The sequence below is a fragment of the Alteromonas sp. I10 genome (assembly GCF_003201515.1).
GTDB classification, from domain to species: domain Bacteria; phylum Pseudomonadota; class Gammaproteobacteria; order Enterobacterales; family Alteromonadaceae; genus Alteromonas; species Alteromonas macleodii.
Window position 1 is genome coordinate 450,472 of the sequence record NZ_QJJN01000001.1, and the last position, 230,686, is coordinate 681,157.

General features: G+C 44.5%; 196 protein-coding genes and 19 tRNA genes (2 of these 215 running past the window's edge). 98 read left to right on the forward strand and 117 right to left on the reverse strand.

The window, feature by feature from the left end:
- The 3 genes in view from BZA03_RS01885 to BZA03_RS01895 are tightly spaced (at most 21 nt apart) and all read right to left on the reverse strand, a layout consistent with a single transcriptional unit that may run on beyond the window.
- Positions 1-2,019, reverse strand: partial view of a polysaccharide biosynthesis tyrosine autokinase gene (locus BZA03_RS01885; RefSeq protein ID WP_110287817.1) — the 5' portion only. 222 nt of this gene lie to the left of the window's left edge; only the first 2,019 of its 2,241 coding nucleotides appear in the window; the start codon lies at positions 2,017-2,019; its stop codon lies off the left edge, out of view.
- A gap of 21 nt (positions 2,020-2,040) precedes the next feature.
- On the reverse strand, positions 2,041-2,577 hold the full coding sequence (locus BZA03_RS01890) for a polysaccharide biosynthesis/export family protein (RefSeq protein ID WP_110287818.1): 537 nt from the start codon (positions 2,575-2,577) through the stop codon (positions 2,041-2,043).
- 15 nt (positions 2,578-2,592) lie between these two features.
- On the reverse strand, positions 2,593-3,789 hold the full coding sequence (locus BZA03_RS01895; protein WP_110287819.1) for an outer membrane beta-barrel protein: 1,197 nt from the start codon (positions 3,787-3,789) through the stop codon (positions 2,593-2,595).
- A 456-nt stretch (positions 3,790-4,245) separates the two neighbouring features.
- Here BZA03_RS01895 and BZA03_RS01900 point away from each other — a divergent pair, with 456 nt between their 5' ends.
- Positions 4,246-5,697, forward strand: a complete 1,452-nt coding sequence (locus BZA03_RS01900; RefSeq protein ID WP_110287820.1) for an undecaprenyl-phosphate glucose phosphotransferase — start codon at positions 4,246-4,248, stop codon at positions 5,695-5,697.
- Positions 5,698-6,388: 691 nt separating this feature from the next.
- Complete coding sequence (locus tag BZA03_RS01910; RefSeq protein ID WP_110287821.1) at positions 6,389-8,470, forward strand: TonB-dependent siderophore receptor; 2,082 nt, start codon at positions 6,389-6,391, stop codon at positions 8,468-8,470.
- Between the two features lie 94 nt (positions 8,471-8,564).
- On the opposite strand, the gene BZA03_RS01915 is transcribed toward BZA03_RS01910, so the two are convergent.
- The 7 genes from BZA03_RS01915 to BZA03_RS01945 all read right to left on the reverse strand — a co-directional run bounded on the left by BZA03_RS01915 (position 8,565) and on the right by BZA03_RS01945 (position 18,325).
- Positions 8,565-9,056: a GNAT family N-acetyltransferase gene (locus tag BZA03_RS01915; RefSeq protein WP_110287822.1), complete on the reverse strand. Its 492-nt coding sequence runs from the start codon at positions 9,054-9,056 to the stop codon at positions 8,565-8,567.
- Positions 9,057-9,149: 93 nt separating this feature from the next.
- On the reverse strand, positions 9,150-12,329 hold the full coding sequence (locus tag BZA03_RS01920) for an efflux RND transporter permease subunit (RefSeq protein WP_110287823.1): 3,180 nt from the start codon (positions 12,327-12,329) through the stop codon (positions 9,150-9,152).
- A gap of 9 nt (positions 12,330-12,338) precedes the next feature.
- Positions 12,339-13,487: an efflux RND transporter periplasmic adaptor subunit gene (locus tag BZA03_RS01925; protein ID WP_110287824.1), complete on the reverse strand. Its 1,149-nt coding sequence runs from the start codon at positions 13,485-13,487 to the stop codon at positions 12,339-12,341.
- A 139-nt stretch (positions 13,488-13,626) separates the two neighbouring features.
- A complete protein-coding gene (locus BZA03_RS01930; RefSeq protein ID WP_110287825.1) occupies positions 13,627-14,742 on the reverse strand; it encodes a GGDEF domain-containing protein in 1,116 nt (371 codons plus the stop codon).
- A 2-nt stretch (positions 14,743-14,744) separates the two neighbouring features.
- The gene (locus tag BZA03_RS01935; RefSeq protein ID WP_110287826.1) at positions 14,745-15,356 is read right to left on the reverse strand and encodes a membrane integrity-associated transporter subunit PqiC; all 612 of its coding nucleotides are present in this window, start codon (positions 15,354-15,356) and stop codon (positions 14,745-14,747) included.
- A 177-nt stretch (positions 15,357-15,533) separates the two neighbouring features.
- Positions 15,534-17,186 carry an intermembrane transport protein PqiB gene (gene pqiB, locus BZA03_RS01940; protein ID WP_110287827.1) on the reverse strand — a complete coding sequence of 551 codons (1,653 nt, stop codon included), beginning with the start codon at positions 17,184-17,186 and terminating at the stop codon, positions 15,534-15,536.
- On the reverse strand, positions 17,183-18,325 hold the full coding sequence (locus BZA03_RS01945) for a paraquat-inducible protein A (RefSeq protein ID WP_110288075.1): 1,143 nt from the start codon (positions 18,323-18,325) through the stop codon (positions 17,183-17,185). Before BZA03_RS01945 ends, pqiB begins: the two co-directional genes overlap by 4 nt.
- A gap of 413 nt (positions 18,326-18,738) precedes the next feature.
- On the opposite strand from BZA03_RS01945, the gene BZA03_RS01950 reads away from it, so the two are divergent.
- Positions 18,739-19,512: a hypothetical protein gene (locus BZA03_RS01950; protein ID WP_230598810.1), complete on the forward strand. Its 774-nt coding sequence runs from the start codon at positions 18,739-18,741 to the stop codon at positions 19,510-19,512.
- Positions 19,513-19,571: 59 nt separating this feature from the next.
- Here the strand turns inward: BZA03_RS01950 and BZA03_RS01955 are convergent, their stop codons facing one another.
- Both BZA03_RS01955 and BZA03_RS01960 read right to left on the reverse strand, forming a co-directional pair.
- Positions 19,572-20,216 carry a fibrobacter succinogenes major paralogous domain-containing protein gene (locus tag BZA03_RS01955; RefSeq protein ID WP_375342581.1) on the reverse strand — a complete coding sequence of 215 codons (645 nt, stop codon included), beginning with the start codon at positions 20,214-20,216 and terminating at the stop codon, positions 19,572-19,574.
- 89 nt (positions 20,217-20,305) lie between these two features.
- On the reverse strand, positions 20,306-21,256 hold the full coding sequence (locus BZA03_RS01960) for an SDR family oxidoreductase (RefSeq protein ID WP_110287828.1): 951 nt from the start codon (positions 21,254-21,256) through the stop codon (positions 20,306-20,308).
- A gap of 201 nt (positions 21,257-21,457) precedes the next feature.
- Here BZA03_RS01960 and BZA03_RS01965 point away from each other — a divergent pair, with 201 nt between their 5' ends.
- Complete coding sequence (locus tag BZA03_RS01965; RefSeq protein WP_110287829.1) at positions 21,458-22,357, forward strand: AraC family transcriptional regulator; 900 nt, start codon at positions 21,458-21,460, stop codon at positions 22,355-22,357.
- Between the two features lie 108 nt (positions 22,358-22,465).
- Here BZA03_RS01965 and asnS read toward each other — a convergent pair whose 3' ends face one another.
- Positions 22,466-23,863, reverse strand: a complete 1,398-nt coding sequence (asnS, locus tag BZA03_RS01970; protein WP_110287830.1) for an asparagine--tRNA ligase — start codon at positions 23,861-23,863, stop codon at positions 22,466-22,468.
- A gap of 325 nt (positions 23,864-24,188) precedes the next feature.
- On the opposite strand from asnS, the gene BZA03_RS01975 reads away from it, so the two are divergent.
- Entirely contained in the window at positions 24,189-24,677 is a 489-nt protein-coding gene (locus BZA03_RS01975) for a hypothetical protein (RefSeq protein ID WP_014976053.1), read from the forward strand.
- A 182-nt stretch (positions 24,678-24,859) separates the two neighbouring features.
- Here BZA03_RS01975 and BZA03_RS01980 read toward each other — a convergent pair whose 3' ends face one another.
- Entirely contained in the window at positions 24,860-25,828 is a 969-nt protein-coding gene (locus tag BZA03_RS01980; RefSeq protein ID WP_014948899.1) for a calcium/sodium antiporter, read from the reverse strand.
- A 252-nt stretch (positions 25,829-26,080) separates the two neighbouring features.
- Here BZA03_RS01980 and BZA03_RS01985 point away from each other — a divergent pair, with 252 nt between their 5' ends.
- Positions 26,081-27,568: a RimK-like ATPgrasp N-terminal domain-containing protein gene (locus BZA03_RS01985; RefSeq protein WP_014976055.1), complete on the forward strand. Its 1,488-nt coding sequence runs from the start codon at positions 26,081-26,083 to the stop codon at positions 27,566-27,568.
- Positions 27,565-28,839: a GNAT family N-acetyltransferase/peptidase C39 family protein gene (locus BZA03_RS01990; protein WP_110287831.1), complete on the forward strand. Its 1,275-nt coding sequence runs from the start codon at positions 27,565-27,567 to the stop codon at positions 28,837-28,839. Before BZA03_RS01985 ends, BZA03_RS01990 begins: the two co-directional genes overlap by 4 nt.
- 125 nt (positions 28,840-28,964) lie before the next feature.
- On the opposite strand, the gene BZA03_RS01995 is transcribed toward BZA03_RS01990, so the two are convergent.
- From BZA03_RS01995 to bioA, 3 genes are all read right to left on the reverse strand, one after another.
- Positions 28,965-29,246 (reverse strand): hypothetical protein, encoded by a 282-nt coding sequence (locus BZA03_RS01995; protein WP_039233500.1) that lies wholly within the window; start codon positions 29,244-29,246, stop codon positions 28,965-28,967.
- Positions 29,247-29,703: 457 nt separating this feature from the next.
- Positions 29,704-30,225 (reverse strand): DUF2937 family protein, encoded by a 522-nt coding sequence (locus BZA03_RS02000; protein WP_014948903.1) that lies wholly within the window; start codon positions 30,223-30,225, stop codon positions 29,704-29,706.
- Between the two features lie 175 nt (positions 30,226-30,400).
- The gene (gene bioA, locus BZA03_RS02005; protein ID WP_110287832.1) at positions 30,401-31,666 is read right to left on the reverse strand and encodes an adenosylmethionine--8-amino-7-oxononanoate transaminase; all 1,266 of its coding nucleotides are present in this window, start codon (positions 31,664-31,666) and stop codon (positions 30,401-30,403) included.
- Positions 31,667-31,764: 98 nt separating this feature from the next.
- On the opposite strand from bioA, the gene bioB reads away from it, so the two are divergent.
- The 4 genes from bioB to bioD are packed head-to-tail and all read left to right on the forward strand — an operon-like array spanning position 31,765 to position 36,120.
- Positions 31,765-32,889 (forward strand): biotin synthase BioB, encoded by a 1,125-nt coding sequence (bioB, locus tag BZA03_RS02010; RefSeq protein ID WP_039227343.1) that lies wholly within the window; start codon positions 31,765-31,767, stop codon positions 32,887-32,889.
- On the forward strand, positions 32,889-34,250 hold the full coding sequence (locus BZA03_RS02015) for an 8-amino-7-oxononanoate synthase (RefSeq protein WP_110287833.1): 1,362 nt from the start codon (positions 32,889-32,891) through the stop codon (positions 34,248-34,250). The genes bioB and BZA03_RS02015 overlap by 1 nt, the downstream gene beginning before the upstream one ends.
- Before the next feature lie 2 nt (positions 34,251-34,252).
- Positions 34,253-35,353 carry a methyltransferase domain-containing protein gene (locus tag BZA03_RS02020; protein ID WP_110287834.1) on the forward strand — a complete coding sequence of 367 codons (1,101 nt, stop codon included), beginning with the start codon at positions 34,253-34,255 and terminating at the stop codon, positions 35,351-35,353.
- A complete protein-coding gene (bioD, locus tag BZA03_RS02025) occupies positions 35,350-36,120 on the forward strand; it encodes a dethiobiotin synthase (RefSeq protein WP_110287835.1) in 771 nt (256 codons plus the stop codon). Before BZA03_RS02020 ends, bioD begins: the two co-directional genes overlap by 4 nt.
- Here bioD and pepE read toward each other — a convergent pair.
- Positions 36,091-36,813: a dipeptidase PepE gene (gene pepE / locus BZA03_RS02030; RefSeq protein ID WP_101563935.1), complete on the reverse strand. Its 723-nt coding sequence runs from the start codon at positions 36,811-36,813 to the stop codon at positions 36,091-36,093. The genes bioD and pepE overlap by 30 nt on opposite strands.
- 93 nt (positions 36,814-36,906) lie before the next feature.
- Between pepE and BZA03_RS02035 the strand changes: the two genes are divergently transcribed.
- From BZA03_RS02035 to BZA03_RS02050, 4 genes are all read left to right on the forward strand, one after another.
- On the forward strand, positions 36,907-37,383 hold the full coding sequence (locus BZA03_RS02035) for a low molecular weight protein-tyrosine-phosphatase (RefSeq protein WP_110287836.1): 477 nt from the start codon (positions 36,907-36,909) through the stop codon (positions 37,381-37,383).
- Between the two features lie 57 nt (positions 37,384-37,440).
- Complete coding sequence (locus BZA03_RS02040; RefSeq protein ID WP_110287837.1) at positions 37,441-38,418, forward strand: iron ABC transporter permease; 978 nt, start codon at positions 37,441-37,443, stop codon at positions 38,416-38,418.
- A 15-nt stretch (positions 38,419-38,433) separates the two neighbouring features.
- On the forward strand, positions 38,434-39,384 hold the full coding sequence (locus BZA03_RS02045) for an ABC transporter ATP-binding protein (protein ID WP_110287838.1): 951 nt from the start codon (positions 38,434-38,436) through the stop codon (positions 39,382-39,384).
- Between the two features lie 179 nt (positions 39,385-39,563).
- Positions 39,564-40,907 (forward strand): class II 3-deoxy-7-phosphoheptulonate synthase, encoded by a 1,344-nt coding sequence (locus tag BZA03_RS02050; protein WP_014976067.1) that lies wholly within the window; start codon positions 39,564-39,566, stop codon positions 40,905-40,907.
- Between the two features lie 161 nt (positions 40,908-41,068).
- Here BZA03_RS02050 and BZA03_RS02055 read toward each other — a convergent pair whose 3' ends face one another.
- Both BZA03_RS02055 and BZA03_RS02060 read right to left on the reverse strand, forming a co-directional pair.
- Positions 41,069-41,470, reverse strand: a complete 402-nt coding sequence (locus BZA03_RS02055) for a hypothetical protein (RefSeq protein ID WP_039233517.1) — start codon at positions 41,468-41,470, stop codon at positions 41,069-41,071.
- Positions 41,467-41,667 (reverse strand): hypothetical protein, encoded by a 201-nt coding sequence (locus tag BZA03_RS02060; RefSeq protein WP_014978804.1) that lies wholly within the window; start codon positions 41,665-41,667, stop codon positions 41,467-41,469. Before BZA03_RS02060 ends, BZA03_RS02055 begins: the two co-directional genes overlap by 4 nt.
- 313 nt (positions 41,668-41,980) lie before the next feature.
- On the opposite strand from BZA03_RS02060, the gene BZA03_RS02065 reads away from it, so the two are divergent.
- From BZA03_RS02065 to BZA03_RS02080, 4 genes are read left to right on the forward strand one after another with little or no spacing between them, the layout of a single operon-like run.
- On the forward strand, positions 41,981-42,979 hold the full coding sequence (locus tag BZA03_RS02065; protein ID WP_110287839.1) for a DUF4118 domain-containing protein: 999 nt from the start codon (positions 41,981-41,983) through the stop codon (positions 42,977-42,979).
- A 4-nt stretch (positions 42,980-42,983) separates the two neighbouring features.
- A complete protein-coding gene (locus BZA03_RS02070) occupies positions 42,984-43,679 on the forward strand; it encodes a response regulator transcription factor (RefSeq protein WP_110287840.1) in 696 nt (231 codons plus the stop codon).
- Positions 43,679-44,335 (forward strand): TrkA family potassium uptake protein, encoded by a 657-nt coding sequence (locus BZA03_RS02075; RefSeq protein ID WP_014948916.1) that lies wholly within the window; start codon positions 43,679-43,681, stop codon positions 44,333-44,335. The genes BZA03_RS02070 and BZA03_RS02075 overlap by 1 nt, the downstream gene beginning before the upstream one ends.
- On the forward strand, positions 44,332-45,696 hold the full coding sequence (locus BZA03_RS02080; RefSeq protein ID WP_110287841.1) for a TrkH family potassium uptake protein: 1,365 nt from the start codon (positions 44,332-44,334) through the stop codon (positions 45,694-45,696). Before BZA03_RS02075 ends, BZA03_RS02080 begins: the two co-directional genes overlap by 4 nt.
- Here the strand turns inward: BZA03_RS02080 and BZA03_RS02085 are convergent.
- From BZA03_RS02085 to BZA03_RS02095, 3 genes are all read right to left on the reverse strand, one after another.
- Positions 45,693-46,016: a hypothetical protein gene (locus tag BZA03_RS02085; RefSeq protein ID WP_061094648.1), complete on the reverse strand. Its 324-nt coding sequence runs from the start codon at positions 46,014-46,016 to the stop codon at positions 45,693-45,695. The genes BZA03_RS02080 and BZA03_RS02085 overlap by 4 nt on opposite strands.
- A gap of 65 nt (positions 46,017-46,081) precedes the next feature.
- On the reverse strand, positions 46,082-46,297 hold the full coding sequence (locus BZA03_RS02090) for a DUF3820 family protein (protein WP_014948919.1): 216 nt from the start codon (positions 46,295-46,297) through the stop codon (positions 46,082-46,084).
- Positions 46,298-48,118 (reverse strand): ABC transporter ATP-binding protein/permease, encoded by a 1,821-nt coding sequence (locus BZA03_RS02095; protein WP_110287842.1) that lies wholly within the window; start codon positions 48,116-48,118, stop codon positions 46,298-46,300. It abuts the gene before it with no gap.
- A 324-nt stretch (positions 48,119-48,442) separates the two neighbouring features.
- On the opposite strand from BZA03_RS02095, the gene moaA reads away from it, so the two are divergent.
- Together moaA and BZA03_RS02110 are read left to right on the forward strand one after the other, a co-directional pair.
- Positions 48,443-49,411, forward strand: coding sequence for a GTP 3',8-cyclase MoaA (gene moaA / locus BZA03_RS02105; RefSeq protein WP_101563948.1), 969 nt, complete (start codon positions 48,443-48,445; stop codon positions 49,409-49,411).
- 128 nt (positions 49,412-49,539) lie between these two features.
- Complete coding sequence (locus BZA03_RS02110; protein WP_110287843.1) at positions 49,540-50,067, forward strand: GNAT family N-acetyltransferase; 528 nt, start codon at positions 49,540-49,542, stop codon at positions 50,065-50,067.
- Positions 50,068-50,112: 45 nt separating this feature from the next.
- On the opposite strand, the gene BZA03_RS02115 is transcribed toward BZA03_RS02110, so the two are convergent.
- The 7 genes from BZA03_RS02115 to BZA03_RS02145 form a co-directional block, all read right to left on the reverse strand.
- The gene (locus BZA03_RS02115; RefSeq protein WP_110287844.1) at positions 50,113-51,735 is read right to left on the reverse strand and encodes a response regulator; all 1,623 of its coding nucleotides are present in this window, start codon (positions 51,733-51,735) and stop codon (positions 50,113-50,115) included.
- A 246-nt stretch (positions 51,736-51,981) separates the two neighbouring features.
- Positions 51,982-52,057: transfer RNA gene (locus BZA03_RS02120), tRNA-Val, on the reverse strand.
- Positions 52,058-52,094: 37 nt separating this feature from the next.
- A tRNA-Val gene (locus BZA03_RS02125) sits at positions 52,095-52,170 on the reverse strand.
- Positions 52,171-52,206: 36 nt separating this feature from the next.
- Positions 52,207-52,282 (reverse strand) — tRNA-Val (locus BZA03_RS02130).
- 36 nt (positions 52,283-52,318) lie between these two features.
- A tRNA-Val gene (locus BZA03_RS02135) sits at positions 52,319-52,394 on the reverse strand.
- A 38-nt stretch (positions 52,395-52,432) separates the two neighbouring features.
- Positions 52,433-52,508 (reverse strand) — tRNA-Val (locus BZA03_RS02140).
- 400 nt (positions 52,509-52,908) lie between these two features.
- A complete protein-coding gene (locus tag BZA03_RS02145; protein WP_146212358.1) occupies positions 52,909-53,385 on the reverse strand; it encodes a hypothetical protein in 477 nt (158 codons plus the stop codon).
- Between the two features lie 416 nt (positions 53,386-53,801).
- Between BZA03_RS02145 and gltX the strand changes: the two genes are divergently transcribed.
- The 9 genes from gltX to BZA03_RS02190 all read left to right on the forward strand — a co-directional run bounded on the left by gltX (position 53,802) and on the right by BZA03_RS02190 (position 58,946).
- Entirely contained in the window at positions 53,802-55,211 is a 1,410-nt protein-coding gene (gene gltX, locus BZA03_RS02150; RefSeq protein ID WP_110287846.1) for a glutamate--tRNA ligase, read from the forward strand.
- 85 nt (positions 55,212-55,296) lie between these two features.
- Positions 55,297-55,372 (forward strand) — tRNA-Ala (locus BZA03_RS02155).
- A gap of 92 nt (positions 55,373-55,464) precedes the next feature.
- Positions 55,465-55,540 (forward strand) — tRNA-Glu (locus tag BZA03_RS02160).
- 156 nt (positions 55,541-55,696) lie between these two features.
- Positions 55,697-55,772, forward strand: a tRNA-Glu gene (locus BZA03_RS02165).
- Positions 55,773-55,928: 156 nt separating this feature from the next.
- Positions 55,929-56,004 (forward strand) — tRNA-Glu (locus tag BZA03_RS02170).
- 348 nt (positions 56,005-56,352) lie between these two features.
- The gene (locus BZA03_RS02175) at positions 56,353-57,258 is read left to right on the forward strand and encodes a M14 family metallocarboxypeptidase (RefSeq protein WP_110287847.1); all 906 of its coding nucleotides are present in this window, start codon (positions 56,353-56,355) and stop codon (positions 57,256-57,258) included.
- 59 nt (positions 57,259-57,317) lie between these two features.
- Complete coding sequence (locus BZA03_RS02180; RefSeq protein WP_049586856.1) at positions 57,318-57,539, forward strand: hypothetical protein; 222 nt, start codon at positions 57,318-57,320, stop codon at positions 57,537-57,539.
- Complete coding sequence (locus BZA03_RS02185; RefSeq protein WP_110287848.1) at positions 57,536-57,724, forward strand: DUF1289 domain-containing protein; 189 nt, start codon at positions 57,536-57,538, stop codon at positions 57,722-57,724. The genes BZA03_RS02180 and BZA03_RS02185 overlap by 4 nt, the downstream gene beginning before the upstream one ends.
- Positions 57,725-58,007: 283 nt before the next feature.
- Complete coding sequence (locus BZA03_RS02190; protein ID WP_110287849.1) at positions 58,008-58,946, forward strand: tRNA-dihydrouridine synthase; 939 nt, start codon at positions 58,008-58,010, stop codon at positions 58,944-58,946.
- Between the two features lie 29 nt (positions 58,947-58,975).
- On the opposite strand, the gene BZA03_RS02195 is transcribed toward BZA03_RS02190, so the two are convergent.
- From BZA03_RS02195 to BZA03_RS02205, 3 genes are all read right to left on the reverse strand, one after another.
- Positions 58,976-59,950, reverse strand: a complete 975-nt coding sequence (locus BZA03_RS02195; RefSeq protein WP_110287850.1) for a transposase — start codon at positions 59,948-59,950, stop codon at positions 58,976-58,978.
- Between the two features lie 331 nt (positions 59,951-60,281).
- Positions 60,282-60,464, reverse strand: a complete 183-nt coding sequence (locus BZA03_RS02200; protein WP_080589178.1) for a hypothetical protein — start codon at positions 60,462-60,464, stop codon at positions 60,282-60,284.
- 45 nt (positions 60,465-60,509) lie between these two features.
- A complete protein-coding gene (locus BZA03_RS02205) occupies positions 60,510-61,166 on the reverse strand; it encodes an arylesterase (RefSeq protein ID WP_110287851.1) in 657 nt (218 codons plus the stop codon).
- A gap of 16 nt (positions 61,167-61,182) precedes the next feature.
- On the opposite strand from BZA03_RS02205, the gene BZA03_RS02210 reads away from it, so the two are divergent.
- Complete coding sequence (locus BZA03_RS02210) at positions 61,183-61,881, forward strand: ABC transporter ATP-binding protein (protein ID WP_061094658.1); 699 nt, start codon at positions 61,183-61,185, stop codon at positions 61,879-61,881.
- Positions 61,882-64,404: an ABC transporter permease gene (locus tag BZA03_RS02215; RefSeq protein ID WP_110287852.1), complete on the forward strand. Its 2,523-nt coding sequence runs from the start codon at positions 61,882-61,884 to the stop codon at positions 64,402-64,404. It abuts the gene before it with no gap.
- 328 nt (positions 64,405-64,732) lie between these two features.
- Here BZA03_RS02215 and BZA03_RS02220 read toward each other — a convergent pair whose 3' ends face one another.
- Positions 64,733-65,629 (reverse strand): TIGR01777 family oxidoreductase, encoded by an 897-nt coding sequence (locus BZA03_RS02220; RefSeq protein WP_110287853.1) that lies wholly within the window; start codon positions 65,627-65,629, stop codon positions 64,733-64,735.
- A gap of 23 nt (positions 65,630-65,652) precedes the next feature.
- Positions 65,653-66,021 carry a dihydroneopterin triphosphate 2'-epimerase gene (gene folX, locus BZA03_RS02225; protein ID WP_012517852.1) on the reverse strand — a complete coding sequence of 123 codons (369 nt, stop codon included), beginning with the start codon at positions 66,019-66,021 and terminating at the stop codon, positions 65,653-65,655.
- A 73-nt stretch (positions 66,022-66,094) separates the two neighbouring features.
- Between folX and BZA03_RS02230 the strand changes: the two genes are divergently transcribed.
- Complete coding sequence (locus BZA03_RS02230) at positions 66,095-67,135, forward strand: AI-2E family transporter (RefSeq protein WP_014948934.1); 1,041 nt, start codon at positions 66,095-66,097, stop codon at positions 67,133-67,135.
- 250 nt (positions 67,136-67,385) lie between these two features.
- On the opposite strand, the gene BZA03_RS02235 is transcribed toward BZA03_RS02230, so the two are convergent.
- The 3 genes from BZA03_RS02235 to BZA03_RS02245 are packed head-to-tail and all read right to left on the reverse strand — an operon-like array spanning position 67,386 to position 69,659.
- The gene (locus tag BZA03_RS02235; protein ID WP_110287854.1) at positions 67,386-68,717 is read right to left on the reverse strand and encodes an ATP-binding protein; all 1,332 of its coding nucleotides are present in this window, start codon (positions 68,715-68,717) and stop codon (positions 67,386-67,388) included.
- Positions 68,714-69,388: a response regulator transcription factor gene (locus BZA03_RS02240; protein WP_014948936.1), complete on the reverse strand. Its 675-nt coding sequence runs from the start codon at positions 69,386-69,388 to the stop codon at positions 68,714-68,716. The genes BZA03_RS02235 and BZA03_RS02240 overlap by 4 nt, the downstream gene beginning before the upstream one ends.
- 1 nt (position 69,389) lies before the next feature.
- Positions 69,390-69,659 carry a PepSY domain-containing protein gene (locus BZA03_RS02245; protein ID WP_014948937.1) on the reverse strand — a complete coding sequence of 90 codons (270 nt, stop codon included), beginning with the start codon at positions 69,657-69,659 and terminating at the stop codon, positions 69,390-69,392.
- 631 nt (positions 69,660-70,290) lie between these two features.
- Here BZA03_RS02245 and BZA03_RS02250 point away from each other — a divergent pair.
- Entirely contained in the window at positions 70,291-70,755 is a 465-nt protein-coding gene (locus tag BZA03_RS02250; RefSeq protein ID WP_110287855.1) for a pyridoxamine 5'-phosphate oxidase family protein, read from the forward strand.
- A gap of 387 nt (positions 70,756-71,142) precedes the next feature.
- On the opposite strand, the gene BZA03_RS02255 is transcribed toward BZA03_RS02250, so the two are convergent.
- Genes BZA03_RS02255 through BZA03_RS02285 form a run of 7 tightly spaced genes read right to left on the reverse strand, consistent with a single transcriptional unit; the run spans position 71,143 to position 78,249 of the window.
- Positions 71,143-71,442, reverse strand: a complete 300-nt coding sequence (locus BZA03_RS02255) for a YciI family protein (protein ID WP_110287856.1) — start codon at positions 71,440-71,442, stop codon at positions 71,143-71,145.
- A 4-nt stretch (positions 71,443-71,446) separates the two neighbouring features.
- Positions 71,447-72,256 carry a tryptophan synthase subunit alpha gene (gene trpA / locus BZA03_RS02260; protein WP_014948940.1) on the reverse strand — a complete coding sequence of 270 codons (810 nt, stop codon included), beginning with the start codon at positions 72,254-72,256 and terminating at the stop codon, positions 71,447-71,449.
- A complete protein-coding gene (gene trpB, locus BZA03_RS02265) occupies positions 72,256-73,437 on the reverse strand; it encodes a tryptophan synthase subunit beta (protein ID WP_014976090.1) in 1,182 nt (393 codons plus the stop codon). Before trpB ends, trpA begins: the two co-directional genes overlap by 1 nt.
- A 20-nt stretch (positions 73,438-73,457) precedes the next feature.
- Positions 73,458-74,867, reverse strand: coding sequence for a bifunctional indole-3-glycerol-phosphate synthase TrpC/phosphoribosylanthranilate isomerase TrpF (gene trpCF, locus BZA03_RS02270; RefSeq protein WP_110287857.1), 1,410 nt, complete (start codon positions 74,865-74,867; stop codon positions 73,458-73,460).
- Positions 74,860-75,891, reverse strand: coding sequence for an anthranilate phosphoribosyltransferase (gene trpD, locus BZA03_RS02275; RefSeq protein WP_110287858.1), 1,032 nt, complete (start codon positions 75,889-75,891; stop codon positions 74,860-74,862). Before trpD ends, trpCF begins: the two co-directional genes overlap by 8 nt.
- Entirely contained in the window at positions 75,884-76,516 is a 633-nt protein-coding gene (locus BZA03_RS02280; RefSeq protein WP_101563971.1) for an aminodeoxychorismate/anthranilate synthase component II, read from the reverse strand. The genes trpD and BZA03_RS02280 overlap by 8 nt, the downstream gene beginning before the upstream one ends.
- Positions 76,513-78,249, reverse strand: coding sequence for an anthranilate synthase component 1 (locus tag BZA03_RS02285; RefSeq protein ID WP_110287859.1), 1,737 nt, complete (start codon positions 78,247-78,249; stop codon positions 76,513-76,515). Before BZA03_RS02285 ends, BZA03_RS02280 begins: the two co-directional genes overlap by 4 nt.
- 278 nt (positions 78,250-78,527) lie before the next feature.
- On the opposite strand from BZA03_RS02285, the gene BZA03_RS02290 reads away from it, so the two are divergent.
- From BZA03_RS02290 to dkgB, 6 genes are all read left to right on the forward strand, one after another.
- Entirely contained in the window at positions 78,528-79,385 is an 858-nt protein-coding gene (locus BZA03_RS02290; RefSeq protein ID WP_110287860.1) for a PHP domain-containing protein, read from the forward strand.
- 226 nt (positions 79,386-79,611) lie between these two features.
- Positions 79,612-80,232: an L-threonylcarbamoyladenylate synthase gene (locus BZA03_RS02295; protein ID WP_110287861.1), complete on the forward strand. Its 621-nt coding sequence runs from the start codon at positions 79,612-79,614 to the stop codon at positions 80,230-80,232.
- Between the two features lie 223 nt (positions 80,233-80,455).
- A complete protein-coding gene (locus BZA03_RS02300) occupies positions 80,456-81,319 on the forward strand; it encodes a ScpA family protein (protein ID WP_110288077.1) in 864 nt (287 codons plus the stop codon).
- Positions 81,306-81,899, forward strand: a complete 594-nt coding sequence (gene scpB / locus BZA03_RS02305; protein ID WP_014948948.1) for an SMC-Scp complex subunit ScpB — start codon at positions 81,306-81,308, stop codon at positions 81,897-81,899. Before BZA03_RS02300 ends, scpB begins: the two co-directional genes overlap by 14 nt.
- Before the next feature lie 40 nt (positions 81,900-81,939).
- On the forward strand, positions 81,940-82,836 hold the full coding sequence (gene rluB / locus BZA03_RS02310; RefSeq protein WP_014948949.1) for a 23S rRNA pseudouridine(2605) synthase RluB: 897 nt from the start codon (positions 81,940-81,942) through the stop codon (positions 82,834-82,836).
- A 228-nt stretch (positions 82,837-83,064) separates the two neighbouring features.
- Positions 83,065-83,868 (forward strand): 2,5-didehydrogluconate reductase DkgB, encoded by an 804-nt coding sequence (gene dkgB, locus BZA03_RS02315; RefSeq protein ID WP_110287862.1) that lies wholly within the window; start codon positions 83,065-83,067, stop codon positions 83,866-83,868.
- A 223-nt stretch (positions 83,869-84,091) separates the two neighbouring features.
- On the opposite strand, the gene BZA03_RS02320 is transcribed toward dkgB, so the two are convergent.
- Together BZA03_RS02320 and BZA03_RS02325 are read right to left on the reverse strand one after the other, a co-directional pair.
- Positions 84,092-84,655 carry a sugar O-acetyltransferase gene (locus tag BZA03_RS02320; RefSeq protein ID WP_110287863.1) on the reverse strand — a complete coding sequence of 188 codons (564 nt, stop codon included), beginning with the start codon at positions 84,653-84,655 and terminating at the stop codon, positions 84,092-84,094.
- 40 nt (positions 84,656-84,695) lie between these two features.
- Positions 84,696-85,367 carry a hypothetical protein gene (locus tag BZA03_RS02325; protein ID WP_110287864.1) on the reverse strand — a complete coding sequence of 224 codons (672 nt, stop codon included), beginning with the start codon at positions 85,365-85,367 and terminating at the stop codon, positions 84,696-84,698.
- A gap of 541 nt (positions 85,368-85,908) precedes the next feature.
- On the opposite strand from BZA03_RS02325, the gene BZA03_RS02330 reads away from it, so the two are divergent.
- Entirely contained in the window at positions 85,909-86,403 is a 495-nt protein-coding gene (locus BZA03_RS02330; protein WP_039216282.1) for an arsenate reductase family protein, read from the forward strand.
- A 12-nt stretch (positions 86,404-86,415) separates the two neighbouring features.
- A complete protein-coding gene (locus BZA03_RS02335; protein WP_110287865.1) occupies positions 86,416-87,702 on the forward strand; it encodes a DUF445 domain-containing protein in 1,287 nt (428 codons plus the stop codon).
- 133 nt (positions 87,703-87,835) lie between these two features.
- Here the strand turns inward: BZA03_RS02335 and tmpT are convergent, their stop codons facing one another.
- From tmpT to BZA03_RS02365, 6 genes are all read right to left on the reverse strand, one after another.
- Positions 87,836-88,489, reverse strand: coding sequence for a thiopurine S-methyltransferase (tmpT, locus tag BZA03_RS02340; RefSeq protein WP_110287866.1), 654 nt, complete (start codon positions 88,487-88,489; stop codon positions 87,836-87,838).
- Positions 88,490-88,594: 105 nt separating this feature from the next.
- On the reverse strand, positions 88,595-88,951 hold the full coding sequence (locus BZA03_RS02345; protein ID WP_012517879.1) for an outer membrane protein assembly factor BamE: 357 nt from the start codon (positions 88,949-88,951) through the stop codon (positions 88,595-88,597).
- Positions 88,952-89,075: 124 nt separating this feature from the next.
- Positions 89,076-90,761: a DNA repair protein RecN gene (gene recN / locus BZA03_RS02350; RefSeq protein ID WP_110287867.1), complete on the reverse strand. Its 1,686-nt coding sequence runs from the start codon at positions 90,759-90,761 to the stop codon at positions 89,076-89,078.
- 402 nt (positions 90,762-91,163) lie between these two features.
- Positions 91,164-91,673: a DNA starvation/stationary phase protection protein Dps gene (gene dps / locus BZA03_RS02355; RefSeq protein ID WP_110287868.1), complete on the reverse strand. Its 510-nt coding sequence runs from the start codon at positions 91,671-91,673 to the stop codon at positions 91,164-91,166.
- A gap of 259 nt (positions 91,674-91,932) precedes the next feature.
- On the reverse strand, positions 91,933-92,808 hold the full coding sequence (gene nadK / locus BZA03_RS02360) for an NAD(+) kinase (RefSeq protein ID WP_014948959.1): 876 nt from the start codon (positions 92,806-92,808) through the stop codon (positions 91,933-91,935).
- A gap of 90 nt (positions 92,809-92,898) precedes the next feature.
- The gene (locus BZA03_RS02365) at positions 92,899-95,241 is read right to left on the reverse strand and encodes a fatty acid cis/trans isomerase (RefSeq protein ID WP_110287869.1); all 2,343 of its coding nucleotides are present in this window, start codon (positions 95,239-95,241) and stop codon (positions 92,899-92,901) included.
- A 210-nt stretch (positions 95,242-95,451) separates the two neighbouring features.
- Between BZA03_RS02365 and BZA03_RS02370 the strand changes: the two genes are divergently transcribed.
- On the forward strand, positions 95,452-96,639 hold the full coding sequence (locus tag BZA03_RS02370; RefSeq protein ID WP_258364567.1) for an iron-containing alcohol dehydrogenase: 1,188 nt from the start codon (positions 95,452-95,454) through the stop codon (positions 96,637-96,639).
- A 106-nt stretch (positions 96,640-96,745) separates the two neighbouring features.
- Here BZA03_RS02370 and BZA03_RS02375 read toward each other — a convergent pair whose 3' ends face one another.
- The 4 genes from BZA03_RS02375 to BZA03_RS02390 all read right to left on the reverse strand — a co-directional run bounded on the left by BZA03_RS02375 (position 96,746) and on the right by BZA03_RS02390 (position 101,409).
- A complete protein-coding gene (locus tag BZA03_RS02375) occupies positions 96,746-97,513 on the reverse strand; it encodes a 3-hydroxybutyrate dehydrogenase (protein ID WP_110287870.1) in 768 nt (255 codons plus the stop codon).
- A complete protein-coding gene (locus tag BZA03_RS02380; protein WP_110287871.1) occupies positions 97,506-98,576 on the reverse strand; it encodes a prolyl oligopeptidase family serine peptidase in 1,071 nt (356 codons plus the stop codon). The genes BZA03_RS02375 and BZA03_RS02380 overlap by 8 nt, the downstream gene beginning before the upstream one ends.
- Positions 98,573-100,009: a homoserine O-acetyltransferase gene (locus BZA03_RS02385; RefSeq protein WP_110287872.1), complete on the reverse strand. Its 1,437-nt coding sequence runs from the start codon at positions 100,007-100,009 to the stop codon at positions 98,573-98,575. The genes BZA03_RS02380 and BZA03_RS02385 overlap by 4 nt, the downstream gene beginning before the upstream one ends.
- Positions 100,010-100,113: 104 nt before the next feature.
- Complete coding sequence (locus tag BZA03_RS02390; RefSeq protein WP_110287873.1) at positions 100,114-101,409, reverse strand: GntP family permease; 1,296 nt, start codon at positions 101,407-101,409, stop codon at positions 100,114-100,116.
- Positions 101,410-101,672: 263 nt separating this feature from the next.
- On the opposite strand from BZA03_RS02390, the gene BZA03_RS02395 reads away from it, so the two are divergent.
- The 3 genes from BZA03_RS02395 to BZA03_RS02405 all read left to right on the forward strand — a co-directional run bounded on the left by BZA03_RS02395 (position 101,673) and on the right by BZA03_RS02405 (position 106,057).
- Complete coding sequence (locus tag BZA03_RS02395; RefSeq protein ID WP_110287874.1) at positions 101,673-104,051, forward strand: TonB-dependent receptor; 2,379 nt, start codon at positions 101,673-101,675, stop codon at positions 104,049-104,051.
- 243 nt (positions 104,052-104,294) lie between these two features.
- Positions 104,295-104,963: a response regulator transcription factor gene (locus tag BZA03_RS02400; protein WP_061485364.1), complete on the forward strand. Its 669-nt coding sequence runs from the start codon at positions 104,295-104,297 to the stop codon at positions 104,961-104,963.
- 200 nt (positions 104,964-105,163) lie between these two features.
- Positions 105,164-106,057 (forward strand): aspartyl protease family protein, encoded by an 894-nt coding sequence (locus tag BZA03_RS02405; protein ID WP_110287875.1) that lies wholly within the window; start codon positions 105,164-105,166, stop codon positions 106,055-106,057.
- Positions 106,058-106,138: 81 nt separating this feature from the next.
- Here the strand turns inward: BZA03_RS02405 and BZA03_RS02410 are convergent, their stop codons facing one another.
- Entirely contained in the window at positions 106,139-109,654 is a 3,516-nt protein-coding gene (locus BZA03_RS02410; RefSeq protein ID WP_110287876.1) for a PAS-domain containing protein, read from the reverse strand.
- A 401-nt stretch (positions 109,655-110,055) separates the two neighbouring features.
- On the opposite strand from BZA03_RS02410, the gene grpE reads away from it, so the two are divergent.
- The 4 genes from grpE (at position 110,056) to BZA03_RS02430 (ending at position 114,855) form a co-directional block, all read left to right on the forward strand.
- Positions 110,056-110,679 carry a nucleotide exchange factor GrpE gene (gene grpE, locus BZA03_RS02415; RefSeq protein ID WP_014948971.1) on the forward strand — a complete coding sequence of 208 codons (624 nt, stop codon included), beginning with the start codon at positions 110,056-110,058 and terminating at the stop codon, positions 110,677-110,679.
- 119 nt (positions 110,680-110,798) lie between these two features.
- Complete coding sequence (gene dnaK / locus BZA03_RS02420; RefSeq protein WP_014948972.1) at positions 110,799-112,727, forward strand: molecular chaperone DnaK; 1,929 nt, start codon at positions 110,799-110,801, stop codon at positions 112,725-112,727.
- Positions 112,728-112,927: 200 nt separating this feature from the next.
- A complete protein-coding gene (gene dnaJ, locus BZA03_RS02425; RefSeq protein WP_014948973.1) occupies positions 112,928-114,058 on the forward strand; it encodes a molecular chaperone DnaJ in 1,131 nt (376 codons plus the stop codon).
- 311 nt (positions 114,059-114,369) lie between these two features.
- Positions 114,370-114,855, forward strand: coding sequence for a cytochrome c (locus tag BZA03_RS02430; RefSeq protein ID WP_014948974.1), 486 nt, complete (start codon positions 114,370-114,372; stop codon positions 114,853-114,855).
- Positions 114,856-114,970: 115 nt separating this feature from the next.
- On the opposite strand, the gene BZA03_RS20380 is transcribed toward BZA03_RS02430, so the two are convergent.
- Entirely contained in the window at positions 114,971-115,123 is a 153-nt protein-coding gene (locus BZA03_RS20380; protein ID WP_155279855.1) for a hypothetical protein, read from the reverse strand.
- A gap of 101 nt (positions 115,124-115,224) precedes the next feature.
- Between BZA03_RS20380 and BZA03_RS02435 the strand changes: the two genes are divergently transcribed.
- The 3 genes from BZA03_RS02435 (at position 115,225) to BZA03_RS02445 (ending at position 121,476) form a co-directional block, all read left to right on the forward strand.
- Positions 115,225-116,487, forward strand: a complete 1,263-nt coding sequence (locus BZA03_RS02435) for a hypothetical protein (RefSeq protein WP_110287877.1) — start codon at positions 115,225-115,227, stop codon at positions 116,485-116,487.
- Between the two features lie 306 nt (positions 116,488-116,793).
- Entirely contained in the window at positions 116,794-119,382 is a 2,589-nt protein-coding gene (locus BZA03_RS02440; protein ID WP_110287878.1) for a bifunctional diguanylate cyclase/phosphodiesterase, read from the forward strand.
- Between the two features lie 189 nt (positions 119,383-119,571).
- A complete protein-coding gene (locus BZA03_RS02445) occupies positions 119,572-121,476 on the forward strand; it encodes a propionyl-CoA synthetase (protein WP_110287879.1) in 1,905 nt (634 codons plus the stop codon).
- Here the strand turns inward: BZA03_RS02445 and BZA03_RS02450 are convergent, their stop codons facing one another.
- Entirely contained in the window at positions 121,477-122,160 is a 684-nt protein-coding gene (locus BZA03_RS02450) for a cytochrome b/b6 domain-containing protein (RefSeq protein WP_110288079.1), read from the reverse strand.
- A gap of 403 nt (positions 122,161-122,563) precedes the next feature.
- On the opposite strand from BZA03_RS02450, the gene dapB reads away from it, so the two are divergent.
- From dapB to BZA03_RS02495, 8 genes are all read left to right on the forward strand, one after another.
- Complete coding sequence (gene dapB / locus BZA03_RS02455; RefSeq protein ID WP_014976121.1) at positions 122,564-123,367, forward strand: 4-hydroxy-tetrahydrodipicolinate reductase; 804 nt, start codon at positions 122,564-122,566, stop codon at positions 123,365-123,367.
- A 371-nt stretch (positions 123,368-123,738) separates the two neighbouring features.
- Complete coding sequence (gene carA / locus BZA03_RS02460) at positions 123,739-124,869, forward strand: glutamine-hydrolyzing carbamoyl-phosphate synthase small subunit (protein WP_014948979.1); 1,131 nt, start codon at positions 123,739-123,741, stop codon at positions 124,867-124,869.
- A gap of 13 nt (positions 124,870-124,882) precedes the next feature.
- On the forward strand, positions 124,883-128,104 hold the full coding sequence (carB, locus tag BZA03_RS02465) for a carbamoyl-phosphate synthase large subunit (protein WP_039230311.1): 3,222 nt from the start codon (positions 124,883-124,885) through the stop codon (positions 128,102-128,104).
- 117 nt (positions 128,105-128,221) lie between these two features.
- Positions 128,222-128,698: a transcription elongation factor GreA gene (gene greA, locus BZA03_RS02470; RefSeq protein WP_014948981.1), complete on the forward strand. Its 477-nt coding sequence runs from the start codon at positions 128,222-128,224 to the stop codon at positions 128,696-128,698.
- Between the two features lie 488 nt (positions 128,699-129,186).
- Positions 129,187-129,957, forward strand: a complete 771-nt coding sequence (locus BZA03_RS02480; RefSeq protein WP_110287881.1) for a methyl-accepting chemotaxis protein — start codon at positions 129,187-129,189, stop codon at positions 129,955-129,957.
- 124 nt (positions 129,958-130,081) lie between these two features.
- Positions 130,082-131,932, forward strand: a complete 1,851-nt coding sequence (locus tag BZA03_RS02485) for a hypothetical protein (RefSeq protein ID WP_110287882.1) — start codon at positions 130,082-130,084, stop codon at positions 131,930-131,932.
- A gap of 10 nt (positions 131,933-131,942) precedes the next feature.
- The gene (locus BZA03_RS02490; RefSeq protein ID WP_014976126.1) at positions 131,943-132,482 is read left to right on the forward strand and encodes an NUDIX hydrolase; all 540 of its coding nucleotides are present in this window, start codon (positions 131,943-131,945) and stop codon (positions 132,480-132,482) included.
- Positions 132,483-132,573: 91 nt separating this feature from the next.
- A complete protein-coding gene (locus tag BZA03_RS02495; protein ID WP_075176290.1) occupies positions 132,574-132,966 on the forward strand; it encodes a DUF3224 domain-containing protein in 393 nt (130 codons plus the stop codon).
- A gap of 101 nt (positions 132,967-133,067) precedes the next feature.
- Here BZA03_RS02495 and BZA03_RS02500 read toward each other — a convergent pair whose 3' ends face one another.
- Positions 133,068-133,517 carry an Hsp20 family protein gene (locus BZA03_RS02500; RefSeq protein WP_014976128.1) on the reverse strand — a complete coding sequence of 150 codons (450 nt, stop codon included), beginning with the start codon at positions 133,515-133,517 and terminating at the stop codon, positions 133,068-133,070.
- Between the two features lie 389 nt (positions 133,518-133,906).
- Between BZA03_RS02500 and BZA03_RS02505 the strand changes: the two genes are divergently transcribed.
- Positions 133,907-135,088, forward strand: coding sequence for an acetate kinase (locus BZA03_RS02505; RefSeq protein ID WP_110287883.1), 1,182 nt, complete (start codon positions 133,907-133,909; stop codon positions 135,086-135,088).
- Between the two features lie 44 nt (positions 135,089-135,132).
- Positions 135,133-137,274, forward strand: a complete 2,142-nt coding sequence (pta, locus tag BZA03_RS02510) for a phosphate acetyltransferase (RefSeq protein WP_075176291.1) — start codon at positions 135,133-135,135, stop codon at positions 137,272-137,274.
- 111 nt (positions 137,275-137,385) lie between these two features.
- Here the strand turns inward: pta and BZA03_RS02515 are convergent, their stop codons facing one another.
- The 6 genes from BZA03_RS02515 to miaB form a co-directional block, all read right to left on the reverse strand.
- Positions 137,386-138,177, reverse strand: coding sequence for a hypothetical protein (locus BZA03_RS02515; protein WP_075176292.1), 792 nt, complete (start codon positions 138,175-138,177; stop codon positions 137,386-137,388).
- A gap of 168 nt (positions 138,178-138,345) precedes the next feature.
- Positions 138,346-139,851, reverse strand: a complete 1,506-nt coding sequence (gene lnt, locus BZA03_RS02520) for an apolipoprotein N-acyltransferase (RefSeq protein WP_110288080.1) — start codon at positions 139,849-139,851, stop codon at positions 138,346-138,348.
- Between the two features lie 106 nt (positions 139,852-139,957).
- On the reverse strand, positions 139,958-140,815 hold the full coding sequence (gene corC / locus BZA03_RS02525; protein WP_014948991.1) for a CNNM family magnesium/cobalt transport protein CorC: 858 nt from the start codon (positions 140,813-140,815) through the stop codon (positions 139,958-139,960).
- Between the two features lie 116 nt (positions 140,816-140,931).
- The gene (gene ybeY, locus BZA03_RS02530; RefSeq protein WP_110287884.1) at positions 140,932-141,408 is read right to left on the reverse strand and encodes an rRNA maturation RNase YbeY; all 477 of its coding nucleotides are present in this window, start codon (positions 141,406-141,408) and stop codon (positions 140,932-140,934) included.
- The gene (locus BZA03_RS02535; protein WP_110287885.1) at positions 141,405-142,487 is read right to left on the reverse strand and encodes a PhoH family protein; all 1,083 of its coding nucleotides are present in this window, start codon (positions 142,485-142,487) and stop codon (positions 141,405-141,407) included. Before BZA03_RS02535 ends, ybeY begins: the two co-directional genes overlap by 4 nt.
- Before the next feature lie 29 nt (positions 142,488-142,516).
- The gene (gene miaB, locus BZA03_RS02540; protein ID WP_014948994.1) at positions 142,517-143,950 is read right to left on the reverse strand and encodes a tRNA (N6-isopentenyl adenosine(37)-C2)-methylthiotransferase MiaB; all 1,434 of its coding nucleotides are present in this window, start codon (positions 143,948-143,950) and stop codon (positions 142,517-142,519) included.
- Positions 143,951-144,255: 305 nt separating this feature from the next.
- On the opposite strand from miaB, the gene BZA03_RS02545 reads away from it, so the two are divergent.
- The 3 genes from BZA03_RS02545 to BZA03_RS02550 all read left to right on the forward strand — a co-directional run bounded on the left by BZA03_RS02545 (position 144,256) and on the right by BZA03_RS02550 (position 146,195).
- Complete coding sequence (locus BZA03_RS02545) at positions 144,256-145,455, forward strand: FAD-dependent monooxygenase (RefSeq protein WP_110287886.1); 1,200 nt, start codon at positions 144,256-144,258, stop codon at positions 145,453-145,455.
- Positions 145,455-145,631, forward strand: coding sequence for a hypothetical protein (locus BZA03_RS20385; protein WP_014948996.1), 177 nt, complete (start codon positions 145,455-145,457; stop codon positions 145,629-145,631). Before BZA03_RS02545 ends, BZA03_RS20385 begins: the two co-directional genes overlap by 1 nt.
- An 81-nt stretch (positions 145,632-145,712) precedes the next feature.
- On the forward strand, positions 145,713-146,195 hold the full coding sequence (locus BZA03_RS02550; RefSeq protein ID WP_110287887.1) for a hypothetical protein: 483 nt from the start codon (positions 145,713-145,715) through the stop codon (positions 146,193-146,195).
- A 77-nt stretch (positions 146,196-146,272) separates the two neighbouring features.
- Here BZA03_RS02550 and BZA03_RS02555 read toward each other — a convergent pair whose 3' ends face one another.
- On the reverse strand, positions 146,273-146,863 hold the full coding sequence (locus tag BZA03_RS02555; protein ID WP_014976138.1) for a TetR/AcrR family transcriptional regulator: 591 nt from the start codon (positions 146,861-146,863) through the stop codon (positions 146,273-146,275).
- A 149-nt stretch (positions 146,864-147,012) separates the two neighbouring features.
- Here BZA03_RS02555 and BZA03_RS02560 point away from each other — a divergent pair, with 149 nt between their 5' ends.
- Positions 147,013-147,564: a carboxymuconolactone decarboxylase family protein gene (locus tag BZA03_RS02560; protein ID WP_110287888.1), complete on the forward strand. Its 552-nt coding sequence runs from the start codon at positions 147,013-147,015 to the stop codon at positions 147,562-147,564.
- Between the two features lie 161 nt (positions 147,565-147,725).
- Here BZA03_RS02560 and BZA03_RS02565 read toward each other — a convergent pair whose 3' ends face one another.
- Entirely contained in the window at positions 147,726-147,908 is a 183-nt protein-coding gene (locus BZA03_RS02565) for a hypothetical protein (RefSeq protein WP_039216244.1), read from the reverse strand.
- A gap of 247 nt (positions 147,909-148,155) precedes the next feature.
- Between BZA03_RS02565 and BZA03_RS20390 the strand changes: the two genes are divergently transcribed.
- Both BZA03_RS20390 and BZA03_RS02575 read left to right on the forward strand, forming a co-directional pair.
- Positions 148,156-148,326 (forward strand): hypothetical protein, encoded by a 171-nt coding sequence (locus BZA03_RS20390; protein ID WP_014949001.1) that lies wholly within the window; start codon positions 148,156-148,158, stop codon positions 148,324-148,326.
- A 590-nt stretch (positions 148,327-148,916) separates the two neighbouring features.
- Positions 148,917-151,481, forward strand: coding sequence for a TonB-dependent siderophore receptor (locus tag BZA03_RS02575; RefSeq protein WP_110287889.1), 2,565 nt, complete (start codon positions 148,917-148,919; stop codon positions 151,479-151,481).
- 68 nt (positions 151,482-151,549) lie between these two features.
- Here the strand turns inward: BZA03_RS02575 and BZA03_RS02580 are convergent, their stop codons facing one another.
- Positions 151,550-152,107, reverse strand: coding sequence for an acyl-CoA thioesterase (locus BZA03_RS02580; RefSeq protein WP_069944046.1), 558 nt, complete (start codon positions 152,105-152,107; stop codon positions 151,550-151,552).
- A gap of 92 nt (positions 152,108-152,199) precedes the next feature.
- On the opposite strand from BZA03_RS02580, the gene BZA03_RS02585 reads away from it, so the two are divergent.
- Both BZA03_RS02585 and BZA03_RS02590 read left to right on the forward strand, forming a co-directional pair.
- Complete coding sequence (locus BZA03_RS02585; RefSeq protein WP_110287890.1) at positions 152,200-152,820, forward strand: flavin reductase family protein; 621 nt, start codon at positions 152,200-152,202, stop codon at positions 152,818-152,820.
- 50 nt (positions 152,821-152,870) lie between these two features.
- A complete protein-coding gene (locus BZA03_RS02590; RefSeq protein WP_110287891.1) occupies positions 152,871-153,527 on the forward strand; it encodes a cupin domain-containing protein in 657 nt (218 codons plus the stop codon).
- A 171-nt stretch (positions 153,528-153,698) separates the two neighbouring features.
- Here the strand turns inward: BZA03_RS02590 and BZA03_RS02595 are convergent, their stop codons facing one another.
- From BZA03_RS02595 to lolB, 19 genes are all read right to left on the reverse strand, one after another.
- Positions 153,699-155,105 carry a sodium:alanine symporter family protein gene (locus BZA03_RS02595; protein WP_075176299.1) on the reverse strand — a complete coding sequence of 469 codons (1,407 nt, stop codon included), beginning with the start codon at positions 155,103-155,105 and terminating at the stop codon, positions 153,699-153,701.
- Positions 155,106-155,425: 320 nt separating this feature from the next.
- A tRNA-Gln gene (locus BZA03_RS02600) sits at positions 155,426-155,501 on the reverse strand.
- 4 nt (positions 155,502-155,505) lie between these two features.
- Positions 155,506-155,590: transfer RNA gene (locus BZA03_RS02605), tRNA-Leu, on the reverse strand.
- A 34-nt stretch (positions 155,591-155,624) separates the two neighbouring features.
- Positions 155,625-155,701: transfer RNA gene (locus tag BZA03_RS02610), tRNA-Met, on the reverse strand.
- 52 nt (positions 155,702-155,753) lie between these two features.
- Positions 155,754-155,829: transfer RNA gene (locus tag BZA03_RS02615), tRNA-Gln, on the reverse strand.
- Positions 155,830-155,831: 2 nt separating this feature from the next.
- Positions 155,832-155,916, reverse strand: a tRNA-Leu gene (locus BZA03_RS02620).
- Positions 155,917-155,950: 34 nt separating this feature from the next.
- Positions 155,951-156,026 (reverse strand) — tRNA-Gln (locus tag BZA03_RS02625).
- A gap of 4 nt (positions 156,027-156,030) precedes the next feature.
- Positions 156,031-156,115 (reverse strand) — tRNA-Leu (locus BZA03_RS02630).
- A gap of 35 nt (positions 156,116-156,150) precedes the next feature.
- Positions 156,151-156,227 (reverse strand) — tRNA-Met (locus tag BZA03_RS02635).
- A gap of 171 nt (positions 156,228-156,398) precedes the next feature.
- Complete coding sequence (locus tag BZA03_RS02640) at positions 156,399-157,394, reverse strand: peptidylprolyl isomerase (protein WP_110287892.1); 996 nt, start codon at positions 157,392-157,394, stop codon at positions 156,399-156,401.
- 124 nt (positions 157,395-157,518) lie between these two features.
- Positions 157,519-158,610: a redox-regulated ATPase YchF gene (gene ychF, locus BZA03_RS02645; protein WP_110287893.1), complete on the reverse strand. Its 1,092-nt coding sequence runs from the start codon at positions 158,608-158,610 to the stop codon at positions 157,519-157,521.
- A gap of 41 nt (positions 158,611-158,651) precedes the next feature.
- Entirely contained in the window at positions 158,652-159,233 is a 582-nt protein-coding gene (pth, locus tag BZA03_RS02650; protein WP_039225631.1) for an aminoacyl-tRNA hydrolase, read from the reverse strand.
- A 5-nt stretch (positions 159,234-159,238) separates the two neighbouring features.
- Positions 159,239-159,871 (reverse strand): 50S ribosomal protein L25/general stress protein Ctc, encoded by a 633-nt coding sequence (locus tag BZA03_RS02655; RefSeq protein WP_014976150.1) that lies wholly within the window; start codon positions 159,869-159,871, stop codon positions 159,239-159,241.
- A 366-nt stretch (positions 159,872-160,237) separates the two neighbouring features.
- Positions 160,238-161,239, reverse strand: coding sequence for an NAD(P)-dependent alcohol dehydrogenase (locus BZA03_RS02660; RefSeq protein WP_110287894.1), 1,002 nt, complete (start codon positions 161,237-161,239; stop codon positions 160,238-160,240).
- A gap of 124 nt (positions 161,240-161,363) precedes the next feature.
- The gene (locus BZA03_RS02665; RefSeq protein ID WP_110287895.1) at positions 161,364-161,846 is read right to left on the reverse strand and encodes a ribose-phosphate pyrophosphokinase; all 483 of its coding nucleotides are present in this window, start codon (positions 161,844-161,846) and stop codon (positions 161,364-161,366) included.
- A 255-nt stretch (positions 161,847-162,101) separates the two neighbouring features.
- Positions 162,102-163,049: a ribose-phosphate pyrophosphokinase gene (locus BZA03_RS02670; protein ID WP_014949014.1), complete on the reverse strand. Its 948-nt coding sequence runs from the start codon at positions 163,047-163,049 to the stop codon at positions 162,102-162,104.
- Between the two features lie 33 nt (positions 163,050-163,082).
- Positions 163,083-163,158 (reverse strand) — tRNA-Gln (locus tag BZA03_RS02675).
- A gap of 33 nt (positions 163,159-163,191) precedes the next feature.
- Entirely contained in the window at positions 163,192-164,058 is an 867-nt protein-coding gene (ispE, locus tag BZA03_RS02680; RefSeq protein WP_110287896.1) for a 4-(cytidine 5'-diphospho)-2-C-methyl-D-erythritol kinase, read from the reverse strand.
- The gene (gene lolB / locus BZA03_RS02685) at positions 164,058-164,684 is read right to left on the reverse strand and encodes a lipoprotein insertase outer membrane protein LolB (RefSeq protein WP_069944051.1); all 627 of its coding nucleotides are present in this window, start codon (positions 164,682-164,684) and stop codon (positions 164,058-164,060) included. Before lolB ends, ispE begins: the two co-directional genes overlap by 1 nt.
- 131 nt (positions 164,685-164,815) lie before the next feature.
- Here lolB and hemA point away from each other — a divergent pair, with 131 nt between their 5' ends.
- The 6 genes from hemA to kdsA all read left to right on the forward strand — a co-directional run bounded on the left by hemA (position 164,816) and on the right by kdsA (position 171,262).
- The gene (hemA, locus tag BZA03_RS02690) at positions 164,816-166,090 is read left to right on the forward strand and encodes a glutamyl-tRNA reductase (RefSeq protein ID WP_110287897.1); all 1,275 of its coding nucleotides are present in this window, start codon (positions 164,816-164,818) and stop codon (positions 166,088-166,090) included.
- A gap of 15 nt (positions 166,091-166,105) precedes the next feature.
- Positions 166,106-167,191 carry a peptide chain release factor 1 gene (gene prfA / locus BZA03_RS02695; protein WP_014949018.1) on the forward strand — a complete coding sequence of 362 codons (1,086 nt, stop codon included), beginning with the start codon at positions 166,106-166,108 and terminating at the stop codon, positions 167,189-167,191.
- Positions 167,192-167,227: 36 nt separating this feature from the next.
- Positions 167,228-168,067, forward strand: a complete 840-nt coding sequence (gene prmC / locus BZA03_RS02700; RefSeq protein WP_110287898.1) for a peptide chain release factor N(5)-glutamine methyltransferase — start codon at positions 167,228-167,230, stop codon at positions 168,065-168,067.
- A gap of 153 nt (positions 168,068-168,220) precedes the next feature.
- Entirely contained in the window at positions 168,221-169,783 is a 1,563-nt protein-coding gene (locus BZA03_RS02705) for a response regulator (RefSeq protein ID WP_014949020.1), read from the forward strand.
- A 232-nt stretch (positions 169,784-170,015) separates the two neighbouring features.
- Complete coding sequence (locus BZA03_RS02710; protein WP_014949021.1) at positions 170,016-170,387, forward strand: SirB2 family protein; 372 nt, start codon at positions 170,016-170,018, stop codon at positions 170,385-170,387.
- Between the two features lie 20 nt (positions 170,388-170,407).
- Positions 170,408-171,262, forward strand: a complete 855-nt coding sequence (kdsA, locus tag BZA03_RS02715) for a 3-deoxy-8-phosphooctulonate synthase (protein ID WP_014949022.1) — start codon at positions 170,408-170,410, stop codon at positions 171,260-171,262.
- A gap of 62 nt (positions 171,263-171,324) precedes the next feature.
- Here kdsA and BZA03_RS02720 read toward each other — a convergent pair whose 3' ends face one another.
- Positions 171,325-171,603 carry a hypothetical protein gene (locus BZA03_RS02720; protein WP_014949023.1) on the reverse strand — a complete coding sequence of 93 codons (279 nt, stop codon included), beginning with the start codon at positions 171,601-171,603 and terminating at the stop codon, positions 171,325-171,327.
- Positions 171,604-171,819: 216 nt separating this feature from the next.
- Here BZA03_RS02720 and BZA03_RS02725 point away from each other — a divergent pair, with 216 nt between their 5' ends.
- From BZA03_RS02725 to fusA, 5 genes are all read left to right on the forward strand, one after another.
- Entirely contained in the window at positions 171,820-172,722 is a 903-nt protein-coding gene (locus tag BZA03_RS02725) for a transcriptional regulator GcvA (RefSeq protein WP_014949024.1), read from the forward strand.
- A 1-nt stretch (position 172,723) separates the two neighbouring features.
- Complete coding sequence (locus BZA03_RS02730) at positions 172,724-173,416, forward strand: alpha/beta family hydrolase (RefSeq protein ID WP_110287899.1); 693 nt, start codon at positions 172,724-172,726, stop codon at positions 173,414-173,416.
- Positions 173,417-173,451: 35 nt separating this feature from the next.
- Complete coding sequence (locus tag BZA03_RS02735) at positions 173,452-173,919, forward strand: DUF423 domain-containing protein (RefSeq protein ID WP_110287900.1); 468 nt, start codon at positions 173,452-173,454, stop codon at positions 173,917-173,919.
- Positions 173,912-175,009 carry a 23S rRNA (cytidine(2498)-2'-O)-methyltransferase RlmM gene (gene rlmM / locus BZA03_RS02740; protein ID WP_110287901.1) on the forward strand — a complete coding sequence of 366 codons (1,098 nt, stop codon included), beginning with the start codon at positions 173,912-173,914 and terminating at the stop codon, positions 175,007-175,009. The genes BZA03_RS02735 and rlmM overlap by 8 nt, the downstream gene beginning before the upstream one ends.
- A 183-nt stretch (positions 175,010-175,192) precedes the next feature.
- The gene (gene fusA / locus BZA03_RS02745) at positions 175,193-177,280 is read left to right on the forward strand and encodes an elongation factor G (RefSeq protein ID WP_039225640.1); all 2,088 of its coding nucleotides are present in this window, start codon (positions 175,193-175,195) and stop codon (positions 177,278-177,280) included.
- Between the two features lie 104 nt (positions 177,281-177,384).
- Here fusA and cynS read toward each other — a convergent pair whose 3' ends face one another.
- The 6 genes from cynS to BZA03_RS02775 all read right to left on the reverse strand — a co-directional run bounded on the left by cynS (position 177,385) and on the right by BZA03_RS02775 (position 185,360).
- Complete coding sequence (gene cynS / locus BZA03_RS02750) at positions 177,385-177,834, reverse strand: cyanase (RefSeq protein WP_014949029.1); 450 nt, start codon at positions 177,832-177,834, stop codon at positions 177,385-177,387.
- A gap of 18 nt (positions 177,835-177,852) precedes the next feature.
- Positions 177,853-179,763 carry a protein phosphatase 2C domain-containing protein gene (locus BZA03_RS02755; protein ID WP_039225641.1) on the reverse strand — a complete coding sequence of 637 codons (1,911 nt, stop codon included), beginning with the start codon at positions 179,761-179,763 and terminating at the stop codon, positions 177,853-177,855.
- A gap of 126 nt (positions 179,764-179,889) precedes the next feature.
- Positions 179,890-180,738, reverse strand: coding sequence for a formate/nitrite transporter family protein (locus BZA03_RS02760; protein WP_014949030.1), 849 nt, complete (start codon positions 180,736-180,738; stop codon positions 179,890-179,892).
- Positions 180,739-181,152: 414 nt separating this feature from the next.
- Positions 181,153-183,246 (reverse strand): DUF3488 and transglutaminase-like domain-containing protein, encoded by a 2,094-nt coding sequence (locus BZA03_RS02765; RefSeq protein ID WP_110287902.1) that lies wholly within the window; start codon positions 183,244-183,246, stop codon positions 181,153-181,155.
- The gene (locus BZA03_RS02770; protein WP_110287903.1) at positions 183,243-184,376 is read right to left on the reverse strand and encodes a DUF58 domain-containing protein; all 1,134 of its coding nucleotides are present in this window, start codon (positions 184,374-184,376) and stop codon (positions 183,243-183,245) included. Before BZA03_RS02770 ends, BZA03_RS02765 begins: the two co-directional genes overlap by 4 nt.
- Positions 184,377-184,412: 36 nt before the next feature.
- Positions 184,413-185,360, reverse strand: coding sequence for a MoxR family ATPase (locus BZA03_RS02775; RefSeq protein WP_110287904.1), 948 nt, complete (start codon positions 185,358-185,360; stop codon positions 184,413-184,415).
- 500 nt (positions 185,361-185,860) lie between these two features.
- Between BZA03_RS02775 and seqA the strand changes: the two genes are divergently transcribed.
- The 8 genes from seqA (at position 185,861) to BZA03_RS02815 (ending at position 197,164) form a co-directional block, all read left to right on the forward strand.
- Complete coding sequence (gene seqA / locus BZA03_RS02780) at positions 185,861-186,646, forward strand: replication initiation negative regulator SeqA (RefSeq protein ID WP_110287905.1); 786 nt, start codon at positions 185,861-185,863, stop codon at positions 186,644-186,646.
- A 47-nt stretch (positions 186,647-186,693) separates the two neighbouring features.
- Positions 186,694-188,346, forward strand: coding sequence for a phosphoglucomutase (alpha-D-glucose-1,6-bisphosphate-dependent) (gene pgm / locus BZA03_RS02785; protein ID WP_110287906.1), 1,653 nt, complete (start codon positions 186,694-186,696; stop codon positions 188,344-188,346).
- A gap of 218 nt (positions 188,347-188,564) precedes the next feature.
- Positions 188,565-191,042, forward strand: coding sequence for a glycogen/starch/alpha-glucan phosphorylase (locus BZA03_RS02790; protein WP_110287907.1), 2,478 nt, complete (start codon positions 188,565-188,567; stop codon positions 191,040-191,042).
- 297 nt (positions 191,043-191,339) lie between these two features.
- On the forward strand, positions 191,340-192,644 hold the full coding sequence (locus BZA03_RS02795; protein ID WP_039230212.1) for a bifunctional diguanylate cyclase/phosphodiesterase: 1,305 nt from the start codon (positions 191,340-191,342) through the stop codon (positions 192,642-192,644).
- 145 nt (positions 192,645-192,789) lie between these two features.
- On the forward strand, positions 192,790-193,821 hold the full coding sequence (gene astE / locus BZA03_RS02800) for a succinylglutamate desuccinylase (RefSeq protein ID WP_110287908.1): 1,032 nt from the start codon (positions 192,790-192,792) through the stop codon (positions 193,819-193,821).
- On the forward strand, positions 193,814-194,224 hold the full coding sequence (locus BZA03_RS02805) for an HIT domain-containing protein (RefSeq protein ID WP_110287909.1): 411 nt from the start codon (positions 193,814-193,816) through the stop codon (positions 194,222-194,224). Before astE ends, BZA03_RS02805 begins: the two co-directional genes overlap by 8 nt.
- A gap of 56 nt (positions 194,225-194,280) precedes the next feature.
- Positions 194,281-194,607: a heavy metal-binding domain-containing protein gene (locus tag BZA03_RS02810; RefSeq protein WP_014949040.1), complete on the forward strand. Its 327-nt coding sequence runs from the start codon at positions 194,281-194,283 to the stop codon at positions 194,605-194,607.
- A 139-nt stretch (positions 194,608-194,746) separates the two neighbouring features.
- Positions 194,747-197,164 (forward strand): S9 family peptidase, encoded by a 2,418-nt coding sequence (locus BZA03_RS02815; protein ID WP_110287910.1) that lies wholly within the window; start codon positions 194,747-194,749, stop codon positions 197,162-197,164.
- Between the two features lie 74 nt (positions 197,165-197,238).
- Here BZA03_RS02815 and BZA03_RS02820 read toward each other — a convergent pair whose 3' ends face one another.
- From BZA03_RS02820 to BZA03_RS02850, 7 genes are all read right to left on the reverse strand, one after another.
- On the reverse strand, positions 197,239-198,498 hold the full coding sequence (locus BZA03_RS02820; RefSeq protein WP_110287911.1) for a dicarboxylate/amino acid:cation symporter: 1,260 nt from the start codon (positions 198,496-198,498) through the stop codon (positions 197,239-197,241).
- A gap of 206 nt (positions 198,499-198,704) precedes the next feature.
- The gene (locus BZA03_RS02825; RefSeq protein ID WP_110287912.1) at positions 198,705-198,914 is read right to left on the reverse strand and encodes a DUF2897 family protein; all 210 of its coding nucleotides are present in this window, start codon (positions 198,912-198,914) and stop codon (positions 198,705-198,707) included.
- Between the two features lie 14 nt (positions 198,915-198,928).
- Entirely contained in the window at positions 198,929-199,615 is a 687-nt protein-coding gene (locus BZA03_RS02830) for a M15 family metallopeptidase (protein WP_075176317.1), read from the reverse strand.
- A gap of 9 nt (positions 199,616-199,624) precedes the next feature.
- Positions 199,625-200,761 carry a succinyl-diaminopimelate desuccinylase gene (gene dapE / locus BZA03_RS02835; RefSeq protein WP_110287913.1) on the reverse strand — a complete coding sequence of 379 codons (1,137 nt, stop codon included), beginning with the start codon at positions 200,759-200,761 and terminating at the stop codon, positions 199,625-199,627.
- Positions 200,755-201,102: an ArsC family reductase gene (locus BZA03_RS02840; protein WP_110287914.1), complete on the reverse strand. Its 348-nt coding sequence runs from the start codon at positions 201,100-201,102 to the stop codon at positions 200,755-200,757. The genes dapE and BZA03_RS02840 overlap by 7 nt, the downstream gene beginning before the upstream one ends.
- A 257-nt stretch (positions 201,103-201,359) precedes the next feature.
- Entirely contained in the window at positions 201,360-201,860 is a 501-nt protein-coding gene (locus BZA03_RS02845; protein WP_014949046.1) for a PTS glucose transporter subunit IIA, read from the reverse strand.
- Positions 201,861-201,864: 4 nt separating this feature from the next.
- On the reverse strand, positions 201,865-202,254 hold the full coding sequence (locus tag BZA03_RS02850) for an ACT domain-containing protein (protein ID WP_110287915.1): 390 nt from the start codon (positions 202,252-202,254) through the stop codon (positions 201,865-201,867).
- A gap of 632 nt (positions 202,255-202,886) precedes the next feature.
- Here BZA03_RS02850 and BZA03_RS02855 point away from each other — a divergent pair.
- Positions 202,887-203,252 (forward strand): VOC family protein, encoded by a 366-nt coding sequence (locus tag BZA03_RS02855; protein WP_110287916.1) that lies wholly within the window; start codon positions 202,887-202,889, stop codon positions 203,250-203,252.
- 37 nt (positions 203,253-203,289) lie between these two features.
- On the opposite strand, the gene hppD is transcribed toward BZA03_RS02855, so the two are convergent.
- On the reverse strand, positions 203,290-204,363 hold the full coding sequence (hppD, locus tag BZA03_RS02860) for a 4-hydroxyphenylpyruvate dioxygenase (protein WP_014949049.1): 1,074 nt from the start codon (positions 204,361-204,363) through the stop codon (positions 203,290-203,292).
- A 292-nt stretch (positions 204,364-204,655) separates the two neighbouring features.
- Positions 204,656-205,951 (reverse strand): homogentisate 1,2-dioxygenase, encoded by a 1,296-nt coding sequence (gene hmgA, locus BZA03_RS02865; RefSeq protein WP_110287917.1) that lies wholly within the window; start codon positions 205,949-205,951, stop codon positions 204,656-204,658.
- 397 nt (positions 205,952-206,348) lie between these two features.
- On the opposite strand from hmgA, the gene BZA03_RS02870 reads away from it, so the two are divergent.
- The 4 genes from BZA03_RS02870 (at position 206,349) to BZA03_RS02885 (ending at position 210,201) form a co-directional block, all read left to right on the forward strand.
- A complete protein-coding gene (locus BZA03_RS02870) occupies positions 206,349-206,777 on the forward strand; it encodes a MarR family winged helix-turn-helix transcriptional regulator (protein WP_014976177.1) in 429 nt (142 codons plus the stop codon).
- 196 nt (positions 206,778-206,973) lie between these two features.
- Positions 206,974-208,050 carry a patatin-like phospholipase family protein gene (locus BZA03_RS02875; RefSeq protein WP_110287918.1) on the forward strand — a complete coding sequence of 359 codons (1,077 nt, stop codon included), beginning with the start codon at positions 206,974-206,976 and terminating at the stop codon, positions 208,048-208,050.
- Between the two features lie 158 nt (positions 208,051-208,208).
- Positions 208,209-208,285: transfer RNA gene (locus BZA03_RS02880), tRNA-Val, on the forward strand.
- Positions 208,286-208,482: 197 nt separating this feature from the next.
- A complete protein-coding gene (locus BZA03_RS02885) occupies positions 208,483-210,201 on the forward strand; it encodes an EAL domain-containing protein (RefSeq protein ID WP_110287919.1) in 1,719 nt (572 codons plus the stop codon).
- Positions 210,202-210,360: 159 nt separating this feature from the next.
- On the opposite strand, the gene BZA03_RS02890 is transcribed toward BZA03_RS02885, so the two are convergent.
- The 6 genes from BZA03_RS02890 to BZA03_RS02915 all read right to left on the reverse strand — a co-directional run bounded on the left by BZA03_RS02890 (position 210,361) and on the right by BZA03_RS02915 (position 220,841).
- A complete protein-coding gene (locus tag BZA03_RS02890) occupies positions 210,361-212,295 on the reverse strand; it encodes an EAL domain-containing protein (RefSeq protein ID WP_110287920.1) in 1,935 nt (644 codons plus the stop codon).
- A gap of 194 nt (positions 212,296-212,489) precedes the next feature.
- A complete protein-coding gene (locus BZA03_RS02895; RefSeq protein WP_110287921.1) occupies positions 212,490-213,557 on the reverse strand; it encodes an MBL fold metallo-hydrolase in 1,068 nt (355 codons plus the stop codon).
- 243 nt (positions 213,558-213,800) lie between these two features.
- Positions 213,801-216,848 (reverse strand): efflux RND transporter permease subunit, encoded by a 3,048-nt coding sequence (locus tag BZA03_RS02900; RefSeq protein ID WP_110287922.1) that lies wholly within the window; start codon positions 216,846-216,848, stop codon positions 213,801-213,803.
- Between the two features lie 3 nt (positions 216,849-216,851).
- On the reverse strand, positions 216,852-217,985 hold the full coding sequence (locus tag BZA03_RS02905; RefSeq protein WP_039225671.1) for an efflux RND transporter periplasmic adaptor subunit: 1,134 nt from the start codon (positions 217,983-217,985) through the stop codon (positions 216,852-216,854).
- Between the two features lie 278 nt (positions 217,986-218,263).
- On the reverse strand, positions 218,264-220,189 hold the full coding sequence (locus tag BZA03_RS02910; protein ID WP_110287923.1) for a monovalent cation:proton antiporter-2 (CPA2) family protein: 1,926 nt from the start codon (positions 220,187-220,189) through the stop codon (positions 218,264-218,266).
- A 1-nt stretch (position 220,190) separates the two neighbouring features.
- Positions 220,191-220,841: an NAD(P)H-dependent oxidoreductase gene (locus BZA03_RS02915; protein ID WP_110287924.1), complete on the reverse strand. Its 651-nt coding sequence runs from the start codon at positions 220,839-220,841 to the stop codon at positions 220,191-220,193.
- 553 nt (positions 220,842-221,394) lie between these two features.
- Here BZA03_RS02915 and BZA03_RS02920 point away from each other — a divergent pair.
- On the forward strand, positions 221,395-221,889 hold the full coding sequence (locus tag BZA03_RS02920; RefSeq protein WP_110287925.1) for an acyloxyacyl hydrolase: 495 nt from the start codon (positions 221,395-221,397) through the stop codon (positions 221,887-221,889).
- A gap of 88 nt (positions 221,890-221,977) precedes the next feature.
- Here the strand turns inward: BZA03_RS02920 and BZA03_RS02925 are convergent, their stop codons facing one another.
- Genes BZA03_RS02925 through BZA03_RS02935 form a run of 3 tightly spaced genes read right to left on the reverse strand, consistent with a single transcriptional unit; the run spans position 221,978 to position 225,520 of the window.
- Positions 221,978-222,718, reverse strand: coding sequence for a hypothetical protein (locus BZA03_RS02925; protein ID WP_258364569.1), 741 nt, complete (start codon positions 222,716-222,718; stop codon positions 221,978-221,980).
- A 16-nt stretch (positions 222,719-222,734) separates the two neighbouring features.
- On the reverse strand, positions 222,735-225,032 hold the full coding sequence (locus BZA03_RS02930) for a xanthine dehydrogenase family protein molybdopterin-binding subunit (protein ID WP_110287927.1): 2,298 nt from the start codon (positions 225,030-225,032) through the stop codon (positions 222,735-222,737).
- Positions 225,029-225,520 (reverse strand): (2Fe-2S)-binding protein, encoded by a 492-nt coding sequence (locus BZA03_RS02935; protein ID WP_014976187.1) that lies wholly within the window; start codon positions 225,518-225,520, stop codon positions 225,029-225,031. Before BZA03_RS02935 ends, BZA03_RS02930 begins: the two co-directional genes overlap by 4 nt.
- A 296-nt stretch (positions 225,521-225,816) precedes the next feature.
- Between BZA03_RS02935 and BZA03_RS02940 the strand changes: the two genes are divergently transcribed.
- The gene (locus BZA03_RS02940) at positions 225,817-226,176 is read left to right on the forward strand and encodes a helix-turn-helix domain-containing protein (RefSeq protein WP_014949063.1); all 360 of its coding nucleotides are present in this window, start codon (positions 225,817-225,819) and stop codon (positions 226,174-226,176) included.
- 49 nt (positions 226,177-226,225) lie between these two features.
- On the opposite strand, the gene BZA03_RS02945 is transcribed toward BZA03_RS02940, so the two are convergent.
- Positions 226,226-226,501: a putative quinol monooxygenase gene (locus BZA03_RS02945; protein WP_014949064.1), complete on the reverse strand. Its 276-nt coding sequence runs from the start codon at positions 226,499-226,501 to the stop codon at positions 226,226-226,228.
- Between the two features lie 293 nt (positions 226,502-226,794).
- Between BZA03_RS02945 and BZA03_RS02950 the strand changes: the two genes are divergently transcribed.
- Positions 226,795-228,072 carry a diguanylate cyclase gene (locus BZA03_RS02950; RefSeq protein WP_110287928.1) on the forward strand — a complete coding sequence of 426 codons (1,278 nt, stop codon included), beginning with the start codon at positions 226,795-226,797 and terminating at the stop codon, positions 228,070-228,072.
- A 43-nt stretch (positions 228,073-228,115) separates the two neighbouring features.
- Here the strand turns inward: BZA03_RS02950 and BZA03_RS02955 are convergent, their stop codons facing one another.
- Positions 228,116-229,375 carry a urate hydroxylase PuuD gene (locus BZA03_RS02955; RefSeq protein ID WP_110287929.1) on the reverse strand — a complete coding sequence of 420 codons (1,260 nt, stop codon included), beginning with the start codon at positions 229,373-229,375 and terminating at the stop codon, positions 228,116-228,118.
- A 47-nt stretch (positions 229,376-229,422) separates the two neighbouring features.
- A protein-coding gene (gene guaD, locus BZA03_RS02960; RefSeq protein ID WP_110287930.1) for a guanine deaminase crosses the window boundary here: on the reverse strand, positions 229,423-230,686 show its 3' portion. 29 nt of this gene lie beyond the right edge of the window; only the last 1,264 of its 1,293 coding nucleotides appear in the window; its start codon lies off the right edge, out of view; its stop codon occupies positions 229,423-229,425.

The following is a 230,686-nucleotide window of genomic DNA, read 5'->3' on the forward strand; positions in this document are numbered from 1 at the left end:
AGATACTACCATGGCATCACTTACAGCCTGCGTTGGCGCGGTATCAATGATTATGTGATCGTAGGTTGCCCTAAACTCAGATATAAGATCCCTGAAGCGATGTGAAGCCAGAAGTTCTTGAGGGGTAGGGGGGATGGTACCAGAACAAATAATATCTATTCCAGAGTTAACGTCATTAACCAAACATTCGTCTAGCGTATGCGTACCCGAAATTAGGTTTGCTAGGCCTGGTTGAAAACCAGGGAATCCAAATTGCTTCGCAATTGTGGGACGGCGAAGGTCGGCCTCGATTAAAAGCACTTTACCTAACTGCCCCATAGCAAAAGCTAGATTTATAGAAACAGTAGTTTTACCTTCTTTTGGTTCGCTAGACGTCACCATGAACACTTTTTGAGAGCTATCCAAATGAAGCAGTTGTAAACTTGTTCTTAAAGTCCTTATTGCTTCACTAAAGGAGTGATGCTTGTTGTCGAAAAACTGTCGAAGAGGAAGATCTTCTTTACGCTTGTGCTTTTGCCACGGAATCAATCCTAGCATGCGTTGACCTAGTTTTTTCTCTACATCTTCTACAGAGCGAATACCGCGATTTAATGCTTCTAGCGTTAGTGCAAGAAAAACACCCATGCCAAGGCTAACTACAAACGCTGCAGCAATGATTAGGCCTTTTTTCGGTTTTGCTGGGATAGTAGGTGCAAGTGCTTCATCTAATATTCTAGCATTCGCAGTTTCAAAACCACCTACCTCGCTAGTTTCCTTTAAACGAGTGAAGAATGAGTTATATAGTTGCTGATTAATATCAACTTCACGTTGCAGTTTTCGGCGCTCTGATTCAAGAGTTGTTAATCTTCTATAATCTTGTTTCGACGAATTTACCGTTTGGCGGAGGCCTTCTACTCGCGACTGTAGCTGTTGGTATTCGCTGGTTATTCCTGAAATTAGAGCTTGAATTTGTTTATTTAAGCTCTTTTGAACAGAATTTAGCTCAGCTGTGGCAGAAATCATACGCTGGTGCTTTGGCCCGTAGACTTTACTCAACTCAGAAACTTTACTTTCAGCTTCAAGCTCAGCGCGTTTTACAGACTGGATAGAAGGGTGGTTCAATACTTCAGGTAGTTTTGCCAACTCTTCTACATCGCCTTGGTAACGTCTAACTTGTTCGTAGATGATAGCACTTTGCTTTAGTCTGCTTTCTGCTGCCACAAGTTCGCTATTAAGGTCTTGAAGCTCTTCACTGGCCAAGCCTACGACGCCATCTAAATCTACAACTTGATTTTCTTCGTAAAAGTTAGTCAAAGCACTTTCTGAAGCAATGAGCTTTTCGCGAAGTCCCAGTAAGCTATCGTTTAGCCACGTCGTAGCTTTCGATGTCATTGCAAACTTAGATTCAAGATAATTTTCTATATATGTCTCCGCAAAAGCGTTTGCTATCGTTGCTGCCAATTTCGGAGATTCACTTTCAAAAGTAATTTTCACTACTTGCGTGTTTTTCACTGGCGAAATAGTTAAAGCCATAACTACTTTGTCAGTAACTGCTTTGCGCTTTGCAAATAAAAGTTCTTCTTCTGTGCGATCAACTTTAGGTGTCTGAGGCAAAAAAGGTAGTGCTTCTTTGATAGTAGATTTTATATCTTTAATAAAAGATGAGATGCTGTTTGACTCTTCTTCGTTGTAAAGAGGGTGCTCGACGAGGTTTAACTTGCCGACTACCTTTTCAGCTATTTGTCGTGACTTAAGTATTTCGTACTGTGTTTCAAAATACTCTTTACGGTTCGAGTTTAAGCCGTAGATTTCTTCTATCGATACGACTTTTGCTTCTTCTGCTTCTATTAGTAAAGAAGACGAAGCACGGTAAACCGGGGTCATGGACATAACGATCATGGCTACCAATATCGTCACGACAAAAGCTAAGCTGATGATCCGCCATTGATAACGTCTAATCGTCTGCCAGTATTGGCCAAAATCAATAGTATCTTCCCCAAATAGAGAAGCTTCTAGTTGTTCAGTTCCTTTGGGTGCCATGGGTACTTCCGAAGTGGTAAATTAAAAGAAGCTTTGTTCAATAGTTACAATGTCGCCTGGTAATACGATACCAGACCGGTCTACTGAAATAGTGGTTGAGGATCCGTCTATATCTCGAACGATAAATATTTTAGTTTTTGACGCGCGTTCAGTGTAACCGCCTGCAAGTGCCGCTGCCTTATCTATGGTCAAGCCAGGCTGATAAGGGTAACCGCCAGGCTTTTTGACTTCGCCATTTATAAAAAACGGTCGATAATCCGTAATTGAGACCGAAACAGAGGGTTCTACCAAATAGTCGCCTTTAAGGCCATTGTATATATAGGACTCTAATTCAGGTAGGGTTAGGCCGACTAGCTTTATCTCACCAAGGTATGGATAGTTTATGATTCCCACATCCGATAAGCGAGTTTCTAACGAAAGATCGTCTTGACCATAAACGGTAATTTTCACTACATCACCGGAACCAAGTCGATATTGATCTAAACTATTTGATTGCGCTAACACAGAGGGAGCAAAAAAGCTTATAAACAGAGCGCACAATACTACAAATCGTTGCATCTTTTTGTGTCCGAATTAAAGAGTTACTTTGACGGTAAAGCTTACTAAATCTCTATCGTAGTCAATGATATCACGGTTACTGCTACGCGTGTCTTTCACGTAGTCAAGATTTAACTGCATCCAACGACGAAATTGATAGGAAAGGCCTGCGCCAATTCTAATTGTATCGTCACTTCTTGTAGTTACGCCTTCTTCACCCTCATAGCGGTCTTGATCAAAAGAGGTCGTTAAGCGGGTGGTAAGCCTTTCTAACCAATCATGAGACCAAGTAGCACGATAGGTTCTACTTTTAATGAAGTTGCCTTCACCGTTGGTTTCGTTGGTATTACTGAACGTTGTTAAATCTAGCTTAGTATACGAAACAGGTTGCCACACAACACCGACTTGCCAATCGACACCGTTAAAAGTATCTCTACCCGGAGCATCAAAGTCTTTAGCACGATAACCCAATTTAGCGTAGCCTGAAGTTTGAGCAGTAGACTCCCAATTCACACCTAGTAACAATAAATCTTCAGTACTATCTAGCGGGTTTTCTGGGTTTAAAGCAAAGTCATAATCCACATTTTTGTGAGTATAATCTAAAGTTACTTCCGTTAACGGGGCAACTTCGTATCTAAGCGTTCCTCCAAACGTGGTTGTATCTCTATCCCTAGCACGATATACATCGCTTTCGATATCATAATCTAGTGTTTGATAATCAAAAATAAAGTCTAGGCCGAATTGGGAAGTTAGTGCCCCATACGAATATATGGCCTCAAGCCCAGAACTTTTATATTGGTCAGGTTCGTCAAGTGCACTCCCGTTACCGATAGAAAAACGTGTTCCTCGGTCGTCGTGACCATCTTCCCAATTAGCTTCGGCCTGTAAACGATTTCTTGAATTGAATTCATGGTCAATTCTGGCATTCAAAAAATGGTCGGTGTAGTTGTCTATCTGACTCGAAAAATAATCCTTACTTTCTAATCTATACCCAATCTGTACCTGATTTGCACCATAATTGTTCAGTAAAATAGCTTCTGGTGAAATTGTGTGGAACCAACTGTTAATCTCATTTGAGCTAGAACGTGTTACGTTATCATCGTGTCCAAATTTATATTGGAGAGAGGGAACTAAGTCAAATGACCCCAACTCAACACTTGCGGCTTCTTGGGCTACAGCGTTGGTCGCTGCCAACATTGTAGGTAGCATAAGAGCTAGATACGTTTTACGCATTCAGTTTTCCTTACTGAGTTAATAATGCTGTAGTGTTCGGATAAAAGTTACTCTTTAGCTTAAACCGAAAAACAAGTCGTAAATTCAGTGATATAAACTTCATCACTGTAATAGCACTACAGTGCAAAAGAGGCATGCGTTCTATGTATGCCATTAGTATGCCAGAATAGTAGGTAAATATGATGTCATTATGACAACTCACAAGTCAAAAGAAATTATCGGTAACTGCGATACATGTCGTTATATGCCTCTTTTGAACTGTTTAAAGAAGTTACTATTGTATACAATTGACTAATGAAAGTAGGTTACTTCCAGTAATTTTTACCTTTTACTTTCTTCTTGTTAAAAAATACCGCAAGATTTGAAAAATTTTGAGTTTGGCCTAGGATTGACATTCAAAGGACATTCGAATTTTTTATACTGCGTGGTTAACGGTGTATAAAATCCGAGAAGTATATGGAAAATAACAAATCTTCTGAAAAGCATTCATCAAGTGATTCTAACAAAATGGTGAAAGGGGGACTTTTAGTCCGAAACCAAAGCGGCTTTTCAACGCTTTATAGAATGGTCGACCTCTCCATTATCTCCATTCTCTATTATCTATCGTCATCTTTTTATAACGTACCGTTTGGAAACTTAAGCGTTTTACTTCCTTTGGTATACGTAATTTTCTTTCAACTCTCAGCTGAAGCAATAGAGCTTTATCGCTCTTGGCGAGGTGAACGTACAATCGAAATGTTGAGAGCTGCTGCAATAACGTGGGCAATAAGTGCGGTGGTCACGTTAACCGTTGGCTTTTTCTTTACTGGGTATATAGATACTCCTTCACCTGCAATTTTACTATGGCTTGCTAGTTCTTTTCTAAGTTTACTCTCTTGGCGATATGTTATGAGAAAACTTTTGTTCAGACTTCGTAAGGTCGGAATGAATTCAAGGAATGCTATCGTTATCGGAGCAACCACACTGGGATACAATGTCGTCCAACAAATTATTGAAAATGATCAGCTTGGCATTCGATTCAGCGGATTGTTCGACGACCGCGCTGAATCGAGGTTAGCACAAGAGTTTCAAAGTCAAATCAATGGAAAAATTGAGAGCGCCATAGAATTAGCGAAGCGAAATGAAGTGGACTATATATACATAGCTTTGCCTATGAACGCAGAAAAGCGAATAAGGCATATTTTAGAGAAGTGCAGTGATACAACCGCAAGCGTTTATATAATTCCTAATTTCTTCATGTATAACCTATTAAATGCCCGTTGGCAGAGTATTGGCTCTGTTCAAGCGTTAAGTGTATATGACACGCCATTTCAAGGCGCAAGCAATGTTTTAAAGCGAATAGAAGATTTGGTTTTAGGCTTTCTAATTTTATCGCTACTTCTAGCTCCTATGTGCATTATTGCATGCATTGTGAAGCTAACATCTAAAGGCCCTATAATATTTAAGCAAAAGCGGTACGGGCTAGATGGTAAACAAATCACAATATACAAGTTCCGGTCAATGACAACACAAGACAATGGTGCGATAGTCAAGCAAGCTACAAAAAACGACCCAAGAATAACCAAGGTTGGTAGGATTTTGCGGCGTACTTCTTTAGATGAATTACCACAGTTTATCAATGTACTACAAGGTAGAATGTCTATCGTTGGCCCTAGACCTCATGCTGTTGCTCACAATGAAGAGTATAGAAAGCTCATAAAAGGCTATATGTTACGCCATAAAGTAAAGCCTGGGATCACAGGCTGGGCTCAAGTCAATGGTTTGAGAGGGGAAACTGAGACTGTTAGTAAGATGGCCCAGCGTGTTGAATACGACCTTGAATACATTCACAGATGGTCTGTTTGGTTGGATTTTAAGATCATTGTAATGACTGTTTTAAATGGATTTTTGAATAAAAATGCTTACTAATTAACGTGGTTGTTCTAAGTGCGTCACTGAAGCTACCTTTAGAGTCTACTTAAATGTCTTAACAGGCTTTTCTGAATTTAGCCTATATATTCATAGTCGATGATTCCCTCAGCGATAACGATAAGAAGAGCTTAGCAAAATACACAGTGGCTTTGATTTTAAGCCGCTATGCTGTTGTGTAGTTGGCAGGCTATATCGATGAGTTTGTTCAAGGCTCTTTCAGTATTGAAGGGCCATTGAACTTTTACTTCTCAAACATTTTTTCCGCTTATCCGTCTTCGCGCTAACTTCACAGATCCCTCTTGAGCCAAACGGACTACACTTCAGATGATGTAGCCAGTAAATACCTTTTCACTTAGCTGTTTGTTCTCCCTGTCGCTCGTCCTCCGACACCTGCAATATGCGCCTCTACAATCGTACGAAATATATTCATCTGCTTATTCTTTAGTCTATTTTGGCGCGATTTGAGTCTTATTCATCTAATAAATTAAGAAAATTTATAAAGAGTTTTTAAATTTTGTCGCTTTTACTCTCGTCATTTGTTCTAAATTTTTATAATATCCCGACCAAAAATAACAACTATTATTATTTGCAATTGCAAAATTCGGCAGAAAGCCGGGTCGTGATAATAGGGTTTTACAGATTTTTAAAAGTAAACACACAACACTTACAGAACACTTGGAGAGCAATTTTGAAATTCAAACTTACGAGTATTGCTGCTGCGATAATTCTAAGCCCAGCAACTTTTGCTGCTGATATGGAAGATATTGAGAGACTAACGGTGAAAGGGAAGTACCTTTCGGTTAACCAGTCCAACTCAATTAAAAGCCCTACACCAATTATCGACGTTCCACAGAGCTTGTCGATTATTACGGCTGAAGAAATAACGGCTCGCGGTATTACTAGCATTGGACAAATTATTGACTACGCACCAGGTGTTAATACATCGCAAGGTGAAGGTCACCGCGACTCGGTAGTATTCCGTGGTGTGCGCTCTACTGCAGATTTCTACTTAAATGGTAACCGTGATGACGTTCAATACTACCGTGCACTTTACAATGTTGAGCAGGTAGAGATTCTTCGTGGTCCAAATGCGTTGCTATTCGGTCGCGGTGGTACGGGCGGTATCTTAAATCGTGTATCTAAGAAAGCGAAAACGAGCGATAAGTTTGTAAACTACAACGTATCTGCTAATACGTTTGGTGCATATAACTTACAGTTAGACACCAATGTTGACACGGGCGATAAGTCGGCCCTGCGCATTAACGCCATGTACGAAAGCCTAGACAACCATCGCGACTTCTTCTACGGAGACCGTTACGGCTTCAACCCAACGGCACGCTTTGAGCTAAGCGATGACACAATTGTTGATGTGTCATATGAATATATCGACCACGAGCGCTTTATTGATCGCGGTGTGCCAACTGCCAACGGTGAACCAGTAGAAGCGTTTGAAGAAATCGTGTTTGGCGATCCAGATAACAACTACCAAACATTGGGCGCTGACGTGTTCCGTGCAAACGTTGAGCACACTTTCTCAGATAACCTGAAAGGTAACTTCAACGCTTTTTACGGTGACTATGACAAAGTTTACTCGAACTTTTATGCGGCAGGTTATAACGCTGAGACTGAGGAAGTAACGCTAGACGGATACGTTGATACTACGCAGCGTGAAAACATGATCTTGTCTTCTAACCTAGTTGGCGAATTTGAAACGGGAAGCATTGGGCACACGGTTATCTTCGGTGGTGAGGTTATTAATACCAAGTCAAACCAAGATCGTTACAACCCTGTGTTTGATACCACTGACGGTGATAGAGAAACGTTTAATATTTCACGTCCGTTAAGCTTCCGTGGTTTAACTGGTACAAATGCTGAAGGCGTAACAGTTACAGCAGACTTCTCTGACTTGAACGACGATACGCATGTAGACTTGGATGTATACTCTTTCTATGTTCAAGATGAAATTGCACTATCAGACAACTTCGACCTTGTACTAGGTGCACGTTTTGACAGCTTCGATATTGAAGTATTCAACGCGGACCCTGAAGTTTTAGAGACACGCAGCAGAAAAGACGAAGAAGTGTCACCGCGTGCAGGCCTAGTGTATAAGCCACAGAAAAATATCTCTATATACGCTAGCTACAGTGAGTCATTCTTGCCACGCAGCGGCGAGCAATATGCGAATATTAATGGCGACGCAAACGCGCTAGATCCAGACACGTTCACGAACCAAGAAATTGGTGTTAAGTGGGACTTCAACGACAGCATGAGCTTTACAGCAGCTATCTTTGAGAACGAGCAGACGTCTTTGGATAACGACCCGAATGACCCTGAAAGCTTTGTTGAAGTTGATTCAGATGTATCTGGTTTTGAGCTACAGCTGCAAGGTTATATCACAGACAAGTGGTATATTACTGCAAACTACAGCAACCTTGATGGCGAAAACGCAAGTGGCGTAGAGCTTCGTGAGCTGCCTGAAAATACGATGTCTGTGTGGACAACCTACGAAGTGAATGAAGTATTTGGCTTCGGCATTGGTGCTACATATCAGGACGAAAGTAAGGTATCGACAAGTGCTTCATCGCCTGTGCTACCTAGCTATACGCGTGTTGATGCGTCTGCTTACTACACGCTTAGCGACAAAATGCGCCTTCAGTTAAACGTTGAAAACTTGACTGATACGCTTTACTTCCCGAATGCGCACTCTACGCATCAGGTAACAGTAGGTGCGCCAATTAATGCGCGTCTATCACTGATTGGTTCTTTCTAAATTAACCGTCATTTTTAAAATATTGTTTAAAAGCCGTTCGCGAAAGCGAATGGCTTTTTTTATCTCTGCTCTTTGTATTTAGAGGCTTTGTGCTCTATTCGCCTTGCTTTGCAAAGTCGATAAGTGTCTGTCCATCCATACGATAGCCTAACCATTCACTCTTTGGTTTAGCGCCAAGTGACTCGTAAAAATCGATAGCTGGCTTGTTCCAGTCTAAAACGCTCCATTCAAAACGCCCGCAGTCGTTTTCTACCGCTGTTTTAGCTAAGTGTTGCAATAACGCTTTCCCTGCACCCTGGCCACGTGATTTTGGTGAAACATACAAATCTTCAAGGTAGAGACCATTGCGTCCTTGCCACGTTGAGTAATTAAAGAAATACACAGCGAAACCAATAGGTGCGTCATCGCTTTCACACATTACACAATGCGCGGTTGCGCCTTCTCCGAATAATGTTTTTAAAAGCGCTTCTTCATCTGCTTCTACTTCATGCTCTGCTTTTTCATAAATAGCAAGTTCCAGAATGAACTGGCGAATTTGTGAAATATCCTCAGGCGTGGCTGGTCTTATTGAAATGGTGTTGCTCATGGTGACTCCCATCATAAATAATCAAAAAAAATGAGCCAATAAAGGCTCATTTTAAAACAGCTAGGTGTTTGTAGCTTTTCTCAGCGATAAAAGCTAGTCCATCGATGCACTTGGCTGAGGTACATGTGTGTGCGAAGTACTATTGCCGTCGTCACCCTTAGTAGGCTTTTGGCGTACAATCTTGCGCTTAATAAACGTAAACGGACCACGTAAATCAAGCAGTATTAAGTACAAGCACGGCACCAATATAAGCGTTACAAGCGTAGCGTAAAGTACAGCAAAACCGAGTGCCGCAGCCATTGGCACAACAAACGCTGCCTGTAGGCTTGTTTCAAACATAATGGGCAGTACGCCAACAAACGTAGTGATTGAGGTTAACGTAATCGCTCGGAAGCGCGCAGTACCAGCTTCGGTCACTGCTTCTTTAATGCTGTAGCCTTGTGCACGGCGCTGGTTCACAAAGTCAGTCATAACTAGTGAGTCATTGATAACAACCCCTGCCGCAGCGATTAGGCCAAAGTTAGACATCATAGATAAGTCTAAGCCCAGCACAAAGTGGCCGAAGACTGCGCCTGTAAAGCTAAACGGGATAACCGACATGATAATAAGTGGTTGCCCATAACTTTTAAGTGGTACAGCAAGAAGGATATACACCATGATCATAGCAGCTAAGAAAAACAGTATCTGCTCATTCTGTTGCGCTTGCTGCTCCTCAATGTCACCACCAAGTTCAGTCATAACCGACGGGAACGACTCTTTCAGTTGAGGAAGTAGTTTCTCTCTAATTTCAGTGACCACTTCGTTTGGCTCAATCTTTTCTTCATCGATATTGCCCCAAATGTAAACGCTACGGTATCCACCTTCACGGCGAATGTAGCTTATACCTGGTTTCTCCTCTAAGGCCACAACGTCACCCAGCATAACTTCCTGACCATTAGGCGTGGTGATCAAAGAGTACTTCAAGTCGGCGAAGCGTTCGCGGGTAAGTTCTGGGTAGCGCACCATTACTTTCACTTCTTCACCGTTTCGAATAACACGTTGTGCCTCGCCGCCGTAGAAGCCTGCACCTACTTGAGAAGCGATATTAGATAGAGTAAGACCCAAGTCGTACGCAACTGGAAGCAATGTCATTTGTACTTCTTTGCTTGGAGGGTCGATAGTTGAGCTAACGTCAAACAAGCCCTCTTGCTGCTGCAGCATTTCAATAAACTTAAGACCTGCTGCGTTTAGAGTGTCGATATCAGGGCCAAAGAGTAAATAACCAAATTCGCCGTCATCACCATCACCGTTTACGTCATCAACTACGGTAAATGATTTCATGCCGGTAATTTCAGGAATGGCTTCGCGCCAGCGACGAGCAAGCTCAAACGTGTCGATAGGGCGGTCTTCTTCATTAACTAACGGCGTTAAAATACGGCCTTCAGTTCTGTCATCGTTAAACGCCAGGCGGTCTCTTATCATGCCTTGACCAAACTCATCGATGATTTGTTCTTCAACGTCTAAGATTGTTTGCTCAACAATTTTTAACGCGTTAATGGTTGCTAAATCTGAGACGTTTTCATTCATCTCTATTTTAACGCTTGGGAAGTCATGAGGTACTTTCGGATTGGGGACCATTCTTACGTAATTAGCACCAATAAGCCCCATACTTAGCATTAGCATTGCGACGAACATCATGAGTACAGCCCAGCGCCATTCAATCGCTTTCGCTAGAGAACGCTTGTAAGGGCCGTTAACAAAAGCAAAGAATCGCTTGTTAAAACGCGACCGCCAGCTATTTTGTTTAACTGGGGAAAATTTAGTGTGGGCTAAGTGGGCCGGCAGAATGAGCTTAGATTCAACTAGACTGAATGCTAAACACAAGATTACGACAACAGCGATATTATAGAAGAACGCGCCTTCAGGCCCGCTGCTTAGCGTAAACGGGGCAAACACGGCGATAGTGGTTAAAACACCGAATGTGGCGGGCGTAGCTACGCGCTTGGCACCGCGGATTACATTGTCAACACCGCCACCTTTGCTTTCAATTTCGGTGTAAGCACTCTCGCCAATAACGATCGCATCATCAACCACAATACCCAGTACCATGATAAATGCGAACAGCGAAAGGATGTTTATGCTTACACCAAACAAAGGCATTAGCATCATGGCACCAAGGAAACATACCGGTAAACCAACCATAACCCACACGGCAAGCCTAAAGCGCAAGAACAGGGTTAACATTAGCGCCACTAGAATTGAGCCTTGAACCAGGTTCGACAACATCATGTCTAAACGAGCGTTAAGGTAATAGGTCATATCAACCAGAATTTCTAGACTTACTCCTTGAGGAAGGCTTTCGTTTTTCTGATCAATATAGGCTTTTACGGTTTCGGCTACAGGAATGGTGTTTTGGGTTTTAGTGGCTTTAACGGCAATGTAGATAGCGTTCATGCCGTTGTATTTAAAGTAGCGTTCACCTTCAACAAATCCATCGTTGATATAAGCGACATCGCCCAAGGTTACCTTAGCGCCGCCTGTGCCAATTTTAATAGGGATTTGCTTAAACTCATCGCCGCTGTAGTACTGGTTTTCAACACGTACCGATACGATACCTGAGTTAGTTCTAAGCTGACCTGCGGAAATGTTGGCAGAGTAACTATTAATTGCCTGTGTGACATCGGCAATAGTTAAACCGTACTTCCTAAGCGTATCAGGTTTAATTTCAATGGCAATTTCATCGTCCGGCGTATTGGCTTCAACCAAAGAGATAGAGCCAAGTTGTAGAAGCTCATCTTCCACCTCTTTTGCCAGTACTTTGAGTTCTGATAAAGGCAAGTCACCGACAATAGGCATTTCGATAACTTGCTGCTGGAACTCTACTTGGGAAACATTAACCGGCTCCATGCCTGCAGGGAAGGTGGCAATACTGTCAACGCGAAGCTTCACCTTATCAAGTACATCTGTTAATTCAGCTTTGGTATCAATTTCCAGTGTAACTGCACCGCCACCGCGAAATGCACGTGAAACCGTACGCTTAATCTCAGTAATGTCTTTTACCGCTTCCTCAACTTTAATGAAAATACTCTCTTCAATCTCTTGAGGTGAAGCACCAGGGTAGTTGGCTTCAACGGTAATGTAGTTTATTTCGATGTTTGGAAACATCTGACGCTGAATAGTGAAATAGCTAGCTATCCCCATGATGATGATAAAAATCATCAGTAGGTTGGCGGCCACGGAGTTTCTGGCGAACCAAGAAATAATGCCGGTTTGCGTATCGTTGTGGTTTTCCATGACAGCTCCTTAGTTCGCTTTTGCTGTCACAATTTCGGTCGTTGTCTCAATGACCTTAACAGGCATACCGTTTTGAGGATATTCAGGCAAACTTATCACGACTTTTTTGGCATTGAAATCGCCTTGAATAAGGAAGTCGCCATTTTCTTCGCGAACAACTTTAACCTTTTGGGATTTTAATCTGTCTTCGTCATCCAACGTCCATAACAATCGATTGGTTACTAACTCTTGAGGTACGCGGTATACGTCGCTAAGGGTTTTTCCTTCAAATGCGATTGTGCTATATGAACCAAACTTCACGATAGGCTTCGACGAATTTATGGCGTAAGGATCTTCAATACGGGCAACGAAATAGCTCATACGCGTGGTGTTATCTACCACACCCGTATCACGGTGAATGGTACCTTTTACAGTAGCGCCCTGCACATCATCTACTTCGATGGCGATTTCACTACCAATGGTGTTGTCTGCTAGAAAAACACGGTCAAAGCCTGCTACAGGGAAGGTTACTTCAGCGTATTCGATGTTGTTAATGACAGCGACTGGCGTGCCTTGAGTTACATAGTCACCAGTGCTGATATCTCTCGATACTATAAGTGCATCGTAAGGTGCTTTTACCTTACAGTTGTCTAAGTCACGCTTGGCGATTTTAAGCTGCGCCTCTGCTGATTTTACGCCAGCTTGCGCACTCATCACTTGAGGTTTGCGAAGGTAAAGGTCAGTAACCCGTGCGTTAGGCATCGTTTTCGCTTCTTTGGCAGCGACATCAGCTTGGGCTTGTTCTTGGATAAGCTGTGCTTGCGCGCTAGCGAGGTTAGCTTCAGCCAGCAACAATGCCGCTTCATATGCGTCAGCTTCTATTTCAAATAAGGTTTCGCCACGTCGAACCAGACCGCCGCTCACAAACTTAGGGTTCCAGCGCTCAACTTCTCCCGATACCTGAGCTGCAAGGTTTGTGGTTTCAAGGGGCGTTATTTCGCCATACGAGGTAAGTTGAACGCGCACGTCTTCTGGCGATAAAGCTTCAATAGTCACCGTTGGGCGGGTATCAACTTCTTCTGTAATAGTATTATCAGAGGCAGAGGCTTCGATTCCTTTCATACCTAAGTAGCCTACTAATAAAACACCAATAGGCAGTGCAACTTTCATCCATTTCATGACTAAATCTACTTTTATAGCGAATACTTTACATAGTGTAGCGCTAAAGTGTTTCAGGAATACAGCGCAAATGTAACTAAACATGAGTCAATTTTTTGTAAAGTCAGTTATCCGTGCTGATTTAAACAGGGAAATTGGTTTAGTTTTCTGAAAAAGAGGGGGAGCTCAACGACGAAAATTCACACACGCAATCTCGACCATTATCTTTGGCATAGTAAAGTGCTTGGTCTGCTCGACGAACGGCGCAGGAAATATCTATGTCGGGATTCACTTCGCTCACCCCGAAACTACTCGTTACATGGATCTCGCTACCGTTAATATTAAGCGGTGCGTTGTTCAAAATATCTCGAATATTTTCCAAAGCATTTACAGCACCCGCTTCATCAGTGTCGGTAAAGATGAACATGAATTCTTCGCCACCCCACCGTGCGAGAATATCTTGTCCTCGCAGACGAGAACTAAACACTTTTGAAATCTGACGAAGGACCTCGTCACCTTGTTCATGGCCTAAGGTGTCATTAATACTTTTAAAGCGGTCAATATCTGCAATGGCGACCGAAAATTTACGTTTGCTTCTCAGCATTCTTGCGTACTCGCGCTCTAGACACTGCTGCGCGCCTCGCCGGTTTAACAACTGAGTTAAGTGGTCATGCTTGGCCTGGCGCTCAAACTGCTCACTTAAATAGAGTGCGGTGTCGTAACTCTTTTGTCTACTGTACTCATAAAACGCCGACAGAAATGAAACGGTTAAAAAAGAATACAGTAAACGAGTTTTAAACGCGTAGGTGTAGTTTGCTACAAATGAAGCGTCATTGAAGCCGAACAGCACGATGGCGCTAACTAGCGTATAGGCAATAAGTGCGATGAGGCCTCTGACAAAGCCTGCAAAAAACATAGTGACTGGCGGCACCAAGTAAATCCAAAGGGGACCGGTATTGTCTTTACCACCGGTAATCAGCAGCAGGAGAGTCAGTACCATTAAACAGATAATGAGAAGTGTTATAGACCATGTACGAGCTTTGGCTGACGCAAACCGAACTTGTAAGCGCTGTGAAATAGCAAATACTACACTGGCAGTATAGAGCGTAGTTGAAAGGGAATATTCACCGTCAATAAAAGCCCTGGAGCCAAGCAAGAACGTGATAGACATACCCACTGCCGCAAAAAGGTTCACCACCATAATGCGTCTGTTGGTTTCATCTTTGTAGTGACGGCTTACGCCACTAAATACGTATTGCTTGAGAGAGCCGAACATGATTAAGCAGATTTTGTCACAGTTTTTCTAATATCTTCTGCGAGTTGTTGGATAGTATTTCTCATTGCTTTGATACTTGGAGAAAATCCATCATCTTCCAGGGGCGTTTTGAATAAAAATGGGTAGCTTTGCGTTTGGCCTTTCACGTGAGTAATCACATATTGTCCAGATAGAATAACTTCTCCTTCATAGGTGCTGACAAAATCATTGAGGTGCAACGCCATATGAATGGCTTCTTCACTTGCGTAGTGATCTGGGCGAAGCAATGACACTTGCTTTGATGCTAACGCGCTGGTTAGGGCCTTAGTAAGCCCTTCGTCTACAGGTTCGGCCCATAAGTGACTGGTTGAGATATGCAAGTTGGTGTCACTGGTTTGGTACACAAGCCCACGGTGTTTGAGATATTCCGGTAGGGTTATCTTATCTATTACAACAGCCGTTGATGCTTTGCTTACGGTATATGCACTGTCACCCGTGGTGTGAAGTAAGTAGTATGTCAGCGAACGAGGCGCGCTACTACACGCCGATAATACGCAGGCGAAAAGCGCAAATACACCGATAAACAGTGCTTTACCTGTAGGTTGAAATGGGAAAACCTTAAACTGCTGTATCATTCTATTTATTCCTTCCATCCTTGTTCTTGGATGTTTCGCTATGGCAATACTGTCAATCGGCATTCACTGTAGCGTATTACTTTCTTAATATCGGCTAATTATCAAGGATAAAGAGCATTCATTTTTTACACCATTGTTGCTCGAAAATTAACCGCGTATTTATTTGGCTCTACTGCGCTAATTCTTCGCTTTAGGTTGAATGTCCGCTTCATCATCCTTTGAAAATATTAAACTATTCGGAGACTGGTTTAGCTTTAACAATAAAGGCTGAATGTTGCGCATGGTTTCTTGCAGCGCATCAACGGTCTCTTTTATCTCAGACTGGTTAAAACCACCCTCGCTGTAATTTTTTAGCAGGCCATCAAGGCTAACAAGAACCTGATTAAGATTACTATTTAATGCTTTCGCATCAATATCAGCGATAAGTACATCAAAGTCGCTGCTTGCCGTTTCCACAGACTCAGCAGCTAAACGCATGTCTTCAACGGCTAACTGCACATTTTCCACCATTTCCTTAAGTGGAAGCTGATTGATTTTGTCTAAAATTGCGTCGGCCTTTTGCGTCAATTGCGTGAACTCGTTACTAACAGTAGGAATTACTTCGTAGCCGTTAATCACTTCAATGCCGCTGTTACTGTCAGCGTCGGGTACGTGCTGTAAATCTACATACAAGCCACCTGTTAATACATTACCCATGCGTAGCGATGCGCGAAGATCTCTTTCTAGCCAGTTTCGAATGGTTTGCTTTATTGCACTAAGGCCTTCTTTAGTATCTGGCTGCCTTGCTTTACCGGGGTAAATATTAATAAGCACGGGGATGGGATAGTCTCGCTCCAAAATGTTGCCATCCAAAGCAGAGAAGGAGTTGATAGCAGTCACGTTGCCAATTTCAATACCACGGTATTCAACCGGGGCGCCAACGGTTAGACCTCGAACACTTTCATCGATAAGTAGCAAGTATTCAGCGGCGACTTTATAACGTGCATCTGAGGCGGATGTGCTATCCCCATAAATTGTGAAAAAGGCGTTATCTAGCACTTGTTCACCTTTTGGCACGCCGTCAGGGATCCCAAAGGTAATGCCGTTTGCTAATAGGGTTTCCAAGCTGCCTGTTTCAACGCTTACACCGTTCGATTCAAGCAACAATTTAACGCCGCTGACATCCCAGAAACGTGTCGTGTTGGTTATGAGTTTATGGTAAGGCGCTTCAATAAATGCGTCGTAATACACCACACGTTCTTCAATATTAAAGGTAGCGTCTTCAAACTCGCCAACTTTAAACCCTTTATAAATAATAGGATCGCCAGGTTTGTAGGCAAATTCGTCGTCACTTTTTAACATAACATGCAGCCCTGGAGTGCCAGGAGGCGTAACCGGTGGGCGCTCAAGTGCCGTAAAATGGAGTTGCTCTTTGCCTTTGTCATGTGCCGACATAGCAATATAGCTGCCAGACAAGAGGGTGTTGAGCCCTGAAACTTCAGAAAAACTTATACGGGGGGCGACAACCCAAAATTTTGCATTTTCATTGAGTAGATGGGCTGCGCTAGCATCAATTCTGGCCGTGACAAGTACGCCGTTTAAGTCAGGTTTTAGCGTTATCTTTTTGACCTGTCCAATATCTAGGTCACGTACTTTTATCGGTGTTTTGTTCACCTCAATACCTGTTGCCGAATGCAGCTCTATCGTAATAAGAGGGCCCTGATTCTTCCATTGGTAGTACACCATCCAGCCACCAATAACGATAACAAGAATTGGGATAATCCAAATGCGAGAAATGGACGAGGTCGGTTTGACCTTAGCTTCATTAATGTTCGGATCGTTTGTGGTCATGGTAATTGCTTCCACTGCTGCCAAATTAGCCTCGAATCAAACGTCATCGCGGCTATCATCGTTACAAATACAACGGCACAAAAGGCGAGTGCCGCTTGGCCCGGATAAATAGACATGGTGTTCCCCATCTGAATAAGGGATACCAGCACTGCTACAACAAAAACGTCTATCATCGACCAGCGGCCTATCGCCTCAGTGATGCGGTAGTAACGTATACGTAATTGTTTTGAAGTGGTTTTCTCTCGCTGTACGGAAAAGTTGAGCCAAGCAAGAATAATAATTTTTGCCACTGGCACTACCACGCTGGCAACTAAAATAATAATCGCCACTGGATACGAGCCCGATTCCCACAACGATATGACACCACCAATAATGGTATTGGGCGTCTCTTGGCCAAAAAATTCAGTATACATAATTGGCAGTACATTAGCAGGAATATATAAGATACAAGCGGTGATCAACAACGCCCACGTGCGCTGAATACTCTCTTGCGCTTGTGCTTCACACAGTGGTTTAGGTTGTGGTGGTTGGCCTTGAGACATCCACATGGCGTAGCGTGTGGGATCAAATTGGGATATACAAAGAGCCGTGAACGCTGAAAAGCCAACGAATGCGTAAAATGATAGGCCTATGGAAACGTCGGCCAATTCGGTAATTTTGATAAGGCTAACCAAGGTACCAACAAGAAAAATTTCTGCCATGCTCCACGGTAAGAGGGCTTTCACAAGTTTGTAAAGCCGCGGCAAGTAAAAGGGGCGTCGGTTTTGTATTTGAGCTAACGATAACAATAGCAGGCCGCCGAGTACCATTCCGGGCAGCAATAACGTCGCTAAGCTGGTTATTATTGCTAGTGATAAATAATCGTTTTCAATGAGTACGGTAATGCCGGTGGGCAAGTCAATACTGTGCTTTTGACCGCTTGCTTTAAATGTCAGAAAGTTAAAAGGTAACGAAAGTAATAAAAATATCAGAGCACTGAAAGTATAAGCGAGCAACTTTTCGCTTGCGCCATCGCGATGAGATATTAGTGTGTGGTTACATACTGGGCACACGGCCCGTTGCCTGTGTGCTAGGGCGGGAATGTGTACCTGAGTATGGCATTGCTCACAAACTATAGATAACGTATTTGATTCAGCCATATGCTTTTGCACGCCACTTTTTGTATGCTCGTTGTATGATAGATAGAAGCCTAGAGGTATAACCCGTTGATTTTTAGAATCAACAGCATAGCTTATTGCAGGCATGTCGGGAAGTATAGCCAGTCGTATTTAGCAGTATAACAACAATAATTGACGATTAAGTGATGGAAATAGCAAACGAAATTCGTAGTGTATATGGAAAAATTAAGAAGCAGGTAAGTCGTTTATTCCTGAAAAGGCGTGTTGGTTTTTTGCGTTTTTGGATGAGTATTACCTTTGCTCAGCGATGTTATTTTTTAGCAACCAGCATGCTTTTGTTGCAAATATTTCTGAACATAGAAAGTAGACTGTTTGAAGCAATAATGTTTGGTTTTGCACTTACGGGCATTGTTAGCGAGACATGGCCCAGGTTCATGACACTTTGGAACAGCTTACCAGGTAAAGCTGTGATTCTGTTTGTATACGCAATCATCGCAAACTTTGCACTCGCCTCTGCAAGTGGGTTAGTGAATAGCATAACTGGCGTATCAGCAAACGCCTTGCCTTACAGTCACAACTTTGCGCTTATTCTTATGGTGCCAAGCTGGTTCTTTGTTACCACCATGTTAGGGCTCGTGGGTGGTATGCTTCTTATTATTTTCTATCTGTTTTTCTTACTGCTATTGAAGCCGTTTGGCGTTGCGCGGTTTTGGCATCCAAAACACTATCGGTTTGCTACCTCTACCACATTGGCAAGACTAGCATGGACACTGGGCGTGGCGCTGCAGCTCGGAGTTTTGGCTGGGCAAGTTGGGCTACTCTCTGAATTTAGTAGTGAAAGTGCTAACCCTTTAATAAGCATAGAAAACGTAACGGAAAATGAGCTTGAAAATGGTGAAGCGCAACTTACTAAGGAACAAGCGGAAGATATTTCTGAGTTAGAAAAGGATTTAACCACGCTACTGACTAACGCAAAACAAAAGAGTGTTGATTACAAAAAGTCACAACGACGCGCCTTAGCCTATTTCATTTATGAGTTTGAAGCTGACTCACTCTCACGCTGTGCTCATCCTGAGGGAACCCGCGTTATAGAGCTTAACGATTACGAAATTTTGCAGATTGAAAAGACAGATGAAGTGGAAGAGGGATTTATTTACACGGTTGAACCTTGTCGCTCTGCTGCAATTGGAATTTCAGTGAGTCCGTAAACTAGCGTTTCCCGGTGTACGTGGGAAGGGGATCACATCACGTACGTTTTGCATGCCGGTCATTTTGTATCCCTAACGCACCTAACGCTAAACATATAGTCTTTGTTTAGCTTAGCCCTTCTAATTTCGCCTTTGTGTGAGTTCCACCAGGAATAGGCGAGGGTCCGGGCGTACGCTTCTTTATCAGTGGCGCTCGTACTTGTCCAAAACTCAGTGTACATTCCCTGCGTTATGTACCAGTTGTCTATCTTTACGCCCGCTGCCGTTGCGCCAAATTGAAATTGATTAACTTTAGCCTGCTCGAATTTTTTAAATAGGGTATTAGGCTGTTCCGCTTTTAGGGTAATAGCAATGTCGTCGCTTCCGCGCCAGCCTTCTTTCGCCAGTTCGCTTTGTGCTACACCAATAGCGCGTTCCATTTCTTGCCAATCAGCGTCGGTCGCAATGCGCCATCCATAAGGACACAGCTTTCGCTCGTCATTTACGTCTTGCCAATGATAAAGCCGTCCGTATTTAAGTAGGTTCTTCTCGTCGTCTTTTGGAATAAACCCAGAATCAACAGGGCTTCCATCTTGAAACTGAGTTGCGCGTAGGTTTTCTGCAAACCACTCAAGTTTCCCTATTTTTACGGTTTTATAGCGATTACCTTCTACGTCTTGAAAAGTATTCTGGCTGCCATCGAACTCTAGATTTGAAGTGTTCATAGAAGCTGGGGCTGAGGGCGAAGAGGTCATCATAAAAAATCCTAAAATAAAAACGGCTTTTCTCATTTCATCAACATTCAATTTAGCTATTAAAACGACCAGGTAAAGTCTGTCGCTTCTTCTGATAAGGCCCAAAGTTTTGTTAGCACTTTTTTGTCTACAGCAAACTCCTCCAATTTACACTCTCCAACGGGGCCGCCAAAATTCATTAACCCTGTCGGTCCATAATAAGCACGTTGCTTAAGGTTATCTTCGGTGGCACACATCACTTCAGGGTAGGCGCCTTTCTCGGCAGACTGCGCCAGCCCTATTTTCACCATAAAGGACCAAGAAATACGGGTTACCCAGTTAGCACTTTCTCGTATAAGGGTGGTGTTCGACGCTCCGGGGTGACACACAAACACCTGCACGTGTTTGTTATGTGCTTTTACTTTGTCTTGTAGTTCGTACGCAAACATCATTTGCGCCAGTTTACTCTGGCTGTATACCTTATTGGGGTTGTAATTTTTGTCCCAGTTCATGTCATTAAACTGCATGGTTCTTAGGCCCATTTTGTGCCCTTCACTAGCAACGACTACAATGCGTCCTTTCGACTCATTGATACGATCGAATAACAAACCACACAGTAAAAAGTGACCGTAATGGTTAACGCCTAATTGGCTTTCAAAACCATCCTCGGTTAATTCTTGCGTTGATATTTGTGCAATAGCAGCATTACAAATTAGCGCGTCGATAGTAGGAACTTGAGCTAATATTTCTTTTGCTGACTGCCTCACAGCATTGAGGCTGCTTAGCTCAAGGCGTATATAGCTGACATTGGCATCTTTACCAAACTCTTGCTTCAACGTAGCAATAGCGTCATGGGATTTGCTCGGGCTTCGATTCAACATAACGACTTTCGCACCTTTGGAAAGCAGAATACGTGTAGCCTCAAACCCAGCGCCCGTATTTGCGCCTGTTATTAAAAACGTCTTACCGTTTGCGTTTTCAATACGAGATGGCGTCCAACCGCCTTTTCCAAATAGATTACTCTTTGTCATCTGCTTCACACCTTTTGCCACTAAATTTTGTATACTTGTAATATAATGACTAACGGTTGGGTAAAGTAGGCGAAAAACTCTTAAAAACTTGCCTAATCGTATCACCTTGTTGTTTAGGGTGAAGTTTACTGCTAGATTGCATAACGCAAAAAATCAAAGAACACGACGTAAACAAAAGATGAAGTAGTGGTTTAAAACGCTATGAGCAAAGCACTAATAAAGCAGTTAATTGAAGAAAAAGTGGAAAACAGCGGCTTATACGATACCGGGATCGACGGTGTTCAACTTTTTAAAATAACACAGCCTATCGAATGTGCTCCTGTAATATACGAACCGTCACTAACTGCCATTGTTCACGGTGGTAAAGAAGCCATTTTGAATGGGGATAAGCATACCTTTGATACCAGCAAATATACTTGCTGCACCATGTCTATGCCTGTAGAGGCGGGCATTCCCGATGCTTCTGACGAGAGCCCACTGCTGGGGGTTTATATTTCTTTAAATAGCAGATTGATGACTGATTTAGCTATTGAGTTTGAAAGTGTAGGCGGTAATTTCAGTCAATCGTCAGCTTTGTCTGCACCTTCGGGCATTGCTTCAGCCCGCTGGGATGCTGATTTTACCGATGCCCTATATCGCTTACTTCTTATCACTGATAATGCTACCGATATTGCTATGTTAGCCAGTACGCGTTTGCGCGAGCTGTATTACTCGGTATTAAAAGGAGAAGCGGGTAGCACAGTAAGAGGTAGTTTTGGCGTTGGCAATGCCATAGGGCGGGCGATTGAATACCTGGCCTCCCATGTAAATGAAAACGTCACTATTGACGATATGGCCAGTAAGATAGGTATGAGTAAGGCCGTATTTCATCGTAAATTTAAACAAGCCACTACTATGTCGCCTATTCAGTTTGTTAAATCGATGCGGTTGAATAACGCAGCCAAACGTATAGCTGAAGGCACAAACGTAAGTATTGCAGCAATGGATGTTGGCTATATAAGTTCGTCGCAATTTAGCCGAGATTTTAAGCGAATGTATGGCTTATCGCCGAAACAATGGGAAAAAGAAAATAAAGCAAAAGCCGCGACTATGCTGCAATAGTTTGGTCAACATGAGGCTATGACTTAAAAAATATTAGCGATAGAGATATTAAAAAAGCTCGCGACAGCAAACTGTGGCGAGCTTTTTATTTATTAGTCAAGCAACTGCTTAGAAGCTAGCGTTGCCCGGTGTACGTGGGAATGGGATCACGTCACGTACGTTTTGCATGCCAGTTACGTATGCTACAAGACGCTCGAAACCAAGACCGAAACCTGAGTGAGGTACGGTGCCGTAGCGGCGAAGGTCGCGGTACCACGCGTAATCTTCTTTCGATAGGCCCATTTCGTCAAGGCGTGCATCGAAAACGTCTAGGCGCTCTTCACGTTGTGAACCACCGATGATTTCACCGATACCTGGCGCAAGTACATCCATTGCTGCAACTGTCTTACCGTCGTCATTAATGCGCATGTAGAACGCTTTAATATCTTTCGGGTAGTTCTGCATGATAATTGGCGCACCAACGTGCTCTTCTGCAAGATAGCGCTCGTGCTCAGAAGATAAATCGATACCCCATTCAACAGGGAATTCGAATTCTTTGCCGCAGTTTTGCAGTATTTCGATAGCGTCAGTGTAGTCCATGCGAACAAAGTCAGAGCTTACTAACTTTTCTAAACGCTCAATGGCGTCTTTCTTAATACGCTGAGCAAAGAACGCCATGTCGTCAGGCAGCTCTTCAAGCACGGCCTTACATACATACTTCAGCATGTCTTCAGCTAGTTGTGCTACGTCTTTCAATTCAGCAAACGCCACTTCAGGCTCAATCATCCAAAACTCGGCGAGGTGACGAGACGTGTTTGAGTTCTCTGCACGGAACGTAGGGCCGAAGGTGTACACCTTAGACATAGCTGTGCAATATGTTTCAACGTTAAGCTGACCTGATACCGTTAGGTAGGTTTCCTTGCCGAAGAAATCTTCTGAATAGTCAACATTGCCTTTGTCGTCGCGTGGAAGGTTCATCATATCAAGGGTTGATACGCGGAACATTTCACCTGCACCTTCTGTATCGCTTGCCGTTAGAATAGGCGTAGAGATCCAGAAGTAACCTTTCTCATGGAAAAAGCGGTGAATCGCCTGAGACAAACAGTTGCGAACACGGGTTACCGCGCCGATAACGTTAGTGCGTGGGCGAAGGTGCGCATATTCGCGAAGGTACTCAATGCTGTGACGTTTAGCGGCCATTGGGTAGGTATCAGGGTTTTCTACCCAACCTAAAACTTCAACGTCAGTCGCGTCAATTTCAACGGCTTGGCCTTGGCCCTGAGACTCTTTCACTGTACCGGTAACCGATAATGAGCAGCCTGCTGTTAAGCGCTGGATATTGGCATAATTTGACAGAGAATTTAGCGCAATAACTTGTACAGGATCGAAGCAACTACCGTCGTGTAGTGCAATAAATGATAACCCCGCTTTAGAGTCGCGGCGTGTTCTTACCCAACCCTTTACGGTTACCGATTCGCCAACGGCGTACTTACCTTTAAGTACGTCAACTACGGGCGCATGCGTCATGTTAATTTCTCCGTCTTACTAATTTTATGTTGTTGCTTACTATTGAGTCATTTTCAACAACACAGTGCATTAAACTGTGAATGAAAAAATGCACTAAAATTTGCTTTATGGTCAATGTTTTTGGATTGCCATGCCGATAACTTACTAGGATCTGTAATAGCTTTTCGCTTTTCAAAAAGGCATTTCGCAATTCGCTTGGTGCCAAATATAAGCAAAATACAGATCGAAACATGACTTGGTGATGTAAAAATAACCAATGAAATACAATCCAATAGCACGCTAGTATACCCAACATAAAGCGGGATGCCAGAGAACAGAGTGACAAATGGGAAATAAAAATGATTCGAACACGCCAGTGTCTCAGCAAGCACAAGAACCGAGTGCTACGCAAAGTGACGCTGACCGTTCTAGCGATGCCGAAAATGAGAGAAGTTCTATGACTTACGAGCAACTTGCAGAGCGACGTTCAACGCCCCGTTCTAAAACGCCTTTTTATAAGGTGATGCTTGGGTTAAACATCGTTGGCTGGGTTGGCATGGTTGTCGTACTCATACTGTTTCACTATGCGCGCCCTGACTTTATCAGTGGCGTGCAGCAGTACTGGGGAATAAAAGGCGATACCAGTTGGTCTGAAAGTCATTTATCGGCCATGACCATCATGCTGCAGGTATGTTTGATAGTGAGTTTGGTTAGCATAATTATGCGTGCCAGAAGAAACCGTCGTCAAAGCGATAGTTTTGGCATAAACCTATTCATTTTATTTGCTATCGCGGCGATAAGCCTAATCACACTGGCTACCACACTGGGCCTGTAAATAGTGAAAGCGCTCTACATGGGGTGCACGACAAAAACATAACTCAAGGACAAATAACAAAGCTTTGTGAGTAGCGCTTTCGACAAACGGTGTTTATGTCACTTGATGGGGTTGCTGTGAGCTTCCCATCAAGTGAGCGATGCATAAAAAGCGTTATTGTTTACAAGGCTTGCGGCAATAACTTAAATAAAAGCTGCTTGGATAAGCCAGTACGTATAGGCCGCGTAGGCCAGCACAAATGCTCCGCCTTCCAGACGGTTTAAACGTCCTTGGCGCTTAATGCCAATACAGAAAATGAATAGGGCAATGGTTGATGCGAACATCACCATAACGTCTCGGTACAAAAACTCAGAACCTACAGCCATTGGCTGAATGGTGCCTGCAATGCCCACTACTGCCAAGGTGTTGAACATGTTAGATCCGATCACGTTACCAATGGCTAAATCGTGTTCGCCTTTCTTCACCGCCATTAGCGATGATGCAAGTTCTGGTAACGATGTACCAATTGCGATAACCGTCAACCCGATAATAGTATCGCTAACACCAAAGAAGGTGGCGACTTCTACCGCGCCCCATACCAGCATACGCGAGCTTGCAACTAGCAATAAAAGCCCCGCAATCAACCACATTACGTGGGTTTTTACTGTACCTTCGTTGCTATTAATCTCTTCATCGTATTCGTCGGCGAGGGCGTCTTTGTCGCCTTTCATACCGTGATAAATACTCCAAGAAAGCAGAAGCACAAACAGTCCTAACAAAGAGAATGCGTCGTCTTTCGAGATATTTAAGTCCCACACCTGCCATGCGGCAAAGAAGGTGATGCCAAGTAAAACAGGCAGCTCTTTCTTAATGATTTCTGATTTAACCGCAATAGGACTAATGATTGCGGTAAGGCCAAGGATTAACAGGATATTGGCGATATTAGAGCCATAGGCGTTACCCAGCGCTATGCCAGAGTTGCCTTGAATAGCTGCAAACACTGAAACGATGATTTCAGGGGCCGATGTACCAAACCCAATAATGAGCATACCGATGAGCAAGGGTGAAACACCGAAATGATTGGCTACCGATGCGGCACCACCTACAAACTTCCCTGCGCTCCAAAGCAAAACCGGTAATCCGATTAAAATAGCCAAGCTGGCTAATAACATACGTACTCCTTAAACCATTCGTATCTTGTTTGCTTACTTCAATGTATAGGCAAACTCAATAAACAAAAGTCGTTTCAATCTATTCAAATGCACATTAGTTTTTGTTGTCTTAACGATGAAAAAAAGCCGTGCTGATAATGCTATGCAAATGATGAGTAAAGCGTAAACTCAGCGCTACTTTAATCGTGTTTGTAAATTGAACAAACACAGTAATAATTGTAACTGACAACACACTATTTAGAAGCGAATTACATGCACAATACACTGATTGTTACTGATGATGTTACTCCTTTTTGTAACACAGCTTTAACCGTGCTGACTTTTCAAGATTATCTTGCTGAGTTTCCAAAGTTGAACGAGCCTAAAACACGCGTTATCAACATTTGTGATACTACGCGTTACTTAAGCGAAGGGTACTATTGTTCACTTTTGGCTCAGGCACGTAATCACTCTGTATTGCCTTCTGTAAATACCATTAACGATTTACGCATGGCGGAAGAGAAAAGTATCGATCGCATCGTTTTCTCTTTGTCGGTATCTCAAGACAATACGGAAATTACTGATGAGCCTATATTAGTACTTTTCGGCGAAGTGAAAGATCAGCGCTTTAAGCGTTTGGCGCGCCAAGCGTTTGAAAAATACCCGTACCCTGTTTTGGTGTTAAGCCCAACAGTTACCGATACGAAAGTATCGCCTAAAGCCACGGGTAAAGTACAAATTGAAGGCTTTGCAAGCGTACAGGCAAAAGCGTTTAAGGACTTAAACGCCAAGCAACAAGCGCGTTTCATTGAGCAATTAGAAGCACATACCAAAATACAGTGGAAAGCCGGTAAAACGAGCAAACGTACTCGTTGGGATATGGCCATTTTGGTTAACCCAGAAGAGAGCACGCCACCTAGTGACGAACGCGCCATTAAAAACTTTGTGAAAGCAGCTGAAAAAGTGGGTTTTCGCGCAGATGTGGTGAGTCGCCTGTCGCAAGAAGAATTGGGTCACTATGATGCATTGTTCATTCGTGAAACGACGGCGATTGATCATCATACCTACCGTTTAGCCCGTGCCGCAGAGCGAGAAGGCATTGTGGTTATGGACGACACGCAGTCAATTCTGCGCTGCTGTAACAAAGTGTACCTGCAAGATGCGTTTGCTTATCAAAAAGTGCCAGCGCCGAAAGCGACGTTTGTATCGAGCGCTACTGATGAAGTATGCGAAAAACTCATAGCTGACTTTGGTTTGCCGCTTGTTTTAAAACTGCCAGAAAGCTCGTTTTCCCGCGGCGTGCATAAAGCTGAAAATAAAGAAGCGTTAAAAACGCGCTTAGAACAAATGCTGGCTGAATCGGCACTTGTTTTGGTTCAGGAATATATATTCACTGAATTCGACTGGCGAATTGGTGTATTAGGTGGCAAACCTATTTACGCTTGCCAATACTTTATGGTGCGCAACCATTGGCAAATTTACAACCACCAGGGAGACCGATTCTCTTCGGGTGGATTTGCCACAATGCCAACATTTGAAGTACCTAAACCGGTGTTACAAGCCGCTATAAAGGCCGCTAAAGCGGTGGGTGACGGCTTGTATGGTGTAGACATCAAGCAAACTGGCAATGCAGTTTATGTTATTGAAGTGAACGATAACCCAAGTATCGACTCGGGTGTTGAAGACAAATATTTAGGCAAAGAACTGTACGAATTAATTATGCAGGAATTTGCTGACAGGTTGGAGCAAAGAGGGCGATGATTACATCGGCTGAGCGAGTAATTGAAGTGAATAATGCAAGTCCACAGGAAAGCGCAAATCGTGCATATGGCCTAGCTGAGGGCGCATCTAATACTAAATCGACAAATGGTGCCGGTGTGCCTTCTACACAGTCGAGTGTAGTGCTACGCGTTGCGACATTACACGATCTTGCTTCGCTTCAGCACATTGAGCAAACTTGTTTCACCACCGACAGGCTAAGTAAAAGCCGTTTCAAATTTTACATTGATGCACAGCACGCAGAGCTTATTGTGGCCGAGCGTGAGCCGTCGACTTCAAGTTCTAACCTCGACAAAAATAAGCCGAGTGTAAATAGCATTGTTGGCTATGGACTGTTGCTGCTGCGTCGTGGAACGCAGCTCACTCGACTGTATTCTATTGCAGTTTTGCCTGAGGCGAGAGGGCTTGGCGTTGCTGAAAAGCTCATAAATAGCTTGGGGGAGCGGGCGCTTTTGCGGGGAAAGCGATTTATGCGCCTGGAAGTGGCAGTAGGTAATGCCGGCGCCATTGCTCTGTATAAAAAATTAGGGTTTAGTCAGTTTGGTATGTATACCGATTACTACGACGATCACACTGACGCATTACGTATGCAAAAAGTGTTGGTGCCGAGTAAATCAGTTAAGCCAGAGGTTTATCCGTGGTACCAACAAACGACTGATTTTACCTGCGGTCCATCAGCATTAATGATGGCAATGTGTGCATTGAACAATCGCTATGAAATGACCCAAGAAAAAGAACTATCGTTGTGGCGTACTGCGACCACGATATTTATGATGTCAGGTCATGGCGGTTGCCACCCGGTGGGATTAGCGCTCGCCGCGGTAAACGAAGGTTATGCAGCGAAAGTGGTCATCAATCAGGATGTCCCGCTTTTTGTTGATGGCGTTAGAGATACTAACAAGAAAGCGATAGTCGAAAATGTTGAGTCGCAGTTTATGGCAGAGGCACGTAGAAAAGGCATTTCTGTTGAAATCTCTGACTGGCGAGTTGATGTTATCGACCAAACCCTTAAAGCTGGCGGGGCAGTATTGTGCTTAATCAGCACATACGCGTTCGATAAGAAAAAGGTTCCCCATTGGGTTGCGGTGACTAGCTGCGATTCTCATTGCTATTATCTGCACGATCCAGATGCGAGTGAGGGGCAGCCTGTCGAGTATCAACACATTCCGGTTGCCCGCGAAGACTTTCTAAGGCTTGCCAGCTATGGCACGCGTAAAGTAAGAACATTGGTACTCCTTAAAAAGAAAAAGTAGCACGAATTTTTGCTTAGGCCTGAGGCACGGAGAATGCTTGAGGCCTCATACCATTAGTCCGCAAAGATAAATACCCACTCAGCGAAACTTAAAATAGCCATAACCGTGGCGTGTCATCGCAGGTATTAGTGATGAACTCGTGTAACGTTAACCTTTTTATTTAGCGTTTTAAGTTGTTTTACTAATTGAGAAAGCTCTTTCACCGAACCTGAATAATCAATGTGCTTATTCATTTCCTGGCCCTTCACAGCACTTCTATAAAGCGCCTCACTTTCAAAACACGCAGTTTGCTCATTAAGCGTGTTCCATTCCGCTTTTAGGTCGCTTGGAATACAGTGACGTTTTGCAATAATTTTGTCTTTTATTTGCAACACTTTCCCGATTAATAATTGCGCATCTGTTGGCATAACAATATCTCCTGTATAGCTTTTTGTGTTTAAGTTGCTGTTTATCAAAGGTATTAATTGTTCACTTTGATAGGCGTAGTGTAAATTCAGCAACATCTCAACACACACTCTTAATAAGTGTTGCAGCAAAGATGCCAACTCTTACTAGATGATGATTTAGAGCACGCCAAATGTGCCTAAATGCGGATCGCGACTGTTGAGGCTCACCAAAGCGAGAAAAAGAGAGCGTCGAAAAGAGAGAGGAAAAGCTAAAAGGAAAAATAGCGAAGCCGGCTAACGGATAGAGAAAAGCCCGAGCGATTTTAGTGCATGGCTTGCATGATGCCTTGAAATCTCAGGCCATGAAATATCAAAGCCATGCAGCTCATTAAGATCTAATGTGTTGGTTCAGTGGGACTGGTAGAAGTGGCTTTTTAAAAAAACAATAAACCACGTATCAACAAGATAAACCCAAATGCTATTTATAAGCGTAGCGCTTGGGTTTATTTTTAATTTTCTTAACCTGACAATAGCAGAAGTGTGGCGTCCAAATTAACAGATTAAGTAAGATAGCGGTAACAAGGCTGAACACAATTGACGAGGGCGTTAGTGGGACAGAGGGGCTGAAATTATCTAACACGCGCTTGAGCGTACCATATTGAGAAGGCGAGGCCATAAACACAAGCTTTTCGAAGTAATGACCGTGCTCTAGCTTCCTCATGCCTTGCTCTAAAGTGGTGATCTGGGCGAAGCGTGTGGCTTTCATCGAGGCATTCTCTCGCACAACTGGCTCACTGTTTTTCTGTAAGCTTTCAAGCATGGCTTCAACCGACGAAAAACCATGCTGCTTGGCGAGCGCTGACGAACTAGAAACTTCATCTCTCAGTGCATCATAATAACCATTGAGGTATTGACGATAATGATCCGCCAAGATGGGGACTTGAAGTGTAATGATAAACAAGACTGCAAATACAACTTTATCTAAAACACGTACTATCATTCAAATCTCGCTATAAACACTCTGCATTAATGATCTAATTAGTGACCCGCTTTAAAGTTGAATGTTCTCTCTATAACAAAACTAACATCAACCCTCGGGCCATCTGACGTCAACTGGTGGTTCAAAACTCATATTTCACCCAAGAAGGAGATAGTTAGCGTAACAATCTCACACACTATTTCAAGGCGGTGTAAATCGCATGGGTCAGCTTACTTAACTGCTCGGAAGATATAATGTAAGGAGGCATAATGTATACCAATTTCCCGAATGGCCGTATCCACACGCCATGTTTCACAAAATGGCGTTGAATTTCGGCAACATTGACGGGATTTACCGTCTCGACTACCCCTATAGCACCTAACACCCTTACGTCAGCGACTCGCGGCAAGTCTGCACATTTTGCCAATTCGGTTTGTAATTGTTTCTCAATGACGGGGACTTTTTGCTGCCAGTGATTTTCGTTAATGAGCGACAGGCTGGCATTGGCCACCGCGCAGGCTAACGGGTTTCCCATGTAGGTTGGACCGTGCATAAATACGCCCGGCTCACCTTGGCAAACTCCTAATGCCACATCTTCGGTACACAAGGTCGCGGCAAGGGTCATATAACCACCGGTAATCGCTTTACCCAAACACATAATGTCAGGCGAAATGCCTGCATGCTCGCAAGCAAAGAGTTTGCCTGTGCGGCCAAAGCCAGTAGCAATTTCATCGCAAATTAGAAGTACGTCGTAGGTATCGCAAAGTTGGCGGCAGCGCTTTAAGTATTCGGGGTGATAAATACGCATGCCTCCCGCACCTTGAACAACGGGTTCTAAGATGAGGGCAGCCATGGTGTGGTGATGTTTTTCGAAAATTTCTTCAAGCGGAAGAATGTCATCTTCGCTAAACGTTTGCCCAAAGCGAGTTTGAGGGGCGGGCGCAAAAATCTGCTTGCTCAGTACACCCTCAAATAAACTATGCATACCGTTAATGGGATCGCACACGCTCATTGCAGCGAACGTATCGCCGTGGTAGCCATTGCGCGGCGCGACAATGCGCGACTTTTCCGTGCGTCCTTGACACGCCCAATACTGAATCGCCATCTTTATCGCTACTTCAACAGATACTGAGCCAGAGTCTGCCAAAAATACACGCTCTAACCCTGCCGGCACCATGTTAAGTAACGATTTGCACAAATCCACCGCCGGCTGGTGGGTAATACCGCCAAACATAACGTGAGAAAAAGCATCAATTTGCTTGTGCGCAGCATCGTTGAGTACGGGATGGTTGTAGCCGTGAATAGCTGCCCACCAGCTAGACATGCCGTCTACTAGCACTTCACCGGTGGCCAAGGTAAGTTCGGCACCTTTTGCACCAACTACTTCATAGCAGGGAAGGGGATTAACCGCCGAGGTATAAGGGTGCCAAATGTGTTGTTTATCAAATTCTATATTGTTCACAAATTAACCGCTAGTAAAGGTTTTAAATTGGTCAGAGTTGACAACTCGATATTGGGGCATAGACTAAGCCAGCAATAATAATTAGTAAAGGACAGTCAATGACGCTGGCTAGTGCGCCTTCTGCGCAAACGACAACTATTCGAAACGATTGGACCAAAGCCGAAGTTGAGGCTTTGTTTGCGATGCCATTTAACGATTTACTGTTTAATGCCCAAGTAGTGCATAGACAGCATTTTAATCCGAATGAAGTGCAGGTCAGCACGCTTTTGTCGATTAAAACCGGTGCTTGCCCTGAAGACTGTAAGTACTGCCCGCAAAGTGCTCGGTATGATACGGGCCTTGAAAAAGAACGATTACTGGAAATTGAAAAAGTCATCCAGCGTGCGAAAGAAGCAAAGCAAGTGGGCTCAACCCGTTTTTGTATGGGAGCTGCTTGGCGAAACCCACGCGACAGAGACATGCCTTACATTTTAAAAATGGTTGAAGAGGTGAAAAGCTTAGGGCTGGAAACCTGTATGACGCTGGGTATGCTAACCCGTGATCAAGCAGTGGCCTTAAAGCAAGCGGGCCTTGATTATTATAATCACAACCTGGATACCTCACCGGAATACTACGGTGATATAATCACGACCCGTACTTATCAGGACCGACTGAATACATTAGAGAACGTGCGTGCGGCAGGTATGAACGTTTGCTCTGGGGGAATTGTGGGCATGGGAGAAACGGTGAGCGATCGCGCTAGTATGTTGGTGCAATTAGCTAACCTTCCTGAGCAGCCTCAAAGTGTGCCTATTAACATGTTGGTTAAAGTAAAAGGTACGCCACTCGATAGCGTAGAAGACTTGGACTATTTTGAGTTTATCCGCACTATTGCCGTTGCTCGTATTATGATGCCTAAGTCACATGTGCGCTTGTCGGCAGGCCGCGAAGCAATGAACGAACAAATGCAGGCGCTTTGTTTTATGGCAGGCGCGAACTCTATTTTCTATGGCTGCAAGCTGTTAACCACGTCAAATCCAGATACCCATGAAGATGTAATGCTGTTCAAAAAGCTTGGTATTAATACTGAGCGTACAAGGGATTACTCAGACGAAGCACATCAACAAGTGTTAGAAGAAGAAATTGCCCAGCAACAAGAACAAGACGACGACAGTAACGACTTGTTTATTGATGCAACCAAGCCTAAGGTAGCGCCAAAGAAACAGCATTTAACGGAGGCGTAATGGCCTTTCACTGGTTAGACGATTCGCTGAGCGCGCGTGCCGAGCAAGGCTTGCTGCGCCAGCGCCACTGCCAACAATACGAAAAAGACAGCATTATTTGTATTAACGGTGAGCATTACCTTAACTTTTCAAGCAATGACTACCTAGGCATGCGCCAGCATGAGGGTGTATTGCAAAGTTGGGTTGAGGGGTTAGCGCAATTTGGTGGTGGCAGTGGTGCATCGCCATTGGTAACTGGGCACACGCAGGCTCATTTGGCGCTAGAGGCCTTCATTGCCGATGGGTTAAACCGAGAAGCTGCGCTGTTGTTTAACTCTGGCTTTGCCGCCAATCAGGCACTGTGCATGGCACTTTTTCCTCACATGTCTCACCCTAATAAAAGCGCGAGTGCGGGTCATATTATTGCCGACAAGCTCATGCACGCTTCGTTTCTAGAGGGGGCACAGTGTGTATCTGACAGCGCTAAGCTTCGCCGTTTCAAGCACAACGATCTAAGTCATTTAGAGAGCCTGCTATCGAGCGTTTGTCAAAGCCAGGTGCCCGATGCGGTTGGTAATTCTGGTGCAAACCAGCAAGACACTCTGATTGCCAGTGAAGGTGTGTTTAGTATGGACGGTGACGTAGCGCCTTGTGAAGATATCGCTGAACTGGCCGCTAAATATAATGCATGGTTCATGTTAGACGATGCACACGGTATGGGTGTATTGGGTGAAAACGGCTTCGGCACAGCAGAAGCACTAAACTTAAGCCAGCAACAAGCGCCTATTGTTATGGGAACATTTGGCAAAGCAGTGGGCACGGCCGGCGCCTTTATTGCGGGAAGCCAAACCCTAATTGATTATCTGGTGAATTTTTCTAAACATTATGTGTATTCCACTGCCATGCCACCAGCACAAGCGGTCGCGACGTTGTACTCTCTTACACATATCGCCAGTGATACTGCCCGCCGCGAAACGCTGCATAACAATATCGCCTATTTCAGAGACTCGTTTCAAAAACGTTTTGGACAGACACTCAATTCAAGCGAGAAAGACAAAGCACCAATTGAAATCACTTTGGGGCAATCACAAAGTGCGATTCAGCCTATTATCGTTGGTAGCCCGGAACGTGCTATTGCACTAAGTGAGGGGCTAAAACAGCGCGGCATCTGGGCAACGGCTATCAGGCAGCCTACTGTACCGAAAAACCAAGACAGGCTGCGCATAACGCTTACGTCAAATCATACATCACAAGATATTGACGTATTGCTTGATGCGCTAGAACTTTCACTTAATAACTTTCTGTTAAGTGAGACTTCAGTAGAAAAAGAATCAGACAGCGCTGTGAATACTCCTGACTCTGTAAGTAAAAAAGAGATGTAACGATGTCACTAAGTCCCGCTATAAAAGCTCTCCCAACGCCAGAGCAGGTAAGCATGTTCGAAGATAAATTGTCACCTGATGTAGCTCAGCGTGCTTTTAAGGCTGAGGGGACTTTTTCGTCCGAGACATCTTTTGAATCTGAGAGAGCGACTAACGCTAAAGGGACTCTCACAGTTAAAACTGCTTACCCTTCTGATTGCTCCTCCAAAGCTGCGGCACATTTGAATGCTGAGGAAAACGCTAAGACTGAGAGCTATGTTACAGCTGAAGGCTATGTTACAGCTGAAGGCTCTATAACAACTAAAGGCGCTGCAAAAGCTGAACGCGATGATACTGCTTCAAGAATTAACGAGCAGGACGTGGCTCATCGTTTTTCAAAAGCGGCTGCGCAGTACAACAGTATTGCGAGTGTTCAGCGCATTATTGCCAAGCAGGCAATAAAGAACTTACCTATAGCCTTACAGGGTAAGGCTCTTGATATCGGCTGTGGTACTGGCATTTATACCCAAACCCTTGCAAATAAAGGTGCAGCTGCAACTGGCGTAGACATTGCCGAGGGCATGTTGGCTCAGGCCAGCAAAATGTACTCTGACCCCATTTTCGTAGAAGGTAGTGCTGTAGATTTGCCTTTCTCTGATAGCCAATTTTCAACCGTATTTTCATCTATGGCGCTTCAGTGGGTCAGCGATACTGGGCTTGTTGCCAATGAGATAGCGCGAGTGCTTAAAAACGGTGGGCTTGCCGAGCTGGCGATTATGGTGGCGGGTTCATTTAGTGAGCTTAAAACGGCGCGCAAAGTAGCGCAGCTTCCACAGGCCGAAACCTATATGCCAACAACCGAACAATGGGTAAATGGTTTTAAGCAGTCGGGCCTTTCTTTGCAACGAGTGATTACTAAGGACTATGTCGATACTCACTGCGATATTATGTCGCTATTGCGCTCTGTGAAAGGGGTGGGGGCAGGTGAGACCGGCCGAAAACAACCGCCGCTCACCCGTCGAGATATTAAAAAATTAGCTATGGCTTACAGCAATATGAGCGGTGTAGAAAGTAAGTTACCGCTTACCTACCGCGTGAGTCATTTTAGATTGGAAAAACGATGAAGCAGTATTTCATTACCGGTACCGACACCGAAGTAGGTAAAACCTATGTTACCTGCCAGCTACTACAAGCTGCGCAAAAAGCGTCGTTAAGCGCCATCGGCTACAAGCCTATTGCAGCCGGATGCGAACAGATAAACGGCGAGTGGGTTAACGAAGATGCGCTAAATATTCAGAAAGCGTGCTCCAAAATACGCGCAGATAAAGCCATTAAAATAACAGACAATAACGAGCTAAAAAGCGCAAATGAAAAAAACGAAGAAAGTGGACAGACACTTCCTTTGCATCAAATAAACCCAATTGCACTAAAGCCGGCTATTGCACCACATATTGCTGCCCTTGAAGAAGGTGTTGCGTTAACGTTTGACGAGATTGCAAAAGGGCTTGACGAACTGCACGTCTATCAACCAGATCTTCTGTTAATGGAAGGTGCAGGTGGGTGGCGTTTACCGCTAACGGTAGGTGATGAGTATACGCCCACTTACTATCTTTCTGATGTCGTGAAAACACTCAAAATGGATGTGATTTTAGTTGTAGGCATGCGTTTGGGTTGCTTAAATCATGCGTTATTAACTGCAGAAGCAATTCGCGCCGATGGACTTACCATCAAAGGATGGGTTGCGAACGACATCACAGGTAACATGACGCGATACCAAGAAAATCTGCACTCTCTTAAAGCCATGTTACCCGAGCCGCTACTGGCAGAAATTCCTTACCAGGTAGCGCCCAACGATGAGGCGTTATTCGCCGCTATCAAGCAAATAAGTTAAATCATCACCTGAATTAATTGGCGTTTTTTCTTCACCTAGAAAGATAAAGCCGTCTTTTTCACCCACTAGGGTAAGTTGATTATTAGTAAGGCGCAGCGCTGTGCCTTCGCGAATAGCAACTACTGGCGTGGTTGGATTAAGCGTAGTGAACTCTGCCAAACGTTGGTCGCGGGTTTCGCCATTGTGACCCGGCGGCTGATAATCGGTGTAATGCGGGTTTAACTGAAACGGCACGATATCTAGTGCATCAAAACTCGGCGGCTCGATAATGGGCATGTCGTTAGTGGTTCTAATTGATTGACCACAAATATTCGAACCTGCACTCCAGCCGATATAAGGCGTGCAATCGGCGATGGCGTGCTTTATTGGCACAATAAGCGCGTTTGCATAAAGGGTAGAAAGCAGGTGAAAGGTGTTTCCACCGCCTACAACAATGGCTTGGCCGTTTTTCTTTGCGTTATTTACCGCTGCAACCGGATCTTCAACGGAATGTAGCCCAGTAACCTTGCACTCTGGCAGGGCGGTAGCAACGGCGTCTACATAGCTATCGTATGTTTGAGTGACGGCGGCATAAGGAACAAATAGAAGGTCGCGAATTTCGCCTAAGTGTGCAAAAATAAGCGCTCTAGCGTGCTCTAAGTAAGCCTCGTCGCCTTGACGTGAGCTACTTAGCATAAGTACATGTGCGGTCATACTAACTCCACAATTTTTCTGACGGCGTATCATACGTGAAACTAGGCATAAAGTTTAGTCGCGCTCCGTCACTGCGTTGAAATAGGATTTTGAATGAAACAATCTACATCGGTGTTGTTCGTGTGTTTGGGTAATATTTGTCGTTCTCCAACCGCAGAAGCCGTGTTCAAACACAAGGCTGCACAAGCCGGATTAAATATTGAAATTGACTCAGCGGGAACCCACGGCTATCACATTGGTAACCCGCCCGATAAGCGTTCGCAAGCCGCAGGCGTAGAACGAGGCTACAGTTTCAAAGGGCTAAAATGCCGACGTGTGGATGAAAGCGACTTTGAGCGATTTGATTTCATTCTTGCCATGGATAACAGCAACCTTGCTAATTTGCACGGTATGTCGCCAAGCCAGTACCACGATAAAATTAAGCTGTTTCTTGATTTTGCAAATGTAGACGATAAGGAAGTACCTGATCCATATTATGGTGGCAAGCGCGGCTTTGAGCTGGTGTTAGATCTTATCGAAGAAGCGTCGGACGGTTTGATTACGCATATTAAGCAAACCCAACAACAATAAACGTAAGTCATATTGATACACCATCTCGAGAGCCCACGTTGAGAACCCATATTGACAATGACAGGAACTAAACGCACCGCCGTCACTTTGGTTGTAATAACAGTACTTTTGTCACTCGTCATCGGTGTGGTAGGGATTGTTAGCGTGACAGGGCTGTCTGATACGGCGGCTGAACTAAAACAGCATATTATTGTTCAGCTTCAAATACCACTTATTCTTACTGCGTGTTTAGTAGGGGCGGCACTGTCTACAAGTGGCGCTACCTTGCAAGTAGTACTGCGAAATCCCCTGGTAGATCCGGGAATTATTGGCATTACGAGTGGCGCAAGCTTGGTTGCTGCGCTTTTGCTACTGCTAACCCCACAATGGGCTACAGCGTACCTACACTATTTGCTGCCTTTGGGATGTTTTATTGGTGCGTTGTTATCTACATTTATTATCTACCGCTTAGCAAGAAAGCTGCTGGGCTCCTCTACGGCTGTTATTCTAGCTGGTATTGCCATCTCTACTCTTAGCGGCGCCGTTATAGCGTGGCTTTACATGTTCAGCGACGCTAATGCCCTGCGCAATCTTACTTTCTGGTTAATGGGTAGTTTGTACCAAACTAACTGGTTAATTTTGGCAGTGGGTGGTCCGTTAATCGCTGTTGCTGTCGCATTACAGCTTTATTTCGCTGGCGATTTAAACAAGCTCTATGCCGGTGAACTTGCAGCAAAAAGCAGTGGTGTGGATGTGGAGAAACTCACTGAGCGCGCACTCATTGTCTGTGCTATTGCTGTAGGTACTGCGGTGTCTATGGCAGGCTCTATTGCTTTTGTTGGCTTGTTAGTACCGCATATCTTACGTTTGATCATCGGGCATAATAATCGCTATTTGTTGCCGTTAAGTGCATTGAGTGGTGCAAGTCTGCTGATGCTGGTTGCGTTAAGCTCTGAAATGACCCGTGCCATTACGCTTCCGGTGTCTATGGTAACAGCTACGTTAGGCGGTCCATTATTAATTTGGGCATTAGCTAAAGGTCAAATAAAAGGGTAGTGGAGGGGAAATGAAATGACGACAAACAATAGTACTACCCACCAACGCCCAGTTTCGACCAGCGATGTAAAAATAAATACAAGTGGCCATGCCGCACTTGGTGTTAACACAAAGCAAAACAGCAGCAAAAATGGTGTAGGAGAAAGTCCAAGCGAAGCGGATAGCAATAGCCCAGCGAATAGCCATAACCTAGCAGATAGTCGTACCGTTTTAAGCTTACAGAATGTAAAAGTGGCATCGCGACTTTCGGTGGAAGGTTTACGTGCAAAAAAAGGCGAGTGCGTTCACATTATAGGGCCAAATGGGGCAGGGAAATCAACACTGTTGCTTACCCTTGCGGGCCTTATTGACGCTGATGAGGGCACCGTCATGCTGCTAGGCAAACCAATGAACGATTGGTCGCTGGCAACACTTGCGAGTGTGCGCACCTTATTAGCGCAACAAAGCGAAAGTGGTTTTCACTTGTCGGTAAAAGAATACCTAAGCTTTTATGCAACAGCACAGCAAGATGAACTAATTCCTCCGGTTTTAGAAAAAGCGCTCGAAATATCGGGTTTCTTGAACCAAATTGTCACCCAGCTTTCTGGCGGTGAGCGTCAGCGAGTAGAAATTTGTCGTTCGCTTTTGCAAATTTGGCCGCAGCTAGAGCGCGGAGAGGGGGTAGTGCTTTTAGACGAGCCATTGCAAGGACTTGATATAAGGCATCAATATGCACTGGCTAGTTTGGTAAAATTCCTTTGCGACAAAGGGAATACCCTACTTATGACGTCTCACGATATCGCGCTTAGTGCCAACTATTGCGATAGTTTATGGCTTTTGCAAAAAGGTCGCATGGTAGCGTTTGGTAAGCCACAAGAGGTGGCCACGCAAACAAACTTAGAAAGTGTGTTTGAATGCCATTTTGCTATAAGCAAGCACGATAACTTTCTAGAAATTCAAGTTTGCGCACCTATTTCCCTAGAATAAATGTGGTAAAGTGCCCCCAGCATTTTTTTAGATTCACATTTTCACATTAGACTGATTAGAAAAAAGCGCTACAGACGCACTGTTAAGCGCGTTACAGTCTTTTTATTCGAAGCATCTAGCTTCAATAAATATTTTCAGTAAAACGTTTGCCCTACGTTTTTTTATTCAGGAGAACACCGTTGAGTAATTGGCAAGTAGACAGTTGGAGAAATAAACCTATTCTTCAGCAACCAGAGTACGACGACAAAGTACGTTTAAAAGAAGTAGAGCAAACATTAAGTTCTTATCCACCGCTTGTATTTGCTGCTGAAGCCCGTGAGCTAAGACGCCAGCTAGGTGAAGTCAGCTTGGGTAAAGGCTTTCTTTTACAAGGCGGCGACTGCGCTGAGTCGTTTGACGAATTTAATGCGCCAAAAATTCGCGATACCTTTAAAGTTATTCTTCAAATGGCCATTGTGCTTACCTTTGCTGGTCGTTGTCCGGTAACCAAGGTTGCCCGTATGGCAGGCCAGTATGCTAAGCCGCGCTCATCAGATTTCGAAACCCGCGGTGGCGTGACGTTGCCAAGCTATCGTGGTGATATCATCAATAACTTTGAATTTACCGAAGCGGCCCGTCGACCAGATCCTGACCGTTTGTTGGAAGCCTACCATCGCAGTGCGTCAACACTGAATTTACTTCGCGCGTTCGCGCAAGGTGGTTTGGCCGACCTTCATGAAGTTAACCGCTGGAACATGGCGTTCGTTGAAAACAATCCGCTTAAAGAGCGTTATTCTGATATGGCCAACCGCATTCAAGACACCCTTGAGTTTATGGATGTTATTGGTATTAACGCACAAACCAGTTCTACGCTGCATGAAACGTCGTTGTTTACGTCGCATGAAGCATTGCTGTTGAACTATGAGCAGGCGCTAACACGTATTGATACCCTTACCGGTAAGCCTTACGATTGTTCGGCTCACATGGTGTGGATTGGCGAGCGTACCCGTCAACTTGACCATGCGCACGTTGAGTTTTTCCGTGGTATTCACAACCCAATTGGTGTGAAAGTGGGGCCAAGCATGCAAGAAGACGAGCTTATTCGTTTGATTGATGCGCTTAACCCGCTAAATGATCCAGGTCGTTTAACGCTAATTACGCGTATGGGCGCAGATAATTTAGCCGACAATTTGCCACGCTTATTGCGTAAAGTGAAAGCTGAAGGCAGACACGTAGTGTGGAGCTCTGACCCGATGCACGGCAACACGTTCTCGGCATCTAGCGGCTATAAAACCCGTAACTTCGATGCAATTTTGAAAGAAATTAAGCAGTTCTTCCAAGCTCACGAAGCAGAAGGTACTCACGCAGGTGGTATTCACCTTGAAATGACCGGTCAGCACGTAACGGAGTGTACTGGCGGCGCTTATGAAATTAGCGATGAAGACTTAGCGCAAGCCTACAAAACGCAATGCGATCCACGCTTAAATGCAGACCAAGTACTTGAAATGGCATTCTTGGTGGCTGATCATTTGCGTAATGCGTAATGCGTAATGCGTAATGCGTAATGCGTAATGCGTAATGCGTAATGCTCAAAGTAGCCATTATCGCATTGGCAATTTAGAAAAACGGCATCATTGAGATGCCGTTTTTTCGTTTTATACAAAAGCCAGTTGTTAGAGCTTACACTCTTCAAAATATTTACTCTTTAAGCTCTTGATGTGATTTTTCTCTCAACAGTAATGGCTAACAGCATAAACTGATAGCCGAACACCGAAAACAAAACATCAAAGCTATCAAATGTTCGCTCTTCCATCCCAAGCTGCATAAGCTCATATCCTATAACGCCTAATGCGCAAAAGAGCGCGGTAAGTTTTTTATTGCCATTCGTTACAGCGAAAGCAAAAGAACAGGTTATGGGAACCGCCAAAAAGTTGGGTGCAGCGTTGAGTATCAAACTACCATTATCAGTTCTCAGCTCCATCGTATGTAGATAGGTAAAGTAGCTACATAGTGCGAGACCACCATAATAAACGACATTAAAAAGCCATTTACCAATCGCTTTGGACTTTACATAATGGCTAAAAAAAGAAACGAGCACGTTTGTCACGACTTACCAAGTATACGTCTGTTCCAATAGTTTATGCTCGACCTCGCTGAGGCGATACTGTTTTCAATATAGTTGTCGATCCCTTGCTTCCCACCTATGCTGTCATACACGTACGAACCTAATACTCCAAACCCCACACCAATTAGGTAGTTCCCACCGCTTACTTGCTTTACTTCATGGTTAGTTAGTTCTTTCATTGTTACATTCCTTATATATTGCTTTGTTTGGTTGAGTTTCCAAGCAACGTTACATATCGTCGCAAGTGAAACTTATCAGTGGGCAAGGGGAAATTCTCCTGTATCCAGGGCTAGTTTTTATTATCTGTACAACTGATAGAAGCCGCAGGCTGTCTTAATAGAATGGGAAGGCATTTAGTTGTTAAGCTCCTGAATAAAGGGGGCTAGGTTCATCAGTTCTCTCGTTAGTTCATTAGACTTTTACCTAAATTTTACGCGTATATTTGAGGTTAGGTTGATATGCTCGTTGTGTTGAAGTAAACACGATTGACCTATGACCCAATTTAAACACGGTTTCTATACACTCTTTATTATGGCTGTGGCTATTTTAGGGTGTTTAGCACTTAGCAACTGGTTACTGCCGCTTGGCGGTATTCTGCTCATTCTACAGCTTGCGTGTGCCATTGTGGCGTTAACGACCTCAAGGTTTTACGGCTTGCTTGCAGGGGTAGCCGGAGCACTGAGCTTTAATTATTTTTTCACCGAGCCTTTGCACTCATTTCAAATTGCAGAAGTTGAAGACAGCATAAATTTTGTCGTTTTCATCATTGTAGCCATCCTCATTAGCGAGCTTGCTGTCTACGTAAATTCTCAACAACATGCACTACAGGTTGTTAAAACACAATCTAGTGTCCTGCGATCTGTGTCACACGATTTGCGTACGCCGCTCTCTACCATTATCGGTTCTGTTGAAACCTATATGACATATCAAGACAAGCTTGACGACATTGAGAGACAGGCACTGTTAAAAGGGGTTCACGATGAAGGGAAGCGCCTTTATGTATACGTTGAGAACCTGCTTCAAGCCACACGAATTGAGCATAACGCGTTAACGCTAAATTTAACCCATGTAAACCTGACTGCCTTTTTAGTTAACCTTGAAAGTCGTATTAACAGTGGTCGACTAAAAGTGATCAACAACAGTGACAGTCGCGGTATAACTGTGTCTGAATCACTGTTTGAACAAGCTTTATTTAACGTAATTGATAATGCCCTTAAATTCAGCGATGACAGTGTATTGCTGATGGTTAGCCACTCTGATGGAGAGTTTAAGTTTCAAATAGCTGATAAGGGCGAAGGGATCAGCGATGAACAGCTACAAGCGCCAATACAGCTTTTTCAAACCAGTCGTCGCAGCGATAGTGGAAAAGGCGGCATTGGCTTAGGGCTAAGCGTAGCCGCCGGCATAGTTCACGCCCATGGTGGTGCTATCAAGCTGTCGAATACCACACCAGGCCTTCTCGTCAGTATTACAATTCCAAAAAGGAATTAGCGCAATGAGCCACACCATTCTACTTGTTGAAGATGATGCGAATATTCGTCAGATGCTGAGCATTGCGCTAGGTGCAGAAGGCTACCTTTGTGTTGAAGCTGCTTCGGTTCGAGAAGCTTTGTCATTGTTTAATCAGCACCGTCCTGACCTTGTCATACTCGATTTAGGGTTACCTGATGGTGAGGGGAGTGAAGTACTTAAACGCATAAGAGAATCTAGTCGCCTGCCAGTGCTCGTGTTGTCTGCAAGAGATCAGGAGTTAGACAAGGTCGACTTGTTGTCCCGGGGGGCCAATGACTATGTTAGCAAGCCTTTTGGGATCAGAGAGCTTGTCACCCGAGTGAAAGTACTGCTAAGAGACTTCAATCCTGTGGTTGAGCCCACAACGCCAACACGACAGATTGGCAAGATAGCATTGGATATTACCGAGCGACGGCTGCTCGTTGAAGGCGAAGTTATCGCGCTGGCCCCAAAAGAAGTTCAGCTTCTTGACGAGCTTACAAAACATCCTGGGGCGTTTATTAGTCAGCAAGAATTGTTGAGAAGAATATGGGGGCTACATCACAGTGAAGACACCCACTACATCCGCGTTCTTGTAAGACAGCTTAGAAAGAAGATAGATCCGTTCGAGAAAGATTTAATAGAGACAATGCCTAAACAAGGCTACCGAATAGCGGTTGATAAACCGGAGGCTAATTAATGTCGCACTTTAGTGTAATTGGGCTTGGCAAGTTTGGCTTAACGGCCAGTTTAGAGTTAATTCATATGGGACACACCGTTACAGGAATTGACCAAAGTGAAAAGCTGGTTGAACAGTATGCAGGTGAGTTTACACAGTGCGTTGTGTGTGATGCCAGTGATGAGCGTGCACTCAAGGAATTAAACTTGTGTCAGAGCGAAGCCGTGCTTGTTGCTATTGGCGAGGATATGCAAGCTAGCTTACTGTGTACGTTGGCACTAAAAAACTTGGGCGTAGCCAATATTTGGGTGAAAGCTAATAGCTCTGCTCACCACGCTATTTTATCCAAGCTGGGTGTATCGAAAATTATTCATCCTGAAGAAGAGATGGGAGCAAGGGTGGCGCAAGCGCTTAACTACCCAATGGTGAATGACTACTTGGGTATAGGGCACGGCGTTTATATCGTTGATGTCATTTTGTCTGATCACTTTTCTTCACAGCGCTTAAAAGACGTGCTGTCCGTCGGTAAGGGGCAAGTCTCTTGTTTGTTAGTTAAGCGAGGTCACCAGCTACATCATAATCCATCGTTAGACTTTGAAGTTACTTCGAAAGATACCGTTATTCTCTGCGGCCATAGAGAGAACCTTGTTAAAATAGCGCCTAGGCTAGCACAATGAACAGATGGGATCCTGGCTACAGACCGATAGAGCGCTCGCCTAAAGGTATCAACAAAATTCAGGTAGGGCCGCCCCTTATTCTCTCTCTAAGCTTTGTGGCGGTGATTTTCTTAGGCACCGTTATCCTAAAATTACCAATGATGACTCATGAGCCCATCTCGTGGATCCAAAGCCTATTTACTTCCACATCGGCGGTTACAGTAACGGGTCTTGTGGTAGTCGATACCGGTTCTGTTTTTACAACAGCTGGACAAGCGGTGATTGCGGTTTTAATCCAGCTGGGGGGCCTAGGGTTGATGACGTTTGCCATCGTCACGCTCATTGCCTTAGGAAGTAAAATAAGTTTCTTGCAGCAATCGGCAGTGAAGGAGGCGTTTAATCAAACAGATTTATCAACGCTTGTGTCTACAGCAAAGTCGGTACTGATTTTTGCCTTCTTCGTTGAGTTAGTGGGTTTTTGTATTCTGTCGGCCTACTGGATGCAGGAAAAAGGAGTAAGTGAAGCGTTATTTCACGCGTTTTTTTACACCATCTCTGCGTTCAACAACGCAGGATTTGCACTAAGTGGGGATAGTCTTTCCACCTATGTGGGAGACCCGGTTATCAACATCACTATTTCTGCATTATTTATTATTGGTGGTCTCGGGTTCTCCGTTTGGATAGAGCTTCATAAAAAGCGCAGATGGCAACGCATCTCTGTGTATGCCAAGACAATGATATTGGGTACGCTAATTGTCAATGTAACCGCCTTTTTGCTTATCTTTGTTATTGAAAGTGATAATCCTGCAACCTTGGCGAACCTCGATACTCAAAGCGCATTATGGGCATCATGGTTTCAAGCTGTTACTCCAAGAACTGCCGGATTTAATACGCTGGATATAGCGTCGTTAGAAGATCCAACGACAGCATTAATGTTGTTGCTAATGTTTATCGGCGGGGGCTCAATGAGTACCGCAAGCGGTATAAAACTGATGACTTTCATCGTTTTGATCATTGCCGCATACAACTATATTCAGCGGGGAGCTGCGCCACGACTCTTTGGCAGAACAATTTCAAATGACACTATCAGCAAAGCGCTAGCGCTTACGATGATTTCCATAGGTATTACGTGGATAGCTATTTTTCTTTTATTAATGTCAGAAAAAGCTGACTTTTTGGATATCGTGTTCGAAGCGGTTTCTGCTCTTGGGACCGTGGGTCTTTCCAGAGGGTTAACTGGCGAGCTGTCAAACAGTGGTGAGTGGATCATTATCTTACTGATGTACGCGGGTAGATTAGGGCCTTTAACATTGGCTTATTTTATTGCCAGCCCTCGAATAAGCCGCATTAAATACCCAGAAGCTAAGCTAGCAATTGGCTAACCTGCAAAAATGGCGGCTCGTTCATCTTCACTTAAAATACCGACGAAGATGGTTTCTCTTCTTAAGTTGGCTGTGCGCTCATCGTCAGCCAAAAGAAGCGCCTTAAATACGTCTGGTTGATGGCGAGCCTCAATTATTCCTTTCCAAAGAAGGTAGCTTCCATAGCGCATCATTTTGTTGTGATAACGGGTTTCTAATGTTTTTTCGACTTCTTCGAATAGTTCTGGTTGCAACATCAGTTTGTCGGCAATGGCATTGTGTATTTTTTTGATGCGTTCGTTTACGTCACTTCGACGTTGCTTTCTGGGTCTTGCTAACATAAATCTTCGTGTGGTTAGAGTTTACTCATTTTGCCATTAGGGGACGCTGAGTCCCCTTGTGATTGCTAGTCGTCATTTAATAGCGGTTCTACAACAGACTCTAAGCCGTTTAGCTTAATTTCATACATTAAAGCGAGCTGTTCACCAAGCTTGTTTTCTGGAAAGCCTTGCTTGTGAAACCAGACCAAATAGGGTTCAGGTAAATGAAATAGGCGTCTTCCAGCGTATTTGCCAAAGGGCATCACTTGGTTAATTGCGGCTTTGATAAGCGTTGGGTCCATTTACTGATTACCTTTTGTCTTGGAATTTTCGATGAGGTCTTCATCTTCACGCTGCTGTGCTTGCCATAGTGCTGCGTATTCACCACCTTGCTCAAGCAAATAAGTGTGTGTCCCTTCCTCTACAATGGTACCGTTTTTAAGTACAAGGATCTTGTCGGCATCAACAATTGTGGACAGTCTATGGGCGATGACTAAGCTGGTGTGTCCCTTTGCAGCGTCGCGAAGGGCCGCTAATATCGCACGTTCTGACGTGCTGTCTAACGAGCTGGTGGCTTCATCAAAAATCATGATTGGCGCGCCTTTAAGTAAGGCCCTTGCGATAGAAACGCGCTGCTTTTCGCCACCAGAAAGTTTTAGGCCTCGCTCACCTACCGTTGTGTCTAGCTTTTCAGGTAGGCTTTCTACAAATGCTTCAAGATGCGCGAGTTTGATAACTTGTTTAATGTCTTCATCGCTGGCGTCAGGGTTACCGTAGCGAATATTCTCTAGCAAGGTAGTGTTAAACAGCACCGTATCCTGAGGGACAATGCCGATATGTGAACGCAGACTTTGTTGCGTAACCGATGCGATGTCTTTTCCATTTATCGTGATGTCGCCCTGTTGAGGCTCATAAAACCGAAAGAGTAGTTTCATCAGCGTTGATTTTCCTGCGCCGCTTTCACCCACTACCGCTACTTTTGAGCCTGGCGGTACATCAAAGCTTAAGTCGTTAAGTATTTGTCGATTCTCAGTGTATGCAAAATGAACATTGTTAAATTGCAGTGCGGGGTTCGCACAGGTTAATTCTGTAGCGTCGTGGGCATCTTTTATGGCCGGAGTTTGGGCGAGAAGGTCAAACAACTTATCGATATTCGCAAGGCTCCCTCGAATTTCACGGTACACAAACCCCAAGAAATTTAAGGGCATAAAAATTTGCATAGTGAACGCGTTTATCAAAACAAAGTCACCTATGGTCATCTCGCCATTCATGACGCCAAAGGCGGCGTTTGCCATCATAGATGTCATGGCGATAGCGATAATGGCGGCTTGGCCGCCATTCAATGCAAATAGCGACAAGCGGTTTTTTCTTCGTGCCTTTTCCCATGCAGCTAAATCCGTGTCGTAGCGATTGGCTTCAAAGGATTCGTTGTTAAAGTATTTAACGGTTTCAAAATTTAGCAGGCTGTCTACCGCCCGGGAATTGGTGGTCGAGTCAGCTTCATTCATCTGAGTAACAAAGCGAGTGCGCCAATCCGTGGCTTTCATCGAAAAGCCAATGTAAGCCACCACGCTAACTACAATAATTAACGCGAAAGATACGCCAAACTGAAACAAGAGTAAGCCTACAACAAGAGTGATCTCTAATAGGGTAGGAACAATATTAAACACCATAAAACGCATGAGGAAGCTTACGCCGTTGGTACCGCGCTCTATATCTCGTGACAATCCGCCTGTGCGTCGATTTAAATGAAAGCCCAAGTCTAAGTTGTGCAAATGTTTGAAGACTTTTAGTCCAAGGCGGCGCATGGCACGCTCTGTAACCCGTCCAAATAGCGTGTCGCGTACTTCGCCGAGCAAAACATTCAGTAAACGCAGTGTTCCGTAGGCAACGATAAGGCTGATAGGTACCGCTAATGCAAGCGTGGTTAGGTCGCCATTTAAGTTATCGACAGTGTATTTCAATACATAGGGTAGGCCGATGCTGGCAAGCTTTGCTGCTACTAGGCACAGTAGAGCAAGAAATACACGGTGCTTGAACTCTAGGAGATAAGGCCAAAGCTGTGAGAGAACGTGCCATTTAACAGGTTCGTCGACATTGGTGGGAAAACGGTTTTTTCTCATTTTATAGTGTGCTTTATTATTGTGTTTACAGTGTTAGGAACGCGCTGATTCAAAAAATCGCTTTTCGTAAACGTTGTAATAGATATTGAGCTAACCTGCTCGTGTAGGGCGATTTTCGCTTTTTGAAGTACGTTTTGAAATAGGCTAGAGATTAAAATGGTCTTATTTATAGCGATGAATGTGTTTAATTTTGGTTTCACCGCGCGTACACTAGAGGTAGTTTAATTTAGTTACCTTGTTATTCACTCAATGTTTTACTGGCTTTTGTTAGATTGAGAAAGCCGTGAATTGAATGACTAAGCAGCACAGGATTAAGGAGTTAGTTTGTTAGAAGATAGTTTCGGTAGACAGTTTCATTATTTACGTTTGTCAGTGACCGAAGCGTGCAACTTTCGTTGTCAGTACTGTTTGCCAGACGGATATGAAGGCCCGACGAGCGATCAGTTTATGACGCTAAACGAAATTGATACCTTGCTCAAAGCGTTCGCTAAGCTAGGTACGTCGAAAGTGCGCCTAACAGGCGGCGAACCAACGCTGCGAAGAGACTTTCTTGATATTTTACAGCTAACAAGTAATACGCCTGGTATCGAACGTGTAGCGATGACAACACATGGAGCGCGAATGGAAAAGTTTGCGCATCAGTGGAAAGAAGCAGGGTTACACCAAGTAAATGTAAGTATTGACAGTTTAGATCCCCGTCAGTTTGCCGCTATAACAGGACAAGACAAGCTTAAAGCTGTACTTCGAGGGTTAGACGCAGCGATTGATGCCGGCTTAGACGTGAAAGTTAACTCTGTCTTACTCAACGATTTTTCAGATAGCCGTCTTCATAGGTTTCTTGCTTGGCTAAAAGATATGCCAGTAACGCTCCGGTTTATAGAGCTAATGGAGACAGGCGACTTAAATCAGTTTTTCAATAAGCAACATCAAAGTGGTACGCCGCTAAAAAGTACGTTGTTAGAAATGGGCTGGCAGCCTTTGTTGCGTAGAAAAGATGCGGGGCCAGCGCAAGAGTTTTACCACCCTGACTATGCCGGTAAAATTGGCTTAATCATGCCTTACAGCAAAGATTTTTGTAAAACTTGTAATCGACTACGTGTTTCTGCCCCAGGAAAGCTTCACCTATGCTTGTTTAGTGAAAATGGGATAGATATGAGACATCTTCTTGCCACTGGACATGTGGATGAAGTGGTCGCTTTTTTACAAGATGTGCTGGGTCAAAAACACGAAACACACTATTTGCATGAAGGTAAAACAGGGGCAACCAAGCACCTTGCCATGCTGGGAGGCTAGTTAATTAGCTCTACGTTAAAGGAAAATGTAGGGCAAAATAAATACATCGAATAAGTTTGGTTTGTTGTAAAAATGAGCTATATTCAGCGGTGTAAGTATATTAAAAATAATAACGATAAAGGAAGTATATGCATATCAAGGACAGTGCGCGTCTTTCCTACCATTATATCACCGAACAAGACGCAGACTTTTTATGGGAGCTCGATCAAGATGAGCTTGTCATGAAATATATCAACGGTGGCAAGAAGTCTTCTAAGGAAGATATTCGGGAAATCTTTGTTCCTCGTTTCCAAGCCTATTCCAATCCAGCTCTAGGGTGGGGACTGTGGCGCGTGGAAACGCTAGTCGAAAAGGAAAGCATTGGTTGGATTTTAGTTCGCCCCTTTGGCTTTTTTACTCAACACCCCGAAAGTGACAATATGGAACTAGGGTGGCGTTTTAAGCGCCATACGTGGGGCAAGGGCTACGCAACAGAGGCTGCGGAGTCTGTTAAAGAAGCGCTGTATGATATAGGTGTTGAAAAATTCTCTGCTATTGCTAACCCGCAAAATAGTGCGTCTATCAATATTATGAAAAAGCTAGGAATGAGGTTTAGTCACGAGCTCGAGTATAAAGACAAACTCTATCATGAGACAGTAGTCGTCTATTCTAATTAAGTATGCGGATTGGTATAAGAAGGGCGAGGGGAATGACTGACGTTATCATTCGCTCTTTAGAATGCTTTTCACGTTCTCGTAGCGAGAATACTGGTCTTCTGACAAAGCTGCCGACTCGAGTGTTTCTCTACATTTTTTGATGGCCGAAAGGGTGTCGGGAAGCATAGGCGCGTTAGCTTTTCGGGCCCTTACTATTGCTTGAAGGTAGTTAAGCGCAATAGAGGGATTTTTAGGCATGACGCGGAACGCTTGAGCAAATGTTGTGTAAGACTGCTCTAAATTACCCCGTTTATACTGTGCAACGGCGGTGTTGTTAAGTATTTTAGGGCTTAGCGTAATCGCTTCTTTTTCTTCTTTCTCTTGTTTTAAATAGGTGGCCATGAGGTTTAATTCATCGTTCTCCTCATCCTGCCTTGAGGAAATGGCGTCTAAAATCGCAAGGGACTCTTTCTTCATTCCTACTTCATGAAGGGCTTTGGCTCTATCAAGCAAGGCTTCTGTGGAGTGGTGTTGGGCATGATCAGTGTGAAAATCTGACAACAGCATTTGTGCTTTCACTGTGTCGTCTTTCAAATAATGAAGACGCGCGTCAATCACCGTCAGCTCATCGTTTAAGGCTGCTTTCGGGTGAGCCTTTTTCAACTGTCGCAAATACTCATTAGTTTGTTTAACTATGCTGTTTACGTGTTCGGGCTCAGATGTCATAGCAAAATCAACACCCGCTCTTGCGGCAGTTAAATAAATATCTGGCTTGTCATGGATAGAGTCTTTCGCGTAGCGGACCACCTTTTTAGCGCTGTTAAACTGACTTTCGTAATCATGGGTGATCCGCGCCAAATTTATCGCTAACTTATGTCTAGCAATGTTTTGAGGTGAGATATTGCACGCCAGCGATGTACACTCCAGCGCTTCGTCAAAAGCTAACTGCTTAATTTGCAGTTTGGCGAGTAAATCATAGGCCTCAAGCGCAGAGTCAGGTCGCATTGCTAACTGGATAACTTCTCTTTCGGCATCGTCCAATTCATTGAGCGCCAACAGACTCTTCGCGATCCCCATTTTTGCCCAGCTAAAATCTTGAACGTTAATTATCGATTCAAAGAAGGCTACGGCTTCTTGAAACCTTTCTGTGATAATCAACAAATCGCCTTTAATCTTCATCGCTAGCGGAAAGTGTTCGGCTTGCTCAGGCTGCAATAGAAAGAACTCAACCTCGGCCAGGGCTTTTTCGTAGTCCTTTTTATCCATGAATGAATAGATATTCTTTAGCGCTTTTTTCCTTGATAAAACTCTGGAAAGTCGCCTGTCTAACTCGTTAACCGAAAAAGGCTTAACGATAAACTCATCCGGCTGTAACTCTATGATAGCGTGGACGACTTCTGCTGAGGTATCTGCACTGGTGAAGATGAATGCGCTGGTAAGAGGTAGTGATTGAGTTTCGTTTAGCTGCTCAAGTAAAAAATAACCGCCTTGTTCAGAGCGCAAATTATAAGAGCAGATAATGGCGTCATAATCATGTTCTTGCAGTGCCGAAAGGGCATGAGAGGGCCTATCAACATAGTTCATGTTCTTGAAACCTAACTGCTCAAGTGCATAGTGCATATGGCTTTTCGCCAGCACCTGGTCTTCAGCAATTAACAACTTAGTATTTCTAGCTAAGTGTAGTTTCATCAATTAGTAGCCTCTGAAACATGAGAACCCTTATTTTTCTTACCATATCACGGTAAATACACCTTAAGTATAGTTCTTTATGGAGACTATCGCATAATGGAAGCTGCTCGTAGCTGAATTTCAGTACTGGTTATTGATAATGATTGCTGGATTTGGGGTAGGAGTAGCCAAAATGCTTTAACGTGACAACGACTATGACAGAGTTAGATTGTTGTGTTTCTAAAGATTGAGATATATTGAGAGGGATGGTGGACGCTACTGGGCTTGAACCAGTGACCCTCGCCTTGTAAGGGCGATGCTCTCCCAACTGAGCTAAGCGTCCGTATTTTTGATTTCACTATTTAACCACGGTGAGGAAGTGGTGGACGCTACTGGGCTTGAACCAGTGACCCTCGCCTTGTAAGGGCGATGCTCTCCCAACTGAGCTAAGCGTCCATATTTTGATTTCACTGTTTAACCACGGTGAGGAAGTGGTGGACGCTACTGGGCTTGAACCAGTGACCCTCGCCTTGTAAGGGCGATGCTCTCCCAACTGAGCTAAGCGTCCATATTTTGATTTCACTGTTTAACCACGGTGAGGAAGTGGTGGACGCTACTGGGCTTGAACCAGTGACCCTCGCCTTGTAAGGGCGATGCTCTCCCAACTGAGCTAAGCGTCCATATTTTTTGATTTCACTATTTAACCACGGTGAAGAAGTGGTGGACGCTACTGGGCTTGAACCAGTGACCCTCGCCTTGTAAGGGCGATGCTCTCCCAACTGAGCTAAGCGTCCATATTTCTTTAAAGCTTGCCTAAGCAAGTGGGGCGGTATTATAGAGTCGGTTCCGTTAGTGTCAACAATAAAATTAAAGAAAAATGACTGTATGCCCGAATTTTAGACACTCTGGCTGCATCTTAACTAAATTGATGAAAAGAACAGCGTTTTTTAATGTCGTTTTGAATTCTTTTATATCCAAAAACTGCACGGTGCGTTTCTTCGAACTGGTAAGAAGTGGACAGACACTTGCTTCTTCCTCAGATTTTAGTGGACAGACACATAAACCAACCTAATAGAGAGCTTTAATTAAAGAGACAGCTCTTTTTGGACAGCCACTTTCTTAATAAGGAGAGTATTTACCTCTACTGTTACGTATGTGTGTAGTAATTACCACATTTTGATGTCATTGTTACTCTTATGACCCAGTGTAGGTTAAATACCAGTTATTTGATAAGTGGATATCATACGTTACTGTATTATCTCCAGACTTTAATGATTCTGTAGCGTTCTTCTTCACGCCATGAATTGTCTTATCATAGGTTATGGGGTGGCGAACATTAAGTCTGTATTTATAGCTATAGCCGCTACCAGCAAAGCCTAAAACATCTCTAACCAAAGTAATTGTACAAATCTGATTTTCCGGTTTCACGACTATTTGAACTACATTCATTTTATTCAGCAAGCGAGCCAATCCACCGTTTTCCAGGTTACCCGGTGTAGCTCTTAATGTAGGGATTTTCTCAACATCTTGGCAAACAATATCTTCGATTTTTTCAAATACTAAAGTGTTGTCATAAAACTCATTAATGTACTTTTCCTCTAAGTCGGGAGGAGGAAGTAAAAGAAAAACAAAAACTATCAATAAAACAACTAATAAAATAAGTTTCTTCACATTTTGTCCTAGGTCCAAGAACCTCAACATTGTGAGGATCTTTATACCATTCATTGATAACTAAAACAGCTGTTACAAACTCTACTCAACCCAACAAAACTGGAGAGGAAAGGGGACAGACACTTAAACTTACTTAATGGAGCACTTCTATTAAAGAGACAGCTCTTTTTGGACAGCCACTTTCTTATTGAAGAAAGTGTCTACCCTATAGTTACTCAAAAAATTGATTATAGATTTATCTAAGTGTGCGCCCATTTCAGCGAGAATGGATATCGAAAGAATAAGCCTGAAGGTAAGTGACTGTCCACTTTCTTCACCTCTTTTACATTGTTCTATTCTTATCTTACTTTTGAAGTCGCGCGGACACTGGTAGAATGCGCCCAACTTTAGAAATAAATTAACAATAGAGAGTGACCATGTCGGTTGTTACACGATTTGCACCCAGCCCAACAGGCTATCTTCACGTTGGCGGCGCACGAACTGCGCTTTATTCTTGGCTTCTTGCTAAAAGCAAAGGTGGCGAGTTTGTACTGCGCATTGAAGATACTGATATTGAACGTTCAACTGAAGAAGCCAAGCAGGCCATTTTAGACGGAATGCAATGGTTAGGTTTAACGTGGGACACGGGTCCAATCTATCAGACTGAGCGTTTCGATAGATATAAAGAACTTATTCAGCAGCTTTTGGATGAAGGTAAAGCGTATAAATGCTTTATGAGCTCTGAAGAGTTAGATGCGATTCGTGAAGCGCAAAAAGAACGTGGTGAGAAGCCTCGCTACCCAGGTACGTGGAGAGACAGAACGGATCATCCAGAAGGTCAGCCTTTTGTTATCCGTTTCAAAAACCCTTTAGAAGGCAAAGTGGTAATTAATGATCACGTGCGTGGAAAAATCGAGATTAGCAATACTGAGCTAGACGATCTTATTATTCAGCGCTCTGACGGTACCCCTACATATAACTTCTGTGTAGTTGTTGATGATTGGGATATGGGTATTACTCACGTAGTTCGTGGTGAAGACCATATTAATAACACGCCACGTCAAATCAATATTCTTGAAGCGCTTGGTGCACCTGTTCCAGAATATGCTCACGTTTCTATGATTTTGGGTGATGACGGCAAGAAGTTATCTAAGCGTCATGGCGCTGTAAGCGTGATGCAATATCGCGATGATGGTTTCCTACCGCAAGCTGTGCTTAATTACCTTGTTAGGTTGGGGTGGTCTCACGGCGACCAAGAAATTTTCTCAGTTGATGAAATGATTGAGAAATTCAGCTTAGATGCCATTGGGCAATCTGCATCGGCATTTAACACAGAAAAGCTAATCTGGTTGAATCAACACTACATTAAGACATTACCAGCAAGTGAAGTTGCGTCACACGCTAAATGGCACTTTGAAGAGTTGAATGTTGATTTAACGACAGGCCCAGCGCTCGAATCTATTATCGCTATTCAGGCCGATAGAGTAAAAACGCTTAAAGAATTAGCTGAGATTTCTACGTACTTTTATCAAGACTATGAAGATTTTGATGCGAACGCAGCGAAAAAACACCTTCGTCCAGTCGCTCGCGGCCCATTAGAGCTTGTTAAAGATAAATTGATGGCAATTGAAGAGTGGAACCCAGAAAATATTCAGGCTGCTATAAACAGTACAGCCGAAGAATTGGAAGTAGGCATGGGGAAAGTAGGTATGCCGCTACGTGTAGCTGTTACTGGTGGCGGTAATTCACCGTCTCTAGATATCACATTGAATCTGCTCTCAAAAGAGAAAATTGGCGAGAGAATCGACAAAGCGCTTACTTTTATAGCAAACAGAGAAAATTCATAAAAAAAGCGTTGACATGACAGGGGGGGATGCCTAGAATGCGCCCCGCTGTCACGGAACAGTCACACAAAATGACTGGTACCATGATGGGGCCATAGCTCAGCTGGGAGAGCGCCTGCATGGCATGCAGGAGGTCGGCGGTTCGATCCCGCCTGGCTCCACCAAGTCACATTGAGATGTGGTTTGATATAGGCTGAAGTTGTTAACGCAGCTTCGGACTGAAAATTCGAAAACTTAGTTTCGAAGAAAGAATTCAGTCCCCTTCGTCTAGAGGCCTAGGACACCGCCCTTTCACGGCGGTAACAGGGGTTCGAATCCCCTAGGGGACGCCATTTTATCGCGTCACAGTCGATTAAAACTGTGAAATAGGCTGGAGTTGATTAATCAACTTCTGACTGAAAGTTTCGGTAAGGTAAGGTCGCTCAGTTCGCTTGCTCACTTTTCCTAACTGAAATCTCGAAAGCGTTGCTTTCGAAAGAAGATTTTCAGTCCCCTTCGTCTAGAGGCCTAGGACACCGCCCTTTCACGGCGGTAACAGGGGTTCGAATCCCCTAGGGGACGCCATTTTATCGCGTCACAGTCGATTAAAACTGTGAAATAGGCTGGAGTTGATTATTCAACTTCTGACTGAAAGTTTCGGTAAGGTAAGGTCGCTCAGTTCGCTGACTCACTTTCCCTAACTGAAATCTCGAAAGCGTTGCTTTCGAAAGAAAATTTTCAGTCCCCTTCGTCTAGAGGCCTAGGACACCGCCCTTTCACGGCGGTAACAGGGGTTCGAATCCCCTAGGGGACGCCATATCGAAAAAACCAGCCATTCGGCTGGTTTTTTTGTTTCTGGCTTAAAACTTTGTGGACAGACACTGCAATTAAATCTGTAAGCAAATAAATGCAAAGCCATCTTAAGAAAGCTTCAGTGGACAGACACTCTTCTTTCCCTCTTTAAACCATCTACCTAGACATACACCGATCATTTTCATCGGAATTTGCAATTCTTACAAAAGAGGCGTCAACACCTTCGCGCAAGTACTTTTCAGAGGTTCAATGCGTAAAGAACTCATGTCACAACCCTTTAAGAAACTTTTGTGTGATAGATACGTGAGCTTGTTGAACTGTTATGATCTAAAAAATACAAAAGAGGTGTTATATGCAGAATTATCCAATTGGAACTCCTGGTGAGCCGTGGGGCGAAGAAGAAAAAGCCCAATGGAAAGCACAGCAGACTGTGAAAAGAAGTTATCAGGAAGAAGTACTTAATAAACTCTTCAACATTATCCCTGAAGGCTTTGAGTTAAAGCAGTATGGCGCACTTCCTTATGATACAGCGCGTTACCCACTATATGCTGTAATTCCCAAGAGTTTTGACGCTGAAAAGCCGTCTGCACTCGTTACAGGCGGTGTTCACGGCTACGAAACCAGTGGTGTGCAAGGAGCGCTTCAATTTATTGAAACAAAGTTGGCTCAGTACGCAGAGCAAGTAAATATAGTTGTGGTGCCATGTGTAAGTCCCTGGGGATACGAGTCGATAAATCGATGGAACCCAATGGCATTAGATCCGAATCGCTCGTTTTACAGTGATTCTCCTGCACCAGAGTCTGCTCAGCTTATGCAATTAGTATCTGAGATAGCGTTATCTCTTACGCTTCATATTGATTTGCACGAAACGACAGACACGGACAATAGTGAGTTTAGACCAGCACTAGCTGCACGGGATGGGGTGAGCCATGATAACTGGAACATTCCAGATGGTTTCTATACGGTTGCTAATACTCCAAGCCCCCAAATAGAGTTTCAAAAAGCAGTTATTGAGGCTGTGAAAAAAGTAACGCATATCGCACCGGCCGATGAAAACGGAAAGATTATAGGTGCAGATGTGGTGAGTGAAGGTGTAATTTGCTATGACAAGAAGTCGTTGTACCTTTGTGGAGGTATGACAGATGCTAAGTATGTCACAACCACAGAAGTCTATCCCGATAGCGATAATGCGACACCCGAGAATTGCAATGATGCTCAGGTGGCCGCAATTTGCGCTGCACTCGATTATTTAAATTAGACGCTTGAACGTTTAGACGTCTAGATGTATATTTGAGCCTCTTTTTTAGGAGGCTCTTTGTGTTTACTTATTCTGCGGTTATTTACGACGGTAAAAAGCAAAATTTAGTGAGGTATGACTGTGGGACAGACACTGAGTTTTCCTCATATCTTGAATCGCGCTTTGGTTGTCATGTCTGTTTGTGGTCCAATAAAGAGCTATCAGAAACTACAATGGCAGCTATCGCAGCTTCGCGAGTAAAGAGTAAAAAAGACGGTCTGGATAAAACAGAAGCTTTATGAACTTAATTTCCCCCTGTGTAGCCTTGTGCAAATTAACCGAAGGAGACATTTGCATTGGGTGTAAACGTACGATTGAAGAAATCATTAATTGGCGGACATACACCGATAATCAAAAGAAGACCGTATTCACTCGCCTTGAAAATTTAGAAAAGGAAGCCGCTACCCAGTCACAGCCTCGTAAATAGGCTAAGTGCGAACTTCTATCAAAATTTCTCTACAAACGGACAGACACACAAGTTTTTCTATTCGTATAGAATTAGAAGCCTGCATCACTCCCACATGAATTAAAGTGTCTAGCGGACAGACACTTGCTAAATTTAAATAGCTGCAATTTAAAACCACCTTAAATGCACCTTAAATAGACAGTCACAGAAGTTGAAAAACTAAGCATCAAAGCCTGGCTGATATAAGTGCTTTTTGCTAAACTCCCGCGCCAATTTTATGTTCTATTAATCTGAGACGTTTGCAATGAAAGTAATGCTTGCCCCTATGGAGGGCGTTGTCGACCACTTAATGAGAGATATGCTCACTCGCGTGGGTGGTTTCGATCAGTGTGTTACTGAATTTGTAAGAGTGGTCGATCAAAAATTACCAAAGAAAACGTTTTATAGACTTTGTCCTGAGCTTCATAATGGCGGCAAAACTCCGGCAGGTGTGCCTGTCCGAGTTCAATTATTAGGACAACATCCACAGTGGCTTGCAGAGAATGCACAAACAGCAATAGAGCTGGGCTCTCCTGGTGTTGACCTAAATTTTGGTTGCCCTGCCAAAACAGTTAATAAGAGTAAGGGCGGGGCGGTTTTGTTGAAAGAAACCCAAACCCTTTATGACATTGTGAAAGCTGTAAGGGACGCTGTTCCTGCAGAAATCCCAGTTTCAGCCAAAATCAGACTAGGTTTTGAAGACAAATCTTTAGCTATCGAGAATGCTATAGCTATCACTGAAGCGGGCGCTTCTGAGCTCGTTGTTCATGCGCGGACCAAAACGGAGGGATATAAACCACCGGCTTATTGGGACTGGATAGCGAAGATAAAGCAACACACCGATATTCCACTTGTTGCAAATGGTGAAATTTGGAACGCTGAAGACGCTAAGCGATGTCAGAGCCAATCAGAGTGTACCAACCTTATGATTGGACGAGGTGCATTGGCAATGCCTAATTTGGCGCTGAGTATTAAAGAGGGTGTAGCACCTATGCCATGGTCTGAACTGGCTGCTTTGCTGATTCAGTACTCTGGCTACGAAATTTTTGGTGATAAGGGCAAATATTACCCCAACCGAATTAAGCAATGGTGCGGCTATCTGAAAAGACAATACCCTGAAGCTGAAGTTCTGTTCAACGACATAAGGCGCCTAACGAAATCTCAGGACATTGTTTATGTGCTTGCACGCCAAGCCGATATTTAGCCAAGTACTTTTGCAATGGTGTTAGAGGTTCACGACAGATACCTTTGAGCATTTGCAACGTTTGGGCGACATGCCCTTTGGCAGCATCTGGCGAAATTCTCCATCATCTCGGGGCAACCGACAGGCCCAGTAAAAAGTGTTTCAAAATTACTGGTTACTAGCTGCCAGTTCTCTTTTGTCATTCCAAGCTTACTTAGCAAGCGGTTAGGAAGCTTTGGGGTTATGCAGGTATCGTTATTGCGCTCCGCGTTAAGTGTATCAGTTATAAGCTGCAAATAATCACTGAATGCGAAGGGCAACGGCACCGTGCTCTTGTAGTGACTATCGCTAAAGGGCATCAAAAACTTAGGCGTTTTATTCGAGCGTTTGGCATTCAAGCGATATTGGATACTAGTATGGTGAGAGTTGCCTAGCGTCGTTGCTATTTTTGCTCGAATGGGATTTAAATCTACGTAAGCCATTACACTAGCCAGTGCTTTCTCATCGAGTATAGCTTGTGACTTGAACCTTCTTTCCCAGAAATAGCCTTTACATTCATCTTCTTTATTTGCTCTTCGAGCAATGTATTCATTGAGCATACGCATAAACCAGCTAATGCTTTGAAGTCGCTCTCGGTATATAACAGATAGTGATTTTAATTCTGCTAGCTCATCTAACGTTACAGAATCAAAGTTTTCTAAATATCGCTGCACTACGGGCGGGCATTTATAGAACATCCTCCACCGAAGCAAGACCTCATCCATCGTCCAGCCTTCAGCTCTGCCTTTTGCTATATGCAATACCACATGAATATGATTGTGCATAACAGCGTATGCGCACAAGTCGATGGCAAAAGCCTGCGATAGCTTATGGAGCCTATCTTGAATCCACTTCCTTCTATGCTCGTAGTTAATACCAGTGCGAGCATCGCGACCACAAAGGTAAGATTGTCTCACGCAGCGAGAAATACAGTGGTAATAAGGCGTGACATCGGTGTTTATCTGTTTGTAACGAGGTAAAGGCATGTCCATATCCCATAGTTATTTATTAGCATTATGAGATTTACGACGTCAATTTTAAGTGGTCTTTGGGACAGTTTTAGGGACAGTTATTTTTCATGAGTGCTCTTTCGATCAAATCTCAGAACTGACAATCGTGGACAGACACTCGAATTTCATAACGGATAGACGTCAATCGTTAAGTCAATTTGACCCCAAAAAAAAAGGACAGACACCCTTATTCACCGTGTGTCTGTCCTTTCTAATTCCCTTATCGCAAAAGCGCCTCTACTAGCTAGAGGACTAAGCAAAAGTACCAACGAGTGTCTGTCCCTAACAATTTAATTTAAAGGGCAAATTATACAAACACGTCAACCCTAGAGCCCACACGTCCATCGTTAGCGCTTGAGGTCTGCTGTGTGCTCTGGGGCTGAGTCTCGCGACTTTCTTGCACATTACGGGGCTCAACCTGTTGAGTAGGTCGCTGTGGCGATTCTAAAACAGTGGAAACAGGAGACGAATTAACAGAAGAAACGTCCATAAACAAACCTCGCATTTAAAAAATCACTTAATAAGATTAGCACAATTATTGAGCGCTAAGAATTAAACTTCTTAAGTGTCTGTCCATAAAATTAGCGATCAAAGGCTGTGCCTCAGCATTTGGATGAATACCATCGTTTTGCATTAAGTCCTTATTTAGCGCTATCTCTTCAAGAAAAAAGGGGATTTTTTGCACGTCCTGAACTTCCGCTACTTTATTGAAGTTTTGCGTAAACATCTGCGTATAGCGCTTGCCGTAATTAGAAGGAATTTGCATTTCTTGCAGAAACACTACGGCGTTACTCTCCTTCGCAACACTTACCAGCGAATCTAAATTATCCCTAATCTTACCGATATTATGGCCCTGAAGGCCGTCATTACCGCCCAGTTCAATCAATACATGGGTAGGGTTGTGTTGCTCTAATAAACGGGGAAATCGCGCTAAACCACCGTCAGTAGTCTCTCCGCTTACCGCAGCATTTACAATATCAATCGGAATGTTGTCGTCTTGCCACATCTTTTGTAACAAACTGACCCAACCCTCATGTTGCTGTAATCCATAAGCCGCGGATAAACTGTCACCTAAGATAAGTAAAACCGCATTTTCGCTTGTGTCGCTCTGCTCGGCTTGATCTGATAGCGCTTGAAAGGGTATTAAAAGAATAAGTAAAAAAGCGAACAAATAACGAAATTTAACAAACACGAATTGATGACCTCTTATGATAAAAGCTAATGCTGTAACCAAAGTAGTGGATACGAGTGAAGGTTCACTGCAGATCCTTCGTCCTATTTCTTTTGAAGTCAAGTCTGGTGAGTCCGTTGCCATTATTGGCGCGTCAGGCTCGGGTAAGTCAACCCTTTTGGGCTTGTTGGCAGGGCTTGACCAAGTTACAGAAGGGGAAATTTTCTTAGATGGCGAAGCTCTTCACAGCATGAATGAAGAAGAGCGCGCGATTTTAAGGGGAAATAAAGTAGGCTTCATCTTCCAAAGCTTTATGTTAGTTCAAAGCTTAACAGCCTTAGAAAACGTGATGCTACCGGCAGAAATTGCAGGGCTTGATAACCCAAGGGCACTAGCTTTGGATATTCTAGAGCAAGTCGGATTGAAACATCGCGCACATCACTTCCCTAATCAGTTGTCGGGGGGCGAGCAACAGCGTGTTGCCATAGCGCGAGCATTTATTACCTCTCCCAAAATACTTTTCGCCGATGAGCCTACCGGCAACCTAGACGCCAAAAATAGTGAAAAAATCGAAGCGCTGTTGTTCGAGATGAATAGAGAAAAAGGTACAACTCTCGTACTCGTAACTCATGATAACGAGCTTGCGGAACATTGTGACAGGCAACTCACTATGAATGCTGGCGAATTAGTTGAAACAACTGGCGCGAACACAATGAATAAGAAAGAGGCGGTTTAGATGTCGACGTCTTTTAATTTAGCTTGGCGGCTTTTCAAGCATGAAGCTAGACGTGGTGAACTGACCATCATATTGCTGGCCATTGTGCTATCTGTGGCAGCCGTATTGTCGCTGTCACTTTTCAGTGAGCGTTTACAGGGCGCACTAAAGGCTCGCTCTGCAGCATTCATTGCAGCAGATGCGCAACTTCGTTCAGATGACCCTATAAACGAGGAGTGGTTAGCTAGAGCCCAAGAAGAGGGCCTTGCGACGGCAAAGCAGGTAGCAACACGTTCAATGGTATTTAAAGGCGACGAGATGTCGCTTGTTGATTTACGAGCCGTGAATGACGCTTATCCACTGAAAGGGACGGTCAATATTACCGACCAGCCTTTTGGAGAAAAACGCAATACTGCAGAGTTACCAAAATCTGGCGAAGCATGGGTACAGTCTCGGCTTTTTCAGAGCTTGGGGCTTTCTATTGGCGATAGCATCGATATTGGTGATGGCACTTTTACCGTCACCCGTGTGTTGGTAGATATTCCCGATGCTGGCTTTAGCGTGTTTAATACTGACCCTATTGCGCTAATTAACTTAAACGACTTGGAAAAAACTGCGATAACCGGGCCAGGGAGTCGGGCTCGTTATGTGGGCTTTTTTGCCGGTGATGCGGGTGATATAGACAGTTTCAATACTTGGTTATTACCCCAATTAAATGACGACTTACACTCGTGGCGTACAGTCGAAGATGACGAGTCAGCGATAGGTCGTTCTGTCGCAAGTGCTGAGCGCTATTTTCTGTTAGCGAGTTTGTTGGCAATAGTATTAGCGGCCGTTTCCATTGCCGTTGCTGCTCAGCGTTATGCTCAACGTCACTTTGATCCCGTAGCAATAATGAAGACCTTGGGGGCAACAAGCAGCACCATTCGAAAAGTCTATTTGTTCCAAATTTTATTTATCACTGGGCTTGGTATTTTTATCGGCCTCGTTATAGGTTTTATTGGTCAGCAAGTGGTGGTTTCACTTGTAGCGGACAGAGTGGATGTATCTCTTGACGTGTGGCATTGGCGGCCGCTTTTAATCGCCGTTGCTACAGGCGCTACGTGTGCATTGCTCTTTTCCTTATATCCGCTTTTGCAGCTATTTTCAGTTCCCCCGCTTCGCGTATTAAGAAAGGACATATCAGCGAATTTACGTTCCAGAAGCATTCAGTTCGTGGCATCAGGTGGTGCGATATTTTTATTGATGTGGATGTATAGCCGCGATTTAAAAATTAGCGCTATTCTTTTCGTTTCCGGCGCTGCGTTGGTGCTCGGATTACTTGGTGCTACGTATATCTTAATTGCAGTAGGTCGCAAGCTGGGCAGTGGAAGAATGGGGGCGTGGCAGTTGGCATGGGCACGTATTAAGCGACGTGCAATGGACAACAGCGTGCAGCTTATTAGCTTCTCCGTCACCATTATGTTGCTTTTAGTGGTGCTGGTAATGCGCAACGATATGGTTTCGCAATGGCGCTCGCAATTGCCAGAAGGTACACCGAATTACTTCTTAATTAACATTACGCCGGATATTCAACCCGAGTTGGACAGACACTTCGCTGACAATGGCGTAAAAATTGAAGAGTTTTATCCTGTCATTCGAGGCCGATTTGTTTCGGTAAATGGAGAAGGGGTAAACACCGAGGTTTCTAAAGAAGATGATCCGAATCGAGAAGGCCGAAGAGGTTTAGGCAGAGAAGCAAACCTAACTTGGAGCAACGCGCTTCAAAAAGAAAACGAGGTCATTGACGGGAACTGGCATGGCGATGAGGATAAACAATACAGCGAAGGATGGTTCCCGGTTTCCGTTGAAGAAGGCGTTGCAGAAAGGTTGAACATTAAAATGGGCGATCGGCTTACTTTTAATGTGGGCAGCGAGATTGTCGAAACGAAAGTAACGAGTATTCGTACTGTGAATTGGCAGACTATGCAGCCTAACTTTTTCTTCGTTATTCACCCTGAGGCAATGGCCGCATTTAGCCCAACTTATATTACTAGTTTCTACCTTCCTACCGAGAGAAAGGCAGAGTTAACTAACCTACTTAAACCGTTTGCCTCAATAACTATGTTCGACGTTGATGCTCGAATTAATCAGTTGCGAGAGATTGTGGATCAGGTGTCTGTTGCCGTTGAATTTATTTTGGTGCTGGTATTGTTAGCGGGCAGTCTGGTATTGATTGCACAAGTACAGGCGAGTATGGATGAACGCAGACAGGAAATAGCCATACTTCGGACGCTAGGTGCAAAGGGGGCGTTGATAAGAAAAAGTGTTATTTTTGAGTTTGTTATCATTGGTGTAGTAGCAGGCTTTATGGCAGCAATGGCCAATGAGTTGAGCCTTTATTTACTTCAAACCTCTGTATTCCAAATGGAAGCAAGCTTACACCCAGAATACTGGGCAATAGCGCCAAGCGTTGGCGCTGTCGTTGTAGGCATATTAGGTGCGTTTGGATGCTGGCGTTTGCTTACACTTAATACCAGTCAGATGCTGCGGAATATGGTTTAGGTATTGTTGTGTTAGTTTAAAATGCGCTTTAATACAAAACGGACAGACACTCGGTTAAGTGCCGTTTGGATTAAGGGCATTGGACAGTCACTCAATTCAAATGAGTGTCTGTCCACTGTATATTTCACAGCAAAGTTCGCTAATTACGAAAGAGTGGTTTTCGCGAAGAGTTTAAAAAGTACTCTGGTTTGAGAGTGGATAGAAGTTTTTGAGGCCTGTGACTAAGCAAAGTGCCTCGCGATAATGTTGTGCAATAAATGTGGACACACACTTGCTTAGCAATTCAAGTGACTGTCCACAAGGCACATAACGAATTTTAGTAATTCAACTATGCGCGATATATTTCTCTTAGCGCCTCGTCGATAGAAGGGAAGTCAAAACTGAAGCCGGCGGTAGTAAGCTTTTGAGGAATGACTCTTTGCCCCTCAAGTATCATCGTCGACGATTCGCCCATGGCTACTTTCATAACAAAGCCCGGGACATTGAACAGGCAAGGCCGGCTAAGTGATTTTGCGAGCGCTTTAGAGAACATCTTGTTCGTCACTGGTTCTGGTGCCGTTAAATTAAATGCACCAGAACATGCGCTATTCTCGAGCAAGAATGAGATAGCTCGCACCATATCTTGTAAGTGGATCCAAGCTAAGTACTGACTTCCACTCCCAAGTGTACCTCCGGCCCCCAATTTAAACGGTAGTGCCATTTTCCCTAACGCTCCACCTTTTTCGGTGAGAACTACACCAGTTCGAAGCGTTACTACACGTGTCTTAGCTTTATCTACACTTTGGGCAATGGTCTCCCATTTAGCGCACAGTTCATGGGTGAACTCGTTATGAGGAGGAGTTTCTTCAGTTACAAGCTTGTCTCCTTGATTGCCGTAGTAACCAATCGCGGAGCCCGATAAGAAAACAGGCGGAGGCGCATCACAACTATTTATTTTTGAGACTAGCTCAGAAGTGATGTCCCAGCGGCTATTGCAAATTATTTTCTTTTGAGTGTCTGTCCAGCGCTTATCGGCGATAGGCTCACCAGCTAAATTAATTACTGCGTCGAAATTCTCAAAATTCTCTATCGAAGAAACGTTCTCGACGATTTTGACGTTATCCCCCAATTTGCTCTTTGCTTTTGCAAAGTCGCGAGAAATCACCGTAAATTCATGTTCTCGAGAATATTGACGAATAAATTCGCTTCCTATCAGCCCTGTTCCACCGGTCAAAAGAATGTTCACAATTAGCTCCTCGAGGTATGACCTTATCCCGTCTTATTGCAAGATAGTGTCAGGGACACGGAATCAGAAAATCTAAGGGCATGTGGCTTATCGACCTCAACCTCAGCGTAGCGCACCGAAGAATGTTCTGCGGCAATGCTTAGCACATCGGCGGTAAGTTTTTCCAGAAGAGAAAAACGGTTGTCTTCTACAAGCTTGATGATTGCCTTTGTAATCGTTTTATAGTTAAGCGCATCACTCATATCGTCGGTGTTCGTCGCTTTTTCAGCGTCGTAATCAATTTTCACGTTAACAACAACGTCCTGCTTGTTTTTTATTTCATCTTCATTGATGCCGATGTATGTGCGTAGTCTTAAGTTTTTAATTTTAATAGTGGCGAGATTAAAGTTCATTGAAGTCTCTTGTTTGTAGTTGTTTATAAGTCGTTGTAAAGTGTTGTCGTTTCAGTCAGGAATGTAGCACAAAATGTCAATGGAACTACGCTCGCCAACAGCAAAAATTCTAATCGTTTTAGCATGTTTAGTAGTGGTAATGGCTGGTATTAAAGCCGCCAGTACGATCATGGTACCGTTTTTTCTCTCTATTTTTATAGCGATCGCGTGTAGCCCAATAATACGTTGGACCTCGAAATTCGGCGTGCCTAAATGGCTCTCTATAACTTTTGTTATACTGCTTATCGTTGTTTTTGGTTTTCTTTTAGCTGGCTTAGTTGGCCAGTCTATGACCGAGTTTCGAGAAAATCTGCCAGAATACAGAAGTAAGCTTGATACAGAGTTTGCCTGGGTTGTGTCCAAATTGGCTGAATTTAATATTCACATCAATAGAGAGTTAATTGCTTCGCACCTTGACCCAGCGACGGCTATGTCTGTAGCAACAAATTTCATCAGCGGGATGGGCGGCGTACTTTCAAACCTATTCCTTATTCTTCTTACTGTCATATTCATGCTTTTTGAAGCAGATAGTATTCCGCGCCGGTTGCATATTGCCCTTGCCGATCCTGGAATGAAACTAAAGCATATCGACAGATTTATTCGTTCTGTGAACAGTTACTTAGCGATAAAAACTGTGGTCAGTTTAGGAACAGGTCTGATTATTGGTATTTGGCTGTATGTGATGGGAGTAGATCATTTCATGTTATGGGCTGTCTTGGCATTTATGCTCAACTTCATTCCAAACATCGGTTCTATAATTGCTGCAGTGCCAGCAGTGTTGATAGCCTTTGTTCAACTTGGCCCTGCCTCAGCAGGTTTCGCAGCGCTTGGCTTTGTGCTTGTTAATACCATTATGGGAAATATGGTGGAACCTCGATTGATGGGTAAAGGCATGGGGCTCTCTACACTTGTGGTATTCCTTTCGCTAATATTTTGGGGGTGGCTGCTAGGCACCGTTGGAATGTTGCTCTCAGTTCCGTTAACCATGGTGGTAAAAATAGCATTAGAGTCTCGCGAGGAGAGCAAGTGGCTTGCGGTGCTGTTATCAAGTGAAGGTGAGAAGTCTGCGTCGTAACTTAGTGTAAGTAGAAAGTGGACAGACACTCAATCGATTTAAAAAAATTTCTCATTGGTCTCTAGCTAAACAGTCAATTGAAAATGTGTCTGTCTGCCCCAAACTTTTGTGCAAGATTAAGTGTGTGTCCACTTTCCATACGCACCAAATTTTTGTAGGAACTCAAGTGTCTGTCCACTCTCATATTTGAGCAATTGAAAGCTCGAGGATTTAACGAGCATGCACAAACTTCGTTGTACTTTTTAAAGCACTATTCGTGATTGGGAAATTGAATAACGATACGAGCACCGCCAAGCGAACTGTCCTCGATGAGCATTCTACCTTCGTAGATTGAAACTAAATCGGCCGCCAACGCCATGCCTATTCCGTGGCCCTTGGTATAGGTATCAAGTCGAGTTCCTCGCTCTAACAAAAGCACTTTTTTGTCGTCAGGAATACCAGGGCCGTCGTCTTCTACTTTAATTGTTAGCCAACCAGCACGCTTCGACGCTGATACGATAATTCTATTGGTCGCTGCTTTACATGCATTGTCTAGAAGGTTGCCACATAGTTCCATGAAGTCGGTCTCGTCTCCTTTAAACTGAGTATCCTCATCCAGTTCAAACTCAATAGTAAGGGCTTTATCTTGATAGACCTTGTCCATTGCATCGGCAAGCTTGTGCAAAATGGGTAGTATATAGATAGCTTGTTGCCAGCTAGATTTTCCAGCACTCGCTCTTTTGAGCTGGCGTTTAATGATTCGGTCAATTTGCTGTAACGCTTCGTTTACCTCAGTAGGTAAATCGCTAGTGCCCGATGCTACTGCCAAAGGCGTTTTCAAACTATGTGCTAAGTCTCCTAAACTGTTTTTATATCTCGCCCTCTGGGCGGCCTCAGTTTGAAGCAAACCATTAATGGATTGTTTTAAGGAATCGAATTCAACTGGATAGCGTGATTCTAACTGACGTTTATGTCCACTTGAGGCTTGTGAAATTTCGTCAATTAACTTCCTAACAGGAAGAAGTACTAGGCTAATCCCGATAATAATAAAAATTAGGAGCGCTATACAGAGCGTGAAAATCCACTGCCACGTCGTGTCTAAGAACGTATTCCGCTCTGCTTCAAAAAGTGCTTTATTGTTAAATATATAAAACCGAACAGGCTCGAAGTCTCTACTTGAAGCAAATTCTGCGGTGAAGGCGTACACAAAAAACTGGGAATCTTTTTCAAAACTAGGCGTATAAGACTCAAGAAATAACTCGTTACCGACTGAGACGTCTATCTGAGGTGGTACAAAGGTATATTCTAGAGCAGAGGCTGATTGCCAAATAACTTCGTCTCGAAACACAATGACGCCAAGATAGCCTGACCCCGGAAGGTTTAACTGTTCTTCATATAAAATTTCAGGCATGTAGGGCAGGTCGCCATCTAACTCGAAAGCCGATAACAGACCTAAGTTCATCAACCTAAGCTCACTCATCTTGGCTTGCGTAAGGCTATCAGTATATGCCTCGTCTAAAATGACAACAGTAAAGGGCGCAAATAACGCTAGAAGAACAATCGCTAGAAAGATACTCCGAAGACGTAGCGACAATTGCCTCATAAACTTCTATTTATCCTATAGCCTCTACCTCGAAGGGTTTCGATTGGCTTTAACTCACCGGTCGGGTCCAGCTTTTTCCGCAGTCTTCCAACGAAAACCTCTATGACATTACTATCTAAATCGAAATCTTGGTCATAAATGTGCTCGGTTAGCTCTGTTTTTGAGATGACCTTTTGCGGGTTAAGCATAAGGTACTCCATGACTTTGTATTCGTAAGCTGTTAGATCCAGAGCTTGACCGTTTAACGATAGTTCTTCACTAACGGTATCCAGTGAGATAGGGCCGAACTGAATGGTTGGGTTCGCTTGTCCTGAAGCTCGTCGAATTAGTGCTTTTGTTCGAGCAAGTAACTCTTCGTTATGAAAGGGTTTGGTGAGGTAGTCATCGGCTCCGGCATCAAGGCCTTCCACTTTCTCTTGCCATCTATCTCTAGCAGTTAAAATGAGTATAGGGCAGGAAATATCAGCTTGACGGGCTTTTCGTATAACTTCAAATCCGTCTAGCTTTGGCATGCCGATGTCGACGATAGCCAGGTCATAGCTATATTCTTTAATGAGAAAAAGCGCGTGCTCACCATTATCTGCGAGGTCTACGCTATAGCCATTTTGCTGAAGGAGCGCATCAAGCTGGGTTAATAATCTGCTATCGTCTTCGGCTACGAGGATACGCATGTTAGTCCTTATCTTTATTTGTTTTTACCTTGCCTGAGCGTTTGTCTACATCTACTGATACTACTCGCCCTGACTTTTTAAGTACTTTTACCCGGTAGTTTTTTGAGGTCTGTTCAACTTTTAAGACGCGTCCATTTACAGCAACGCGAGCACGCTCAGCAGCTTCGCTTTTTGATATATCGCCGCCAGAGTCTTGAAACGCCAAAGCTGGCGCTGTGTTAGACAAAGCTAACACTAAACAAACTACTGCAACACGAAGCGATAATTTCATACAACCTCACAATTATTATCCCACTCAGGCCAAACTACAGATAAGTATAACTTGGTTAACTGAACCCATTCTGAACTAGGTTTAGTCTACCTTGCGGAGCAAAAGCTGTATATAAGCCTTAAGTAAATGGCATTTACGAATGAGCAATTATTGTGGACAGACACTTAATTGCTATGAGGCCACAAGTCAAAATGAGAGTGTCTGTCCACAAGTCTATTTCTAAGCTTCAAAGTGGCGCATATATTTAAGTGCTCTCGTTAGTAAATCATATTGAGTAATCTTTACTCTTATTTTGAAAAAGTGTCTGTCCACTTTGTTGATTGTTGTTAAGGGGGACCAATGTTTATCGTGCAAACGAGTGGCTGTCCTCGGTTTTTGTAAAATAGTTCACAACGCTCATTTGGATGTACGAGTGTGTGTCCAAAGCTGTACCTAACTAGTGTGTAGTGAAGAGCTTACGTTTCTCAATAACTCTTTTGGCAGCTGAGCGGGATGATATTGACTTTTTTGGCATGCCACGTGCGAGGCATAAGCTTCAGATGAATCAATAAAATGAAAATAAGGCGTTTAGTTCAACTGCTCCATTCAATAGTAACGTCGGACAGACACTTATTTTCAACAAGGAGGAGCTATGTCTAGCGATATTAAGAAAACAATGTGGAAAGCAATGTCAGATAGTCCAAAAGTCATGGTAAGTCTGGTAGGCGAGGATATGCATGCCGAGCCTATGTACGCCCAGCTTGATAAAGACGCTGATAGTGAGTTTTGGTTTTACACTAGTCGAGGCAACCGCATCGCGAAAGGTGGAAAAGCTATGGTTCACTTTGCATCTAAAGGTCACGATGTATTCGCTTGCATTCGAGGTAACCTCACTGTTGAATCACGTAAAGAGGTGATTGATAAATACTGGTCTAATCCAGTAGAAGCATGGTTTGAGAAAGGTAAAGATGATCCTTCTTTATTAATGCTTCGCTTCGAACTTATAGATGCAGAAGTGTGGAATGCAGATCCTTCACTCAAAGGCATGTTTAAAATGCTTACTGGTAAAACGGTGAAGCCAGAAGAGATGGGTGAACACGAGAAGGTCGATCTGTAAACGCAGTATAATGGGCCAATTTTATGACGAAGCTTCGAGGCGCTGGGACTCTTACTCAGAGGAGCGAGTGTCTGTCCACAAGGGATTGTTTATTGCGAATGTTGGCTGATTACTAAGTGACTGTCCATTATCAACAGTATGAAGCTTGGCAAATAATTACGAGTGTGTGTCCTCATTAGTTTAGTAAATGAGTGACTGTCCACACTAGTTGACGAGTGTGTGTCCTCATTAGTCTAGCAAGTGAGTGTCTGTCCACACTAGTTCGATAAATAAGTGTTAGCTTCATTACTGTTGAAGCAACAAAAAAGCCCCTTAAAACCGGAGCTATTCGGTCTCAAGGGGCTTACGTTATTTATCGCAGTTTGCTACTTAGCGTTTAGCTAAAAACTAAGGCAAAACCCTTTTGTAAGGTTTAACAACAACACTTTCGTAAACACCTGCTTCGATGTACGGGTCGGCATCTGCCCATGCTTGGGCAGCTTCAAGCGAATCAAACTCTGCGACTACTAGCGAGCCAGTAAATCCGGCCGGACCTGGGTCTGGACTATCTACAGCAGGGAAGGGGCCAGCCATGACTAAACGGCCCGCATCTTTTAACGCATTCAAACGCTCAAGGTGAGCAGGGCGTGCCGCAAGGCGTTTTTCTAGACTGTCCACTACATCGGTTGCGCAAATCATATATAGCATACGTTTATCCTTTGGCCGTAGCGGCTTTCATGCTTTCAACAAAGCTGCCGAGCTCGCTTAGCATTTTGTGACTGTCCGATAAATTGGCAGCGATAATATTCACTGTCGCCGAGCCTGAAATTGCGCCAGCGGCACCTGCGTCAATAGCAGATTTAACCTGTTCAGGTGTAGAAATACCAAAACCTAACAATGCTGGTGCTGCTTTATGTTTATTCAAGCGCTCAATAAGCTCTGAAGCAGGAACGTTTGCGGCAGTTTCTGCGCCAGTTACGCCAGCACGGCCTAGCAAATACGTGTAACCTTTCGAGTATTCCCCGATTTTTTCCATGGTTTCATCAGTAGCATTCGGCGGTGCGATCAGAATTTGTGAAATGCCAGTGGCTTCAGCTGCTTTTTGAAAAGGTGCTGCTTCGCGAATAGGAACGTCAGCGACCAAAATTGAGTCAACGCCTGCCTCTTGCGCTTTATTGTAAAAATTTTCGATGCCTTGGGCCATTACTAAGTTGCTGTACAGAAGCAAGCCGATAGGCACATTAGGATATTTTGCGCGAACACGTGAAATAACGCCCAAGCAATCTGCTACCGTCACCTTATTACTTAATGCGCGAATGGCAGAAGCTTGGATTGTGGGGCCGTCGGCGATGGGGTCAGAGTAAGGTATACCTAACTCAAGTGCGTCAGCACCGCTTTCTACTAGCTGGCAAATAATGGCTTCAGATTGCGCTAAATCGGGGTCACCAACCATTACGAAAGGTACGAAAGCGCCTTGGTTCTTTTTATCAAGCCCGGCAAACATTTGTGCATATCTATCCATTATAAATCGTCCCCTAAAATGTTGATAACGTGCGCTAAATCTTTGTCGCCACGACCTGATAAGTTAACTACGATGATGGTTTCTTCTTCCGCTTCATCTGCCATATTAAGCGCGTGCGCTAAGGCATGCGACGATTCAAGGGCAGGAATAATACCTTCTTTTCTTGCAAGCAATTGGAATGCGTTCAGCGCTTCTTCGTCGGTGGCGGCCACGTATTCCGCTCGGCCAATGTCGTGAAGATAAGCATGCTGAGGGCCAACAGCAGGGTAGTCCAGACCAGCAGATACTGAGTAGCTCTCTTCAATCTGGCCTTCTTTGTCTTGCATGATAAAGGTGTAAGCGCCGTGAAGAATACCTTTTGTACCCGTCACGATAGTTGCTCCGTGCTCTTTGGTGTGCACACCTTTACCCGCAGGCTCAACGCCCACTAAGCGTACAGATGGCTCATCAATAAAGTCTGCAAACATACCGATAGCATTTGAGCCTCCGCCCACACATGCTACTACTGCGTCAGGTAAGCGACCTTCTTTTTCCATAATTTGTGCACGAGTTTCTTCACCAATCATACGGTGATATTCACGAACAATAGTCGGGAACGGGTGTGGGCCAGCGGCTGTGCCTAACAAATAGTGGGCTTTATCATAGTTTGCCGACCAGTCGCGCATGGCTTCGTTTACGGCATCTTTAAGCGTACCAGAACCGGCATTTACAGGAATAACCTCTGCGCCCATAAGCTTCATACGGAACACGTTTGGCGCTTGACGCTCAACATCTTTCGCACCCATATAAATACGTGCTTTTAGCCCCAATAATGCACATGCTAACGCGGTTGCAACACCGTGTTGGCCCGCGCCTGTTTCGGCGATAACTTCTTTTTTACCCATTCGCTTAGTCAGCAGCGCTTGGCCTAACACCTGGTTAGTTTTGTGAGCGCCACCGTGTAGTAAGTCTTCACGCTTTAGGTATAACTTTACCTTTGGGTTACTTACCAGATTGCGAGTTAACGTCATTGACGTTGGGCGACCGGCATAATCTTTTAACAGAGATAAAAACTCTTCGTTAAATGTCGGGTCGTCCTTGGCATCCAAAAATGCTTTTTCCAGCTGGTCTAGCGCTGGAATAAGTAGCTCGGGCACGTACATGCCACCAAATTCACCAAATTTTGTATCTAACTGGTTCATTACGTTGTCCTGTATTTAAATTAGTAACGGCGGCAAATGGCAAAAAGCGCGTCGAGTTTTTCTTCGCTTTTCACGCCGGGTGCAGTTTCTACGCCTGAATTCACATCAATAGCACCACAGCCGGTTGCAATAGCTTCTGCAACATTCTGGGCGTCAATACCGCCAGCAAGCACTAACTTATGCTTCGCTTCGATATCGTTTAATAGCTGCCAGTTGAACGCTTCGCCTGTACCGCCTTTGGCATCACCCACTTGGCAATCCAGAAGAACACGGCTTACAAGGCTATTATTTAAGTGTCTGTCCACTGCGTCTGGTAGTGCGCCAGAAGAGGTTGCTTTAACACCTTCGACTTTCCAAATTTCACAACCTTCTGGAAGCTTGGCAGCAAGCGCTGAAATGTAGGTGTCATCTTCGCTGCCGTGAAGCTGCACGGCAAAAAGGTTGAGCGAGGCGGCGAGTGATGCCACTTCATCAATGTCGTGATTAACGAACACACCAACAAAAGCACCGTCAATGCTCTGCGTTATAGTCAAAGCCTGTGCTTCGCTCACACAGCGTGGCGATTTTTCAGCGAAGATAAGCCCGCCAAAGCTAGCGCCTTTATCAAACGCCATTTGCGCTTGTTCGGGGTTGGTAAGCCCGCACACTTTAACTGCGCCATTCACTAACGTTTTCACAGCGCGCGGTAGGTCAGACTCTGCCATTAACGCACTGCCCACCAAAAAGCCTTGGGATACAGGCGCTAAACGAAGCACGTCTTGGTGTGTGTATATGCCCGACTCTGAAATAACCACGTAGTCGTGCGTGGCTTTTTCAAGCATGGGCACAAGGCGTTCGGTGGTCGCTAAATCGGTAGAAAGGTCGCGTAAGTTGCGATTATTGATACCAATGATGTTGGCTTCAAGGGCAATAGCGCGCTCCATTTCTTCTTCATTACTTACTTCGGTAAGAATGTCTAATGACAGAGCATTGGCAACGCTTGCCAACTCGCGATATTCGTCATCATTTAGCACACTAAGCATTAATAGCACTGCGTCGGCATTATAGTGACGGGCTAGATACACTTGATAGGTATCTACGAAGAAATCTTTGTTAAGCACAGGCTGAGCAACACGCTCAGTTACATAAGCTAAGTACTCAAATTTACCTTGGAAGTACTTCTCGTCTGTCAGCACAGAAATACCGGCAGCATAAGGCGTGTAAGCCGCTAAGATCTCGTCTAAATCGAAATGCTCTCGAATAAGGCCTTTTGAAGGCGATGCTTTTTTGCATTCGAAGATAAAGCCTGCGTTTGGCTCACTAAGTGCGGCAAATAAACTCTTTTCGGAAGGAACTAGATTCGCCTTGAAGCTTTCTAGCGGCAGTGCCTCTTTGCGTGCGGCCACTTCTTCTCGTTTGTCTGCAACAATTTTCTCAAGCACATTAGCCATTCGTGCTTACCTCCTGAGTAATTTTGGCAACCTTCGTTAATAACTGCATGGGTAACCCTTCGGCCATAGCGTTCATCGCTATTTCAGCCCCTTCTTTGAAGGTTGATGCTTTGCCGGTTACTTTCAACAGTGCCCCGCAGTTCATGGCGATAGCGGCACGGTGCGCCTCTTTACCTTCGCCGTTTAACGCAGCTTCAACAAATTGTCTGTTTTCTTCAGGTTCACCGCCCTCAATCGCAGAAAGAGGATAATGAGGTAAACCGAAGTCTTCGGCGGTAACGGTAAGCTTGCGAATATCGCCATGCTCAAGGTCGTAAATCATTGATTCGCCGTGAAGCGCCAGTTCATCCAAGCCATCGCCATGCACTATCATTGCGCGGTGTTGGCCAAGCAGCATAAGGGTTTTTGCGTAAGGTTCAAGCAGTTCAGGCGAGTATACGCCGAAAACGCCGTGAGTTGGACCCGCCGGGTTTGCCAGCGGCCCCAGTATATTAAATAAGGTTCTGGTCTTCATCGCAGCGCGCACGGGGGCTGCGTGGCGCATACCTGCGTGATAAACCGGTGCAAAAAGAAATGTGAAATTTGCTTCATCTAGGCACTTGCGAGAAGTTTCTGGGCTTATCTCTAAATTAAGACCAAACTGTCGAAACAAATCAGCAGAGCCAGACTTACTCGACACACTGCGGTTACCATGCTTTGCTACTTTCACACCACATGCTGCGGCAACTACACCGGCTGCACTGGAAATGTTAATGGTGTTGTGTCCATCTCCGCCTGTACCAACGATATCTGCGAACTCATAAGACGGTGTGGGAAAGGGCAGTGCATTGGCAACCATGGCACTCGCTGCACCCGCAATTTCACTGGGCGATTCTTTTTTCATTTTCAGCGCAGTCAGCACTGAAGCAATCATCACTTCGCTTTGCTCACCGTGCATGATGCTGTTAAACAAGCTGTATGCCTCGGTTTGCGACAGTGATTCTCGCAACATAATTTGTTCTAGTAGAGGGCCTGCGTTAAGCATGGTTCGCTCCCTGTAACGTTAAATAGTCAATACTTTGCTTCAACAGCAAACTGCCGTGGGCTGTTAAAATAGATTCTGGGTGAAATTGGAAACCCAACATGCGATCTTCGCTGTTGTAAACTGCCATTACGGCCTCACTGCCGTCATCGTTTATTGTAGATGCGCAAACAGTAAGGTTTTCAGGCAATGAATGTGCCACTAAAGAGTGGTAGCGTGCTACATGTAAGGGCTGCTGTAAGCCTTTGAACATAGCGTCTTCAGAATGAGTAATGGCAGAAGATTTGCCGTGCATAACTTGGCTGGCGCGACCTACGGTGCCGCCGTAATGCTCAACAATAGCTTGATGGCCTAAACAAATACCAATTACGGGGAACACGCCGTGTACTTTTTTAAGTAGCTCAGGCATACAGCCAGCTTCACTTGGTGCACCTGGGCCTGGCGACAGCATAAGAAGCACTGGGCCTTTCGTTGCTTGTTCCTGCATTCTTTCAAACAGAGCATTTGCTGAAACCGTGTTGCGATAGACTTTAATGTCTAGGTTTAAGGTGCGCAGTTCGTCCACAAGGTTGTAGGTAAATGAGTCTACATTGTCGAGCAAAAATAGGGTGGTCACTTGCTGATTCATGCGTTGCCTCCTTCATTTAATGCAACGTTGATACTTTCAGCTTCTTCTTGTAGCGCTGCTTTTACTGCACCAATTACCGCTTGTGCCTTAGCGCGGGTTTCATCAGCTTCAGCTTGTGGAACCGAGTCATATACTACACCTGCACCCGCTTGAATATAAGCCGTGCCGTTTTTCACAAACGCTGAGCGAATGACTATACAAGTGTCCATATCGCCTTGACCATTCAAGTAGCCAACCGCGCCGCCATAACTGCCGCGGCGTTTTTTCTCTACTTCACGAATTAACGTCGCTGCGCTTACTTTTGGTGCGCCAACCAGGGTGCCCATGTTCATGCAGGCTTGATAAGCGTGCAGTGGATCTAAGTCGTCACGTAGCTGGCCAACCACGCGCGACACCAAGTGCATCACGTGAGAGTAACGGTCAACTTTTAGCAAGTCTTTCACATAGCGCGTGCCTGGGCGACTCACCTTTGCCACATCGTTTCGAGCAAGGTCAACCAGCATAATGTGCTCAGACTTTTCTTTGGTGTCTTCGCGAAGGTTAAGCTCAATACGGCTGTCTAAATCTCTGTCGATACTGCCATCAGGGCGCTTGCCACGTGGACGGGTACCGGCAATCGGGTAGATCTCTACCTGATTACTTTCTCTTTCGTATTTAAGCGCTGATTCAGGAGAGGCGCCAAATATGCTGAAAGCGGCATCTTGCATGTAAAACATGTAAGGGCTTGGGTTTGATTCTTTAAGTTTAGCGTAAGCAAGTAGCGGCGACGGACAGGGGAGAGAGAATGTGCGCGAGGGCACAACCTGAAAAATGTCGCCGGCTAAAATGTGCTGTTTTAAGTCCAGCACATGATTACAGAACTGTTCATCACTTAAATTAACGCTAACTTCAACGCTTGGGTCAAAAGAAGAAAGTGACTGTCCGTTTTCGGTTTCGTTTTGGTTTTCTGAATCGGAAACGAGTGACTGTCCGCTTTGTGCTTCACTTTCTACATCAGCAATCTTTGCTGCATTTGCACCTACTAGCACGGGCTTGGCAGGCATATCGTGTAGCTGCTGATGAATTGCTTCTAAGCGCTGTGCAATGGCAAAGTATTGCTGGGCAACATCTTGTCCGCTAAAAACACTGCCAATTAAATGTGTCTCGCGGGTTTGGTGGTCAACGGTAATTAAGGTCTCTGCCAAGTAAAACACAAAGTCTGGGCAGTCATTTTCACCTTCTGCAACATCGGGTAATTTTTCAAAGCCTGCTAGCATGTCGTAGGCAAATACACCGCCTAAGAAAACCGCGTGGGGATGTTGGCGGATTGGCGTAATCTTATTGATAACAATACGAAGCGCGTCCATTACGCTTGCGGCCTTTAAGCGGCTGTCTTCGTCAAGTTCACCGTCAGCTTCATCACACACCAACGTAATTGATGTGTCTGTCCTTTCTTTGATGTGTAGGCCGTCAGGGGCGTGGTCAACAAATAAAGGTAACACTGAAGCGCCGTTGCCTGTCAGTGCTTTCACTTCAACGCGGTTGCCCCGGCATTCCATGCGCAGTGCTGCGTCAACCATTAACAAGCTTTGTAAATCGTCTTTAGAATCAATTTCTGCCGACTCTAAAAGCAATGCGTTATTTTTATTGTCACAAAGGTGGGCAAACGCGGCAAGTGGATCATCGACATAGTGTCCCACCTGCTCAATTGTCTCTACCTTACCTGGAGAAATCCCCAGTTCCGCTAAACTCATTTTTGCTACTCTCCAACTGCAAAAAGACAAAAAAAAGGCCCGTATAAACGGGCCTTTATGTGTATTCATTCACGCACTACAGTGCACACCGCCCGTTAAGTTAGGGAGTGCCACCACCAAGCTGCAACTGTCATTGCTGTTGAAATATTGTATGAATGCATGAATTACTCGTTGTTTTTCCAAACTTCAATAGGATTTGAAGCGGTTAGTACGTATACTTTGTGTGTATAGAAGAAAACAAATTGCCGTTTGTGTCAACCTAAAATTTGCATAAGACATTGAAAATAGATCTACACAGTCATACAAAATTCTCTGATGGCCACCTAACGCCAGAAGAATTAATCCTTCGCGCGCACACCATGCAGGTGGATGCGCTTGCCGTAACCGACCACGATACCGTAGCCGGTTTGGAAGAAGCACATGCTACTCAATCGAAGCAAAAACGTGCATTAACCATTATTGATGGTGTTGAAATTTCCACCACTTGGCACAGTTTCGATATCCATATAGTTGGATTAAATGTGGACCGACACTGCCCAACGTTTCTTGAGCGGCTGCAAGGCCAGTCTCAAACCCGAGAAGCGCGAGCTGAAAAAATTGCTGATAAGCTCGAAAAGTGTGGGTTTGAAGGTGTTTTAACGCGTGCTAAAGCGCTGGCGGGCGTTGGTCAAGTAACGCGGGCGCACTTTGCGCGCGTATTGGTAAACAACTACGGTGTGCCCAGTATGGACGCCGCGTTTAAAAAGTATTTAGGAAAAGGCAAACGTGCGGCGGTTAAAGCAGAGTGGCCAAGTATTGAAACGGCTATCGAGTGGATCCACGATGCAGGTGGACAAGCTGTACTGGCTCATCCCGCTCATTATGATATGACAGCGAAGTGGCTACGGCGCTTAGTGGCCTTGTTCGAACAAGCCGGTGGTGACGCCATTGAAACCGCATTCCCAGGTATCAATAAAACCAAACAAGAGCTTATTAATGAGCTTGCACAAACCCACCAGCTGTTAGCATCAGCGGGCTCTGATTTTCACTTTCCGTCTCGTTGGACTGAGCTGGGTAAGAACCTCGGCATTAGCAGTAAGCTCACACCCGTATGGCATAATTGGAAACAATTTGAAGGGCAGATGGCCGAGAGCTAAGGAAATCTAATTTGCTAAGCTCTGGGTATAAATGGACAAGGTAAGCCAAATGGTTCACGTACGGTTAATGAGCGCTAAAGCTAATTAAAATGCCGAGAGTTGGTTGGTAAAAAGCTTAAAAGTGAGTTTTACCCACGAGCTTAACCAGCAAGCTTTACGAGTGGACAGACACTTGCCTCGTTGGCAAAGTAGTATCGTTCTGCGCGTTTAAGAAAAGGAAGTAATTATGAGTCAATTTTTCTATGTGCACCCCGACAACCCGCAAAAGCGCCTAATTAGTCAGGCTTGTGAGTTAATTCGAGAGGGAGCAGTGGTGGTGTATCCGACAGACTCAGGCTACGCCATAGGTTGCCAAATGGAAGACAAAAAGGCGCTTGAGCAGTTGTGTCGTATTCGTCAAATCGATAAAGATCACAACTTTACCTTAATGTGCCGAGACATGTCTGAGCTATCAATTTACGCAAAGGTAGACAACACGGCGTTCAGACAAATTAAGAACAACACGCCAGGGCATTACACCTTCGTGTTGAAAGCGACCCGCGAAGTACCAAAGCGTTTGCAAAACCCTAAACGTAAAACCATTGGAATTCGCGTGCCCGATAACGCCATTGCACTTGCATTATTGGAGGAGCTGGGCGAGCCATTGATGTCTACGTCTTTGATTTTGCCAGGCAATACCATGGCTGAATCAGACCCGGATGTCATTCGCGACAACTTAGAAAAGCAAGTAGGGCTTATTATTCACGGTGGTTACATTGGTGAGCAGCCCACTACCGTGGTTGATTTGTCGGAAGACACACCAGTAATTGTGCGACATGGCACGGGCGATCCGTCTCCCTTTGAGTAACTTTCGTTTTCCTGTTTTTTGAACAGGTTGTTGTAAATAGCCTATTTTAACTAGCTTCTTTTGCTTATTGTGAGTGAAAGTTACAGTAGGAAACCGTAAACTATGTTGCGAGGGCCTGTAGCGCTTCGATGTACAGCGAAGCGCTGCAAGTTCTCGCGTGAACGCGTAAATAATAATATCAATAATCGCCGCTTTGTTAGCGCGTGAAAACGGTTGTGGAACTGTGTCAGAGCTTGTTGAAGACAATAATAACGATAATGGCGCCTCTGTTGAGAAGGGGCTTTCGACACCTGTTCAGCAGCCGTTGCCACTTGCGTTTATTAATGGCGAAGCGCTAATTGAAAAGCCTGAAGATCTCTTCATTCCCCCCGATGCCCTAGAGGTCATATTAGAAACCTTCGAAGGGCCGCTCGACTTACTACTTTATCTGATTAGAAAACAAAAGTTTGATATCACCACACTGCCCATCGCTGATGTTACCAAGCAGTATATGGAGTATGTAGATGCCATGATGTCGCTAAAATTAGAGCTGGCAGCAGAGTACTTGCTGATGGCAGCCATATTGGCAGAAATTAAGTCCAGGCTTCTACTACCTAAACGCAGTGACGATTCCGACGAAGAAGAAGACCCTCGAGCAGAGCTTATTCGCCGATTAAAAGAATACGAGCTAGTAAAGCAAGCGGCAGAAGATTTAGATATTCAGCCTAGACTTGAACGGGATATTTTCACCACTCACGTTGAACTAAGTGAGAATGTGGCGCCAATTCGCATTGAGCCCGATGTGTCTTTAGCTGAAATTGTATTGGCGTTCAGTGCGGCCATGAAGCGCGCTGAAGCGTTTGAACACCATACCATTGCACGGGAAGCACTGAGCACGCGAGAGCGCATGTCGCTCATCTTGTCGTTACTCACAACAACAGAATATACGCCACTTGAACGCCTATTTACGGTTGAAGAAGGTAAAGCTGGGGTAGTGGTTTGCTTCTTAGCAATTTTAGAATTAGTAAAAGAACAGCTAATTTTATGCATTCAGGCAGGTCCTTATGCAAAAATTCATGTAAAATTAGGTGCCCATGAAGAAAATTAACACGGCGCAGCTTAAACAATTGGTAGAGGCAGCAATATTTGTTGCTGATAAACCTATTTCAAAGCAGCATTTAAAAGAAACGGTACTCAATGAGTTTACCGTCGCTGATAGAACCTTGAGTAAGGTGATTAACGAGCTAAAGTTAGACTATCAGCCAAGAGGCATTCAGCTGGTGGAAGTAGCAAGTGGCTATCGCTTTCAATCGTTAGATGCGTTAAGCCCGTGGTTAAGCAAATTGTGGCAGGAAAATGCGCCAAAGTATTCTAGAGCAATGCTCGAAACCTTGGCACTCATTGCCTATCGTCAACCTATAACCCGTGGAGAAATAGAGCAGGTAAGGGGCGTGGCGGTAAGCAGTAATATTATAAAGACACTCACAGAACGAGACTGGGTAAAGGTAGTGGGCCACAAAGAAGTGCCTGGGCGACCAGCGCTTTATGCAACTACCAAAGGCTTCTTAGACTATTTTTCGATGACGTCGTTGAGCGATTTGCCCAATGCTGATGCTTTCGAAAACATGGCTGAAAGCGTTGCATCAGACTCGCCGCTTAAGGTGTTAAATGAGGCACCGTCCGAATAGACCGTGCGACCGTAAACAAGCAATTAAAGAGTGAAAACCCATGACTGAAAAGTTGCAAAAAGTACTGGCTAACCAAGGGCTAGGCTCGCGACGAGAAATGGAACGTTGGATTGAAGAAGGCCGAGTATCGGTCGATGGCACCAAAGCAACATTAGGAGATAGAGTCGATCACACCGCACAAATCCGTGTTGATGGTCATTTGCTATCTCGTCAAACAGAACAGCCAATTTGCCGAGTGTTGATGTACAACAAACCCGAAGGTGAATTGTGTAGCCGTCACGACCCTGAAGGTCGCGATACGGTATTTGACCGTCTACCCGCTATTCGACTAGGGCGCTGGATCACCGTTGGTCGTCTAGACATGAACACCAGTGGCCTGCTGTTATTCACTAACGATGGTGAACTAGCCAACCGCCTAATGCACCCAAAATGTGAAGTAGAACGCGAGTACGCAGTACGTGTATTCGGTGAGGTAACAGGCAAAACACTACATACCCTTCAAAAAGGTGTAGAGCTGGAAGACGGCGAAGCAAAGTTCCTGACAATTTCAGGTGCGCCTACGCCGCAGCATGCTGAAGATGAAAGCATGAACCGTTGGTACAACGTAACGTTGAAAGAAGGGCGTAACCGCGAAGTGCGTCGTCTTTGGGAGTCGCAAGGCGTGCAAGTTAGCCGCTTGATCCGCGTTAAATATGGTCCAATTGAACTGCAGAAGCGTCTACCGCAAGGTGCGTGGGTAGAACTGGGATTAGAAGACGTAAACGCGCTTCGTAGCCATGTTCAATTGCCGGATGAAACGCAAACTATGGTTAATGTACGCCAGGGTAAACTTGACCACGCGCGTTTAAGTCGCATGCGTCGCTCGGTTAAAAAGCATAAAGTGCGTAAGCAACAAGGCTTAAATAAACGAGCTGGACGTCCCGCCAAACGTAAGTAATACTTAATTTATTCTTCACGTGTAAGTGATTACTCAAAGCCGCAAGCGTTCGCTAGCGGCTTTTTTATTTCAGTGACGTGCATTCTTCAACTTAATCACTAGGTTTGTCCCCCATTTAATTCTGATTTCAGTCACGATGATTACGATCTTCTTTCTAAGCGATGGCGTAGCAAAGTGTGAAGCTGCTACGTCAAGTAGGGTAAGACCAAAACGGAAAAGGAGAGAGTAATGAAAGATATGCCTCAGTTAGGAATGGGAACGTTTCGGTTGAAAGGTGACGAGGCCCGTGAGTCAGTCAGTAAAGCGCTAGAGGTTGGTTTCAGACACATTGATACCGCACAATTTTATGACAACGAAGCACAAGTTGGTGATGCCATAAAAACCAGCGGCCTTGATAGAAGCGAACTGTTTGTCACCACCAAGGTGTGGCACGAGTCATTGGGCGATGATCATTTTATTCCAAGTGTTCACGAAAGCTTAGAAAAGCTGAAGCTAGAATATGTTGATTTGCTTCTTATCCATTGGCCATATCCTGGCAATGATATTTCACTCGAAAGTTACTTAGGTAATCTTGCGAAGGCGAAAGAGCAAGGGCTTACTCGTCATATTGGGGTGTCTAATTTCACTATTGATTTGTTAGATAAGGCCGAAAAGGTTCTTGGTAAAGGCGAGATTTACACCAACCAAATTGAAATCCATCCTTTCATGCAAAATAAGAAAGTTGTTGAAGCGTGTAAGGAAAAAGGCATAAAAGCGACTGCATATATGCCATTTGCGGTAGGAAAAGTAATGAAGGACGAAACGTTATTGCGAATAGCGCAAAACCACGATGCGACACCAGCTCAAGTTGTTCTGGCGTGGATGGAGAAGCGTCACATTTACGCAATCCCTTCATCAACCAGTAAAGTACACTTGGCGGAGAATTTAGCTTACGGTGGTGTACATTTAACTGATTCAGAGCTCGCGCTTATTGATGATCTTGATAACGGTGACCGAATTGTAAACCCAGATTTTGCTCCAGACTGGGATTAACGATTTATAGAGCGCGTTTGTCTTTAGACTACTAACGGGATAGCGTTTAATTTTACCTAACTCTGTGTACTGGGCTAAAATCAGGGGCCGCCTTTGAGGTACTAATGGCGGCCCTTGAAGAGTCTTTGAATTACCGGTTCAGATTAAATCGATAGATGTGACTTGGTATGGACTCGTGTAAAGGTGTTTTTTAAGGCATGTGATACCGAAAACATCACATGCTCTATTCGGCTTGCTCTATTTCTTTGATGACTTTGGCAGGGTTACCACCAATGACCACATTGTCCCCAAAAGACTTAGTTACCACTGCGCCAGAGGCCACGACCACATTGTCTCCCAACGTTACACCAGGGTTTATGACCGCCATACCACCAATCCAGCAATTATCGCCAATAGTAATGGGCTTGGCGAACTCGATGCCGGTTGCCCTTTGTACAGGATCTAATGGGTGCGTAGCGGTGTACAAACCGACTTGAGGCGCAATCATGCAGTTATCACCTATCGTGACCTTCGCTGCATCTAAAATCACACAATTGAAGTTAGCAAAAAAATTTTCGCCTACGTGAATATTTTCGCCGTAATCACATTTGAATGAAGACTCAATGTAAAGCCTTTTTCCAGTACTACCAAACAGCTCTTTTAGTAGTCTTGTACGCTTTTTGTGGGCACTTTGACAAGTTGTGTTGAGCTCGTCTAATTGCATACGACATTGCTTGCGCAATGCCGATAATGTTTTGTCTGACGGAAAGTATAAATCGCCAGCAAGCATCTTTTCTTGTTCAGTCATGCATTTCCAGAATGTTAGCTTAAATGATTAAGCTGATAAGTTACTGCGCACCACTGTAGCTTACAATGACTTTTTGCTTAAGTTCGTCGCTTTCAATATCTAAGTTAACAGGACGGTGCAAAACAATGTTGCCGTCTACAGTAACCGATGCACTAATCGATAGGGTAGGTTTGTTGTCTGATTTCTTACCCCAAGAGCTTTCACTTTCCTTATATACGATATCGCCTAAAACGTGAGAAGAGCCAGACAAAGTAATATCGCCGTTGAGTGTTTTGATGTGTTTTTCAATGGTTGTATCAACGGCTGTTATGTCTCCATTCACTGTTTCAACGCTACCGCCAATTGCACTTTGCGTAGGAAGCGTAACATTTCCATTCACGGTCTCTACACCCTTAAGCACATTGAGGTGTGAAGCTGCACTTACATCGCCATTTACAATGTCGATATTTCGGACAGACACATGGCTACCCATTTCAAGATTTCCGTTAACGATGCTGACTTCATCCGCGCCACCATGATCGCTAATTTCCACATTGCCATTAACAGAAGAAATATCACCAGCGTGTTTCCCTTCAGCTATGTCAATATTGCCTAGAATAGAACTGAAATCGCTGCCTTCTAATGCGCTAGCGTCGCCAACATGGATAACGCAGCCAGTAAGCAAAGAGGCTGAAAGCAACATAGCTGCACTAGCAATAATAGACTTTTTCATATTCTTATATCCTTGATTATTTTATAAATACTTAATAACACGCTTTAACGGTATTAATATCAAACACAAATTTTGTTGTGTATTTATAAAATACGTTTCACGTATCATGCCACTCTTAAAAAGTATTTTAAATCAAAAGGTTAGTTTAATATGCCAAAGGGGGGAGATTGCCTCAATGGTGTAATAACTAATTTTATAGTTTCATCTGCCACCGGATGGCGAATTTGACCATTTTGTACCACATGGCTCTAGGCTCAGAAGGGATTTCAGAAGGGGACAGACACTCGCTTGAAGAAATTATTTAAAGAAATGGACAGACACTCAATGTGAATACATCTTTTTGGTTACAAGCTACTTTTTTGAGTGTGTGTCCAAGAAGTACAGGTAGCTATTTGAGTGTGTGTCCAAGAAGTACAGGTAGCTATTTGAGTGTGTGTCCAACGAGTACAGGCAAGGTTTTAGCCTTTGCGAGTGTCTGTCCTCGAATTTTAATAGTATGTTGGTATATGTGGTTTTTACTTTTTAGTGAGGTTAGGTGGCGATGATAAAGATCTATCACAACCCAGAGTGCGGCACGTCTAGGAATGTACTGGCGGTGATCAAGGCCGCTGGGTATGAGGTGCAGGTTATTGAGTATTTACGTGTTGGGTGGGAACGTGAACAACTAACTTATTTGTTGAATGCAGCTAACCTTAACCCTCGACAAGCGCTTCGCACAACAAAGTCGCCTGCTGCTGAATTAGGGTTACTTGATGAAACAGTGAGTAACGAAATCATCTTTGAATTGATGCTGGAACATCCCGTTTTAGTGAATAGGCCTATTGTTTGCATTCCCGAAGGTGAACACGAAAAAGCAGTTTCTTTACCTCTTGGGAGAGTTGAAGGTAATTCCTATTCGAATAACGCGAAAGAAACAGTGAAATTATGCCGGCCAAGTGAAGCTGTACTGGATATTTTGCCTGTATGGCCACAAGGCCCTTTTGCTAAAGAAGACGGCACACCACTTATAGACCAAGATGGTAAACGAGTAATTTAAACGGAGTAGTTTATGCAGGACAAGTACACGCAATTGAATAAGGCTAAAAGGCTTGCATTGGCTTGTTTGATTTTTGCCGCAAGTGTATTTGTTTTAACGGTTTTACTTCCCAAGTTTTATCCAAACTTGCAAGGAGTAAGGTGGTTGGGGCTTATTAAGATGGCCAGTGAGGCGGCGCTCATCGGTGGTCTAGCTGACTGGTTTGCAGTGACGGCATTATTTAAGCCAATTCCAGCGAAGTACCCCATTCCGCACACCAATATCGTGGCTAGTAACAAGTCTGTTATTGCTAATAACTTGTCATTGTTCGTTAAAGAAAAGTTCTTTCATCCTGAAGCAATAGAGAAGCTAATTCGGGACAGCGACCCTGCAAAGGGCGCGGGAAGGTGGTTGTCACAGGATAGAAACGCTACCCGTCTGAGTCGCTTTCTATGCGATGCTTTTGCAGGCGTTCTGCGTGTGCTCGATGACAAACCTGTGAAAGCGTTTATCGCTAAAACCGCACAGAAGGGCATTAACCAACTTGATCTTAGGCAATTGATGGCAACCTCGTTAAGCGCCGTTACGAAAGAGCGCCAGCATCAGGTAGTGCTTGATAGGGTGTTAGGGAAATTGGCCTCACTGCTTGCAGAGCCAGAAACCCAAATCTACATAGCAGATACGTTAGTAGTCTGGCTAAAAACTGAATACAGTCGTATCGAAAAGCTATTGCCGTCTAGTTGGCTAAGCGAGCAGGGGGCACTCATTGCTGTTAAAGCGGTTTCAAGTATTTTGGAAGATGTATACGAAGATGAGCATCACCCCATTCGCCATGCATTTGATGAGCAAGTACACGAATTCCTCTACGAACTACAGCACAGCCCGTTAATGGAGAAAAAGGTAAACAGCTATCGGGAAAAAATTATTAATGACCCAGCGTTAAACGCGTATGTTCAGCAATCATGGGCCAAGTTTCATCAATGGCTTTTAACGTCTCTTGAACAGCAAAATGGTAAAGCAGAAACAAAGGTGTCGAGCCTTTTAAACGATTTGGGTACCACGTTAACGCAAGACAGTGAGCTAGCAAAAGCGTTCAATAAGCACATTGGAGAAGCGGCTAAATATATGGCGCCTGAGTTGGCTGAATTTCTAACCCGTCACATTCGCGACACCATCAATAGTTGGGATGAACGTGAAATGGCTGAGCAGGTAGAGTTGAATATTGGCCGCGATCTTCAAAAAGTTCGCATAAACGGCACGATCGTAGGCGGGTTGATAGGTGCAATATTGTTTGGCATAGAGGCCCTGCTTGGCCTCTAGTCATTTATTTAAGCAAGTCGCATTAGCTGGTGTGGGTATGAATAGCTTAAGTGTCGCTGTTAATCAGCGCTAAAACGCAAACTATAAAGCAACCATTTCAACACTTTGTATTGGCAACAAATCTTAAAAAAGTCTACTTCGCCGTTAGTGCAAATACCAAATTATCAGCGTCTACTTTGCCTTTCAAACCGCCTTCAAGCACCGAGCGCTCTAACCTTTGAATGTTGTAGTCCACTGAATAAAGAGCGTCAACGGTTTTTTCGTTTACGCTAAAGGGAGGGCCGGCCATTTCATTCTGGTCATACTCGAAAGAGATGATTAGCTGGGGGGCGCATTGAGTAATGGCCATTAAATGCGCAGCATATTGCTCGCGAAGCGGGCTAGGCAGCGCGACTAAAGCGGCTCTATCGTAAATGCCCGTAACGTCACCTAAGTCGCTTGATGTAAGTTTAAAGATATCACCTACGTAAATGGTTAAACCGTCTTTAGCGTAAATTTTACCGTTGGAAGTAGCGGTAACGGTAGGCTCTACACCTAGCTCTTCAAACAGCTGTATAATAGCCACTTCGCTTAGCTCAGCACCAACCACTTCACAACCCTTGGAGAGTAACCAACCAATATCTCGGGTCTTTCCACATAGTGGTACAAAAATGCGCTTTAAAGATGTGCTAGGACTATCGTCGCCAAACAGAAAAGACGCATACTTTACTAAAAGTGCATTCCCTTCAGGTTCGTGAAATCCAATCTCATTCTTTTGCCATTTACTGTGCCAAAAACTATGTTCCATATAAACCTCAAGTAGGTAAGCGATATATCTCTAAAAAAACAGACGTTTTTATGAAGGGTATTAGAAACAAAAAAGGTAGCGAGAAACGCTACCTTTTAAACAAAATTAGTTATCAAGCGGTGTATTGAAGTCTTCAGATAACTCGAAGTCACCTTCAACCGTTGTCACTTTGTTGTCTACAAAGTTAATCACCATTTGCTTTTGAAAATCTTCACCACGCTTTTTCATACCGCGCTTCATATCGTAAACGTAGTACCAAGTGTCATCGTCGAATGAGTCTTGAACAACAGGGTTACCTAGTACATAAATAACTTGTTCTTTTGTCATTCCAACGCGCAGCTTTTCCACATCTCTTTGATCAAGGAAGTTTCCTTGAGGAACGTCGATTCGATAAATCCAGTTCGAGCAAGCGGTTGATGTTAGTGTGATACCAAGAATTACTAATAGGTGTTGCAACTTCATGCGTTAATTTGTCCAGTATTGCCTTTGTTAGTGTCAATGAACTTCGCTAAAGCGAATTTCGAGACTGTTTTATTGCAAGCGCGAAGGCATGCTACATTGACAACTATGACCAATCAACTGCATTTTAGTTCGATGCTGCGCTTTTAAGCAGTTCTTTTGCATTCGCTAGCGCCGATTTGGTTACTTTATCACCGGCTAATAGTCTTGCAAGCTCATCGATCCTGTCTTGCTTCGTCAACGCCAACATCTGGGTTTCAGTACTTTCCCCGTCGGTAAGCTTGGTAACAAACAATTGATTATGTGCCTGTGCCGCTACTTGAGGTAGATGGGTAACACACATTACTTGCGATTGTTTACCTAATTTACGTAAAAGCCCGCCAACGATTGATGCTGTTGGGCCGCTAATGCCCGTATCGACTTCATCGAAAATCATAGTAGGGTTAGCGTGATGGCCGCTCGCGATAACCTGAATAGCCAGTCCTATACGAGAAAGTTCACCACCTGATACGACTTTTTCTAATTTGTCTGCATCTTGACCAGGGTTGGTAGACACTTTAAATTCTACGGTATCTAGACCTGTGCTCACCGGCTTCTTAAGTTCGTCGTATTGAATCTGAATATCCACTTTTGCGTGGGGCATATTCATTTGGCGAATTTGCACTTCAATATCTTCGCTTAGCTTACCAGCAGCACGTTGCCTGCTCTCAGAAAGCGCTTTGGTCGCGGTTAAATACGTTGCTCGTGCTTCTTCTACTTCGCCTTCAAGCGTACCTAACAGTGTTTCCTGTTCCGATAAAGCATTGAATTCGGCGGCTAGCTCTTGGTGATGCTGATAAAGTCCTTCTGGCATCACAGTATGTTTACGGGCAAGTTCCATCGCCTTCGCATAGCGCGCCTCAACTTGCTGTAAGCGAAGTGGATCGATCTCTAAGTGATCGCAGTAGCTACGTAGCTCTCCTGCCGCTTCTTCTACTTGAATTGCTGCATCATTAAGCATTGCAATGATTGGCGTTAAAGTAGCGTCGTGCGCCTCTAGTTCGCCTAAACGTTCAATACTGCTTTGTATAACTGACAATGCGTTGCCTTCATCGCTTTCATATAAATTGTATACGCTGGTCTGTGCTTGCTCTAAAAGGCTTTGCCCGTTACTCAGGCGTTTGTGCTCTATTTCTAACTCTTCAAATTCACCCTCTTCAATGGCGAATTCATCAAGTTCTTGAACCTGATAAGTTAACAGCTGAATTCTGTCTTCGCGCTGCTGGGCTTGTTCTTGAAGCGCCTTTAACGTGCGCTGCTTATCACGCCAAAGAGAGTAGGTTTCTCTAACTTGCACTAATATGTCGTTGTGCTTAGCGTAACCATCGACTAATTCCCTTTGATGGTCTTCTTTCAGCAACTGTAGGTGAGTATTTTGACCGTGAATGGCCAACAAAAACTGGCCTAAGCCTTTTAACTGCTGAAGTGAAGCGGGAATACCGTTGATAAAAGCTTTTGAACGGCCTTCCTTTGAAATAACTCTGCGAATAAAGCAGCTATTCTCATCTTCATCTGAGGTGAGCTCATGTTCATCGAGGAAGGCTTTAGCTAATACATTGCCGTTTAAAGAAAAGTGAGCAATGATCTCCGCTTTTGCACTACCTTTTCGCACCGCATTTGCGTCGGCGCGCTCGCCTAAGCACAAACTTAAAGCATCAATGGCGATGGATTTACCAGCACCGGTTTCGCCGGTTATAGCAGTCAACCCGTTTTCCAGTTGAACCGATAATTGTTTTACAACAGCAAAATTTGAAATAGAAAGATGCGCTAACATAACCACACTCGAAAAAAGTTGAACATGATGATATATACAGTAACTGATAATATATACAGTATTTTTTCTGTGTAAAGTTAAGTCGTAAATATTTTACTTAAAAATTAAAGTGGATTGTGAAAAGTTTAAAGAAATCAATATTGTATAGATCGTTTAAAAAGGAGTGGTTATGAGTAACCCATTAATAATAGGCTGCGCTAGATGCGTTCGTTACAGTGGTTATACAGTAGTAAATTAGCTCAATGCTAAGTAGCTGAATAACTCAAAAGCAAGCGGTAAACAATTCCACAACGCAGTAGAGAACCTGATAGCAAAAAGGAGAGCGTAAGCTCTCCTTAAAATTCAATTTCAATTAAATAGCAGGTAATCCGAATGACTATGTGGTTTACCAGCAATTATACATTATTGCTGAAGTTCACCGCTGCCAGACTCAATGTGCGCGCGCACAAACCACTGGAACTGTTCTAAATCTGCAAGTTGGCCGGTAATCATATCTTCCGATACTGGGTCAATTTCACCTAAAAGCTCTAACGCTTTTCTATGGTCACCATTTACACCGTCATATACGGCATCCAGCGCCTTAAGGTGGTCAAGTACTAAACCTTTACCCAATTCATAATCGCTCCAGCTGCGACCTTCAACAATGGCTTTTGGTGTACCTTTCGGTACGCCACCTAACGTGGCAATTCGCTCTGCAATTGTGTCGGTCATTTCGCGTACCGCATCTACCTGCGGGTCCAACATTTCATGCACACCGATAAAATTTGGTCCTACTACATTCCAATGAATGTGCTTCAACGTTAACTGTAAATCTAATAGTGCAACCAATCGCTGATCCAATACCTTGATTGTTTTGGCAGCTGCATCGTTATCCATTCCAGGGGCTGTAAATTTGATATTGGTGTTACTCATGATATCTCCTATTGAATGCAAATAAGTCAGCGGGATGCGAAACATCATTTAGGCCAAATAACAAAGACCTTGTGCTGACGACTTGTTGTAATAGGTGCAACAGGTATGCCGAAAACTTATATTTCTATAAGTCTTGGTTTTCGTTAAGGAAATTAGAGAAGATTAAAAAATCTTTATTTTTCAAGCCTGTAGCAATCAAGAAAATGCTACAGGCTTATGTAATAAATGCACATGGAATCAACTAAATGGAGCAGGGAGGTTAGTAAAGCTTACTACCCCAACCTAACTTTTTACGAAGTACATTGAAGTAGCTGTAGCCCTTAGGGTGAACAAGATGGAGTTTGTCTACGCTTTTGTTTATTCGAATTTCATCGCCAGGTAGCACCGGCAGAACAATATGGCTATCGCAACTCACTTGTAGCGAATCACTATTAACCTTTGATACTTTCATCGATACCTGACTGTCAGCATCAACAACGATTGGACGGCTGCTCAGTGTGTGAGGAAACATGGGTACCAACGTAAGTGCATCTAGCTTGGGCATAATAATAGGGCCGCCCGCTGATAAAGAGTAAGCCGTTGAACCTGTAGGTGTGGCTACTATTAATCCGTCGCTGCGCTGACTGAATACAAATTGCTCATCGATGTAAATTTCAAATTCCATCATATGGGCAACTTTTCCGTGGTGAAGCACCACTTCGTTTACAGCAGAGTTGTTACTTTTAAGCTTTTCGTGTCGATAAACTTCTACTTCTAGTAAGAAGCGCTCTTCTACTACGCATTCACCGTTAAAGATAAGGTCAAGTTGTTGAACAATATCATCGGGGTGGATATCAGTTAAAAAGCCGAGATTTCCGCGGTTTACACCGACAACGTGAATGTCAAAGCGAGCGAGCACACGTGCTGCACCAAGCATGCTGCCGTCACCGCCTACCACAACGGCAAGGTCAGCCTCTTTGCCAATAGTGACAAGGTTACAGCTTTTGAAGTTTTCGGTTTCAAGTTCTTCAGCAATACTTTCCTCAACCAATAATTTACAGCCTTTTGCCAATAAATATTCGGCTAGAATGTTCAGGCTGTCGTGGGTTGCAGCGTGCTGAGGTTTTCCAATTAAAGCAACGGTTTGATAGGGCATGGAATGCTAATGTCCTTTCATTTCCAATGGTTGGACATTAGCACAGGTTTTTTGCAAAAGAAAAGCGTAAAACGGCACACAGCGCAAGGTTTAGCGATCTTCTAACCGATTATAGTCGAGAAGACCGCCTTCAATAGGATAGCGCTCGCTAGACCATTGCATTAATTTATCACTAAACGCCCAAAAATTAGGGTTGGTTCGGCGCATGCCAATATCGTCGAGCAGGGCTTTGTAATCGGCTTCGCTTTTAATGGATTTAAGCTTCTCAATCGAAGACGCTATCTCTGAGGCATTGATATACCAGAATGCGTCAGGGTAACTGCCCAACAAACCATGAACTAGCGTGATTGAATCTTTAGAAGGCTCCCGGTTTTCCTCTTCTTCAAATAGGCTATTTACATTGTAATGCGCGCTATTTCTAAGGGCAGTGAACACATCAATATTGTCTGGGTTTTTGTCGTCTTGAATCACAATCATGGTAGTTTCAGGCATCAACGTCGCTTGTTGAGCAGGAAGTGAATCTAAGCGCTCTAATGCTTCGAACTGTTCAGCTGATAGCAAACGTTTATTGTAGGTTGAGGCGTTCGGTTGAACCTTAGCCAAGTATTGCGATAACAATTGATAAAGTTCTTGTTGAGGATTATCTGTTTCGAACGCTATGCCAGAAGGTTGTTCGAAACTGTTGATATCACCTTCCAAATAATCGGTAAGCTCAGGGCTTGCGTTTTGATACCAATCGTCGAGAAGGTCATGGCGGGTAGTTGGAGGAAGTAGATTAAGGAAGTTCGATTCACCTTCCATACGCAAGAAATCCATGTATAAACGGGTCAATAACTGATGGCCATAATTGCCGTAAACATCAAAGCCAGCCACAAGCAAATAGTGAATGCGCTCTAACAAGGCATAGTCAATCACCCATGCTGTTTTAGTGGGCTGGCCAACCATCCCTTTAACAACTGTGGCATTATCGAAATGACGAAATACGGTTAAGCTGGCATTGGTATTATCGCCGTCGCCATCCCATATACTCGACACGCTTAAATGCTCTTCATTTTTGAATTCATTGTTCAAAAAGGTGGTTCTTGCACGCATATATTCGCCTTGGCGCTTTGCGTATTTAACCCAGTTTACCGCAAGGGCTGAGCTATCTTTTTCAGCGGGAAGGTGGAGGTTTTCTTTTTGAGAAGCGTAAAAAGCATTTACTTTTTCAGATGCTGCAATGTCTGGGTCGACAAAGAACACCCAGAATCGATCGTTAATGACGTTAAGCGCGACTTGTCCTCTGCACACGGGACCTTTGATATAACCCATAATGGTGTTTTGCGCGCGCTCAAGCATAAATCGATAACGACTTTCTACTGGCAATAAGGTAAAGGCCGTTAATGGGTTGGCCGCCACTTGGGGTTTGTATGATGGCAATGTTTCTACAGAAAATTCTGCGTCGACAAACCACGATTGCCATTTATCCATCAGTGTTTTATTAATGGCGTACGCTTGATGTGTTTTACTCACAATAGTTGAATGCACTGGCTGTAGACGATAGTAAACGCGCTCGACCTCCGGATCGTCGAAGGGTCTGCGAGTAGCAATAATATCTAACGCTTGTCCGGGTGGTGTACGCGAGCGCACTAGATTAAAAAACTGAGGCGTTTTACCTTTTTCTGAAATATCTTCGAAATAGAGGTGAGACGTAAACAAGTGTTCGTAAATATAGCGTGCGGAAAGTTGCATCTCATTGCTATCCCCATTAAGCCACACCTCCAAATCAGTTATGTTCTCATTCAGTTCTTGTGAGAGCGCTTTGGGTAAAGGTAACGGCGCACCATGGTTTAACCACTGAATGAGTGTAGTGTGCTCTGCATCCGACAGGGCTGGCAGTGCGTAGGGCATGCCTCCCAGGGGCTGGCCTGCTATGTACCCGCCCATTTCATCTATTGTTGGGCATTGGTTTTGTCGATTTAAGCTTATATCGAAACTGTCACCTAAATGAGCGGTGTTGGGCAAAGGGTGCTGTTTTTTTAGCAAAAGCATTTGCGCTAGCACCGAAGATTGGGTCGGCGAAGCGTTAGGTTTTTCTTTCGATTCGAGCACGTCGAAAAAGCCACGCTCTCGCCATGCGTCTACGTTGTGGGCGTCGAGAAACATTCTATTGGGTTGGGCAGCGGTGAGTCGTGTCCCTTCATAGACTTTTTCTTTGTTAGCACCTCTGGCTATACCTTCTGGAGATGACATCTTTAGTTGGCATGGCGCATCGTAACAGGCGTGGCAGACAACACAGCGCTGCGTTAGTACTGGGTTTACTTGTGTGTCAAAGAAATTGTCGGGCAAATTCTCCATGGCGGGCATGACGTTGTTTGATGAAAGTAAAGGAGCGTCAGGTTTCGGCCATTGCCATATCGCTATAGCGATAATTGCTATAAGCAACGAAATCATACCGAGTTTCTTCATAATCGTAGTCCACAGAAAAGTTCTAATCAGTCTATCACTCATTTCACGTACGGTGATGTTAATAATTAACCATTAACTCTTGGCAATGGAAACAACCACGTATTTGTAAGTATTTGGAGGAAAGCTGGAGAGATAGTGGGGCGGTAACATTATTTTTACATTGTCATTGCTTTGGGCGTTGTACTAGGTATGCTGATGAAAAGAATTCGCAGCGAGGGAAACATGTCTCATCAAATTATTCTGCCAAGAGTGATGCACATAGGGAAAGGGGCGAGTCAGCGGGTTGCTGAAACGCTAAAAGGACTCAACTGCCATAAACCTTTACTGGTTACCGATAAGGTAATGGTTGAGTTGGGATATAGTGCTGCCATAGTACAGGTGCTGGAAGAGGCAGGAATAAGCGCCGATGTATTTTCAGATACGGTGCCAGAGCCCACGGTGAGGTCTATTTATCGCGGTGTGGATGCGTTCAAAACCCACGCTTATGACAGCATCATTGCTTTAGGTGGTGGAAGCCCCATCGATAGCGCAAAAGCCATCGCTATTTTGGGTAAGTACGGCGGCGAAATGCGAGACTACAAATTCCCGCGGGTTGTAGATGAAGCGGGACTGCCGATCATTGCTATTCCCACAACAGCGGGAACGGGCTCAGAAGCAACGCGATTTACCATTATCACCGACGAAGATACCACAGAAAAAATGTTGTGTGTTGGTTTAGGGTTTATGCCAACGGCAGCCTTGGTCGATTATTCATTAACGCAAAGTTTGCCTGCCCGCGTGACAGCCGATACAGGCATTGATGCTCTTACTCACGCTATTGAAGCGTTTGTTAGCCGCAAAGCCAATCTTTACAGTGATGCACAGGCGTTATCAGCCATGGCGTTAATTGCGCCTAATCTACGCACTGTATTTGCAGACCCAACAAATGAAACGGCGAGAGAATCAATGATGCTGGGCTCAACGCTCGCGGGCATTGCCTTTTCAAATGCTTCAGTGGCCCTTGTTCATGGAATGAGCCGGCCTATCGGTGCAGCGTTCCATGTGCCTCACGGATTGTCGAATGCCATGTTGTTGCCCGCGGTTACCGCCTTTTCTATTCCAAGTGCATCAGTGCGTTATGCACAATGTGCTCGCGCCATGGGTGTTGCTACGCAAAGTGACTCTGATGAGGTGGCGAATCAAAAGCTTATCAACGAACTAAAAGCGCTCAATGCAGATTTGCAGGTACCTACGCCTGCCGACTTCGGTATTGATAAAGAGGCATTTTTTGCAGCGACGTCAACAATGGCAAAACAAGCTCTGGCATCAGGTTCTCCCGGCAATAATCCACGCATCCCTACCATTGAAGAAATGGTTGCCATTTATGTATCTCTTTGGGAATAACGCTTTTTAGGATGGGTCAACTAAATGAAAAAAGACTGCTTATTGCAGTCTTTTTTATGTGAAAAGAAATATTGTGTAAAAAGCTAAGCGTTAAAAAGCTTGCGGGTTATCGAGCCGTCCAGCCCCCATCAAGCACCATGGTTTGCCCAGTTATATTGCGGGCACTGGGTGACATTAAGAAGCTTGCGGTATCGGCAAGCTCTTCAACGCTAACAAATTGCTTTTTAGGCATGGGCTCTAACATTATTTTTGTTATTACCTCTTCCTCGGTAAGGTTATTTTCTTTTGCCTGTGCTGCAATTTGTTTCTCCACCAATGGTGTTTTCACATAGGCAGGGCAAAGGGTATTGATAGTCACATCACAGTCACTCGTTTCAAGGGCGATGGTTTTTGCAAAACCCAAGAGCCCGTGCTTTGCCGCCACATAAGCTGATTTATACGGCGAGGCTACCAACGAGTGAATAGATCCTACATTGATAATGCGCCCGTAATTTTGCTTACGCATGGCAGGTAAAAACGCTTGGGTTAAAAGAGCAGGGCCAACAAGCATGATATTTATAAGCTGCTGCCACTTATCTGCAGGGAAGTCCTCGATGCGTGAAACGTGCTGAATACCGGCATTGTTTATAAGCACATCAACGGTATGTTTCCCTAGTACCTCAGGTAGCGCTGCGACTTGTTCTGCATTGCATACGTCTACCGCTACTGCGCTGGCCGATCCGTCTAAATGTGCAAGTCGAGTCACAGCCTCTTTTGCTGCCTGTTCGTTTATGTCGGCGATGATCACATGGTGCCCTTGTTTCATCATTGATTCAGCAATGCCAAAGCCAATGCCGCTTGCTCCACCCGTGATAAATATTGTGCGCTTAGTCATTGTTACTTCCGTTGGATTTATTTAGTGAAGGTGCACTATTTAATGAAAACAGCAGCTGTTTTACTGCGTTTATTTGTGCGCCGTTCCTGTTGGCGTAATCGCCAGAGGCATAGCCCCACCAATCCCAACAGCCTTGTGGATTTAACGGCATGAATAACGACTTCTTAGTTTGCGGATAAAGCACAACAATATTGTTGTCATCAGCCCATTCATTCAGCCCTGTTTGGGTAGTGTAGGCATCGCCAACGGCATCGGCATACTGGTTACAGCCGTGGAAACTAATATGGGCTCTGCACGGCTCGCCTTGTGCACAGCTTTCAGGTACATACACAAAACCTTCACTTGCTAATGTTTTGGCATCGCCCCCCGCTATTTTTTGCTGATCAATTGAATGAATTTGCCCTGACAGTGATTCGTCAGGTGTCGAAACATTTTCAATAAGATGAGAGAGCATGGCACCTGCTGCATCGTAGTCGCAGTTCCCAATGAAGGGGCTTTCTGACTTCATGCAGTTAACCCCATTGTTTTGGGTAGGAAAAAGGTGTGCCATCGGCTTGTCATTGATATAGGCAATATTTTGTGTGTCTGTCCACAATTTGTATTGCTCAAATAATAAATCGCTCACTGGTGCAATCACTCTGGTGTCTTGCGTACCGTGAAAAAGCCAGACTTTTGTGTCTTTCATATTGGAAAGCGACGCAATTTTTCCTTCAGTTTCATACTGTTTGGCTTTTTCATTCAGCGCTTCAAGGTTAATTTCTCCCTCTACCTTGTTCACGCACTGTGCCAGGGCAGTGGTTATATCACCTTGTGCACAGAAGTACGGGCCACCAGCAATAACGCCAACGCCTTTTACCCAGTCGCTGTGTGCTAATTGAAATTGTGTTGCCATGTAACCGCCTGACGATAAGCCAGATACGGTAACGTTCTTTAAATCAATGGTGAGTGAAGGGAGCGCGTCTTGCGCAGATGACTCGTTACCGAATACCGGTACACTAACGGCAAGTGCGCTTAATACAGACAGACAAAGCGCGTGGCGTAAAAAGGGGGTAGATTTCATCATTGCATTGCTGCCTTATCATTTTCTAAAAATTGGCGAATAGCCTGAGCCTGAGCGGATACATTCGTCACGCCTTCCAAATGACCTAATTTGCCATTTAGCGTAACCAATGTGCTGTCGTTATTCATTGAAGTTAAACCTTGGTGTGCACTTTGCGATAAGTAGGGCATAAGAAGCAAATCAGTTTGGGCTGGAATAAACAGCGTTTTCGCCTTTATCGACGCCAGCCCTTGCTCAAGATTACCTTGATGTCCAGCAACGAAGAGCTGGCAAGCTCGAACCAAATATAAAAGGTGGTTTGCGTCCATAGATTTTGCCCGGGTCTTCGCTCGCTCACGTAGCCAGTTCACAATACTGTGTGATTGACGTATGTCATTAAGCGGCGCCGACTCAACATTTTTATACCCTAACGTGTTGCCGGTTTGGTTGAAAAAAGAAGGGGTAAGGGCATTTTGCGTAATTAACATGAGCGAGGCAGCTAAGCCATTAAGGGGGGCTTGCTCTTTGGAATAAGCGCCGTTGTTCCAGTTTTTATCTAGAGTGATTGGCGTTGCCCAGTGTTCCAATGCCGCGGTAGTCCATGCATCGCTTTGACCTGCGCCGATAACTGAAATCATACGTTCAACCCAGTCTGGGTAAGCGCTCGCCCAATCGATAGCTTGCATAGAGCCCATAGAAGGCCCAATAACCGCATACAGTTTGCTAATACCTAAACTTTCGAGAAGTGCTTTTTGAACATTGACAAAGTCACGTATTGTCACGACAGGAAAGTCTAAGCCATAGGGTTTTCCTGTATCTGGATTTATTGACGCAGGACCGGTTGTAATAACGTGAGGGTCGTAAGCATTTAAATTGGCCAGCGTATCAACGCTTATTACATAAAAGCGGTTTGTATCAATCGCTTTTCCAGGGCCGATAATACTATCCCAGTAACCGGGCACTGAGTCGTTTTCATTGTACTTTCCAGCGGCATGAGAAGAGCCAGAAAAATAGTGGGTAATGAGGATCACGTTACTTTTGGTGTCGTTTGGTGTTCCGTACGCCTCCCAGCCAACTTTTACGTTTTTAATTTTTTTACCGCCAAAGGTTGTGAAATGAGGCATTTCAAAAACGCGTTTTTCTACCATCAGCGCAGCATTGGAATGCGAAGCGCTCGGCGAGGAAGAAGCTGCCTCAGACGAAGGTGCTTTTGAAGAACTGAACAATGACGATGTATCTTCGAGTTCGCCAGCCATGCCCTGACAATGTATCGTCAACATTAGCGTGGCAAATAATCCTACCAATGAGCGCTGTTTTTTAACTAAAAACACCTCAACCAAGTTTGCTAATGCTAACGGTTTCTGTACTCGTTGTGAGCTGAGCTGTTTCAATAGCTTATTGATTCCTTTGCTCTTATTCCACACTGACGTGGAAGCAAGCGTCTTTTTCCTATTCATACTTTCTTATCCCTTTCTTTGGCCGCATCTTTAGATGGCAATGTTTTGCTAGAGTGATCTATAAATCGTGCGGCCTTAGGCCATATCGTTGGCTTTGACTAATGCTACATAATGCTAAACAGGCCAATGGCCATGGCAAGGCCAATAACTGGCACCACAACAGTTAGCGCACCAACCGCCCAGTAGGCAGCCTGATGGGTTTCGTTACAAATGGCGCGTATGGTAGTAACCACATAGCCATTGTGAGGTAACGAATCTAGTGCGCCTGATGATATAGACACAATTCTATGTAGCTGTTCTGGCTCTACGCCTTGGTCAAGGTAATGCGGAGCCACCAAGGGTAAGGCAATGGCTTGTCCGCCAGATGCACTTCCTGTTAACCCTGCAATCACGCTTACGGCAATGGCGGCACCAATAAGCTCGTTACCAGGAATTTGGGTCATAAGCGCTACTGTTGTTTGAAACGCTTCGGTGTTTTTTGCTATAGAGCCAAAACCTACAACAGCTGCGGTGTTACCTATGGCGATCAATGCGCCGGTGGTACCCGCATTTATGGCAACCGGTAAACTGTGAAAATGTTTGTAGTTAATCGCCAGCAAACACAGTACGCCGCCGCCTAACGCCAGAATAAGCGCAAGCTGAGCGAGTTCTTCATGGAATAGAAACGAAATGACTAACACCACGACTAACGGCACAATTCCGGTAAGCGGGTGGGGTAGCGCTCTGTCTCGCACTTCAGGGTCGCTTGCTCTGGCTTCAAACACCTCGCCGTTATTAACGGCTTTTCTGATCATCTTAGCAAGCCACCAGTAACCGAAGCATGCCATGAATATGGCGACGACAAGGCTAACTTCCCACGCGGCAAAAGGGGAGGTACCCAAATACTTTATAGGGATCCAGTTTTGGATTTCTGGCGAGCCCGCGGAGGTCATCGTAAATGTTACCGACCCGAATGCCATGGCAGCAGGTATGAAGCGACGGGGTAGGTTGGCATCTTTAAACAAACTCACCGCCATAGGGTAAACAGAAAACGCTACCACAAACACGCTTACACCACCGTAGGTCAAAATAGCGCAAGCTAGCACAACAGCTAATACGGCACGCTTGTAACCAATTTTGGTGACAATCCAGCGAGAAACAGCATCTGCTGCTCCTGTGTCTTCCATGAATTTACCGAATAACGCACCAAGTAAAAACATGAAAAACCAAGAGGCGATAAAGCCAGAGAAACCACTCATATAGGTTTGAACGAAGTTTACGTCGCCGGTGAAGACGCCGATATTATTGGTAATGGCAACTACAAGCGCACACAAAGGTGCAGCAATAAAGAGGTTCATTCCGCGTATTGTCAAAACAATAAGCAACAACAGACCGCCTACTAAGCCAATCATACTTAACATAGTTATTATTCCTTAAAAAATCTGTGACCGCAGATGATCCGAAACAGTTAAGTCGATTTAAGATTTGCTTACACTCAAAACCACAAAGTGTATACAAATCAGATAAAAAGCGTTCATAACAGACATAAAGTTTGACGTTACTTTTATCAAAATCCCATAGTACGATGGTACTACATACTATTAACAATTAATTAACTAAAGTGATTTTGACCGTAGGCAATACATCCGGCAGTGACCAGAACTTAGAACAACAAGGACTCACTATGTCTCAATCAATACACACAAATGGCTTGGTTTTACCCTACCAATCACATTCAGCCTCTGTTAGCACAGTAGAACGCAAAGGCGATTCAGTTAAGCTCCCCATTCGCAGCCTTTGTGCCCTAGCGGTGGCTAGCGTTTTAAGCACAGCGCCAGTATTTGCTCAGGATAGTCAAGCTGATGCCGATGCCGAAGCGCAAAAAGGAAAATTAGAACGCATTGAGGTGACAGCGCGAAAAACTGTAGAGTCGCTACAGGAAACGCCGGTAGCTATCACGTCTATTGGTGCGGTTGAACTTGGAGAAAAAGGGATTAGCGTGCTGACTGAAGTGCAGCAGTTTTCGCCTAACACTACGCTACAAACCAGTCGCGGTACCAACTCCACCTTGACGGCATTTATTCGCGGATTGGGTCAGCAAGACCCGCTTTGGGGCTATGAACCAGGCGTGGGTATTTATGTTGACGATGTTTATATTGCTCGCCCACAAGGGGCCGTACTTGATTTGTTAGACGTACAGCGTATTGAGGTGTTACGTGGCCCGCAGGGGACGCTTTACGGAAAGAATACGATTGGTGGCGCGGTTAAATACGTTACGAAAGAAATGACCGGCGATACACAGATGAACGTTGAAGCTACGGTAGGTAGTTACAGTCAGCGTGATATCAAAGTGACAGGTCAAATACCGCTGATTGAAGACACGGTGTATCTAGGCGTGGGTTATGCCAACTTAAACCGCGACGGCTTCGGCGAATACCTGGTAAGCGCGTTGCCCAATCAAGATAAAGAGAATTATAACAAAGATCTCTGGGCAGCCCGTGTAACGCTAGAAGTTCACCCGAGTGAAGATTTGTTTTTCCGTATTGGGTGGGATAAGACCGAAGACACATCAAATGCGAAAGGCGGCTACCGTTTAATCCCAAGTATATTAACTGATGCGCCCGTGCCTGATTCGGTTTTCGATTCGTACACCAGCTTACCTACTTGGAATAAAGTCGAGTTAGAAGGCTATAACTGGCTGGCACGATACAGAGTGAATGATGATTTAGAGCTTAAATATATTGGTTCGCATAGAGAGAGCTATTCACCTACCAACATTGATTTTGACAATACTCCTCTGCCTATTTTTGATGTACCGGCAGAGTATGACGACAGTAATGATACTCACGAGATTCAAGCGAATTATACCGGGAACGCGTTTAGCTTAGTGTCAGGGCTCTATTTTTACGATGGTGAGAGTTGCGGTAATTTTGATGCCATTTTAGGTGTGTTAGGTCAATCGCTTGGTGCCTCAGGGTTAACGCGGGAAGTGACGGGTTGTAATAACTCAGAAAGCTGGGCTGCCTATGCGCAGATGAACTATGACGTAACCGATAAGCTATCGCTTTCGCTTGGTGCCCGATATACCGATGAAGAAAAGACCGCGTTTGTAAATAACGGTCTGGTATTCGCCAATGTTTATCCTTATACCGACTGGATTGATGGGTACGTGCGTCCCGACGGACAATTAGTGCCTCAAGTACTTGGGACAGACACCGATGGCGATGAAGTGTTAGACGCGCCAGCGGTAGAGAGTTGGTCGCGCTTTACCCCGCGAGTGGGCGTGGAGTATCAAATGGACCGCGATACCATGTTCTTCGCGAGCTATTCACAAGGCTTCAAATCGGGCACGTTTAACCCTCGTGCTCAGACTAACGAGCCTGGTGTTGAACCAGAAGTCGTTGACAGCTTCGAAGTGGGTGTGAAGAGTGACTTAACCGACGCACTTCGTATGAATATCACGTTGTTCTCTTACGACCACAAAGATCGTCAGTATATTGGTGTAGAAGGAGATTTGTCTGATCCAACAGCCCTCGATCAGCGACTGCGCAATGCTGCAGAAACGGCTGCAAAAGGCGCCGAGTTGGAGATGACGTGGGTAGCCACGGATAACCTTCAGGTTGACGTTGCCTACGGATATATTGACTTTGAGATTAAGAAAAACAATGCAATCCCTCCGTTGATTGGTCTAGCAAGTACGCCAGAGAATACCTTTAATCTTAATGCCAACTACCTACTAGAAACGAGTTTTGGGGATATTACTTTCAACGCCAACTACTACTATCGCGATGATTATCTTATCTTTGAAACCAGCGATCTTATTCAACAAGATGCCTATGGTATGGTGAACTTAAGCGCGCGCTGGGAAAGCGTTGAAGGCGATTGGTATGCTGGACTACACGTCAAAAACCTGACCGATGAAGAGTATCTGGTTGGTGGTTATGACTTTGTCACGCAAGACGATGAAGGTAACTTCGGTCCGGGCCTTGGTGGCGATACGACACTTATCGGTTACTACGGTGACCCACGTACAGTTCACCTTACGGTAGGTTATCGATTCTAAACGGTATGTTCTGAAGAAGACCAGCAACACGTTTCACGCCTAGGCCATTGCGCTTAGGCGTGCTCACGTTTGCTCGACCTCTTTCGATTGTGTTGGCCGGCAGATATGTCGAGTAGTGAAGGGCGTGGTGCAGACCCTTACCCAATTACAGATACGCAATAACAGATACGCCAATAAGATTAACCTTTTTTTACCGGCGTGGTAGTATGTTGATTAACAAGGTAGTTACAAGTTGATAGCATTATGTCTGTGAAAATCTTGATTGCTGACGATCATCCTCTGTTCAGGGCTGCGATGTGCCATGCGTTAGCTAGTGTGGAGCATATCGAACTTGTAGAAACTTCCACGTTCCCCGATACGCTCACTAGTCTTGAAGAAAATGACGACATCGATCTGCTTTTCTTAGATCTCACTATGCCAGGCAATGAAGGGTTAAATGGCCTTGCTGAGGTACATGCGCTCTATCCTGATGTACTTGTTGTTGTTATTACCGCACAAGAAGAGCCTGATGTTATGGCAAAATCGTTTGCATTAGGCGCAAGCGGTTTTATACCCAAATCAGCTTCGGTCGATTGCATTATTGATGCAGTAAATACGGTGTTAGACGGTGAAACTTGGATCCCGCCTTCAGTCCATAATGCATCAGCTACGATGCCAAATGCCTCTGCATCGAATGTGAATGGCCACTCTGGCCAAGATGATTTCACAAACCGATTAAAGCAACTTACCCCTCACCAACTTAAAGTGTTGCGAATGGTATCAGACGGCTTGCTTAACAAGCAGATTGCTTACGAACTGGCCATTTCTGAGTCTACCGTTAAACAGCATGTATCTGCAGTATTGAGAAAGCTTGGTGTTATTAACAGAACCAAGGCCGGTATCGCGTTCAAAAATGCAATGCATTTAAGTTGAGCTCAGTACAAAACATGAAGTAAGCCGAGACAGCTCATATTTTTTGAGAAGGAGTGCGCGGTTAGTCACCCGTACTTGCCTTGTTTCCTTTTTGAAAAGGCATTTTTACAATGCAGCTCGTCGTGTTCAATCGATCTCCTTACATTCTTGTGATAGCGTAAAAGTTAAAAGGATTAACTTACTGGCATAAAAGGATATTTATGACGCGATTTATTTTACTTTCCCTTCTTTTTAGTTCTTTCAATGCGTTTAGTGCCGTTACAGCATGGACAGATTTCACCTTGGACAACGGTCACGTTTTTTTGCCTGTTACCATAGAAGGTATCGAATCTCGGGTCATGCTGGACTCAGGGGCGCAAATAAACAGTATCAACCGCGCGTTTATAGGGAAGCACGATTTAGACCTTGATAAAGGACGCCCTGTAACCGTTAAAGGGGTGTACGATGTTGAAAGGCGTAACGCTTACAATAATGTAAACGTTGAAATCTTTGGTACTGGTTTCGAGCTAGATTCACTTGTCGAATCCAGGTTAGGCCATCACTCTAATGGTATGTTATTAGGCGCAGGTTTTTTCAATAATTTCATTGTTCAATTAGATTACCCGCACAAAAAAATTCGTTTGGTGACACGTGATTCACTGGATATGTCGGAGGTAGCGAACGTTCGTGCAGACTCCCAACAAGGAAGCGGTATGCCTATCGCTCAAATAGAGATTAACGGTGTAGCTTTATGGTTGCTTGTCGACACGGGTAACTCAGGCACAATTTTAATTGACCGACGCGCAGCATCAAAGGCTGGATTGCTTGACAAAGTGGAAGGCGCAAGTACATCGTTCGGTGCGAATAGCTCTGGGGTTAATGAGTTCGCTACGTCTGATGTAGTGAAGTTTGGCCCATATGAAATTGGCGATGTGAAAGTTAGCTTTCCTGCTGAAGGACAAAAAACAAACTTAGAAAGTCAGTATGAACGGACAGGCAGCCGGATTGCAGGAAAGCGGGTAGTAGGCTTAATTGGCTATGATTTATTGAAAGACTTCGTGGTAACACTCGACTATCGTTACGGGAAGCTTCACATCGCGTTACCGCAAAAGTAAAAAGTATTTTGATGCAAACCCACTACCAAAAGAAGATGAAATATTTATTGCCGTACTACAAATGCGATCACGAGTTCTCTATTAAACAAGCGATTGCTTTAGCAGTCGCTTAAGTGCCGCAGGCTTTAAGGGTTTTGGCAGGTAGCTAAATTGTTGCTCCGCCGCTTCTTCTCTGATGTCGTTACTTCTGTTGGCAGTGACTAAAATCTTTAAGGCAAAACTCACGTTATTTTCAGAAAGAATCGCTGCAACGTCAAAACCGGTTTCGCCATAATTTAGGTGATAATCGGCAACGAGCACATCAAAGTGTTCTTGTGAAATACTCGATACTTCAGTTCCGCCCGCTATCAATGTTGTATTCCCTCCCCAATCTCTCAGTAAGGTACACATTGCATTTGCCACTTGCTCGTCATTTTCTACAAGTAGAAAACGGGTGTCTTTTAAAAATGCATTGTTGTTTTTTTTCGCTGAGTCTAAAGAGGGCATTTGATGGGAGTGCGAGGAGACAGGGCGAGAACGGCTGTCTAATGCGCTTTTTTGAACGCTTACTGAATTATTTGGCGCACTTGCTGAGTTCTTCGTTAATACCGATTTATTGAAAGGGGAGTCAACATGATTAGTGTTACTTACGTGCGCGGAGGGTATCGAGGCTTCGTTTTGAAATGCTCTAGATACAGCCACACTGAAGCAGCTTCCTTTATTTGGCGATGAAGTCAGCCCGACTTCATGACCGAGTAGTCGACATATCTTATCTACAATAGTCAGGCCTAATCCAATTCCTTCGCCTTTGTTGTTGCTCTCTAGCTGGTGGAACTCACTAAATATTTCATGCTGTTGGTGGTCGGCGATACCTAGCCCGGTATCGTAAACACAAAGCTTTATAACCTGCTCGGTATTTGTGACTCTTGTGCGTCTCACGCCCACCAAAATACGGCCTTTTGCGGTATAGCGGACTGCGTTGGACAGCAAGTTTTGAAGCACCCTTCGCAGTAGCACTTTGTCCGAGTACACCATAACTTTGGTCGGTACATACCTGAGCTCAATACCTTTTTGCTTTGCAATGACACTAAATTCCTGCACCAATGAAGACAACATATCACTGACTGGAAATTCAGTCTTTTGAGGGGTAAGCACGCCAGCGTCTAATTTCGTCATATCAAGTAGCATTGAAAGTAAGCTCTGAGCATTGTCCAAAGAATTCACCACGCCTTCAGATAGTGTGGCCAGTTCACTGCCTTGCGTCTTTTTGCTGAGCATACTGGCAAATAATGTTGCGGCGTTGAAGGGTTGCATGAGATCGTGCCCAGCCGCGGCCAGAAATTTGGTTTTGCTCTCGTTAGCTTTGTCAGCGCGTTGTTTGGCTTCTTCTAATTCTGCTGTGCGCTGCGCAACCCTTGCCTCCAAATCTTCTTTTGCACTTTCTAATTCTTTTTGAATGGCTATGTATTCAGTGATATCGCTATAGGTAGTCACGTAGCCGCCACCAGGCAGCGGCGCGCCGTTGAGCTCTATCACTTTTCCGTCAGGCTGTTTGCGAATATGTTTATGACGGGTGCCTTCCAGCATGTAGCTAACGCGCTTTTCGATAGATGAAGGGCTAAACAACCCCCGGTTTGCGTTGTAGCTAAGTATATCGGTAATGGGCATGCCCACTTTTAGAAATCCTTTAGGGTAGGCAAATAATTCCACGTAACGTTCGTTCCACGCCAGTAGCTGCAGTTTGTCATCAAGCACACTTATGCCTTGCTCAATGTTTTGCACTGACGATTGAAGTACCTCGTGGTTAAACTGAAATGACTGAGAAGCTTCTTCTACCCAGTCAACCAGTTCTGGAAAGCTATCGCTGCCTGTATCTGCTATGGCACCCAGTAATATACGAGCACTAGGTGCTCCTACTTGTGCAGCAAGCAACTTATTTACCCTGTCGATAAGCGCCTGACTGGCATAACCACTGCTAGCGGCGCGATTGACGTCAACTGATAGCTGCTTAACCAGTTGAGAGTGCGTGGCACTTTCGAGCACACGTTCGGTGAGTGCAATTAAGTCCCTCACTTTTACCAGTAAACGAGGTGTGTCGTGATCTGTGAGGAGCGTATCATTTGGCTTAATGCCACGTCTTGATGTAATCAATGCAACCGTAACGAATGTTAGGCAATTAGCCAATAAGGACAAGGCAAAGCCCAAACCAAGCGCTTGGTCAGTGGGTGCTGGGTTGAAATAATAACTCGACAGTAAGCTTGGGTAGAGAAGGAATGCTGCCCAACACGTGAACCCTACCAACAAGGCGCAAATAGCTGCAGCTTTGTTGCTTTTCGGCCAGTAAAGACCAAACATAAGTGCAGGCATGCACTGTGCTAATAATGCAATAGCAATCACCCCGCTTTTAACCAGAGGTGCAGCCTGACTTATATTCAAGTGATACCAGAGCGCAATGCTAAGTACGACCACAACGGTAATACGACGTATAGACAGTATTTTGTTTGGCTGCATTGAACGATTGGGCGAAGTCTTTAGTCGCGCTTTTAGCCAAAGTGGCGTAACAACATTGTTCGAGATCATTATTCCCAGCGCCAAGGTTGCAACAATCACCATGCTGGTGGTTGCAGAAAGGCCTCCTATGAAAGCAAATGACGACAGCGCGATATTTTCAGCATATAAAGGTAGGGCAAGCACATACGCATCAGAGCTCGTATCCACTGGCAGCAGCATTTTTCCTGCAAGTGCAATAGGAATAATAAAAAGGGTCATACCAAATAAATAGAGGGGAAATAGCCACCTTGCTGTTCTAAGCTCCCCCTCACCGTTCTGCTCAACGAAGTTCATATGAAACTGTCGTGGCAAAACGAACATAGAGCAAACGCCCAAAACAACATGAGATACATAAACCCAGGGTGCGCTATCAGCATAAATGACTTCTCGAGCACTGGCATTTGAAGCGGCGTTGGACACCAAATCCAACACACCATCGAACAGATAGAAGCAAACGAAAACACCTACAGCGCACAGGGCAACAAGCTTTATAACCGATTCAAACGCTATAGTAAGTAGCAGGCCGGGGTGTTTGTCGGTCAAGTTGAGTGTACGGGTACCGAAGATAATGGCAAATAATGCGAGCAAGATAGCTACGTAGATACTTAACCATGGCGTGCTTGTATGTGCGTCGTCAGTCAACAAATTTATTGATTTCGTAATGGCGTCTAACTGCAGGGCAATGTAGGGCACTACACCGAAAAAACACAGTAAAGTGATAAGCGCGGCAATCAAGTGGGAGTGCTGATACTTAAGTGAGATGAGGTCTGCTAAAGAGCTAATGTTGTGTTGTTGACACAGTCTGCTTATATGAAGCACCACAGGAAACGCAAATGCCATAGTTAGCATAATCCCTAAATAAGTAGGGATGACTGCCCAGCCATATTGTGCCGCTTGCGAGGTAGTGCCGAAAAATGCCCAAGATGTACAATGCACGCCCAATCCAAGGCTGTACAGTATTGGATGTTGCCGGTTGTCACGCAAACGCTTATCACCCCAAAATGCTAAAGCGAAAAGTGCGAGGAGGTAAAAACCAACAATAGTGCCAACCGTCCAAATACTTAGCATAGATATTCCGTGTCGTAGCGCTCGATGAGTTGAAATGGTAGTAGTACGCTTTTCTCTGGAAATTACATTAACACGGTTTTTACACTCGTCACAGGTTCACGGAGCAGGGCAGTAGATATTGGAGCTCTCTGGGCAAACAATAGGTTTAATAGCGGGTTGATATGAACCGCATTTGAGCCGGAGTTAATGTACCTAGGTTGAGCTTGGCGCTAGCGAATTAACATGAGTACGTTAGTCTCATTTCCCTACTTATAGATTTTTTAGCATTACATCCACAAAAATATTGTGGATACCCTTGATCACCTTAAATCTAGCCCCATAACTAAGCGCAACAGACTTATTCCCAATAATTTTAACGTTATTGGGCAATGCCTAATTAAGAAAAACGTTTGGAGGTAGGCATGAGCGATAATCGCGACGTGCAGGCAGAACAGGAAAATACAGTTGATCAAACTGTACAAAATGCTGAAGAAGCGCAAGTAGAAGCGTCACAAGCAGAAGGCGTAGAGCTTGATGAAAATGCACAACGCATTTACGAGCTAGAAACGGCACTTTCTGAGGCGCAAGCCACAATCAAAGAGCAGCAAGATGGCGTGCTTCGCGCGCGTGCAGATGCTGACAACGCACGTCGTCGTGCTGAAGGTGAAGTAGAAAAGGCGCGTAAATTTGCCCTTGAACGCTTTGCTGGCGAGTTGCTTCCGGTTATCGATAACCTAGAGCGTGCTATCGAAATGACCGATGGCGACAATGAAGCGGTTAAGCCGCTTTTAGAAGGTGTGGAAATGACCCACAAAACTTTCTTAAGCACTATTGAGAAATTTGGATTAAGCCTTATTGATCCGCAGGGCGAAACCTTCAACCCTGACTTGCATCAGGCAATGTCTATGCAAGAAAGTGCAGACCACGAGCCAAATACGGTGATGGCGGTTATGCAGAAAGGTTATCAAATTAACGGCCGCTTGTTACGCCCTGCCATGGTTATGGTATCGCGTGCGCCAAGTGGTGGTGTGGACACGCAAGCGTAAGTCACGCTTTTTGCGATAAACACACAAAAATGTCAGTTTTTTTACTGACATCTATTGAAAAGGCTGGGGAATAACCCCACTAAAAGTACAGAATTAAGAAACTTTTTCGGAGACACGAAATGGGTAGAATCATTGGTATCGATTTAGGTACAACGAATTCATGTGTCGCAGTTCTAGACGGCGACAAACCTCGCGTAATTGAAAACGCGGAAGGCGATCGTACAACCCCTTCAATCATCGCTTACACAAACGATGGTGAAACATTAGTTGGTCAGTCTGCAAAGCGTCAGGCGGTAACGAACCCGACTAACACATTATTCGCAATTAAGCGTCTAATTGGTCGTCGCTTTCAAGATAAAGAAGTACAGCGTGACATCGACATCATGCCTTTCAAAATTGTAGGTGCTGATAACGGTGATGCGTGGGTAGAAGCGAAAGGCGAGAAAATGGCGCCTCCGCAGATTTCTGCTGAAGTACTTAAGAAAATGAAAAAGACAGCTGAAGATTATCTTGGTGAAGAAGTTACTGGCGCAGTTATCACTGTTCCTGCTTACTTCAACGATTCTCAGCGTCAAGCAACTAAAGACGCGGGTCGCATCGCAGGTCTTGAAGTTAAGCGTATTATCAACGAGCCAACTGCTGCTGCTCTTGCCTACGGCATGGACAAAAAACAAGGCGACAACGTTGTTGCAGTATACGACTTAGGTGGTGGTACGTTCGATATCTCTATCATCGAAATCGATGAAGTAGACGGCGAACACACGTTTGAAGTACTAGCAACTAATGGTGATACTCACCTTGGTGGTGAAGACTTCGATAACCGTGTTATCAACTACCTAGTTGAAGAGTTTAAGAAAGACCAAGGCATCGACCTTCGTAAAGATCCGCTTGCTATGCAGCGTCTTAAAGAAGCCGGTGAAAAAGCAAAAATTGAGCTTTCTTCTTCACAACAGACTGAAGTTAACCTGCCATACATCACTGCTGATGCAACAGGTCCTAAGCACTTAGCTATTAAGCTTACTCGTGCAAAACTTGAGTCTTTGGTTGAAGACCTAGTTAAGAATTCACTTGAGCCGCTTAAGAAGGCACTAGCTGATTCAGATCTTTCTGTAGGCGACATCAACGACATCATCCTAGTTGGTGGTCAAACTCGTATGCCGCTAGTACAGAAGTACGTGACTGAATTCTTTGGCAAAGAGCCACGTAAAGACGTAAACCCTGACGAAGCAGTTGCAGTAGGCGCAGCAATTCAAGGTGGCGTACTGTCAGGTGACGTTAAAGACGTACTACTTCTAGACGTTACACCTCTGTCTCTAGGTATCGAGACTATGGGTGGCGTGATGACTGTGCTTATCGAGAAGAACACGACAATTCCAACGAAGAAGTCGCAAACGTTCTCAACTGCTGAAGACAACCAGTCTGCGGTAACAGTACACGTACTACAGGGTGAGCGTAAGCAATCAAGTGGCAACAAGTCTCTTGGTCAGTTCAACCTAGAAGGTATTCGTCCAGCAGCACGCGGTGTGCCGCAAATCGAAGTAACATTCGATCTTGATGCTGACGGTATCCTACACGTGTCTGCGAAAGACAAAGACACAGGTAAAGAGCAGAAGATCACTATCAAAGCCTCTTCAGGCCTAAGCGATGAAGAAGTAGAAAAAATGGTAGCTGACGCGGAAGCGAATAAAGAGTCTGATAAGAAGTTTGAAGAGCTGATTCAAGCGCGTAACCAAGCTGACGGTATGGTTCACGCCACACGTAAACAGCTTGAAGAAGTTGGCGATGCATTAAGTGCAGAAGACAAAGCGCCAATCGAAGAAGCACTTTCAGCACTTGAAACTGCAGTTAAAGGCGAAGACAAAGCGGACATCGAAGCGAAAACGCAAGAGCTTATCCAAGCATCTAGCAAGCTGATGGAAGCGGCGCAAGCTCAGCAAGCTGCAGCCGGTGGCGCAGAAGGTGCAGAGCAGCAAGCATCTTCTGGTAAAGCAGACGATGACGTTGTTGACGCTGAGTTCGAAGAAGTGAAAGACGACGACAAGAAGTAAACTGTTGTGTCAGGCCCGTTACTTAGCATGTTAGCGGGCCGTGTAAGCAGTTCAGGCGCAGCAGGAATTTCTTGTTGCGCCTTTGTTGTGTAAATGACTTGGCTTTATTGAATGTGTGTTCAGGTTATTTTCACAACAGTCAGATGTAGATTCGATGAGCATAAAATGCTTATCGACAAAAAGTAGGATATGTAAACGATATGTCGAAACGAGACTACTACGAAGTACTCGGGGTAGATAAAAGCGCAGGCGAACGCGAAATTAAAAAGGCGTATAAGAAGCTGGCGATGAAATATCACCCTGACCGTACGCAAGGCGATAAAGGCCTGGAAGATAAATTTAAAGAAATCCAGGAAGCCTACGAAATTCTGTCAGATTCGCAGAAACGTGCAGCATACGACCAATATGGCCACGCGGGAGTAGATCCTAACCGTGGTGGCGGTGGCTTCGGTGGTGGTGCCGATTTCGGCGATATTTTTGGTGATGTATTTGGTGATATCTTCGGCGGTGGCCGAGGAGGTCGTCAATCTCGCGCACGTCAAGGTTCAGACCTTCGCTACAACTTAGAGCTAACGCTTGAAGAAGCGGTTCGTGGCAAGAGCGTAGATATTCGCGTACCAACTTTGGTCGAGTGTGAAGTCTGCGATGGTTCTGGTGCGAAGAAAGGCTCTTCACCTAAGACCTGTCCAACCTGTCACGGCAATGGCCAAGTTCAAATGCGCCAAGGTTTCTTTGCTGTTCAGCAAACCTGCCCAACGTGTTCGGGCAAAGGCAAGATCATTGAAGATCCTTGTAACAGCTGTCATGGCCACGGTCGTAAAGAAAAGACTAAGACCCTTAACGTTAAAATTCCAGCTGGCGTAGATACCGGTGATCGTATTCGTCTATCAGGCGAAGGTGAAGCTGGAGAGAACGGTGCACCTCCAGGTGATTTATACGTTCAGGTCCACGTACGTGAGCACGATATCTTTAAGCGCGATGGCAACAATTTGTACTGTGAAGTACCGTTGAGCTTCACTACGGCTGCCCTTGGCGGCGAGCTAGAAGTGCCAACGCTAGATGGAAAAGTAAAACTGAAAATCAGCCCTGAAACGCAGACTGGCCGAATGTTCCGTCTACGTGGTAAAGGTGTTAAATCAGTGCGAAGCGGTGCCATGGGCGACTTAATGTGTAAGGTTGTGGTCGAAACACCAGTAAACTTATCATCTCGCCAAAAAGAACTACTTCAAGAGCTTGAAGAGTCGATGGGTAAAGCGTCAAGTAAGCACAGCCCGAAAGCGCAAGGCTTCTTTGACGGCGTTAAAAAGTTCTTTGACGATTTAACGAACTAATTGCTTAGTAGTACATACTTCATTTGAAAGCCCTCAGTTGAGGGCTTTTTTCTTTTTGAAAGGCATTTAAACGCGCTCTTATGAGTGGCCAATTATCCATGCAGATTGGTATTTGTAATAGAAAGTGCTCACTTTAAGAAGGAAAGGGGGGGTTAGTCTTTTCTTTACTTACTTTTACCGCTAAAAATCTTGCGCATCATCCGACTATTCGTCACGATAACCCAAGTATCGGGACTTTTAGCTTGTTGATTACAAGGCTTAAAAGCCCGTTTGAGACCAATGAATAATATTTACCTAACAAGGGAACAGGCATGAAATTTTCAAGTAAATTGCTACTGAGCGCTGCCACGGCAGGCGCAATCTTATCAGGCTCGGTATTAGCTGCTGACGTGACAGAAGCAACGTCAGAAAAACACGCGGGAGCTGCAACACAATATCGCCAGGCCGTTTTTCAGTTAGTACGCAGTAACATGGGACCGTTAGGTGGCATGGCAAAAGGTGCTCTACCATTTGACGAAAGCGTTATGGAAACAAATGCCGTACGTCTAGAACAACTTGCTGACATGATGGGCGATTATTTATCAGTTGATACCCGTAAGTTTGACGTTGAAACTGGCGCAAAAGATGAAATTTGGGAAAATTTCTCAGATGTAGAAAAGAAAGTGATGGCACTTAAAACGGCAGCGCAAGGGCTTCAAGCAGCTGTTAAAGCGGGTGATGAAAGCGCGTACAGAGGTGCAATCGGTAAAATTGGTGCAAGTTGTAAATCATGCCATGACGACTATAAGAAGGACTAGCCCAAGCTTGTTTTTCAACACGTGAAAGCGCTCTAATATCGGGTCAGTAAGAATGTACTATTGCATTTTACTGACCCAAAACCTCGATTAGTACTTCGATGTGTTAATTAGTATTTTATAATTCAATCATACAGATAAATTGAGAGTGGCGCTGAAGCGCAGACTCGCAACCTTCCTCAAACAGTAGTGTACTTTTTCGTCCAGGGCTTTGTAGGTAATAAGCATCAGGCATCGCCACACACTTAGCCACCTCAGAAATTGACTTCATTATAGCCTTGTAGAACGTGTCTACGAGAGTACATCGTTAAGACCCATACGCTGTGGTATATTCGTAAGTGCTTAACAACAGATTTTTAATATGGAGATAAGATGCGACCCTCGCTAACGTATGTAGGTACACTGGACGATGTTGTAGAGCGTTTTCCTTGGCAATTCGACGCTGATATAAACTACTTTAATCAATTGCTAGTGAGGAAGGCTATATTAGGAGAGAAGATACTTATCAATGATGGGTATTTACTTAATAATAGTGCGGCAAGGCAAGCTATTCTAAACCCCAGTTGTTCTCCGCTCACGTCACTAATTGAGCAAGGTTTTGTAAGGATCTTATCGCGGAACGCCGATTTAGTCTCCTTACCAGAGAAAATGGCGGATCAAGGTGTTGCCAGTTTCAACGTTTTGAAAAATTCTGCCGAATGGCCAAGTTTGAAGCGAGAATTACGTAAGTGGCAGCCACTGTTAGAAGAAACGGATAATTTTATACCTTGGCCAGAAAAACACATCAGTCATGGCTTTGATCAAATGATCATGCGGTTGGCTGAACGCACACCAGAAGACTTATCAATTGGCAGTGTCAGTCATGACCAGTGGCGACGAGTGTTTGATTTGTATGAACAATCAAATCGATACGACAAAGAGGCTACCCGAACCCGTTGGGAGTCTGCGGTCACTGAGTGCTTAGCTGATAACCATCAAGGGCGTCTAGCTATGATGCACCTGGCCTGTGAGGCGTATCACTACAATTTCGGTGTTTGCTTGGGCAGCCAGACGTCTTTGTCGAAACAGCAAATTTTGGTCGAAACACGGTTTAGCTCAGCGTTTGCTGATTTATCCAAAGTAGATCAAGAGTTACAAATGCAGCACGTTTCAATACCCGGATTGCGTGTACCGCAAAATATATCAATGAATAGCGGGCCAAAATGGGCGGAACTAGTATCTCCGTTTAGCGATGTCGGCAAACAGTTGAGAGCATACCGTCAAGCTCAAGATGACTATTTTTCTGGGCAAGGTACAGAAGAGTGTTTAACTGCTGAGGCTCGTGCCTATTCGAAGCAGTTGTCATCGTTGTTTGGTGAAAAGCAATCGGAATCTGCAGTTGCGAGGGTCGCTATTGGCGTAGGCTTTTTCGCTGCGGGTCTTATGGCGGCGGGTCCAGAAGTAGCGGCAGTCCTTTGGCTGACAGAAAATTACTTGTATCCGACAATAACGCGTAAATTCAAGTTGCGTGACCGTGAATTTTTTAGCAAGAATACAGCCCTTCCCACGCATACTGTTTCTAGCGCGCTAAGCTCAGTAGTGTTAGATCCTGTTCAGATAAAAGAGCTCGCAAGTACTATCCCGGATTTCAAATAGTTAATTCGTAATAATAAGAACTTTCCACGGGTTCGAAACGTTTCAATGGGTTTTTGCTGGAAATTTGTACAATTCTTGGCTATGTTAAACACTCAGGCTTGGCGATAATTTTCTTCGACTGAAGGTACGCGTTTAGGTACCCAATCTTCGCAGGTCCTGCTTTTAAAAAATATAAAACAGCTCGTAGACAACTGAAACAGCAAAACTTGTAAAGCGCTTAAAACCACGACACAACTTTTCATCCTTTTATTGTCGTGCTGCTATCGTTTGTGCTGAATTCGAAGAGATATCAAAAGGTTTGCTTAGATGGATTTACGCAAGGAACGCATGTTGTCAACCATGCGCACAACACAGCAAAACATTTCTGTGTTGCTCAATGAAAGTCGAACGAAAACAGAGGCTCTGTGTATATTACTTGCCTCGGTAAACCCTAGCAATGGAAGAGCAACGGTATTATCTTGCGACGTAAACCACCTATCATTAGAAGCCGAGAGTGTTGTTTTTCCTTCACATGTATTGCTCATGCTCCCGCTTACACCTTTGAGCGCTCCAATACCTTGCAAAGATTTTATCTTTCCCCCTTCACTCGAACATTATGCTGATAGCTATGTAGTAGTTGCTACCGTGCGAGATATGCAAAATGAAGTAATGGGTGTTGTTCTCACTTTTGTACCCCACAGTGTATTGAGCCCTCTACAACATACATTGATAGATATTACGCGCCAAAAAGTAGAGCTTAGTTACCAATATGAGCTGGCGCGTCATCCCTATTCAGACAAGTTATCCGAACAGCTTGCCTTGTTAGAAGAGGTGAGTTCAATTTCTAAAGTGGGCGCGTGGGAGATTGACAGATTCACAGGCGTACTTTCTATGACTGAGGTGATGAAAGCCTTATTAGGCTTACCTCGTGTAAAAAGCGTCGGCCTTAATGAAGTGCTCGATATGCTTACCTCGAGTGATAGAAGAGACTTAAAGCAGCGCGTTTTTAAAGCGCTTAAAGAAGATAGAGAGTTCGTAAAGCACTTTGAATTTCACGACAAGCAAGGTCGCAGAAAAAGTATAAAACTAACCGTGTTCTTACAGGTTCAGCGAGGAAATGCTAGCGGAATTAAATTAACCCGGCTTTATGGCGCAGTGCAGGATGAAACGGAAATACAGCGTCTATCGGATTCACAACATAACTACACAGATTATCTGACCAGTTTATTGAATAATGTGGATAGCGTGGTGTTAAGCATAGATGAACATGGCACTATTTTAACTGCAAATGAACGCGTTTATTCTGTATTAGGCTTTGAGCCCGAAGAGCTGATTGGGCAAGATATAAAATTAATATCAACCAAGGTGCAAATTACCGATGCGCCTTCTTGTTTCATAAACATACCAGCGGGTTTAGCATGGTGTAGCGAAAATGGCTCGGTAAACGAATGTCTTCGCCATAAAAATGGTAAACGTATTGCCTGTGAAGTTAATTTGTCGAAATGCTCTGTACATAATCAACAATTAATTATCGCCTCAGTGCGCGATATCACTAATCAAAACCACGAAATTGAGCATTACAAACAACTCGCTTTAATCGATACGGTGACAGGTCTTCCGAACTTACACCAATTTGAGCGATACCTTGGCGATAAAGCTCATGACGACAAGTCATCTAAACCATTTGCCACGTTTATGCGCGTTGCTATCTGTAACATAAAAGAATACGAAAATGCGTTTGGGGAGCCAACGATAGACTATATTCTGAGAATTTTGGCCAGTCGCTTCATTCGCATATTCGAAATTAACAAGCGCAATTCAGCCAGTATATTCAAATGTGAGAGAGGTGCTTTTTATATTCACCTTCATCAATATTTTAGTGAAGAAGCACAGTCTCTAAATGCTGCACACGATTGCGCTATTCTTATCCACGATCACGTGCTAGCGCCAATAACCCTGCACAACAGCCTCTTAAATATTGAAACGCAAACCATAAGTTGCACGGTTCCAACGAAGCATTTTTCGTTTAAAAAGATAAAAGAACTATTGTCGAGAAAACCTTTAAGAGAGGTAAAAAATACTTCTACTGTTAAGTCGGAGCACGAGTATTTTCATGTTAATGCAATTGATATCGAGCGGTACAATTACATTAAACACTCTCTGAGCAGGGCTATTTCTAGCAACGAGTTATATATTGAGCTACAACCTCAATACGATGCAACGAAGAACGTTATAAGCTCAGAGGTGTTGTTAAGGTGGAAGCATCCTCATATGGGTACAGTAAGCCCTTCTGAATTCATTCCTATTGCCGAAGAGAATGATTTTATTGCTGAACTCGGGCTGTGGGTGTGTAACGAAGCCTGCGGGTTACTTAGTGAATGCCAATTAAAGAAAATTAACACTAAGTTGTCTGTTAATATCAGTGCAAAGCACTTAGCGCGAGCTGATTTTGTGAAGAAGTTCGTCGCAATAGTAAATAAGTGGCGCGTGTCACACAAAAATTTAACTCTAGAGCTCACTGAAGGTGCATTGATAAGAGGGGTGAGCGTTATTCAACGTCGCGTTAGAGAATTAGCGGAACAAGGGTTTAGTTTGTCTATCGACGATTTTGGTCTTGGTGACTCAAATTTAAATTATCTTCAAGATTTGCCAATTACCGAACTGAAAGTAGACAGGGTATTTGTCGAAGCGATGGAAGGCTCGCAGCAAAAAACATTATTGGTTACAAGTATTTGCAACATGGCCAAAGCGTTACACATAAATACCGTAGCTGAGGGAATAGAGACAACGGGTCAATTAGATCAAGCTAAGGCATGTGGTTGCGGAGCATTTCAGGGATATTACTTAGATAAACCCATGAGTGTAGATGATTGGAAAAGTAAAATTAGTGAGAAGCAATATAAAGAAGGTAGTTAACCTTACGCAGTCGAGGGCTTATTCAAGTATGCGTTGAAACAACCGCTTCGGTACCTCTTGTTATCAAATAGGGAAGTAAAGTTTAAATTTATGTAAATCAATTTGTTAGTCGATCTACGCCTGAAGTCTTATTAGTAGATGTCATGTAACTATCGTAGGGTGAAGATAAACCCTACTCAGGACATGGTTATGACTTATAAAGATGAATATATTGCCTCGACCCAACACCCCGATGAGTTTTGGTTAGAACAAGCACAAAAGCTAGCGTGGTTTCAACCTCCTCAAAAAGGATGCCAACCTACAGATAATGGTTACTTCGACTGGTTTAGGGGAGGGCAGCTTAACACTAGCTATTTAGCGCTTGATCATCACGTAAAAAATGGTCGTGGCGATAAAACCGCGCTTATTTATGACTCACCTGTTACACAAACCACTCAGCACTTTACTTACAAAGAGCTATTAAACCGTGTTGCCGAGTTCGCAGGCGGCTTATCTCGCTTGGGTGTGACGAAAGGCGACCGCGTGATTATCTACATGCCCATGATCCCGCAAGCAGTGATCGCGATGCTTGCTTGCGCTCGTTTGGGAGCTGTGCACTCTGTGGTGTTTGGTGGCTTTGCCGCAAATGAGCTTGCAGTACGAATAGATGACGCAAAACCGGTAGTTATTGTTACTGCGTCATGTGGCATTGAAGGCAATAAAGTTCTACCGTACAAACCTCTTGTTGATGAAGCAATATCATTGGCAGAGCACAAACCACAGGCATGCGTGTTGTATCAACGCCCTCAGCTAATTGCTGAGTTAAATGAAGCAACTGACCACGATTGGCTCTCTCTGGTTGAAGCTAGCGTGCCAGCTTCTCCTGTTGCCGTCGATGCAACTGACCCGCTTTATGTTCTTTATACTTCAGGTACAACCGGTAAACCCAAGGGGGTCGTTCGAGATAATGGCGGGCACGCGGTTGCTCTTCATTATTCAATGGGCGCGATTTACGGTATTAGTGAGGACGATATTTTTTGGGCTGCATCGGATGTTGGTTGGGTGGTCGGTCATTCATATATTGTCTATGGCCCGCTCATAAAAGGCGCAACGACGGTACTGTACGAAGGAAAGCCCATTGGCACTCCTGATGCCGGTGCATTTTGGCGTATGATAGAGTCTCACAAAGTGAATGTGCTTTTTGCAGCTCCAACAGCATTTAGAGCGATACGAAAAGCGGACCCTGATGCTGAGTTTTTATCTAAATACAATACGTCGAGCTTGCGTACCTTATTTATGGCGGGTGAACGTCTAGATCCGCCAACATATTTCTGGGCGAGCGAGAAAGTAGGTGTTCCTGTTATCGACCATTGGTGGCAAACCGAAACTGGCTGGCCAATTTGTTCAAACCCGATGGGGCTTGAGCCAATGGCTACGAAACCCGGTTCATCAAGCGTGCCTACACCTGGGTTTAACGTAAAGGTATTGCAAGGAGCTGATGAACAGCAAATAACCGGTGAAAAAGGCGCTATTGCTATCAAGTTACCGCTTCCCCCAGGTTGTTTGACAACGATTTGGCAAGACCATCAACGGTTTGTTGATGGCTATTTACGAGAATTTGAAGGGTATTACAGTACCGGAGATAACGGGTACGTAGATGAAGATGGCTACGTATTTATAATGGGTCGCACCGACGATGTCATAAACGTTGCCGGGCACCGGTTATCTACCGGTGAAATGGAAGAAGTGCTTGCAGGACATCCTGCCATTGCTGAATGTAGTGTAATAGGCATCCATGATACACTGAAAGGGCAATTGCCAGTTGGATTGGTACTGCTAAAAGACGGCGTTACCGTTGATGAACAGGCACTTGAGCAAGATTTGGTTCAACGGGTTCGAGATAAAATCGGGCCAGTGGCGTGCTTTAAGCGAGCCATCGTCGTCAATCGTTTACCCAAAACCCGGTCAGGTAAAATACTCCGCAAACTGCTGCGTCAAATTGCAGCCAATGAATCTGTTGCCGTACCCTCAACCATCGATGATCCGTCAAGCGTAAGTGAGATTGAGACGCTCATGCGAGAGAAGGGCTTGGTCAACAAGCCCACGGCTGTTTAGCTAGTAGTAATATTCATCTGCCTGTGGAGCTGGCGGGTATACTTCAATAGCCACATATACAGCTGCTGCGGCGATGAGCGCCACAACAAAAGCACGTAGAATTCGCGAGTCAGTAATACCTGCTGTTGCTGACTCCTTATTGCCATGCACTATGGCAGGAACCAATTTTTGCTTCTTATACACGCTGTAAAATATTACCGCGCCTATATGAAGTGCGATAACGTAAAGTAACACATCAAAGGCAAGGTGATGCAGAGTGTTCATTAGCGCTAGTGTTTCTTCTCCGGCTAACTGGCGATAGGGACCGTCTAAGAAAATATCATCGGTCATGAACAATCCCGATACCGCTTGTATGGTAAGCAACACTAGCATAACGACGACAAACCATCCGCCTAAAGGGTTGTGGCCAATAGCGGGTTCGGACTGCCTATTAAATAAGGTTTTTATATAATTGAAAACCTTTCTGGGGCCAGTAATAAAGCTACTGAACTTGGCGTGTTGCGTACCAACAAATCCCCAGATTATGCGGAAAACGATAAGGAATAAGGTGAAGTACCCAATGTAAAAGTGCCATTGCACTTTGTTTTCAAGCCATTCTACTGTTGCATATTGCGCTAAAAGGCTCGCTACAATAAGCCAGTGAAAAAGCCGGGTGGGAATATCCCATATAAGAGTTTTTTGCATAGTAAATTTAGTTGGGTTGTATTCTGACTTATCCACACTTGCCGTTCAGCGGTGGCGAATAAGTACTCGGTCATCTGTTAATTGCCATAGCGTCGCTTAACTTACTCTATAAAACAAGTAGGCCCAACGGCAGAAAACCTCTGTTTGTCTTAGTGTTGCAATTAGGACATGTTGATCTTTGCATCAAAAATGCGCAGTAAAGCTCAACATGTTCTAAGCATCGTGTACTGAATTTTTTTACATCCGAGCCTGAAGTTTTGACAAAGGACTATGCAGATTGGTAGTGGTTAAATCTTACCGATTCCTTGTTATGCCTATTTAATATGAATCTCACATTGCAATAGTGACGGCATTTGGCAAAATGCCTCACAGTTGAAGGTTTAAAAAAGTGTAAAACGAAAAAATGAAAGTAGGATTATTTGGCGCCAACGGGCGTATGGGACGGGTTTTAGTTGAAGCGCTAGATTTAAGTGACGATGCACAACTTAGCGTGGCAACGGTACGCGATGATTCACCTTGGGTTGGACTAAATGTGGGCGAACTTGCGGGCATTGGCAAAAAAGACGTTGATTGTACTGCGCTATCAGATTTAAGTGGTAATGATGCAGATGTAATGATTGATTTCACCCTGCCTTCGGTTATTGAAAGTAATCTTACGTGGTGCGTTAAAAATAAAATGCCTGTTGTTATTGGAACTACTGGATTAAACGATTCACAGTTAGCGGCACTCGACGAAGCAGCAAAGCATATACCTATCGTATTTGCGGCTAATTACAGTGTGGGCGTAAATTTAATGCTTTCCCTAGTTCGACAAGCTGCAAGTGTGCTGGGTGAAACGGCTGACATCGAAATAACAGAAGCACATCACAGATTTAAACAAGACGCGCCTTCTGGTACAGCCATGGCCATTGGTGAAGCCATTGCTGACGAATTGGGCCGTGATTTAAAAACCTGCGCTGTATACGGCAGAGAAGGAAAAGAGCCTGAACGCGACCAAGGTACTATTGGCTTCGCAACAATTCGAGCCGGAGACATTGTCGGTGAACACACAGCCTTATTTGCAGATATTGGTGAGCGCCTGGAGATTACGCACAAGGCATCAAGTCGACTTACTTTTGCGAAAGGTGCAGTGCATGCAGCAAAGTGGTTGTATGGAAAAGAACCTGGTCTATACTCCATGGTTGATGTACTGGATTTAAAGCTATAGGCGTTTTTATGCCAGCATGCTGTAGCTAAATTAGCAGGCGAGCTTGAGGGCGTTATCAAAGTGTTAAACTAAAGTTGCACTTTAAATGAGCAATAAGCCGTACTTTCGGTGGTTCTGCGCAAAAATGGTGGTATAAGCGGTATTTTAGTAAATTATTACAAATAAATTTGCCATTTTCGGTCAGTGATGTATACTCGCCGGAATTTGCCAGAATTTCGTATTCTGAGGCCGCCAAAATGGCTGAAGAGTGCGGTTTTATTAGCTGCAAAGATCGTAAAACGGGATGTATTGTTATCAATAACTCCCGTTTTTTGTGGGGTTTGTGCAGAAAACTGCACAAACACATAGTTATCCTTAATCTGGAGGTTGACTTGGCTAATTCTGCCCTTTTGGTGTTAGAGGATGGTTCTGTTTTTAAAGGTACGGCGATAGGCGCTACAGGCTCCGCCGTTGGGGAAGTCGTTTTTAATACTTCCATGACCGGCTATCAAGAAATTCTCACCGACCCATCCTACGCTGAACAACTCATCACCCTTACTTATCCACACATTGGCAACACCGGCACTAACGAAGAAGACGTCGAAGCAGATAAAATCTGGTCGAAAGGTCTAATCATCCGTGACCTACCTCTTGTTGCTAGTAACTTTCGTCAACAGCAAACTTTGTCTGAATACCTTAAAGCGAAAGGCGTTGTGGGTATTGCCGACATTGATACACGTCGCTTAACGCGTATCTTGCGAGACAAAGGTGCACAAAACGGCTGCATTATTTGCTCTGATGAATTAGACGAGTCTAGCGCACTAGCGCAAGCAAAAGCTTTCCCCGGCCTTAAAGGCATGGATTTGGCAAAAGTAGTAAGTATTACTGAGCCAAAAACATGGACAGAAGGCAGTTGGGAACTTGGTAAAGGTTATGTAACACCAAGCGAGTTCAAATATCACGTTGTCGCTTTTGACTACGGTGTTAAAAATAATATTCTTCGCATGCTAGCTGACCGCGGTTGTAAAGTTACGCTAGTACCAGCGCAAACGCCTGCTGAAGACGTACTAGCCATGAATCCTGATGGTGTATTTTTGTCAAATGGCCCGGGCGACCCAGAGCCATGTGACTACGCAGTAACCGCAATCAAAACTATCGTCGAAACCGGTACGCCTGTATTTGGTATTTGTCTTGGTCACCAGCTACTTGCTATCGCAAGTGGTGCGAAGACAGTGAAGATGAAGTTTGGTCACCACGGTGCAAACCACCCGGTTAAAGACCTTAAGCGCAATGTAGTTATGATCACTAGCCAAAACCACGGTTTTGCAGTTGACGAGTCTAGCTTGCCAGATAACCTAGAAGTAACTCACATTTCGTTGTTCGACAAGTCGCTGCAGGGTATTCACCGCACCGACAAACCTGCGTTCAGCTTCCAGGGACACCCTGAAGCCAGCCCAGGTCCTCATGAAGCGGCACCGTTATTCGACCACTTCATCGAACTTATTGAACAACACAAGCAGTAGGAATTAGCCCGCTATGCCAAAACGTACCGACATACAAAGTATTCTTATCATTGGTGCTGGCCCTATTGTTATCGGCCAGGCTTGTGAATTCGATTATTCAGGCGCGCAAGCGTGTAAAGCCCTTCGAGAAGAAGGCTACCGTGTTATTTTGGTTAACTCTAACCCAGCAACCATTATGACCGACCCAGAAATGGCAGATGCGACTTACATCGAGCCTATTCACTGGGAAGTGGTTCGCAAGATCATCGAAAAAGAACGTCCAGATGCCATCTTACCTACGATGGGTGGACAAACTGCGCTTAACTGTGCGCTAGAGCTAGACAAGCACGGCGTACTTGAAGAGTTCGGTTGTGAGCTCATCGGTGCAACGGCAGATGCAATCGATAAAGCAGAAAACCGCGAGCGCTTTGACAAAGCAATGAAAAACATCGGCCTTGAGTGTCCACGTGCGGAAATCGCGCACAGCATGGATGAAGCGCACGATGTACTAAGCCGCATCGGCTTCCCTTGTATCATTCGTCCGTCTTTCACCATGGGTGGAACCGGCGGCGGTATCGCGTACAACATTGATGAATTTAATGAAATTTGTCACCGTGGCTTAGACCTTTCTCCTACCAACGAGCTGCTTATCGATGAATCGTTGCTAGGTTGGAAAGAGTACGAAATGGAAGTAGTACGCGATAAAGCAGATAACTGCATTATTGTATGTACTATCGAAAACTTCGACCCTATGGGCGTGCATACCGGCGACTCAATCACAGTTGCTCCAGCACAAACCCTGACTGACAAAGAATTCCAGCTAATGCGTAATGCAGCGATGGCTGTACTGCGCGAGATTGGTGTTGAAACCGGTGGTTCAAACGTACAGTTCGGTGTAGATCCGAAAACTGGTCGTGTAGTAATCATCGAAATGAATCCTCGCGTATCGCGTTCATCAGCGCTTGCTTCGAAAGCAACAGGTTTCCCAATTGCGAAAGTAGCAGCAAAACTTGCGGTAGGTTATACGCTAGATGAATTAGCAAACGACATTACAGGTGGCCTAACGCCAGCATCTTTCGAGCCGTCTATCGACTACGTAGTGACTAAGATCCCACGCTTTAACTTTGAGAAGTTTGCCGGTGCTAACGACCGACTGACTACTCAAATGAAGTCGGTAGGTGAAGTGATGGCCATTGGCCGTAACCAGCAAGAATCACTGCAAAAAGCCCTTCGCGGTCTTGAAGTAGGTGCGACAGGCCTGAACCCAATGGTTGACCTTGAAGACCCTGAGTCACGTAATAAAGTGGTTTATGAACTTCGTCAGCCTGGTGCAGAGCGCATTTGGTACATCGGTGATGCATTCCGTATGGGCATGACGGTTGAAGAGGTATTTAACCTTACTAATATCGACCGCTGGTACCTTGTACAGCTTGAGGACCTTATTCTTCTTGAAGCAAAAGTAGCTGAGCTTGGTTTACCAGGTATTGATGCTGACTTTATGCGCGCACTTAAGCGTAAAGGCTTCTCTGATGCGCGTCTTGCTGAGCTAACCAAAGTGGCAGAAAGCGATATTCGTGAAACCCGTCGTGACTTTGGTGTTTCTCCTGTCTACAAGCGTGTAGATACTTGTGCAGCAGAATTCTCTACCAGTACTGCTTATATGTACTCAACTTATGACGAAGAGTGTGAAGCAGCGCCAACTGACAAAGACAAGATTATGGTTTTGGGCGGCGGTCCAAACCGAATTGGTCAAGGTATTGAGTTCGACTACTGCTGTGTTCACGCGGCGCTTTCAATGCGTGAAGACGGTTACGAGACCATTATGGTTAACTGTAACCCTGAGACAGTATCTACCGATTACGACACATCAGACCGTCTGTACTTCGAGCCAGTAACGTTGGAAGATGTACTTGAAATCGTTGCTAAAGAGCAGCCTAAAGGCGTTATCGTGCAGTATGGTGGTCAAACGCCACTTAAACTTGCGCGTGCACTAGAGGCGGCGGGTGTACCGGTTATCGGTACCTCACCAGAAGCGATTGACCGTGCCGAAGACCGTGAGCGCTTCCAGCAAATGGTGAACAAGCTTAACCTCAAGCAGCCTGCGAATGCCACGGTAACTAACGTTGAGCAAGCGCTAACTATGGCTGAAGAGATTGGCTTCCCGCTAGTGGTTCGTCCAAGCTACGTGCTAGGTGGTCGTGCGATGGAAATCGTGTATGACCTCAAAGATCTTAAGCGTTACCTTAATGAAGCGGTTAAAGTGTCCAACGACGCGCCAGTATTGCTAGACCGTTTCTTGGATGATGCTATTGAAGTTGATATCGACGCTATTTGCGACGGTAAAGACGTAGTGATTGGCGGCATCATGGAACACATTGAACAAGCGGGTGTTCACTCTGGTGACTCTGCGTGTTCATTACCTCCACACTCGCTTTCAAAAGAGATTCAAGATGTCATGCGCGAACAAGTTAAAGCCATGGCGCTTGAACTTGGCGTAGTCGGTCTGATGAACACACAGTTTGCGATTAAAGATGGTGAAGTATACCTAATCGAGGTTAACCCTCGTGCAGCACGTACCGTTCCATTCGTTTCTAAGGCAACGGGTGTACCTCTTGCTAAAGTTGCAGCACGTGTAATGGCTGGCGTGAGCCTAGCCGAGCAGGGCGTAACAGAAGAAGTGATTCCACCTTTCTACTCTGTGAAAGAAGTGGTGCTTCCATTTGCTAAGTTCCAAGGTGTTGACCCACTGCTAGGCCCAGAGATGCGCTCAACGGGTGAAGTAATGGGCGTTGGCGATACCTTCGAAGAAGCCTATGCTAAAGCTAACTTAGGTGCGGGTGCGCCACTACCTAAGCAAGGTAAAGCGCTTATTTCAGTACGTGATACCGACAAGCCTCGTATGATTGCTCTGGCAAAAGCGTTGGTTGAAGCGGGCTTCAGCATTGAAGCTACCCGCGGTACAGCTACCGAGCTTTATGATGCAGGCATCATGAGTACTGTGGTTAATAAGATGTCTGAAGGCCGCCCTAATATTGTTGATGCAATCAAAAATGGCGAATACGCGTATTTGATTAATACAACAGAAGGTCGTCAAGCCATCACCGACTCAGTGTACATTCGTCGTGAAGCCTTGCTAAACAAGGTAACCTACACCACGACAATGAACGCAGCGTTCGCAACTATCCGTGCTAAGTCTGCTGATGACCGCAATAAAGTGGCGTCAGTTCAAGAACTACACGCTAGACTCAAACACTAATGACATACGCTAGGATACGAGGTATCCTAGCAATATTACATTTGTGTGAACGAATAAAAAGTGCGCCTTCGCGGCGCACTTTTCTGTTTAAATTACTAGCTAAGTGAGACGGTATTCATGAGTCAGTATCCAATGACAGCGCGCGGCGCTCAAATGCTGCGTGACGAATTAAATGAGCTAAAAACCAAAACACGCCCACGTATTATCGAGTCTATTGCCGAAGCACGTGAACATGGTGACTTAAAAGAAAATGCTGAGTATCACGCGGCCCGTGAGCAGCAAAGCTTCTGTGAAGGCCGCATTCAAGATATTGAAGGCAAGCTATCAAATGCACAGATTATCGACGTTACCAAAATGGAAAATACGGGTAAGGTTATTTTCGGTACTACCGTAACCATTCTAAACGTCGATACCGATGAAGAAACCACCTACCGTATTGTTGGTGATGACGAAGCTGATATTAAGAACAACTTGATTTCGGTTAATTCACCTATCGCTCGTGGTCTAATAGGTAAAGAGCTTGATGACATGGTAACGATTCAAACGCCAGCCGGCGCAGTTGAAGTTGAAATCATCGAAGTAGAATATATCTAACTACGCAAGCCAGCAGAGTCCTTCTGCTGGCTATATTTTCCGTCACAAAACTTCTGAATCCGATCATGGATTTGTAATCTGTTAAGCCAAAGCGTTTTTTAATTTTCTTGCCTGTCTATTGTTGTTTAATAAGCATTGATTGAACTCAACGGTTAGCCCTGTTCCTATTGCGCTCGTACTTTAAGAATAAAATTAAGTGATGACGCTGTCCCGTTAGCTCACTTTTGCGTTTTCCTATCCCAAAATACATGCGATTTTTAGTATAAAAATCCACCGCTTTTACAAAGAGGCCTATACTTAGCTCTGGAACCAGTTGTAGATGTATCGGTTTTATCACCTTTTCATTAATCCGTTGCTTCGAAAGAAGTGATGCATCTCGTACTGTTAACACAACCATCTTAGCTTTACGTGACCTTATTCGGGGGTTAGGCCAGTCGATAAGCACAAGCTCTCGATTATCAAACAATTTAGAAACGGCGTGCGCTGAAATGCTAGGTGACGCTGGGAGTACTCAGCAACTCACCACTAATATTGCATCGGCGGTTGAAGAGGTGGTGGTAACAAGCCGTGAGATTGCCAGTTCTTCGTTGGCAACGCTTAATGCGAGTCAAAGCCTAGATCGTTTAGCTGACCATTCGCTCTTAGCCAACGACAATATACGAAAGAGCATGGTAGTGCTTTCAGATGATATTCGAAATGTTCAATCTAATGCGGCTCAAATGGAAATGAAAGTCAGCGAAATAGGAAATATACTGGAAACTATCAATACCCTTTCCGACCAAACTAATCTTCTCGCACTTAATGCAGCAATTGAAGCTGCTAGAGCAGGGGAGCATGGCCGAGGCTTTGCCGTTGTTGCTGACGAAGTAAGAAAGCTTGCACAAAGTAGCAGGGAATCGTCAGATAAAATACCTACGCTGTTAGTGAGCCTAAAGGACGCCAGCGTAATTGTTGTCGATGATATCAACAAGAATGTTGTATCTATAGAAGCGTCAATGAATACAACTATTGAAGGGCGGCAAACTGCGGAAAAGGTGAAAGAAGCAGCGTGCGAGCTCGAGCTTATGGCGAATAATATGTCGTCTGCGGCCGAGCAACAGTCAGTGACCACGGAAGTGGTAGCTAAAGATGTAGTAGCGGTTGAGGAAGCGGCGCGGCACGAACTTCACATTGCACAACAATTGTCTGAGCTGTCTGATGAAATGCAGCGCAACAACCAGTTACTGCAACGCACTATCGCGGGGTTTAACGTAGATTAAGAACGGTAAATAGCCCGAGTTTAAAAAATTGTAGTCTCTGACTGGCGGGCGCTCTACTTAAAATCATTGCTCAATCTACTTACACTAAGTATGATTTTTCCTTTTGTTTTCGAAAGGATGCATCATGGCTTATGATTTTGGTTCTCAGACGCTAGGGATAAAGAACCCATTTAAGACAGAAGGAGCGCTTAGAACACTGGGTGGTGTCATAACGCTATTGTTAGCGGTTTACGTTGTTTTCACAGTGCCGGCAATATTTGAAGCCAACAAGGTGAAAGGCTATACCTTGCTAGCGGTTGGTTTTGTTTTAGTGGTATCGGGAATACGCCATACGGCGGTTGGTATCCTTCAACTTATGCGCTTTTTTGTAGGTAGAACGGTTCCCACTTCACTGGCCTACAACTTCTCAAAATCTGAACAAGATGCTGCTCAGGCAGAGCAAAAATCCCTGCTTTATTCAAAAGAGTCACTGCACTCTATGCTTATGGGTAGAAGAAACACTACCTTTGAGGAGCCAAAAGGCTGGCTCGCTCGGCTAGTTCACAGCGTTTTTCCTAAGCTTGTTTTCTTACCTTACCCGCTACGCCATCTTGCCCAAGAAATTTTAGCCATGGGGGCGACACTTATCGTGGGCTTAGTTACCTACGCCATCGTCTATTTTTTAGTAAGTAATGGCTTTGCAGGTGAAGTCGCAAAAATTGTCGTTATGCCTGTTCTTTCTTTGGTATTGCTTATCTATTTTGTTGCCAACTGGACCTCTACGGCAAAGGGCATCCATAACGAAGGAAACTCGCAACTTGCTAAAGCGGGAGGGTTGTCAATTGGTGTAATCATTGGATTAGCACTAGTCGTTCCTCTTGGTGCGGGTGTGTTTCTCGATGGTGTGGTGGGAAGTAATATCAATGAACTTAAAACCTGGTCTGAAGAACACGCTTTTTTTAGCGCTTGGCTGAACTTTGTATACCTTTTCATCAGTATCGGCGTGGTGATAGGTCTTGTATTTCCATTACTTAAAAAGCGCATGGATTTAGTGACACCACAAACTGAAGTCAGCGAATTTCGAGCAAACATGCAAGAGTCTGTTCATCCCAATGAGATTTTTATCAATATAGAAAACATCGTGCTTGCCAACCGTCGTTACAAGGAAGTCCCAAACAGAATATACGCAGACTTTGTTCCTAAGCTTAAAGAGCAGGCTGAAGGGAAGGGTAGTTTCGAAGGGGAATTACTGATAGAAACTCAGCCAACCCTCAGTGAGGGGTTGGCATTACCCAGAGGGGCTAAAGTAGCGCTGAGCGCCATTGCGCAAGTTGCCGTCGTTGTTGCCGCGGTATTGTTTTACTCATCTGGCGTACAGCTCGCTGAGCTACTACATCTGGTTATCAATATCGGTGTAGATAACAGCGCACTGTTGAACAATGCTTTTTCTATGGTCAATAATTTGCTCATGCTGATATTCGCTTGGCTTACTTTCAGAGCGGCAGGAAGTATTTTAAACAACGCGTCTCACATGTTTTGGGGCGAGCTGAACTTTAACTCTTTGCTTATGTACATGAAAACCGAAGGCACGTATACCGAGTCTAGAGTTTCAACAGGTATGGCAATTCACGATTCTACACGGTCTGAAAATGTCGTAGTTAGAAGCAGTATCACACCGTGGATCATTACTAGCCGAATTAACACTTCTATATTCGCCACTAGCGGTATGAACAATCTGGAAGCCCCGCGCTTTGTAATGGGAATGAACAAAAACGACGGAGAATTGAAGGAAATCGTCGACGAAATTAAAGCATTCTTACGCGGTAGAGAGACCATCGCTTCCATCACTAATGAATCAGACTTAGCCAATGCAAGTACCATTCATCAAGTTAATCAACAAACCCGAGCGTTTAATAAAAACCCTGACGATCGTCTAACACTTAAAGAGACGGAAGAAAGTGCAGGTTTTCTTCGAAACGAAAAAGACAGTGAGTGAGGAGTGAGGCATGGCTGATATTAAAACACTAGATACAAAAGTTGTGTACGAAAACAAATGGCTTCGCGTAAGAGAAGACAAAATACAACGCAGCAGTGGAAACGAAGGCATTTACGGCGTGGTGGAAAAGCCTGACTTCGCTATTATTTTGCCGATAGAAGGCGATACGGTTTACATGGTTGAGCAATATCGCTATACCATAAAAGAGCGCCAGCTTGAGTTGCCTCAAGGTGCATGGGAAAGTAACCCTGATGTCGACCCTGTTGAATTGGCGAAAGGTGAACTTAAAGAAGAGACAGGCTTAACTGCAGATTCAATGGAATATGTGGGTTTTCAATATTTAGCATACGGTTTTTGTAATCAGGGTTATCACATTTATGTAGCTAAAGGCCTCACCCAAGGCGCACAAAAACTCGATGTTGAGGAAGAAGACTTGCGCGTTGTTTCACTCTCCTTAAATGAATTAAAGGAGAAAATAAAGCGTGGAGAAATCAAGGACGCAAGCACCTGTAACGCAGTGGGGTTAGCCATGCTTAAGGGGATTATCTAAACACCCTGTTACAATTTGCTGACTGTTTTTTCCTTTCTGAGAAGCTAGGGTTTACAGTTTATAACTAAAAACCATTTATAAAGAGATATTTATGGCGTTCAAAGGAAGCTTTTCCATTACTCAATGGGACGAAGACACACTTAGTGAAAGATCGGAGGGAATTAAGGTATCTCACGCTAGTATTAAGCAGGTGTATTCTGGTGAAATGAGTGGCGAATCTAATGTCGAGTTTTTGATGTCTTATCAATCTCAGATGTCTGCCAAATTTACCGGGTTTGAAAGCTTCGTTGGCGTAGTAAACGGTATGCGCGGCACGGTTACTTTTCAGCATGCCGGTAAGTTTGAGAATGGAGTTGCAAGCAGCGAATTTATATCAATTGAAGGGTCTGCTACAGGTGAACTGACGGGAAAAAACCTTCGAGGTAACTTTAAGTCTGGTGAATCGGGTAAAGCTGATTACGCCATTGAAATCGACAACGCTTGATTAATGGGTAAGCGCCAACGAAAAGCGATTTTTTTAAGCCCAAAAAAAACGGCGCCGAAAGGCGCCGCTAAAAGTTGGGAAACAAACCAAGAAACTAACTATTAATTTTCAATTAAACGAGAACCAATCTCTATTTGACGAGGTTTCTTGGCTTCAGGAATGACTCGCTCCATATCGATGTGTAACAGACCGTTTTCCATATCTGCAGCTAGCACTTTTACATGGTCGCCAAGTTGGAATTTACGCTCAAAGTTACGCTCTGAAATGCCCTTGTGTAAGAACTTACGCTCTTTGCTTTCTTTATCGTCCGCTTCCGTTTTCTTCGTGCCCGTAATCGTCAACGTGTTTTCTTCAACCTGAATAGAAACGTCGTCTTTACTAAAGCCGGCAATGGCCATGGTTACACGATACTTGTCATCGCCAAGTAACTCTATGTTATACGGCGGGTAGGTACTTTGCTTCTCAGCACGAGATGCTGCATCAATTAATGACGCTAGGTGATCAGAACCAATGAATGAACGGTAAAGTGGAGATAGATCGATAGTACGCATAGTCATATCCTCAAAATTAAGCAATATGTTAAAAGTTTAAATGCCCCGACTCTGCGGCGGCGGTTTTGTCGACCTGACCTTTCAGCGCCGACAAATCAGATATAGGAATGGTCCAAATACTTTTCAAGAAAGAAAATGCATATTTTTTCCAAAAAACTTGGATTTAATTTTAAGTGTATGTATTTATTGGTTTTATTTGTTTCTTTTTTTACGGCATGAAATGAATCGCATGCTTTTCAATAAATATTGAGAAAAAACCTCACATACAATAAGTGTATGCGAGGTTTTTTATAAAACATTTAGCAATTGTTTAACCAATCCGGTTGTTTATAAATGCTACAATTTGGTTAAGCAAAATGTCTTACCACTTTTATTTGTAAATTTAAAAAATGAAGAAAGAAGTTATAGTTTTAAATTGCGGCAGTTCGTCCGTAAAGTTCGCGATAATTGACGCTGACACTGGAGAGGCTGGACTGTCTGGTATTGCTGAAGCACTAGGTAATAGTGATGCTAGTTTGTCTTACAAGTTAAACGGCAAAAAAGAAAAACGCGCACTACCTGAAAAAGCTGGCCATACCGAAGCGTTAAGCGCAATTTCAGAAGTTATCGCTAGTACGGGCGTTAAGCCTATCGCAATAGGGCATCGTGTTGTTCATGGTGGTGAAAAGTTTAAGCAGGCTGCACTTGTCGATGATAGCGTACTAAAAGCAATTGAAGATTATGCAAGCATGGCTCCGCTTCATAATATGGCGAACCTAAAGGGGATCGTCACGGCGCAAGAGGCTTACCCTGACCTGCCTCACGTAGTCGTATTTGATACTTCTTTCTTTCAAACCTTACCCCAAAAAGCCTTCATTTATGCTTTACCCATGTCGCTTTATCGCGAGCACGGCATAAGACGCTACGGATTCCATGGAACCAGTCACAAGTTCATACTTGATAGCATGGCAAAAATTCTTGAGAAGCCGGTTTCAGATACCAGCATTATCAGTGCCCACCTAGGCAATGGCTGCAGTGTGTCGGCTATAGAAAAAGGTGTGGCAGTAGACACAAGCCTTGGCTTTATTCCTCTTGAAGGCTTAGTTATGGGCACTCGCTGTGGCGACTTAGATCCGAGTCTACCGGGAACGTTGCAGAAGAAGCTTGGCAAAACCGCAGATGAGATAAGTGATTTACTGAACAAACAGTCTGGATTACTTGGTATCTCAGAGCTGAGTAACGACTGTCGAACCCTTGAAGATGCGGCGCTTGAAGGTCACGAAGGTGCATTATTGGCCATTGAAATTTTTTGCTATCGCTTAGCTAAATACATCGCGGGTTATATGGTAGCCGTGCCCACGTTAGACGCTATTGTATTTACAGGCGGAATAGGGGAGAACTCATCGCTTATTCGTGAGACAACTATGGGGTATTTCGCCCACTTTGGAATTAGCTTAGATGAGCAAAGAAATACCGACGCGCGATTTGGTCAAGGTGGAAAGATTACCGCTGATACCGCATCAAAGGCAGTTTATGTTGTGCCTACAAATGAAGAATGGGTGATAGCCGCAGAAGCTGCAACCTTCGCGTAAATTATATAAGCAACGCCAACGCGTTAGCAAAAGCAGGAGTAACTATGTCTCGCAGAATTATGTTGATCCCCGTAGGCACAAGTGTGGGCCTAACTACGGTCAGCATGGGCCTTGTTCGTGCTATCGAGGAACAAGGCATAAAGCTCAATTTCTTTAAGCCCGTTGCACAGCCACGCAAAGGCGATAACGGCGAAGAGCGCTCTACAGCAATTATTGCGCACCATGCCAGTGTGTCGCCCATCACGCCTTTCGAGCTTGAATACGTAGAGCGAATGATCAGTAACGACAGCACCGATGAGCTCTTAGAGGAGATCATCGAGCGGTTTGAAGAAAGCAGTGTTCAAGAGGCCGTTACTGTTATTGAAGGATTGGTGACAACTCGCCATCATCCTTATGCAGAGCGCCTGAATTTAGAAATTAGTCGGGCACTTGATGCCGACATCGTTTTCGTGGCTGTGCCGGGAAATGAGTCGACCACGGATATCAATCATCGCCTCGAAATCGTTGTAGACACCTATGGCGGTCACAAAAGTCAAAAAGTAGTGGGCTGTATCTTCAACAAGGTTAACGCGCCTTTTGATGAACATGGTCGCTTACGCGCTGATATTGGCGCAATAGAAGCCCCTGAGCACGACGAAGAGCGAACCCAAGCCTTACGTGATTTGCCTATTTTCAAAAAGGGCTTGAGTCTACTTGGCACAATTGACTGGAGCGCTGATTTAGTATCTCCTCGCGCCACCGACGTAGCGAAGCATCTTAACGCTAGCTTGTTAAACGAAGGCGAGTTGGCTGAGCGGCGTTTAAGTAGTGTCACGTTTTGCGCGCGAGAAATTCACAATATGACGCACACCTTAAAGCCGGGGGCGCTACTTGTAATGTCGGGTGATCGCGGCGATGTTTTTGTGTCGTGCTGTTTAGCTGCATTAAACGGCACAAAGCTAGGCGCGCTCTTGCTTACCGGCGGCTATCAGCCGGATGAAAACATTATGGCGTTGTGTAGCCAGGCCATGGAAACGGGTTTACCGGTTATGCTGGTAAATTCCAATACGTGGCAAACAGCACAAGCACTTCACGCTTTTAATCAGGAAGTACCTGTAGATGACAGTAAACGCATTGAAAAGGTGATGGTTCACACTGCGGAAAGTTTAGACGCAAGTTGGGTAAATTCACTTACCCAAAAAGTGTCGCGCCAGAAAAAACTCTCTCCATCAGCGTTTCGTTTTTACCTAACAAACCGTGCAAGGCAGGTAAATAAACGCATTGTGCTTCCTGAAGGAAACGAGCCAAGAACCGTGGTGGCGGCCTCTATTTGTGCCAAACGGGGTCTTGCTCGTCCTGTATTGCTAGGCGATGAAACTGAGATTAGACGGGTAGCAGAACAGCAAGGTGTTGTACTGAGCGAAGGCGTTGAGATTCTCTCGCCGTCGGCCATTAAAAAAGACTATGTTGAGAGCTTAGTGGCGCTACGCGGCCATAAAGGTGTGACGGAAGTGGTTGCCCAAGAGTTGTTAGAAGATAACGTAACTCTGGGCACGATGATGCTTCAGCAAGATGACGTGGATGGATTAGTGTCAGGTGCAGTAAATACAACTGCGAACACTATTCGCCCAGCGCTCCAGTTAATAAAGACCGCTGAAAACGCGTCTTTGGTGTCGTCAGTATTTTTTATGCTGTTGCCTGACCAAGTTTTGGTTTACGGCGACTGTGCAATTAACCCAGATCCCAACGCTCAACAGCTCGCTGATATTGCTATTCAATCTGCGGAATCTGCACAAATGTTTGGCATTGAACCGCGGGTTGCGATGATTAGCTACAGCACTGGTTCGTCAGGTGCAGGAAGCGATGTAGAAAAGGTGAGAGAAGCGACCAAAATTGCGCAAAGCCTTCGCCCTGATTTACTTATTGATGGTCCACTTCAATACGATGCAGCGGCTATCGAAAGTGTGGGCAAGAGCAAGGCACCAAATAGCCCTGTTGCTGGTAAGGCAAACGTGTTTGTTTTTCCTGACCTCAATACCGGAAATACCACTTACAAAGCGGTACAGCGTAGTTTCGATCTAGTGTGTATTGGCCCAATGCTGCAAGGCATGCGAAAGCCCGTTAACGATTTAAGTCGCGGTGCATTGGTTGACGATATTGTATTTACCATAGCACTTACTGCTATTCAGGCGGCAGGTAACGTTTAACGTTCTATTTAACAGATTAGACTACCTATCTGTTGTAAGGTAGTTGCTGCTAACAAAAACGGCGCTACTTCATTTGAAGTAAGCGCCTTTTTTTGCGCTTTTGGTTGTATTTTACTCACCCATCAGCTTGTCATTTTTGAGGGGGATACTGTTATTATTTGTATCTCTGGCATTTATGATTACAAAAGCCTCATTGATAAAATCTAAAGTAATCTTGATCCTTCCGTTTTGATTTCCATTTTTTAGTGCTTCTGGAGATGTGTAAAAGATTGCGTTTAAGTCCAGGTCTAAATCTTTACCATTTGGTAATTCAACGGCTTGTAGAGATGAGTCCAAAATCGCTAAAACATCTTTTTTCGCTCCACCAATAAACCAGTCATATACATCGTTTCGTTGGTAGCTAGCTGACAAAAATTCGTAGGGAGAACCTTTGACCAAAATGACGCCCTTAGAGACATAGCCAGATTTATTGTCGAAAGTATTAAGAGAATATTGTGGGTGAGTCGGAGATATTATGTGTGTTTTACTATCTAAAGATGAGTCGTATAGCTGGTTAGAAAAGTTAGCGATATAGGCACCGAGTGCATCTCTGAAGCGAAAGTAGAGATCTATGTCGCGTTGTTCACTAGTTGAAAAACTAACAGGGGTGGAGTTTGTAACTGGTTCTCCATCGCCATCAATTTCTAAACTAGTGCGAAATTTATGTGCGGTCGCATTCCTGAAGTTTACAACGGCTATATTGCTTGAGCCGACTCTTTTCTGGCTCAGTTCTGCTGCCCGTTTCATACCGTCATAGGTACATCCATTACATGGGGTAAGTTTAATAGTAGCACTGGCTTCATAGCTGACGAGTGTTGCCGCAATAACTACAATTACTGTAAATAATATAGCCTTAAGATTCATAGCGTCTCCTTCAATTCCTTGGATAGACGAATTCTTTGAGGTTAAAACGATTCTTTCGCGAAATTAGTATCGCAAGCTCGCTCCTACTGGTTTTTTAAGTAATACAAGTTGGGTAGGCCCTACATTGGCATAGCATAAACATTGTTTCAACCCGCTGCTATTGAGCAATCAGCGCTGCCTGCGTTTAATTAAGACCGCGCAAACAAATAGCAAAATAACTATAAACCAAACACCTAGCTCTTGAAGATGGTAATACGGTGTAAACCCTCTGGTTGCGACAACTGGCGCCGAAATATTACCTGCCATGAATTGAGGTAGCCGAGCAGTTATTTCGCCTCTGTGGTCTATAAAAGCCGTAATGCCATTATTTGTCGCTCTAACGACAGGGCGGCCTAACTCAAGGGCGCGCATTTGCGCTATCTGCAAATGCTGAGCAGGCCCATGTGAGTGACCAAACCACGCATCATTACTCACGGTTATGATCATGTCGGTATTTTCATATACATTTGCCATCACTTGATGAGGAAACGCAATTTCAAAACAGATAGCGGGGGCTAGGTGAATGCCGTTAGCTTCAAGGTTTGCCTGTTGATAGTCACCTCGAGAGAATGATGACATAGGTAAATCGAATAGGGGAGCGAGCGGGCGAAGCCAGTCTTCAAAAGGTACGAATTCGCCTACGGGCAATAGATGATGTTTCGAAAATCGGTTGTTGTGGAAATATTGATAGTCGGGATAAGCGGCATCTGGCGTACGTTTACCTAGCACAATTAGGTTGTTCCACGCTTCATCAGTTTCCCAGTTGTAATTAACAATACCCGTAATAAGTGCCGTGTTCTCTTGAAAGGCTCTTTCGTTAACTTTAGCAAGATAAGGTTGGGCTAATGGTTCTAACTTAGGGACCGCGGCTTCAGGCCAAATGATGAGGTCGTTATCCCATAAGCTTTCAGTTAATTTCCAATAGGTGTCCATGGTTGGACCATCTTGCTCTGGCACCCATCGCAGACTTTGCGCGATGTTGCCTTGAGCCATGCCTACTGAGTAGGTTTTTTGGGGGGCAACCCAAGTATGTTGTTTAAGAAGGTAGCCACTGGTAAATAAGCACAGTGCCACTAGCACTGCGTTGGCGAAAGTTCGCTTATTGTGTATCAACGCAAATAGCGTAGCGCTGATAACGATAAGCGCGCTTATTCCCGTTTCTCCGATGATTGGCGCAAAGCCTGAAAGAGGGCTCTCTAATTGACTATACCCTAAAGATAACCATGGAAAGCCGGTTAGCATCCAGCTTCGTAACCACTCAGCCGCAACCCAGAAAAGAGGTAACGCCATTGGCCACAAGTGAGGAGAGAAGAACTTGGCGGTTAACTTGGTGGCAAGCGCAGGATAAAGCGATAAGTAGCCACATAGCAACGCCATAATGCCAATAGATGCCGCAATGGGAAGCCCGCCAAAGTCGGCAATACTCACATGAACCCAACTTATACCCGCCCCAAACCATCCCGCACCGAACAGCCATCCGGCTAAAAATGGGCGATGTTTGAGCTTTATCACCTGACGTATAGCAAGTGCAAGCGCAGGAATAGTTAAAAGCCACATGTTAAAGGGAGCAAAAGCAAGGGTTAAGCTTGCACCACTTAGTAAAAGAAGAAGGTGGGGAGTAAACCGTTTCAGCATAGGAGTCATCTGATCGTGGTTAATAGAGTTGTTACGTCAACATAGGGTGAGCACGCATAAAATCATGCTGCCCTATGCTGAAACAGGCGTAGTTTGCGTTACTTCACTATTCGAGCGAAGGCACTGAAACCTTAAGTTGGATAAGTCGGCGCTTATCAGAGTTAGTCACTTTAAATTGAATGTCGCCAATGGTGATTTCGTCATTGGTTTCAGGCATATGACCAAACGCTTTCAGCACAATACCGCCAATAGTGTCGGCTTCTTCTTCGCTAAACTTGGTTTCAAAAAACTCGTTAAAATCGTCAACCGGTGTTAAGGCTTTAACAGAGTATGTTGATTTATTTAACGGGCGAATATCATCGGTACCATCTTCTTCCGTATCGTATTCGTCTTCAATTTCACCCACGATAATTTCAAGGATATCTTCAATCGTGACTAGACCAGACACACCGCCATATTCGTCTACAACAATGGCCATGTGGTAGCGTTGCTGACGGAACTCTTTAAGCAGAACGTCCACGCGTTTACTTTCTGGAACAATAACCGCTGGGCGAAGAATATCGCGAAGGTTAAATTCTTTTTCCGCGTTAAAAGCAAAAGCCAAAAGATCTTTTGCTAACAGGATACCTTCGATGTGGTCTTTATCTTCGCTGATAACAGGGAAACGGGAGTGAGCAGATTCAAGCATTACAGGTAAAAACTCTTCTACCTTTTGCTCTACATCGATGGTGGTCATTTGAGCGCGAGGGATCATGATATCCCTTACTCGCATTTCATTTACCCCAATAACCCCTTCAATCATTTCGCGGGTTTGTGGGTCTATGATTTCGTTCTGTTCAGCATCAGTAATAACCGATACTAACTCTTCTTTACTTCTCGGCTCGCCAGAAATTGAATTTTTTAGTTTATCTAACCAACTCTTGCCTGATGAGCCGTTGGTAGAGTGAGGATTATCGTCGCTCATAATGTCCGTTTAATTGTTAGTTCAACGCCAACGTTAAAATGGTTCTCGCTGGTCGTCAATGTTTTATTGTTATTAAGTGTTAAAGTACTTAACTAACAATGGTTTATATTGAATTGTTAATCAATAGATTCGTAAGGATTAGCAATGCCAAGGTGCGCAAGAATATCAATTTCCTTGCTTTCCATTTCCTCAGCTTCCGCATCATCAATATGGTCGTAACCCATTAAATGCAATAGCCCGTGAACAGTCATGTGCGCGTAGTGGTTGCTTACGTCTTTATGCTGTTCTTCGGCTTCTCGACTAATAACGGGGGCACAAATAACCAGGTCGCCTAAAAGGTTTATTTCTATACCTGGAGGCGCTTCAAACGGAAAAGATAAAACATTTGTGGGTTTATCTTTTCCTCGGTATTCATGGTTAAGGCTTTGACTTTCGGCTTCGTCAGTAAAGCGAATGGTCACTTCTTGCTCAGCTAACCCTTCGTAATTGAGCACGGCGTTAGCCCAAAGCTCAAGTTCCGAAGGTGAGGGAATGGCCGACAAAATGGCCTCGTCACCTTCAAACAATTGCTGTACATCAATAATGGCACTCACGATGCGTTGTCGCCTTTCGTTTGCGTGGCGTTATCGTCTTGAGAAGCCTGTTCACGTTGAAGTCGCAACGCTTCTTCTTTACGTGCTTTGCGAAGACGCTCTTGTTCAGCATCGTGCACTTCATAGGCTCTTACGATGCGCGCAACCACAGGGTGGCGGACCACGTCTTCAGCATTAAAGAAGTTGAAAGAAATGTCATCCACTTCACTTAACACTTCAATAGCATGACGAAGACCTGATTTTGCACCGCGAGGTAAGTCTACCTGCGTGATGTCACCGGTGATCACCGCTTTTGAATTGAAGCCAATACGGGTTAAGAACATTTTCATTTGCTCTACCGTGGTGTTTTGACTTTCATCCAGGATAATAAAGGCATCGTTCAGCGTTCGACCGCGCATATAGGCCAGCGGTGCAACTTCAATGACGTTGCGTTCCATAAGCTTTTCTACTTTCTCGAAGCCCAACATTTCAAATAGGGCGTCGTAAAGCGGACGAAGGTACGGGTCAACTTTTTGTGAAAGGTCGCCGGGCAAGAAGCCGAGTTTTTCACCCGCTTCTACCGCAGGGCGGGTAAGCAAGATACGGCGAATTTCTTGTCGCTCTAGTGCATCCACAGCAGCGGCAACGGCTAGGTAGGTTTTACCCGTTCCGGCAGGTCCAATACCAAAAGTAATATCGTGGTTTACTATGTTCGCCACATATTGCGCTTGGTTAGGATTGCGCGGCTTAATAACACCGCGCTTGGTTTTAATATTCACTTCTTTGCCGTAGCCGCCGGTTGCGTCTTTTTCAATAACGCGGGCTTCTTGAATGGCAAGGTGAACTTGTTCTGCTTCTAGCTCGGGAATACGGCCTTTGATAGGCTGTGTTTCTATGTAAAGAAGCTTAAGTAATTCGCTAGCACTTTTTATTTGCTGCGGTTCACCCAACACCTTGAATGCGTTATTGCGGTAGGTAATCTCTACGCCTAACCTGCGCTCAATTTGTTTAATGTTGTCATCAAAGGGGCCACATAAACTCGACAAACGTTTGCTATCTGCCGGTTCTAATTCAAATTCGTTACTAACCAATGTACTCAAGCTACTTTTTTCCTCGCTATAAAATGTATTTAGGCTGGGTTAAATTGACCCACGCCAAGCTCATCGGGCAAATCTGCCTGATGCTTTGCCATGATAGATTGGGGCGAAACGGCAACACGCAAGCCCATTTCGCTCTCTCTGCGCACAACTTCACCACGTAATGAGTTAGTGAATACGTCAGTGATGTTTACATCAACGAATTCGCCAATCATGTCTGGTGTGCCTTCGAAGTTCACTACACGGTTATTTTCAGTACGTCCCGAAAGCTCCATTGGGTTTTTCTTCGACGGACCTTCAACCAAAATTCGCTGCTCTGTGCCAACCATGTGACGAGCAATACGAAGGGCCTGTTGCGTAATACGCTGCTGTAGTAGGTGAAGACGTTGCTTCTTAGTTTCTTCACTTACGTCATCTACTGCGTCGGCAGCAGGCGTACCCGGGCGAGCACTGTAAATAAAGCTGAAGCTAAGGTCGTAATCGACTGCCTGAATCAAATCCATGGTGGCTTCAAAGTCGGCATCTGTTTCACCTGGGAAACCAATAATGAAGTCGCTCGATAAGCTAATGTTCGGGCGAATTTTCTTCAGCTTACGCATTTTAGACTTGTATTCGATTGCTGTATGGCCACGCTTCATCAAGTTCAATATACGGTCAGAGCCGCTTTGAACAGGCAAATGTAGGTGGTCTACTAACTCCGGAATAGACGCGTATGCTTCTATAATGTCATCAGTAAATTCAACCGGGTGTGAGGTGGTGTAACGAATTCTGTCGATACCGTCGATGGCCGCTACTAATTCAAGCAGCTCAGAGAAACGACAAATTGTACCGTCGTAATTTTCACCGCGATACGCGTTAACGTTTTGACCTAGAAGATTTACTTCACGCACGCCTTGACCTGCAAGCTGAGCGATTTCAAGCAATACGTCGTCAACAGGACGGCTTACTTCTTCACCGCGGGTGTAAGGCACAACACAGAATGTGCAGTATTTTGAACAGCCTTCCATGATTGAAACGAACGCCGTTGGACCTTCAGCACGTGGTTCAGGCAAACGGTCAAATTTTTCAATTTCCGGGAAGCTAACGTCAATGACTGACTTTGCGCCGCCCTGAAGCTGATTGATCATTTCAGGCAAGCGGTGCAGTGTTTGTGGACCAAATACTAAGTCTACGAAAGGCGCGCGCTGACGAATAGTATCGCCCTCTTGAGAGGCTACACAGCCGCCCACACCGATAATAAGTTCAGGTTTATCTTGCTTAAGTGTTTTCCAACGTCCCAGCTGGTGGAACACCTTTTCCTGTGCTTTTTCACGAATTGAGCATGTGTTAAGCAAAATAACATCGGCTTCTTCAGCACTTTCTGCAGCACTGTAGCCATGCGTTGAGTCTAGTAAGTCTGCCATTTTCTCCGAGTCGTACTCGTTCATTTGGCAGCCCCAGGTTTTGATATACAGCTTTTTAGTCATAACAACTATTCGATAACCTGTTAGTGTTCCTGTAAGTGAGAGCAGTTTCACCGTTGTTTAGAAAAGGTGGCTGCCAGAATGTTATTTTACGTAAGGCGCTTAAATCACCACGTAAAAAACACTGATAATGTCAGTTACAGGAAGATGTTCAAAATAGCCGCATATTTTACCTGTTATGCAAGCATATTCCCAGTATCTTGAGACGATTCGTTAAGAATTGATCTAGGGCAAGCCAGTTCTACGTTTTACTTCACAGCGCTTTGTGTTTTAAGACATAATGCAAGTGCGTGTTTTAAGGAGAGTAAATGGTCGATTTTTGTATAAATGGCGGCGGTATGGTAGGTGCTGCACTTGCGTTGGGACTTGCTCAGCAGCAGTTTAAGGTAGCAGTGATAGAGCCGTATCTACCAGCACCTTTTAACGCTGAGAAGGGGCCCGACTTAAGGGTTTCAGCCATCAGCGAAGCATCGGTAACGCTGTTAAAAGCCCTTGGTGCTTGGGAGCACATAGCCGCCATGCGTGTTAAACCTTACACAGGCCTTAGCGTGTGGGACGACCCGGCCCATCGAACAGACTTTACCGCACAAAGTATCGACATGCCCCAGCTAGGCTTTTTTGTGGAAAACCGATTGTTGCAGCTGGGGTGCCACCACGCATTAAAGCAGTTTGACAATGTTGAGCTCATTACCGGACAAACGGTGCAAGATATTCAATTAACGAATACGGCTAAGGTCAGCCTTTCGAATGGCAGAACCATTGAAGCGAGCTGGCTTGTTGGCGCAGATGGTGCAAACTCTCAGGTAAGAAAGGCGGCGGGCATTGGCACCACAGGTTGGCAATATGCGCAGCAGGCGATGGGGATCACTATAAAGATGGAGAACGCCGTTGAACCTGTAACCTGGCAGCAGTTTACATCGAGTGGCCCTAAAGCCTTTTTACCTATGTTTGATAACTTCGCTTCGCTGGTTTGGTATGACTCGCCTGACGAACTCAAACGGATTAAAAGTTTAAAAGCGAGCCAACTTGAAAGTGAAATTCTTAAAACGTTTCCAGACGAATTGACCAGAAATGGCAATCGCTTTTCGGTTATTGATAAAGCGATTTTTCCGCTTACCCGTTCTCATGCCAATCACTATGTGAAAGGCTGTTGTGCGTTAGTTGGTGATGCAGCACACACTATTAATCCGCTTGCCGGACAGGGTGTTAATTTAGGTTTTAAAGATGTAGAAACCTTTCTTTCTGTGTGTGCTGAATTCAAGCCATTCGGTAGCGACAACGCATTGTCGCTAACCGATAAAGTATTTTCTCAAAGGCTTATCAGCAATTATGAAAAGCCACGAAAGCGAGATAATTTGGTGATGATGACGGCAATGGATGGGTTTTATACCTTGTTTAGCAATGACGTTGCCCCCATAAAATGGATAAGAAACCAGCTTCTTTCTGTGGCGCAGCGCATAGAGCCTGCTAAACAAGAAGTGCTCAAATATGCGATAGGGTTACGATAATGGAAGTGTTAATTTTACTGGCGGTGTTATTTGGTGCGCTAGCATTGATTATACCGCTAATAGAACGCTCTAAAATGCGAATCAGTAATGAGGATGCTGCGAAATGGGCTAAGTGGATTTGGCCCTTAATGGGGATTTTGCTTATCGCCCAGTTGTTGCGGTTACTGTTCTCTTAGCTGCTGCTTAGGTTTAAAAAGTCACAAAATCTAGCCACTTGCCGAACTCAAATCAATTCACTTTTTCAAAGGTTCAAAGGAATGACCGTACAATTTTCGCAAGGGTTCTCCAATCAATGTCCGTGGGTTAATCTAAAAGGCTATAGCCTTTATTATATTTGGCAAGGGCATCCAGCAGACGAAGGCGAAAAACACTTTTATCAGTTGAAGAGTAAACCTGACCCTGAAAAGGTTGAGGTGATGTCTGCCTGCTGGGATGGCTATGCAGGCAGTTACCAGTTAAGTGCTGAAGGAAGCCTTATTCTCACTCGGTTTTATTACTTCCTCCCCAACGGGTTAGGGGAGTCCGATGCCTTACTTGAGGAGTTACACGGCGACTTTTACTTAGAATTTAGAACCCACTTTGAAGGCGACCAGCTATATGTACCGTTTGCTGATGGTAGAGTGACTGTTGACCAGGAACAGTGGGTTGAGGTAAAGCGAGCCTACGTTAATGTGAAAACGGACAAAAATGGTTTTTCCACTTGGTTTAAACGGTTCATTCCGGACCGCTTGTTTAAGTAAATCAGGGCTCATCCAACTGGTTTCACGGCAATTTTCATGAAATGCACTGCGTCAGTTTTTGTAAGCCTTCATCTACATTAATGTGTTTGTTGTGGCCATTGTCCTTTCAAATCGATAATGACTTTGTCTATCATCTTAATAGTTGTTTGATTATCGTCTTGCAGTAAGGCAAACGCTCGTAAGCCAACGAACTGATTTTGAAGCCACTCTGCGGCTGTTGACGTTGGCGTATGTTCAGGCAGCTCACCTTTTTCGATACAGGCTTCAATAATATTTCTAAAACCAGCCTTAAGGGTTTGCATGCTCTCAAGTACAGCTTTTTTGGCAATATCACCAATGAGTTCTAATTCTGCAATAGACTTAACCAACAAGCACTGGCGCATGTAGCGTTGCTCGTCGGGGCCAGTTAATGCTGTTTCAAAAAAGTGGTAAAGAGCGTCTAAAGGTGATTGAGCTTCTGTGACTTGCTTTAAACGTTTTGCACTGTTGTCTGCATAATGCTCAACAACAAGTTTGAATAAACCTTCTTTGCTTTGAAAACGCGCATAAATACTACCCGGACGCATATCCAATGCCTGCTGAATATCACGCATGCCAGCCGCCTGAAAGCCTCGTTGCCAAAAAAGCGTAGTGGCTTTTTCTATAATCTCATCGTGGTCATATTTCATCGCTGCATACCTTATACGTGAATATTTTGAACATATGTTCAATTATCGCTTGAACGATCGTTCAAGTAAACCTATTATTATTGGCATACGAGTTGTGAGTAGCGCAAAGCGTTGCTTGCAGTTTTTGATCACATCAATAGGAGAGTGACATGAGCGATTTTACTTTACACACGAAAGAGAGTGCGCCAGAAGCAGCGAAGCCTTTACTTGATAATTCGCAAGCAGCATTTGGAATGGTTCCAAATCTACATGCAGTAATGGCAGAAGCGCCGACTTTGCTTGAAGGCTATCAAGTGCTGCATAAACTAGCGCAAGAAACATCGTTCAATGCAGAAGAGTTAACGGTGGTTTGGCAGGCAGTGAATGTAGAGCACGCGTGTCATTACTGCGTTCCAGCGCATACGGGTATTGCTAAGAGTATGAAAGTGCGCGATGACCTAATTGAAGAGTTGCGAAACGATGAAACACTGTCTGACAGCAAATTGAATACGCTTAAAGAAACTGTGCTGGCTGTAACTCGCGGGCGAGGTAATGTTGATAATGCGCAGCTTGACGCATTTTACAGCGCTGGATACAAGCATCAGCAATTGTTAGAAATCATACTTATATTGGCACAAAAAGTGATGAGTAATTATACCAATCATTTGGCCGATACGCCTGTTGACGAACCTTTCAAAAAATTTGATTGGTCGCCTAAATAATCATTTGATAGCTCTTTTAAAACGGAAGCAAGGCTTCCGTTTTTTGTTTCTGGCTTAAACGCTTGCGAGCAATCTCGCAAAAACTGAATAGCAGTAGGCTACACAGTGTGTAGATAAAAAGCGCAAACAGCATTTTTCTATTCCTATTCAAAATACGACTATTAAGACGCTAAGGGCAGCTGCGGGCTTAATTCTTCTACGGTTTCCATTGCAACTAACTCTTCGTATCCCTTTTGCTGCAACAGTGTTTTCAAATCGTCGCAATTACTGCATTTATTTTGTTTAGCGATCGCCACTGCTTCGATGAAACACGATAGGTGAGTTATAGATTGTGCTTGTGTCATGGTCTACTTCACTTCTGATTTTACGTAAGTTCGTTGTTTCCATTTTTATTGGGATTACTTTGGCTTAGCCTGAAGTCACTAATGTGACGCTAGCATTATGCTTTTATGAAAAATAAGGGTGAAAAGTTCAAAATACCTTGAAATGTATATACATAGGCTATACATTTTGTTTTCGAATAATGTGGTAGTACTTGCAGATTCTCATTGAACGACATACTGCACGTATTGATATTTGCAAGGATTTAAGGTGTCTGAAAAAAACAATAAAAAGAAGAAAAAGAATAGTCAGATGATTATTCGAATCAACGACGAAGAGCGTGCTCAGTTTATCGCGTTATGCGAAGACCTAGACACTTCTGCTGCTCGTGAAGTTAGACACTTTATTCGGGAATTTATTGCCAAACACGGCGATCAATAGCGGCTTTGCTAAACGTTATGTGAGTGAAGCGAACACTACAAATAAAGATAAGGATTTACATCATGGCTAAGAAAAAAGAGTTAAAAAAAGCGATTAAAGCAACTAAGGCGAAAATTTCTAAGCAAGAAGGAAAACTGAAAAAGCTTAAGAAGAAGCTTAAAAAAGCATAAGCGCCTATTTGGCACTCATTAGTGCAAATTTAGTATGAAAAGCGCTCTGAACGGAGCGCTTCTTTTGTTTCATGTACTCTAGTCCAAATTACCTTTTGTGAAGGTGGCACCTTCCTACCGCCTTACCACCAGTGCAATAGATGATTTCGTCGCTTCATCTTCAAAATTCTGCCTGTCGTCGATATTAAGGATTTATTACAACTTTAGTATTGTGCGAGCGAATCTTTTTGTGATTTACTCAGCCTTCAAGCACCGCGTGCTTTTCATCTCTAATAATAATAAGTCTGATCAGACAATCTGGCGTTTAGCAGTACCCCAACAACAGAAAGAAGATATTGTATTTCAACGCGTTTTTGATTCACGAAATACAAAACTACACACTTCGAAAAGTAAAATTTAAAAGAATTCAGGAACAACACAATGCAACAGGCAAAATTTAACGCTTCTGCTTTCAAGCTTTCCCTCATTGCTTCTGCAATTGCAGGAATGGCTTTTTCCTCTTCGTCAGTGCTTGCACAGGAGCAAGTTTCTGTTGATGAGCAAGATGTTGAGCAAATCCAAATTGTAGGTTCACGTCGCGTTGGTCGCACCATCAATGACTCCCCTGTACCTATCGACATTATCGATGCTTCATCTATAGAAGCAACGGGGCTCACTGAAACCAACATGATCTTAAACCAGTTACTGCCCAGCTTTAACTTCCCTCAGCCATCTATTACTGATGGCACCGACCACGTACGACCAGCGCAGCTGCGTGGTTTAGCACCAGACCACACGCTGGTATTAGTTAATGGTAAGCGTCGTCACACCTCTGCGCTTCTTAATTTAAATGGTTCGGTGGGCCGTGGCTCTTCAGCGGTAGATTTAAACGCTATCCCGGCTAATGCGATTAAGCGTATTGAGGTGTTGCGTGACGGTGCTGCGGCTCAGTACGGCTCAGACGCCATTGCCGGTGTTATTAATATTGTTTTGAAAGATGCTGCCGAAGGCGGTGAAGTGTCGGCAACGTATGGTGCCAACGTTACAACAATGGACGGTGTGCCTAACCTTGAAGGTGTGAGTGTTGGTGCTGACGGTAATTTAGCATTCGCTGAAGGAAGCGACAGAGACGTAACCGATGGACAAACCTTTACCCTTCGCGGCAACGTAGGTTTCGAATGGGGAGATGACGGCTTCGTTAACGTATCAGGTGAATACCGCGACCGTGGACAGGCGAACCGTTCGGACTACGACCAGCGAGAAAACTATGCGCGAGACGCGGACGGCAACCTGGACCCTCGTGAGCTTACGGTCAACCGCTACAATCACGTTTACGGAAATGGTGAGGTGGAAGATTACGCCTTGTTCATAAACGCGGGCAAAGCCCTTAATGATAGCGTTGAGTTTTATACTACCGCAGGCTACAGCACTCGTGATTCGGTAGGCGGAGGCTTTTACCGTCGTGCTCAAGATTCACGAAACGTAGTTGAAATTTATCCAGACGGATTCCTACCTTCTATTCAAACTGACATAACCGATATGTCGCTGCTTGCTGGTATTAAGGGCTATGGCGATGTGTGGAATTACGACTTGTCCGTAACACATGGTGGTAATGAGCTTGAGTATGGTGTTATCAACACCCTAAACACGTCTTTAGGTCCAACGAGTCAAACTGAGTTTGACGCGGGTACGCTAGAATACAACACCACAATTGTGAATGCTGACGCGTCACGTTTGGTAGATACCGGGTATTTCTACAGCGAAATGAACTTCGCCATGGGCGCAGAATATCGTCATGAGAGCTATGAAATAACTGCAGGTGAAGAAGGGTCTTACATACAAGGTACGTTTGGACCTGGCGGCGTGGTGACTGACCCGGTAGACGGCCCGTTTGGTGCTGCTGGTTCGCAAGTATTCCCAGGCTTTACACCAGAATCTGCAGGTGAAAACAGCCGTCATAACTATAGCTTCTATGTGGATGTAGAAGCTGACGTTGTAGAAAACTGGAACGTAGCAGTGGCAGGGCGCTATGAAGATTATTCTGACTTCGGCAGTACGTTTAATTGGAAAATGTCTCACCGTGTAACCCTGAGTGATGCATTTGCACTTCGAGCGTCAGTATCAACCGGCTTTAGAGCACCATCGCTACAACAGCAATTCTTCACCTCAATCGCGACGGTATTTGTTGATGGCGAGCCAACAGAGACGGGCACATTTGCGCCGTCAAGTGATGTTGCGCAAGCGCTGGGCAGCCCAGGTCTTGATGCAGAAGAATCGAATAACTACAGTGCAGGTTTTACCTACTCGCCAACCGCCGATTTCAACCTGACAGTAGACTTTTACCGCATTGATATTGACGATCGTATCGTGTTGTCTAACAACCTATCAGGTGAGGGTATAGAAGCATTACTTGCGGGTACGGGCGCTAATCAGGCACGATTCTTCTTAAATGCGATAGATTCGCGTACGGAAGGTGTTGATATTGTTTCTACCTATACGCTTAATACGTCAGATTATGGTGCGTTTAACTTTAACGCAGGTGCTAACTTTAACGATAACGAAGTAACAAATGTTATCGATGCACCTGATGTGTTGCAAAATGCAGGCTTCGACCAGACTAACTTGTTCGATGATGTTGAACTACGTCGCTTCGAAACGGCTTCGCCTGACAGCAAACTTAACTTAGGTGTTACGTGGAATTATGACCGCTACACAACAACCTTACGCACTACTCGTTATGGTGAAGTGGAAGACCCATCGTCAGTTGAAGCACGCAATGAAATCATTCCATCAGAGTGGATCACAGACCTAGACGTTCGCATTGCGTTAACGGAAGGACTTACCGTTTCTGTTGGTGCTAACAATTTGTTTGATGTGTACCCAGAAACAACCCGTGAACTTGTGGATGATGTAACCACGTTCTCGCGCTTATTCCCGTATTCAGGCTTTTCGCCTTACGGTTTTACAGGCCGTTTTGTTTACGGAAAAGTCTCGTATAGCTTTTAATTAGCATCGGTTCTTGAGTGCTGAAAGCCAGTTGATTAATAATCAACTGGCTTTTTTGTACCTGTTACTTAGTCATTTTTCTCAAAGGTAACCGCACAGCGATGTTCGTTTAAAAGCGCAAAGTCTTCTTTGGGAATAAAAGCGTCGTAATCACGTTGCAGCTTAACTTGTGCTTCTTTGCGAATTTTACTGCGGCGTATAGCCGTTACGAAATTGCGCATTTCATGGTGAGTAGATAACTCTAGCTCAGGGACTGAAACAGGTGTGCCGCTATCATCTTTGGCAACCATGGTAAAAAAGCTGTTGTTGGTATGTTTGACCTCGTTGGTTTTGATATTTTCCGTAGTGACTTTTATCCCTACTACCAAGGATGTGTTTCCGACATAATGAACGGTAGCGTCGAGGTGAAGTAAGTCACCCACTTCAACAGGCTGTAAAAACTCGACGCCATCAACAGTAACGGTTACACAATAGGCCCCTGCGTGTTTACTTGCGCAGGCATAGGCGACTTTATCCATTAACGATAAAATGACACCGCCATGCACCTTACCGCCAAAATTAGCAAAAGATGGCACCATTAATTCAGTCAGTCTTGTTCTTGAAAAAGCGACATTACGTGCAGTCATAAACAACCTTTGATCTTAAGCCCTTGAAAAGCGCCGAATAAGCGTTCATATCAGTATTAGATTTACCCTACCACAAATTTTAAGGAATGGTTTTGTCACAAACGCATTTTTATCAACCAAAAGAAGGTCATGGCTTGGCTCACGATCCGTTTAACGCGATCATCGCACCGCGCCCAATCGGATGGATCTCTACAAAATCAAAAACGGGAGTGTTAAACCTTGCTCCTTACAGTTTTTTCAATGCGTTGAACTACACGCCGCCAATTATCGGCTTTTCAGTAGTAGGCAGTAAGAAAGATTCACTGGTAAACGTGCAGGAAACGGGTGAGTTTTGCTGGAATCTTGTATCGGAAGATTTGATTGATGCGATGAACACGACGAGTAAACCTCTGGCACCTGAAGAAAGTGAATTTGACCATGCAGGGCTTCAAACTGTAGAAAGTGAAGTGGTAAGCGTTCCCCGCGTAAAAGCGAGTAAGGTGAGCATGGAATGTAAGCTAACTGATATGGTACAGCTTAAGACCGCCTCAGGTGAGGAGGTGAATAGCTGGTTTATCATGGGTGAAGTAGTGGGTGTACACATTGATAAGTCACTCATAGAGAACGGCGTTTACAGCACGCTGAAAAGTGCGCCAGTTACCCGTGGTGGCGGACGAGGCGATTATTACACTATTTCCCGAGATAACTTTTTCGAAATGCTAAGACCAGAGTAACGGTCTTTAATAAAACAGTGACAACGCGTCAATATTAACCGGTGACCTAAATGCTAAATATGAACTTTGATGAACGCCTAGCGATCAATACGCAAATGCAAGAGTGGCAAGCGTCACCGTCTTCTACGGTATGGCGGAAGCCTTTAGAGCGTGAAGCAAAAGAGTCTGGTCATACAACTAGCGTCGTGAAGTACGAAGCTGGCGCGAGCTTTAAGCAGCACAGTCATCCTTATGGTGAAGAAATTTTGGTGCTTGAAGGTGTGTTTTCCGATGAACACGGTGATTACCCTGCAGGCACTTACGTGCGCAATCCTCCAGGCAGTAAGCACAGCCCGTTCAGTAAAGAAGGCTGTGTTATTTTAGTGAAGCTGAATCAGTTTGATAAACGCGATTTGGCTGAGGTTAGGGTGAACACTAACACGGCAGAATGGCTGCAAGGGCAGGGCGGTTTAAAAGTGATGCCGCTACACAACTTTGAGCATGAACATGTGGCGCTAGTTAAGTGGCCAGTTGGTGAGGTATTTAAGCCTCACAAGCATTTCGGAGGTGAAGAAATTTTTGTGCTATCGGGTACATTTAAAGACGAACATGGTGCATACCCAAAAGGCACATGGTTGCGCAATCCTCATATGAGTCAGCATCATCCTTACGTGGATGAGGAAACAATAATATGGGTGAAGACAGGGCATTTGCCAGTAGCGTTGTAGGCCGCCATTTCATTTGTTGCAGGTAAATCAAAACCAGTGTTTTACATGCGGTCAATTGCTACAAACGAAAAAGGCTAACCCGAGGTTAGCCTTTCTTTTGTTTAATCTCACTAGGTCAAAGTTAGTCTGGTAACATCTAACTCTAAAACACTAACCTAGTAAAAGCCGGACTTAATCCCAAATACCCTCTTCTGACTTACCCTGTATTTCACAGTCGCCCGCTTTGTATTCCATGTTTGCGCCACTGTCTTTTTTCTTAAAGTAGTCTTTGCTGATAGACACAATGGTAGGAGTCATCCACACAATAGCGATGATGTTAATCACCGTCATTAGGCCTAACGCCATGTCGGCCATGGCCCATACCTGAGGTAGGGCTGCCTGTGCGCCCCAGTAAATCATGCCTAAATAACCAATAGTGTAAACTGCACGGCCTATTTTATTATCTAGCTTGAACATATGCAGATTACTCTCGCCATAGGCATAGTTTGCCACTACAGACGTGAATGCAAATAAGCTGATGGCGGCAGCCACAAAATCAGTACCACCTTCGCCTAGGTGACTGCTCATCGCATCTTGGGTTAGGCGTATGCCTTCCATTTGATCAGAGCTTGAACCGCCAGCAAGTAAAATGATGAAGGCAGTAGACGTACATAGCACGAGTGTATCTAAGAAAACGCCAAGCATCTGAATGTAACCTTGTGATACGGGGTGATTAGGGTTTGGCACAGCACTCGCCGCAGCGTGCGGTACAGAGCCGCTGCCCGCTTCGTTTGAATACAGTCCGCGCTGAATACCATTTTTAATGGCCGCACCGAGTGCACCAGCGCCAGCTTCCTGTAAGCCAAATGCTGATTTAACGATATCGAGCAGCATGGCTGGCAGTTCGGAAATATTGATGAAGGTAATAGCCAATGCCACAAGCACGTAGCCTATTCCCATAAAGGGCACCACAAACTCGGCAAAGCGCGCAATGCTTTTAAGGCCTCCCACGACGATTAAGGCTGCTAGTGCAATAATGGCTAGGCCTACATATTCCGTGGGGAATGAGTATGCATTGTTTAATGCATCGGTAATAGTATTGGCTTGAACGGCGCTAAAGACAAAGCCGTAGCCAAAGAACAAACATAGAGAAAATGCGACTGCAAGCCAGGTTTTGTTCAAACCCTGCTTGATGTAATAAGCGGGACCGCCACGGAACTCGCCGTTTTCGTCACGGACTTTATATAGCTGACCTAGTACACTTTCGGCAAAGCCAGTGGCCATACCTAAAAGGGCAATCATCCACATCCAAAAAATAGCGCCAGCACCGCCTAGAGATATAGCAACCGCGACGCCAGCTAAGTTACCCGTGCCTACACGAGCCGATAAGCTGGTACATAAAGCTTGGAATGAACTGATCCCATCCTTAGTAGAAGTGTTACTGCCCTTTAGTAGGCTGAACATATGGCCGAAGTGCCTAAGCTGCACACCGCCAAGTTTAACGGTAAACCAGATACCACATGCAAGCAGCATAATGATAAGTACCTGACCGTCTCCCCAAAGAATATTGTTAACTAATGAAACGAATTCGTTAATCACGCACTTTCCTTCGTTATTGTTTTAATTATTGCTCGGCGTGTAGAAATGAACTGAACATGACAGGTGCGTTGTCAGAACAAACGCTTCGGCTTAAGCAAACTTTTATTTGCTAAACCTTGGAATAAGCCGAGCTATATCGATAAAAAACCAATACTAGCACGACAATTAAATGATTGGACAATGAAAACGTACTGAAACTATGACGTTTTATGCTCGCATATAGCAAATTTATTCATTCATGGGGGAGAAGAACACATTTGCTGAACAAAACGGGAGTACAAACAAAAAAACCGCTCAAAAGAGCGGCTTTTTCAAGAATATGGCTGGGGTAACAGGACTCGAACCTATGAATGGCGGGATCAAAACCCGCTGCCTTACCAACTTGGCTATACCCCAATATTGGTGCGGAAGGAGAGACTTGAACTCTCACGCCGTGAAGCACTGGAACCTAAATCCAGCGTGTCTACCAATTCCACCACTTCCGCAATGTAGACTTCCAATTAAGGAATAAGTAAAAGTTGGTGGCTACGGCGAGATTCGAACTTGCGACCCCATCATTATGAGTGATGTGCTCTAACCAACTGAGCTACGTAGCCTAAACTTTTATCTTCAATAAAAAGCCGCTCGATGAGCGGCTTCTCAAGAATTTGGCTGGGGTAACAGGACTCGAACCTATGAATGGCGGGATCAAAACCCGCTGCCTTACCAACTTGGCTATACCCCAAATGGTGCGGAAGGAGAGACTTGAACTCTCACGCCGTGAAGCACTGGAACCTAAATCCAGCGTGTCTACCAATTCCACCACTTCCGCGTAGACGCTAGCTATAATAGTCATTCAAAAAGAATGGCTGGGGTAACAGGACTCGAACCTATGAATGGCGGGATCAAAACCCGCTGCCTTACCAACTTGGCTATACCCCAGTCGTGGTGCGGAAGGAGAGACTTGAACTCTCACGCCGTGAAGCACTGGAACCTAAATCCAGCGTGTCTACCAATTCCACCACTTCCGCGCAGCTAGACTTTCCTAAAAGAGATAAGTGAGAATTGGTGGCTACGGCGAGATTCGAACTTGCGACCCCATCATTATGAGTGATGTGCTCTAACCAACTGAGCTACGTAGCCTTGCTATTCTCTTCCCTCTCAGGAAGTGGCGCGTATTATGCGTATATGACTGGCAACCGTCAACCCCTTTTTTACTAACTTTTTTTAAATGCTCATTAAGTGTGCGCATTAGGGCGAAATACGCGCAAAAAGCCGTGAAATTGAACAACTTGCACGAAATAAGCTAGCTATTTACCACGCTTTGTTACTGGTTTTTGTTTGGTAATAACATACGTCAATAGGGCGCGGGCCATACGTATTGTCATGAAAAAACGGGTTATCTAAGTTTCTTCCTGTGTTTGCCCGTTTTTTATATTCTTCATGATGCGGTGTTTGTAAGAAATAAGGTGCCGCGTTGTTTGCATGCACAAAAGCCTGCTTAATTTTGCTTTCTTGCGTTATATCATCTAGAACGCCACCTCTGTCCAAATTCCCTCGCGGTAATTTTTGAAGTATATCCATACCTTGGACTACACGACCTACGACCGACATATTTCTGTCTAAGTGTCGTGGTGCTTGCCCAATCACAATATAAAACTCCGTACTGGCTGTATCTTTCTCGCTATTGCGAGCAAACGCCACAACACCTGGGCAATGAAGTCCCCACATTTCTTTTCGGCTTTTATCAATGCCTACTGGAAAGCCATCTAAAAATCCGGTGTTAGGCGCAAACATATCTTGATTCTCAACCACGTTTACATTGCTATTAAGCGGTTGCGTAAATTCAGCGTTAATAGGTTTAAGCAGATTCGGCGGAAATTGTGATGCGTCATGCGTATCGTTGCTGCCTGCCTGTGCCACAAACCCGTCTACTACACGATAAAATGCTTGTTCGTTATAAAAGCCTGCGTCTATTAAACTTTTAAACCTGGCCACATGTTTTGGTGCAAGGGTAGGGTGAAGCGCAATAACTACATCGCCATATGCAGTTTTAAACGTCACAGTATTACTCTGAGGAACTTGATACCAACTGGCAGTGTTACTTGCTAATGCTGGTGCCTTTTCAACAGCATCGCTACTGATTTGTGAATTCACTGGATTAGTTTGAGGTTCACTGGCAAAAGAAAAATTAGCCAGGCTTAACAAGCACAACACTTTAATTGAGGTTCTTGATACTGAAAATCGTTTGGCGTGCTGTGATTTGCTGCAAGTTAAAGGGCGTGAAGCGCAAAGCTGATTAATAGTCATTACAAAAGCCGTTAGTTTTTTACTAGTTATATCAGGCCTATGTGCGCTTCACAATTATTCGCTAGAAACAAAAAAGCCACCTTGCGGTGGCTTTAGTAAACAGTGCTAATTTCTACAATAGAAATTACACGTTAAAGCGGAAGTGAATAACGTCACCGTCTTTAACAATATAGTCTTTACCTTCTAAACGCCATTTGCCTGCGTCTTTCGCACCTTGCTCGCCATTGAACTCAACGAAGTGCTCGTAGCTTACGATTTCAGCGCGAATAAAGCCTTTTTCGAAGTCGGTGTGAATTTTACCTGCCGCTTGTGGTGCAGTTGAGCCTTCAGGGAAGGTCCACGCACGTACTTCTTTTACGCCTGCAGTAAAATAGGTTTGTAGTGTAAGAAGACTGTAACCCGCACGAATTACGCGGTTAAGACCTGGTTCTTCTAGACCCATGTCTTGCATAAACTCTTCGCGTTCGTCGTCTTCAAGCTCAGCAATATCAGACTCAATTGCCGCGCACACTGCAACTACAGTGGCATTTTCGCCTGCTGCAATTTCTTTAACCTGATCAAGATACGGGTTGTTTTCAAAACCGTCTTCATTCACGTTTGCAATGTACATGGTTGGCTTAAGGGTAAGCATGTTCATGTAGCTGATTGCCGCAAGCTCTTCTTTAGTCAGCTCAAGTGAACGTAGTAACAAGCCTTCGTCTAGGTGCGGCTTAATCTTCTCAAGCACTTTCATTTCGTACTTGGCATCAGCATCGCCACCTTTTGCGCGCTTAGCAACACGGTGAAGTGCTTTTTCTGTTGTTTCTAAGTCGGCAAGTGCAAGCTCGGTGTTGATAACATCGATATCGTCTTTAGGGCTAACGCGACCTGCAACGTGAACAATGTTCTCATCATCAAAACAGCGTACTACGTGACCAATAGCGTCAGTCTCACGGATGTTAGCAAGGAATTTGTTTCCTAAACCTTCACCTTTAGAAGCACCTTCAACCAAGCCAGCAATATCTACGAATTCCATGGTAGTAGGAATAACGCGCTGAGGTTTTACGATTTCAGCCAACTTGTCCAAACGAAGATCTGGCACAGGAACAACACCTGTGTTTGGCTCGATAGTACAAAACGGGAAGTTTGCCGCTTCAATACCTGCTTTAGTTAATGCATTGAAAAGTGTTGATTTACCTACGTTTGGTAGGCCAACAATACCGCATTTAAAACCCATGGTATGGATCCTTAGTTTGGAAAAGTTATAACTGGCTAGGTTTACCCTTTGTGCGAGTGTAACCTGTTTTGTGCTTGCTTAAGGTCTTCTTTCAGCAAAATTTCTGTACAGCGTACCGCTTCATCGATGGCACTTTCAATGGCTGCTTTTTCTTCTGCTGGTGGTTTTCCAAGAACATGGCCGGTAACGCGGCTTTTATGACCTGGATGACCAATACCTATGCGCAAACGCAAAAAATTCTTGTTGTTACCCATTTTAGCCACAATGTCACGCACGCCATTTTGACTAGAGCTTCCGCCCACTTTGTATTTTGCAACACCTGGGGGTAAATCTAACTCGTCAAACGCTACTAATATTTGTTCTGGTTCTATGCGGTAAAAGTTAGCCAGTGCTGCTACGGCTTGTCCACTTTTATTCATAAAGGTAGTGGGGTAGAGCAAACGGATATCTTTGCCTGCAATGGTAATGCGAGCAGTTTTACCGAAGAATTTGGTTTCTGGTTTTAGCGGGGCGTTGTAGGTGTCGGCTAGTTGGTTGAGAAACCATTCACCGGCATTGTGTCGGGTATTTTCATATTCGGGGCCTGGATTACCCAGACCCACGATAAGGCGGATATCAGCCAAGAGGATTATTCCTCAGAAGCTGCTTCTTCGCCGTCTTCTTCTGCGTCAGCCGCTTTAGGAGCAGGCTTAACAGTTACAACCGCTAGGTCGTGAGCTTCGTCGTTCTTCGCAAGTTCTACTGAAGAAACGCCAGCTGGAAGAGTTAGGTCAGAAAGGTGTAGCGTTTGACCCATTTCAACACCAGCCATATCTACTTCGATGAACTCAGGAAGGTTCTTAGGTAGACAAGTAACTTCGATTTCAGTTACGTGGTGCTCAGCAATACCGCCAGCTTTAACAGCTGCAGATTTTTCTTCATTTACGAAGTGAAGTGGTACGTTAGTGTGAACGTCTTGACCAGCGATTACACGTTGGAAGTCAATGTGTGTGATCTTTGGCTTGAACGGGTGACGTTGCATATCTTTAACTAGAACTTCAACAACTTTACCGTCAAGGTTAATCTCAAGAACGTGAGAATAAAACGCTTCAAAGTCAGCAGAGTTGTTTACTTTGTTATGATCTAGTGTGATAGAAACTGGTGCTTCTTCACCACCGTAGATGATACCAGGAAGCTTGTCTTCGCGACGTAGGCGGCGGCTCGCACCTTTCCCTAGGTCTGTACGAACAGAAGCGTCTAGTTTGAAATTTGCTTCAGACATTGTCTGTCTCCAAAAATATAAGTCTAATGATGTGAGCTTTTGCGACCAAAACCCACGGTAAAATGATGTGAATTACGTTTAAAAATAACTTTTTATGCGCAATAAAACACCAGCCCAAAATTCAAGGGCGGCGAATTCTAACACCACCTACCAAAACATACAATTACAAAGGCAGATAAAATATCCAACCAAGCTAATGCAAGTATTTGCGTTACTCACAATAAAAGAAGCGCACCTTGGCGCGCTTCTATCATAATTTATAGAGAAAAGCACTTTGCTAAGACTAACTTGTCCGTTAATGTCTCTTTCCTATGGCTTCACAAGGTCAACAGGCCTTGGGAACATAGCAACTTTTTACACAAGCGTTTACTTCGTCAGCACAACTCTGTAATGGGCTTTACCTTCTCTTAATCGCGCAATAGCCTCATTTACGTCATCAAACTTGAAGGTTTCGGTCACAGGTTCAATATTGTGGTGTGCAGCGAAATCTAGCATGGTTTTAATGGTCGCGGGGCTTCCCACTGGCGAACCTGACACACTTTTCTGACCACCAATTAAGTTAAACGCACCAATATCTAGAGGTTCAAGGGTGGCGCCTACAAAGTGAAGTCGGCCTTTCGGTGCCAATGTAGATAGGTACAAATTCCAGTCTAGCTTCACATTTACAGTTGAAATAATTAAGTCAAACCGACCGCGCGCTTTTTTAATCTCATCTTCATCACGGCTATTAATCGTATCTGACGCACCTAGCTCTAGCGCTTCCGTCTTTTTAGATTCGCTAGAAGTGAACGCTACTACCTTACATCCCCACGCATTTAAAAACTGCAGGGCAAGATGACCCAGGCCGCCAATACCAACTACACCCACTTCACTCGCTGGGCTAATACCAAACTGGACTAATGGGTTGAAGACGGTAATACCTCCGCAAAAAAGAGGGCCTGCCTTTGTGCTATCGATAGCATCGGGAAGGGGAATAACGGCACGTGCTTGGGCGCGGACTTTATCTGCAAATCCACCGTGACGACCACCTATGGTCATCGTAGCATCGGCACACAGGTTATGATCGCCTTCTTCGCAGGTTCTACAACTATTGCAGTAGCCTGAATGCCAGCCTAAACCGACACGCTGTCCCACCTTAAGTGACGTTACATGTTCACCTATTTGGCTAATTGTGCCGACAACCTCGTGACCAGGCACAAAGGGATATTCTGTCATGCCCCATTCATTATCGAGCATGCTTAGGTCGCTGTGGCAGATACCACAGCTTTCAACGTCTATTTCAACGTCATGTGAGCCAAGCTTACCGGGGTCGTATTGAAACTTTTCCAGTTTTCCACCCGCTTCTTTAGCGGCATATGCATTTATCATCAATAACCGTCCTTTTAAGTGTTGCAGTGCAACATTCACGCGTACGCAAAAATTCTATAATTGCTAAATCGCTAGCTTAATTACCTTTATGAGTAATTTGCTACACGCAAAGCTATATTCGCGATCATTGTGTTTGCAGGTTATCAATGACTTTACTGGTATCGAGTACTTTAACGCTTGATACTTGAAGCACCGTACCGAATTGTGTAAAGGTCATCATATCAGGTTTAGGCGTACCTTTAACTTCAACAATAAGGCCGTTCTTTTGATAGGTTTCATCTAAGCCATGTAGCGTATAACGATCGCCGTTTTCAGCAATAAAAGCATAAAAACCGCCTTCGAGATCTTTATAAATAATACTGCCCTTCATGGTGACTTCACCTTTTGCATTATCTTCTACGGCTTCAGCCTGAGTAACTGGTTCGGCTACCAGTTCCTTGGGCATAGACGCCTTGTCGTTATCTTGAACTGTTGAAGGTTTGTCTTTCATTTCAGTTCCTTGTTTCTCAAGATCTGCTTGTTTCACTGAGTCGTCATCTCCAGAGCAGCCCGCTGTATTAAAAAGGGCAGCAATTACTGCAACAAGGCATAGTGTTTTTGTTTTCATTTTATGTCCTTAATATTAGTTTTAACGCACAACGATTCTTAACGTTAAACCTAAAATTGATGAAAAGAAAGTCACATTAACGAGTCGGAAAACGGCAATAAAGTATATTTAAGGCGTAAACGGAATGTGTTTGGCTTGATGTACTGTTCTTATTTTTAAGGTGATGTTCGCTTTCAAAGAAAAAAGAAAGGTAAAAAAAGAGCCGGCGCCACTTACATGGGCCAGCTCTTTGGTAGGAGTAACAATATTTAAATTTTAGTATTCAAACATTGCTGAAATAGACTCTTCGTTGCTGATACGACGAATAGTTTCTGCAAGCATCTCAGATAAAGTAAGCTGTTTTACTTTTCCAATTTGCTTCATCTCTGCACTTAATGGGATAGAGTCGGTAACGATAATTTCGTCAATAACAGACTCTTTAAGATTATTTGCAGCATTGCCTGAAAAGATAGCGTGAGTTGCGTAAGCATAAACACGACGTGCGCCATGTGCTTTAAGTGCTTCAGCTGCTTTTGCAAGCGTACCGCCTGTATCAATCATGTCATCGACAATGATGCAGTCTCTGTCCTTTACGTCACCAATGATGTTCATTACCTGAGCCACGTTCGCTTTAGGGCGACGCTTATCGATAATGGCAAGGTCGGTGTCGTTAAGTAGTTTCGCAGTAGCACGTGCACGTACAACACCGCCAATGTCAGGAGAAACGACTACAGGGTCGGCAAAGTCACGTCTTACCATGTCAGCAAGAAGGATAGGAGTACCGAATGCGTTATCCACCGGAACATCAAAGAAACCTTGAATCTGTTCGGCGTGTAGGTCGATAGTAAGTACGCGGTCAACACCAACGTTAGACAGGAAGTCAGCCACTACTTTCGCAGTAATTGGCACCCTAGCTGAACGAACACGACGGTCTTGGCGTGCATAACCAAAGTAAGGAATTACTGCTGTAATACGACCAGCTGATGCGCGACGTAGTGCGTCGATCATCACAATAAGTTCCATAAGGTTATCGTTAGTAGGCGCACACGTAGACTGGATAATAAAAACGTCCGAGCCACGGACGTTTTCATGAATTTCTACGCTGATTTCACCGTCACTGAAACGGCCAACTTTGGCATTTCCAAGTTTGGTGTAGAGGCGATCGGCAACTTTCTGGGCAAGTTCTGGTACGGCATTACCTGCAAAGAGCTTCATATCTGGCACAAGTGGTTCCTCAGTGCGTTGATAAAAGAGGTTTGGCTGGGGTAGCAGGACTCGAACCTACGAATGGCGGGATCAAAACCCGCTGCCTTACCAACTTGGCTATACCCCAATTTTTAAGTTCTTGTCCGATGTGGCGTACACGCTATCTTTGTTGTTCTAATTTGTCTAATAGTGGTGAGCGATTCACACCTTTTGCGACAAAACTCTGCCAGGTTTCAGGCATTTGAGCCCTAACTTGTTCGGCTAAAGTGTAGTCAGAAAAAGTGGCAAACACGCATGCACCTGTGCCCGTCATTCGCGACGGTGCGTAGTGTACCAACCACTGTAATAATTTTGCAACTTCAGGATAGCGATTCGCGACTAATTGCTGACAATCATTCCAAGTTTTTTCAAATTTATAGTCTTCCCAACGTATCGCAGGTGTATTTCTGGGCAAATCCGGCGAGGTGAACACTTCGGCTGTGCTGACATGAACATTTGGGTTCGCTACAAGAAAATACTGTTCTTTTTGGGGAGCTGGCGTTATCTCTTCTCCAACGCCTCCTGCAAATGCCGTTAGACCTCGCACAAAAATAGGTACATCAGCGCCTAAAGATAACCCAAGCTCAGCCAGTTCATCTTCACTTAGCCCTGTGTTCCAAAGGTGATTAAGCGCCACTAACGTGGTTGCTGCATTCGATGATCCCCCGCCAATGCCGCCCCCCATAGGAAGGCGCTTATCTAACGAAATAACGGCACCTTTATTCCATTTTGTTTTTGTTGCCAGCAGTCGCGCTGCTTTTACAATTAAATTGTCATCGTCTGGCACACCATCAAGAGGTGTTTCCATGCGAATGGCTGTGTCGTCTGTACTTATGTCAAAGGCGAGTGCATCGCCGTAATCCAGCATTTGAAACAGACTTTGAAGCTGGTGATAGCCGTTGTCGTAGCGGCCAAGTATATGCAAGAAAAGATTCAGTTTAGCGGGGGAAGGCCACCAATCTTTATGTTCTGAAACAGATGAGTTCACTACAGAGTCCACTGATAAATTTTAATTTTAAGCTGAGTATTAGGCATGTCCGGCGTTTCATTCTGGGTAAGCGTTATGCTGTGAGGCAACCATACAGATGTGCCATCATCTAGCTCAACACTACCGTAGTTACCGTAAGCAACTTGCCAATTGCGGCAACCTTGGCAATAGCTCTCTAGGGTATTAACCAACCCTTTTTCAGTTAGGGTGAATTTATCACCGTCTAGCGGTAAGCCTTTTACCCAAGACAACAGTGATTCCACCGGAATGACCATTCCCGTAATCTGATAAATAAGTGGTTCTGGTAAAGCATCTACATACGTTTCACCGTCAGCCTCTAATACCGACTGCTGCTGGGTAACGTTAAGGTTAACCAGACTTACCCCTAAAAAATTGGTTAATCGAAAATCAAAATCACCGGAATCGTTTTTCCAGACTAAATTAAGGCTGGCCGCTTCTTTTCCTTGGCGAAATGCAATTTTTCCGCGCATTTGCCACTGATGTACTTCAGCGACTTTTTCAAGTTGGGCCGTGAGGTTTACCGCGTTTTCTGGGCCTTTGGGAGCAGTTGTGCATGCGCTCAGTACGAAGCAGAGAAACAACAGTAGGGAAATAAAGCGAATCATTAAGGCGCGTTACCTGTATAAAAATAAAACACATTTAATTGTGACATTATGGGAACACAGTTTCACCAACACTTTCAATCATTTTGGGTTTTTCGTACAATGCCGCTCCGACGTTGCCAGCACAGATTTTAATGACTTTACTCGCCCTCGGTATTAACCACAAAACAGCACCAGTAGCACTTCGCGAAAAAGTGGCCTTTACACCAGATTCTCTGGTGGAAGCGCTTGCGAGTTTAAAAAAGCTGGAAGGCGTAGATGAGTCTGTCATTGTATCGACCTGTAACCGCACTGAGCTATACGTTAATACTCAAGACGACACAGGCCAAAAGCTTTTACAATGGTTAAGTGATTTCCATCACTTGGATGTAGAAGAGATTGTCAATAACAGCTATGTGCTCGCGCAGGATGAAGCGGTAAAGCACATTATGCGTGTAGCCAGTGGACTTGATTCACTGATTTTGGGAGAACCTCAAATCTTAGGTCAGGTGAAGCAGGCGTTTGGTGATGCAAAACACTCAGGTATGGTGAGCAGCGAATTTGATAAGCTGTTTCAACATACGTTTTCGGTGGCGAAGCGAGTTCGCAGTGAAACAGATATAGGTGCAAACGCGGTAAGCGTGGCTTATGCAGCCGTTCAGTTGGCCAAGCATATATTCGCTGAACTACCAAAACGTTCAGTGTTATTAGTAGGAGCTGGCGAAACCATTGAACTTGTGGCTCAGCATTTGAAAGAGCAGGGCGTGAGCTGTTTGGCGGTGGCGAATAGAACCGTAGCGCGAGCAGAAGCCTTAGCCGAAACACTAGATGCGAGTGTGTTTACCTTATCGCAAGTGCCAGAGCACTTAAAAGACTTTGATATCGTGATAAGCTCTACCGCTAGCCAACTGCCCTTAATTGGCAAGGGTATGGTGGAGAAAGCCCTTAAACAGCGCAAAAATATGCCGATGTTTCTGGTGGACCTTGCGGTACCACGAGATATCGAATCAGAGGTTAACGAGCTAGGCGATGCCTATCTTTATACTGTTGATGACCTGCAGCATATTGTTCAGAAGAATTTAGAAAACCGCGAGCAAGCAGCAAAAGAAGCGGAAAAGCTCATCGACAAACAAGCTGGCGACTACATGACGTGGAAGCAGTCGCAGCAATCGATAGATTTAGTAAGACAGTATCGCCAAAAAGGCATGGCACAGCGTGACGATATTGTGGAAAAAGCCAAAGCGCAATTAGCGGAAGGTAAAAATGCCGAAACGGTATTAGAAGAAATGGCGTATAAATTAACCAATACGCTATTGCACCCAACAACCTTAGCGTTACGCGAGGCTGCCATGCACGATGACCCGGCATTGAGCCGATGGATGGGACAGGCATTAGATTTATCTGACTTTTCGTCAGACGATAGTAAATAAGGTAATAAGAAGCATATGAAAGAGTCGGTAGTTAGGAAACTCGAACACTTAGTCGAGCGTTTCGAAGAAGTTCAGGCGTTGTTAGGCGACCCTGGAGTTATCGGCGATCAGGATAAGTTTCGCAACTTGTCAAAAGAGTTCAGTCAGCTAGAAGATGTAGTGGCAGGCTTTAATGCTTATCAGCAAGCACAAGAAAACTTGGCTTCAGCGCAGGAAATGCTGAATGAAGACGACGCCGAAATGCGCGAGATGGCGCAGGAAGAGATGAAAGATGCCAAGGCGGAAATTGAGCGCCTTGAAACTGAACTTCAGGTGTTACTTCTGCCAAAAGATCCTAACGATGATAACAACTGTTTCTTGGAAATTCGCGCTGGTGCGGGTGGTGACGAAGCGGCAATATTCGCAGGTGACTTGTTCCGCATGTACAGCCGCTATGCCGAAAGTCGTGGCTGGCGTGTAGAGTTGGTTAACGCCAATGAAGGTGAGCACGGCGGTTATAAAGAAGTCATTGCGAATGTTAGCGGCGATGGCGTGTACGGCGTATTGAAATTCGAGTCGGGCGGTCACCGCGTACAGCGTGTACCAGAAACCGAATCACAAGGCCGTATCCATACCTCGGCATGTACCGTGGCGGTATTACCAGAAATTCCAGAGTCGCAGGCAATTGAAATTAACCCTGCAGAGCTTCGCATCGATACCTTCCGTGCATCAGGTGCGGGTGGTCAGCACGTTAACAAAACCGACTCGGCGATTCGTATTACTCACTTGCCAACAGGCTTGGTAGTGGAATGTCAGGACGAGCGTTCACAGCACAAAAACCGTGCGAAAGCGATGTCGGTACTTCAAGCGCGCTTAAATCAGATTGAAGAAGAGAAGCGAGCAGCAGAAGAGGCTTCTACTCGTAAGAGCCTAGTCGGTAGCGGCGACCGCTCTGAGCGAATTCGTACTTATAACTTCCCGCAGGGGCGTGTAACCGACCACCGTATCAACCTGACTATTTATCGTTTAGACGAAGTGGTGGAAGGTGACCTTAAGCAGCTTATAGACCCAATTTTGCAAGAGCATCAGGCCGATCTGCTGGCCTCTCTTTCTGACGAATAACGCTGTCTTGTTACACAAACTGTTTATAGAAAAACAATGCGCATAGACAACGCCTTAACATGGGCTGCTGAGCAACTAGAGGGTGGGGAGTCACCCTCTATTGATGCCAAAGTCATGTTGGCGAACATTCTAGGTAAGTCACAAACTTACCTATTCACATGGCCTGATAAAACCTTGGATGCCGCCCAGAAAGCCCAATTTGAAGCGGATGTGGCCAAGCGTAAACGGGGTGAGCCAGTGGCGTATATTATCGGCAAGCGTGATTTCTGGACCCTGTCACTGTTTACCTCGCCAGATACCTTAATTCCACGACCGGATACTGAAGTCTTGGTTGAGCAGGTACTTAATTGGGTAAATCAACAATCCTCTGCATCCCTATCAATCTGTGATTTGGGAACCGGCACGGGCGCTATTGCGTTAGCATTAGCGAGCGAACTGCCAGAAGCATCCGTTACTGGCGTAGACTACCAAGAGGGGGCGGTGAAGCTTGCTACCCGCAATGCTCAAGCTAATAGCATAGCCAATGCGCATTTTGTGCAAAGTGACTGGTTTAGTGCGCTGGCAGGTCAAACCTTCGACATTATTGTTTCAAACCCACCTTACATAGAAGAATCCAGTCCATACCTTAATGAGGGCGACGTGCGTTTTGAGCCTAAAACAGCATTAACTTCGGGTAGTGATGGTCTAGACGACATTAAACACATAATCAATAACGCACCTCAATACCTCAATAAAGGCGCGCTGCTCGCATTCGAACACGGTTTTGACCAAGGGGCAGCGGTTAACGCTTTGCTTGCAGATGCGGGATTTATAGACGTCAAAACTATTAAAGACTACGGCGACAATGACCGTGTAACGCTAGGACAGTGGCAGTAGGTTTTAACCTTCAAAGAAGTTATCTTTTCTGTAGTTATCAAAATTTAATTGCAAACTTGCTAATATTTTGTTTTACATTAGTATCTATTAAGCGGTTGTAAGACCTCAAAAAGCACTAAGTTAAACAATCTCTTACACTACAGGACGTACCAGATGAATGATGACTTTCTTTTCGCAGAAGATGACGATGAAAATGAAGTAGATGATCTGGGTAGCTGGAAAGTACTCATTGTTGATGATGAACCCGAAGTACACGCCGTTACCAAGCTGGCGCTAAATGACTTTAGTTTAAATGGCAAAACCCTTGAGTTTGTTAGTGCCTATAGCGGAGAGGAAGCGAAGGCCATTTTCAAAACCCATGATGATATCGCCGTTGTGTTACTTGATGTTGTTATGGAGACTGATGACGCCGGTCTTAAAGTGGCGGAGTATGTTCGTAACGAATTAGACAATCATTTCACGCGTATTATTTTGCGTACTGGACAACCTGGCCAAGCCCCTGAAAAAGATGTCATCATTAATTACGACATCAACGACTACAAGTCGAAAACCGAACTGACCGCGCAAAAACTCTTTACTGTTATCATTGCAGCGCTCCGCTCATATCGAGATATTATCGTTATCGAAGAAAATAGACGCGGCCTTGAAAAAATTATAGATGCGTCTGTGGATTTATTTTCCTCCCGTTCCCTCGAAAAGTTCATGCAGGGCATCATTCAACAGTTGGCGTCTATTCTGGGCTGTTCAAAGGATGCAGCCTACATTACTACAGCGGTGGCAACCACATCGCGTACTATTAATACCAGCAACAACAAACTGGGTGACGACGAACTATATGTTTTTGCTGGCAACGGTGAGTACGCCAGTAAGGAAGGTGTGCCTTTAAAAGACGCGATTAGCGCACAAGAATATGCCCTGTGCGCAAGAGCCATGCGCGATAAGCAAATTGTTTATGCAGAAGATCACGTTGTGGCTTATTGCAACAGTAAAAGCCACAATGGCGCACTCTTGTACTTGTCAGGATTACCGAGACGAATAGGGGAAAGTGATCGTCATCTGGTAAAACGCTTTTCAGACAGTGTTCAGCTTGCTTTTGACAACGTACTTAAAACCGTAGATGTTGAAGCGACGCAGAAAGAAATAATTGAGCGTTTAGGTCGAGCGTTAGAGCATGAGTCAAATGCATCAAATAATCTCACAAGAATGGTTGAAATGGCGCAACTGTTGGCAGAAAAGGTTGGGCTGAACGAGCAAGACATCCACGCATTACGCCTTGCCGTGCCACTCCATGATATTGGGACGTCTATAGTGCCTAAATCTATTTTGCACAAAACGACGCCGTTAACCGAAGAGGAAGTATTTAAAATACGTCAGCATGCTGAATTTGGTTACCAGATCTTGCGAGATTCAAGCCGGCCCACTATCCAACTTGCAGCAATGTTAGCAAAGCAACATCACGAACGCTGGGATGGAAAGGGATATCCAGACGGGCTTAAAGGCGAAGAAATTGATATAAAAAGCCGTATTGCCACGTTAGTTGATGTGTTTGATGCACTGTTAAACGCAAGGCCGTATAAGCCAGCGTGGACAATTGATAAGGTTGAAGCCGTATTGAAAGAGGAAAGTGGCAAGCACTTCGACCCTGATTTAGTTCAGTGTATGCTAAATGACCTTCCGGCCTTTATGGCAATTCAAGCTCAATTCCCTGACGCATAATGATTTATTTCTCCGTTATTTACGTACTGTAATACGTTACAATAACAGCCTCTAGACAGGCGCCATAATTAAAACGAAGGCAGGTGCTACATGCACCTGTTTTTTTGAGTCTGCTACTCGTATTCTGAGTCTGTTGAATTTTGCATTGCTGTAAAACTAAATCGGCTCAATTAACACCTGTGTTAAAGTAACCAGAAGCAGCCTTACTATCTAATAAGAACAGGAACACATTATGTACATGATGGCTAAACACCTTCACATGACCGCCGTTGGCTTGAGCATATTATTTTTTGTCTTTCGCTTTATATGGAGTCAATTCGACGCTACAGCACTTAGCAAAAAATGGGTTAAAATTCTCCCTCATATCATTGATACCGTGCTATTAGCCAGCGCAATTTGGCTATGCATTATTTTGTCTCAATATCCTTTAGTTAATGCATGGCTCACATTTAAAGTTGTGGGCGTGGTGCTGTACATAGTGTTTGGATTGTTTGCATTGAAAAAAGCCAAAACAGCGTTAGGCAAATGGAGCTTTTTCGTAGCAGCGCTTGTTGTGCTTATGGCAACGGCTATGGTTGCTGTAACCAAACAACCTCTTTTTTAAGATTTAATTGGAAATAGATAATGTCTGAATCTCAACAGATTATTAATGTAGGTAACGTTGACGTTGCCAACCACTTGCCGTTTGTTCTGTTCGGTGGAATGAACGTACTTGAGTCTCGCGATCTCGCTATGCGTATTGCAGAACACTATGTTGAAGTAACGCAAAAGCTCAATATCCCGTACGTTTTTAAAGCCTCGTTTGATAAAGCGAACCGTTCATCTGTGACTTCTTACCGTGGGCCTGGCATGGAAGAAGGGTTGCGTATTTTTGAAGAAATTAAGTCGACCTTTAACGTTCCGCTTATCACTGATGTGCACGAACCGCACCAAGCAGCTCCCGTAGCTGAAGTGGTGGATGTTATTCAACTGCCTGCTTTCTTGGCGCGCCAAACCGACCTTGTGGTTGCAATGGCAAAAACCGGTAGCGTTATCAATGTGAAAAAGCCTCAATTCTTAGCACCGCATGAAATGCGTCACATCATAGGAAAACTAGGCGAAGCGGGGAACGATAAGGTTATTCTTTGTGAGCGTGGTAGCTGCTTTGGATATAACAATTTAGTTGTGGATATGCTTGGCATGGACGCAATGAAAGAATATGCCCCAGTAATATTTGATGCGACTCACGCACTTCAAATGCCGGGTGGCCGTGCGACGTCTGCAGATGGTCGTAGAGCGCAAGCTGCACAGTTGGCCAGAAGTGGTATGGCATTGGGTTTGGCAGGGCTATTTATAGAAGCGCATCCTAACCCTGATGAAGCACTATGTGATGGGCCTTGCGCACTGCCGTTGGCAAAATTAGAGCCTTACTTGCAGCAGATGAAAGCACTAGATGAATTGGTGAAAGGTTTTGACGCGTTAGATACAAGTAATACCTAAGCTAGTATTTGATGGCGTATGCCGGTGCAAGCACCGGCATGCGTATCAGGTGTGTGAGTTGCTTATTCCGCTTCAGAAACGTTTACGCGCTCTTCACCTTTTGTCATTGCTAATAAGTTCTTGTGAAGCTGAACTTGCGTCTCTTCAGCTAAAATCGCTTTAGACTGCTTTTTCACAACAATGTGCGCATCGTTTTCTGGCAGTACTTCGGCCATTTTTACGCTGGTCATTGCTGTGTTGATTAACGATTGTAGATTGATCTTTTCTGGTTGTGCGTTAGCATTTGCAGCAGCGCTTACAAAAGCCATTACAGAAACACTAGCTAAAAGTAATTTTTTCATTTTCACACCTAATAAAAATAATTAAATAATTGTTGATGAATGTTAAAATGTTTAACAAATGTTCATCATAAAATGCTGAAATTAAATGTTCTTTTTTAATTTCGGGTAAATTATAGTCAGTGGGTGGTGAAAAATAAAACGAGTAAAAGTATGGGTTGTCATTAGAAAAACTAATGAATTTGTCATGCTTCGGTCACACTGGATTAAAAACGATATATGCATCGACGTTTACCCCCTCTCAACGCCTTGAAATCGTTTGAAGCGGCTGCTCGCCATTTGAGCTTTACTAAGGCTGCCGATGAGCTGTTTGTTACGCAAGCTGCCGTTAGCCACCAGATAAAAGCGCTTGAAGATTTCTTATCGATGAAGCTATTTCTTCGAAGAAATAGAACCCTGCTTCTAACCGAAGAAGGTCAAGCTTATTTTCTTGAGCTAAAAGATATCTTCAAAAACTTACAAGATGCGACAGAAAGGCTACTTGCGAAGGGCAGTAAAGGTGCTATCACGGTAGCGATGCCGCCCAGCTTTGCGAGCCAATGGCTGGTACCCCGTATTCATAAGTTTAGCTTGGCGCATCCAGACATCGACGTACGCATCAAGGCAGTTGATTTCGATGAAGGCTTCTTAGAAGACGATGTAGACGTTGCGATATATTACGGTAAAGGTCGTTGGGCTGGTCTTCAAGCCGACCAGCTACATCGAGAGTTTCTAACTCCGCTTTGCTCTCCAATGCTTTTTCAAGGCCCCAAACCTTTATCCAGCCTGTCTGACTTAAGGCACCACGTGTTGCTTCACGACTTAAGCCGTACTGCATGGAAAAATTGGTTGAAGCATGTAGGTGTGGTTGGCGTAAACGTTAACCAAGGACCGGTTTTCAGTCACTCCATGCTAGTGTTGCAAGCCGCTGCACTCGGTCAAGGCATTGCGTTGGGTAACACGGTACTTGCAAGGCCGGAAATTGAAGCGGGAAGGCTAGTTATGCCGTTTGAAGAACGAGTGGAGAGTCGCGATGCGTTTTATCTCGTGTGTGAGGAATCACAGGCTGAACTAGGTAAGATTGCGGCATTTAGGGACTGGATTTTAGCGCTGGTCGAAGCTGAACAAGAGGACTTGTTGTAATATGACTAAGTTGAACACCATTGCTGAACAGCCTAGTTTTGACATTGAATTGCATGAAGCCGATAAGCCCTTAGCGTGTTTGATACTAGGCCATGGAGCCGGCGCCGGTAAGGAACATGAGTTCATGCAAGACATTGCGAAGGAACTTGTTGCTAGAGGTATATCAACCGTTCTTTTTAACTTTCCCTATATGCAAACCATAAAAGCTACCGGTAAGCGTAGGCCTCCCGATAAAGTCGATAAACTTATGTCACATTTTACTGCGGTGATTGAAACCTGCAGCAAAGATAACAAAGACTTGCATAACTTGCCTGTGTTCATCGGTGGAAAGTCGATGGGCGGGCGTATGGCGACCATGGTGTACGAAGCGGTGAGCAATGTAAAAGGCGCGATAGCGCTGGGCTATCCGTTTCACCCTCCTGGTAAGCCAGAAAAAACACGAACCGAACATCTGCAAACGGCGTCTAAGCCTTTGCTTATTATTCAGGGTGAACGAGATACCTTTGGTACAAAGAGCGAAGTAGAGGATTACAAAAAGCGCAGCGTATTATCTACAGACATTGAATGCGCCTATTTAGGCGACGGCGATCACAGTTTTAAGCCTCGCAAAGCAAGTGGCAAAACGCAGGAAGAACATATTGTTACCGCTGCCACGCTTACCGCTTCTTTTATTGAAGCCCATTTAAATAATTAATGGTTAATTAGAAATCAGAGCGAAAGACTAATTTAATGAAAACTGAAAAACTTAGGTTTGCCACCGTTGCTAAACCTTATCTTATTATTGGCGCATTGCTAGCGGGCCTTTCTGTGGTACTAGGTGCGTTTGGCGCACATGGTTTAAAAAGCGTATTAACTGCACAGCAGCTCAACACGTTTGAAATTGGCGTGCGTTATCAGATGTATCACGCATTAGCCTTGCTGCTTTTACCTGCGCTGTCAGGCGTTATCTCATCGACGTGGGCTAATCGGGTAGCGTTTTGTTTCGTTACCGGAACTGTGTTGTTTAGTGGAAGTTTATACGCGCTAGGAATAAGCAGCATAAAATGGTTTGGCCCGATAACCCCTTTGGGTGGCATGTTCTTTATTATTGGATGGGTGTTGTTAGTGATTGGACTGATAAAAGGTCATGATTTAAATAAGAAACAAAAAGAAGAGCAGAACAAAGCTCACCACACGCCGGGGAAAGGTAATGTCTAACACTAGTATTTTGGGTTATTGCCGACCTGGGTATGAAAACGATACGGCTAACGAACTTACATCTCGATATGGTGAAGCCCAATGTTATGGCTACCCAGTGTCGAAGAAGAACAGTGGCTTTGTACTTTATCATTTATATGATGCCACGCAGCTAGAGCAAACCATTACTCAGTTTGCTGTTCACGACAGTATTTTTCCTCGTCAGCTGGTGGCAGTTTTTGCCACTCTTACCGATATAGAAAAAGAAGACAGAGTAGGGCAAGTGCTTGAAGCCCTAAAAGAGGTAGAAAAACCATTTCAAATTTTTGGCGCCATAGACGTCGAATACCCAGATACAGAAGAAGGTAAAACCCTCGCAAAGTTCTGCCGAAAGTTTACTGTTCCTCTTCGCCAAGCCCTAAGAAAGGCGGGATGGCTCACCGCAAAGGAAAACTTAGGTAAACCAAAGCTACATATTTTCTTTGAGTCATTTGAGATTTGCCATATTGGCTATACATTACCCAGTCATGCTAGTGGCGATCACTTGGGTATTTGCCGGTTAAAGTTCCCAAGTGATGCGCCGAGCCGCTCGACGCTTAAACTTGAAGATGCTTTAGTGAATATGCTGAGCGACAAACAGCAGGCTAAGGTACTTCGAAGCGGTGGACGTGCCGTGGACCTAGGTGCATGCCCGGGTGGTTGGACATATCAGCTAGTGAAGCGCGGAATGTATGTTGAAGCTATCGACAATGGACTTGTAGCCGATAGTTTAATGAGCACGGGCTTGGTTGAACATCACGCGGCAGACGGGTTTACCTATCGACCACAATTTGGTCGTGTAGATTTGCTGGTATGTGATATGATAGAGCAACCCGATAGGGTAGCTAAATTGATGGGTGATTGGTTAGTTAAGCACTGGGCAACGCACGCAATATTCAATTTAAAGTTACCTATGAAACAACGTTATGAAACTGTAGTTGAAGCCATGACGTTGCTAAGAGGCCGATTAAATGCCTTGGAAGATGCATTTGCGGTGAAGGTGAGGCATCTCTACCACGACAGAGATGAAGTTACAGTAACAATTGTTCGCACTTCAAAAGATGAGGTGTGATTTTGTTATTTTTCAAAAAAGTGTCATTAATTAATAAGTTATTGATACTTAAAGAAAAGAATTGATGGTGGCGCGGATTTTGGCAAACGAATTTAAGGTTTATGCTAAAAAAGGTGTAAATCTGGTATAGAAATCCTTTATAATCCGGCCGTTTTTTTACTCTGAACCAATGAAAGTGAACTAATGTCAGACTTATCTCATTACAGAAACATTGGTATTTTCGCCCACGTAGACGCGGGTAAAACTACCACAACAGAACGTATCTTGAAGCTTACTGGTAAAATCCATAAAACTGGTGAGGTTCACGATGGTGAATCAACAACTGACTTCATGGAGCAGGAAGCTGAGCGTGGTATTACCATCCAGTCAGCGGCAACAACCTGTTTCTGGAAAGATCATCGCATGAACATCATCGATACTCCGGGACACGTTGACTTTACAGTTGAAGTATATCGTTCACTTAAAGTACTAGACGGCGGTATCGGTGTATTCTGTGGTTCTGGCGGTGTTGAGCCTCAGTCAGAAACTAACTGGCGTTATGCTAACGAATCAGAAGTTGCGCGTGTAATCTTCGTAAACAAACTAGACCGTATGGGTGCAGACTTTTACCGTGTAGTTGGCCAAGTTAAGAAAGTACTTGCTGCTAACCCACTAGTAATGACGCTTCCAATCGGTATCGAAGACGAGTTTAAAGGTGTTGTTAACCTTCTAGACATGAAAGCGTACATCTGGGACGATTCAGGTCTTCCTGAAAACTACGAAGTTGTAGATATCCCAGCAGATATGGTTGATAAGGCTAACGAGTACCGTGAGCAACTAATCGAAACTGCTGTTGAGCAAGATGACGACCTAATGATGGCTTACATGGATGGTGAAGAGCCGTCTCTAGAAGACATCAAGCGTTGTATCCGTAAAGGTACTCGTGACCTAGCGTTCTTCCCAACATACTGTGGTTCTGCATTTAAGAACAAAGGTATTCAGCTAGTTCTTGACGCGGTTGTAGACTTCCTACCTTCTCCAACAGAAGTTGATCCACAAGATCTAACTGACGAAGAAACGGGTGAGCCTACTGGTGAAGTTGCAACAGTATCTGTTGACGAGCCGTTCCGTGCACTTGCGTTCAAAATCATGGACGACCGTTTCGGTGCCCTTACGTTTATCCGTATCTACTCTGGTAAGCTAAACAAAGGCGACACTATTCTTAACAGCGCAACGGGTAAAACTGAGCGTATCGGCCGTATGGTTGAGATGCACGCTGATGAACGTACTGAACTTACTTCAGCACAAGCAGGTGACATCCTAGCTGTTGTTGGTATGAAGAACGTTCAAACTGGTCACACGCTATGTGATCCTAAGCACCCTTGTACACTAGAGCCAATGATCTTCCCTGAGCCAGTAATCTCGATTGCTGTTAAGCCAAAAGACAAAGGCGCTAACGAAAAGATGTCTATCGCTATCGGTAAACTAGTAGCAGAAGACCCATCTTTCCAAGTTGAAACTGACGAAGATTCTGGCGAAACCATCCTTAAAGGTATGGGTGAGCTTCACCTAGATATCAAAGTAGACATCTTGAAGCGTACTTACGGCGTTGAGCTAGAAGTTGGTCAACCTCAAGTTGCTTACCGTGAAACTATCACACAAGCAGTTGAAGACAGCTACACGCACAAGAAGCAGTCTGGTGGTTCTGGTCAGTTCGGTAAGATTGATTACCGCATCCGTCCGGGCGAAACTAACTCTGGCTTCAAGTTCACATCTACTGTTGTGGGCGGTAACGTTCCTAAAGAATTCTTCCCTGCAATCGAAAAAGGTTTTGCAGGTATGATGGAAGTAGGTCCTCTAGCGGGCTACCCAGTACTAGACGTTGAAGTTGAGCTATTCGACGGTGGTTTCCACGCAGTTGACTCATCAGCAATCGCGTTCGAAATTGCAGCTAAAGGTGCATTCCGTCAGTCAATGCCAAAAGCAGGTCCTCAAATTCTTGAGCCTGTGATGAAAGTTGACGTATTCAGCCCAGAAGACAACGTTGGTGACGTAATCGGTGACCTTAACCGTCGTCGTGGTATGATCAAAGACCAAGAAGCTGGCGCTACTGGCGTTCGTATCAAGGCTGACGTACCTTTATCTGAGATGTTTGGTTACATCGGTCACCTACGTACTATTACATCTGGTCGTGGTCAGTTCTCTATGGAATTCAGCCACTACTCAGCATGTCCTCAGAACGTAGCTGACAAAGTAATTGAAGAAGCGAAAGCACGTAAAGCTGCTAAGTAATTAGCCTTTGCGAACGTAAGCTGACCTTGGGTTAGCTTACGCTTCAAGAAATACTAAAAAGCCGGTCGCATGACCGGCTTTTTTTATATCTATAGCACTGCGAATTAATACATTTTATATGGCAGAAACTTCCCTGACATCACTACGCTGACACGGTCGCCTTTAGGGTCGTTCTCGCGCTGTAAATCCATCGAAAAATCGATGGCACTCATGATGCCGTCGCCAAACTCTTCGTGAATTAACTCCTTTAATGTAGTGCCATACACACTCACCAATTCATACCAGCGGTAAATAAGTGGGTCGGTAGGGACTTCTGTGGGTAACGAGCCTTTGTAGGGCACGATTTGAAGCCAGGCAATCGCTTCGTCGGTAAGCTCAAGTAACTCACCCACGGCTTCAGCTTGCTGCTTTGTCATGGCCATTTGTCCTAAGCAAGCTGCTGTACTCCATTCTTTTGACTGACCAACAACTTCGGCAATCTGACTCCACTTTATGCCTTTTAAAATTTTGGCTGACTGGATCATGTCGGTAACTTGGGTTCTCGATGTAATCATTTGCATTTCCTTAAAGGGTTAGTTAAACAAAATGAGCGTAACTAGATTGCTGAAAATAAGTGCCAGTATTAGCACCTTGTACACAAAAAGAGGGTGTCGTTTTACTAACGGCTCGTACGCCGTATGTTGTGATGGATTTGGGTAGCGAAGCGAAAAAAGAAACTCAGATAGTGAAGAAAATCGCTTATCAGGGTTCACATGCAAAGCACGTTTAAGGGCGCTATCAACCCAATTAGGTATTGGCCGATTAGGAGCCAATGCGGTTTGGTATTTTAACTTTTTCTGCTCGGCCAACGTGCGACAGTGAGCGAGCTTTGTGCCATAGGGGTAACGCCCGCACAAGAGATAGTAGGTGAGGACGGCTAAGGAAAACAGATCAGAGCGCTCTGTGCCTACATTTCCTAAAAAGTATTCAGGTGCGGAAAAAAGTGCAGCGCCAGGAATAGGTGTGTCACTATAGAGGCTTGGGGCATCGGCTAAGGCTGCTGAACCCAAATCTATAATTGTACAGTGCCCTTGTTCGCTAATAATAATATTGTCGGGGCGTATATCCCTATGAACAATGCCCTGACGGTGCATTGCCTGTAAACCTTTACCAACCTGCTCGATTATATTCCTAACTTGCTCTAATGGCGGAGTAGGATTATCAACAGCCCATTGAGCTAGCGTTTGACCTTGAACATATTCACTTACGCTGTAAAAAGCAGAAGGAGGGTACGGTAAACCCAAATCAGTAAACGTTGGGCTTTTAATAACGTGTGCCGAATTAATCCGTCTCGAAAACCAGCTCTCTATTAGGAACCCATTTACCATTTCTGGTGATAGGGTAAAGTCGGTAGCCGGTGTTTTTACAACCACAGGGCTGTTTCTGTGCGTAGCTTCACAAGACGAATTGGTGGCAATAAAAACATGGCTTCGGGCCGACGTATAAAGCTGTCGTTCTAGCTTCAGTCCATCAACATCATCACCCGTCTTAAAGTTTGCGGCAGCAGGCTCTTCGCATACATGTTCATCAGACTGCTGATTTGAGTAATGAATCGCAGCATCAGAAACCTCAGAATTGTTTATAAGTTGGTCGCCCAACGGCCTGTTAAGTTCAGATGAATGAGGTGAAGTTGAAACGCCTGTATACAGTGGGTGTCTGTGATCGTCTAGGCCATCATGGCTAGCTACAAGAACCTTTACGAGAAGTAAGGTGAGGTTGTCATCGCTTCCTCTAGTAAATGCCTCATGTACTACCAACGCAGCTTGGTTTTCAGAAAGCGTATCGGCCTCACTGATTTTCATAAGAATGGTAGGTAGCGAAACAAACTCATAAACCCCGTCGCTACTTATCGAAAACGTGCTCGATGAGTTGAGGGTGAGTGTTGTGTGGTCGATGTCTATATGTGCTTGAACGCCTAATGCTTTAGTAAGATAACTCTGCGAAGGCTCACTTTCCGATACTTGACGATGAGGTTTTGTGAGTAAGACAGGCGACTGTGCGTTCTTAGAAATAGCCTGAATTTGACAATCCCCCACATGAAATACATCCATGTGATTGCCTGTTACCACCGCCACTGTTAACGTGCACACATAACCTTTTTCTGGTGTATAGCAGAAGGGACTTCTTTGCGTACGTGTGTAAAGCAGCGCGTTTATCTCTTTAATAATGGTTTCAGCGCGCGTCTTAACCGACCATTGTTCCGGCGCCATATTAAACAGTTTAATAAATTGACTGGTAGCAAAGTCGCTAGCAACTTGGCTAACCGTACTGCTACTTACACCGTCGGCGATAACAAAAACGCTGCTTTGATCTGGGTTATCAGAAACATGAAAAGCGTATGCATCTTGGTTTATCGCTTTAACGCCGGCTGTAGAAAATGCACTTACACTGAGCGTGTTAGCTGGTGGGTTAATTGGGGCGTTTAACGCGGCTCGCTCATTCATGTTTAATTGCTTCTTACCTGCATATTTAATTATGAGCCCAATTAGTTATTTCCAAGGAAACGGATAACGCCATCATGACGTGTCTTGTAGGGACAAGGCATGATGGCTTTAAGATAAGCGCTTTAATTAAATAGGCAGTGTTTGCGATGCAGCGGCTTTATCAACAGGGATAGTACGTTTGGGTAGCGTCTTAACGTGGGTGGTGTACAGGGTTAGTCCAGTAAAGGCGAGGCCACCAACAAGATTTCCAAGTGCAGTTGGGATCTCGTTCCAAATGAAGTAGTCCATAACCGAGAAGTCGCCGCCCATAATAAGGCCAAATGGGAAAAGGAACATGTTTACTACTGAGTGCTCAAAACCCATAAAGAAGAACAGCATGATTGGCATCCACATGGCTAGTACTTTTCCGCTAACGTGAGTTGAAATCATTGCACCCACTACGCCTAGCGACACCATCCAGTTACACAACATGCCGCGAATAAAAATGGTGAACCAGCCTGCAACGCCGTGTTCTGCGTAGCCCAATGTACGAGCTTCGCCAATGCTGGCTACCTTAGTCGCGATGGCACCGCCATCCACGTTATATCCCATGGTAAAAATAAACGACATCATAAAGGCCACGGTTAATGCGCCGCCAAAGTTACCTAAAAATACTAATCCCCAATTTCGTAGAATTTGTTTTGGCGTGACGCCAGGTCGCTGTGCAAGCCAAGCGAGTGGGGTAAGTACAAACACGCCGGTTAATAGGTCAAACCCCATAAGGTAGAGCATACAAAAGCCCACTGGGAATAACACTGCGCCAAGAAGAAACACGCCGGTTTGAACGGCAATGGTAACGGCAAAAACAGCGGCAAGGGCCAATATTGCACCTGCCATATAGGCGCGGATTAGAGTATCTCGTGTAGACATATAAATTTTGGCTTCGCCTGCATCTACCATCTTGGTTGCAAACTCAGCGGGGAGAAGATAAGCCATGGTTTCACCTCACGTTGTCGTTATTAATAAGTTGTCATCTGTGTGTTGGCGTTTACTGTTTCAATGCGTTCCAGAAGATCAAAAAAAGGCGTCCGCAGCGCTCTCGTAAGAAAGAACTGGGGACGCCTTTGTCCGAAACTCATGCATTGTGGTAGCTAACAAATAAACCGTCGGTTATGTGTACGCCTTTGTACTCTAAAGCCCGTTGGCAACTAATACTTGTATAAGCGCCTTCGTACTTTTGTTATCCATTTGTACAAAGCTAAAAAAGTGCCAATAACCAAAATGTATGTAAATGCGTTATTTATTGCTTTTAAAAACAATGCTTTGTATAAATTCATGGCTGTGTTGATAGACGCTTGCGCCAAGGCACTATTAATTAGTCTGCACTAAAAAGGGGGGGAGTGTGAGTGTTTAAGGTGCAACCGGTTTAACAATTTCCGACTTTAATGCCTGTTTTAACATTTTTAACTGACGCTTCATGGCTGGATAAACTTTTGTCTCTTGTGTTCGGTGTGCGTATTTTTCATGCTCAAATAGTTCACACAGAAGTGTTAGTGCCTTGGTAGCATCTTCGTTTATCAAAGGGTTAACTTCACTCATAAAGGCGGACAAGGTTTTATTCCCTCTCTCTTTTCCTGTTTTAGCTTCAACGCATTTTATTGCGTTTAGTAAAACTCTGTGTGAGGGCGATAGTGTGTTGCGATGCGTTTTGGGTAAAAAATAAAGTGCTAAAATAAGCCCAATTAGGCCAATGGCGGAAAGAAATACAACTCGCATTTTTTGCGGCGTTAGCGAGCCTAGTAATTCTTCAAGCATGTTGGTTTGCGCAGTATTGTCAAAGCCCAGTACCCATTTACTCCACGAGTAATCGAGCTGTTGAAACCAGCTTTGTAATGTTGCAAAAATAGCAGCGTTGCTAAGGTCGCCCAAAATACTGGCTTTACGAGACTCCCCAAGCTCTTCCAGCGCACGTTCAAGCCCGAAGGTTAAGCGTGACGGTGCCACCATACTCGTTGGGTCGTGTCGAATCCACACACCATCAATAAAAGCTTCCACCCACGCATGTGCATCGTACTGCCTTATTTGAAGCACATTGTCATTAAGTGCGCTTCCGCCCTGGTAGCCTGTCACCATTCTTGCCGGTACCCCTGCGGCGCGAAGCACATACACCATGGCGCCTGCGTAATGGGCACAAAAACCTGAGCGTTCTTCAAATAAAAAACGGTCGATGGGGTCGGTAGGCATGGCGTTCGGCGATAGGGTGTAGCGGAAGCCCCCTTGATTAAATTCACGCATTATTGCGCTAACTATTTGCTGTGCGCTTGAGTATTGTTTGGCAAGTCTCTGTCCCCATGCTCTGGCTTGAGGGTTGCCATTCATGGAAACCTGAAGGTTTAGTTGCGATTCAAAATTTCCTATTCCGCTAGTGATTTGAGCAGTTGGATAGTAGCGCAGATAAAACGCTTTTTTACTGGATATTGGGCTATTCGCCCTTAACGTAAAATCAAAAAGACTTCTTACGAAAATACTGTTCTCGCGGTTGTTGGGTGTCGAAGGCGCTAGCGCAAACAGCCACGTTTGCTGTGTGGGTTCCACGATCAATTCATAACTTATCACTTGAGGCGTATTTTCCTCGGCCAGAGCTGACAAGGGTGTTGGCTTGCCCATGTAAGCTAACTGCTGCTCTGCCTGTTTGCGTTTGTTGCTAATAGACCAGGTTTTCCCGTCAAAATGTTCTAAGGTCATAGCGCGCCAATACCTGGACGGTGCAACAGGGACTGCTTCTGCGTTTTCAAATGTGGCGCTGAAAGCCAATTCAGATGAACTTGCAAGTGACGCAATATCACCAGGCGTCACCGTGTCAGAAAGCCCGGTTTCAGTCGACTTTGACGTGGGCATCTGCCAAAGCGGAGGGAGTTGGGGAAGCAGTAAAAACAGTAGCAGCGCGATAGGGAAAGCTTGGACAATAAGCACGGTCACGAATTTAATGCTTTTTGATTTGGGTATTCCTGCACCGTGATAAATGGCAGTCGCGAATAGCAGCAGGGCCAGTATTCCTGTATAGCCAATCCACGCAAATACGCTTAGAGACGAGATAAATCCGCAGCCGATCAAGAACAAACAGGTACATACAATTAAGTGAAAATCTCGTTTTTTCTCAACCAGCATGATTTTGAGCGCGCACGCGACGGTCAATAGGTTGATCATGCTATCAAGCAATCCTACTGAGAAGCCAAACCACGATAATGCGAACACTGCCAATATCGCCAGCAAGTTAACCGTGCGTGATGTTGGCAAACTATTCAACGCACTAAGGCCTGCGGCCCTCACTATCACAGCACATCCACCTAGCATAATTACCCATGTCATAAGTGGCGTGGTAAGAGAAAAAAGAATAAGAGAGAAAGCTATGCAGAGCATAAGCACAGCCACGGACGTTGGTTGGCTAAACACGCTTTTAACAACGGTTAATTGTGATAAACGGCTTAAAATAGCGGAGTTCATTTCGTTGACCTCGCTCTTTCACTCTTTATGGAAGATATTGAGACCGTTTTATTTGAGGTTGAAGAAGCTTGTGATGAATGCGAATTCAAACAAGCAAGTGCACTAAGACATTCGTGCCTATGTTTTACCCCGCGAGCAGGGGCAATGTTAAGCCCTTTGTACTGTATTCCAAATACCCGGTCTGCGCCTGTCCAAGACAATGTTGCATAGGTAAGTGCCGACACGGCAGTTTCCACATCGATGTTTGAGGGAACTGAAAGTACAAAACTGTCGTTTTGCAAGGAGGTAAAGGATTTCGAAACCCAATTTCCGTTTTTCGCCACATGCTTCCACGATACGCGATTAAGCGGCTGTCCAACTTCGTAATCGTTTAATGCGTAGAAGTCCTCGTTACTTGTAAGGTCGTTAACCTGACTGACGCTATCCGACTCATTAGAACTCGCTACCTTATTAACTGTGACCGGACCTTCTTGAGGTTTTGCATAGACAGTAACCTGTTGGTCAAAATCGAGGTGGGTCCAGCATTTGTATAATCCTAACGGAAAATCGCATGCAATGGTTAGTCTGCCCAGTGCAAATCGCCCCCGTACTGGTATTGGAAGAGGCACGCTGAGGGTTTGCGTTTGTCTTGTATCCGTAACTTCATTGTCGTTTAAAGAAAAGCTGTACGTCTGCTGATCCACTGAGGTGTCTTGATTGCTTGCATGAACAGCGGTTTCCATGGGGCGCGCTGTATTTAGCCACTTTATTGCTAATACACCATTGCACGTTTTCGTTGGCGCTGCCGCGTGAGGGATAACCTGAAGCTGCAATTCACCCTGTAAGTTACAGTGAAATGGACTGGGGGGCGTCGCTTTAAGCGCTAAACGCGCAAAGTTTTGATGAGTGTAAAACAGCGTTAATAGCATAATGCTTAAGCACAAATAGCTAAGCAGCAACATCAAGTTGTTTTGGTAGTTAGTGCCAAGTAAAAACAAACACAGCGATAGAATAATAAAAGACCAACCGAATCCGCTCGGCAATATAAAAATACTGTTTAAGTTGAGGTGATGTTCGTGAGAAGCCGGAACTCGCCTGTCTAACCACTTTAATAGCCTACGTTGTAGGTAATTCGAAAGTGAAGCTGGCATTCTACGCACCTTTAGCGCTCCGAAAATTCATGAATGCTAGGCTGCCAGTGGGTCAATACTATCGAGTAATTTCTGGCTCAGTTTTTCACCGTCAAAAGCATGCGCTTGCTGCCCTTGTGCCAACTGATGTGAAGACAATGTTAGCCTATGAGCGGTAATGGCCACGAAGACGGCCTGTACATCTTCTGGAGTAACATATGATTTTCCGGAAACAAACGCCCAGGCTTTGGCACCTTGGAGTATCGCTCTACTCGCTCGTGGCGATAGGGGATTAGGGTAATCATTACTTTCTCGACTTTCACTCACCAATCTTAGAATGTAATGAATAATGGCATCGCTGGTATGAATAGCGGCTACCTCTCGTTGCATCTCGCGCAAATTTTCCTCATTTAGTATTTGTGCAAGCGGTGCTGATGCATCCTGTTGCAATAGCATGGCTTTTTCTGCTTCCCACGCTGGATAGCCCAAAGAGATACGCATAAAGAAACGGTCAAGTTGGGACTCTGGCAAGGGATAAGTGCCCGATTGATAGCTTGGGTTTTGTGTAGCAATAACAAAAAATGGAGAGGGTAGCGCGTGGGTTACACCATCGATACTTACTTGTCGCTCTTCCATCGCTTCTAACAGGGCGCTTTGTGTTTTGGGACTGGCTCTGTTTAGCTCGTCCGCTAACACCACTTGGCTAAAAATAGGGCCGTGTCTAAATGAAAAGCGCTTTGCCTCGTCTTGTTCATTACTATGAAAAATGTTTACGCCCAACATATCTGATGGGAGTAAGTCTGAAGTAAATTGAATGCGAGAATATTGAAGGCCAAAAACTTGGGAAAGCGCATGAGAAAGGGTGGTTTTACCCATTCCCGGTAAGTCTTCAATTAATAAGTGGCCATTGGCAAGTAAACAAGTTATTGCGAGTTTTAACTGGTGATCTTTACCAATAATTTTCTGACTAAGAGCCCGCTGTACACTGATGATGTCTTGGCGCATATAATTGTCACTTAAGTTTAAAGTTACTCTGTCACACTACGTATTGAACAGTGAGAAAGCGATTAAGGCTTTTCTAAGGATGTTGCGCAATGGTGTTTAAGTTTATGTCTGAGTTCATGTTCTAGCTTACATATTTAGCGAACGGTAACGAGTGCCGACAATGTGGTGTTTCGAAGGTCACTACTTCTTAATAATAGCAACGATAGTGAAAGGCTTTCTATTGAATTACCTGTTAAATTTTATACGCAGGTATATCAGCGACTTGATGGTTCGTAGCGTTGTTTCTCCTATGTTCTTAATGTTGTTAAGGCGACGTCTATTTTTGAAAAAGTAAAAACGGCTTAGATGGACTTTATCGACAGCAAATACGACGGGTTGGGAAGCAGTAAAACGTCACTTTCTTATCTTATTAGCATAGATTCCCGCAAAACATCTGTTATTAAGTGCTGCGTAGTTTATCTGTGTTGTCTATAATGGTGCCTCTTAAAAAGGAAGTAGTTATGAAAAGCATTGAAATAGATGACGATTTATATGCCTTCATCGCCAGCCAAACGAAGCATATTGGTGAGAGTGCATCACAAATTTTAAGACGTTTACTTTTGCCTGAAGACGGTGCCGTGTCCCAAGGTGTCCAGCATGGTGGCGCTTCATCTACATCTGTAAAAACAAGCGAACCAAAAAGTACAGACGTTGTAGAAACCGCAGATAACGCAAGTGAGTCAACACCCGAAGTTGAAACTCAAGTGGCGACTAAAGTACAAACCAAAGCGCCTTCTAAAGCGACAGCCAGTTCAGCAGTTAAAGCAGCGCCAAAGGCTGCAGCGAAGAAAGCTCCAGCTAAAGCAACGGCAGCAAAAGCGCCAGCGAGCTCAAGGACAGCTAAAAAGGTTTCGGAAGTTTCTTCAGTAACGCCAGCAACAGAATCTCACTCGAAAAGAGACATTCTTGAAGCGGTGTCAAAAGATGCATTAGGCACATTTACCAAGCGCGTTGATCAATTCCTGTTTGTTTTGAGTGCAGCGCACAAGCTTAATGCAGAAAACTTTACTCGTGTTGAAAGTATAAAAGGTAAAAACCGTACGTACTTTGCGACAAGTAAGGCGGCATTGTTGGAAAACGGCAGCAGTACTAATCCTAAAGCTATCCCTGATAGCCCGTTCTGGGTGGTAACAAATAACAATACTGCCAAGAAAACGAATATGCTGGAACAAGTTTTGCGTAACTTAGGCTATCAACCCGATGTTATTGAAACCGTGATTGCGCGTTTCTCTTCAGAAGGTAAATAGCAAGCCAAGGTATAGAACAACGAAACTTCTAAATAAGGATTTTTTTCATGGCATTACATCCGCAGGCTGGACAGCATGCAGCAAAAGAGCAACTCATTAACGTAGCGCAGTTAGTGAGCCAGTATTACAGCTATAAACCGGATATGAATGACCCGGGTCAAGCGGTCTCTTTTGGCACGTCAGGTCACAGAGGTACAGCTTCCAACGCTACGTTTACCGATACCCACATCAGTGCAATTTGCCAAGCATTGGTAGAGTATCGTAAACAAGAAGGTATCGACGGTCCGCTGTTCGTTGGTAAAGATACCCACGCGTTATCTGAGCCTGCCATGATTACCGCTATCGAAGTTTTGTGCGCAAACGGTGTCAATGTTGTCGTGCAGCGCGCAGACAATGAAAGCATGGGCTATACGCCGACACCTGTTATTTCACGTACTATTATTCGCTACAATCGCGCAGGTAACACCGACAAGGCAGATGGTATCGTCATTACGCCTTCTCATAACCCTCCTTCAGACGGTGGATTTAAGTACAACCCGCCTCATGGTGGACCTGCCGATAGCGACGTAACCAAGCAAATTCAGGAACGCGCGAATGAACTAATTGCCGATGGCAATAAAAACGTTAAGCGCATTGATATTCGTCAAGCTACCGCGCGCAAATTGGTTCGTGAAGAAGACTTCATGGAACCTTATATTGAAGACCTTGCAAGCGTTATCGACATGGAAGCGATTGCAAAAGCTAACTTGAAGTTAGGTACTGATCCATTAGGTGGTGCAGGCATAGGTTATTGGTCGCGAATTGCAGATAAATATGGCTTGGACATTACCGTTGTTAACGACGCGGTTGACCCACAGTTTGGTTTTATGCGCCGTGACAAAGACGGTAAGCTTCGCATGGATTGTTCGTCTGCCTATGCGATGGCAGGGCTTATCGAGCTGAAAGATAACTTTGACTTAGCTTGGGGCAATGATCCTGACTTCGATCGTCACGGTATTGTGTGCAAAAGTGCGGGCCTAATGAACCCAAACCATTATTTGGCCGTGGCTATTAACTACCTTTATACCCACCGTCCAGAATGGCCTAGCGATTTAAATATCGGTAAAACACTGGTGTCTAGCAGTATGATTGACCGCGTAGCCAGCAGTTTAGGTAAACCTTTAGCTGAAATGCCGGTAGGCTTTAAATGGTTTGTTGATGGTTTATCAAACAGTACCATTGGTTTTGCGGGTGAAGAAAGTGCTGGTGGAATTTTCCTTGAACGCAATGGAAGCACCTGGGCGACAGACAAAGACGGTTTTATTCTTTGTTTGCTGGCAGCTGAAATCCTAGCCATCACAGGCAAAGATCCTGGCGAGCACTACAAAGCGCTAACGGAAAAATTTGCAGCGCCGGTTTACAGCCGTGTTGACGTGGCAGCAACCCTTGAACAAAAGCAAAAGCTTTCGGCGATGGATGCATCTGTCGTCACTAGCGATACGTTGGCGGGCGAGCCTATCACTGCCGTTCAAACCCATGCGCCAGGTAATAACGCGGCAATTGGTGGCGTTAAAGTATCGACAGAAAATGGCTGGTTCGCAGCGCGTCCTTCTGGCACCGAACAAATTTATAAAATTTATGCGGAAAGCTTTAACGGTGAAAGCCACTTACAGGATCTAATTGCTGAAGCCGAAGCCTTAGTCGGAAAAATAATTAAATAAGTACAAAAATAAATCATTTTAAATTCCTTTTTGTAAATTAATTGTTAAAAATCGCATGAATGCATACGAATTCATGCGATTTTTTGTTATTTTAACAAAATTATTACAACATAATCGTTTAAGCGCTGCTATATTGCTGTCATATTCTGAAGTTATTCTGTAATTAAATTACGTTTTCGGTGTGTAAACACCGCTTCTACTTAAGAGTGAGACGCAAAATGAACGCAAAAGCGACCAAGACGCAACCCTCTCCAGTGATCGATAAGGCTGCATTCAAAGCAGCGGTTATTAAACACTTACACTGCACGCTAGGCACCGACGAAAACAAAGCAAACAATCACGCTTGGTGGAAAGCAACGTGTGCTGCAATTCAAGAACAAGTACTTGAAGGGTTACGCAAAACCCAGAAAAGTCATTACCTGAACGACACCCGCGCCGTTCATTACTTCTCTGCTGAATTCCTAATGGGCCGTTTGCTTTCAAACAACCTGCAAAACTTTGGCTTATTCGATGTGGCTAGTGGCGCGTTGAAAGAGCTAGGTGTTGAAATTTCAGACATTCTTGAAGAAGAGCCTGATATGGCGCTAGGTAATGGTGGCCTTGGCCGACTAGCGGCTTGCTTCATCGACTCACTGGCGACAATGGAATTACCTGCAATAGGTTATGGTATTCATTACGAGCACGGTTTGTTCCGCCAAGAAATTAAAAGCGGTGCGCAAATCGAGCGTCCAGATAGCTGGCGTGACTACGGTAATCCATGGGAAATTTGCCGTCCAGAATCTATTCAAGAAGTATCGCTTTACGGCTATGTAGAGACTAAATACGGCGACAACGGACGAGTGCTGAAAGAATGGCACCCTGGCTCAATTGTAAAAGGTGTGCCGTGGGACATTCCGGTTGTAGGCTACGAAGGTAAAACCGTAAACGTACTGCGGTTGTGGCAGTCAGAAGCGTCAGACTACTTCAATTGGGACGTATTCAATGCTGGTGGTTATGTTGATGCACAGCGTGAAAATGTATCAGCTGAAACGATTTCAAAAGTACTTTATCCAAACGATGAGACCGAAGCGGGTAAAGAGCTGCGTCTTATTCAGCAGTACTTCTTCTGCTCGTGCTCGCTTAAAGACATTATCCGTCGTTACAAGCGTGCTCATGGTGACGATTGGAGCCGTTTCGCCGATCAGGTTGTTATTCAGCTAAACGACACGCACCCAGCTATTTCTATACCAGAGCTAATGCGCATTCTTGTTGACCGCGCAGAGCTTGGCTGGGATGAAGCGTGGGGGATTTGTACAAAAGTATTTGCATATACCAACCACACCTTGCTGCCAGAGGCACTTGAAAAGTGGCCTGCGCGCATGATTGAGAAGATCCTTCCTCGTCATCTAGAAATCATTTATGAAATTAACCACCGCTTTATGGCAGAGGTTGATAAGAAGTGGCCTGGCGACAATGCCATGAAAGCTAAGCTTTCAATCATTGAAGAAGGTAACGAGAAGATGGTTCGTATGGGCCACCTGTCGGTAATCGGTTCATTTGCTGTTAACGGTGTGGCAGAAATGCACTCGCGTCTTGTTAAGTTGTCTCTGTTCCCAGAGTTCGATGAACTGTATCCAGGTAAGCTAACTAACGTAACCAACGGTATTACACCACGCCGCTGGTTGAAAGCGTGTAACCCAGCGCTGTCTAAGCTAATCGATAAAAAGATTGGTGAAGACTGGCCGCGCGACTTAGACAAACTGCAAGGGTTAGCTAAATTTGCGAGCAATAAAACGTTCCAGAAACAGTTCATGAAAGTGAAGCTTGAGAACAAAGAGTTGCTAGCAGAGGAAATTCGCAAGTCACTTGATATAGAAGTAGACGTTAACGCCATTTTCGATGTGCAGATTAAGCGTTTGCACGAGTATAAGCGTCAACACTTAGCGCTTCTGAATATTATGGCGCTATACCGTCGTATTCTAGAAAACCCTGATTACGATATGCACCCGCGTGTATTTGTGTTTGGTGCTAAAGCCGCACCGGGCTACAAGCTTGCGAAAGATATTATCTTCGCTATTAACAAGGTAGCGGATAAGATCAACAACGATCCGCGCGTAAATAACAAGATTAAAGTAGCATTCTTACCAAACTACCGTGTATCACTTGCTGAAAAAATGATTCCAGCGGCAGACGTATCTGAGCAAATCAGTACGGCAGGTAAAGAGGCATCAGGAACCGGTAATATGAAGCTTGCACTGAACGGTGCGGTAACTATTGGTACACTTGATGGTGCAAATGTTGAAATTGCTGAAGAAGTGGGCGATGACAACATCTTTATCTTCGGACTTACAGTAGAAGAAGTGAACGAGCTTAAGGCGAATGGCTATAACCCACATGACTACTACTATAAAGATCCAGAAATTAAAGCTGTGCTGGATTGGTTAGAAACGGATTACTTTACGCCAGGTAAACCAGGTGCATTGGTGTCAATTAAGCAAAGCTTACTTGATAACGGTGACCCGTACATGGTGCTTGCAGATTTCCGTGCTTATTCTGATGCACAAATTGCAGTTGATGCTGCATACCGCGACAAAGAGCGTTGGGCAGAAATGGCTATCATTAATACAGCGAAGATGGGTAAATTTACCTCAGATCGTTCAATTCGTGACTACGTAGAACGCGTTTGGAAACTTTCACCGTGTAAGATTGAAAGCTAATCGCAGAACCGTAAAGAAATAGCCCGGCAGTGGTACACTCGCCGGGTTTTTTATTACCCTCTAAATACTTCTTCATTGTTTCGTATTGGGTTCAAAATACGGCACAGTTTGTTCTTAACGTCACCAGAAATAAGTACTACAGCCATGTTTTTTGTCCAATATTAGGTTAATGTTGTACAAAAGTATAAGACGGTATGCAAAATAATACGTTACTGTCGTTGCGCCTTTCGTAGCGCCATGGTTTTATATAACTAGTTGTTTTTAGTACCTCGAAGCGTAAAGCTCAAGGAAAACATCATGAGCCAACATACATCACTGGCAACCATTCCCAATCGCTATGCGTTTATCGATAGCATTTCGAAGCAAGCGTCTCGCAGTGCTTCTATTTCATTGATGCTGGTCGATGTAGTACGTTTTTCTGATGTGACAACCAGTCTGGGCATTCATGTAGGCGACCGCTTTTTACTTGAAATAGCCAACCGCATCCAACTCCTATTTGGAACTGCGGTGTCGATTGGCCGTATCAGTGGTGATGTTTTTGGCATCGTTTTTCCTAATGAAAGTAATGAAACCGTAATGCGACAAATGTTCGAACGCTTAGTCGAGCATTTCAAAACGCCTATGCATTATGATGGTACGGCTTTTATTGCAGACTTTAACGTAGGTGTGGTGTGCAGTATTAAGAATGACTTTGATATCACTTCCTTTGTTTCCCGAGCGGAAACGGCTTTAAAACAAGCAAAAGAAAACAAATACGAAAATTACTTCGCGTTGACTAAGTCAGACAAAACCGACACGGGCAGAAGTTTGGCGCTAAAAGCAGATTTAAAACGTGCATTAGCACAAAATGAACTCGAGCTTTACTATCAACCAAAAGTCGATCTGACAACGCTAGAAGTAGTGGGGGCTGAGTGCTTACTTCGCTGGAATCACCCTCTTGATGGCGTCTTATTTCCAGGTCCGCTAATCGAAGCGGCCGAGTCGTATAATATGATGAGCGAACTGGGCTACTGGACGCTTGAGCAAGCCTTTAGGGCGCTCTCGGAATTGGACCTAATGAAGCGGTCTTTAATGCTGTCTGTGAATATTTCTCCCACACAGTTATACGACAACCAGTTAGTTCCAACCCTGACGATGCTGAGTCGTACCTATTCAATGCCGCTTTCGTTAATTGAGCTGGAGCTTACCGAGGACGTGGCACTGTCTAATTCATTAATGGTGAAAAAGCAGTTAGATGAGCTGCGAAGCTTAGGCGTATCTATTTCTGTAGATGATTTTGGTAAAGGGTATTCAAATCTTGCCTATATTCGAGATCTGGATTTGGATGCGCTGAAAATCGATAAGTCTTTTGTGATGGAACTTGAAGCTCACCCTGTTAATCGCGCCATTATTGAAGCAGCGAAAGTGATAGGGCATGCAAAAGAGTGCTGTGTAGTAGCCGAGGGCATAGAAACCGTAGAGCAGCTTCACATACTTAGAGAAATAGGGGTTACACAAGGGCAGGGATACCTGTTCTCTCGCGCCATTCCATTCGATGATTTCGTGCAGCTTACCCAACAAGAGATAATTATCGGCAACTCGCCTAGACGCGCTCAAGCGTAGTACCTGAAAGTGCGGCAATCTGTAGTTCCGTTGTTCAATGCTTACAGCTACTGGGAATTAAACAGTGAGATAACGTGATTTTGAAGGCCTGTCTGGGTACACTGGAAGCATTCGAGATTAGACAACGTAGACAAAGCTCACACTTATGCAAGAACTTATCGAAAGCGGCCAATTTTTAACACTTTCTCGCCGTAATTCCGCATTATTTGAACGCTCTCATCAATTTACATTAGCTAATGGTACGCTCGTCAATATTACCGCACCTGGCATTATCAGTTTTTCAGTACAGCCAACCTCTAAGCCTAATAAACGCATTGTTTTATCGTGTGGTGTGCACGGTAATGAAACCGCACCTATCGAAATCTGTGATGATTTGGTTAAGGGGATCCTTACAGGGAACATAACGCTGGCACATGATGTTTTGTTCTTATTTGGCAACCTGCCAGCGATGGATATTGCAGAGCGTTTCGTTGAGGAGAACATGAACCGCTTGTTTAGCGGTGCACACTCGAAGGGCGAAGGTTTAGTGAACGCAGAGCGCGTTCGTGCTAAACAGCTCGAAGATGCTGTGGCGTCTTTCTTTGAAGCGGGTGAGGGCACCCGATATCACTACGACCTACACACAGCAATTCGCGCCTCAAAAAATGAAAAGTTTGCGGTATATCCTTATCTTCATGACAGAATACACAGCAAAGGGCAGCTGGCATTTCTCGCAGCGTGTGGCGTGAAAACCATATTGCTGTCGGAAAGTTCGACAACGACCTTTAGCTATTTCTCGTCATATCGATACAACGCGCACGCGTTTACGGTTGAACTTGGCAAAGTGCGTCCATTTGGGCAAAACGATATGCGTCGATTTGAAGATGCGAAACAAGCGATAACGCAGCTAATTACTCAAACCGAGTACGCGCCAACGGTTGAGATGGGTGACCTTGATATTTATCGCGTGAACCAAGTTATAAACCGAAACGAAGAACAGTTTACGCTACATTTCGATGACGATACGCCAAACTTCACTGACTACCCTAAAGGCACGGTATTGGCTTCTGAACCGGGTAAAGAGTACATAGCAGAGCAGGACGGCGAAGCCATTGTTTTCCCGAATGCAAAAGTGGCCATTGGGCAACGCGCCTTGTTAACCGTTGTGCCTACTACGTTGGATAAGCTAGATGTTTAAACTTGATAGCCGTTTACACAATGATACATTTTTTGTCTGTGATCTTTCGCTGTGTCGTGTACTGTTGATGAATGATAGTCAGTTTCCGTGGCTCATTTTAGTGCCAATGAAAAATGATATTGCGGAAATTATCGATTTGTCTGAAGAAGAGCAGATTACTTTACTCAAAGAGTCTGCATTGGCATCAAAAGCCATGCAGTCCTTGTTTTCACCACTTAAACTTAATGTGGCAGCACTAGGCAATGTGGTAAGGCAGCTTCATGTTCATCACGTCGCACGTTTTGAAAATGATTGTGCGTGGCCAAAACCGGTATGGGGCAACCAGCCAGCAGTGGCATATAACACTAACGATGCTCAGGCACTTGTTCAGTCCGTTAAGCAGTGGTTTGAAGACAACAGCTAGAGGGCGCACGCCCTTAATAGCGACAAATAAACAGTTCACATTAAAAGGAGTTACGCATGATTGTTTCAACTACCCCAACGCTTGAAGGGCATAAAATTGAAGCTTATTACGGTATTGTTGTGGGCGAGGCCGTGATGGGCGCAAACGTATTTAAAGATCTTTTCGCTTCTATTCGCGATATCGTTGGCGGTCGTTCTGGATCGTATGAAGAAGAGTTAACCACCGCACGTAAGTTAGCGTTTACTGAGCTTGAGCACGAGGCGAGAAGCATGGGCGCAAATGCTGTGGTTGGCATCGACTTAGACTATCAAGTGATTGGCGATAAAGGCAGTATGCTTATGGTGAGCATTAGCGGTACCGCGGTGAAAACAACCCCTTTATAAAATCAAAAAGCTCGCACACCTCAAAGTATGCAATTACCTACTTGATCGAAGCGAGGTTTTCGCCAGTTGTTCATAACGACGGCAATACCTCGCTTTTTCGTTCCTATCTACCCTCAAAAGTTCAAACTAAGGAAATGTAATGCTAAGAAAATGGATGTTTGTCCTACTCGCCGCATGCTCCTGTCAGCTATTTGCGCAGGACGCACTGAAATATCAAAAGCCGTCTAAAGAAATTCTCGATTTGGTTGACGTTACACTAGCTCCAGCGACACTGGTAGACGATGCACAACAGAATATGGTGCTGTTGTTTCGCGACAACTATAAGTCGATAGAAGACTTATCGAAAGAAGAGCTTCGTTTAGCAGGGCTAAGAATTGACCCTACTACTAACATTGGAAGCCGCGTAACGTATTACAACAATCTTCAGGTTCAGCGGGTAGGTAGTAACGATAGCCTTACTATTAAAGGTATGCCAGAAGCGCCTCGGTTAACCAATTTTACTTGGTCCCCTAATCAGCGCTACATGGCATTTACTCATACAGCAAAGAAAGGCGTTGAACTTTGGGTGCTTGATATTGAAGCAGCAACCGCCAGAAAGGTCTTTGACAAACCTATCAATGCAAATATGAGCGATACGTTGAACTGGAATGCGGATAGTCGTTCTCTTTTGGCTAAAGTCGTACCGAAAGACAGAAAAGCGTTAATCGATACCAGTGTTGCCGTGCCAAGCGGCCCAACGATTTCAGTAAGTGACGGCAAAAAAGCACAAAACCGCACCTACCAAGACTTACTCAAAAACAAAAACGACGAGTTTAATTTTGAGCAACTAGCGCGGTCTGAAATTTATAAGGTTCCACTAAAAGGCAAGGCTTCACCTTGGCTTGCATCAGGTATGTATGGCGATGTTAGCGTTTCTCCCGCCGGCGACTATGTGATGGTCGAGGAATATAAAGCGCCATTTTCTTATTTAGTGACCTATCAGCGCTTTGGGCACAGCATTAACTTATACGATAAAAAGGGCAAGCTAGTAAAAACGCTCGTAGACGTTCCGCTTATTGAAGACCTACCACAAGGTTTTATGGCTGTTCGAACGGGGCCACGTGATGTTCAATGGCGCAACGACAAACCTAATACAATTGTGTATGCCGAAGCGCTTGATGGGGGCGACCCAGAAGTCGAGGTGACGCACCGCGATAAACTTATGCAGCTGGAAGCACCGTTTAACGGTGAAGCAGAGCAAATTCTTAAAACAGAAGACAGGTTCTACCGCTTCATTTGGAATAACGATAGCGTTGCCATCGCCATGGATTATTGGTGGAATACGCGCAATATTAAAACGTACTTGTTTAGCCCAGACCAAAGTCAGTCTGCGCAAATTATTTCAAATCGAAGCTATCAAGATAAATACAGCGACCCTGGCAACTTTGTTACCCGTAAAAATGACTATTTTAAAGATGTGCTAGCAGTAGAAGGAAATAATGCGTTTTTGTTAGGGGATGGGTTTACACCTGAAGGACAGTTCCCATTCTTGGATAAGTTAGATTTAGAAACCCTTGAAACATCGCGCGTATATAAAAGCGCGTACACAGACAAATTTGAGGACTTACGTGATTTCAATATTAAAAACGATCGCCTGTTGGTAAGAATTGAGTCTAAGCGTGACTACCCTAATTACTATTTCCGCAATTTAAAAAACAACACGTTGACGCAATTAACACACTTTGAAAACCCGTTTGAAAGCATTCAAAACGTTAAAAAAGAAGTGATTACGTACAAGCGTAACGATGGATTGGACTTAACAGGCACTTTGTATTTGCCAACAGACTATGAGCAAGGCAAGCGCTACCCTATGATCTTATGGGCTTATCCAGAAGAATTTAAGGACAAGTCAAGCGCAGGTCAAAACACGCAAAACCCCAATCGATTCATTTACCCGTGGTACGGTTCACCTATTTATTGGGTTACCAAGGGCTACGTTGTATTGGACGATGCTTCATTCCCTATCGTAGGAGAGGGCGATGAAGAGCCAAACGATACCTTTAGGCCTCAGCTCGTTGCTAATGCAAAAGCGGCGATAGATGCACTTGACCAAAAAGGAATTATTGACCCAGCGCGTGTTGCAGTGGGCGGGCATAGTTATGGTGCGTTTATGGTGGCAAACCTGTTGTCGCACTCTGACTTATTTGCCGCAGGAATTGCACGTTCTGGTGCTTACAACCGCACACTCACACCATTTGGTTTTCAGTCAGAGGAGCGCCATTACTGGGATGCCCCAGAGGTGTATTACACCATGTCGCCATTTATGCATGCTGAAAAAATGAAGACCCCGCTTTTACTTATTCATGGTGAGGCTGATAATAATTCCGGTACATACCCAATGCAAAGTGAGCGTTATTTTAACGCGCTTAAAGGCTTAGGTGCTGTGACACGTTTAGTTATGTTGCCTAAAGAGAGTCATGGATATCGTGCCAAGGAAAGTGTTTTACACACGCTTTGGGAACAAGATCAGTGGCTTGAAAAGTATGTGAAAAACAAAGGCGCTACACAATCACAGTAGCGTGTTGTCCGCGTTGCTAACAAGACTAAAAAGGTGGCAAAGGCCACCTTTTTCTTTTGCTGTAAAGCGCAGCTTTACTTGGCCGTATTTTCTATTGGCTGCTCTTCAATAGCATCAGCATCAATGGCAATCGTATCTACGATAACTGCGCATGCTGCATCACCCGTAATATTTAGCGCAGTGCGGATCATGTCGAAAATTCTGTCCAAGGCAAATAGCAGGGGTAAACCTTCAATGGGAATGCCAGCAGCAAGCAACACGGCAACGACTAAGAATGATGGCCCAGGAACGCCCGCTTGACCAACCGCGCCAAGGGTAGAGGTTAGGATGATGGCAACATATGCACCCATTGATAAATCTATATTGAAAAGCTGCGCAAAAAACACCGCTACCAAGCCATAATAAATGGCATTTCCGCTCATGTTGATGGTGGCGCCTAACGGCAGTACAAAAGATGCCGTTGCGTTTCTTACACCTAGCTCATTCTCTACTGTATTCATAGTAACCGGCAGTGTCGCCATGGATGACGCGGTCGAAAGAGCTACCGCCTGAGGCTTTTTCATAGCCACGAGAAATGATTTAGCCGACGTTTTTGTAAATAGCTGTACCAAAAGGGGGTAAACCACAAAACCAAATACTAAAATCGCCGCAGTAAATACCAAGAAGAGTTTGAATACCACCATGAGCGCGGCAAAACCAAATGTTCCTACGGCCTCTGCCATTAAACCAAATACGCCGATAGGCGCGATTTTCATCACACAGTTGATCATCCACACCATGGCATCAACGATAGTGTTCACGCCATTTAAAATAGGCTCGCGGTTCTTTTTAGGCTGTTTAGAAAGGGCGAGGCCAAAGAACAAGCAAAACACCAGAATTTGAAGAATGTTCGCGTTGGTTAACGAGGCAAATACGTTAGTGGGGATCATACCCGTAACGGTAGCCCAAAATGAAGGTAGCTCACCTTTAGAGGCGTATTCACCAGAGAACATACCTTCTACCGCAGAAACGTCGATACCTATTCCTGGCTTAAACACTTCACCCATAATGAGGGCCAGTGTTACGGCAAGTGCTGACGTTAACGCAAAATAAGCAAGGGTAGATAGCCCCACTTTTCCTGCATTAGTGCTGTTGCCAAGCCCCGCAGCGCCAGAGATAAGCGCTACTGCTACCAGTGGAATGACCAGCATTTTAATTAAATTGATAAAAATGGCACCCAGCGGTGCGAACATTTCAGCGCTTTCACCCATAAAGGCACCAACCGCGGTACCAATAATCATGGCAATGACAACTTGTACGCCGATATTGCCCAGTAAGGATTGTTTTTTAGACACGTCTAGAACCTCTTAGAGTGTGTTTAAATGTGAAAAGTGATTTGTGAATGAATAATTGAGAGCCCTAATACTCAAGTGCCCGCCTCGGCATAAACAATGGGTAAAAGCTTCTAATTATAAAAGCCTCTAATTATAAAAGCCTCGAATTATAAAAGCTTTACTTAGGCTTCGATTAAAATGCCGCGATTGACGCTATCAGAATAGGGTTATTTCATTGGGGGGTTGCTGTCTTTATCTTGGTCTTTAACGGATGTATTCGCGCTTTCACTGTCCTTGTTTGAATCGTCGTCACTATCATCATAAGGTTTAGAAGGTGTCGGAAATTTAAATCTAGCACTGTATTTAAGCAGCGTGATATTCCCAATCACAACGCCCAACACTAAAACAATAATGATGATGACCCAGGTAGTACTCATAAAAATCCCGTAGGCTACAGCCCTTTGTTCAATACGTAGCGATTATACAAGCTAGGTAGCTGTGGCAAAATACATGTTTTGCCTTCTATATCGCTTTGTTCGATGGCTTTCGTAAAGCCATCTAAGTGCCTGGCATTTTCGAAAGCACACGCTGTGTTTCGAAAGCTTAAATGCCATGGCTCTACTGCGACGCCACCCGTATTAACCGAAAAAGGACGATAAAAGCCAAACTGTTCCATATTGTCAGCTAGCCAACATGAAAGGGCATGGCACGGTCCGCCAGAAAGGTATTCGCTTTCGACAAGATTAAACTTGCCCCCCCAGTTATGCACGGCAGCTCTGTCGTACACATCGATGTCAGTGCCCCAATGGTGGCGACTGCCGCCGGGAAGTGCTGACCATGTCAAAATAGCATGTAGCTTTTCATTATCGCTTAGTGCCTCGAATGGCAGTTCATCACCGTTGGTATCAAGAAGCTGTGCTTGACCTGCCCATTTGCGGTTAAAAATGGCAGTTTGCCTGTCGAAATCTCGAAAGCTACTGACCAACTGTAAGTCTATACCGTCTTTTTGCGCAGCATCTTGCATGGCAAGAAACGGCGATATCACGTCGCGATGCAGTCTATGGCCGTTGCCAGCATCAACGAGATAGTCGTTGTGCTGGCCTAACCACGCTTTTTCTGGCACTTGATTCATAACCATCAATAGCGGCTATTTAGCCAGCAAGCGTTCTAGGATACCGAAGTACATATCAGCAAGCTGTTCAAGATCAGACATTTTCACGCACTCGTCAATTTTGTGAATAGTGGCATTCACCGGGCCTAGCTCTATCACTTGTGCACCTGTTGGCGCGATAAAGCGACCATCTGATGTACCGCCAGCAGTAGACAGCACGGTAGGTGTTCCTTTAACCGCCGCTATTGCACCTTGAGTGGCTTCTAACAGGGCACCCGTATCGGTCAAAAAGGGTTGACCGTTAAACGTCCATTTAATCTCGTACTCCAGTTCGTGGGCTTCCAAAATTGCCGTGACTCTCTCAATGAGAATTTGGTCGGTTACTTCCGTTGAAAAACGGAAGTTGAAGCAAACGTGCATCTCGCCCGGGATCACATTGCCCGCACCTGTACCCGCGTGAATGTTTGATATCTGGAAGCTGGTGGGAGGGAAAAAGTCGTTACCGTTATCCCAATGAGATTTAGCTAGCTCGTCAAGGGCCGCCATTGCACTGTGAACAGGATTTTTAGCTAAATGAGGGTAGGCGACATGGCCTTGGACACCTTTTACTACTAAATCACCCGTTAATGAACCTCTACGGCCATTCTTAACAATATCGCCTACTTCGTCGGTTGAAGAGGGTTCGCCAACAATACACCAATCAATTTTTTCATTGCGGGCTTCAAGGGTATCAATAACGCGGGTGGTACCGTTTATAAAAGGGCCTTCTTCGTCGCTAGTAATAAGGTACGCAATACTTCCCTTGTGATCAGGGTATTTGTTCACAAACTCGCGGGTGGCTACTAGCATAGCGGCAAGACTGCCTTTCATGTCAGCTGCGCCCCGCCCATGCAGATAGCCGTCAACTTCTGTCGCGGTAAATGGCGGTGTTTTCCATGCTGACTCAGGGCCACTAGGCACTACATCAGTGTGGCCTGCGAAACAAAATACCGGGCCTTCTTTACCTCTGCGAGACCAAAGGTTCGTCGTGTCTTCAAATACCATGGTTTCATTATTAAACCCTAAAGCACCTAAAAACTCGCCCATGGCTTCTTGGCAACCTGCGTCTTCTGGCGTTACAGAACGGCGGTTTATTAATTGTTTAGCAATTTCAATAACAGAGTCGTTTAACAAAATATTTCCTCATACTGCGCGGGTTTGAAGCCAATATAAAACGCGTTGTCATGAACAAGGATAGGGCGTTTAACCATGGCAGGATGAAGCTCTAGCAGGGCCAGTGCTTTATCTTTATCTAGATTCGCTTTCTCTTGCTCTTCTAGCTGGCGAAAAGTCGTGCCGCGTTTGTTGAGCATTGCTTCCCAGCCAAGCTCAGACTCTGCTCGTACAAGAAAGTCGTTATCTATCCCGTCCTTGCGGTAATCGTGAAATGTGAAAGCGATATCGTTGTCTACTAACCATTTTTTTGCTTTTTTAATGGTGTCACAGTTTGGGATCCCATAAAGGATTGTGCTCATGGTGATTTATTCCGTACTACTTTGTTGTTTGTAAATGAAAGACGCTGGTTAGAACAGTGCCATTATGTGGCGCTGTTTCGAAGAGCTAGAGAAAATAGAAAACCGCAATAGCCCGAAAACAGTGCGCCTGTACATTTTTGTTTTTCAATGTGCTCCATCATACAAGCTGTTGATACGTTGATAAACTCACTTGCGATGATTTTTAATAGTAAATCACTCAGGGCTGAAAGCCTGTTTTACAATTAGGTCAACAGGCCTTAGAGGTAAAGTGTCAACAACGTATCTTCGCCCGCTTCGACAAACTTTTGATGTGTAGGCACCACGCCGATAAGCGCATTTGCATTAAGCAACGTCATTGAACAGGTATTGCTAACACCGCGCTGCTTTAGCCATGCAGCGTTCACGGTAAAAAGTACTTGTTTAAGCCTTATTTCATCGCCCCGCTTCAAAGAACAGGCGAATTGTGCGCCATGCAAATGACTAGTATCGCCACCATATTTAATCTTGCATTTAAGGCCCGCGCTAGACTGTATGTCGATAGCGTAATCTAGCGGGGAAACGCTCAATACTTTACCAGCGAAAGGCGATAAGACAGTATTTGATGTTGAGCTTATTGCTGCACCAGGCCCCATAAGGCCACTTTTATAATAGGGATCGTCAATGTGTGAGAGTGAAACCACTTGCCCTGAAAATGGGCTTAAAGTTACAAACTGCTTGGTAAAGCTGTCTGGTGCATATTGTAGTTGCTTAGCATTCACGGTATTAAACGTCCTCACTTACCGAATAGCCAGCTTTCTTAAGCGCACTAATGGCATCTTTTAGTTTATTGTCTTTTACTAAAAAGAAGTCAGTGTCGAAGGTTGATACCACAAATATGGCCACTTTTGCTGATGCTAACACTTGGCCAATTTGGGCCATGATCCCTACCATGGACAAGTGCAAAGGCCCTAACAGTTCAAGTGCACGCCAGCCTTCATCACTATCTAGTGACGGTACGTCTACCGAGTCAGGCACAACAATAGATAGTTCATCTTCTGTTTTACCTAAGAAAAAAAGAGGGCTATTAAGTACAGGTGCGGGGATATTGGTTTCAGGATCCAAGCTGTGAATTGTAAACAAAGATTCTCTGACTAAAAGTGTTTGTTTGGGCATGAGAAACCGAAAAAAAGATAACTTCGAAGATATTCACATTAAACCACTAACTGTGATTAAGTGCTACGTGTTATCCACTTAATCTGTGGATAAGTTTGTTGAGTAGTTTGGGGCTTTGCTGTAACTATTTGTATTATAAGGGATAAATAAACTGTACAAACAATGTTCAGTGGATAACATTCTCAATTTCACAAGCATTTTCCACAGGCCATGTCTACAACTAAAATAAAAAATGTTTTGTAATTTTGCAATTTCTTAGCTTGACAACCATGGCTTTTTTCAGAAATTTGCGTATTACTAAAACGCGAGATTCAAATGATCGAACTCTTTTGGACATGTTGATCTTTGATGTACAGCAAAGGTCAATAGACTCTAGCCTTTTTACCTTTAAAACATCGGTACATTAAAATGATCTATTAGTTAACAAATATTCAGTAAGGTACTACTGTTAGTAGTTAATTTAGTCTTGGGTTTTGCTTATTGAAGCAATGGGGCATTGCGCTTATCAGTTATGTAGCTTACTGGGTATTTGATCTCTAACCAGAACAAGAGCGCTGACTAGAAAAATGCCTCAACCATAAATAGAGCCCTAACAAAACAACAGCCCTAAACAAAAAACAGAGGGAGAGACAATGTCAGATTCTTCATGGTGCGATATTACGGTAGAAAACGCAGACGAACTTGTCAGCTTTTATGAAGCGGTGATGGGATGGAAGAAAGAGCCCATAGATATGGGTGGCTACAATGATTATGTCATGATGAAGGCCGACGGCACACCTGTGGGCGGCATTTGTCATAAGCAGGGTGTAAACGCGCAGTACCCAAGCGGATGGATTAATTACTTTACCGTAGAAAATCTAGATGCCGCGTTGAAAGAAGTTACTTCCAAAGGTGGAAAACAGGCGGATGATATACGTCATCATGGCAAAGACAGCTTTTGTGTCATTATTGACCCAAGCGGCGCTGCGTGCGCGCTTTATGAAAAAGGCAGCAAGTGACGAAACTTGCTGCCCTAGTATTGTGTTAGCTATCTACTTACTTGTTTAGCACGCCGCGATTTACCTGATCGCGTTCAATCGACTCAAATAGTGCCTTGAAGTTACCCTCGCCGAAACCTTCATCTTGTTTGCGTTGGATAAATTCAAAGAATACTGGGCCGAAAACGGTTTCAGAAAATATCTGAAGCAGTAGGCGAGGCTCACCATTTTCCGTTGTGCCGTCCAATAGAATACCGCGCTTTTGTAGCTCATCTACGTTTTCGCCGTGCCCAGGAAGACGCTCTTCAAGCATATCGTAGTAGGTATTTGGTGGAGGCGTCATAAACTTCATGCCTTTCGCTTTAAGCTTGTCTAAACACGCCACTAGGTCGTCACAAGCGAAAGCGATATGCTGAATACCTTCACCATTGTATTTCATTAAAAACTCTTCAATCTGGCCACCACCGCCAACCGCCTCTTCATTTAGCGGTATGCGAATTTTACCGTCTGGCGCCGTCATTGCTTTCGATAATAGACCTGTGTATTCACCTTTAATATCGAAATAGCGAATTTCTTTAAAGTTGAATAGCTTTTCGTAGAACCCTGCCCAGAAATTCATGCGGCCGCGGTACACATTATGGGTGAGGTGATCGAGCGTATGGAAGCCACATCCTTCAGGATGGCGATCAACGCCTTCAATCCAATTGAAGTCGATGTCGTAAATGGTATTTTCACCTTCATAACGGTCGATAAGGTAAAGCATCGCACCGCCAATACCTTTAATAGCAGGAAGTTTCAGTTCCATTGGACCGGTATGGGTATCCATAGGCTGAGCACCGCGGGCAAGCACTTCTTTATATGCGTGCTGTGAATCTTTAACGCGGAATGCCATACCGCACGCTGATGGACCGTGTTCTTCGGCATAATAGGCTGCATGACATTTCTTTTCGTAGTTACTTAATAAATTGATGTCGCCTTGACGCCATAATTCCACGTCTTTTGATTTGTGGCGAGCAACAAGGGTAAAGCCCATAGCTTCAAAAATGGGTTCCAACATGCCCTTTTTAGGCGCAGTGAACTCTAAAAATTCAAACCCGTCTAAACCAATAGGGTTTTCAAACAAATCAGCCATAGCGATACATCCTCAACGTAAATCACATTTTATAATTGTTACCTGATTGTAAGGTCGCAGTGAAAAAGCAAGCAATAGGTGTCGAGTTCAGGGATTTTGGGCATGGAAAGCAAAGCTGTAACGATTTGTTTTCACCCGTGAATGAGATGCTGTGTTAGGGAAAGCTAACTTCCCCTAACTGTTTGAAAATAAATGCTATTAAGCAAAGGTGATGCTTGTCGGTAGTGTTCAAAAATCAGTACAATTGCTCGTTTAGGTATCAGTACGCGTAACGTTACTAATCCCAGGGCGCTTATTTTTCACCATCGTAGTACTTTTTAAGGCCTTTCCAGCACGCCAAATAATCTCGTTGTCGAATATCACTGTTTAAAGCGAACTCCGTTGGCGCAATGGCATAGCGAGATTCAAACATAAACGCCAGCGTGTTTTCATAACGCTGCGGTGAAAGCTCGGCGTTCGAGGCTTTTTCAAATACTTCAGCTTCTGGGCCATGGGGAGTCATACAGTTGTGAAGGCTCATGCCGCCGGGCACAAAACCGTGTTCTTTGGCGTCGTACATCCCCTCAATTAGCCCCATAAACTCGCTCATAATATTTCTGTGGTAATACGGTGGGCGAAAAGTATTTTCAGCAACCATCCACCTTGGAGGGAAAATAACGAAGTCAACGTTCGCCGTACCTTCCAGCTCAGATGGTGAGGTAAGCACGGTAAATATAGACGGATCCGGGTGGTCAAAACTTACGGTGTTCATAACGTTGAAACGGGACAAATCATATTTATAAGGGGCAGAGTTACCTACCCAAGCCACCACATCAAAGGGAGAGTGATCGAGTTTTGCTTCGAACAAATTTCCACAGAATTTGTTTACCAAAGTGTGAGGCGTCTCATTATCTTCAAACCACGCCGTGGGATAGCAAAAATCACGCTGGTTCGCATAGCCATTCGCGCCTACCGGGCCACGCTCTGGCAGCACAAAAGGATGACCGTAGTTTTCGCATATATATCCGCGAATTGGCCCATTAATAGGGTTAACCGAAAAACGAACGCCACGAGGAATAACGGCTATTTCACCTACAGACAAGTTGAGCCTACCAAACTCGGTGGTGATCAGCATGTCACCTAGCTGGGGGACAATAAGCATTTCTCCGTCTGATGAGTAGAAAACACGATTTTGCATATTAGCACTGGCACTGTAGCAGTGAATGCCCATACCTACTTGGGCTTTAGCGTCACCGTTAGTGGCGATGGTTACAAGCGAGTCTACAAAATCAACGTCTTTTTCTGGTAAGGGTACAGGGTCCCACCTAAGTACATTCGGAGGGCAATGGACATCAGATTCAGGTGCTGTTTTTACCAGGCCGTTATCAATTTTTTCAAAGTCGCCCATGGCAATAGAGGGGCGTAAACGATAGGTCCAGCTGCGGCGGTTTTCTGCTCGTGGGGCAGTAAATGCTGTACTGCTAAACTGTTCAGCGTAAAGTTTATAATTCACTTTTTGTGGGCTGAACTGGCCTTTAGGAAGGGCACCCGGCAGTGCCTCTGTCTCGTGCTCGTTATTAAAACCCGTTAAATACGACAAATTATCCATAAACCCTCCCACAGGCGGCCATCGATGTGGCTGTACAGATGAATGCAAAATAAAGTAGTTACAAATGAAACTATGTGATTTAGGCTAGAGGTAAATGAAATGTAAATCAATGGCGATGGGCGAGTAGAGGGAATAGAACCAACGTCATTTGGTACGCTAGCTTTACACCTTTTATGTGATGCCCATTACAAGGTTACACGTATTGCGTGTTTTTTAATGCACGATGTTAGCTGTGAGAGTTACCTGGGTTAATGTTGAATGCGCCTGAACGCTCGACCGATGGTAGCGACACTGTGGGTATAAGTAACGCCTAAGGTAAATGAAAAACAACCATGGCTTTCAGGGCGGTCGCAGAAGTAAAAATAGCAAGAGTAATGCAGTGAAAAGGGCTTAAAAAATGCAGCTAGAAGATATGCTTGCCTACAAGGTAGCCATGCTTGCGAGCGATTTAAGTGAATCGCTCTCAAAAGAATATGCAGAATATAAACTTACTAAACCAGAGTGGCGAATTTTAGCCACATTAGGCGGCCGAAATGAAAGCTCGCCAAAATCACTGCTAACGGCAAAAGAAATCGCTATTGCAACACGACTAGATAAAGTGCAGGTTTCGCGAGCGCTGGAGCGATTGGTTAAGCGAGATGCTATCGTTAAGCGTGTGAGCAAGCGAGATAAACGGGCCACATTAATTTCATTGTCAGTGGAAGGAGAGCGAATCTATCGGGCGCTGTTGCCTAAAATTGTGGCTTGGCAAAATAAGCGTTTGGAAAATATCACTGAAGATGAGTATCGAATATTTGTAAAAGTGATAGATGCACTAACGCCTTAAGATTCGGGTGAAGTCGTTGAAAAGTCTGGTCTGAGCAGATGTGAGGGCATTGCTATAAAGGTTACTTTCGCGCCTTTAACTGTTAAATTCCCCCGAAACTAATTAAATGGGGAAGTTATTGGATTTATTAGTCATGGCTTGCTACCCCCTAAATATTTATCAAGCGCTTCTATTCGGCGCACAGCGAGGACATTGAGTGGCACCCTTAGAAATATACGCAGGTAAAAAAGCACGTGAATCCATAATGAAAAACGGATTTACGCCTGAGTTATTTAGCTATTTTCTGGGGGCATCTGGCGGCCCGAAATGGTTTTCTTTAGCTGGCCTAGACCGCGTACTGTTTCCCGAATGGTTTGCCAACGTTGAGCATCAAATACATGTAATTGGTTCATCAGCGGGTGCGTTTCGTACCATATGCGCTGTTCAAAATGATCCCCTAGCAGCCATAAATCGTCTAGCCTCTTCTTATTCAACAACGACCTATAGCAGTAATAAGCCTACGCCTAGAGAAATTACGGCTAAAGCTGAAGACCTGCTGAAAGAAATGGTGGATGAAGCAGGTAAGCAAGAAGTGCTGTCTAACTCCCGCTTTAAAGCTCACCTGATCGTTGCTAAATGTTTAGGTGCTACTCGTTTTGAAAGTAAGTTTAGGCAACTTTCGGGCTTGGCGATGAGTGCAGCGGCCAATACAGTGAACCGACGACACCTTTCTCGTTTATACAAGCGCTATGTGTTCTCAACGCCGGGTACGGAGTTTGCGATAAACGACCCGTATCAACTGCCTACTCAGTACCATGCATTAACGCGTGGAAATATTCATACCGCGCTGCTAGCGTCTGGTTCTATTCCTGTGGTAATTGAGGGCGTACAGCAAATTGAAGGTGCGCCAGCCGGAATGTATCGAGATGGCGGTATTATTGACTACCATTTCGACTTGTCCTTCGGACCAGATGATGGCTTAGTGTTATACCCTCATTTTTATGACAAGCCCATTCCAGGCTGGTTCGATAAAGGCTTGAAGGGCAGGGTGCCTCATCGGTCAAGCTACGATAACGTTGTAATGCTAGTGCCTTCTGCATCGTTTGTTGCTAATTTGCCTTATAGCAAAATCCCCGATAGGAAAGATTTTGAAGTACTCGATGCAAAAACGCGAATCAAGTATTGGCAAACAGTATTGAAAGAAACCGACAGGTTGGGTGAATATTTTATGCGTGCTGTTAACGATGGATCCTTAGTGGACGCTATCAAGCCGCTTCCATTTAAAATGATTTAAGTTAATCGCAATTGTTGAAGAAAATGGCTAATTGCTGTCAAATTAGTCACTTGAATCGTCATTTGATAAGTTTTCCTTGCAGGCAACGCTCGTGCTAAGTATTATACGCGCCGTTGCTTGGCATTCGCCCACCTATCAGGTGCAACAAAATTCTATATGCGTCTATAGCTCAGTTGGTTAGAGCGCTACCTTGACATGGTAGAGGTCCCCTGTTCGAATCAGGGTAGACGCACCATCTTACGATTTAATTTCATCTTTTATTTACCCAAGTTCTGCGTAACACGCACTGCTACCCTTTTCTCTATTCAGCGATATTCATGAGTAATTTAACTTTTTAATGTCGGGTGGTCTGTGTGATTTGGACTACACTAAAAGAATGGTGGCCGTTTTTATATCTTTGCTATCTAACAATTTAGCACTCGCGGGAGTACGATGAGCTTACAGAAATACCAAGAGCCCCCGTTATTTGAACAACATGGTTCGGCTGAAAGGCGGTTCCTTCAGCTTATTAGTGCCTTGCCAAAGGTATCGGTGCAAGGTTATGACAAGCACCGAAAAGTTATCTACTGGAATAAATCAAGTGAAGACATGTATGGCTTTCGTGAGTGCGAAGCACTAGGTCAAAAACTTGAAGATCTCATCATTCCCTCGTTCATGAAAAGTGAAGTGATAAAGTTACATCAGCGATGGATAGATTACGGTGAGGCAATTCCTTCAGACGAACTCGTGCTTGAGAAGAAAAGTGGCGAGCCTATCCATGTTTTCTCATCTCACGTCATGCTGAAAGAAGGCACAGATTCACCCGAAATGTATTGTGTGGATATTGACCTGAGTGAGCAGCACAACATCAGGCAAGAACTTGAGCGAATGGCATCCACAGATTTGTTAACCGAGTTGCCTAATCGACGCCTGTTAGAGCAGTTTTTGACGTCGTCCATCGAGGATGCATCGCGCAATGAGTCTGGCTTCGCTTTGTTTTTCATTGACTTAGATATGTTTAAAGAAGTTAATGACACGCTTGGGCATACCTGGGGTGATGAATTACTGCGCTCTGTTTCTAAGCGGTTGTCAGATTGTCTAAGCGAACAAGGCTTACTGGCTCGGTTCGGTGGAGACGAATTTGTTTTTGTCGCCACACAAGTGACCTCTGAAAATGAAAGTGCTGACATTGCTAAGAAACTTACTGAGTGTTTCAGGCAGAGCTTCGCGCTTAGCACTGAAAACGTGCATATCACTTCAAGTATCGGTATTAGTATGTACCCTAAAGACGGAAGGGAGATTGATGATCTTCTGAAAAATGCAGACGTCGCAATGTATCAGGCGAAAGCTGAAGGCCGAAACCGTTTTCATTTTTTCACCCACGCTTTAAGTCAGAAAGTTCGACAACAGCGAAGTATCGCAGCCTATCTGCATGAGTCTTTGGTTAACGATGAGTTTGAACTTTTGTATCAACCTCAAATCGATTTGCTCACTGGAAAAGTGGCATCGTGTGAAGCGCTGTTAAGGTGGCGTCCTAAAGATGAGGATAGGGCTGTTCCACCCAATATCTTCATCCCCATCGCTGAGCGCAGTGAGTTAATTGTTCACATTGGAAATTGGGTGTTAGAAAAGGCGTGCAAACAGGCACAGTTATGGAAAGAGCAGGGCATTAATATTCGCGTTGATATCAATGTTTCAGGAAAAGAGTTAGAGCAGAATGCTTATTTCGAACGCCTAAGGGAGTGTCGAGAGCGGCACGGTTTAATGCCTAAAGATATTGGGTTAGAGCTTACTGAGAATGTGCTTATTAAGTCTGACAATACGATTTTAGAGAATTTGAGAGCGCAACGCGACCAGGGCGTTGAAATATCGATTGACGACTTTGGTACGGGTTATTCTTCGCTTAGTTATTTAAAACAGTTTCCCGTTAGCCACTTAAAAATAGATCGTTCATTTTTAAGAGGTGCACCGGAAAATGCCTACGATAGCGCGTTAATGGAGGCTATCGTGAATGTTGGTCACAAACTCGATTTAAACATTGTTGTTGAAGGCGTGGAAACTCAAAATCAATCGAACTACTGCAAGTCTCTTAACGTTGAATATGTGCAAGGCTTTCTGTATTCAAAACCCATTAGCTCTGACGCCATTGTAAAGCTGCTTAACGAACAGTAAATGCGGTTCAAAGGAGGTGTATATGAAAGAGATTTTCACAACACCACCTTAAACGTTTCATCGAATCGACGCACAATAAATTCGTATAAAGCGCGGGGGCTCACATAAAGCGTCAATACTTATCCTGACGTTCAGTGCCTCAGACCAGCGAGCTTACACTTAGTACATTGTCCAAAGTGAGGGTTTAGAAAAGTAATAGCCTTGTTGGTGTTCAACGTCTAGTTTGCTCAGTGCAACAGACTCAGCCTCGTTTTCTACCATTTCCGCAATAACATGGATATTAAGGCCTTTCGCAATATTGATAAGGCTAGAGACAAATAACTGATTATCTTTGTTGGTATGAATTCCCTGGGTTAGCCGTCCCGAAAGCTTAACGAATTGAGGCTGAATTGCCCTTAAACCCGCAAGCGAGGCAAAGTTATCGCCAAAGTGCTCTATGGTAATTCTACAGCCCAGCTGTATGAGTTGACGGCAAAAGTTCTCGGCTACTTCTCGATGGTGAATAAGCGCTGCATCTTCGACTTCAAAAATAAGTCTTGGGCATAGCGTTTCCCGGGTTCGAAGCTCTTCAATTAACCATTTTCTAAACTCGCCGTTGGCAATTGAGGCGTTACTAATATTTATAGCAACCTGATGAGACGTTACCGTTAGTTTTTTAAACACGATGCCTGCTACCAACTTATCGACTTGAGGAATAAGGTCCAATCGCTCTGATGCGGGGATAAGTTGCGCCATGGGTATAACATCATTGGTGTCTTTGTCTTTAAATCGAGCAAACGTTTCGTAATATGCTGGTGCGTTTCGCTCTACATTCATCACGGGTTGAATGAGAATATCGGCATATTGCTGCGACACGATGTAATTGAGGCGCTCACGCCATTTTGTATTGCTATGAACCTGAGACACTTCTGAAGAAAACTGCCATCCTTTTTGCGTTTTCATTGCCGCCATCAACGCACTGTCAGCACTTTCCATTACCTGCTGTAACGACATTTGGCTAGAAAAACGTGTAACGCCCATCCACGTTGCTTTGCTTCCATCTCGAAGTGGCGTGGCGTTTGCAAACTGCTTCGACATATTTTCTAACATCAAATCCCGTTCGTCCCGCCCCATAATTTCACTTATCAAGGCGAAATCTCCGCCTGATAACCGAAATACAAAGCCACTTTTGCAATTGTGCTTCGCCTCATGCACAAGAAAGTCCGCGATAGATTTTACATAATTGTCACCAGCTAACATGCCCAACTTAGTATTTATAGTGGTAAGTTGAGCGAGCCTGATGAGAATAAGCTCTTTTTCCTGGAAATTAGACGTGTCAGACAACAGCGCGCGAGTGTGTCGCTCGAATGCACTGCGGTTCGACAACTTCGTCAATGTATCTTTATTGGCTTCTGTTTTGAATCGCTCAGATTGCTGAGCAATGTCATTAAATTTTGATGCTAACGACGTGGTTAGGGTGTTCACTGTGCTGGTAAGTTGGCGGTAATCTGTTGTAAACGCATTTACCTGCGAGGGGGTGAAGTCGTGGCTATTTATCTCATTAAGCTTCTTAATGGTGTTGGCAATGGGGCGCCTAGCAAATTTGGTTACCGTGACGATATATAGCGCGAGGGCGAAAAATAGCCCACAAAAGATAACAGCATTTTTGATGAGAATAGCGGTGATTTCAGTGTAGATATAAGACGTGTCAGACGTAACTAACAAATAACCATCATTGTTCGAAAAAGGAATTTTTTTGTTAACGGCAGGCGCGGAGTCCAGCTGTAAGTACCAATTAGGAACAATAATGTTAGGCGAGCGCTCGTACTTCGCAAACACATTTCCTTCGACATCAATGACTTTGGCTGCAGATAAAAACGGCTGCAATACCATTTGACGAAGCATGGCATCAATCACTGATTGCTTCGACTGAGAAGACAAGGCAGAGGTTTGTAAGACGGTTGTTTCGTAACGCAGCCGTGCTTCTTCAGCTTCTTGCTCGATTGACACTGAAGTGCGAGATTTTATTTCGCTTAGCTCAATACTCGACAACACCGTAAATGCTAAAAGCATAAGGGCAAAAACGCCCAAATTAATTTGACTAGACAGCTTCATTGCTAGCAGTTAGCTCCTTTAACTGAGAAATTTATTATTCGCCTCAACCAAATCGAGTACTATCACTTTGATTGAGGCTTTTGTTATACCCGCCAATAGTGCCTAAGCGGCGAATAATAAATGTACTGCAAAACATAGAGTTAAGCGAGCAATTAAAGCCCAGAATAATGAAGCAAGCGCTGTTTATTAGCTACTCACCTTTCGTCTAACCACCAGGTTTTGTTCGGAGCTTCGCCTGCACCCTTAACCGGAACAACTTCGCCAAAGATAGGAATACTGGTGGGAACACCCTTAGCACCAGCAAGGTCTGTGATTTTTATTAAAGGCTCATTCCAATTATGTAGTGCTAAATCAAAGGTACTGTTGTGCACGGGCATCATGACACTAGCTTGAATATCAATATGGGCTTGCAAGCTCTCTTCAGGCAGCATGTGAATGTCAGACCATAGCTCGTTGTACGCACCGGTTTCAATCATCGATAAATCAAACGGACCGTACTTTTCACCAATGGCTTTAAATCCGTCAAAATAGCCCGAGTCACCGCTGTAAAAGATATTGGTATTTGCAGACTTGATAACCCAACTTGCCCAAAGAGTTTCGTCTCTATCAAATAAACCTCGTCCTGAGAAATGCTGAGACGGTGTGGCCACTATTTCAATGTCGCTCACTTTTGTACTTTGCCACCAACTTAGCTCAACAACTTTATTTGCATCCACACCCCAGTCACGTAAATGATTGCCTACTTTTAGCGGTGTAATAAACACGTCGACTTTGTTTTTTAGTATTTCAATACTGCCCTTATCTAAATGGTCGTAATGATCGTGACTTATGATAACGGCATCTAATTTAGGCAAGTCTTCCAGTGAAATTGGCGCTTGGTGGAAACGCTTGGGTCCCATCCATTGGACGGGAGAAGCACGCTCACTAAAGACCGGATCGATCAAGATATAACGTTTGGCAAGTTTCAATAGGGTAGTAGAGTGGCCAAGCTTTATCACGCTGTCTTCTGCAACTGCGTCAAGCATCTGTGGTGTAAGTGCCGACACGGGTATGTCAAACGCTGGCGTTGCAGCATCTCTATTGTCACGAAAATACGCTTTGGTGACTTTCCACATGTCTCGCCACGTCGTTTTATATTCAATATGAGTATTAGTGAATTTTTCAGGTTGCGGCGCGCTTGTAGCAAGGGTGTTTGAAGAACCACAGAAAGATGTCATAAATAAAACTCCAACAAGAAAGCGTGTGCTATTAAAAACGGGCATGCTCTCACCTTAATTAAAAAGTATACTGCACAGTGTAGTTTACCCATAATAAACTAATTTTGTTAAAAGTAAACTGGTGGGTGTAGTTTTTGTTGAGAAGGATAGATTGCAGCTAAGCGATAGTATGCAGCCAGCATGAGTAGACTCTCCTCATACTGGCTGTTAACAATATTAGGTTCGCACCGTTTTTGCGCTACCTACACGAACTAGCGCACAACTAATCAAATTTGTTGTGCGTACTTTTTATTCTGACTTTATACCGTGGAACGTACAGTGCAGCACAGGCAATATAAGCAGTGTAAGTACGGTGGCAACGGTCAGACCAAATACAATAACAACTGCCATTGACGCGAAGAACGCATCAGAAAACAGCGGGATCATACCCAGTATGGTGGTGATGGCTGCCATTGAAACGGGACGTACACGAGATACTGACGCGGCTACTACGGCATCGAATGCGCCACTGTTACCCTTTGCCTGTACGTTTATTTCTTCCATTAATACGATCCCGTTTTTAAGCACCATACCAATAAGGCTTAAGCTGCCGAGCAGCGCCATGAACGTAAAGGGTGCACCAACTAACACCAACCCGCCAATAATGCCGATAGTGGTGAGTGGTATTACGCCCCATATCGCTAACGCCTGACGAAGCTTGCCAAACAGCAAAACGGTGATAATGAACATACCTAATATACCAATAGGCATACTTGCAAATAGGGCGCTTTGTGCGTCTGTTGAGGTCTCGTATTCGCCGCCCCATTCAATGTGGTAGCCATCAGGCAGTTTAAGCTCTTCTACAAGAGGGCGAACTTTAGCTTGCACACTCGCGGCCGTCTCACCGGATAAAGGCATGGGCTCTGCATAAACCGCTAGCATCCGCACCCGGTTGCGGCGTTTGATGATAGGGTTATCAAGCGATACATCCACATTGCTGATAACATCAGCCATGCTTATATATTTACCTTGTTCTTGGCTCCATACGTTGAGCGAGGCGAGGTTATCTATGTCATAGCGCTGGTTTGGATCGTTGCGCATGACAATAGGTATTAAATCGCTGCCTTCGCGGTAAAGGCCCACAGTCTCACCTTCATTGTTGAGTAAAAATGCGGTGTGAACGGCATCTCGCGTTACGCCGATACGCCTGGCTTGTTCTTCCAGAAACACAGGTTCAACAAATGGGACTTTGTTGCTCCACGATAGCCGCACGCTGTCCATGGTTTTCTCTGCTTGGAATATGGCTTCAATGTCGCTGCTTATCTCACGTAAAACTTCAGGTTCTGGCCCGTAGATCCTCGCTTCAATAGCTGCTTTTGCAGAAGGGCCTACTTGAAGTGCTTTTACCTTATATTGCACATTAGGGAAGTCTTCTCGCACCAGCTCGATAATTTCTCGCATACGAGCATCACGAGACTCAACCGTATCAGTTTCAACGATAAGCTGACCATAACTGGCATATCTGTCTTCTGGCGCATAGGTGAGGGTAAGGCGCTGTGCTCCACCGCCAATAACGCTTGTTACGTTGGCGATATTCTCCATGCCTAACACGTTGTCTTCTAAGCGACGAATAGACTGCTCGGTGGTTAAGATGTCGCTACCTTCAGGCAACCATAAATCGACGAAAAACAGCGGTGTGGATGAATCTGGGAAAAATGCATTTTTTACGAATTTACCTGACGCCATGCTGCCTACTAATGCAACAAGTACCAGTACAATTGTCACGTAACGATGATTGATAGCAGCAGTAAGCACACGCTTGTATACCGTAAAAATAATGCCCTTATATGGGTCGTCATCTTGGTCATTAGCTCCGCGCTCTTTTTCAGTTTTAAACAGTAAGTCGAAAAAGAAGGGGGTAATGGTAAGTGCGGTGATCCAACTTAAGAAAAGCGAAAAGCAAAGTACCCAGAAGAGGGAGCCGACGAATTCACCTGTGGCATCTGGCGATAGACCAATTGGCGCAAAAGCGGTAATGGCAATCACAGTCGCGCCAAGCAGCGGCAACCCATTTTGCGACACCACGTCTTTTGCCGCCTGAAGTTTGGTTTGCCCTTTTCTCACACCAATCAACATGCCTTCGGTTACCACGATGGCGTTGTCGACCAACATGCCAAGAGCAATAATAAGCGCACCCAAAGAGATTTTTTGCAACTCAATGCCTTTTACCGACATCAATATAAAGGTGCCGAGAATGGTAAGCACAAGAATGAGCCCCATCAGAACGCCACTGCGCCAGCCCATGAAAAGTAGCAGCACGAAAATAACGATGGCCACGGCTTCAACAAGGTTAATAAGAAAGCCAGTTACAGAATCGTCGACCACTGTAGGCTGGTTATAAACGGTATCCAGCGTCATACCTAGGGGCATACGCTGCTCTAGCTCGGCAATTTTGCTATCAAGTCGTTTACCTACATCAACTACATTTACCGCCGACGCGAACGATACACCAATTGACAGGGCCGGCGTGCCAGAACTGTGATAAAGGATTGAAGGGGTATCGTTAAGCTTGCGCTCAATAGTCGCGATATCTGTTAAGCGAATAAGGCCGCTTGCAGGTGAGCCAATTACCACCTGACCTAACGCCTCTAGGTTATCAAATTCGCCAGTGGGCTGTATGGACAGGCGCTTGCCCTGAACCTTAATCGAACCCGCGTTGCCCACTACATTTTGCGCGGTTAAAAGGCCAGCAATGGATTCTGCAGAAACGTTTAGGGTTTTCATTTTATCGTGATCTAACGACACAATAATCTGTTCATTAACGGTACCGGCAATCGACACCTTTTTTACACCGTCAACAAGCTGAATCTCTCGCTGCATTAAATCTGCAAAGTCTTCCATTTGCTTAAGGGAGTAGTCTTCGCTTTTAAGAGTAAGCAGCAGGCCAAAAACGTCACCAAAGTCATCATTCACAATCGAGGTGCTGGTGCCAGGTGGCAGCGATGCTTGTGCATCGCCCACTTTACGGCGCAAGTTGTCCCAGTATTGCTCTAGGTCCTTGGCCTGGACACTGCTTTTAAGCTCAACGGTAATTTGCGATAACCCAACCATGTTTACTGAGCTAATTCGTTTCACGTTGGGTATACGCTGAATCGCCTTTTCAAGCTGCAGCGTCACTTCTTCCTCAACTTGCTCAGGCGTTGCCCCTGGGTATTGAGTAATAACCAGAGCATTTCTAATGGTGAATTCGGGAAACTCTAGCTGACCTAAGCCAAGAAAAGTCACAATGCCGCCAACACCCAAGATGATGGCGACCATCCAGCTAATTACTTTTTGACGAAAAAAATACTCGACCATGGCTTATAGGCCCCCTTCTTTCGTCCACTCCGTAACAGCTTGGCCTTCTTTTACAAGATGAGCTCCAGCAGCAACGATTTTATCATCGTCGTTTAGCGGGCCTTCAACTAACAGACCGTTGGAAATACCGCGCGTAATCATCACTTCTACTGCTTCTACGGTGCCCTTCGTCGCGTCGCTATCACTGGGTTTAAAACGCCATACAATCGCTTTGTCTGGATCTGCATTGTCGGTAACCACCGCACCAAAAGGCACTAGCCAAAGTTTTGCGTTAGACTCAATGAGTTTCGACATATCAAGTAATACGGTGGCGCTCATGCCCGCTAGAACATTGATGTCGTCTGGTTCTGGCAGAGTAATTGTTACCTCATAGCTAAGCTCGCCTTGTCGCGTGGTGCTTTCGTGATCCTTATACATGGCCGCGTAACGCTTGTCTGGCATACCTGAAAAGCTCACCCATGCCATTTCAGATGTTCGATTTTCACGGGCTCGTGAGCGATCAATCATACGCATTTTTTGCTCTGGCAATTGAAACGTAACGTCGATTGCACCCGGCATATGAAGCTCGGCAATGGTTTGCTGCGGTACAATGACTTGGTAATTTTCAACAGGAACAGACGCAATAAGCCCCGCAAACGGTGCGCGAAGCTCCGTATAGCTTAGCTGGTCCTGTGCGTTGGTCAGACTGGCTTTAGCGGCTAAAAAATTGGCTTTCGCTTCATCAAACGTAGAGCGGCTTACCGCGCCTTTTTCAACGGAAGCCTCCATACGTTCAAACATAGCCGATGACACGTCAAACTGAGACTGGGCAGTGGCTAACTGTGCTTTCGCGTCTCTATCATCAAGTCTAGCGATAAGCTGGTTCTCTTTAACTTCTTCACCAGCTTTTACTTTGAGTTCTTGGAGTTTGCCGCCGATGCGAAACGAAAGGTTCGAATATTCAGCCGCTTCCACTTGCCCCGGGAATTTAGCGATGGTTTCGTCTGAGTGCTGCACTTTATAAAGCGTTACCGGTGTTGATGAGACTGCTTTGGGAGGCGTGGGGGCTTCTTCACACGCACTTAATCCAGCGAGTGCAGTAAATACCATCACAGTGCGCAGGGCTAAGCTGTGAAAGAGACTTTTTTCAGACAACATGGTAACTCTCCATTTAAATAGACCACTTTTTATTCCCACTAAGGCAATGGGTTATCTTGTACAAGGCGCGTGTTAACTTCTGAACGTGAAAGATAAAAAGCCAATATACGACAAGTTTGATATACATACAGGTTATAGCGCTTTTTTCCCTTTTCGATCAGCTTTTTGTTTATTTTTACAAGGCGATAGTATGCTACCACCCATAAATATTCGTGGGTGTCCGGTCACTATCAGACAATTACCTTCTCGAAATACCGCCGACTAGTTCGCAATTCACCCTAATCAGGGTTTTCATCGGGCGCTAGTTTTTCAGCATAGCCTTTAGGCGGTGGCGTCCAGCCACGCATTTTCGAATGCTTGTCGTGTAAATCTGCTTTTAGCGCATTTTCGATTAGCGATTCAAGTTCAATAAAGAGTTTCAGATAATTATTGTCTACTCGTTCTCCGCTGGCCTCATCCGCCCACGCGTGATACAGCACATCGTTTTGCTGAGCCTCAATATTTTTATACGCCATTTTTTGCCGTTCAACTTGGAAAGGGTGAATATTGAGTGAGCGAAGTGCCTCTGCGCCCATTTCAAGAGCGCTGTGGTACGTTTCTGATACCACAAAATCTGCGCCCAACTGGCGCAAGCGATACCCATGGCCGCGGTCAAAGGCACGCGCAAGCACTTTAATGTTAGGAAATGCGTGCTTGGCGTATTTCACCATTTCGGCAGCGGTTTCTTTATCGTCTATAGCAATAACTAATAGCGATGCTTCATGGGCGCCAGCAGTATGCAAAATGTCTGGTTTAGATGCATCGCCAAAATAGGCTTTGGTGCCAATCCGTCTGATAAGGTCTATTTGCTCAGAGCGAATATCAAGCACAACGGTATTTACATCGTTGGCCACTAAAAGACGGTTAATGATTTGTCCAAAGCGCCCAATTCCAGCAATAACGACGGTGCCTTTCTCGTCAATTTCATCTTCAGCTCGCTGTGATTTCGCGTTTTTGTAGCGAGGAATGATGGCCTTGTCGAAAAGAATAAAAAGTCCTGGCGTTAGGAACATTGAAATGGCAACAACAAGCGAGAGAACAGAAATAATGTCGCTGGGAAGCACATAGTTTTGCGAGGCAAAACTTAATAGCACAAAGCCAAATTCACCCGCCTGAGCAAGGCTTAATGTGAATAGCCATTTGTTAGTGCCTTTTATTTTAAAAATTAAGGCGATGATAAACAGCACAATGGCTTTCACAAGCATAACTGCTACGGTTAGCCCTGCTATTAGCATTGGGCTCTCACTAAGTACGGAAAAGTTAATGCCTGCGCCTACCGTTATGAAAAAGAGGCCTAACAGTAAGCCTTTAAACGGCTCGATATTAGCTTCAAGTTCATGCCTGAATTCACTGTTTGCTAAAACTACACCAGCCAAGAATGCACCAAGGGCGGGAGATAGACCTACAAGTCCCATTAGTGCTGCAATTCCTATAATGAGCATGAGCGCAGTGGCGGTAAAAATTTCCCGTAAACCCGACGCAGCAACAAACTTAAATAAGGGGCGACTTAAGTAGTGTCCTCCGATGGTTAAAAAGGCAATTGAGCTAATGATCACAAGACCTGAAGCCCAAGGGGCAAGCCCTTCAACTAAATTAAAGCTATCGTGTGATCCTGTATCGCCGCCATGTGCATTTCCTGCTTCGACCAGTTCGGGTATGGCAAGGAGGGGGATAAGCGCAAGCATGGGAATAACCGCGATATCCTGAAACAGCAACACAGAAAAAGCGCTTTTGCCTCCTTCCGTTTTTTGCAGCCCTTTTTCCTGCAACGTTTGTAAAACAATGGCAGTTGAAGAAAGGGCGAATATAAGGCCTATTGTAAGGGCAATGCTAAAAGGCTGATCAAGCAATATGGCTACGCCTGTGATAAGGGCGGTGGTTAACGCTAACTGAAGTCCGCCCAATCCCATTAGTTTTGACTTCATCGCCCACAGCGAGCGAGGCTCTAGTTCTAGCCCAACCAAAAACAGCATCATGACTACACCGAATTCAGCAAAATGTTGAATGGCAACAGTTTCGTCACCAACAAGGCCGAATATCGGGCCAATCACTAGCCCGGCTATTAAATAGCCTAGTACAGACCCTAATCCAAGACGCTTCGCAATGGGCACTGCAATTACGGCGGCGACCAAATAGATAAATGCATATAAGAAATAGCCAGTCACGTTACTCTCCTTGCGACGCACAAAGGTCTGCGAGATTCTCGATGTGCTTTGCTTTTTCTAGATTCAGGGTGTTAGTGGTCAATTTGTTTAGCAAGGTTGTCCACTTACCTCTATGTTCAGCAACGCGATGCTCTTCTTGCGCAGTACGAGAGCCAAAGATCGCAAAAGGAGCAATGTAGGTCATGTGCGTGATCTGAGCCATTTGCTCTAAAGGCTGGAGCAGTTGCCTGATGGTGTAATGATTAAAGCCATCAGTTTGATAGGCTTCTTCCTTACCGCCTGCACTTAATGCGCAAAGAAATAATTTATCTTTAAGTGCAGTGCCTTCATGCCCATAGGCAAAACCATATTCCAACACTAAATCTTGCCATTCTTTTAAGATTGAAGGTGTGGAATACCAGTAAAGTGGAAACAGAAAAACAACGACATCGTGGTCGATTAAACGCTGCTGCTCCCGTTCAATATCAATATTGAAATCTGGATACTCTGCATACAAGTCAACAGCAGTAACGTGTTTATTCATTTTTGCTTCGTGAAAAAGCGGCACATTTACTTCTGAACGGGTTTGCGCGGGGTGGGCGAAGAGAACCAGTACTTTCTTACTTTTCTTGGTGCTCTCTACATTGCTTTCAATGATGTTCTCGTCAGTCATACATTTCTACTCAGTGTTACAGCCAGCTCTCGTTGAGCTATAAGGAGCCGTTGATTTTTGATGTGCAAAACACAGCAAAGGTCAAAAGACCCTAGGTTATTCATTAATTCAATCTGTACGTTTAGAGCAAATAAGAATGTGTTTTTCCTCAAAGTTATAAGGTTACTAATATTTATTAGGTTGAAAAAAGTAACCTGATTACCATTATGTACTCACGTATAAAAACAGCTTCTAATAGAAGCGTCGACGGAACACTATTTTTAACTTTTGATTAGGGCCTGTTGACCTTTGATGTACAAATTTTGGTCTAGATGGAAGCCTTTTAATCGCGAAACAGTCCTGCAAGCCTAGTGGGCTAAGTTAAAGGACTGTAACAAAGAGTAAAAGGCTTCCATGACGACCCCTTTGGGCAGCGCCTGTGTGCCACCTATACTGCGTTGAATGTTTTCGATTTAGAACCACTAGACCGTCAAACATTCGTCTTGTCTAGATGGCACACAGACCGCTGCAAAATTGTACAGCAAAGGTCAGCAGGCCCTAGGACAGTATAAACATGAAAACACCAGTAAAAACACTCGCACTTGCATTATCTTTACTTTCTCCCCTTGTTTCTCTTTCTACTCAAGCCCTGCCGCAAGGAAGTGAGCTTAAAGCTGGGGCTGCGGTATGGAACTTGTTTGATGACGCAGACCGTTACGCATTGCATGTGGCTTATGTTCACAAACCGCTCGAATCATTTTACGGAATTCGACCAACAGTTCTCTTGGTAAACGCAGATCAAGGCCAACACTATTTCGCTGCGGGGTTGGCAAAAGACGTCTACAAATACAATGACTTTTCAGTACGCGTTGCCTTTCACGCGGGCATTGTTGATGAATCTGAAAATTTAGGCGACACCATTGAATTCTATTCATCACTTTCCGGACTCTACAATTTTTCTGAATCATTTTCGCTAGAAGCTGAAATTGGCCACATTTCTAACGGCGGGCTAGGGGACACGAACCCTGGTTCAGAATCGTTTGTAGTAAGTGCTCACTACCATTTCTAATCTCGCCTAAACAAGTTGTGCCTACTTCTTTCGTTAAACAGCCCGCTTAAAACGCGGGCTCTTCATTTTTGGCAAAAACTTTTTTAACTTAACTTTCTGTCGGGCAAGGTGCGCCGCCGTTAATCCATACAGACATTGCTCTAGCGAACTGTGCATGTGTCCCAGGAGCTGGTGTTCTGCCTGGGCCGGGGTTCCATGCCCATCTCACCAATGGATCATCACTGACATGGTGTTCAAATTCTTTTTTGAACGTTTTCATGTCATCTCTTCCCCCACGTTGAGCAAGAAAAGAATTCAAACGCGGGTTTAACCAATTGTTGCATAACTTTGAGGGGGTCATGTCGCTGCCAATTATCATGGTAGGAGGCGGCATGTGCCATACGAAACCTGGCATTAGGTCGTTTGCTGCACCAGGTGGCCTGCCAGGTTCACGCGCATTTTCATCTTGGTGACATCCGCGGCAGTTTACGGGGTGCGTTTCGCCAACCTGAACAAACTTTCCATCTTGCACCGCCATTTTCAAGTTATTCACAGAGGTAATGTTCATAGGGTGGGGGACGCTGTTGTCGCCCACTGTCGGTCGGTGAGCGCCATCTTCAATAACACCATGACAGTTCACACACCGTGGATGTGTTGCCACATCGAACAAGTAGTTAAATGCTGTCGTTGGGTTAGGATCTTGCTGATAAGCTTCAAAAGCAGGTGTTGAGTTAGCTGCTTTTGAAGTGCTAGCGGTCAAATTATTATGGTCGCTATCGTCATTTTTATTTGCAATACACCCACTCAGGACGAATGATGAGAGAGCACCAATTAATAGGACTGTTATCATTTTCATCATACTGCCCTTATGCTTTTAATGCTGCGGTAACGTGTTGAGCAAGCATGGGCAAATGACGTAGCCGTACACCAATGGCTTGGTACACGGCATTGCCGATAGCCGGCGCGACACCAATAACGCCTGGTTCACCCAGTCCTACTGGAAACTCCTCACTTTCAACAAGTTCAATATCCATCTCTGGGACATCGTTCATACGTAGAGGAAGGTAGGTATGTAAGTTTGTTTTTGAAACCTGACCGTTTTTCACTTCGTTATGTTCAAACAGTGCCAAGCTCAGTCCCCACAGCAGTGAACCTTCAAGCTGTGCCATCGCGCCATCTGGATGAATAACAATACCAGCATCAGACACAACCCATAACTTCTTAACCGTTATCTTTCCAGTGCGCTTATTAACGTGAACATGGGCTGCAGTCGCGAGCCAAGCAGGCATAGTGCGTTCTTGTCCCGCACTTACGCTATAGCCAATGCCTTCATCAACACCAAATTCAACACTCGCAGTCTTTTTCTTAAGAATTTCAAGCGTATTGGCAAGTCGTGTGGCACCGCCGACACTTTCAGGCGCTTTGCCCCCTTGTTTACCTTTACCGTCTAACATAGCAAGTCTGAAGTCGACGGGGTCTTTGTTGGCTTTCACTGCCACTTCGTCAATAAATGATTCTAAGCCCCATACAATCCAACCTTGGCCTACCGAACGCAGCCAACCTGGCGTAAACGTATCTTGCGCTACCTTATTGTTAACCGCGCGTGCGCGATGGTGAGACATGGTGTACCAGTGGTCGGCACCAGATGCCGAAAACATATCGACTTTCCCTTCACCGTTTACTCCTGGTGCTAGAAATCCTGGTGCCATTTTTAGTGTTGGCCAGCCTGCCGCTAGCGCATGCTCCATGCCTAAAAACTGATTATTTTCATCGAACGACGCATTAAACAGTGAAGTAGAGGCAGAGCGGGGTTGATCAAATAATGTATCATCCGGGCGCATGAATACCAGTTTGACTGGCTGGCCAGCAGCTTTAGCTGTAAGCAAAGCAGGAACAACCCAATCACCAAAAAGGCGTCGCCCAAAGCCACCGCCAAGATAATACTGGTGAAGGACCACATCACTTTCTGGGACCTCTGCGGCTTTAGCTACAGTAGGAAGTGTTAGGCTCTGCCACTGGTTACCCGTATGTATATGCCATTTACCACCTTTAAATTCAGCAATGGCGTTAAGTGGTTCTAGCTGGAAATGATTGGCAGTCGCTGTGGTGTATAAAGCTTCAATGGTTTGTGCCGCTTGTGTTTGCGCCAGCTCTATATTTCCTTCGTCTACAAAAACGGTGCCTTCCTTACGATCGCGTACAATTCTCTCGCCTTCTTTTTGTATATCCGCTTCAGAAACATTAGCGGTTTTACCGGCGTTATAGCCGACTTTCACCATATCAACGGCTTTAATCGCTGTGGGGTAGTCTGTAGCCAATACAGTGACCCAGCCTTCGATGGTACCGCTCGGATCGGTAAGCACTTTATAACCTTTATATCCCGGTAGACTCTTAGCCTTACTGTCGTCGACATTTGTTACTGTACTGCCATAACGAGTCGGAGGCAGAATGGGGCGTGCATAAAGCATGTTTTCCACTTCCACATCAATGCCGTATACCGCAGTACCGTTAGTTTTAGGCGGGATGTCGAGTGCTTTGTAGTCTGCGTTAACACCGATAAGGTGGCGTTTTTTACCCGGTTTAATTGGCAATTCAGCAAGCTCATCTGCACTGAATGTTTTGTCTACTTTGCCATTCGCTACGATATCGCCGTAGCTAATTTTTTTGTTACCTGAGATAACAAAGCCTTTTTCTGCCTTACAACTATCGGCAGGCACGCCAAGTAGCTTCGCACCTGCATCAATTAACACCATGCGGCCAGCGGCGCCCGCCTGAGACATTGGCTTGTAAGTATGGAAAATTGACCAAGAGCCGCCTGTTACCATGTAGCCCCATTTCGGGTCTGTATCAACGTGAACTATAGACACTTTCTCCCAGTCGCACTCAAGCTCATCAGCCAAGATTCTAGCGATTGGCGTGCCGATATGCTGACCCATTTCCGCTTTGGCTATGTTGACGGTAACGTTGCCATCTGTATCCATTTCAAACCAAATATTTGGAGAAAACTGTTTGGCTTCAATACTTTCTTTCGCCGACAGCAGGGATGGAATAGCGGCAGCACCAAATGCCATGAATAAAGACGTTTTCACTGATCCCACCATAAAAGACCGGCGAGATAAGTTGATCATGTCTTTCTTTTCTTGAGAGATATTTTTCATGCTCATGCGTTTTCCCCTTCTGATGAAGCGGTTGGATCAAAGTATTGAACAGAAGACGTTGCAGCGCGCTTAATCGCCTTTTTTATGCGCGCGTAAGCCATACAGCGGCAATAATTGGTGCTCATGTGATTAACAATATCTTGGTCGCTCGGGTTTGGATTTCTATCTAGCAATGTCGCTGCTTGCATGATTTGGCCAGACTGGCAATAGCCACACTGAGGAACCTGCTCTTCTACCCAAGCAGATTGCAGCGGATGCGCGTTGTTGAAGCTTTCAATAGTGTTTACGTTCTTATCTTTAGCTAACGAAACGGGATAGGAGCAAGAGCGAATAGCGTTACCATCAATATGTACCGTGCATGCGCCACACATCGCTACACCGCACCCAAACTTGGTACCTTTTAGTCCAAATTCATCGCGTATTACCCAAACGAGAGGCGTATCTGATGCAGCATCTGTCTGCACTCTTTTTCCATTTAACGTAAATTCAATCATGGTTTGTGTCACCGTGAAGTTAATGTTTAATATGCTCTCGCCAAGGCGCTGTACTTGGTTTGAACGGTCTGTTTTGCCTGTTTTAATTGGTATTATTAAAATCTGGCCGCGTTGGCTCTCCCTTTAATAACCGCTCACTCCATAGACGCCCGAATGAACCTTTCGAATTGGAGTTAGACTAATTAACTAAAGGTATACTAGAGGCCAAACTTGCTTATGTGGTCTATTTTAGTTACCTTGTTCAAACAAACAATTAGTATACTTTTAGTAACTAGGTGGCTTTTTTAGGAAAATAGATGGAAAGTGAAATAAAAACAGACGCTAAGGGTAGAAAAACCGTTCTAAATACTTGTACAGAGCCTTGTGCTATAGAGCGTGGAATGCGCCTAATTGGTGGAAAGTGGACGGGTTCTATTATTTATCATCTCAAAGATGAGCCTGTTAGATTTAACGACCTGTGTAGAATGCTTGGCGGCGCCAGCCGGAAGATGGTCGATCAGCGCCTTAAAGAGCTGGAAAACAACGGTATGGTGATCCGCAACGTTATCGACTCTCGTCCAATTGCGGTTGCTTATAGTCTCACCGAGTTTGGGCGCTCAGCGCTAGATATTCTTGAACAGCTAAGAGTCTGGTCTGAAAACCACACGAATGATTGAATACCGCTAGCGGTGAGCATTTATCTCACCGCATTTGCTTTATAAAGCGCTAGACCGACACTAGCGGTAATCGAAGTACTTTTTCAACAAGCTCTCCGGCTTTTTCTTGGAAACCAACAAAGTGTTCAGTAGCTTCATGAGCATCAAGGGCATCCTGAGATTGCCATTTCTCCGTAATAACAAACACACCCTCTTCACTTGCATGTAGGTCATACATCACTGCGCCGACTTCTTCTCGGCTTGATTTAACCAAGGGTAACAATGCGTCCAAAAGTGCATCTTGTTGGTTTGGTTGAGAATAGATTACGACTGAAAACTCGATCATTTTACTGTCCTATTGAGAAAAAACGCTAACATAGGCAACTAACGGAGTAATGGTTAGCGTTTAAAGCTGACTAGCAACTTTTTTCAGGTGAAAAGCAATCTCCACCATCAAATGCCTTTTACCGCTATGTCGCAGTTAGACGCTATCTAAGCCTTTTTCTTAGATGCATTTTTTAGCGAATGAAAAAAGTTAATCTATAATGACTTATACTAAAGTATAAAAGGGTGCTCATTATCCTTTGAGTGCCACCTCTTGAGGCGACGGAATGCAATTACCGAACGGGGCGATGCCCTATGTTTGAAAAAACTTTTCACTTTTGTCCTGTTGGGCTCGCTCACGTAAGCGTGGATGGAAGCTTTATACGTGTAAATAAGCGACTGTGTGATTTTTTAGGATATTCTGATGAAGAACTTACGACGTTAACCTTTCAAGAATTAACTGCGCCAGATTATCTTGATGAAGATCTAAGTTACTTAGAGCGCCTGATGGCAGGTGATATTGATGACTATGCGATTGAAAAGCGATATGTAAGGCGCGATGGCGAGCAAGTTTGGGCGAAGTTAACAGTGTCTTTAGTAAGAGATCAGCGCGGCAACCCAGACTATTTTATTTCTATTGTGGAAGATATCGACGAGAAAAAGCGCATCCAGTCTGAGCTCTTTCAAGTTGATGCCTTGTTTAGCAAAATTGTTAGCGCATTTTCTGATAGAACGTTTATATGGGTGGCGACGCCAGACTTGTCTAAACTGCAATACGTTAACGATGGCTATTCAAACATATTCGGTCGCAACGAGTACGAACTTTACTGTAACCCTATGAGTTTTATTGATCATGTACATGAAGATGATAAAGCACGGGTGTTAAAACTGTTCAGTCAACGCCCTTTGCAGAATTGGGATATTCAATATCGTATATACGACTCGAAAGGCGAAGTGAAGTACCTTCACGATCGCGGAAGCTTGATATTTGACGACCGTGAAATGCAGTCGCTTATTTTAGGTACAGCCGACGACATAACAAGAGAGAAAACGCAGCAACAAGCTCTGATGAGCGCCGTTACTAAATTAGAGCACCTGTCGAAAACCGACTCGCTCACTGGACTTGCCAATAGGAGAGAGATATTTAGCCAGTTAAGTGACGAAATTTCTCGTATGGATCGTGGCCAACAAACGTCAACGCTTGTTTATATAGACTTAAACAAATTCAAAGAAATTAACGATAAATATGGTCACAAGGTAGGAGACAAGGCGCTTGTTGAGTTCTCTGAAAGAATGAGTAGTTTGCTGCGTGATAGTGATAGATTCGGTCGTATTGGAGGAGATGAATTTGTCATCTTGCTCTATGGCACGGGTGAAAAGGAAACGGAAGCTTTTTTTAATAGGGTTGCCCAAAGCGACTTTGAAGTTAATGTAGATGGCAATAAGGTAGTACCAATTGGCTTCAGTGTTGGCTGGGTTGAGTGGAGCGAAGGGATTGAAACCGTGCAGGAATGGCTAGATAAGGCCGATGAGGTAATGTACGGAAAAAAGCGTTATCAGCAAGTTTTAACCGCGATTGATAAAGCGATGTAGACAGCTATTCCTGAGACTCGATATCTACATCGCTTTCGCCATTCTATTTTTGTCTTTGAGCGAACCAGCGCGCTATTTCCTGACGCTCTTCGTCTGTCATTTTTGTCTTGTTTAAAAATGGCATGTCTTTGGTCACAGTGGTTCTTCGAACCACTTGTGGCGCAAACCTTTCAATATCTTCCCATGTATCTAATACTACGCCTAAAGGCGCGACTTTAAAGATATCGTCGGTTGGCGTGCGCGAGTGGCAACCCACACAATGGGTTGTAATTAAGCTTACTACTCGCTCATTGCTTACTTCAGAACTCGCTTGGGCGACTGCATTGTTAGCCGTTACTTTTTTACCTACTTCATCGACAAGGGTCACATCTTCATGTCCTTCATTCGATGTATGTGATGGCGACTGTGGCCATGACACCCATAGGGCGATTGCTAGCATGGCGACTGCGCCAGACACTAAAATACCAGGTTTAGTGGTGCCTACATGACGCAAGTTAAAGAAATGACGTATCCAAGCGGCAGCGGCCATTATCGCAATGAGTACCAGCCAATTTTGCGGGTGTTGATACGTCATGGGGTAGTGATTTGAAATCATGATAAACAGCAGCGGCAGCGTGAAATAGTTATTGTGTACCGAACGTAATTTTGCGCTCGCTCCCCAATTAGGGTCGATATCTTTCTTATCGGCTACAGCGGCCACCATTTTGCGCTGGTTCGGCATAATGTTAAAAAAGACATTGCCTGCCATGATAGTGCCAATAAGTGCGCCAACGTGAATATAGGCACCGCGACCGCTAAACCACTGCGTAGACAAGTAGCTGACAATACAAACAAGCGCAACTAATCCGATACCAAAGGCCAGCGGATATTTTGCTAAAGGGCTACGGCAGGCAAATTCGTATAAGGCGAGTCCGCCAAAGATTAATCCTAGCCCTAAAGATATTGCTGTGGCGGGTGACATGGCGTTTACTGACGGGTCGATAAGATAAGCGTTTGCGCCAAAGTAATAAACGATGATCAGTAAAGCGAAGCCAGATAACCACGTGGTATAGGCTTCCCACTTAAACCAGTGCAGTGTTTCTGGCATTTTCTCTGGGCCATAAGCGTATTTGGCAACCTCATAAAACCCGCCGCCATGAATAGCCCATAAGTCGCCTTTTATGCCTTTGTCTTGCTTCCATTTAGGTGGCGTGCGTAGATTGTTATCCAACCAAATGAAGTAAAACGACGCGCCAATCCACGCTACACCCGCTACAACGTGGAACCAACGTACAAATAAACTTATCCAATCTAGCCACGGCATTATTGTTCTCCTTATTTAGGGCCCAAAGGCCCTACAGCAGCCTGTTATTAATGATGTTCTTTTTTATAGCGGCAGGTGCCGCTTATCCACGTTTGGTCGATAGCGCGGTCATCACCTAAAATACTCAAGGCAAAAAACACATCGTCAAAGTCCGCGTCTTCTTTTATTCTCAATTGTGTCAATTCGTCAAACCTAGGCTCAACAACGATAAAGTCAGCGGTGGTGCCCGGGTTTAAGTTGCCTATTTCATGATCAAGCGCATGAGCTACGGCCGCGCCTTGGGTCATAAGATAAAAGCCTTCTAACGGGCTGATGGGCTCGCTGCGCAACTGACTAACCTTGTATGCATCGCCGTAGGTTTTAAACATGTTAAACGTAGTGCCTGCACCCACATCGGTGGCCATAGCCACATGGACCTTGTTAGCACGCGCTGCGGTCATATCAAAAAGGCCACTTCCTAAAAACAGGTTAGATGTAGGACAGAAGGCCACCGTAGCGCCGCTTTCGCCTAAGCGCACCCATTCGTTTGGCGTAAGATGAATGCCATGGCCAAACACCGCACGTTCACGCACAAGGCTGTAGGTGTCATATACATCTAAATAGCCGTCCGCTTTAGGGAATAAGCTCTTCACCCATGCAATCTCGTCTAAGTTCTCAGACAAGTGTGTTTGAATGAAAACGTCGGGATACTGCTTGGCAAGTTCCCCTAATGCAGCAAGCTGAGCTTCAGTACTGGTTGGGGCAAAACGGGGCGTTAGCGCATAGCGGTTGCGGCCCTTGTTGTGCCAAGTTTCAATTAATTGTGCACTGTCAGCTTGTGCTGTGTCGGCGCAGTCATTAAGCGCACTAGGGCAATTCCTGTCCATACATACTTTACCGGCCACAATTGCCATATCAATTTCGCTTGCTGCACTAAATAATGCGTGGCTACTGCTTTTATGAACCGTAGTAAAAACAAAACCTGTGGTAGTACCGTTCTTTAGCAATTGGCGCAAAAATACGTTAGCAATGGTTTTAGCGTGTTCACTGTCAGCAAACTGCATTTCTGTGGGAAACGTATAGTTTTCAAGCCAGCTCAACAGCTGCTCGCCATAATGAGCTATGCTCTGTGTTTGCGGATAATGCAGGTGGCTGTCTATTAAACCTGGCAAAATCCACTTGCCTGAAAAATCTGTCACAGTGGCAGCCGGGTAGCGCTTTACTATCTCTTCAAATGTGCCAATGTCTTTTATTTCTTTATTGTCTACTAACAAACCACCGTCTTTGAATATAGCGATGTCATTATCGAACTGTGTAGTTTGGTTAGGAAAG

Bases quoted from the DNA above. Each gene is read 5' to 3' on its own strand.
- BZA03_RS02655 (WP_014976150.1), bottom strand. From the start codon at position 159,871: ATGTCTGAAGCAAATTTCAAACTAGACGCTTCTGTTCGTACAGACCTA.
- prfA (WP_014949018.1), top strand. From the start codon at position 166,106: ATGAAAGAGTCGGTAGTTAGGAAACTCGAACACTTAGTCGAGCGTTTC.
- BZA03_RS02825 (WP_110287912.1), bottom strand. From the start codon at position 198,914: ATGAGTACTACCTGGGTCATCATCATTATTGTTTTAGTGTTGGGCGTT.
- BZA03_RS02045 (WP_110287838.1), top strand. From the start codon at position 38,434: ATGACGACAAACAATAGTACTACCCACCAACGCCCAGTTTCGACCAGC.
- BZA03_RS02370 (WP_258364567.1), top strand. From the start codon at position 95,452: ATGAAAAGAATTCGCAGCGAGGGAAACATGTCTCATCAAATTATTCTG.
- BZA03_RS02385 (WP_110287872.1), bottom strand. From the start codon at position 100,009: ATGAATAGGAAAAAGACGCTTGCTTCCACGTCAGTGTGGAATAAGAGC.
- carB (WP_039230311.1), top strand. From the start codon at position 124,883: ATGCCAAAACGTACCGACATACAAAGTATTCTTATCATTGGTGCTGGC.
- BZA03_RS02640 (WP_110287892.1), bottom strand. From the start codon at position 157,394: ATGACTATTAATCAGCTTTGCGCTTCACGCCCTTTAACTTGCAGCAAA.
- BZA03_RS02795 (WP_039230212.1), top strand. From the start codon at position 191,340: ATGAGCCAACATACATCACTGGCAACCATTCCCAATCGCTATGCGTTT.
- BZA03_RS02380 (WP_110287871.1), bottom strand. From the start codon at position 98,576: ATGATGAAATCTACCCCCTTTTTACGCCACGCGCTTTGTCTGTCTGTA.
- BZA03_RS02080 (WP_110287841.1), top strand. From the start codon at position 44,332: ATGAACAGATGGGATCCTGGCTACAGACCGATAGAGCGCTCGCCTAAA.
- BZA03_RS02590 (WP_110287891.1), top strand. From the start codon at position 152,871: ATGCTAAATATGAACTTTGATGAACGCCTAGCGATCAATACGCAAATG.
- BZA03_RS02175 (WP_110287847.1), top strand. From the start codon at position 56,353: ATGCAGAATTATCCAATTGGAACTCCTGGTGAGCCGTGGGGCGAAGAA.
- cynS (WP_014949029.1), bottom strand. From the start codon at position 177,834: ATGATTACATCGAGAACCCAAGTTACCGACATGATCCAGTCAGCCAAA.
- BZA03_RS02450 (WP_110288079.1), bottom strand. From the start codon at position 122,160: ATGCAAAAAACTCTTATATGGGATATTCCCACCCGGCTTTTTCACTGG.
- BZA03_RS01950 (WP_230598810.1), top strand. From the start codon at position 18,739: ATGACACTTTGGAACAGCTTACCAGGTAAAGCTGTGATTCTGTTTGTA.
- BZA03_RS01995 (WP_039233500.1), bottom strand. From the start codon at position 29,246: ATGCCAACAGATGCGCAATTATTAATCGGGAAAGTGTTGCAAATAAAA.
- BZA03_RS02760 (WP_014949030.1), bottom strand. From the start codon at position 180,738: ATGGCTTATCTTCTCCCCGCTGAGTTTGCAACCAAGATGGTAGATGCA.
- hemA (WP_110287897.1), top strand. From the start codon at position 164,816: ATGACTTTACTCGCCCTCGGTATTAACCACAAAACAGCACCAGTAGCA.
- BZA03_RS01900 (WP_110287820.1), top strand. From the start codon at position 4,246: ATGGAAAATAACAAATCTTCTGAAAAGCATTCATCAAGTGATTCTAAC.
- BZA03_RS02725 (WP_014949024.1), top strand. From the start codon at position 171,820: ATGCATCGACGTTTACCCCCTCTCAACGCCTTGAAATCGTTTGAAGCG.
- BZA03_RS02665 (WP_110287895.1), bottom strand. From the start codon at position 161,846: ATGAAAACAAAAACACTATGCCTTGTTGCAGTAATTGCTGCCCTTTTT.
- BZA03_RS02295 (WP_110287861.1), top strand. From the start codon at position 79,612: ATGAGTCAATTTTTCTATGTGCACCCCGACAACCCGCAAAAGCGCCTA.
- BZA03_RS02020 (WP_110287834.1), top strand. From the start codon at position 34,253: ATGTCACTAAGTCCCGCTATAAAAGCTCTCCCAACGCCAGAGCAGGTA.
- grpE (WP_014948971.1), top strand. From the start codon at position 110,056: ATGAGCGATAATCGCGACGTGCAGGCAGAACAGGAAAATACAGTTGAT.
- BZA03_RS02945 (WP_014949064.1), bottom strand. From the start codon at position 226,501: ATGATCGAGTTTTCAGTCGTAATCTATTCTCAACCAAACCAACAAGAT.
- BZA03_RS02195 (WP_110287850.1), bottom strand. From the start codon at position 59,950: ATGCCTTTACCTCGTTACAAACAGATAAACACCGATGTCACGCCTTAT.
- BZA03_RS02445 (WP_110287879.1), top strand. From the start codon at position 119,572: ATGACTTATAAAGATGAATATATTGCCTCGACCCAACACCCCGATGAG.
- BZA03_RS02345 (WP_012517879.1), bottom strand. From the start codon at position 88,951: ATGAAGTTGCAACACCTATTAGTAATTCTTGGTATCACACTAACATCA.
- BZA03_RS02815 (WP_110287910.1), top strand. From the start codon at position 194,747: ATGCTAAGAAAATGGATGTTTGTCCTACTCGCCGCATGCTCCTGTCAG.
- BZA03_RS01895 (WP_110287819.1), bottom strand. From the start codon at position 3,789: ATGCGTAAAACGTATCTAGCTCTTATGCTACCTACAATGTTGGCAGCG.
- BZA03_RS02085 (WP_061094648.1), bottom strand. From the start codon at position 46,016: ATGTTAGCAAGACCCAGAAAGCAACGTCGAAGTGACGTAAACGAACGC.
- BZA03_RS01945 (WP_110288075.1), bottom strand. From the start codon at position 18,325: ATGGCTGAATCAAATACGTTATCTATAGTTTGTGAGCAATGCCATACT.
- BZA03_RS02735 (WP_110287900.1), top strand. From the start codon at position 173,452: ATGAAAACTGAAAAACTTAGGTTTGCCACCGTTGCTAAACCTTATCTT.
- BZA03_RS02200 (WP_080589178.1), bottom strand. From the start codon at position 60,464: ATGGACGTTTCTTCTGTTAATTCGTCTCCTGTTTCCACTGTTTTAGAA.
- greA (WP_014948981.1), top strand. From the start codon at position 128,222: ATGAGTCAGTATCCAATGACAGCGCGCGGCGCTCAAATGCTGCGTGAC.
- BZA03_RS02890 (WP_110287920.1), bottom strand. From the start codon at position 212,295: ATGAAGCTGTCTAGTCAAATTAATTTGGGCGTTTTTGCCCTTATGCTT.
- folX (WP_012517852.1), bottom strand. From the start codon at position 66,021: ATGAACTTTAATCTCGCCACTATTAAAATTAAAAACTTAAGACTACGC.
- BZA03_RS02480 (WP_110287881.1), top strand. From the start codon at position 129,187: ATGCTAGGTGACGCTGGGAGTACTCAGCAACTCACCACTAATATTGCA.
- BZA03_RS02545 (WP_110287886.1), top strand. From the start codon at position 144,256: ATGGTCGATTTTTGTATAAATGGCGGCGGTATGGTAGGTGCTGCACTT.
- BZA03_RS02915 (WP_110287924.1), bottom strand. From the start codon at position 220,841: ATGACTGACGAGAACATCATTGAAAGCAATGTAGAGAGCACCAAGAAA.
- BZA03_RS02885 (WP_110287919.1), top strand. From the start codon at position 208,483: ATGAGCTTACAGAAATACCAAGAGCCCCCGTTATTTGAACAACATGGT.
- BZA03_RS02770 (WP_110287903.1), bottom strand. From the start codon at position 184,376: ATGCCAGCTTCACTTTCGAATTACCTACAACGTAGGCTATTAAAGTGG.
- gltX (WP_110287846.1), top strand. From the start codon at position 53,802: ATGTCGGTTGTTACACGATTTGCACCCAGCCCAACAGGCTATCTTCAC.
- BZA03_RS02755 (WP_039225641.1), bottom strand. From the start codon at position 179,763: ATGAATGAGCGAGCCGCGTTAAACGCCCCAATTAACCCACCAGCTAAC.
- BZA03_RS02285 (WP_110287859.1), bottom strand. From the start codon at position 78,249: ATGAGTTTAGCGGAACTGGGGATTTCTCCAGGTAAGGTAGAGACAATT.
- pqiB (WP_110287827.1), bottom strand. From the start codon at position 17,186: ATGACCACAAACGATCCGAACATTAATGAAGCTAAGGTCAAACCGACC.
- BZA03_RS20380 (WP_155279855.1), bottom strand. From the start codon at position 115,123: ATGAAGTCAATTTCTGAGGTGGCTAAGTGTGTGGCGATGCCTGATGCT.
- pepE (WP_101563935.1), bottom strand. From the start codon at position 36,813: ATGACCGCACATGTACTTATGCTAAGTAGCTCACGTCAAGGCGACGAG.
- BZA03_RS02920 (WP_110287925.1), top strand. From the start codon at position 221,395: ATGAAAACACCAGTAAAAACACTCGCACTTGCATTATCTTTACTTTCT.
- BZA03_RS02900 (WP_110287922.1), bottom strand. From the start codon at position 216,848: ATGGTCGAGTATTTTTTTCGTCAAAAAGTAATTAGCTGGATGGTCGCC.
- BZA03_RS02765 (WP_110287902.1), bottom strand. From the start codon at position 183,246: ATGAACTCCGCTATTTTAAGCCGTTTATCACAATTAACCGTTGTTAAA.
- BZA03_RS02375 (WP_110287870.1), bottom strand. From the start codon at position 97,513: ATGACTAAGCGCACAATATTTATCACGGGTGGAGCAAGCGGCATTGGC.
- corC (WP_014948991.1), bottom strand. From the start codon at position 140,815: ATGAGCGACGATAATCCTCACTCTACCAACGGCTCATCAGGCAAGAGT.
- BZA03_RS02095 (WP_110287842.1), bottom strand. From the start codon at position 48,118: ATGAGAAAAAACCGTTTTCCCACCAATGTCGACGAACCTGTTAAATGG.
- BZA03_RS01920 (WP_110287823.1), bottom strand. From the start codon at position 12,329: ATGGAAAACCACAACGATACGCAAACCGGCATTATTTCTTGGTTCGCC.
- BZA03_RS02320 (WP_110287863.1), bottom strand. From the start codon at position 84,655: ATGACTGAACAAGAAAAGATGCTTGCTGGCGATTTATACTTTCCGTCA.
- BZA03_RS02855 (WP_110287916.1), top strand. From the start codon at position 202,887: ATGTCAGATTCTTCATGGTGCGATATTACGGTAGAAAACGCAGACGAA.
- BZA03_RS02955 (WP_110287929.1), bottom strand. From the start codon at position 229,375: ATGCCGTGGCTAGATTGGATAAGTTTATTTGTACGTTGGTTCCACGTT.
- BZA03_RS02110 (WP_110287843.1), top strand. From the start codon at position 49,540: ATGCATATCAAGGACAGTGCGCGTCTTTCCTACCATTATATCACCGAA.
- nadK (WP_014948959.1), bottom strand. From the start codon at position 92,808: ATGCCCTATCAAACCGTTGCTTTAATTGGAAAACCTCAGCACGCTGCA.
- BZA03_RS02580 (WP_069944046.1), bottom strand. From the start codon at position 152,107: ATGACTGCACGTAATGTCGCTTTTTCAAGAACAAGACTGACTGAATTA.
- BZA03_RS01935 (WP_110287826.1), bottom strand. From the start codon at position 15,356: ATGATACAGCAGTTTAAGGTTTTCCCATTTCAACCTACAGGTAAAGCA.
- BZA03_RS02240 (WP_014948936.1), bottom strand. From the start codon at position 69,388: ATGCGTATCCTCGTAGCCGAAGACGATAGCAGATTATTAACCCAGCTT.
- BZA03_RS02560 (WP_110287888.1), top strand. From the start codon at position 147,013: ATGAGCGATTTTACTTTACACACGAAAGAGAGTGCGCCAGAAGCAGCG.
- BZA03_RS02115 (WP_110287844.1), bottom strand. From the start codon at position 51,735: ATGAAACTACACTTAGCTAGAAATACTAAGTTGTTAATTGCTGAAGAC.
- BZA03_RS02335 (WP_110287865.1), top strand. From the start codon at position 86,416: ATGCAGGACAAGTACACGCAATTGAATAAGGCTAAAAGGCTTGCATTG.
- BZA03_RS02505 (WP_110287883.1), top strand. From the start codon at position 133,907: ATGAAGAAAGAAGTTATAGTTTTAAATTGCGGCAGTTCGTCCGTAAAG.
- BZA03_RS02895 (WP_110287921.1), bottom strand. From the start codon at position 213,557: ATGCCCGTTTTTAATAGCACACGCTTTCTTGTTGGAGTTTTATTTATG.
- BZA03_RS02325 (WP_110287864.1), bottom strand. From the start codon at position 85,367: ATGAAAAAGTCTATTATTGCTAGTGCAGCTATGTTGCTTTCAGCCTCT.
- BZA03_RS02660 (WP_110287894.1), bottom strand. From the start codon at position 161,239: ATGATAAATGCATATGCCGCTAAAGAAGCGGGTGGAAAACTGGAAAAG.
- BZA03_RS02190 (WP_110287849.1), top strand. From the start codon at position 58,008: ATGAAAGTAATGCTTGCCCCTATGGAGGGCGTTGTCGACCACTTAATG.
- hppD (WP_014949049.1), bottom strand. From the start codon at position 204,363: ATGGCTGATTTGTTTGAAAACCCTATTGGTTTAGACGGGTTTGAATTT.
- BZA03_RS01990 (WP_110287831.1), top strand. From the start codon at position 27,565: ATGATTACATCGGCTGAGCGAGTAATTGAAGTGAATAATGCAAGTCCA.
- BZA03_RS02870 (WP_014976177.1), top strand. From the start codon at position 206,349: ATGCAGCTAGAAGATATGCTTGCCTACAAGGTAGCCATGCTTGCGAGC.
- fusA (WP_039225640.1), top strand. From the start codon at position 175,193: ATGTCAGACTTATCTCATTACAGAAACATTGGTATTTTCGCCCACGTA.
- kdsA (WP_014949022.1), top strand. From the start codon at position 170,408: ATGTCTGAATCTCAACAGATTATTAATGTAGGTAACGTTGACGTTGCC.
- BZA03_RS02035 (WP_110287836.1), top strand. From the start codon at position 36,907: ATGAAACAATCTACATCGGTGTTGTTCGTGTGTTTGGGTAATATTTGT.
- BZA03_RS02550 (WP_110287887.1), top strand. From the start codon at position 145,713: ATGACCGTACAATTTTCGCAAGGGTTCTCCAATCAATGTCCGTGGGTT.
- BZA03_RS02485 (WP_110287882.1), top strand. From the start codon at position 130,082: ATGGCTTATGATTTTGGTTCTCAGACGCTAGGGATAAAGAACCCATTT.
- trpB (WP_014976090.1), bottom strand. From the start codon at position 73,437: ATGAACCAGTTAGATACAAAATTTGGTGAATTTGGTGGCATGTACGTG.
- BZA03_RS02075 (WP_014948916.1), top strand. From the start codon at position 43,679: ATGTCGCACTTTAGTGTAATTGGGCTTGGCAAGTTTGGCTTAACGGCC.
- pgm (WP_110287906.1), top strand. From the start codon at position 186,694: ATGGCATTACATCCGCAGGCTGGACAGCATGCAGCAAAAGAGCAACTC.
- BZA03_RS02215 (WP_110287852.1), top strand. From the start codon at position 61,882: ATGTCGACGTCTTTTAATTTAGCTTGGCGGCTTTTCAAGCATGAAGCT.
- BZA03_RS02395 (WP_110287874.1), top strand. From the start codon at position 101,673: ATGTCTCAATCAATACACACAAATGGCTTGGTTTTACCCTACCAATCA.
- BZA03_RS01890 (WP_110287818.1), bottom strand. From the start codon at position 2,577: ATGCAACGATTTGTAGTATTGTGCGCTCTGTTTATAAGCTTTTTTGCT.
- tmpT (WP_110287866.1), bottom strand. From the start codon at position 88,489: ATGGAACATAGTTTTTGGCACAGTAAATGGCAAAAGAATGAGATTGGA.
- BZA03_RS02790 (WP_110287907.1), top strand. From the start codon at position 188,565: ATGAACGCAAAAGCGACCAAGACGCAACCCTCTCCAGTGATCGATAAG.
- BZA03_RS02905 (WP_039225671.1), bottom strand. From the start codon at position 217,985: ATGTTGTCTGAAAAAAGTCTCTTTCACAGCTTAGCCCTGCGCACTGTG.
- BZA03_RS02930 (WP_110287927.1), bottom strand. From the start codon at position 225,032: ATGAGCATGAAAAATATCTCTCAAGAAAAGAAAGACATGATCAACTTA.
- rluB (WP_014948949.1), top strand. From the start codon at position 81,940: ATGACTGAAAAGTTGCAAAAAGTACTGGCTAACCAAGGGCTAGGCTCG.
- BZA03_RS02185 (WP_110287848.1), top strand. From the start codon at position 57,536: ATGAACTTAATTTCCCCCTGTGTAGCCTTGTGCAAATTAACCGAAGGA.
- dnaK (WP_014948972.1), top strand. From the start codon at position 110,799: ATGGGTAGAATCATTGGTATCGATTTAGGTACAACGAATTCATGTGTC.
- hmgA (WP_110287917.1), bottom strand. From the start codon at position 205,951: ATGGATAATTTGTCGTATTTAACGGGTTTTAATAACGAGCACGAGACA.
- lolB (WP_069944051.1), bottom strand. From the start codon at position 164,684: ATGATTCGCTTTATTTCCCTACTGTTGTTTCTCTGCTTCGTACTGAGC.
- BZA03_RS02400 (WP_061485364.1), top strand. From the start codon at position 104,295: ATGTCTGTGAAAATCTTGATTGCTGACGATCATCCTCTGTTCAGGGCT.
- BZA03_RS02250 (WP_110287855.1), top strand. From the start codon at position 70,291: ATGTCTAGCGATATTAAGAAAACAATGTGGAAAGCAATGTCAGATAGT.
- BZA03_RS02230 (WP_014948934.1), top strand. From the start codon at position 66,095: ATGTCAATGGAACTACGCTCGCCAACAGCAAAAATTCTAATCGTTTTA.
- BZA03_RS20385 (WP_014948996.1), top strand. From the start codon at position 145,455: ATGGAAGTGTTAATTTTACTGGCGGTGTTATTTGGTGCGCTAGCATTG.
- BZA03_RS02430 (WP_014948974.1), top strand. From the start codon at position 114,370: ATGAAATTTTCAAGTAAATTGCTACTGAGCGCTGCCACGGCAGGCGCA.
- dkgB (WP_110287862.1), top strand. From the start codon at position 83,065: ATGAAAGATATGCCTCAGTTAGGAATGGGAACGTTTCGGTTGAAAGGT.
- BZA03_RS02060 (WP_014978804.1), bottom strand. From the start codon at position 41,667: ATGAAAGAACTAACTAACCATGAAGTAAAGCAAGTAAGCGGTGGGAAC.
- BZA03_RS02575 (WP_110287889.1), top strand. From the start codon at position 148,917: ATGCAACAGGCAAAATTTAACGCTTCTGCTTTCAAGCTTTCCCTCATT.
- BZA03_RS02830 (WP_075176317.1), bottom strand. From the start codon at position 199,615: ATGGTTATGAATCAAGTGCCAGAAAAAGCGTGGTTAGGCCAGCACAAC.
- BZA03_RS02555 (WP_014976138.1), bottom strand. From the start codon at position 146,863: ATGAAATATGACCACGATGAGATTATAGAAAAAGCCACTACGCTTTTT.
- BZA03_RS02515 (WP_075176292.1), bottom strand. From the start codon at position 138,177: ATGAATCTTAAGGCTATATTATTTACAGTAATTGTAGTTATTGCGGCA.
- BZA03_RS02435 (WP_110287877.1), top strand. From the start codon at position 115,225: ATGCGACCCTCGCTAACGTATGTAGGTACACTGGACGATGTTGTAGAG.
- BZA03_RS02000 (WP_014948903.1), bottom strand. From the start codon at position 30,225: ATGATAGTACGTGTTTTAGATAAAGTTGTATTTGCAGTCTTGTTTATC.
- BZA03_RS02950 (WP_110287928.1), top strand. From the start codon at position 226,795: ATGTTTGAAAAAACTTTTCACTTTTGTCCTGTTGGGCTCGCTCACGTA.
- BZA03_RS02070 (WP_110287840.1), top strand. From the start codon at position 42,984: ATGAGCCACACCATTCTACTTGTTGAAGATGATGCGAATATTCGTCAG.
- asnS (WP_110287830.1), bottom strand. From the start codon at position 23,863: ATGACGCATGCGCCCGTAGTTGACGTACTTAAAGGTAAGTACGCCGTT.
- BZA03_RS01985 (WP_014976055.1), top strand. From the start codon at position 26,081: ATGCACAATACACTGATTGTTACTGATGATGTTACTCCTTTTTGTAAC.
- BZA03_RS02775 (WP_110287904.1), bottom strand. From the start codon at position 185,360: ATGCGCCAAGACATCATCAGTGTACAGCGGGCTCTTAGTCAGAAAATT.
- BZA03_RS02730 (WP_110287899.1), top strand. From the start codon at position 172,724: ATGACTAAGTTGAACACCATTGCTGAACAGCCTAGTTTTGACATTGAA.
- BZA03_RS02705 (WP_014949020.1), top strand. From the start codon at position 168,221: ATGAATGATGACTTTCTTTTCGCAGAAGATGACGATGAAAATGAAGTA.
- miaB (WP_014948994.1), bottom strand. From the start codon at position 143,950: ATGACTAAAAAGCTGTATATCAAAACCTGGGGCTGCCAAATGAACGAG.
- BZA03_RS02235 (WP_110287854.1), bottom strand. From the start codon at position 68,717: ATGAGGCAATTGTCGCTACGTCTTCGGAGTATCTTTCTAGCGATTGTT.
- ychF (WP_110287893.1), bottom strand. From the start codon at position 158,610: ATGGGTTTTAAATGCGGTATTGTTGGCCTACCAAACGTAGGTAAATCA.
- BZA03_RS02390 (WP_110287873.1), bottom strand. From the start codon at position 101,409: ATGTTAAGTATGATTGGCTTAGTAGGCGGTCTGTTGTTGCTTATTGTT.
- seqA (WP_110287905.1), top strand. From the start codon at position 185,861: ATGAAAAGCATTGAAATAGATGACGATTTATATGCCTTCATCGCCAGC.
- BZA03_RS02015 (WP_110287833.1), top strand. From the start codon at position 32,889: ATGGCCTTTCACTGGTTAGACGATTCGCTGAGCGCGCGTGCCGAGCAA.
- bioB (WP_039227343.1), top strand. From the start codon at position 31,765: ATGACGCTGGCTAGTGCGCCTTCTGCGCAAACGACAACTATTCGAAAC.
- BZA03_RS02940 (WP_014949063.1), top strand. From the start codon at position 225,817: ATGGAAAGTGAAATAAAAACAGACGCTAAGGGTAGAAAAACCGTTCTA.
- prmC (WP_110287898.1), top strand. From the start codon at position 167,228: ATGCGCATAGACAACGCCTTAACATGGGCTGCTGAGCAACTAGAGGGT.
- BZA03_RS02330 (WP_039216282.1), top strand. From the start codon at position 85,909: ATGATAAAGATCTATCACAACCCAGAGTGCGGCACGTCTAGGAATGTA.
- BZA03_RS02495 (WP_075176290.1), top strand. From the start codon at position 132,574: ATGGCGTTCAAAGGAAGCTTTTCCATTACTCAATGGGACGAAGACACA.
- trpCF (WP_110287857.1), bottom strand. From the start codon at position 74,867: ATGGCTAATGTGCTTGAGAAAATTGTTGCAGACAAACGAGAAGAAGTG.
- BZA03_RS01980 (WP_014948899.1), bottom strand. From the start codon at position 25,828: ATGTTATTAGCCAGCTTGGCTATTTTAATCGGATTACCGGTTTTGCTT.
- BZA03_RS01960 (WP_110287828.1), bottom strand. From the start codon at position 21,256: ATGACAAAGAGTAATCTATTTGGAAAAGGCGGTTGGACGCCATCTCGT.
- dnaJ (WP_014948973.1), top strand. From the start codon at position 112,928: ATGTCGAAACGAGACTACTACGAAGTACTCGGGGTAGATAAAAGCGCA.
- BZA03_RS02500 (WP_014976128.1), bottom strand. From the start codon at position 133,517: ATGCGTACTATCGATCTATCTCCACTTTACCGTTCATTCATTGGTTCT.
- dps (WP_110287868.1), bottom strand. From the start codon at position 91,673: ATGAGTAACACCAATATCAAATTTACAGCCCCTGGAATGGATAACGAT.
- astE (WP_110287908.1), top strand. From the start codon at position 192,790: ATGCAAGAACTTATCGAAAGCGGCCAATTTTTAACACTTTCTCGCCGT.
- BZA03_RS02410 (WP_110287876.1), bottom strand. From the start codon at position 109,654: ATGCTAAGTATTTGGACGGTTGGCACTATTGTTGGTTTTTACCTCCTC.
- BZA03_RS02090 (WP_014948919.1), bottom strand. From the start codon at position 46,297: ATGGACCCAACGCTTATCAAAGCCGCAATTAACCAAGTGATGCCCTTT.
- BZA03_RS02720 (WP_014949023.1), bottom strand. From the start codon at position 171,603: ATGAAAAAATTACTTTTAGCTAGTGTTTCTGTAATGGCTTTTGTAAGC.
- BZA03_RS02210 (WP_061094658.1), top strand. From the start codon at position 61,183: ATGATAAAAGCTAATGCTGTAACCAAAGTAGTGGATACGAGTGAAGGT.
- lnt (WP_110288080.1), bottom strand. From the start codon at position 139,851: ATGCTGAAACGGTTTACTCCCCACCTTCTTCTTTTACTAAGTGGTGCA.
- BZA03_RS02065 (WP_110287839.1), top strand. From the start codon at position 41,981: ATGACCCAATTTAAACACGGTTTCTATACACTCTTTATTATGGCTGTG.
- BZA03_RS02280 (WP_101563971.1), bottom strand. From the start codon at position 76,516: ATGAATCAGCAAGTGACCACCCTATTTTTGCTCGACAATGTAGACTCA.
- BZA03_RS02925 (WP_258364569.1), bottom strand. From the start codon at position 222,718: ATGATAACAGTCCTATTAATTGGTGCTCTCTCATCATTCGTCCTGAGT.
- BZA03_RS02935 (WP_014976187.1), bottom strand. From the start codon at position 225,520: ATGATTGAATTTACGTTAAATGGAAAAAGAGTGCAGACAGATGCTGCA.
- BZA03_RS02365 (WP_110287869.1), bottom strand. From the start codon at position 95,241: ATGATTTCGTTGCTTATAGCAATTATCGCTATAGCGATATGGCAATGG.
- BZA03_RS01925 (WP_110287824.1), bottom strand. From the start codon at position 13,487: ATGAAATGGATGAAAGTTGCACTGCCTATTGGTGTTTTATTAGTAGGC.
- trpA (WP_014948940.1), bottom strand. From the start codon at position 72,256: ATGGATAGATATGCACAAATGTTTGCCGGGCTTGATAAAAAGAACCAA.
- recN (WP_110287867.1), bottom strand. From the start codon at position 90,761: ATGTTAGCGCATCTTTCTATTTCAAATTTTGCTGTTGTAAAACAATTA.
- bioD (WP_110287835.1), top strand. From the start codon at position 35,350: ATGAAGCAGTATTTCATTACCGGTACCGACACCGAAGTAGGTAAAACC.
- BZA03_RS02490 (WP_014976126.1), top strand. From the start codon at position 131,943: ATGGCTGATATTAAAACACTAGATACAAAAGTTGTGTACGAAAACAAA.
- BZA03_RS02405 (WP_110287875.1), top strand. From the start codon at position 105,164: ATGACGCGATTTATTTTACTTTCCCTTCTTTTTAGTTCTTTCAATGCG.
- dapB (WP_014976121.1), top strand. From the start codon at position 122,564: ATGAAAGTAGGATTATTTGGCGCCAACGGGCGTATGGGACGGGTTTTA.
- pta (WP_075176291.1), top strand. From the start codon at position 135,133: ATGTCTCGCAGAATTATGTTGATCCCCGTAGGCACAAGTGTGGGCCTA.
- BZA03_RS02810 (WP_014949040.1), top strand. From the start codon at position 194,281: ATGATTGTTTCAACTACCCCAACGCTTGAAGGGCATAAAATTGAAGCT.
- scpB (WP_014948948.1), top strand. From the start codon at position 81,306: ATGAAGAAAATTAACACGGCGCAGCTTAAACAATTGGTAGAGGCAGCA.
- BZA03_RS01955 (WP_375342581.1), bottom strand. From the start codon at position 20,216: ATGAACACTTCAAATCTAGAGTTCGATGGCAGCCAGAATACTTTTCAA.
- trpD (WP_110287858.1), bottom strand. From the start codon at position 75,891: ATGCTTAACGCAGGCCCTCTACTAGAACAAATTATGTTGCGAGAATCA.
- BZA03_RS02255 (WP_110287856.1), bottom strand. From the start codon at position 71,442: ATGCTATATATGATTTGCGCAACCGATGTAGTGGACAGTCTAGAAAAA.
- BZA03_RS01975 (WP_014976053.1), top strand. From the start codon at position 24,189: ATGGGAAATAAAAATGATTCGAACACGCCAGTGTCTCAGCAAGCACAA.
- BZA03_RS02565 (WP_039216244.1), bottom strand. From the start codon at position 147,908: ATGACACAAGCACAATCTATAACTCACCTATCGTGTTTCATCGAAGCA.
- BZA03_RS02440 (WP_110287878.1), top strand. From the start codon at position 116,794: ATGGATTTACGCAAGGAACGCATGTTGTCAACCATGCGCACAACACAG.
- BZA03_RS02040 (WP_110287837.1), top strand. From the start codon at position 37,441: ATGACAGGAACTAAACGCACCGCCGTCACTTTGGTTGTAATAACAGTA.
- BZA03_RS01915 (WP_110287822.1), bottom strand. From the start codon at position 9,056: ATGAGCAACACCATTTCAATAAGACCAGCCACGCCTGAGGATATTTCA.
- rlmM (WP_110287901.1), top strand. From the start codon at position 173,912: ATGTCTAACACTAGTATTTTGGGTTATTGCCGACCTGGGTATGAAAAC.
- BZA03_RS02805 (WP_110287909.1), top strand. From the start codon at position 193,814: ATGTTTAAACTTGATAGCCGTTTACACAATGATACATTTTTTGTCTGT.
- BZA03_RS02245 (WP_014948937.1), bottom strand. From the start codon at position 69,659: ATGAAATTATCGCTTCGTGTTGCAGTAGTTTGTTTAGTGTTAGCTTTG.
- BZA03_RS02850 (WP_110287915.1), bottom strand. From the start codon at position 202,254: ATGCCCAAACAAACACTTTTAGTCAGAGAATCTTTGTTTACAATTCAC.
- BZA03_RS02710 (WP_014949021.1), top strand. From the start codon at position 170,016: ATGTACATGATGGCTAAACACCTTCACATGACCGCCGTTGGCTTGAGC.
- BZA03_RS01965 (WP_110287829.1), top strand. From the start codon at position 21,458: ATGAGCAAAGCACTAATAAAGCAGTTAATTGAAGAAAAAGTGGAAAAC.
- BZA03_RS01930 (WP_110287825.1), bottom strand. From the start codon at position 14,742: ATGTTCGGCTCTCTCAAGCAATACGTATTTAGTGGCGTAAGCCGTCAC.
- BZA03_RS02840 (WP_110287914.1), bottom strand. From the start codon at position 201,102: ATGAGCACAATCCTTTATGGGATCCCAAACTGTGACACCATTAAAAAA.